Origin of the sequence: Streptomyces sp. Root431 (assembly GCF_001426585.1) — a bacterium.
GTDB lineage: Bacteria > Actinomycetota > Actinomycetes > Streptomycetales > Streptomycetaceae > Streptomyces > Streptomyces stackebrandtii.
This window is the reverse complement of sequence record NZ_LMEI01000011.1, coordinates 113,958-342,916: the sequence shown is the minus strand read 5'-3', so window position 1 is coordinate 342,916 and position 228,959 is coordinate 113,958. Positions and strand designations below refer to the sequence as shown.

Below are 228,959 nucleotides of genomic sequence, written 5' to 3'. Positions count from 1 at the left end.
GTCGAGGGCCTGGAGGGACTCCTCAAGGGGCGTGCACGGGTCGAAGGCGTGCAGCTGCCACAGGTCCACGTGGTCGGTGCCGAGCCGGGTGAGGGAGGCGTCGAGCGCGGCGAGCAGATGCCCGCGCGAGCCGTCGGTGCGCCGGTCGGGGTCCGGCACGCTGCCCGCCTTGGTGGACAGGACGAGATCCTGCCGGGGCACCAGGCGGTCCATCAGCTGCCCGAGCACGTACTCCGCCTCGCCACCGCCGTACACGTCGGCGGTGTCCACGAGCGTGCCTCCGGCGTCCCAGAACGCCTTCAACTGCTCGGCGGCTTCGTGCTCGTCGGTGTCCCGCCCCCAGGTGAGCGTGCCGAGTCCGATGCGCGACACGCGCAGGCCGGTACGTCCGAGATGCCGTTGCTCCATGGGCGCGAGATTACTGGCCACGGCACCACGCGGAGAGAGCCTGTGGACAACCGGCCCCTGACGGATGCCGGACCCGCGCGCTAGAGTCCGGCGCACAGGGACGTTACCGATGGGTAAGGGGTGTGTGGAATGCGGCTCGGCATCAACCTCGGCTACTGGGGCGCCGGCATGGACGGCGACAACCTCGCCGTCGCCCAGGAGGCGGACCGCCTCGGCTACGACGTGTGCTGGGCCGCCGAGGCCTACGGCTCGGACGCCCCCACGGTCCTCGCCTGGGTCGCGGCGAAGACGGAACGGATCGACGTCGGCTCCGCGATCATGCAGATCCCGGCCCGCCAGCCCGCGATGACGGCGATGACCGCCGCCACGCTCGACTCGCTCACCGGCGGCCGGTTCCGCCTCGGCCTCGGCGTCTCCGGCCCCCAGGTCTCCGAGGGCTGGTACGGCGTGAAGTTCGACAAGCCGCTCGCCAGGACCCGCGAGTACGTCGAGATCGTCCGCAAGGCCATGACCCGCGAGCGCCTCACGTACGAGGGCGAGCACTGGACCCTGCCGCTGCCCGACGGCCCCGGCAAGCCCATCAAGCTCACCGTCCACCCGCAGCGCGAGCACATCCCGCTCTACATCGCCGCCATCGGCCCCAAGAACCTGGAGCAGACCGGCGAGATCGCCGACGGCGCCCTGCTGATCTTCCCCTCCGCCGAGCACCTGGAGGAGACCGCCCTCCGGCACCTGCGCGCGGGCCGCGAGAAGGCCGGGCTGACCATGGACGGCTTCGACGTCTGTCCGACCCTGCCGCTCGCCCTCGGCGAGGACGTCGGCGCGCTCGCCGACGTCTTCCGGCCGTACACCGCGCTGTACGTCGGCGGCATGGGCAGCCGCAAGCAGAACTTCTACAACCAGCTCGCGCAGCGCATGGGGTACGAGAAGGAGGCCGCCGAGATCCAGGACAAGTACCTGGCCGGCGACAAGGCGGGCGCCGCTGCCGCCGTCCCCCACAGCCTGATCGACCAGACGACCCTGCTCGGCTCCGTCGAGCGGATCTCCGAGCGGATGACGGCCTACGCGGAGGCCGGGGTCACGACCCTCACCCTCGCCCCGGCCGGTTTCACGCTCGACGAGCGGCTGGCGGCCCTGCGGGCGGGCGTCGAGGCGATGGAGCGCGCGGGCCTGGCGTAACCCTGAGAACGCGGCGCCGGACTCGGCGGACGGAGTCCGGCGCGGGCGCTCGAAGCCCGCGAGGCCCTCAGGGGCCGATCGGTGCGAGAGCGCCGTGAGGAGAGGTGGCCTGCGGCCGTGGTGGGGGCTCGGGGGTCTTCCCCGCCACGGCCGTCACGCGGAACAACGCTCCACCGAGCCCCTCGGTTACGCCTCCGGGTCTCACTCTTTCGGCCGATCCGTCCGGCCCTCCTGTTGCCCTTCGCCCCGGACCGCATTTGACTCGGTGTTCCGGGGGCGTACGAAGTGCGGTTACGCACGGAGGTGGCGGCGATGCTCACGGCCAAGAGCCTGTTCCAGGAAATCATCGACGACGACGAGTCCTTCCGGCTCTTCTGTTCCATAGCCGCCAGCGGCGAGTCCCAGGGCGGCTGGGAGAACGCGCGGATCGCGGCGCTCGTCGCCCCGGGCATGCGCGGGCTCGCGCCCAAGATCACCCGGCACGGCGCCGACGAGGACAAGCACGGCCGGATCTTCAACGCGTTGATGAAGAAGCGCGGCCTCGAACCCGTCCCCGTACCGCCCGAGACCGACTACACGATGCTGCTCGAACAGCGCGGGATCGGCCTCGCCCACGACAAGCTGCGCCGCGAGGAGCCGCTGACCGAAGCGGACATCATCGTCTACCTCGCCCACAGCCGGGTCACCGAGCAGCGGGCCGCCGACCAGATGGACATGCTCGTCACGTACTTCGGGGACCACCCCGAACTGGGCCGCGCCATCCGCATGATCGACAACGACGAGGCGAACCACCTCGCCTACTGCCACGAGGAGCTGCTCCGGCTGGCGCGCGAGGGACACGGCCGGCTCATCCAGCGCACCCTGCGCGAGTCCGCGCTCGCCGAGATCCAGGTCTACCGCGACGTCAGCCTCGCCGTCATGAGCCACATGGGCCGCATCCTGCGCTGGCCCAAGCCCAAGGCGGCCGCCCTCGCCTCCGGGATCCGGGGCATGTACGCGTGGGAGCGCGTCGCGGGCTGGCACAAGATGGTCGATCTGCGCATGCCGGAGCGGCGCGACGCCCTCGGAGGTCCCGCGACCCCCGCCCCGGCCTTCTGACTCCGCCGCCCCGGGCGGCCTACAGCCAGCCGCGCCGCTTGAACAGCCGGTACAGCCCGGCGACGCACCCCGTCATCAGGGCGATCAGCGCCGGGTAGGACCAGGTCCAGCCCAGCTCGGGCATGTGGTCGAAGTTCATGCCGTAGATCCCCGCGATCATCGTGGGGACCGCGGCCATGGCCGCCCAGGCCGAGATCTTCCGCATGTCGTCGTTCTGCCGCACGCCCATCTGCGCGAGATGGGCCGAGAGGACGTCGGACAGCAGCCGGTCGAGCCCCTCCACCTGCTCGTTGGAGCGGAGCAGGTGGTCGTTGACGTCGCGGAAGAAGGGCTGGGCGTGCTCGTGCACGAACGGCACCGAACCGGCCGTCAGCCGGGCGAGCGGCCCCACCAGCGGGCCGCTCGCCCGCCGGAACTCCAGGACCTGCCGCTTCGCCGTGTAGATCCGCTCCGCGGTGTTCGACGGATTGCGGCCGGCCGGCGCGAACACGTCCGCCTCCAGCTCCTCCAGGTCCACCTGGAGCTCGCCCGCCACGTCGAGGTAGTGGTCCACGACGGCGTCGCTAACCGCGTACAGCACCGCCGTCGGCCCGTGCCTCAGCACCGCCGGCTCCGCCTCCAGGCGCTTGCGCACCGCCGCCAGCGCGGCGCCCTCGCCGTGCCGGACGGTCACGACGAAGGAGTCGCCGATGAACACCATCAGCTCGCCGGAGGAGACCCGGTCGCTCTCCGGCTCGTAGACGATCGGCTTGAGCACCACGAAGAGCGAGTCGTCGTAGACCTCCAGCTTGGGCCGCTGATGGGCCTTCAAGGCGTCCTCGACGGCCAGGGGGTGCAGCGCGAACTCCGAGGCCACGTGGGCGAACTCCGCCTCCGACGGCTCGTGCAGCCCCACCCAGAGAAAGGCGTCCCCCGTCTCCCGCGCCTCGTCCAGCGCGTCGGACAGGTCGGCGGGCCCGGGAGTCCGGCGCCCGTCCCGGTAGATGGCTGAGTCCACGATCACGCGCCGTATTCTCCCCCGCCGCCCTCAAGGATGCGAGCCCGACCGTACGGGCAGGACACCCCCTAGGCTGGCCCGCATGGCCACGTTGATCCTCGTCCGGCACGGACGCTCCACCGCGAACACCTCCGGAGTCCTCGCCGGGCGCACGCCCGGGATCGCGCTCGACGAGCGCGGCGCCGCGCAGGCCGCCGCGCTCCCCGGGCGCCTCGCGGGCGTTCCGCTCGCCGCCGCCGTCTCCAGTCCCCTCCAGCGCTGCCAGGAGACCCTGCGGCCGCTCCTCGACGCCCGCCCGGAGCTTCCGCTCCACGTCGAGGAGCGGATGAGCGAGTGCGACTACGGCGACTGGTCCGGCCGCAAGCTGGCCGAGCTGATGGACGAACCCCTCATGGAGATCGTCCAGGCCCACGCCTCCGCGGCCGCCTTCCCCGGCGGCGAGTCCATGCGCGCGATGCAGACCCGCGCCGTCGAGGCCGTACGGGACTGGAACGTCCGGATCGAGGCCGAGCACGGCGAGGACGCGACCTACGTCATGTGCTCCCACGGGGACATCGTCAAGTCGATCGTGGCCGACGCCCTCGGCCTCCACCTCGACCTCTTCCAGCGCATCCAGGTCGACCCCTGCTCGGTCACCGTCATCCGCTACACGCGGCTGCGGCCCTTCCTCCTCCGCCTCGGCGACACCGGCGACTTCGCCGGACTCGTCCCCCGGGAGACCCCCGACAGCGGTGGCGCCGCGGAGGTCGGGGGCGGTGTGGGCGCACCGTGATCCCTTCGCGCAGTAGGGTGGACGCGCCGCTGTAGTACGACTGTCGAGACTTTAGGGAGCCGGGAACGTGTCCCGTCAGGTGTTCCTCTACGACCCACCGGAGCGTTTCGTGGCCGGCACGGTCGGATTGCCTGGCCGCCGTACGTTCTTCCTCCAGGCGTCCGCGAGCGGCCGGGTCACGAGCGTCGCCCTGGAGAAGGCGCAGGTCGCCGCCCTCGCCGAGCGCATCGACGAGCTTCTGGACGAGGTCGTGCGCCGCACCGGCGGCAACGCCCCGGTCCCCTCGATCGCCCCCGCCGACATCGCGGACACCGCCCCGCTCGACGCCCCCGTCGAGGAGGAGTTCCGGGTCGGCACCATGGCGCTCGCCTGGGACGGCGAGGAGCAGCGCCTGATCGTCGAGGCGCAGGCGCTCGTCGAGCTCGACGTGGAGTCCGAGGAGGACCTCGCGGAGGCCGAGGAGCGGCTGCTCCAGGACGAGGAGAACGGCCCGCCGATGCTCCGCGTCCGGCTCAGCGGCGCCCAGGCCCGGTCCTTCGCCAAGCGGGCCTTGGACGTCGTCAACGCCGGCCGGCCGCCGTGCCCGCTGTGCAGCCTGCCGCTCGACCCCGAGGGGCACGTCTGCCCGCGCCAGAACGGATACCGCCGCGGAGCATGAGCAGCAGCCCCGAGACCCTGTCGGCCGCCGAGCTGCTCGCCCACGGTGAGCTGACCGTGCGCGGCCGGGTGGGCGAGGCGTCCAACGCCGTGCTCTACTGCTCCGTCGCGTACGAGGGCCGCGAGGCCGCCTGCGTGTACAAGCCCGTCGCGGGGGAGCAGCCCCTGTGGGACTTCCCGGACGGCACCCTCGCGCAGCGGGAGGTCGCCGCGTACGAGATCTCCGAGGCCACCGGCTGGGGCCTGATCCCGCCGACGGTGCTCCGCGAGGGCCCGTACGGGGAGGGCATGGTCCAGCTGTGGATCGAGGCCGACCCGGAGGCGCGGCTCCTCGCCCTCACCGAGGACGACGAGGCCGCCGAGGGCTGGAAGGCCGTCGGGCCCGCCCAGATCGCCGAGGACCGCACCGCGCTCCTCGTCCACGCCGACACCCCGGAGCTGCGGCGCCTCGCCGTCCTGGACGCCGTCATCAACAACGGCGACCGCAAGGGCGGACACCTGCTGCCGGCCCCCGACGGGCGCCTGTACGGGATCGACCACGGCGTCACCTTCCACGTCGACGACAAGCTGCGCACGCTCCTCTGGGGCTGGGCGGGCGAGGAGCTGCCCGAGGAGTCGGCGGCGGTCCTCGACGGACTGGACCGGTCCCTGGCGCCCGGAGCGCCGCTCGCGACCCGTCTGGCGGAACTGCTGACCGGGGCCGAGGTGGCGGCGGTACGCGCGCGCGTGGCCGCGCTGCGGGCGAGCGGGCGGCACCCGGAGCCCTCGGGGCTGTGGCCGGCGATCCCCTGGCCGCCGGTCTGAGACACCGGCCCGGCGGTTCGGTCCGAGGCGACGGCCCGGCGCTCCGGCTGGGGCACCGGCTTCCGGATGGCACGAGCGTGGCGCGATCGTGGCGCGAGTGGGCCGATTGTTTTCGGCCATCACGCCCCGGGCGGGCCTGGACCCCTGGGGGGTATGCACTCAAGCCTCCGACCCGCAAGAGCGCCTAATCGGTCAAGATCCCGGATCCGGTTCGTATCCGGAACACCTGTCCGGTTACGCTCGGGTCATGCATGCCTGGCCCGCTTCTGAGGTCCCCGCCCTTCCCGGCAAGGGCCGCGACCTCCGGATCCACGACACCGCGACCGGCGGACGAGTCACCCTCGCCCCCGGCCCCGTCGCCCGTATCTACGTCTGCGGCATCACGCCGTACGACGCGACCCATATGGGTCACGCGGCGACCTACAACGCGTTCGACCTCGTTCAGCGCGTGTGGCTCGACACCAAGCGGCAGGTGCACTACGTCCAGAACGTGACGGACGTGGACGACCCGCTGCTGGAGCGAGCCATCCGTGACGGCATCGACTGGGTCGGCCTCGCCGAGCGGGAGACCGCGCTCTTCCGCGAGGACATGACCGCCCTGCGGATGCTGCCCCCGCAGCACTACATCGGCGCGGTCGAGGCCATACCGGGCATCGTCCCGCTCGTCGAGCAGCTCCGCGACTCCGGCGCCGCGTACGAGCTCGAAGGCGACATCTACTTCTCCGTCGACGCCGACCCGCACTTCGGCCAGGTCTCGAACTACTCCACCGAGCTGATGCGCCACCTCTCCGCCGAGCGCGGCGGGGACCCGGAGCGCCCCGGCAAGAAGAACCCGCTCGACCCGATGCTCTGGATGGCCGCCCGTGAGGGCGAGCCGAGCTGGGACGGCGCCAGCCTCGGCGCCGGGCGTCCGGGCTGGCACATCGAGTGCGTCGCGATCGCCCTCGACCACCTCGGCATGGGCTTCGACGTGCAGGGCGGCGGTTCCGACCTGATCTTCCCGCACCACGAGATGGGCGCCTCGCACGCCCAGTCGCTCACCGGCGAGTTCCCGATGGCCAAGGCGTACGTCCACGCCGGCATGGTCGCCCTGGACGGCGAGAAGATGTCCAAGTCCCGGGGCAACCTCGTCTTCGTCTCGCGGCTGCGCCGCGACGGCGTCGACCCCGCCGCCATCCGGCTCGCGCTCCTCTCCCACCACTACCGCGCCGACTGGGAGTGGACCGACCAGGTCCTCCAGGACGCCGTGGAGCGTCTCGACCGCTGGCGTGCCGCGGTCTCCCGCCCCGACGGTCCGTCCGCCGACGCGCTCGTCGAGGAGCTCCGCGAGGCCCTCTCCGACGACCTCGACGCCCCGGCCGCCCTGGCCGCCGTCGACCGCTGGGCCGAACTCCAGACGGCCGAGGGCGGCACCGACGAGTCCGCCCCCGGTCTCGTCTCGCGCGCCGTCGACGCGCTCCTGGGCGTCGCCCTGTAGTGCCCGCTCCGGCGTGACCGCCCGTGAGGCGACCGCCCTTGGACTTCCTGACGAAGTCCGGGGGCGGTTCCTTTTTGTCCTGTCGCGATGCTCGAATCTGCGCTAAATAGGCTCCATGCAATCATCAATGCGCATGAGAGCTACCGTCGTCGGTGCACTGCTTGGGATCCTCACCGCCTTCGTGGGACCCGGCGGCAGCGCCACGGCCGAACCGTCCGACACCACCGTCGGCGACGTCACCGGATTCGCCGCCGACGGCGCCGTCTACCGGCTGACCGCGGGCCGGACGGAGGCCCGCGTCTCCTTCGTCACCGCCGACACCTTCCGCATCGAACTCGCCCCCGACGGCAGGTTCACCGACCCCACCGGCACCGACATCGTCACGCCCCAGGGCCCGCCCCCGGCCACCCGCTGGCGCGACCTCGGCGACCGGTACGAACTCGCCACCGCCCAGGTGACCCTGCGCGTCACCAAGTCACCGCTGCGCTTCTCGGCCGTACGCGCCGACGGCACCCTGCTCTGGTCCGAGGCCCAGGGCCTCACCTGGAACCAGGACCGCACCACCCAGACCCTCGCCCGGGGCGCCGACGAGCAGTTCTACGGCGCCGGCATGCAGAACGGCCGCGGCAACACCACCCACCGCGACAAGACGGTCGAGGTCGGCGTCGACTACAACTGGAACGACGGCGGCCACCCCAACTCCGTCCCCTTCTACCTCTCCTCGGCCGGCTACGGCGTCTACCGCAACACCTACGCGCCCAACACCTACGCCTTCACCGAGCCCGTCACCACCACCGCGAAGGAACGGCGCTTCGACGCCTACTACTTCGCCGGCACCGGCCGCGACGCCGTCAAGGACGTCATCGGCCAGTACACCCGCCTCACCGGCAAGCCCTTCATGCCGCCCGTGTACGGCCTGGAGATCGGCGACGCCGACTGCTACCTCCACAACGCCAACCGCGGCGAACGCCGCACCCTCGACGCCCTGAAGGTCGCCGACGGCTACGTCGAGAACGACATGCCCAACGGCTGGATGCTCGTCAACGACGGCTACGGCTGCGGCTACGAGAACCTCTCCGAGGCCTCCGCCGGACTCGGCGAGCGCGGCATGAAGCTCGGCCTGTGGACCGAGGACGGCATCGACAAGCTCGAAGAGCAGGTCAAGGCCGGCCAGCGCGTCGCCAAGCTCGACGTCGCCTGGGTCGGCGCGGGCTACAAGTTCGCCCTCGACGGCTGCAAGGACGCCCACGCCGGCATCGAGGCCCACAGCGACGCCCGCGGCTTCACCTGGGCCCCCGAGAGCTGGTCCGGCGCCCAGCGCTGCGGAGTCCAGTGGTCCGGAGACCAGTCGGGCACCTGGGAGTACATCCGCTGGCAGATCCCGACCTACGCCGGTGCGTCCATGTCGGGCCTCGCCTACACCACCGGCGACGTCGACGGGATCTTCGGCGGCAGCGCCAAGACGTACACCCGCGACCTCCAGTGGAAGACCTTCCTGCCCGTCACGATGACCATGGACGGCTGGGCCGCCAACGACAAGCAGCCCTTCCGGTACGGCGAGCCCTACACCTCGATCAACCGCGCCTCCCTCAAGCTCCACGAGGCCCTGCTCCCGTACATCTACAGCCACGCCCACCGGGCGACCAAGACCGGCGTCGGCCTCGCCCGGCCGCTCGCCCTGGAGTACCCGGACGACCCGAAGGCCGCGAGCGACGCGGCGAAGTACGAGTTCCTCAGCGGCGAGGACTTCCTCGTCGCCCCCGTCTACCAGGACGCCGTAGAGCGCGACGGTATCTATCTCCCCAAGGGCACCTGGATCGACTACTGGAGCGGGCGCACCTACCAAGGCCCCGTCACCGTCGACGACTACAGCGCCCCGCTCGACACCCTTCCCCTCTTCGTCCGCGCCGGGGCCACCGTCCCCATGTGGCCGGGCGGCATCCGCTCGTACACCGACCGTGCCCCCGGCGACCCGATCGCCTGGGACGTCTACCCGAAGGGCAGCTCCTCCTTCGAGCTGTACGAGGACGACGGCGTCACCCGCGAACACCGCGACGGCCGGTACGCCACCCAGCGCGCCGACGTCCGCGCCCCGAACGGCGGCCCCGGCGACGTCTCCGTCCGCATCGGCCCGAGCAAGGGCACGTACACCGGAAAGCCCACCGCCCGGCCGTACGCCTTCACCGTCCACACCGGCGACGCCCCCGGCGCCGTCCTGCTCGACGGAGGCAAGCTGCCCGCCCTCACCTCCCGCGCAGCCTTCGACGCCGCCGCCCAGGGCTGGTGGTACGACCGCGACGAGCGCGGGGGAGTGGTCCGCATCAAGACCGCCGCCCTCTCCGTCGACCGCGGCTTCGAGCTCAAGCTGACCGACACCAGCGCGGTCGGCGGCGCCGTACAGGGCGCCTCCGCCGTCCTCTCCGCGCCCACCGGGCAGGAGCTCGGCGCGGGCGCCCCGGGCACGGTCGCCGTGGACGTCACCGCGGGGACGCGGGACGCCACCGACGTCCGCGTCACGCTCGACGCCCCGGCCGGCTGGCAGGTCACCCCTGCCGCGCCGATCGGTCGTGTCCCGGCCGGCACCACCCGGCGCGTCGACGTCGCCGTCACTCCCGCCGCGGACGCGAAGCCCGGCGAGGCCGCCCTCACCGCGAGCGCGCGCCACCGCGCCGCGGGCACCGACCGCACCGCCACACAGCGGTTCGCGGTCGGCGTGATGCCCGCGCCGCCGACGGCCGACGCCTGGGCGAGCGACCTGGTCTGGCTGCGCTCCACGAACGGCTGGGGTCCGCCCGAACGCGACCGCTCCAACGGCGAGTCCGGCGCCGCCGACGGCCGGACGCTCACCCTCGCCGGGCAGACCTACGAGAAGGGGATCGGCGGCCACGCCGACTCCGACATCGAGGTCTACCTCGGCGGGCGCTGCACCGCCTTCACCGCCGACGTCGGCATCGACGACGAGATCAACGGCTACGGGGACGTGGCCTTCTCCGTCGAGGCGGACGGCAAGGTCCTGTGGACGTCGCCCCGGCTGACGGGCGCCTCCGCGACCCTGCCGGTGGACGTCGACGTGACCGGTGCCCGGCACGTCCGGCTGCGGATCACGGACACGAACGGGTCGAATAGCGGCGACCACGGGGACTGGGCGGCGGCCCGGTTCACCTGCGCGTGACCGCGTGATGGCTTGACGGACCGATACGCGTACGGGAGGGGCGCCCTCCTCGGGCACCCCTCCCGTACCGACGTCTACTTCCCGGAGTCGCCGTTCTCGCCCTCGTCGGACGAGCCTTCGGCGGATCCCTCGGATCCCTCGGATCCCTCGGCGGTTCCTCCGGTGGTTCCTCCGGCGGTCTCTTCGGGACTCGGCTCCGGAGCCGGTCGCTCCGGCTTCGGCGGCCTCGTCCGGCCGCTCCCGGTGTCCCGGAGGAACGGCGAGTCGCCGCCCTCCGTCGCCACCCCGGGGCCGCCGGGCCCGGTGCCCGGCTCGCGCCGCCGCAGATACCGCTCGAACTCGCGGGCGATGGCCTCGCCCGAGGCCTCCGGCAGCTCCGCCGTGTCCCGCGCCTCCTCCAGCGTCTGCACGTACTCGGCGACCTCGCTGTCCTCGGCGGCCAGCTGGTCCACGCCCAGCTGCCACGCCCGCGCGTCCTCGGGCAGCTCGCCCAGCGGGATACGCAGACCGATCAGGTCCTCCAGGCGGTTGAGGAGCGCGAGCGTCGCCTTCGGGTTCGGCGGCTGCGACACGTAGTGCGGCACCGCCGCCCAGAGGCTCACGGCCGGCACGCCCGCGTGCGTGCACGCCTCCTGGAGGATGCCGACGATGCCCGTCGGGCCCTCGTACCGGGTCTCCTCCAGGTCCATCGTCCGCGCAAGATCCGGATCGGACGTCACCCCGCTGACGGGGACCGGCCGGGTGTGCGGGGTGTCCCCGAGCAGCGCGCCCAGGATCACGACCATCTCCACGCCCAGTTCGTGGGCGAAGGCGAGCAGCTCGTTGCAGAAGGAGCGCCAGCGCATCGAGGGCTCGATCCCGCGCACGAGCACCAGGTCCCGCGGCTTGTCGCCGCCGATCCGGACCACGGAGAGTCTGGTCGTCGGCCAGGTGATCTTCCGGACGCCGTTGTCCAGGAAGACCGTCGGGCGGTTGACCTGGAAGTCGTAGTAGTCCTCGGCGTCGAGGGCCGCGAACACCTCGCCCTTCCATTCCCGGTCCAGATGGGCGACCGCGGTGGAGGCGGCGTCGCCGGCGTCGTTCCAGCCCTCGAACGCGGCCACCATGACCGGGTCGATCAGCTCGGGTACCCCCTCGAGCTCGATCACCCAGCGCCTCCTTTTCGAAGTTCCTGTCGTACGGACCAACCTTACGGCTTTCCGGCGGTCCGTCCGCAGCCCCGGGACACCCCCGAAAACCCGTGCGGCCTTGATCGACTACCCAGGAACTCGCCTCCGCACACGGCGGTCTCACTCCTCCCAGAGCGTGCTCGGCGCCTCCCTCCGCACGACCGGCGCGATCTCCTCGGCGAAGCGCTGGAGCGTCTCGGTCTGCTCGGCCGTGGACTGGCCGAAGGCGTCGACCGTGATGGACTGGAGGTCGTGCCCGTAGTGCTCGTGGTAGCCGAGGATCTTGTCGATGATCCGCTGCGGCGAACCGATCAGCTGGGGACCGCCCGCGATCGCGTCCTCGATCGTGCGGAACGGGGTGTTGTAGCCGGCCTTCCCCTCCAGGTGCGGCCGGAAGCTCTGGCGGACCTTCGCCTCGTACAGGTCCCGGTAGCGGGTGATCGCCTGCTCGGTCGTGTCGGCGATGAGCAGCCCGCCCGAACCGGCCGCCACGCGCGCGTGGGCCGGGTCGTGCCCGTACTCCTCGAACTTCTCGCGGTAGTGGGCGATGAGCCGCGCGTACGCCTCCCTCGGCTGGATCGCGTTGGCGGTGAAGAGCGGGTCGCCGTGCTTCGCCGCGAGCTCGGGGGAGTTGAGGCTGGTCGCCGAGCCGTGCCAGATCCGGGGCGGACCGGCGTACGGGCGCGGCACCGTGGTGACGTTCTTCAGAGGAGGCCGGAACTCGCCCTCCCAGTCGACGCCCTCCTCCGACCAGAGGCGGCGCAGCAGCTCGTACTTCTCCTTCTGTAGGTCCCACTGCCGCTCCTCGTCCAGGCCGAAGAGGTCGAAGTGGCCGGCCTCCGCGCCCTTGCCGATGACGAGTTCGAGCCGGCCGCGGGAGAGCTGGTCGAGGGTGGCGTAGTCCTCGGCGACCCGGACGGGGTCGAGGATCGCGACGACGGTCACGCCGGTGAGCAGGCGGATCCGGCTGGTACGGGCCGCCAGCGCGGCGAGCAGCACGGTCGGGGCCGAGGAGAGGAAGGGGCCCGCGTGGCGCTCTCCGACGGCGTACGCGTCGAAGCCGAGGCGCTCGGCGGTCTCGCCGAGCGTGACGACCTGCTCCAACCGGTCGGCGGCGGAGAGCAGTTCGCCGGTGAGCGGGTGCGGGGAGTGGGGGACGATCGAGAGGACCTGGAATTTCATGCGTCCACTCTGCGCGCGGAGTGTTGCGGCAGTGTGGACGGAGCGTGGCACGCCTCAAGGGAGCGCGCGACACACCCCAAGGGAGCGCGGGTACGCCTCAGGGGCGGCCCCTCGAAGAGGAACCGCCCCTGAGCGCCGCGGAGTTACTTCCGCAGCATGGACTCGACCCCGGCGCGGATCTCGTCCGTCGCCAGGCCTCGTATCGTCAGCGTCGTACGGCGGCGCAGGACGTCGTCCGCCGTCTCGGCCCACTCGTGGTCGCGGGCGTAGGCGACCTGGGCCCAGATCTCCGGCGCGTCCGGGTGGATGCGCCGGGCGAGCTCCGGGTTCTCGTTCGCCATGCGGGCGATGTCGAAGGAGAGCGAGCCGTAGTGCGTCGCCAGGTGCTTGGCGGTGTCGGCGGCCATCCGCGGGCCGGGCGCCGGACCGTCGGAGAGCAGCCGGTGCGCGACCGCGTTCGGGTTGGCGATGCCGGGCAGCGGGAGCCGCTTCGGCAACGTGGAGACCGACTCGTAGTCGTCGCCCAGCGGGTGGCCCGGGAGGGCCTCCAGCTTCTTCATCACCGTACGGCCGATGTGGCGGAAGGTCGTCCACTTGCCGCCGGCCACCGACAGCATGCCGCCGCGGCCCTCGGTGACGACCGTCTCCCGCTTGGCCTTCGAGGTGTCGCCGGGACCGCCCGGGAGCACCCGCAGACCCGCGAAGGAGTAGGTGATCAGATCGCGGGAGAGCTGCTGGTCGCGGATGGAGAAGGCGGCCTCGTCCAGGATCTGGGCGGTGTCCTTCTCGGTGACCTCGACCTGGCCGGGGTCGCCCTCGTACTCCTCGTCGGTCGTGCCGAGGAGCAGCATGTCCTCCCAGGGGAGGGCGAAGGTGATGCGGTACTTGTCGATCGGGGTGGCCAGCGCGGCCTTCCACGGCGAGGTCCGCTTGAGGACCAGGTGCGCCCCCTTGGAGAGGCGGATGGAGGGGGCCGCGTTCGGGTCCTCCATCTTGCGCAGGTGGTCGACCCACGGGCCGGTCGCGTTCAGGACGAGGCGGGCGGTGACGCCGAATTCGTCGCCGCTGGTGCGGTCCTTGAGCTCGGCGCCCGTGACCCGGCCGCGGGTGAAGCGCAGGCCGGTGACCTCGGCGTGGTTGAGGACGGTGGCCCCGGCGTCGACGGCGGCGCGGACCGTCATCAGCGCCATGCGGGCGTCGTTCATCTGGTCGTCGCCGTAGACGGCCACGGCCTTCAGGTTGTCCGTCCGAAGCTCCGGCACGTCCTGCGCGGCCTTGGCGGGGGAGAGCAGGTGCCCGACGCCGTCGCCGAAGGCGGACAGGGCGGAGTACGCGAAGACGCCGGCGCCCAGCTTGGCCGCGCCGTGCGGGCCGCCCTTGTAGACGGGCAGGTAGAAGGTGAGCGGGTTGGCGAGGTGCGGTGCCACCTGGCGGGACACCGCACGCCGCTCGAAGTGGTTCTCCGCCACCAGCTTGACCGCGCCGGTCTGCAGGTAGCGCAGACCGCCGTGGAGGAGCTTGGATGAGGCGGAGGAGGTGGCGCCGGCGAAGTCGCCGGCGTCCACCAGGGCCACCCGCAGGCCCGACTGCGCGGCGTGCCAGGCGGTGGAGATGCCCAGGATGCCACCGCCGATCACCAGGAGGTCGTACGTCGCCTTGGCAAGCTGGTCCCGGGTCTCGGCGCGGCTCGGGAGGGAGCCGGACGCCGGGTGCGTCCCAAGGGCAGGGACGCTCTGCAGGGTGGTCATGTCGATCTACTCCTCGGTAGCGTCGTCGAGCCAGCCCATGGAGCGTTCTACGGCCTTGAGCCAGCTCTTGTACTCGCGGTCACGCTTGTCGGCGTCCATGCGAGGGGTCCATTCCGCCGCGCGGCGCCAGTTGGCGCGCAGGGCGTCGGTGTCCGGCCAGAAGCCGACGGCCAGGCCGGCGGCGTAGGCGGCACCGAGGCAGGTCGTCTCGGCGACCATCGGACGCACGACGGGCGCGTCCAGGAAGTCCGAGAGGGTCTGCATCAGCAGGTTGTTGGAGGTCATGCCGCCGTCGACCTTGAGCGCGGTCAGCTCGACGCCGGAGTCCTTCGTCATGGCGTCGGTGATCTCGCGGGTCTGCCAGGCGGTGGCCTCCAGGACGGCGCGGGCGATGTGCGCCTTGGTGACGTACCGGGTGAGGCCGGCGATCACACCGCGCGCGTCGGAGCGCCAGTAGGGGGCGAACAGGCCGGAGAAGGCCGGCACGAAGTAGGCGCCGCCGTTGTCCTCGACGGAGGACGCGAGGGTCTCGATCTCGGCGGCGGACTTGATCAGGCCCATCTGGTCGCGCATCCACTGCACCAGCGAACCGGTGACGGCGATCGAGCCCTCCAGGGCGTAGACCGGCTTCGCGTCGCCGATCTGGTAGCCGACCGTGGTCAGCAGGCCGCTGTAGGAGTTGATGATCTTGTCGCCGGTGTTCATCAGCATGAACGTTCCGGTGCCGTACGTGGACTTGGCCTCGCCCTCGGCGAAACAGGTCTGGCCGAACAGGGCGGCCTGCTGGTCACCGAGCGCGGAGGCGACCGGGACGCCGTCGAGGACGCCGCCCTTGACGTTGCCGTAGACCTCGGCGGAGGAGCGGATCTCGGGGAGGACGTTGAGGGGGACCCCCATCGACTCGGCGATCTTCTCGTCCCACGCCAGGGTGTGCAGGTTCATCAGCATGGTGCGCGAGGCGTTGGTGACGTCGGTGACGTGCACGCCGCCGTCGGTGCCGCCCGTGAGGTTCCAGATGACCCACGAGTCCATGGTGCCGAAGAGGATGTCGCCGGCCTCGGCGCGCTCCCGCAGGCCCTCGACGTTGTCGAGCATCCAGCGGATCTTCGGGCCGGCGAAGTAGCTCGCCAGGGGCAGGCCGGTCTCGCGGCGGAAGCGGTCCTGGCCGACGTTGCGGCCGAGCTCCTTGCAGAGGGCGTCGGTGCGGGTGTCCTGCCAGACGAGGGCGTTGTGGACGGGCTCACCGGTGTTCTTGTCCCAGAGCAGCGTGGTCTCGCGCTGGTTGGTGATGCCGACGGCCTTGACGTCGGAGGCGGCGATGCCGCCCTTCTCCAGGGCGCCGGCGACGACCTCCTGGACGTTGGTCCAGATCTCGGCGGCGTCGTGCTCGACCCAGCCGGGCTTCGGGAAGATCTGCTCGTGCTCCTTCTGGTCGACCGAGACGATCCGGCCGTCCTTGTCGAAGACGATGCAGCGCGAGGAGGTGGTGCCCTGGTCGATGGCCGCGATGAAGGGGCCGGACGTGTGTGCGTCGGTCACGGTGTGCTCCAAGGGGGTCTGGAAGAAGGACGGCTCAGGCGAACGCGATGTTGTAGATACCCGCGGCGATGGCGCCACCGATCAGCGGACCGGCGACCGGGATCCAGGCGTAGCTCCAGTCGGAGCCGCCCTTGTTCGGCAGCGGGAGCAGGGCGTGCACGATGCGCGGGCCGAGGTCACGGGCCGGGTTGATCGCGTAACCCGTCGGGCCGCCGAGCGAGAGGCCGATCGAGACGACGACGAAGGCGGTGATGAGTGCGCCTATGACGCCGAGGCCCTTGCCGCTGTCGTTGAGGCCCTGGGTGAGCACGGCGAGCACCAGCACGACGGTGCCGATGATCTCGGTGGCCAGGTTCTGCCAGGTGTTCCGGATCTCGGGGCCGGTGGAGAAGATGCCGAGCACCGGGCCGGGGCCCTCGATCGGCTTCTCGCCGACGGTCTCCGGGTCCCTGAGGTGGGCCTGGAACTGGCCGTAGTAGGCCACCCAGACGAGCGCCGCGCCGATCATGGCGCCGAGCATCTGGCCCGCGATGTAGACGGGGACGTTGCCCCACTCGCCGTCCTTGATCGCGATTCCGACCGTGACGGCGGGGTTCAGATGGGCGCCGGAGAGGGAAGCCGTCATGTAGACGGCCGTCATGACGGCGAAGCCCCACCCGAAGGTGATCGCGAGCCAGCCCGCGTTGCGGGCCTTCGAGCTCTTGAGCGTGACGGCGGCGCAGACGCCACCGCCGAGCAGGATGAGTACGGCGGTACCGATGGTCTCGCCGAGGAAGATGTCGGAGCTGGACACCCGCGACTCCTTTGTCCTTCGTCCAGGGGAAGCCGAACCCCGGGTCCCACCGGTGGTTCGCGCCCTCGTGTGAGGGCGTTGCCGGCCCTTGGCACTGCCACACTCTAACGTGTATTGCCGTTAGGTGTTCGACAATGCCGACCGATGAACGGAAGTTTTGCCCCCGGGTTAACAGCGCGTCAAGGGTCCGGGAAGTGAAAAACCCGCCGATAACGGGATCGTTACCGGCGGGTTCGGTCGTACGGGTCGAGTTGTTTCGGGGGCGCGCCGCCCGGGCTTGTCGGATGTACGGGGACGGGTGCCCGGGCTCGTACGGGGAGGGGGCCCGGGCGCGTACGGGCAAGGTGCGCCGCGACGTCAGAAGCGGCCGGCTCCCAGGTCCCGGGAGACCGCGCGGGCGCAGTCCCGTACCGCCGCCACCAGTTCGGGCCGCAGCTCCCCGCCCGGACACAACCGCTCCACCGCACCCGTGACCGCCACCGCGCCCACCGGCATCCGCCGCCGGTCGTGGATCGGAGCGGCGACCGAGGCCACGCCCTCCCAGGTCTCCTCCACGTCCGCCGCCCAGCCCTTGGCCCGCGCGAGGTCGAGCAGCGACTCGAAGTCGGCGAGCTCCGTGGTCGTCCGGGGCGTGAGCGCCTCCCGCTCGGCCTCCACCACCTCGCTGTGGGCCACCGGGTCGTAGGCCGAGAGGACCTTCCCCAGCGCGGTGGAGTGCAGCGGCTGCATGGCCCCCACCTCCAGGACCTGGCGGCTGTCGTCCGGCCGGAAGACGTGGTGCACGATCAGGACGCCCCGCTGGTGCAGCACCCCCAGGTGCACGCTCTCGCCGCTCGACCGCGCGAGGTCGTCCGTCCAGACGAGGGCCCGGGCCCGCAGCTCGTGCACGTCCAGATAGCTGTTGCCGAGCCGCAGCAGCTCCGCCCCCAGCTGGTAGCGGCCCGAGGTCGCCTCCTGCTCCACGAAACCCTCCGCCTGGAGGGTGCGCAGGATCCCGTGGGCCGTGCCCTTCGCGAGCCCCAGCGAGGACGCGATGTCGGACAGGCCGAGCCGGCGCTCGCCGCCCGCGAGCAGTCGCAGCATCGCGGCCGCCCGTTCAAGCGACTGGATGTTCTTCGCCATCGCCCGACCCTTCTCCCTCTTACGCTGTTCGACAATGCTGAACACTATCGGTCGATGCCGACCTTGGCTCACACATGACAGTGTCGGTCAAGAACGGGCCGTACCGGGAGTCCCCGCACACAGGATGCCGTCCGCCCCGTGGGACGCCATGTCCACCCCGGGGCAAGCACGGTTACGCTGACCCCGTGCACCCTCCACCGAGAGTGCAAAGCCGACAGCCGTCGCATCCCAGGGAGCTCATCCATGGCCTCGTTGCCGACCCCTTCCGCTGACAGCCGAAACCGCGCCGCAGCCCTCCGTGAGGCACTCGCCACCCGAGTGGTCGTCGCCGACGGAGCCATGGGCACCATGCTCCAGGAGCAGGACCCCACCCTCGAGGACTTCCAGAACCTCGAAGGCTGCAACGAGATCCTGAACGTGACGCGGCCGGACATCGTCCGCTCGGTCCACGAGGCGTACTTCGAGGTCGGCGTCGACTGCGTCGAGACGAACACCTTCGGCTCCAACCACTCCGCGGCCGGCGAGTACGAGATCGCCGACCGGATCTACGAGCTCTCCGAGGCCGGCGCCCGGATCGCCCGCGAGGTCGCCGACGAGTACGGAGCCAAAGACGGCCGCCAGCGCTGGGTGCTGGGCTCCATCGGCCCCGGCACCAAGCTGCCGTCGCTCGGCCACACCACGTACGACGTCCTGCGCGACGGCTACCAGCAGAACGCCGAGGGCCTGCTGGCCGGTGGCGCGGACGCCCTGATCGTCGAGACGACCCAGGACCTGCTGCAGACCAAGTCGAGCCTGATCGGCGCGCGCCGGGCGATGAACGCCCTGGGCGTGGACGTCCCGCTGATCTGTTCGCTCGCCTTCGAGACGACCGGCGTCATGCTGCTCGGCTCGGAGATCGGTGCGGCGCTGACCGCCCTGGAGCCGCTCGGCATCGACATGATCGGCCTGAACTGCTCGACGGGCCCGGCCGAGATGAGCGAGCACCTGCGCTACCTCGCCCGCCACTCGCGTACGCCCCTGATGTGCATGCCCAACGCCGGCCTGCCCGTGCTGACCAAGGACGGCGCGTACTTCCCGCTGACGCCGCCCGAGATGGCCGACGCCCAGGAGAACTTCGTCCGCGACTACGGCCTGTCGCTGATCGGCGGCTGCTGCGGCTCGACGCCCGAGCACCTGCGGCACGTCGTCGAGCGCGTGCAGGGCGTCACGCCTCCCGAGCGCAATCCCCACCCCGAGCCGGGCGCCGCCTCGCTCTACCAGACCGTGCCGTTCCGCCAGGACACCGCGTACATGGCGATCGGCGAGCGGACGAACGCCAACGGCTCGAAGAAGTTCCGCGAGGCGATGCTCGAAGCCCGCTGGGACGACTGTGTCGAGATGGCCCGCGACCAGATCCGCGAGGGCGCGCACATGCTCGACCTCTGCGTGGACTACGTCGGCCGCGACGGCGTCGCCGACATGGAGGAGCTGGCCGGCCGCTTCGCCACCGCCTCCACCCTGCCGATCGTCCTCGACTCCACCGAGGTCGACGTGATCCAGGCCGGCCTGGAGAAGCTCGGCGGCCGGGCCGTCATCAACTCCGTCAACTACGAGGACGGCGACGGCCCCGAGTCCCGCTTCGCCAAGGTCACCCGGCTGGCGCAGGAGCACGGTGCCGCGCTCATCGCCCTCACCATCGACGAGGAGGGCCAGGCCCGTACCGTCGAGCACAAGGTCGCCATCGCCGAGCGGCTCATCGACGACCTCACCGGCAACTGGGGCATCCACGAGTCGGACATCCTCATCGACACCCTGACCTTCACCATCTGCACCGGTCAGGAGGAGTCGCGCAAGGACGGCATCGCCACGATCGGGGCGATCCGCGAACTGAAGCGGCGCCACCCGGACGTCCAGACCACGCTCGGCCTGTCGAACATCTCCTTCGGCCTCAACCCGGCCGCGCGCATCCTGCTCAACTCGGTCTTCCTCGACGAGTGCGTGAAGGCCGGTCTCGACTCGGCGATCGTGCACGCCTCGAAGATCCTGCCGATCGCCCGCTTCGACGACGAGCAGGTCACGACCGCCCTCGACCTGATCTACGACCGGCGCGCCGAGGGCTACGACCCGCTGCAGAAGCTGATGGCGCTCTTCGAGGGCGTCAACACCAAGTCGATGAAGGCCGGCAAGACCGAGGAGCTCCTCGCGCTGCCCCTGGACGAGCGGCTCAAGCGCCGGATCATCGACGGCGAGAAGAACGGCCTGGAGGCGGACCTCGACGAGGCCCTGACCTCGCGGCCGGCCCTCGACATCGTCAACGAGACCCTCCTCGACGGCATGAAGGTGGTCGGCGAGCTCTTCGGCTCCGGCCAGATGCAGCTGCCGTTCGTGCTCCAGTCCGCCGAGGTCATGAAGACGGCGGTCGCCCACCTCGAACCGCACATGGAGAAGTCCGACGCCGAGGGCAAGGGCACCATCGTCCTCGCCACGGTCCGCGGCGACGTCCACGACATCGGCAAGAACCTCGTCGACATCATCCTGTCCAACAACGGCTACAACGTCGTCAACATCGGCATCAAGCAGCCCGTCTCCGCGATCCTGGAAGCCGCAGAAGAGCACCGCGCCGACGTCATCGGCATGTCCGGTCTCCTCGTGAAGTCCACCGTGATCATGAAGGAGAACCTCCAGGAGCTGAACCAGCGCGAGCTGGCCGCCAAGTACCCGGTGATCCTCGGCGGCGCGGCCCTCACCCGGGCCTACGTCGAACAGGACCTCCACGAGATCTACCAGGGCGAGGTGCGGTACGCCCGCGACGCCTTCGAGGGCCTGCGCCTCATGGACGCCCTCATCTCGGTCAAGCGCGGCGTCCCCGGAGCTGCCCTGCCCGAGCTCAAGCCGCGCCGCGTCCCCAAGCGCGACACCCCGGTCCTCCAGGTGGAGGAGCCGGAGGAGCCCGGCGGCCGCTCCGACGTGGCCGTCGACAACCCCGTCCCCACCCCGCCGTTCTGGGGCACCCGCGTGGTCAAGGGCATCCCGCTCAAGGACTACGCCTCCTGGCTGGACGAGGGCGCCCTCTTCAAGGGCCAGTGGGGCCTCAAGCAGGCCCGCGCGGGCGGGGCCACGTACGAGGAGCTCGTCGAGAGCGAGGGCCGGCCGCGTCTGCGGGGTCTCCTGGAGAAGCTGCACACCGAGAACCTGCTCGAAGCGGCCGTGGTCTACGGGTACTTCCCCTGCGTCTCCAAGGGCGACGACCTGATCATCCTCGACGAGGCCGGCAACGAGCGGACCCGCTTCAGCTTCCCCCGCCAGCGCCGGGGCCGCCGTCTGTGCCTCGCGGACTTCTTCCGCCCGGAGGAGTCCGGCGAGACCGACGTCGTCGGCCTCCAGGTGGTCACCGTCGGCTCGAAGATCGGCGAGGCCACGGCCAAGCTCTTCGCGTCCGACTCCTACCGCGACTACCTGGAGCTGCACGGCCTGTCCGTCCAGCTCGCCGAGGCCATGGCCGAGTACTGGCACGCCCGGGTCCGCTCCGAGCTCGGATTCGGCGGCGAGGACCCGGCCAAGGTCGAGGACATGTTCGACCTCAAGTACCGGGGCGCGCGCTTCTCCCTCGGGTACGGTGCCTGCCCCGACCTGGAGGACCGCGCGAAGATCGCGGACCTGCTGCAGCCGGAGCGGATCGGCGTGCACCTGTCGGAGGAGTTCCAGCTCCACCCCGAGCAGTCGACCGACGCCATCGTGATCCACCACCCCGAGGCGAAGTACTTCAACGCACGGTGACCGCCCCGGCGGCCACCGTGACGATTACGGCCACTGCCCGGCGTATATCTCGGCGTCGCAGCTGATCGAGACGTACACTTATCGGTCCAGTGCAGGCCGGTCTTCCTCCCCGTACCGGGGAGGGAGGCCGGCCTTCTCGTCCCTCCAAGGAAGGTGTGCCGGATGACCAGTACGGTCCCCGCGTCCCTGTTCCGCACGAACGGAAGCTCCGCGCTGCAGGCGGTCTTCCTCGACATGGACGGGACCCTCGTCGACACGGAGGGGTTCTGGTGGGACGCCGAGGTCGAGGTCTTCGCCGACCTCGGACACCGGCTGGACGAGGCCTGGCGGGACATCGTCGTCGGCGGCCCGATGACCCGGAGCGCGGGCTACCTCATCGATTCCACCGGCGCCGACATCACGCTCGACGAGCTGACCGTCCTGCTCAACGAGAAGTTCGAGCAGCGCATCGAGCGCGGCGTCCCGCTCATGCCCGGCGCCGAGCGGCTCCTCGCCGAGTTGGCCCGGCACAACATCCCCACCGCCCTGGTCTCCGCCTCGCACCGGCGGATCATCGACCGGATCCTCGCCTCGCTCGGCACGGACCGCTTCGCGCTCACCGTCGCCGGGGACGAGGTCGTCCGCACCAAGCCGCACCCCGAGCCCTATCTGACGGCCGCGCGCGGCGTGGGCGCCGATCCGACCCTGTGCGCCGTCATCGAGGACACGGCGACCGGTGTGGCGGCCGCGGAGGCCGCCGGCTGCCGGGTCGTCGCGGTGCCCTCCGTCGCCCCGATCGCGGCCTCTCCCGGCCGTGTCGTCGTGCGCTCCCTGGAGGAGGTCGACGTGCCCTTCCTGCGCACGTTGATCACCGGAATCTGAGCTTCGTCTGAGCTTTCGCGCACGGAATGCGCTTTCGCGCGCGGAAATCGCCCGGGCCATTCACCGATAAAGCCTCCACGTGACCTTCGTCACCCAGAGTGCCCGACGGTGGGTGGCCCGGACGCGTTCAGCGCCCGGAATCTTCCGGTTTCGACGATCCCATGTGTCCCGGTTCGGGAGTCCCCGTCCGCATCGCGGCGACGCATGACTATCGAACCCGCCGTATTCATGATCACCCTGCGATTACCCCTGCGCCTGCCCGCGGTCGGGCAATAGCAGCCGCGCCCACTAATCTTTCGCGAGTACTTCGCCGCATAACCGCGTGCACCGGCGCACACCCAAGTCGCCGTGAACACAGGACGATCGCAACAACCGGCCCGATCGCTCCCGCCCCGACCGGGCGGCCCGGCGGCGGAGTGTCCACAGACCACTGCATCCAGTGCCGGATGAGGAGAACGTCCCTGATGAACCGCAAGACCCTGGTGCTGCCCGCCGCGGCCGTACTGCTGACCCCCCTGCTCGCCGCCTGTGGCGGAGCCGAGGACAGCAGAGCCATCGTCGTCGGCACCACGGACCAGTTCATCGCGACCGAGGACGCCCCCGCCCCCCTCGACCCGGCCTTCGCCTACGACACCGGCACCTGGAACATCCTGCGGCAGACCGTCCAGACCCTGCTGCACGTGCCCCGCGGCGGCGGCGAGCCCGTCCCCGAGGCCGCCCAGAACTGCGGCTTCTCCGACAAGGCCAGCGAGAGCTACCGCTGCAAGCTCCGCTCCGGCCTCACCTTCGCCGACGGCACGCCGGTCACCGCCGAGGACGTCAAGTACTCCATCAAGCGCGTCCTGCGGATCAAGTCGGACAACGGCACGGCCGCCCTCCTCGCCAACGTCGACACGGTCGAGACCAAGGGCGCCGACGAGGTCGTCTTCCACCTGAAGGCGCCCGACGCCACCTTCCCGTACAAGCTCTCCACCCCGGTCGCCGGCATCCTCAGCAAGGACAAGTACGCCGCCGGGAAGCTCCGTGACGGCTTCGACGTCGACGGCTCGGGCCCGTACACCATGAAGGTCGAGCGCGACGGTGACAAGGCCGCACGCTTCGTCTTCACCAAGAACCCGAAGTACAAGGGCGACATCGTCCCGCGCAACGACAAGGTCGAGCTGCGCGCCTTCGCCGACGCGGGCGCCATGGGCAAGGCCCTGGAGGGCGACGACATCGACATGATGGCGCGCTCCCTGTCGCAGAAGCAGATCAAGGACCTCACGGAGACCCCCAAGGAGAGCATCCGGGTCACCGAGGTTCCCGGCCTGGAGATCCGCTACCTCGGCTTCAACACCAAGGCCCCCTCCGTCAAGGAGAAGGCCGTACGCCAGGCCATGGCCGCCGTCATCGACCGGGGCGCCCTCGTCAACGGCGTCTACGGGCCCACCGCCGAGCCGCTCTACTCGCTGATCCCCTCCAGCATCACCGGCCACGCGACCCCCTTCTACGACGCGTACGGCGACCCCGACACCGGACGCGCCGCCAAGATCCTCAAGGACGCCGGCGTCCAGACCCCGGTCAAGGTGACGCTGAACTACACCACCGACCACTACGGCGCCGAGACCGCCCAGGAGTTCGAGGCGCTCAAGAAGCAGCTCGTCGCCAGCGGCCTCTTCGACGCCACCACCCGCGGCGCGGAGTGGTCCACCTTCCGCCCGGCCCAGAAGCGCGGCGACTACGCCGTCTACGGCCTCGGCTGGTTCCCGGACTACCCGGACCCGGACAACTACATCGCGCCGTTCCTCGACAGCGACAACTTCCTCAACACCCCGTACGTCAACAAGGTCGTCCGCGACCAGCTCATCCCGCGGTCGCGCCGCCAGGCCGACCGCACCGCCGCCAGCCCCGTCTACGAGCAGATCCAGAAGATCGTCGCCGAGGACGTCCCCGTCCTGCCGCTGTGGCAGGGCAAGCAGTACGTCGCCGCGCGCGACGACCTCACCGGGGTCGAGTACGCGCTCAACACCTCGTCCGACCTGCTGCTCTGGGAACTGGGCCGCGGCACCGCATAAACCCCCTCGACTGGATCGGTTACACCGGCCGCGCACCAGCGCGCGGCCGGCCTGGCAAGAGATCAAGAGGCAAGTTCTGTGAAGGCACACAACAAGTGGCTGACGGCCCCGCTCGCCGCGGGCCTGTCCGCCGCCCTCCTCAGCGGCTGCGGCACCGAGCAGGGCGGGGGCGCCGGCTCGGGCGGCGGCATACGCGTCGGCATGTCCGACGAGATCCTCGCCACGGACCCGGCGGCCGGCTACGACCCCGGTTCCTGGCTGCTGTTCAACAACGTCTTCCAGTCCCTGCTGGCCTTCCCCAAGGGCGGCTCCGCGCCCGAGCCCGAGGCCGCCGACAAGTGCGGCTTCGCCGCGGGCAGCAAGGTCTACACCTGCACCCTCCGGGACGGTCTGACCTTCTCCAACGGCAACCCGCTCACCTCGAAGGACGTCAAGTTCTCCTTCGAGCGGGCCCTCAGGATCGCCGACCCGTCCGGTCCCGCGCCGCTGCTCTCCACCATCGACTCCATCGAGACCCCCGACGCGCGGACCGTCGTCTTCCGCCTCAAGGTCCCGGACGCCACCTTCCCCAGCAAGATCGCCTCCGGTGCCGGCTCCATCGTCGACCACCGCGACTACCCCGCCGACGCCCTGCGCACCGACGGCAAGGCCACCGGCTCCGGCCCCTACAAGCTGGACTCCATCAGCGAGACCGAGGCCGCTTTCTCCGCCAACGGCGGCTACCGGGGCACCGCCAAGCCCAAGAACGACGGCATCACCCTCAAGCTCTACGGCGGCGACCGCGCGGCCCTCTCCAAGGCCCTCGCCGACGGCGACGTCGACGTCGCCTACCGAGGCCTCTCCGCCGACGACATCGCCGCCCTCGAAGCCTCCGACACCACCGACGACCGGGGCATCGAGGTCACGCAGGGCAGCAGCGCCGAGGTCCAGCACCTCGTCTTCAACATGAAGGACCCCGTCGTCGGCAAGCTCGGCGTCCGCAAGGCCATCGCCCACCTCGTCAACCGCGAGGCCCTCGTCGAGGGTGTCTACAAGTCGACGGCCACGCCGCTCTACTCGATCGTCCCGGCGGGCATCGCCGGCCACAACACCGCCTTCTTCGACACCTACGGCAGCCCCGACAAGGCCAAGGCCAAGAAGGCCCTGCGCGACGCCGACATCACCGGCAAGGTGAAGCTCACGCTCTGGTCCACGCCCAGTCGCTACGGCCCGGCCACCGACCAGGAGCTCAAGGCCATCGCCGACCAGCTCAACGCCAGCGGCCTCTTCGAAGCCGACGTCAAGTCCGTCGCCTTCGACCAGTACGAGAAGGACATCGCCGCCGGCAAGTACGGCGTCTACGTCAAGGGCTGGGTCCCCGACTACCCCGACGCCGACAACTTCACCGCCCCGTTCTTCGGCGAGGGCAACGTCCTCGGCAACCACTACGAGAACGCCACCATCACCGGCGGCATCCTCCCGAAGACCGCCGCCCTCGCCGACCGCGCCGGCACCGCCGACGAGTACGGGCAGCTCCAGGACATCGTCGCCGAGCAGGTCCCGGTCCTCCCGCTCTGGCAGGGCAAGCAGTACGCCGTCGCCCGCGACGACGTCACCGGCCTCGAGTGGACCCTCGACGCCTCCACCGTCTTCCGCTTCTGGGAGCTCAAGAAGGGCTGAGACGGCCCCCGGAGTAGGTGAACGACGAGGGGCCCGGCGCGCGACACGCGCACCGGGCCCCTCCGCCGTACCGTCCGTCGCCGGCTACTGATTGCCGCCGGGCCGCACCAGACCGCTCTCGTACGCGTACACCGCGGCCTGCACCCGGTCCCGCAGCCCCAGCTTCGTCAGCACATGGCCCACGTGCGTCTTCACCGTCGTCTCGCTGACGAACAGATCCGCCGCGATCTCCGCGTTCGACAAGCCCCGCGCCACCAGCTTCAGCACCTCGACCTCACGATCGGTCAGGGTGCCCAGCGTGTCCGGCATCTGCTCCTCACCCGTCGGCAGGTGCGCCGAGTACTTGTCGAGCAGCCGGCGCGTGATCGACGGCGCCAGCATCGCCTCACCCGCCGCCACCACCCGGATCGCCTGCACCAGCTCGATCGCCGGGGCGTCCTTCAGCAGGAAGCCGCTCGCCCCCGCCCGCAGCGCCTCGACCACGTACTCGTCCAGATCGAACGTGGTCAGCACCAGCACCTTCGCCGGGCCGTCCCGACCAGGACCGGTGATCTGCCGGGTCGCCTCCACGCCGTCCATCCGCGGCATGCGGATGTCCATCAGCACCACGTCCGGCTGGAGCGCGCGCACCTGTTCCTGCGCCTGGAGACCGTCACCGGCCTCGCCCACCACCGCGATGTCCTGCTCCGCCTCCAGAATCATCCGGAAGCCGGTGCGCAGCAGCGGCTGATCGTCGACCAGGAGGACGCGGATCGTCACAAGGGCTCCTTCACGGGGCGGGCTGACCTCACGGGCTGGGCCGCTGTCACGGCGCCGGCGGCGCCGGGTCCATTCTGCCCTGCCCCGATTCACCCGACTCCGGCGGGCGCGCGGAAACGATCTTCAGGGGATACACCGGGGGAGTCCCGCCGAACTCCGGACAGACCTCCTGATGGTCGCACCAGCCGCACAGCTTCGTCGGCCGCGGACGCCAGTCGCCCGTCTCCGTCGCCAGCCGGATCGCGTCCCACAGCGCCAGGAGCTTCCGCTCCACCCGCAGCAGGTCCGCCTCCACCGGGTCGTACGTCAGCACCTCCCCGCTGCCCAGGTAGACCAGCTGCAAGCGCCGCGGCAGCACCCGCCGCAGCCGCCAGACCACCAGCGCGTAGAACGTCATCTGGAACAGCGCGCCGTCGCGGTACTCGGGCCGGGGCGCCTTGCCCGTCTTGTAGTCGACGATCCGCACGTCACCCGACGGCGCCACGTCGACCCGGTCGATCACCCCGCGCAGCCGCAGCCCCGAATCCAGCTCCGTCTCCACGAACAGCTCGCGCTCGGCCGGTTCGAGGCGCGTCGGGTCCTCCAGCGTGAACCACCGCTCGACCAGCCGCTCCGCCTCCCCGAGCCAGCTCGCGAGACGCTCCCCGTCCGGATCCTCCGCGAACAGCTCGCCCAGCTCCGGCTTCGACTCCAGGAGCCGCGCCCACTGCCCCGGAACCATCGCCTTCGCCCGCGGCGCCGTCCGCTCCGCCGCCTCGTCGTCGAAGAGCCGCTCGAGCACCGCGTGCACCAGCGTGCCCCGCGTCGCCGCCGGACTGGGCTTCTCCGGCAGCCGGTCGATCACCCGGAACCGGTACAGCAGCGGACACTGCATGAAATCGCTCGCCCGCGACGGCGACAACGACATGGGCGCCCGGGGCTCCGCCGGCACCTGCTCGCTCGTACTCATGACTCAGACCCTACGACCCGCCACCGACAGCGAGCGGAATACCATCGACCTGGGACCCCGTCGCACTGCATGATCGAACCGTGACGCACCGACGTGGGTCACACGTCGCGACGAAAGGAACCCGTGAACCAGGACGAGCCCAAGCCGCAGCGGACCGAGGAGCCCGGCGGCGGGATCCTCATGGGCCGCCCCTTCGGCGTGCCCGTCTACGTCGCGCCCAGCTGGTTCCTGGTCGCCGCCCTCATCACCTGGGTCTTCGGCGACCAGATCGAGCGGGTCCTGCCCGAACTCGGCGCCGCCCGCTACCTGGTCTCCCTCTTCTTCGCGGTCGCCTTCTACGCCTCCGTACTCGTCCACGAACTGGCCCACACGATCGCCGCGCTCCGGTTCAAGCTGCCCGTGCGCCGCATCCAGCTCCAGTTCTTCGGCGGCGTCTCCGAGATCGAGAAGGAGACCGAGACCCCCGGCCGCGAGTTCGTCCTCGCCTTCGTCGGCCCGCTCTTCTCCCTCGTGCTCGCCGGCGTGTTCTATCTCTCGATGTACGCCGTCGAGCCCGGCACCGTCCCCGGCGTCCTCCTCGCCGGCCTGATGATCTCCAACCTGATCGTCGCCCTCTTCAACCTGCTCCCGGGCCTTCCCCTCGACGGCGGCCGCATGCTGCGCGCCGTCGTCTGGAAGATCACCGGCAAGCCCATGAGCGGCACCGTCGCCGCCGCCTGGGTCGGCCGCGCCCTCGCCGTCCTGGTCCTCGTCGGCCTGCCCCTGCTCACCCGCACGGGCCTCCTCGGCAACGCCACCGACGACATCAGCGGCCTCAACACCGTCACCGACGCCCTCCTCGCCGCCATCCTGGCCGCGATCATCTGGACCGGCGCCGGCAACAGCCTCCGCATGGCCCGGCTCCGCGAGCACCTCCCCGAGCTCCGCGCCCGCACCCTCACCCGGCGCGCCATCCCCGTCGAGCCGGCCACGCCCCTCTCCGAGGCCCTCCGCCGCGCCAACGAGGCCGGCGCCCGCGCCCTCGTCGTCGTCGACGGCGGCGGCGACCCCACCGGCATCGTCCGCGAGGCCGCCATCGCCGCCGTCCCCCAGCACCGCCGCCCCTGGGTCGCCGTCAGCGCCCTCACCCAGGACCTCGCCGACGGCATGCGCGTCCCCGCCGAGCTCACCGGCCAGCCCCTCCTCGACCACCTCCGCGCCAGCCCCGCCACCGAGTACCTCGTCGTGGAGGAGACCGGGGAGATCTACGGCGTCCTCGCCACCACCGACGTGGAGCGCGCCTTCGTGAAGGCCATGGCACGACCGTCTTCGTAGGCCTTGTACACGGCTTCCGAGCCGACGCGGGCGGACCGGAGGTGAGGAAGCCCTTGATAAGGTGCTCACATGTCCGAACCGACCGGTGCCGCCCGCCGACGCGGGCCCTTCAAGGTCGGGGACCAGGTTCAGCTGACCGACCCCAAGGGCCGTCACTACACGTTCACGCTCGAAGAGGGAAAGAACTTCCACACCCACAAGGGTTCTTTCCCGCACGACGAACTGATCGGCGCCCCCGAGGGCAGCGTTGTCCGCACCACCGGAAACGTCGCCTACCTCGCGCTGCGCCCCCTGCTCCCCGACTACGTCCTGTCCATGCCCCGCGGCGCCGCCGTGGTCTACCCGAAGGACGCGGGACAGATCCTCGCCTTCGCCGACATCTTCCCCGGCGCACGCGTCGTCGAGGCGGGTGTGGGCTCCGGCTCGCTCAGCAGCTTCCTGCTCCGCGCCATCGGCGACAGCGGCATGCTGCACTCCTACGAGCGCCGCGAGGACTTCGCCGAGATCGCGAAGGGCAACGTCGAGCGCTACTTCGGCGGCCCCCACCCGGCCTGGCAGCTGACCGTCGGCGACCTCCAGGACAACCTGTCCGACACGGACGTCGACCGCGTCATCCTGGACATGCTCGCTCCCTGGGAGTGCCTGGAGGCCGTCTCCAAGGCCCTCGTCCCCGGCGGCATCCTCTGCTGCTACGTGGCGACCACCACCCAGCTCGCGCGCACCGTGGAGTCCATCCGCGAGTTCGGCTGCTACGCCGAGCCGCAGCCGTGGGAGTCCATGATCCGCAACTGGCACGTCGAGGGCCTCGCCGTCCGGCCCGATCACCGCATGATCGGCCACACCGGCTTCCTCGTCACCGCCCGCCGCCTCGCGGACGGCGTCGAGCCCCCGATGCGCCGCCGCCGTCCCGCGAAGGGCGCGTACGGCGAGGACTACGAAGGCCCCAACAAGGGCTGACGTACCGACACTCACACGGCGCCGCCGTCGAGTTCCCGCCCACGGGCCGGAACTCGACGGCGGCGTCCTCATGTTCGGGGCGCGGCGAGGCTCGGCGAGTCCGGGTGGAGCGTGGCGAGACCCCGCCTGTTCCGTCCCCCTGTGACGTATGGCACGATGCCCGAAACCCTCCGCACAGCCCTACAGGAGACGTCTCGCGTGCAGCCCTCCGCCGTCCAGGACCCCGCGGATCTGCCCGACCTCGCGCACACCCACGCCAGGCCGGCGCACTGGCTGGCGACCGCCACCGCGACCGCCGCGGTCGTCGCCCTCGCCGGGCTCCTCCAGCCCGGCCCCGCGGGAGCCACCGCGGCCCCCGCCGCCCCGCGCCCCGCGCCCGCTCCGGAGGCCGCCACGGCCGACTACCCGCTGGAGTGCGGGGGAGGCCCCCACAAGGTCGCGAAGCGCGTCTCGGGAGACCTCGACGGCGACGGGAACCCGGAGACCGTTGCGGTCGTGCACTGCGAAGCCGGCTCCGGCACGCCGCCGAGCGGGATCTACGTCCTCACCCGCGGCAAGGGCGCGGGCGCCCCCGCGCGCGTGGTGGCCACGCTCGTCGCACCGGACGAGCACAAGAGCGTCACCGAGCTCGCCGTGCGCGGCGGAGCGGTACACGCCACGCTCCTCGGCTATTCGTCCCTCGACGTGCCCAGCTGCTGCCCCGACGAGAAGGAGCAGGTCAGCTGGGCCTGGCAGGGCGGCGCCTTCGTCCGCGCCACCCGTGCCGAGGCGCGGAGCGCCTGACCCGTCACTCCGCGTCGGGGCCGTACACCTCGACCTTGTCGGCGACCCGGCGGACGTGGATGCAGTCGCCCGGGCACTCCTTCGCCGAGTCCACGACGTCCTGGAGCAGGGGCAGCGGTACCGGCGTCGTCGCCCCGCTGTCCTGGAGCAGCTCGTCGTCCGCGCTCTTCACATACGCGAGCCCGTCGATGTCCAGCTCGAAGACCTCGGGAGCGTACTGCGCGCAGATCCCGTCCCCGGTGCACAGGTCCTGGTCGATCCAGACCTCCAGCGCCTCTTCGACGCCCGTGGCCGGGGCCTCGTTCTGCACGGTCATTTCTCCTGCCGTTTCTGCTTCGCGCGGGTAAGTCGGGCCACCTCTGAAGGGTGTTGGCCCATGACGACGATACAACCGCCCGCTTTCAGACGGCGAAAGGGTGGGTATTCCCCTGGCGAGAGGGGAACCGCAAGGGTGAAGATCGGACACGGCCCGGAGTCTTTTTGATCTAGGGGTTTCAATCACCACCCACGCAGGTAGGGTCAGGAAGCGTCCAGCTCCCCTTGGAGGAGGTGAGGACCGTGGCAGCCCACGACGACGACATCAACCGCGGCATCCGGCCCGGACGGGGGTCTGAAGACCCCGCCGGACAGGTTGCCTATCTCGAGCAGGAAATCGCCGTCCTGCGCCGCAAGCTCGCCGACTCTCCGCGACACACGAGGATTCTCGAAGAGCGGATCGTCGAGCTGCAGACGAACCTGGCCGGCGTGTCCGCGCAGAACGAGCGGCTCGCCAATACGCTCCGTGAGGCCCGCGACCAGATCGTGGCCCTCAAGGAGGAGGTCGACCGGCTCGCACAGCCGCCGGCCGGCTTCGGTGTCTTCCTGCAGGCCAATGAGGACGGCACGTGCGACATCTTCACCGGGGGCCGCAAGCTCCGGGTGAACGTGAGCCCCGGCGTCGAGCTCGAAGAGCTCAGGCGAGGCCAGGAAGTCATGCTCAACGAAGCGCTCAACGTGGTCGAGGCCATGGAGTTCGAGCGCGCCGGGGACATCGTCACCCTCAAGGAGATCCTTGAGGACGGCGAGCGCGCCCTGGTGGTCGGGCACACCGACGAGGAGCGGGTGGTGAGGCTCGCCGAGCCTCTGCTGGACGTCACCATCCGCCCCGGCGACGCCCTGCTGCTCGACTCCAGGTCGGGCTACGTCTACGAGGTCATCCCCAAGAGCGAGGTCGAAGAGCTCGTCCTCGAAGAGGTCCCGGACGTCGACTACGACAAGATCGGCGGTCTGGGCAACCAGATCGAGCTGATCCGCGACGCGGTCGAGCTCCCGTACCTCTACCCCGACCTCTTCAAGGAGCACGAACTCCGACCGCCCAAGGGCATCCTGCTCTACGGGCCGCCGGGCTGCGGCAAGACGCTGATCGCGAAGGCCGTGGCCAACTCCCTGGCCAAGAAGGTCGCCGAGGTGACCGGTCAGCCCGCGGGGAAGTCCTACTTCCTCAACATCAAGGGGCCCGAGCTCCTCAACAAGTACGTCGGCGAGACCGAGCGGCACATCCGCCTCGTCTTCCAGCGTGCGAGGGAGAAGGCGAGCGAGGGCACCCCCGTCATCGTCTTCTTCGACGAGATGGAATCCCTCTTCCGCACCCGCGGATCCGGTGTCAGCTCGGACGTGGAGAACACCATCGTCCCCCAGCTGCTCGCCGAGATCGACGGTGTGGAGGGCCTGGAGAACGTCATCGTCATCGGCGCCTCCAACCGCGAGGACATGATCGACCCCGCGATCCTGCGGCCCGGCCGGCTCGACGTCAAGATCAAGATCGAGCGTCCGGACGCGGAGGCCGCGAAGGACATCTTCGCGAAGTACCTCACGGCCACCCTGCCGCTCCACACGGACGACATCTCCGAGCACAGCGGCTCCAAGGCGGCCGCCGCCCACGGAATGATCCAGTCGGTCGTCGAGCAGATGTACGCGGAATCCGAGGAGAACCGCTTCCTCGAAGTCACGTACGCCAACGGCGACAAGGAAGTCCTCTACTTCAAGGACTTCAACTCCGGCGCGATGATCCAGAACATCGTCGACCGGGCCAAGAAGATGGCCATCAAGGCCTTCCTCGACCACAACCAGAAGGGCATCCGCGTCTCCCACCTCCTCCAGGCCTGCGTGGACGAGTTCAAGGAGAACGAGGACCTGCCCAACACCACCAACCCCGACGACTGGGCCAGGATCTCCGGAAAGAAGGGCGAGCGGATCGTCTTCATCCGTACGCTCGTCACCGGAAAGCAGGGCGCGGACACGGGACGCTCCATCGACACGGTGGCCAACACCGGTCAGTACCTGTAATACGCACACCGGCTGCGGATGTCCGGAAACCGGGCATCCGCAGCCGGTGTATTCCTTCCAGGGTTTATCCCGGCAGCACGGGTTTCTCCCGGCGTCACGGGAAATACCGCAAGTGATCTCCCCACCAGCGCTGAGCCGCTCTAGGCTCTTCGGTAACGCCGAGTCGCGCACTGTGAGCGACGCCGGGCAAGGAGGGCCGCATGACCGTACGGCGAGTAATGGGCATCGAGACGGAGTACGGGATCTCCGTCCCGGGACACCCGAACGCCAATGCCATGCTCACCTCGTCCCAGATCGTCAACGCCTACGCGGCGGCGATGCACCGGGCGCGCCGCGCCCGCTGGGATTTCGAGGAGGAGAATCCGCTGCGGGACGCCCGCGGCTTCGACCTCGCCCGCGAGGTCGCGGACTCCAGCCAGCTCACCGACGAGGACATCGGCCTCGCCAATGTGATCCTCACCAACGGGGCGCGGCTCTACGTGGACCACGCCCACCCCGAGTACAGCTCGCCCGAGGTCACCAATCCGCGCGACGCCGTCCTCTGGGACAAGGCCGGCGAGCGGATCATGGCGGAGGCGGCCGTCCGTGCCGCCCAGCTCCCCGGGGCCCAGCCGATCCACCTCTACAAGAACAACACCGACAACAAGGGCGCCTCGTACGGCACGCACGAGAACTACCTGATGAAGCGGGAGACCCCCTTCTCGGACATCGTGCGCCACCTGACGCCGTTCTTCGTCTCGCGCCAGGTCGTGACCGGTGCGGGCCGGGTCGGCATCGGTCAGGACGGCCGGGAGGACGGCTTCCAGATCAGTCAGCGCGCCGACTACTTCGAGGTCGAGGTGGGTCTGGAGACCACCCTCAAGCGGCCCATCATCAACACGCGCGACGAGCCGCACGCGGACGCCGAGAGGTACCGCCGCCTGCACGTGATCATCGGTGACGCGAACCTCTCGGAGATCTCGACCTACCTCAAGCTCGGCACGACCGCGCTGGTCCTGTCGATGATCGAGGACGGGTTCATCACCGTGGACCTCGCCGTCGACCAGCCGGTCAGGACGCTCCACCAGGTCTCGCACGACCCGACCCTCCAGTACCTGGTCACGCTCCGCAGCGGCCGGACGCTCACCGCGGTCCAGTTGCAGATGGAGTACTTCGAGCTGGCCAGGAAGTACGTGGACGAGCGGTACGGCTCGGACGCGGACGAGCAGACGAAGGACGTCCTCACACGCTGGGAGGACACCCTCAACCGGCTCGAGAACGACCCGATGAGCCTCTCCGGCGAGCTCGACTGGATCGCCAAGCGGGAGCTCATGGAGGGCTACCGGCGCAGGGACAACCTGGACTGGGACGCGGCCCGCCTGCACCTCGTGGACCTCCAGTACGCGGACGTGCGGCCCGAGAAGGGCCTGTACAACCGTCTGGCGGCCCGGGGGCGCATGAAGCGCCTCCTGGACGAGACCGAGGTGCAGCAGGCTCAGACGGCGCCTCCGGAGGACACCAGGGCCTACTTCCGGGGCCGCTGCCTGGAGCAGTACGCCGACGACGTCGCCGCGGCCTCCTGGGACTCGGTGATCTTCGACCTGCCGGGCCGCGACTCGCTCCAACGCGTCCCCACCCTGGAGCCGCTGCGCGGCACCAAGGCCCATGTGAAGGCGCTCCTGGACCGCTGCCGTACGGCGGAGGAACTCGTCCGCGTGCTCTCCGGCGGATGATCGGGGGCCCGTCGCGGGCCTGAAATACCCCGGCACTGGGAATCATGGAATCAGTGCCCGGGCGTTGTGGAAACTGCGGGGCCGAAGTCAGACCCGACCTATAGGGTCTGATCTTGTACGGACTCAACCGAGCGGGCCGATTCGAGCGGGGTGAGGGATATGGCGACCAAGGACACCGGCGGCGGACAGCAGAAGGCGACGCGTTCCACGGAGGAGGTCGAGGAGACCACCACGGAGGCGAGCTCCGACCTCCAGGAGCGCCAGGAGAAGCTGAGCGACGACGTGGACTCCGTGCTGGACGAGATCGACGACGTCCTCGAGTCCAACGCGGAGGAGTTCGTTCGTAGCTTCGTCCAGAAGGGCGGCGAGTAGCCGCCTCTCGTGCCTGTACTCCTCCGTCCCCGGAGCCCCGGAGAAAGCCGTGGGTCCGGGGACGGATGACAGGCACCGGCACGGGTATGGTCCGTGCACAGCAACCAAGATCGACCCGCGCGTCGCACGGCGGGCCGACTCTCCCACCCGGAAGGAATCGCGTGGAAGCCAACCCTCGTAGCACCGGGCGTCTGCCGGCGGCCTTCCTGACGCCGGGATCGTCCTCGTTCCTGGACTTCCTGGCGGACCACTCGCCGGAGCTGCTGCCGAGCCGCCGGAAGCTGCCGGAGGGCGTCCTGGACGCCCCGCACGGCACGACCATCGTGGCCGTCACGTTCCCCGGAGGGGTCGTCCTCGCCGGCGATCGTCGGGCCACCATGGGCAACATGATCGCGCAGCGGGACATGGAGAAGGTCTTCCCGGCCGACGAGTACTCCGCCGTCGCCATCGCCGGCACCGCCGGTCTCGCCGTGGAGATGGTCAAGCTGTTCCAGCTGGAGCTGGAGCACTTCGAGAAGGTGGAGGGCGCCACGCTCTCCCTGGAGGGCAAGGCGAACCGCCTGTCCACCATGATCCGTGGCAACCTCGGCATGGCCATGCAGGGGCTCGCCGTCGTGCCGCTCTTCGCGGGCTGGGACGAGGGCAAGGGGAAGGGCCGGATCTTCTCCTACGACGTGACCGGCGGCCGCTCCGAGGAGCAGGGCTACGCGGCCACGGGCTCCGGCTCGATCTTCGCGCGCGGCTCGATGAAGAAGCTCTACCGAGCCGACCTCACCGAGCAGCAGGCCACGACCCTGGTCGTGCAGGCGCTCTACGACGCGGCGGACGACGACTCGGCGACCGGTGGCCCCGACATGGCCCGCCGGATCTTCCCGCTCGTCACCGTCATCACCGAGGAGGGTTTCCGCAGGCTCAGCGAGGCCGAGTCCTCCGAGCTGGCCCGGTCGGTCACCGAGCGGCGCCTCGAGCAGCCCGACGGGCCGCGCGCCGCCCTGCTCTGACCACTCGTCGCCCTGTAGAAGCCCAGAAGAAAGGGACGGACCGCCGGTGTCCACTCCGTTCTACGTCTCACCCCAGCAGGCCATGGCCGACCGGGCGGAGTACGCCCGCAAGGGCATCGCCCGAGGCCGCAGCCTGGTCGTCCTCCAGTACACCGACGGCATCGTCTTCGTCGGCGAGAACCCGTCGCGCGCCCTGCACAAGTTCAGCGAGATCTACGACCGGATCGGCTTCGCCGCCGCCGGTAAGTACAACGAGTACGAGAACCTCCGCATCGGCGGCGTGCGCTACGCCGACCTGCGGGGCTACACCTACGACCGGGGCGACGTCACCGCGCGCGGCCTGGCCAACGTCTACGCCCAGACCCTGGGCACGATCTTCTCCAGCGCGGGGGAGAAGCCGTACGAGGTGGAGCTGGTCGTCGCCGAGGTCGGCACGGAGCCCGAGGGCGACCAGATCTACCGGCTGCCCCACGACGGCTCGATCGTGGACGAGCACGGCTCGGTCGCGGTCGGCGGTAACGCGGAGCAGATCGGCTCCTTCCTGGACCAGCGCCACCGGGACGGCATGTCCCTGGCGGAGGCCCTGAAGCTGGCCGTGCAGGCGCTCTCCCGGGACACCAACGGCAGCGAGCGGGAGATCCCCGCGGAGCGCCTGGAGGTGGCGGTCCTGGACCGTACGCGGCCGCAGCAGCGCAAGTTCAAGCGGATCGTCGGCCGGCAGCTGTCGCGCCTCCTGGAGGCGGACAACGCGGCCATCGCGAAGACGAACGAACCCTCGGACGAGGTGCCCGAGGACTAGGGCCTGTCCTAGGACCCGTCCGAGGGGCCCCGGTGCGCGCGAGCGGGCCGGGGCCCCTCGGCGATTTCCGGGGTCGCGCGGGGCTCAGGCGGCCGGTGCGGGCCCCGAGGAGCCGCGGGGGACCAGGGTGACCGGGAGGTCGTCCGGGCGCGGCGGTTCGCCCGCGAGGACGGCCAGGAGGGCCGCCATGCCCCGCTCGCCGATGCGCTCCGCGGGCAGCGCGACGGTGGTCAGCTCCGGTTCGACGGCGGTCGCGAGCGCGAGGTCGTCGAAGCCGGTGACCGAGACGTCCTCGGGGACCCGCAGCCCGAGCCGCCGCAGGGCCTTGCAGGCGCCCGCGGCGAGGATGTCGTCGTCGCAGACGAGGGCGGTGGGGCGCGGGCCGGGCGCCGCGAGGGCGCGCTCGGTGGCCGCCATCGCGCCGTGCACGTCCAGGGGCGCGCGGACGGTCCGTACCGACACGCCGGCGAGGGCCTCGCCGAGGGCGGCGGCGCGGACGTCGAAGGTCCAGGACGGCACGGCCGATGCGAGGTGGACGAAGCGCCGGTGGCCGAGGGCGAGCAGATGGCCCGTGACCTGGCGCATGCCGTCCGCGATGTCGAGGTTGACGTGGGCGGCGGCGCCGGTGTCGGCGGGGTCGCTGTCGAGCATGACCAGGGGCAGGTCGGTGCCCCGGAAGGCCTTCAGGGCGTCCGAGGCCATCGAGGAGGCGATGATCCCGTCGAGGGCCGCGCGGGCCGAGGCGAAGGGGTCCTTGGCGGGGCCGACGCCGTCGGGGGAGGGGTACAGGACGACGCCGAAGCCGTGCCGGGCGGCGACGGTCGCGGCACCCGTGTAGACGCGGGCGAAGAACTCGTTGGTCAGCGCCGGGACGACGAGCAGGGCCGTCCGGGTGTGGCCGAGGCGGAGGTTGCGGGCGGCGAGGTTGGGGCGGTAGCCGAGACTCCGCGCCGCCTCCCGTACGGCGTCGGCCGTGCGCTCGGAGACGCGCCCGCGCCACTTGTCGCCGAGGACGAGCGACACGGTGGCCTGCGAGACGCCGGCGACCCGGGCGACGTCCCGGCTGGTCGGGCGCGTGCCGCCGAGCGGCTCCGGGGTCTGCACACAAGCCTCCGCGTCGGACGGGTCTCGTCCGCACCGCCCTGCTCGGGCGCTGCGGTACGTCGGGTGGAATCCGGACAGTACCCGGTCGCGTCCAGGGCGCGGGGTGGACCCGCGGACTGGCGACATGGTACGTATGACCTCGACGTTATACGTAAAACCTCGGCGGGGTCCGAGGGCGAGGGGAGACGACATGGCCACCGAGGCCACGGCACACGGCGGCTATCTCGACATACTCCGGGCGCCGCACGCCGCCCGGCTGCTCACCGGCACGCTCGTCGGGCGCCTGCCCAACGGCGTCGGCCCCATCGCGCTGACCCTCTTCGTCCGCGACCAGGGCGGCAGCTACACCCTCGCCGGCGGCCTGATCGCCGCCTACGGCGTCGCCACCGCCGTCGGCCAGCCCCTCCTCGGCCGCGCCGTCGACCTCAAGGGCCAGCCGCGCGTCCAGCTGCCCGCCGCGGTCCTCTCCGCCCTCGGCATGGTCCTGCTGGCCCTCGCCGGCATCGGCCACCTCGCCGTCGCCTACGCGGCCGTCGTCATCGCCGGTCTCTTCACCCCGCCCCTGGAGGGCGGACTGCGGGCCCTCTGGCCGAGCGTCCTCGGCCGCGAGGACCGGGTCCACCGCGCCTACGCCCTCGACGCGGTCGCCCAGGAGGTCATGTTCACCGTCGGGCCCCTCCTGCTGACCCTCCTCGTCTCCCTCTGGTCGCCCGCCGCCGCCCTCCTCGTCATCAACGTCCTCGGAGTCCTCGGCGCTCTCGCCGTGGTCCTCTCCGAGCCCTCCCGCGCCTGGCGCTCCGCGCCCCGCGAGGCCCACTGGCTGGGCGCCCTGCGCTCGCCCGGCCTCCTCGCCCTCCTCGGCTCCTTCTTCTTCGTCGGCCTCGCCCTCGGCTCCATCACCGTCGCCGCCCTGTCCTACGCCGACGACGTGGGCACCCCCTCCGTCTACGGCTGGCTGATGGCCGCCCTCGGCCTCGGCGCCCTCCTCGGCGGCGTCGCCTACGGCGCCCGCCCGTGGGCCGGAGCACCCGAGAAGCGGCTGCGGATCCTCGTCCTGCTCCTCGCCGTCTGCTACCTGCCGCTCACGCTGACCCCCGGCCCGGTGGCCATGACCGGCCTGTCGGTCCTCTCGGGCGTCTTCCTCGCCCCCGTCCTCGCCTGCGCGTTCATCGTCGTCGACCGGCACGCCCCGACCGGCACCGTCACCGAGGCCTTCTCCTGGCTCGTCACGACCTTCGGCGTCGGCTCGGCCCTCGGCTCCGCGGTCGCGGGACCCGCCGTCGAACTCGCCGGGACGGTCGCCGGTTTCGCCGTCGCCGGAGCGGGCGGCCTCGTCGCCCTCCTCGTGCTCCTCGCCACCGGCCGTGTGCTCGGCGCGCCCGTGGCCCCGGCGGAGCCCGCCGCGCGACACGCCGTCAGTGCGGGCGGCCCCACCCCCGTACACACCGAAAAGAACACGCACTGATCGGAAAATGATCGAAACGGGAACGCCCAACCCGGTTTCATCACACGCCGTCAGGCGTAATGTTCAGACATGGACCGCCGCATTTTCGGGCTGGAGAACGAGTACGGCGTCACGTGCACGTTCAGGGGACAGCGCCGACTGTCTCCTGACGAAGTGGCGCGCTACCTCTTCCGCCGTGTCGTGTCATGGGGCCGCAGCAGCAATGTCTTCCTGCGGAACGGCGCCCGCCTGTACCTGGACGTGGGTTCGCATCCGGAATATGCCACACCGGAATGTGACGACGTGACCGAACTGGTCACCCACGACAAGGCAGGCGAGCGCATTCTCGAGGGCCTGCTCGTCGACGCCGAACGCCGCCTGCACGAGGAGGGAATCGCGGGCGACGTCTATCTCTTCAAGAACAACACCGACTCGGCCGGAAACTCCTACGGCTGCCACGAGAACTATCTCGTCGCCCGCCACGGGGAGTTCTCCCGGCTCGCGGACATCCTCATTCCCTTCCTCGTCACCCGGCAGCTGATCTGCGGCGCGGGAAAGGTCCTCCAGACCCCGCGCGGCGCCGTCTTCTGCGTATCCCAGCGTGCCGAGCACATCTGGGAGGGCGTCAGCTCCGCGACGACCCGCTCGCGGCCCATCATCAACACCCGGGACGAGCCGCACGCCGACGCCGAGCGCTACCGCCGCCTCCACGTCATCGTCGGCGACTCGAACATGTCGGAGACGACCATGCTGCTCAAGGTCGGCGCCACCGACCTCGTGCTCCGCATGATCGAGGCCGGCACGGTGATGCGCGACCTGACCCTGGAGAACCCCATCCGGGCGATCCGCGAGGTCAGCCACGACATCACGGGCCAGCGCAAGGTCCGGCTCGCCAGCGGCCGTGAGGCCTCCGCCCTGGAGGTCCAGCGCGAGTACTACGACAAGGCCGTCGACTTCGTCGACCGGCGCGGCATCCGCACCGGCACCGTCGCCCAGGTCCTGGAGCTGTGGGGCCGCACTCTCGACGCCATCGAGAGCGAGCGGCTCGACCGCATCGAGACCGAGATCGACTGGGTCATGAAGCACCGGCTCATCGAGCGGTACCGGGCCAAGCACAACATGACCATGTCGAACCCGAGGGTCGCGCAGATAGACCTCGCGTACCACGACATCCACCGCCGCCGCGGGCTCTACTACCTGCTGCAGAAGAACGGGCAGGCGGCCCGGATCTGCAACGACATGAAGATCTTCGAGGGCAAGTCGGTGCCCCCGCAGACCACCAGGGCGCGACTCCGCGGCGACTTCATCCGCCGCGCGCAGGAGCAGCGCCGGGACTTCACCGTCGACTGGGTCCACCTCAAGCTCAACGACCAGGCGCAGCGCACGGTGTTGTGCAAGGACCCGTTCCGCTCCGTCGACGACCGGGTGGAAAAGCTGATCGCCGGAATGTAGGACCGGCGCGTACGAGCCGCAGGGCCCCGCACGTTTGGCGTGCGGGGCCCTCGACGTGACAGGAGGACCGCCTAGAGTGTCGGCACAACTACTGTGCCGTCTGAGATCTGAGGAACACGTGCGCCGACTTGCCGGCCTTCTCGTCGTCCCGCTGCTGCTGCTCTCGACAGCGGCGTGCGGCAGCGACGACAAGGGCTCCGATTCCGCTTCGATGAAGAACGGGCTGCCCGCCATCACCGCGGGGGCCAAGTTCGGTGAGAAGCCGACCCTCTCCAAGGGCGAGGGCGACCCGCCCAAGGAACTGAAGGTCAACGTCATCAGCGAGGGCGACGGCCCGGTGACGAAGAAGGGCGACGCGCTCTCGGTGAACTACCTGGGTCAGGCCTGGGACTCCACCACCCCCTTCGACAACAGCTTCGACCGCGGTCAGCCCTTCAGCGTGACGCTGGGTGAGGGCCAGGTCATCAAGGGCTGGGAGCAGGCCCTCGAAGGCCAGAAGGTCGGCAGCCGCATCGAGGTCGGCATCCCGCCGGAGCTCGGCTACGGCGAGAAGGGTTCGCCGCCGAGCATCCAGCCCAACGCCACCCTCGTCTTCGTCGTGGACATCCTGAAGGCCGTCACGATCCCGAAGTCCGCCACCGGCACCCCGGTCGCGCAGGACAACAAGGACCTGCCGAAGGTCGGGACGAACACCGACGGCAAGGCGCCCACGCTGACGGTCCCCAAGACGGACCCGCCGACCAAGCTCGTCTCGAACTACGTGCTCGAGTCCAAGGGCGAGGCCGTCAAGGCGACCGACACGGTCGTCGTGAACTACGTCGCCGCCCTCTGGAAGGACGGCAAGGTCTTCGACTCGACCTACACCACCGGCAAGCCCGCGAACTTCCCGCTCGAGCAGCTCACGCTGAAGGGCCTGAAGGACGGTCTCGTCGGCAAGAAGGTCGGCAGCCGCGTCCTCATCGTCGCCCCGCCGTCCGAGGCGTTCGGCGACAAGGAGCAGCAGGGCATCCCGAAGAACTCCACCCTCGTGTTCGCCGTGGACATCCTGACGAAGATGTAAGACTGTCCCGATCACGCAGTACATCAGTATGAGGAGCAGTTCAGTGAGCATCGACAAGCCCGAGGTCGACTTCCCGGGTGGCGAGCCGCCGAAGGACCTGGAGATCAGGGACCTGTGGGAGGGCGACGGCGCGGAGGCCAAGGCCGGCGCCACCGTCTCCGTCCACTACGTGGGCGTCGCCTTCTCCACCGGTGAGGAGTTCGACTCCTCCTGGAACCGCGGCGAGCCGCTGCAGTTCAAGCTCGGTGTCGGCCAGGTCATCGCGGGCTGGGACCAGGGCGTCCAGGGCATGAAGGTCGGCGGTCGTCGCGAGCTGATCATCCCCGCCCACCTCGCCTACGGTGACCGTGGCGCCGGTGCCAAGATCGCTCCGGGCGAGACGCTGATCTTCGTCTGCGACCTGGTCGGCGTCTGACCCGTCGTGTTCGACCGGTGACGGTCCTCCGAGGGCCCCTGCCACCCATGGCGGGGGCCCTCGGCTTTTGTCCCGACACTCCGGGGCGGTACGGTCGGACGTCCGACAAGTGGATCCGGCAGAAGAGGTGCGGGGCGTCCATGGCGATTGCCAAGTCCGAGCGGCTGATGAATCTCGCGCTGTGTCTGCTCGGGACGCGCCGCCCGCTGAGCAAGCGCGAACTCCGCGGCTCCATCGAGGCCTACCTCGAAGCGAGCGGGGACGACGCCTTCAACCGGATGTTCGAGCGCGACAAGGACGACCTGCGCGAGCTCGGCCTCGTCATCGAGACCGTCGAGAACCTGGAGGGCGAGACGGGCTACCTCGCCCGCCGCGACTCCAACCGACTCCCGCCCATCACCCTCGACGCCGAGGAGGCCGCCGCCCTCGGCCTCGCCGCCAGGGTCTGGCAGCAGGCCCGGCTCGCGGGAGCCGCCAGCGGCGCCCTCCAGAAGCTGCGCGCCGCCGGCATGCCCGAGGCGGAGGACTCGTACGACGTCCAGCCCAGCGCCCTCGAACCCCGCATCCCGGTCCACGAGGCCGCCTTCGAGCCCCTCATGCTGGCCTGCCGCGACCGCCGGCCCGTCGTCTTCGACTACCGCAAGGCCAACGCCGCCCGCCCCGAGACCCGCCAGGTCGAGCCCTGGACCCTCGAATGCTGGCGCGGCCACTGGTACCTCGCGGGCTGGGACCGCGACCGGGGCGCCGAGCGCGTCTTCCGCCTCTCGCGGATCACCGGCAAGGTCCGCTCCCGGGCCGGTGCCTTCACCGCGCCCGTGCCCGACGTCGTCACCGTCCGCGAGACCGTCGAGAGCTGGGCGGGCGAGACCGCCACCCGCTCCGCCCGGATCCGGCTGCGCGCCGGCTGCGGCTACCCGCTGCGGGCCCGAGCCCAGTCCGTCCAGGTCGGCGACGACGGCTGGGACGAGCTGGAGATCCCGTACGGTCACGGGCTCGACGCCTGGCTCGTCGAGTTCGGCCCGGACGTCGTCGTACGGGAACCCGCCGATCTGCGGGCGGATGTACTGGACCGGCTGCGCGCCGTGGCCAAGGGCTGAGGGGGAGACGTACCGCATGGCTGCCAACGCGATCGACCAGACGAGGCGGATGCTGTCCCTCGTCACCTATCTCCGTGAGCGCCCCGGCGCCCACGTCGCCGACGTCGCGCGCGCCTTCGGCATCACCGAGGACGAGCTGATCTCCGACCTGGACGTGCTGCCCATGTGCGGCACCAGCTTCCGCGGCGGCGATCTGCTCGACATCGACACCGACGGCGACCGGATCTGGTGGCACAACCCCGACGACGTCGCGGAGCCGCTGCGGCTCGCCGCCGACGAGGCGACCGCCCTCCTGGTCGCCGCCCGCGCCGTCGCCACCCTGCCGGGGCTCCGCGAGGGCGACCGGGACGCGCTGGTCCGCGCCACCGCCAAGCTGGAGGCCGCGGCCGGCGAGGCCGCCGGGGCCAGCTCCCGGCTTTCGGTCACCTTCGAGTCCGAGGGCGGCGTCTTCGCCGAGGTCGACCGGGCGATCTCCGAGCGCAGGCGGCTGTGGGTGCGCTACTACTCGCCCGCGCGCGACGAGCTCACCGAGCGCGAGGTCGACCCGATCCGGCTCTTCGCCGTCGGCCACACCTACATGGAGGCGTGGTGCCGGCTCTCCGAGGCGCGCCGCACCTTCCGCCTCGACCGGGTCGTCGAGATCCGGCTCCTCGACGAGCACGCCGCGCCGCCGGAGCTGGAGCTGCGCGACCTCTCCGAGGGGCTGGTCCAGCCCTCCGCCGACGACCCCGAGGTCGTGGTCGAGGTCGGCCCCGGCGGCCGGTGGGTCGCCGAGTACTACCCGCACGACCGGGCCGAGGAGCTGCCCGACGGCGGGCTGCGGATCACCCTGCGGACGCCGGACCCCGCCTCGCTGCGGAGGCTCGCCCTCCGGCTGGGCAGCGACGGGCGGATCGTCGAGCCGCGCGACCTCGCCGACAGTGCCCGGGAGGCGGCGACCGCCGCGCTCGCCGCGTACGAGGGCGTGTGACGTTCTCCGCTTCGCGGACGCTGTTGTGGGTGTAGAGCCGCGGACGCGGTCGTAGCAGTCGTGGCTGTGGCTCTGATTTCGGCTGTGGATGCAGTCGTAGACGTTGGTGTTGACGTAGCTGTTGCCGTAGAGAGATGAGGGAAATGTCCGTGATGCACGGTCTTGCGGCGACGATGGCCCCGGTCCTCTTCAAAGCGGCCTGCCCCGACTGCCGCTCCCGCTTCGAACTCTCCGCGAGCGCCCTGCGCCTCGCCATCGGCGCCAGCCGGCGTACGACCTTCTACTCCTTCACCTGCCCCGAGTGCGGCAGCTCCGTGCGCAAGCCTGCGGGCGAGCGGATCGTCGAGCTCCTCACCGGCGGCGGCGTCCGCACGCTGCGCCTCCACACCACCGTCTGAACGACCCGTACCCGCTCAAGGTCTAGGCTCTGCCCATGTTCTGGCCCATGCTCGCCATCGCCCTCGGCTTCCTCGGCATCGCCGTCCTCGGTGTCCTCGGCATCAAGGTGTTCCTGGAGGTACAGCGCCTCGGCCGTCAAGTGGCCCGCACCACAGAGCGGATCACCCAGGCCGCCGAAGAGCTCGAAACGGCCGCCGTGGGACTGGCCCGAACCGGCGAGACACTGCGCTGAGTCGGTGCCGTACGCTGCACGAAGCGGCCTAGGTCAGGGCTCGCGGTGCGCAATCGGGAGTATGCACGGGCATTGCCTCGCGTTTACTCCTGCGGGTTACGATCGCAGACAGCGCGGTGGCCGGACGCATGTCCGACCCGCCGGGCAAGCACTCCAATGTCGCCTCGGTGAAGAAGGTAAAAGCTATGGGTAGGCTCGGCCCCACCGAGATCATCCTCATTCTCGTCGTCATCATTCTCCTGTTCGGTGCCAAGAAGCTCCCGGACATGGCCCGCTCGCTGGGCAAGTCGGCCCGCATCCTCAAGAGCGAGGCCAAGGCGATGAAGTCGGACGACCAGCAGAGCGCCCCCGCCGACCCGCCGCACGCCGGAACCGGAGCGCAGGACGCGCAGCCCGCGCCGCGCACGATCCAGGCCGCTCCCGGCGACGTGACCAGCTCGCGTCCCGTGACCGAGCCGTCGGACACCACCAAGCGCTGACCCGGTCCGCCGCGGCCGCCGCACCGTGCGGCGGCTGCCGCACGAGATGAGGACGTGGGTTGCCCAAGTCTGCCCGCAAGCAGGAGAAGGATCCCGAGGGTCGGATGCCCCTCGTGGAGCACCTGCGCGAACTCCGCAACCGCATGGCGAAGGGACTCCTCGCCATCACCGCGGTGACGATCGTGGCCCTCGTGTACAGCGAGGAGCTGATGCAGTTCCTGTCGGATCCGGTGCCCAAGTGCCCACCCGGTGTCACCAGTGACGGCGGCAACTGCGCGCAGGTCGTCTTCAGCACGCTGATGGCCCCCTTCAGCACGACGATCCAGCTGTCGCTGACCGCGGGCCTCGTCATCGCCAGCCCCGTCTGGCTCTACCAGCTGTGGGCCTTCGTCGCGCCCGGACTGCACAAGAGCGAGAAGAAGTACACGTACGCCTTCGTCGGCGCAGCCGTGCCGCTGTTCTCCGCCGGTGCCTACCTCGCGTACCTGATCCTCCCCATCAGCGTGAAGGTGCTCATCAGCCTCACGCCCGCCGGCTCGGCGAACCTCCTCTCACTCGGCGACGTCCTCGACTTCACCCTGCGCATGGTGCTCGTCTTCGGCCTCGCCTTCGAGCTCCCGCTTGTCCTGGTGATGCTCAACCTCACCGGTGTCCTCACCGGCCGCCGCATGGCCGGCTGGTGGCGCGGCGTGATCATGGGCGTCTTCGTCTTCGGCGCCGTCATCACCCCCACCACCGACCCGATCGGCATGATCGCCCTCGCGGGACCCATCACGATCCTGTACTTCGGGGCCGTCGGCTTCTCGCTCCTCAACGACCGGCGGCGCAAGCGCAACAACCCCGACGCCGCACTCGACGACGACGAGGCCTCCGAGCTCGACCTCACCCCCGAGTCCGTCGGAGCCATCGAACCCGTCAGCGCCGGGCGGGCCCTGCCCGAGCAGGCCACCGGGCCGGGCGAGACCGGGGGCTCCGCCGCCCACCGGGTCAACGGTTACGACGACATCACCTGATCTTGTAGGGTCCCCCCAGACTCCGTCCGGGGGGACCCCCACATGACCAGCGACATCACCCTTTTCGTCAACCCCACCGCGGGCCGCGGCCGGGGCGCCCACGCCGCGCAGCCCGCCGCCCAGGCCCTCAGGGACGCCGGATTCTCCGTCCGCACCCTCCTCGGGCACGACGCCGAGGACGCCCTGCGGCGCGCCCGCGAGGCCGTCGAGGCCGGGACCGGCGCGCTCGTCGCCGTCGGCGGCGACGGCATGATCTCCCTCGCGCTCCAGGCCGTCGCCGGCACCCGCACGCCCCTCGGGGCCATCGCCGTCGGCACGGGGAACGACTTCGCCCGCACCCTCGGCCTGCCCGTCCGCGACCCGGCCGCCGCCGCCCGCGTCACCGCCGAGCTCCTCAAGGACACCGGCGGGCACGCGATGGACCTCGGGCGGATCACGGGGGCCGGCACCTCACGCTGGTTCGGCACCGTCCTCGCCTCCGGCTTCGACTCCCGCGTCAACGACCGCGGCAACCGCATGCGCCTGCCCGCGGGACGCTTCAAGTACGACCTCGCCATCCTCGCCGAGCTCGCCTCCTTCCGGCCCGTCCCCTACCGGCTGACCCTCGACGACGGCCGGGTCGTCGAGACCGACGCGACCCTCGTCGCCGTCGGCAACGGCACGTCCTACGGCGGCGGCATGCGCATCTGCGCCGAAGCCCGCACCGACGACGGACTCCTCGACGTCACCGTCGTCGGCCCCTGTTCCCGCGCCACCCTGATCAAGGTGTTCCCCCGCGTCTACCGCGGCACCCACCTCGACCACCCCGCGGTCACCACGTACCGGGTCCGTTCCCTCACGCTCGACGCCCCCGGAATCACCGGCTACGCCGACGGCGAGCCGCTCGGCCACCTGCCCCTCGCGGTGGAGTGCGTGCCCGGCGCGCTGCGCGTCCTGGCGCCTCCCGCACCCCCGTCGCCATTGCCCCGATAAAGATCGCGTCACTGTCACAGGTGGCGGGTAGGCTCGATGACAAGATGACAGAGGACCTCACACCAGCCGAAGCGTACGCAGCCGCGCTCGCCCGAAATGCCGAGCAGCGGACCGCGCTGGCCCCCTTCCGCGAGATGTACGGCTTCGATCTGGACCCCTTCCAGATCGAGGCCTGCAAGGCCCTCGAAGCGGGCAAGGGCGTGCTCGTCGCCGCGCCAACAGGCTCCGGCAAGACCATCGTCGGCGAGTTCGCCGTCCACCTCGCCCTCGGCCAGGGCCGCAAGTGCTTCTACACGACGCCCATCAAGGCGCTGTCGAACCAGAAGTACGCCGACCTCGTCAAGCGGTACGGCGCCGACAAGGTCGGCCTGCTCACCGGCGACAACAGTGTCAACGGTGACGCGCCGATCGTCGTCATGACCACCGAAGTCCTCCGCAACATGCTGTACGCGGGGTCCCAGGCCCTCTCCGGCCTCGGCTACGTCGTCATGGACGAGGTGCACTACCTCTCCGACCGCTTCCGTGGCGCCGTCTGGGAGGAAGTGATCATCCACCTCCCCGAATCCGTCACGCTCGTGTCGCTCTCGGCGACCGTGTCCAACGCCGAGGAGTTCGGCGACTGGCTCGACACCGTCCGCGGCGACACCGAGGTCATCGTCTCCGAGAGCCGTCCCGTCCCCCTCTGGCAGCACGTGCTGGCCGGACGCCGGATGTACGACCTCTTCGAGGAGGAGACCGACCACGGCGGCCGCGGCTCCGCCCGCCGTGAGGTCAACCCCGACCTCGTCCGCCTCGCCCGCACCGAGAACTCCACGTACAACCCGCGCGACCGGCGCCGCGGCAAGATGATCCGCGAGGCCGACCGCGAGCGCGAGCGCCGCCAGCGCTCCCGCATCTGGACCCCCGGCCGCCCCGAGGTCATCGAGCGCCTCGACGCCGAAGGGCTCCTGCCCGCCATCACCTTCATCTTCAGCCGCGCCGGCTGCGAGGCCGCCGTCCAGCAGTGCCTCTACGCCGGACTCCGCCTCAACAACGAAGAGGGACGTCTGCGCGTCCGCGAGATCGTCGAGGAGCGGACCGCCTCCATCCCCACCGAGGACCTCCACGTCCTCGGCTACTACGAGTGGCTCGAAGCGCTGGAGCGCGGCATCGCCGCCCACCACGCCGGCATGCTCCCCACCTTCAAGGAGGTCGTCGAGGAGCTCTTCGTCCGCGGCCTCGTGAAGGCCGTCTTCGCCACCGAGACCCTCGCCCTCGGCATCAACATGCCCGCGCGGTCCGTCGTCCTGGAGAAGCTCGTCAAGTGGAACGGCGAGCAGCACGCCGACATCACACCCGGCGAGTACACCCAGCTCACCGGCCGTGCAGGCCGCCGCGGCATCGACGTCGAAGGCCACGCCGTGGTCCTCTGGCAGCGCGGCTTCGACCCCGGGCACCTCGCCGGACTCGCCGGCACGCGTACGTACCCGCTGCGCTCCAGCTTCCGGCCTTCGTACAACATGGCGGTCAACCTCGTCGACCAGTTCGGCCGCCACCGCTCCCGCGAGCTCCTCGAAACGTCCTTCGCGCAGTTCCAGGCCGACCGCTCCGTCGTGGGCATCTCGCGCCAGGTGCAGAAGAACGAGGAGGGCCTTGAGGGCTACCGCGAGGGCATGACCTGCCACCTCGGCGACTTCGAGGAGTACGCGCGGCTCCGCCGCGACCTCAAGGACCGCGAGACGGAACTGGCCCGGCAGGGCGCCGCGCAGCGGCGTGCCCAGGCCGCCGGCTCGCTGGAGAAGCTCAAGCCGGGCGACGTCATCCACGTCCCCACCGGCAAGTTCGCCGGCCTCGCCCTCGTCCTCGACCCGGGCATCCCGGCGGGCCGGACCAACGGCCACCGCGGCTTCGAGCACCACGACGGACCCCGGCCCCTCGTCCTCACCGCGGAGCGGCAGGTCAAGAGGCTCGCCTCCATCGACTTCCCGGTCCCCGTCGAGGCGCTCGACCGCATGCGGATCCCCAAGTCCTTCAACCCCCGCTCCCCGCAGTCGCGCAGGGACCTCGCCACCGCGCTGCGGACCAAGGCCGGGCACATCAACCCCGAGCGGCACCACAAGCAGCGCTCGGCCGCAGCCGACGACCGCGAGATCGCCCGGCTGCGCACCGCGCTGCGTGCGCATCCCTGCCACGGCTGCGACGAGCGCGAGGACCACGCCCGCTGGGCCGAGCGCTACCACCGCCTCCAGCGCGACACGCAGCAGCTGGAGCGGCGCATCGAGGGCCGTACCAACACGATCGCCCGGACCTTCGACCGGATCGTCGCGCTCCTCACGGAGCTCGACTACCTGCGGGGCGACGAGGTCACGGACAACGGCAAGCGGCTGGCCCGGCTCTACGGCGAGCTCGACCTGCTCGCGAGCGAATGCCTCAGGGACGGCGTCTGGGAGGGCCTCACCCCGCCCGAACTCGCCGCCTGCGTCTCGGCGCTGGTCTTCGAATCGCGTCAGGCCGACGACGCCGTCGCGCCGAAGCTGCCCACGGGCAACGCCAAGGCGGCGCTCGGTGAGATGGTCCGGATCTGGGGGCGTCTCGACGCCCTTGAGGAGGAGTTCAAGATCAACCAGGCGGAGGGGGTCGGCCAGCGCGAGCCCGACCTCGGCTTCGCCTGGGCCGCCTATCAGTGGGCCTCCGACAAGAGTCTCGACGAGGTGCTCCGCGAGGCGGAGATGCCCGCCGGTGACTTCGTCCGCTGGTGCAAGCAGGTCATCGACGTCCTCGGACAGATCGCGGCCGCGGCGCCCAAGGAGAACAGCACGGTCTCCAAGAACGCCCGCAAGGCCGTGGACTCGCTGCTGCGGGGTGTGGTCGCCTACAGCTCGGTGGGCTGAGGCTCCGGTTCCCTTCTGCTTGCCTTCCGGCTCTCTTCCGGCCAGTGCCCGTGGCGATCGCGCCAAGGGCACTGGGCGTTCCGTCCCCTGTGCTCATGGTTGTCCACAGGCCGTTGTCCACAGGGGTGGCGCCCGGGTCGACCCTTCCGCTTGCATGGACTCGCACACGGGGAAGGCCAGTTGGGGAGGGGACGCGCATGACCATGCAAGCCGGTCCGGACGCCGGGGCACGCGGCGACACGGCACAGCCGACACCGGGCATCGTCGACGGCCCCCGAGGGGTACCCCTCCTCGGGAACCTGCCCGCCTTCGGCAAGGACCCCCTCGCCTTCTTCGAACAGCTGCGGGAGCGCGGCGACTTCGTCCGCTGGCGCTTCGGCCGCGGCCCCGCCCTCTTCATCGCCCACCCCGACACCGTCGGCGAACTCCTCACCGAGGTCGAGCGCACCTTCGACCAACCCGACCTCGGCATCGCCTTCCGCACGCTCCTGGGCAACGGGGTCGTCGTCGCCAAGGGCGCCGACTGGCGGCGCAAGCGGTCCCTCGTCCAGCCCTCGGTCCGCCCCAAGCAGGTCCGCTCGTACGCGGCGACCATGGCGGAATGCGCCGTCGCGCTCGCCGACCGGTGGACCGACGGGCAGCACATCGACATCAAGAAGGAGATGGCCGCCCTCACCCAACTCATCGCCGTCCGGACCATCTTCGGAGTCGACACCGCCGCCGACGCCGAGGCCATCGGCAAGGCCATGGACATCGCTCAACAGGAGATCGGCGCCGAGTTCAGCGGCATCGGAGCACTGCTGCCCGACTGGGTCCCCACGCCCGGGCGCACCCGCATCAAGCGCGCCACGGCCGTCATCGACGCCGAGGTCACCCGCGTCGTCTCCCGCCACCGCGACGGCGACACCGAGCGCCCGGACCTCCTCAGCCGGCTCCTCGCGGCCCGGGACGAGACCGGCGCCCGTCTTTCCGACCAGGAGATCCGGGACGAGACGGTGACGCTCTACATCGGGGGCCACGAGACGACCAGTTCGACCCTCGTCTGGGCCTGGCACCTGCTCTCCCGCAACCCGCGGGTCCGCGAGGCCCTCACGGAGGAGCTCGACCGGGTCCTCGCCGACCACGAGCCCGGCTACGACGACTACGCCTCCCTCACCTACACCCAGGCCGTGGTCAAGGAGACCCTCCGTCTCTATCCGACGATCTGGCTCATCACCGGCATCGCCAAGGAGGGCGCCACTCTCGGCGGGACGCCCGTGCCCGTCGGCACCCGCGTCTGGTCCAGCCAGTGGGCCACGCAGCGCGATCCCCGCTGGTACGGCGACGCCGAGGCCTTCCGCCCCGAGCGGTGGCTCACCGGAGAGGACGGCCAACCGGCCGAGGAGATACCGGAGTACGCCTGGTTCCCCTTCGGCGGCGGCCCCCGCGTCTGCCTCGGCACCCGCTTCGCCCTCGTCGAGGCCGTCCTGGTGCTGGCGGTCCTCGCCCGCCGCTACCACCTGGACCTCACGACCGACGAGATACGCCCGGTCCCGAGCCTCACCCTCCAGCCGGACCGCGACGTCCTGGCCACGGTCCGCGCGCGGAACTGACGTCTGCAGGGCCGGGGGTGGCCCGGAGGGGTCGTGTCGGGGTCGGGGTCGGGGCCGGGGTGGGAGTGTCGGGGTCCGATATCGTCGCCGGATGTCTGAAGATCCCGAGAAGTTCGACACCGCGATGGCCGCCTGGCAGGAGTGGCAGGAAGCCCCCTGGGGCCGTCTCCGCTACACGGTCGCCGAGGCGAACCTTGCCCGCCACCTCGACGACCAGGACGGCGGTCGGCCCCTGCGGATCCTCGACCTGGCGGGCGGCGACGGCGGCGACGCGCTGCGCCTCGCCGCCCGGGGGCACCACGTCACGCTCGTCGACTACGCACCGGCCATGCTGGCCGCCGCGGCCGAACGGGCGGTGGCGGCAGGCCTGTCGGAACGGGTGACGCGCGTCCGCGCCGACGTGACCGCCCTGCCGGCCGACCTCGCGGCCGGCGAGTTCGACGTGGTGCTGTGCCACAACCTCCTGCAGTACGTGGACGACGTGCCGAGCACCCTGGCCGTGGCGCTCGCGCCACTGAAGGACGGAGGACTGTTCTCCCTGATGGCGATCAACCGGCACTCGGCGCCTCTGAACATCGCCGTCCGGCAGATGGATCCGGCGGCGGCGCTGGCCGCACTCGACGACGACCGGCTCCGGACCTCGATGTTCGACGCGGAGCTGACGCTCCACACGGCGGAGGAGGTCATCCCGGTCCTCCAGGGCCTCGGGTGCAGGGACGTACGGCACTACGGCATCCGCACCTTCTGCGACTACATCACCGACGACGCCCGCAAGTACGACAAGGAGTACTACGACGAACTGGAGCGCCTGGAGCTCGCCACCACCGCGCGACCCCCGTTCCCGCACACGGCCCGGCTCTTCCAGCTGACGGCCCGGAAGGGGACCGCCTGACCCTGGGCCCGTCCGGCGGATGAGGCCCGGAGAGGCCGGGGCCCTAGGTCCTGGCCGTGCGCCGGGTCTTCCAGGCCCGTATGGCCAGGAAGAGGGGCAGGGCGATGGGGGAGAGGAGGATCGTCAGGAGGAGCAAGGGGGCCATCAGGAAGGGGGAGAGAGCGAGGCGGCGGGCCTCGCGGTACATCCACTGGCCGAGGAGCAGGTCCCAGGCGAGGATCTGGGCCCAGACCGCGGCGGCGCCGTTCGCGAGCGCCGTCAGTTCGCGGAAGGTGTCGATGTCGGGGCTGCTGACCGCCGTCCACAGCTCCGGCAGGACCGGGGCGGCCAGGACGGCCCAGACCGCGAGGAGCGGGAGGACGGTCAGCGGCGACGCGGCGACGCGTTCGGTGATCCGCCAGGCCGGCGCGACGATCAGCAGGAGCCAGACCGGCGCCGCGAGGAAGAACGTCAGCTCGAAGAGGAAGCCGGTCACGCCAGGACCTCCTCGGTAGGGGACGGGGCGGGGGTGCGGAGGGAGAGTGCCGTGGCGGCGGCGCCGAGCAGCGCGATCGCTCCCGACGCGGCGAGTGTCACGCCGTCCGGTGAGAACAGGGCCTGGCCGCGCAGCGCCTGCCAGGTGAGGAGGACGAAGGTCGCCGCGTACACCCCCGCGGCGGTCAGCGTGAGCCGGAGGCGGACCCGCTCGTCGGCGAGCCGGGCGAAGCGCGGTGCGAGAGCGGTCAGGACGATCAGGAGCAGCGGGAGCAGCTGGAGTGCGTGCATGCCGAAGAAGTGAGGGATGCGCAGGTCGCCGCCGGTGGTCGACCAGCCGGTCAGCGGCATCGAGGGGCCGCCGTCCGGGACGCCGACGCTGTGGGCGCCACTGATCGGGGAGTCGTCGACCGCCAGCTGTTCCGGGGTCGGAGACGTCATCAGGAAGCCCACGGCGGCGCCCGCGAGGGCGATGAGCGAGGAGAGGCGGACGGCCCAGGCGGTGGCGCGGTCGAGGAGCCGGGCGCGCAGCAGGAGTACCGCGATGACCAGGGCGCTCAGCCACAGGACGGCGATGCTGGCTCCCATGACCGAGAAGACGGCGCTGTCGAAGGGCGTCGCGTGGTTGAAGTGGCTCTGGGTGCCGCGGACCACCTGGAGGGTGATGAGCACCATCTCGGCCGTCAAAGTGCCGGCGACGACGGTTCCGGCCCACCAGCCGACGCGGTGGGCGCGGGAGGCCGGGGCGAGCAGGGAGAGCATCCAGGCGAGCGAGAGCGTGTAGGCGACCAACGAGACCGAGAACTTGAACGGCTTGGTCCAGATCGGCACGCCCACCAGGATCCGGTCGTCGACGAGCAGGCCGACGGCGGAGACGAGCGCGAGGACGACCATCGATCCGGCGAACCAGACCAGCGGGCGGTGCAGCCGGGTCAGTGCGCGCAGCGGGCCGAGCGGGCCGACCGGGGTCGGGTCGGGTGAGGTCGTGCTGGACGAGGTCGTGCTGGGTGAGGACATACGGATCCCCCCGTGGGAAAGTATAGATAGTGGCACTCGCCACTATCTGATAGCGCCACTATCTATGATGGGGGTGTCGGTCGGCAAGGCCGCCGAAGAACCGGGAAGGTGAATACGCGGTGCGCATCGGAGAGTTGAGTCGCAGGACCGGGGTGTCCGTGCCGACGATCAAGTTCTACGTACGGGAAGGGCTGCTGCCGGCCGGCGAGCTGACGAGCCCGAACCAGGCCTCGTACGGGGAGACGCACGTCCAGCGCCTCCGGCTGATCCGGGCGCTCCTCGACGTGGGCGGACTGTCCGTCGCGGGGATCCGCGACGTCATCGTGGCGATCGACGACCCCGAGCGGCCGGTGCACAAGGTGCTGGGCACCGCGGCGAGCCGGATCGTGCCGCGCTACGACCGCGAGCAGGACGCCGGGATCGAGGAGGCGCGCAAGAGCGTCGCGGAGCTGATCGCCGCGCGCGGCTGGACCGCCTATCCGGACAACCCGGCGGGGGAGGCGCTGGCGACGGCCCTCGCGGCCCTCGAAGACGTCGGCCACGGCGGCTTCGCCGAGGTCCTGGACACCTACGCGGACGCGGCGGAGCGGGTGGCGCGGGCGGACCTGGAGTACGTGGCGCACCATGTGGCGCGCGAGGAGCTCGTGGAGAGCGTCGTCGTCGGCACGGTCCTCGGCGACGCGATCTTCGCGGCGATGCGGCGGCTGGCCCACGTGGACGCCTCGCACCGCGCCTTCGGCCGCGCGACGTAACGCCGAGGGGGGTGAGGGCTCCGGCCCCCACCCCCCCTCGTCAGGATCTGCGCGTCAGTTCTCCTGCTCGCGCTCCACCTGGTCGTTCCACTCGCGCTTGATCGCGCGCCACGCCTCGTCCGTCTTCCCCAGGCGCCAGTAGCCCGAGATCGACAGCCGCTCGCGCGCCACCCCGCGCTCCATCCGCAGGTGCCGGCGGAGGTCCTTCACGAAGCCCGCCTCGCCGTGGACGAAGGCGTGGACGTCGCCCGCCGGGAAGTCCAGCGCCCGCACGGCCTCGACGACGGCCTCGCCCGCCGGACGGTCGCCGCGGTGCAGCCATGTGACGTCCACACCGTCCGCCGTCGCGAACTTCTGCTCCTCCGCGGCGTCCGAGACCTCGATGAAGGCGTGCACCCGCGCCCCCGCGGGCAGTCGCTCAAGGGCCACCGCGATCGCCGGGAGCGCACTCTCGTCGCCCGCGAGCAGGTGCCAGTCCGCCGCAGCGTCCGGCGCGTAGCCGCCGCCCGGGCCGAGGAAGCGGATCGTCTCGCCCGCCTGGGCCCGCGCCGCCCAAGGACCCGCGAGGCCCTCGTCGCCGTGGACCACGAAGTCGACGGTCAGCTCGCGGTGGACCGCGTCCCACGCCCGCACCGTGTACGTCCGCGTCGTCGGCCACTGGTCCCGGGGGAACTCCTCCCGGATCCGGTCCATGTCGAACGGCTCCGGGTAGGCGACGCCCTCCGGCGCGAACAGCAGCTTCACGTAGTGGTCGGTGTACTCGCCGACCTCGAAGGCGTCGAGCCCGGGGCCTCCCAGGACGACCCGCACCATGTGCGGTGTGATCCGCTCGGTGCGCACCACGCGTGCTTCGGTGGCCTTCGGTGCCTTGCGGGCCGGCTGCTCTGCCACGAGGGGCTCTCCTGACTCGACGAACTTAGGTATGCCTAAGCTACACCCTGGAGCGGGGACGGCCCAGAGCGGTCAGCGTTCGAGTACCGGAAGCAGGCGCCCCACCGCCCCGCCGAGACCCCACCGCTTCACCAGCGCCGCCAGCGCCGCCGGATCGCGCGGCTCCGACGGCAGGGCCGGATCGAACGCCGGCAGCGGAACGTCGCCCGCCACCCGCACCACCGTCGGCGCCACGTCCAGATACGCGGCCGCCTCCACGATGCCGCGCCGCTTCGCCGGCGTCAGCTTCGACGTCCGGTCCTCCGCCGCCGCCCGCACCCCGGCCAGATCCCCGTACTCCGTGATCAGCTGCGCGGCCGTCTTCTCGCCGATGCCCTTCACCCCGGGCAGCCCGTCGCTCGCGTCCCCGCGCAGCGCCGCGAAGTCCGCGTACTGGTCGGGGCGCACGCCGTACTTCGTACGGATCAGCTCGTCGTCCACCAGGTCACAGTCGCCGACACCCTTGCGCGGATACAGCACGCGCACCCCGCACGCGTCGTCCACCAGCTGGAACAGGTCCCGGTCACCCGTGACGATGTCCACCGGCCCCGCGGCGCGCCCCGCCAGCGTCCCGATGACGTCATCCGCCTCGTACCCCGCGGACCCGACCCGGGCGATGCCGAGCGCCGCCAGCACGTCCTCGATCACCGGCACCTGCGGGGAGAGCGTGTCCGGGATCTCCTCCTCGTCCGGGCCCGTCTCCGTCTCCGCCGCCACCCGGTGCGCCTTGTACGAAGGAATCAGATCCACCCGCCACTGCGGCCGCCAGTCCTCGTCCCAGCAGGCCACCAGATCGTCGGGGCGGTGGTCCTGGACGAGCCGGGTGATGAAGTCGAGCAGTCCGCGGACGGCGTTCACCGGGGTGCCGTCGGGGGCCCGGACGGAGTCCGGCACACCGAAGTAGGCGCGGAAGTAGAGGCTGGCGGTGTCGAGGAGCATCAGGCGTCGCGTCACCGCTCCTATTTTAGGGCTCGGTTCGCCTCCGGGGCGCTCAAGCCGGGCTCACAGGGTCGACCGTGCTCGCCCCCTCCTTTTTTGGGGCTCGGTTCGCCTCCGGGGCGCTCCAGCCGGGCTCACACCCCCGACCGTGCTCGCCCCCTCCTTCGTCGGGGGCTCCGCGCGCTCGGAGGTGTTCCCCCGGCCGCGCCCCTTCGGCTCACTCGCCGGGTTCCGGGGGTGGGCGCACAGCGGTCGCCTCCGTTCGCCCGTGTTCCGGCCGTCCCGCCCCCCCACACGTGACCCCCGTCACCTTTGCGTTTGCACCCTGTGAAGGCGGGCAGGCGCGAGCCCGGAGCGGAACCCGGTACGGGGATTCAACAACGGAATCCCCGTACGCGACGGGCCGCGGGCCGATCCCGCCCGCTCCACGGCCCGGCCGCGCGGGGGTGGCGGGCCGTTCTCATTGCTACCCGTGAGGTCTATGTGTCCAGGCTCCAGGCCGACCACCTGTACAAGGTGTTCGGAAGACGAACCGATGAAGCCGTGCGGCGCCTCGCCGACGGCGCCGACCGCGACGAACTGCGCGCCGAAGGGACGACGGCCGCCGTCGTCGACGCCGGCTTCGTCGTCGAACCCGGTCAGATCTTCGTCGTGATGGGCCTGTCCGGCTCCGGGAAGTCCACCCTCCTCCGCATGCTCAACGGCCTGCTCGAACCCACCGCCGGACGGGTGCTCTTCGACGGCCGCGACCTGACCGCGCTCTCCCCCCGCGAGCTGCGCGCCGTCCGGGCCACCAAGATCAGCATGGTCTTCCAGCACTTCGCACTCTTCCCGCACCGAAACGTCCTGGAGAACGCCGCCTACGGCCTGGAGGTCCAGGGAGTCCCGCGCGCCGAGCGCGAGACCCGCGCCACCGAGGCCCTCGAACTGTGCGGCCTCGCCGGCTGGGAGAAGTCCTGGCCCGACGAGCTCTCCGGTGGCATGCAGCAGCGCGTCGGCCTCGCCCGCGCCCTCGCCACCGACGCCGACCTGCTCCTCATGGACGAGTCCTTCAGCGCGCTCGACCCGCTGATCCGCCGCGACATGCAGGACCAGCTCCTCGTGCTCCAGCAGCGGCTGAACAAGACCATCGTCTTCATCACCCACGACCTCAACGAGGCCATGCGCATCGGCGACCGCATCGCCGTCATGCGGGACGGCCGGATCGTCCAGCTCGGCACCGCCGAGGACATCCTCGTCCGCCCCGCCGACGACTACGTCGCCTCCTTCATCCAGGACGTCGACCGCTCGCGGGTCCTCACCGCCTCCGCCGTCATGACGGCGGGAGCCACCCCGGCCGACTGCCCCGCCGACTGCTCCTGCCGGACCGTCGGACCGGACACCCTCGTCGCCGACCTGTGCGCCGTCGCCGCCCTGGCCCCGCACCCCGTGACCGTCGAGGACTCCGAAGGCACCGTCCTCGGCGTCGTACCGACCGAACGCCTCCTCGGCGTCATGGGCGGACTTGCCGCCAAGGACATCGAGGAGCAGGAGGTGACCGCCCGTGCCTAGGCTTCCCCTCGGCGAGTGGGTCGACAGCTCCGTCGACTGGCTCCAGGCCCAGTTCTCCTGGCTCTTCGACGCCGTCAGCACCGGCGTCACCGGCCTCTACGACGGTATCGACGCCGTCCTGTCCGCACCGCAGCCGCTGCTCTTCGCCGGCATCCTCGCCGTCGTCGCCTGGTGGCTGCGCGGCCTCGCCGCCGGCGTCCTCGCCTTCGCGGGCTTCGCGCTCGTCGACTCGGTGCAGCTGTGGGACGAGGCGATGGCGACGCTCTCCCTCGTCCTCGTTGCCACCCTCGTCACCCTGGTCATCGCCGTACCGCTCGGCATCTGGGCGGCCCGCTCGAAGACCGTCAGCGCGGTCCTGCGGCCGGTCCTCGACTTCATGCAGACCATGCCCGCGATGGTCTACCTGATCCCCGGCATCATCTTCTTCGGCGTCGGCGTCGTCCCCGGCATCATCGCCACCATCGTCTTCGCGCTGCCCCCGGGCGTCCGGATGACCGAGCTCGGCATCCGCCAGGTCGACGGCGAACTCGTCGAGGCCGCCGAGGCCTTCGGCACCACCCCGCGCGACACCCTCCTGCGCGTGCAGCTCCCGCTCGCCCTGCCGACGATCATGGCGGGCGTCAACCAGGTCATCATGCTCGGCCTGTCCATGGTCGTCATCGCGGGCATGGTCGGCGGCGGCGGCCTCGGCGGCGCGGTCTACCGCGCCATCGGCAACGTCGACATCGGCCTCGGCTTCGAGGCCGGCGTCTCCATCGTCGTCCTCGCCATGTACCTCGACCGGATGACCGGCGCCCTCGGCCGCCAGGTCTCCCCGCTGGGCCGCCGCGCCGCCGCCAAGGCCCGCGCCGCGAGCGTCAAGCGCCCCGGCGCGAAGCTCTGGGCCCACCGCCCGCAGCCCGTCACCGCCCTCGTCGGCGTCGTCGTGCTCGCGCTCGTCGCCGGCGGCACGGGCTTCCTCGGCGGTTCCGGCGGGTCGACCTCGACCGCCGCCTCCGGCAAGAACAGCGGCCACGGCAAGAAGATCAGCATCGGCTACATCCCCTGGGACGAGGGCATCGCCTCCACGTACCTCTGGAAGGAGCTCCTGGAGCGCCGCGGCTACGAGGTCGACACCAAGCAGCTGGAGGCCGGCGCGCTCTACACCGGCCTGGCCGGCGGGCAGCTCGACTTCCAGACCGACGCCTGGCTGCCCGTCACCCACGAGCAGTACTGGGAGAAGTACAAGAACAAGCTGGAGGACCTCGGCTCCTGGTACGGCCCCACCTCGCTCGAGCTCGCCGTCCCCTCGTACGTGAAGGGCGTCGACTCCCTCGACGACCTCAAGGGCAAGGCCGGACAGTTCAAGGGCCGGATCGTCGGCATCGAGCCCAGCGCCGGAATGATGGGCATCCTCAAGGACAAGGTCCTTAAGGAGTACGGCCTGGAGGGCGAGTACAAGGTCGTCGACGGTTCCACGCCCGGCATGCTCGCCGAGCTGAAGCGCGCGTACGAGCGCAAGGAGCCCGTCGTCGTCACCCTCTGGTCCCCGCACTGGGCCTACTCCGCCCACGACCTGAAGAAGCTCACCGACCCCAAGGGCACCTGGGGCAAGGGCGACGGCGTCCACACCCTCGCCCGCAAGGGCTTCGCCGCCGACAACCCCGAGGTCGGCGCCTGGCTGAAGAACTTCGAGCTCACCGAGAAGCAGCTCACGGACCTCGAAGCCGTCATCCAGGAGACCGGCAAGGGCAAGGAACAGCAGGCCGTCCGCGTCTGGCTGGACCGCAACCCCGGCCTCGCGGAGAAGCTCGCCCCGCAGTAGCACCCGGCGGACCGGGATTCGTTCCTGTCCGGAAAGGGGTGGTCGCCGAGTGTATTCGGCGGCCACCCCTTTTCGTCACGACGCGAAACCCGGAGCCAAAGCTGCGTAAGGTTCAGGTAACCGACCGGTACGCGGTCCGAGGAAACGCGACGCGCACGAGGCACACGAGGCACGAGGGAGGGAGCCGACATGGACGAGAAGGAAGCACCCCGCGTGGGCGCGGCCGTCAAGAGACGCCGGCGAGCGCTCCAGCTCACCCTGGCCGTCGTCGCCTCCCGCAGCGGTCTCTCCGTGCCCTTCCTCAGCCAGGTCGAGAACGAGCGCGCCCGGCCCAGCCGCCGCTCCCTCGAGCTCGTCGCCGAGGCCCTGGAGACCACCGCGGGTGAGCTCCTCGCCGTCGCCGAGGCCTCCCGCACCGTCGACGTCGTCCGCGCCGACGAGCGGTCCGCCTCGCTCCCCGAAGGAGTCCGCAGCCTCGTCCGCGGCCGCCACCAGCTGCACGCCCTGGAGTTCACCGGCGAGCAGGACGCGGGCCGCGAATTCCAGCACCGGAACGACGAGTTGCTGTACGTGGCCGACGGCGCCGCCGAGGTCGAGGCCGAGGGCCGCGCCCACCGGCTGGGCCGCGGCGACACGCTCTACCTCTCCGGAGGCGTACGCCACCGCTGGCGCGCCACCGAGCCCGGCACCCGCCTCCTCGTCGTCGCCGTCGCCGACCACGTCGAGGTCGAGGAGGAATGAGGACCGCAGGCACCGGTCCGCGGGTCGTCTCCCTCGTCCCCTCGCTGACGGAGGCCGTCGCCGTCTCCGCGCCCGGCGTCCTCGTCGCCGCGACGGAGTGGTGCAGCCACCCCGCCGGCCTCGACGTCGTACGCGTCGGCGGCACCAAGAACCCCGACGTCGCCACGATCACCGCGCTCCGGCCCGACCTCGTCCTCGCCAACGAGGAGGAGAACCGCGCCCCCGACCTCGCCGCCCTGCGGGCCGCCGGGCTCGACGTCCTCGTCACCGAGATCCGCACCCTCGACCAGGGCCTGCGCGAACTGGAGCGGGTCCTCGCCGCCTGCGGCGCGCCGCGGCGGCCCCGCTGGCTGGCCGAGGCCGAGGCCGCCTGGGAGTCCGTGACAACCCTGGACCCCGCGCCGGACGGCAGCCCGCTCACCGCCGTCGTACCGATCTGGCGCCGCCCCTGGATGGTCCTCGGCAGCGACACCTTCGCCGGCGACCTGCTCGGCCGCCTCGGCGTCCGCAACGCGTACGAGGAGCACCCCGAGCGCTATCCGCGGATCCCGCTCGACGAGCTCCGCGCCACCGCCCCCGACCTCGTCGTCCTGCCCGACGAGCCCTACCGCTTCACGCCGAACGACGGCCCCGAGGCCTTCCCCGGGACCGCCGCCGCCCTCGTCGACGGGCGTCTGCTCACCTGGTACGGGCCGTCACTGGCCGAGGCGCCGCGGGCGCTGTCCCGGGCGCTGTCCCGGGCCCTGCGAGCAGAGCACCGCTGAGCAGCCCGCGTACCGTGTGGAATCCGGCCACCAGCCAGGCCACCACGAGGAGCGCGTACAGGCCGACGGCGAGCCACCGGTAGGCGGCGAGACCGGTGTGCTGGGCGAGTCCCTCGGCGCCGGTCACGCAGGTCCCGACCGGGAAGGTGAACGCCCAGAAGGTCATCGCGAAGCCCATGCCCCGCCGCCGCGCCCGCAGCACCATCGCCCCGGCGAGTGCCAGCCACAGCAGGGCGAAGCCCATCACGGGCACCCCGTAGAGGACGGCGAAGGCGGCGAAGCCGTGCGCGTACGGCTCGGGCAGCACGCCGGGGGCCGCGTCGGCGAACTTGTTCGCGGCGGTCGTCGACTGGCCCAGGGGGCCGAGGACCAGGAAGAGCGTGGGAGTGAGCGCGAGCGGCAGCGGTCCGCCGGTCACGAGCCGGCCGAAGACCAGCGGCAGCATGACGAGCGTCGCGAGCAGGCTGAGCCCGAACATCGCGTAACAGGCGATCAGCAGCGTCTGCTGCGCCTGCCCGGCGGGCAGGTGGGGCACGAGCAGCGGGCCGAGCGCCGCGGAGACCATGGGGGCGACGACCGGCAGCAGCCACACCGGGGACGCGCTCTCGATCCGGTGGTGCACCACCATGAGGTACGGGACGGCCACCGCGGCCGCCAGGCCTGTCGCCGTGCCGGCCGTGAACAGGACGGTGTCGAGCGCCAGGGCCGCGGGGAGCCCGATCCAGTCCTGGCCCACGATCATCGCGCCGCCGCCCACGGCGAGCAGCGCCATCGAGAGGCAGCCGTAGAACGGCGCCATCGCGGGGTCCAGGAGATGGGCGCGGGCCTGGTCGCGGTGGTGGATCCAGTGCAGCGCGCGGGCGGAGACGAGGGCGAGCAGCATCGCGAGCGACAGCGCCCAGACCGCCGCGCAGAGGGCACGGAGACCGGGGACGTCCACCGGGAGGGCCGCGCCCGCGTTGGCGACGATGGCCGTCCCCATGACGGAGGCGTACCAGTTGGGTCCGAGGTGACGGACGGAACGGGCCGGGGAGGCGGGGGAGGCGTGGGCGGCCGGGGCGGCCGCGGAGGAGGCCGGGGCGGCCGGGTGTGCGCCGGGGGTGGTGGCGCGGGGGGCCTGACGGGGGGCCGTGCGGGGTGTTGCGAGGCTTGCCATGATCTCACCGTCGCGCCCTTTCTCCACGCTCACCAGGGATCTTGTGGCTATGACGTCATAAGCTGCCTTTATGAGCAGTGAGATACCAGGTCAGCACGGAGCACAGGGCGGAGAGCCGAGGCCGCACCTCTCCCACCGGGTCCCGGACCTCGGCGCGCTCGAACTGCTCATCGCCGTCGCCCGGCACGGCAGCCTCGGCGCGGCCGCCCGCGAGGTCGGGATCACCCAGCCCGCCGCGAGCAGCCGGATCCGCTCGATGGAGCGGCAGCTCGGCGTGGCCCTCGTCGACCGCTCGCCCCGCGGCTCGCGGCTCACCGACGCCGGCGCGCTCGTGACGGACTGGGCGCGCCGGATCGTCGAGGCCGCGGAGGCCTTCGACGTCGGCGCGCAGGCCCTGCGCGGACGACGCGACTCGCGGCTGCGGGTGGCCGCGTCCATGACCATCGCCGAGTACCTGCTGCCGGGCTGGCTGATCGCGCTGCGCGCCGAGCGCCCCGACACGGCTGTGTCGCTCCAGGCCGGGAACTCCGCGGCGGTCGCGCAACGGCTCTTCACGGGCGAGGCCGACGTCGGCTTCGTGGAGGGGCTCGCCGTGCCGGACGGGCTCGACGGGGTCGTCGTCGCGCACGACCGGCTCGCGCTCGTCGCCGCGCCCTCGCACCCCTGGGCCCGCCGCCGCGGCCCCCTGGACCCGGCGGAGCTGGCCGCGACCCCGCTGATCCTGCGGGAGCGCGGCTCGGGCACCCGGCAGGTCCTCGACGCGGCGCTCGCCGGCCACGGCGGTCTCGCCGAGCCGCTCCTCGAACTGGCCTCGACGACGGCCGTGAAGGCCGCCGCCGTCAGCGGGGCGGGCCCGGCCGTCCTCAGCGAACTCGCCATCACCGAGGAGCTGGCCTCCCGCCGCCTGGTCGCCATCCCCGTCGAGGGCGTGACGCTCCGCCGCGACCTGCGCGCGGTCTGGCCCGCCGGACACCGCCCGACGGGCCCGGCCCGCGATCTCCTCTCCCTGACCCGCGCCCGCCCGACGGGCTGAGGAGCCCCCAGGGGGTGTCCGGCCCGGGCTGAACACCCCCCAGGGGAGTCAGACGCCCGCCGCCCGGTGGGTGATCCGGCCGTCCAGGACCGTGAGGAGGACCGGCAGGTCCGGGAGCTCGGTCGCCGCCGTGGTGACCGGGCTGTCCGCGAAGACCGCGAGGTCGGCTCGGTGGCCGAGCGCGATCCGGCCCGCCTCGTGCTCCTCGCCCGCCGCGTACGCCGGTCCCGTCGTCATGCCCCGCAGCGCCTCCAGCGCCGTCAGCGCCTGCTCGGGCCCGTGCGGCGCCTGGCCGAGGTCGCGGCTGGGGCGGCGGTGCCGGGCGCCGGCCAGGACGCCGAGCGGCGGGAACGGCGCGATGGGCCAGTCGGAGCCGAGGACGACGGTCGCCCCCGAGTCCACCAGGTCGCGGCAGCGCCACGCACGGGACGCGCGCTCCTCGCCGAGGCGGCGCGACCAGTTGTCGGTGTGGTCGGCGCGGGTGAAGTCGCAGCAGTGGGTGGGCTGCATGGAGGCGACGACGCCGAGCTCCGCGAAGCGGCGCAGCGTGTCGTCCGGCACCGTCTCGATGTGCTCCACCCGGTGGCGTACCCGGAGCGCCGCGGAGGCCTGGGCCTTCTCGACGGAGTCGAGGACGTGCCGTACGGCCGCGTCCCCGATCGCGTGCGTCGCCGTGGCCACGCCCGCCCGGTGCAGTTCCCCGATGATCTCGGTGTACGCGGCGGGATCCGGCCAGAACGCGGCCGTGGACTCGCCGTGGTGATCGGGCCGCTCCAGCCACGCGGTGCCGTTGTCGATGGTCCCGTCCATGAAGAGCTTGACGCCCGCGACCCGCCACAGGGCGCCGCCCGTGCCCTGCTGCTCGATCAGGGTCCGCACCCCGTCCGCACCGGTGCCGGGCTGGCACCAGGGCGCGACGCGCAGCCGCAGCGGCAGCTCACCGGCGGCGTCGAGCTCGCCGTACAGCGCGAGGCTCTCGCCGTTGGCGTCCATGACGTGCCCGCCGGTCAGACCGGCCGCCGCCATCGACCGCAGGGCGGCCCCGAGCCACTCCCGGCGCTCCTCGCGCGTCGGCTTGGGGGCGACCCGCTCGACCAGCTCGCAGGCCGCGTCCTCCTGGAGCAGACCGGTCGGGCGGCCGTCCGCGTCACAGACGACCTCGGCGGAGGCCTGCGCGAAGGTACGCGGCCCGTCGACCCCGGCGAGTTCGAGCGCCCGGCGGCTGGCGAGCGCCGAGTGGGCGTCGAAGAGCAGCAGGAAGGCGGGCACCCCGTCGAGTACGGAGTCGAAGGGGGCGATCCCGACGGGCCGGTCGCCGAAGACGTTCGGGTCGAGGCCCCAGGCGAACAGCCACTCCCCGCGGGCGAGGCGGCGCACCTCGACGGCGAGCGCCTCCCGTACGTCGTCGAGGCCGGCGCAGCCCGAGAGGTCGAGGCCGCCGGTCAGCTCGGCGCCGGTGACGGGGTGGACGTGGCCGTCGACGAGACCGGGGGTGACGACCGCGCCCTTGAGGTCGACGACGGTCGTGGCGGGACCGGCGAGGGCGCGGATCTCGCGGTCGTCGCCGAGGGCGGAGATCCGGCCGTCGTCGGAGACGGCGAGCGCGGTCTGCGGCAGGAACGCCCCCGTGCCGGGGTCGAGCAGTCGGGCGGAGAGCAGGACGAGTCGGGTGGTGCGCACGGGTGCTCCAGGGAGGAGGGAGGTACGGGGGTGGGGAATGGGTACGGGGTGGGGGCGGGTCCGACGGACCCGGGCGGTTCGGCAGGTTAGGTCGGCTCCGGCGCTTCGGCCGTGTCGCCGGGCTGGACGGCCTCGGCCGGTTCGTCGGCGTCGGCGGCCTCCGTCTCCGCCCCCGCCGGTTCGACCAACGGCGTCACCTCGGTCAGGGCGCCGTACGCCAGGCCGAGTTCCCGTTCCGCCGTGGTGACGGCCATCCGGGTCACGGCCTCCGGCCGGTTGCTCCGGTCGGTGTTGGCGTGGGCGCCCAGGCCGTCGAGCACGACCAGGATGTGGATGGCCGCCGTCCGCGGGTCGTCCGTGCGGAACTCGCCCCGCTCGACGCCCTCGCGGATGAGCCCCTCAAGGCGGTCGTCGGAGGCGAGCTCCTGCTCGGCGACCCGGTCGCGCAGGACGGGCCGGTAGCGGCTGAGGTGCCGGGCGTTGATCCAGAGACGGCTGATGTCGTCGTACGCGTCGCCGGCCGAGAGGGCGAAGTAGCGCGCGAGGTACTGCGTGGGGGTCCCGTGCGGCCGGTCCGCGGGCAGCAGGGCGTCGAGCTCGCCGGTGGAGGCGACGCTGAAGGCCTCGCCCACCAGATCCTCCGCCGAGGGGAAGTAGTGGCTGATCAGACCGGGCCTGACAGCGAGCTCATCGGCGATCCGCCGCAGGGTGACGCACTCGAGCCCCTCGGTCAGGGCGACCCGGGCCGCGGTCTCCACGATCTCCGCCCGACGGGCTTCCGGTGATTTCCGAACTCGCTTGCGCTGGACGCTTGACGACATACCCGGGATGCTATTGAGTGTGCGACCAATAAGCAACCAGGCGGGCATCGAACGAGCGCCTGGTGGGCACCGCCAGCATCCGGAGGGCCGCATGGCTTCCACGATCCCCGACCCGATCCCCCGCTCCCAGGGGGGTCGGGCCACCCCGTCGGCCCCCGCCGACAGGCCCGGCCGCATCGAGGCCCACGGCATCGACCACATCCCCGACGACGAACGCCACGGACACCCCCGCGAGCTCTTCTCCGTGTGGGCCGCGGCCAACGTCAACTACCTCAGCCTCGTCATCGGCGGCGCCCTCGTCCTCATGGGCCTGACCCTCTGGCAGGCCGTCGCCGTGATCGTCGTCGGCAACCTCTTCTGGCTGCTCACCGGCCTCCTCGCCACCTCGGGACCCGCCGCGGGCGCGCCCAGCGAGGTGATCACCCGGGCCGTCTACGGCGTCATGGGCAACCGCGTGAACAACGCGGTCGGCGGCTGGCTCGTCTCCGTCTGCTACTTCGCGCTCAACCTCGCCGCCGCGGCGACCGCCGCCTTCGCCCTCGTCGAGAAGACCGGCATCACGGCGAACACCCCCGTCAAGGTGGCCGTGATCGTGGTCATCGCCGCGCTCACCCTGGCCATCAGCGTCTTCGGCCATGCCCTGATCGTCAGGCTGTACCTGCCGATAACGCTCGTCCTGACCGCGGCCTTCGCCGTCGTCGCGTTCGCCGTCCTGCGCCACGCCGACTTCTCGTACGCCCCCGCCGAAACGCTCAGCGGCGCCCCGCTCTGGACCCTCCTCGTCGCGGGCACCACGATGATCGCCTCGGGCCCGCTCTCGTACACCACGAGCGCCGACTTCTCCCGCTACCTGCCCCGCACGGCCTCGAAGAAGGCGATCGTCGCCTGGACCGCGCTCGGTGCCTTCCTGCCCAGCGTCGTGGTCTGCTCGCTCGGCGCGTTCGCCGCGACCGCCGTCGACATGAGCGACCCGCAGAACGCGCTCCAGACGATCCTGCCCGGCTGGTTCACCCCCGTCTTCCTGCTCGCGCTGGTCCTCGGCACCATCTCCATCAACGCCCTCACCGCCTACAGCGCCGGCCTCGCCCTCCAGGCCGTCGGCCTCCGCATCCGCCGTACCGTCAGCGTCCTCTTCGACGGCGCCGTCGCCGTGGCCCTGACCCTCTACGGGCTGCTCGTCTCCAACTTCCTCGACACCGTCAGCAACGCCCTCCAGGTCGTCGTGGTCCTGATCGGCCCCCTCATGGCCATCTACGCGACCGACATCGTGCTGCGCCGGTGCCGCTACGACGGCCTCGCGCTCGGGGACGAGACCCCCGCCGGCCCCTTCTGGTACACGGGAGGCGTCAACCTCGCGGGCGCCCTCGCCGTCCTGGCCGGCGTCACCTCGGCCGCCCTCTGCGTCAACACCCTCTACACCGGCCCCGTCGCCGCGGCCCTCGGCGGCCTGGACCTCTCCCTCCCCGTCGGCATGACCGTCGCCGCGGCGCTCTACGCCCTCCTCATGCGGAACGACTTCACCGTGCTCGCCGCCCGGGCGCGCGCATGAACGCCCGTACGGTCCTCCGGATCGGCGGGGACACACCGAAGCGACGCGGCGAGGACCGGGGCCGGCAGGCCCGCGACGGCATCGCCCGCTCCTGGAAGGTCTACGAGGAGCTCTTCGCCACCGTCGCCGCGGGCGAGTCGCGCAGCGTGCGGGACCTCGGGGTCCCCGCCCTCGCCCTGCGCACCGCCGACGCGACCCGGGCCTGGGCGCCCGAGCTCGTGGAGGAGATGGAAGGGGTCGCCGAGGGTGCCGGGATGCCGTTCTGGACGATCGCCGCGCTCAACGCGCGCACGGAGATCCTCGCCGAGGCGGGCGCCTCACGGGCGGGGGAGTGCTCCACCCTCGTCCGGACCGGCGACACCGGGGCCACCGGAGGTCAGTGCTGGGACTGGCACGAGGAGCTGGCCGACGCCTGGCACCTCCAGACCGTCACCGGCGACACCCGGGGCTTCGCGGGGATCACCGAGAACGGCATCCTCGCGAAGATCGGCGTCAACGACGCCGGGGTGGGCGTCCTCTTCAACATCCTGGGCCACTCGGGCGACGCCGCCACCGGCGTCCCCGTCCACCTCGTGGCCCGTCAGGTGCTGGGCACGGCCGGGTCGTTCTCCGAGGCGATCACCCTGCTCACAGCCGCGCCGGTCTCGGCCTCCACGGTCATCACCGTGGTCACGGCCGACCGCGCCGCCTCCGTCGAACTCGCCCCCGGCGGGTCCGCGGTCGTCACTCCGGACGACCGGGGCTGGCTGGTGCGCACGAACCACTTCCTCGACCCGGCCCTCGCCGCGGGCGAACTGCGCGGGCGCCGGGAGCCGGAGACGTACGACCGCCACCGCCTGCTCACCGCCCGCGTCCGCGAACACACCGGCCCGCTCGGCGCCGACGCGCTCGTGGGCCTGCTCGCCGCGCACCGGGACGACGGCGCGGAGGTGTGCTGCCACGCCCCCGCCGGAGGGACCCTCGGCGGCAGGTGGGCGACCCTGGCCACGGTCGCGGTCGACCCGGCGGAGCGGCGCCTCCTGGTGCACGACGGGGGGCCGTGCACGGCGAAACCGTCGACCTGGGCCCCTCTGGCGGCCCCGACGCGCTGACGGAGGGGCCGCGCGTCACCCCCCGGGGGCCCCGTCATCCCTGGGGGAGCCCCGGCAAGCCCGGGGGAGCCCCGCCACTCCCGGGCGAGCCTCCGTCATCCCCGCGGGAGCCCCGCCATCCCCAGGGGAGCCCCCGTCACCCCCCCCGAGGGACCCCGCCATCCCCGTGGGAGCCCGCCATCCCCGTGGGAGCCCCCGTCACCCCTGGGGAGCCTCCGCCCCCGCCGCCTCCACCAGTCCCCTCATCACCCGCAGGTCCTCGCCCATCTCCGGGTGCCACTGCACGCCGAGGGCCCAGGTGGGGGCGGGCAGTTCCACCGCCTCGACCGTGCCGTCCTCCGCGTGGGCCGAGACCGTGAGTCCGGCGCCCAGCCGGTCCACGGCCTGGTGGTGGTAGGTCGGGACCTCGGTCAGCTCGGGCACCAGGGAGGCGTACCGCGTGCCCGGCACCGGCTTGACCGCGTGCCGGCCGATCACCCCGACCGCCTCCACGTGCCCGTCCAGGTGCTGGACCAGCGTCCCGCCGAGGGCGACGTTCAGCAGCTGCATGCCCCGGCAGATCCCGAGCAGCGGCGTGCCCGAGGCCAGTGCCGCGTCGATCAGGGCCAGTTCCCAGGAGTCCCGGGCGCGGGCCGGCGGGCCGGTACGGGGGTCGGGCTCGGCCCCGTACCGTACGGGCTCGACGTCCGCCCCGCCCGCGACGACCAGACCGTCGAGCCGGGCCACGACCGCCGCCGCGGCGGCCGGCTCGTCCGGCGGCAGCATCACGGCGAGCCCCCCGCTCTCCCGGACGAGCCGCGGGTACGGCGCGGGGAGCAGCGCGGCCTGCATGTCCCACACCCCCCAACGGGCCTGGTCCAGGTAGGTGGTCACACCGATGAGCGGCTTGGACACGTGCTTCCTCCAGGAGCGTCGGTGACTCGGTGGGATGGATCAGTCGCGTGCGAGCTCGGCCTCGGCCGCGGCGAGTGCCGCGAACTCCTCCTCCGGCGCGCCGGCCACCAGATGGTGCCGACTGTAGAACGCGAAGTAGGCGAGAGCGATCACGTACACCCCGAGCGCCATGAACGCCGCCGTCCGGTCCACCAGGAAGGTCGCGACCAGCGCCGAGAGGGCGAGGACGAAGGCGACGGACGAGGTCACGATCCCGCCGGGCGTCCGGTACGGCCGGTGCAGGCCCGGCTCGCGGCGCCGCAGCACGATGTGGGAGAGCGCCATGAGGGCGTACGAGATGGTGGCGCCGAAGACCGCGATGTTCAGCATCCGCGCCCCGTTCCCGGTCCCGGCCGCGAGGGCGAAGCCGATCGCGCCCGGGATGAGCAGCCCCAGGTACGGCGACTTGCGGCGGCTGGTGAGGGAGAGGAAGCGGGGCAGGTAGCCGGCCCGGGAGAGGGCGAACAGCTGGCGCGATCCGGCGTAGATGAGGGAGAAGAAGGAGGCGACGAGGCCCGCGAGGCCCGCGTAGTTCACGAACCGGCTGAGCGCCGTCGGCTCCCCGTCGCCCTGGAGCGCCACGACGAGCGGGTTGCCCGCCTCCTGGACGGCCGCCGAGCCGCGCGCGCCGGTGGCGGCGAGGAAGGTCACGACGGCGAGCAGCACCAGGATCCCCATCGAGATCGCGAGCGCCCTCGGCATCGACCGCACCGGGTCCTTCGCCTCCTCGGCGGCGAGCGGCACGCCCTCCACCCCGAGGAAGAACCACATGCCGAAGGGGAACGCGGCCCAGATCCCGAGGAGCCCGAAGGGCAGCCAGGAGTTCGACCCGAAGGCCTCGTGGTCGACCGGGATGTCGTTCAGGCCGTCGACGTGGAAGTCGGTGAGCGCGCCGAGCGCGAAGACGACGAGCGCCGCGACCGCGATGGCCGTCACGATGAGGCTGAACCGCAGCGCCTCGCCGACGCCCCACAGGTGGATCCCGATGAAGAGCGCGAAGCAGACGAGGTAGACCGGCCAGCCGGACTCCAGGCCGAAGAGGCCGAGGGACTCGACGTAGTCGCCGATGAAGATGGAGATCGCGGCGGGCGCGAGGACGTACTCGATGAGAATCGCGGTGCCGGTGAGGAAGCCGCCCCAGGTGCCGAGCGCCCGGCGGGCGAAGCCGTAGCCGCCGCCCGCGGTGGGCAGGATGGCGGAGAGTTCGGCCAGCGCGAAGACCAGACAGGCGTACATCGCGCCCATGAGGACGGTGGCGACGGCGAGTCCGCCGAAGCCGCCCTTCGACAGGCCGATGTTCCAGCCGGAGAAGTCCCCGGAGACGACGTAGGCGACGCCGAGGCCGGTGAGCAGCAGCCAGCCGGCGCTGCCGCGGCGCAGCGCTCGGCGCGCCAGGTAGTCGTCCTTCGGTGGGGTGGTGCCGCCGGAGGCGTTTCCGGTGGTTTCGTCGAGCGTCATGGCAGCGTCAGCTCCCCGCAACGGGCCCAATGGATTGGAGCCATACCTTTGCGGCGCCCGTACGGGATGCGCAACCCCCGTGCGTTACTTTCGGGTTACGGCGTCGGGGCCCCGCTCACGTCAGGAACCCCCGCAGCAGCGCCGCCGTCCCCGCGCAGTGCTCCCGCATCACCTCGCGCGCCGCGTCCGCGTCCCCGTCGAGGACCGCCTCCACCAGCGCGGTGTGCTGGTGCTGGGAATGCTCCAGATTGCGTACGAGCAGGGGGATGCAGTCCAGGAGGTCGTTCACCGTCGCCCGCACGGCGGCGTACTGGGCGGTCAGCGTCGGCGAGCCGGAGAGCTCGGCGAGCGTGAGGTGGAGCAGGGTGTCCTGGCGGCGGTATTCGGCCAAAGGTGCGTCATGGGTCGCCGCCACGGCGGCCCGCAGCCGCTCGGCGCCCGCCGCGTCGAGCCCGTGGGCCGCGCAGAGCCCGGCGGCCCCCACCTCGAGTACCTCACGGAAGCGCAGGGTGTCCTCCATGTCGACCGAGGCGATCCGGCGGCGCAGCTCGTCCTCGTCGGCGGTCTGGACGCGGGGCAGGACGAACGTTCCGCCGTACCGGCCGCGCCGGCTCTCCACGAGCCCCTGCTCCTGGAGGACCTTGAGGACCTCGCGCAGGGTCACCCGGCTGATCCCCATCCGGTCGGCGAGCTCCCGCTCGGCGGGCAGCCGCTCCCCGCCGGGCACGAGGCCGAGCCGCACCACCTGGAGGATCTGCTGCAGCGCCTCCTCGAAGCCGTTGCCCGCCCGCACCGGCCGCAGCACGGGCGTCAGCCGGTCCGCCGATTCACTCGTACTGGCCACGTTCCTCGTTTCCCTTTCTCCAGCACTTCCCAAGCAATGGTCTTCGGCAATACCTTATGGCTCCCGGCAGGCCGAAGGAGGAGCAATCCCGTGGCAGACCGCACACCCCCGCTCACCGTCGAGGAGCTGCGCGCCCTCGTCGCGAGCGGCGAGATCGACACCGTCGTCCTGGCCTTCCCCGACATGCAGGGACGGCTCCAGGGCAAGCGGTTCGCCGCGCAGTTCTTCCTGGACGACGTCCTCGGCCACGGCACCGAGGGCTGCAACTATCTTCTGGCCGTCGACACCGAGATGAACACCGTCGAGGGCTACGAGATGTCCTCGTGGGACCGCGGCTACGGCGACTTCGCGATGCACCCCGACCTCACCACCCTCCGCCGCCTCCCCTGGAACGAGGCCACCGCCATGGTGACGGCCGACCTCGCCTGGGCCGACGGCACCCCGGTGGTCGCGGCCCCCCGCCAGATCCTCCGCCGCCAGCTGGAGCGCCTCGCCGAGCACGGCTTCACCGCCCACGTTGGCACGGAGCTCGAGTTCATCGTCTTCAACGACACCTACGAGCAGGCCTGGGACGCGAACTACCGCGACCTCACGCCCGCCAACCAGTACAACATCGACTACTCCGTCCTCGGCACCGGTCGCATCGAACCCCTCCTGCGCCGCATCCGCAACGAGATGACCGGCGCCGGACTCACCGTCGAGTCCGCCAAGGGCGAGTGCAACCCCGGCCAGCACGAGATCGCCTTCAAGTACGACGAAGCGCTCGTCACCTGCGACCGGCACGCCGTCTACAAGACGGGCGCCAAGGAGATCGCCGCCCAGGAGGGCTACTCGCTCACCTTCATGGCGAAGTACAACGAGCGCGAGGGCAACTCCTGTCACATCCACCTCTCCCTCCAGAACGCCGACGGAGAGAACGTGATGGCCGGGGACGACCGGCACGGCATGTCCGAGACCATGCGCCACTTCCTCGCCGGACAGCTCGCCGCGCTCCGCGACTTCTCCCTCCTCTACGCCCCGAACATCAACTCCTACAAGCGGTTCCAGCCCGGCTCCTTCGCCCCCACCGCGGTCGCCTGGGGCCACGACAACCGCACCTGCTCGCTCCGGGTCGTCGGCCACGGCCGCTCCACCCGCTTCGAGAACCGGCTGCCCGGCGGCGACGTCAACCCCTACCTCGCCGTCGCGGGCCTGGTCGCCGCCGGCCTGTACGGGATCGAGCAGCGCCTCGAACTCCCCGAGCCCTGCACCGGGAACGCCTACACCGCCGAGTACGCGCACGTCCCCACCACCCTGCGCGAGGCCGCCGAACTCTGGGAGACCAGCGAGATCGCCAAGGCCGCCTTCGGCGCCGAGGTCGTCGCCCACTACCGCAACATGGCCCGCGTCGAACTCGACGCCTTCGACGCCGCGGTGACCGACTGGGAACTCCGCCGCTCCTTCGAACGCCTCTGACCGACGCTTCACACGAAGGCCTCGCCTCTGACGAACGCCTCTGAACCGCCCGCTGCTGAGAGGAACGAGTTGCTCCAGGTACTGAACCCGGCGACGGAGGAGCTGGTCGCCACCGTCCCCGCCGCCACCGCGGCCGACGTCGACGCCGCCGTCGCGCGCGCCACCGCCGCCCAGCGCGGCTGGGCCGCCGCCGCGCCCGCCGACCGCGCCCGGCTGCTCCGCCGCTTCGCGGCCGTCGTCGACGAGCACGTCGAGGAACTCGCCCGCCTGGAGGTCACCGAGGCCGGCCACACCCTCGGCAACGCCCGCTGGGAGGCCGGCAACGTCCGCGACCTGCTGGACTTCGCCGCCGGGGGAGTGGAGCGCCTCAACGGCCGCCAGATCCCGGTGGCAGGCGGCCTCGACGTCACGATCCTCGAACCCCTCGGGGTCGTCGGCGTCATCGCCCCCTGGAACTTCCCCATGCCGATCGCCGCCTGGGCCACCGCACCCGCCCTCGCCGCCGGCAACGCGGTGCTCCTCAAGCCCGCCGAGACCACCCCCCTCACCGCACTCCGCCTCGCCGAACTCGCCCTGGAGGCGGGCCTGCCCGAAGGCCTCTTCCAGGTCCTCCCCGGCACGGGCCCCGTCGCGGGCAACGCCCTCGTCGAGCACCCCGGCATCGCGAAGATCGTCTTCACCGGCTCCACCCGGGTCGGAAAGTCGATCATGGCGAAGTGCGCCGACCAGGTGAAGCGGCTCACCCTCGAACTCGGCGGCAAGAGCCCCAACATCGTCTTCGCCGACGCCGACATCGAGGCGGCCGCCGCCGCGGCGCCGATGGCCTTCCTCGACAACAGCGGCCAGGACTGCTGCGCCCGCACCCGCATCCTCGTCGAGCGGAGCGCGTACGACCGCTTCCTGGAACTCCTCACCCCCGCCATCGAGGAGATCGTCGTCGGCGACCCCCTTGACGAGCGCACCCAGATGGGCCCGCTCATCTCCCGCGCCCAGCTCGACCGCGTCCGCTCGTACGTCACCGAGGACCTCCAGGGGATCCGCGGCAAGGCCCCCGAAGGCCCCGGCTTCTGGTTCCCGCCGACCGTCCTCACCGGCGTGCCCGAGGACGCCCCCTGCGCCGTCGAGGAGGTCTTCGGCCCGGTCGCCGTCGTCCTGCCCTTCGACGACGAGGCCGACGCGATCCGCCTCGCCAACGCCACCGAGTACGGCCTCTCCGGCTCGATCTGGACCCGGGACGTCGGTCGCGCCCTGCGCGCCTCCCGCGCCGTCCGGGCCGGGAACCTCTCCGTCAACTCCCACTCCAGCGTCCGCTACTGGACGCCGTTCGGCGGCTACCGACAGTCCGGCCTCGGCCGCGAACTGGGCCCCGACGCCCTGACCGCCTTCACCGAAACCAAGAACGTCTTCATCAGCACGGAGGCCTGAGCACCCATGACCAGCACCGAAACCGCGACATCTCCTGGGGGTTCCCCCCAGACCCCCGCGATCTGCCGCCGCCTGGTAGGCCGTACCGCCGTCATCACCGGAGCCGGCAGCGGCATCGGACTCGCCACCGCCCGGCGGCTCGCCTCCGAAGGCGCGAACGTCGTCTGCGGCGACATCGACGAGACCGCGGGCAAGGCCGCGGCGGAGGAGGTCGGCGGCACCTTCGTCAAGGTCGACGTCACCGACCCCGAGCAGGTCGAGGCGCTCTTCAGGACGGCCTTCGAGACGTACGGCTCCGTCGACATCGCCTTCAACAACGCCGGCATCTCGCCGCCCGACGACGACTCCATCCTGGAGACCGGCCTGGAGGCCTGGAAGCGCGTCCAGGACGTCAACCTCACCTCCGTCTACCTGTGCTGCAAGGCGGCCCTCCCCTACATGCGCCGCCAGGGCAAGGGCTCCATCATCAACACCGCCTCCTTCGTCGCGATCATGGGCGCGGCCACCAGCCAGATCTCGTACACGGCGTCCAAGGGCGGCGTCCTCGCGATGTCCCGCGAGCTGGGCGTCCAGTTCGCCCGCGAGGGCATCCGGGTCAACGCCCTCTGCCCGGGGCCGGTCAACACCCCGCTGCTCCAGGAGCTGTTCGCCAAGGACCCGGAGCGGGCCGCGCGCCGCCTCGTGCACATCCCGGTCGGGCGCTTCGCCGAGGCGGAGGAGATCGCCGCCGCCGTCGCGTTCCTCGCTAGCGACGACTCCTCGTTCGTCAACGCCAGCGACTTCCTCGTCGACGGCGGCATCTCGGGGGCGTACGTCACCCCGCTCTAGACCGCACTCCCTCCCCATCCCCCCACACCCCCCACCCGGCAGCCGGGCGTCGCAAGGCGCCCGGCTGTTCGGCATTCCAGAGCAGTCCGGCACAGCCCGGCACAGCCCGGATCAGTCCCGACAGGAGAGTGATGATCATGAACGACCGACTCCGTACGTCCGCGGCCGCCGCCGCCCTCGTCCTCGCGGCCACCGGCCTCGCCTCCGCGACGACCGGCCCCGCCTCCGCCACTCAGGCCGAGGCGAAGCCCGCCGGATGCCCCACCCTGAAGATCTCCGACGGCTGGTACGGCGAGAACAAGGCGCGCATCGACGCGCTGATCGCCGACCACTGCGGCGACAAGGGCAAGAAGCCCGTCGCGGTCTTCGACTGGGACAACACCGTCATCAAGAACGACGTCGGCGACGCCACCTTCTACTGGCTGCTGCGCAACGACCGCATACGCCCGCCCCGCAACGGCGACTGGTCCACCACCAGCCGCCACCTCACCCCCGACGCCGCGACCGCACTCGGCGAGGCCTGTCCCACCGGCGTCCGCACCCTCCCCACCGCCACCGACACCCGCTGCGCCGACGAGCTCCTCGCCGTCTACGGCTCGGGCGCCACCACCGGCGGGAAGACCGCCTTCGCCGGCCACGACCGCCGCCGCATGGAGCCCCAGTACGCCTGGCTGGCCCAGCTCCTGCGCGGCTGGACCACGCGCCAGGTCGAGTCCTTCGCCGCCGCGGCCCGCGCCGAGAACCTCGCCGCCCCGCAGGGCGCCACCCAGCAGGTCGGCACCGCCCGGGTCACCGGCTGGGTCCGCTACTACGACCAGCAGCGCGACCTCGTCCGCGCCCTCCGGGCCGCGGGCTTCGACGTCTGGATCGTCTCCGCCTCGCCCGAACCCGTCGTCGACGTCTGGGCGAAGGGCGTCGGCGTCGACCCCTCCCACGCGCTCGGCATCCGCAACACCACCGAGCGCGGCCGGCTCACCGCCCACCTCAAGGGCTGCGGCACGGTCCGGGACGGCGAGGACGAGATGATCACCTACATCGACGGCAAGCGCTGCTGGATCAACCAGGAGATCTTCGGCGTGCGCGGACCCGCCGCCGAGCGCGTCCAGCCGGCCTCCCGGCGCCAGGTGTTCGCCGCCGGGGACTCCGACACGGACATCTCCTTCCTGCGGGACGCGACCGGCCTGCGGCTCGTCCTCAACCGCAACAAGAACGAACTCATGTGCCGGGCGTACGAGAACGGCGACGGCCGTTGGGTCGTCAACCCCATGTTCATCGAGCCGAAGAAGCAGAAGGCGACGCCGTACCCCTGCGCCAGCACGGGCTACACGGCGGGCGACGGCACGGCGGAACCGGTCCGCCGGGCCGACGGCACGGTGATCCCGGACCAGCGGGACACCGTCTTCTAGACGCCCTCTACCAGCGCTCTGACCGCATGGGTTCGCCGGGCCGGTGGTCGTGGCGGTCGGATGCGCGGTGACGTCCGATCCGACCGCTGGAGGCCCGGTGGCCGAGCCTGTCCGTGCCGCCGGCACAACGCCAACGCCAGAGGAGAACGACTCAGGAGGCTGACGGTTCGATCTCCCCCGCGAAGACGATGACCTGGTCGATGAGGCTCCGCCGCAGATGGACGACGTCCGTTCCCGCCAGGCGGGGGCCTCCATCCGGCGTGCTGAAGACCCACTGGTACCGGGCCCACTCGTCCGGCATGTCCACCGCTGAGCAGCGCACCATCGTGCCGGTCCCCGCGGGGTGGCGCCGGATGTCCAGCACGAACCGCTCGACCGCCTCGATCCCCTCACTGCGGCCCAACGGTCCCCAGAAGACCACGTCCGAGGTGAGGGCCTGGGAGAGCAGCGCAGTCACATAGCTGTCGTCCGGGGCGTTGAAGGCGGAGATGAACGTGTCGATTGCGGACCGCGCGGTCTCTTCCTGCATGCACCAGTAATACCAGTCGCCTTGCGGACCGCGCTCGTCCCGTGAGCCGTCTCCCGACCACGGTGAACCATCCCCGGCCACACCACTGGACGGCCTCTTCTAGACGTCCTCGGCGGTGGGCCAGGGGACGTCGGTCTCGACGGCGGCCGTGTAGTCGACGCCGGGGACGGAGAAGCCGTAGAGCCGCCGGACCTCGTCGCCGAACCAGCCGAGGTCGGCGAGCCCGGTGATGCTGTCGCTGGTCGCGGTGGACCACCGCTCGGCGACGGCGTCCTGCACGGCCGGGGCGAGTTCCCACGTGTCGAGGCGGACCCGGCCCTCGTCGTCGAGGTCGAGGGGACGGACGCCGGTCAGCTGGTCCCACAGCTCCACCAGCTGACCGATCGGGGCCACCATGCCCTCGCCGAGGACACCGCGCAGCAGCCCGACGTACAGGGCGATGCCGGGAATGGCGGTGGAGGACTGGGTGACGGCGGCGGCGTTGACCGACGTCACGGCCCGGCCGCCCACGGTCTTGCCGAGGCGCTCGTCCAGCGTCCTCGCGGTGGCCTCCAGATGGGCCTTCGCGGCGCCGATCGTGCCCTGCCGGTAGATCGCGGCGGTGAGCGGCGAGCCGATGTAGGAGAGGGCGGCGGTGGTGAAGCCGTCGGCGAGCAGGGACCGGTCGGCAAGGAACGTGATCCATCGCTCCCAGTCGGTGCCGCCCATCACCGCCACGGTCTGCTCGATGTCGTCGCCCTCGGCCGGCTCGGTGGTCACCTCCGTCACCTCCGGGGCGCCGGACTCGTCGAAGACGAGGGTCTTGGTGGTGTACGGCGAGCCGACCGGCTTGAGCACCGAGGCGTACACCTCGCCGGTGTCCGGGTCCGTGCGGCGCGGCGCGGCCACCGAGTAGATCAGGTAGTCGAGCCGCCCCCCGAAGCGCTCGGTCAGGAGCTCGGCGACCTCCTCCTTCACCGCGTCGCCGAACGCGTCGCCGTTGAGGAAGACCATGTCCCGGCCGTGCTCCCGGGCGAGCCGGGCGGTGGCGGCGGTGCGGTACCAGCCGGCCGTGCCCGTACGCCGCGCGGGCGCCTTCTCGAAGCACACGCCGATGCCGCGGATCCCGACACGGGCCAGGCCCGCGATCGTGGCGGCCAGGCCGTATCCGGCGGACGAGCCGATGACCAGGGCCACCGGCCCCTCGCCCCCGCCCGGGGCGGCCACGGGGTCGGGGACGGCCTGCCACATCTCGTCCACCAGCCGCCGGCAGCCGTCGGGGTGGGAGTCGAGGAAGAGGAAGCCCCGGCTCTTGGGCGCGATGACGCGTTCGCTCATGGTGTGGTCCCCCAGATGTCGTTCACGGACGGGCCGGGGCGACCGCCGAGGCCACCCCGTCCCGCCAGTCTGGTGCCGTCCCGACGAGCGAAGTGATCTTGACCGACACAAGGATGCCGGGCCGGACTTGGAGGAATTCCACTAGCTTCACAGGAGGAAGGGGGCGCCTGTCCCCTCGCGATACGGTGCTGACATGTCTCGATCAGTCGAAACCGGATCAGTGTCGTCCCCCGTCACCGCGGACGACGTCGCCCTTGCCGTGCGGCTCGCCGTGGGCACCCTTCGGGACGCACCCGCGGAGGGGTGGGGCGGAAAGGCCGGTTCGCTGGAGTGGGACTGCTGGGAGACCGCCGAGCACCTCGCCAACGACCTGCTCTACTACGCCGTCCAGCTGGGACCGCAGAGCCCGCCGCTGGACACCCACGTGCCCATCGCGCTGAACCGGAAGAGGCCGGACGGACCCACGGTCTTCCTCTACGCGGAGCGGGACGCGGGTCCGGCCGGCCTGATTCAGGTGCTGGAGGCGTGCGGCGCGCTGCTGGTCGCCATGGTGCGCACCACCCCGCCCGAGGTCCGATCCCACCACGCCGCCGGGGTGTCGGACCCCGAAGGCTTCGCGGCGCTGGCGCTGCAGGAGACGCTGGTGCACATGCACGACCTGGCGGAAGGCCTCGGGCTTCCCTGGACCCCGCCCTCCGACCTCTGCTCGCGAGTGCTCGCCCGCCTGTTCCCCGAGGCTCCGGGCGGCGCGGACCCCTGGCTCACCCTGCTGTGGGCCACCGGCCGCGGCGAACTGCCGAGGCACCCGCGTCTCACGGGGTGGCGCTCGGACAGCACGCCGCGGTCATAGGAGCTCTGGCTCCCGCTCTTCCTCCAGCTCTATGAGCTAGAGGAAGGTCTGCCCTTCACCCCGGTAGGTCGGCACGGTGCCCGTGACCCGGTCGCCTTCGACCATCCTGATCTGATCGAACCGCTCGCACAGCTCGCCGGCCTTCGCGTGCCGGAACCACACCTTGTCGCCCATCCGCAGGTCGTCGGCCGGCGAACCGAGCAGCGGGGTCTGGACCTCGCCAGGACCCTCCTGCGGGTCGTACCGCAGCCCCTCCGGCAGATACGGCACGGGCAGCCGGTCCGGGCCCGCCACCCCGGACGCGGGATAGCCGCCCCCGAGCACGGTCACCACGCCCACGCCGGGGCGCCGCACGACGGGCTGCGCGAACAGCGCGGCCGGACGCCCGCTGAACGAGGTGTAGTTGTCGAAGAGCCGCGGCACGAAGAGCCCCGAACCGGCGGCGATCTCCGTCACCGCCTCCTCGGCGGCCGTGTGCTGGACGCTCCCGGTGCCGCCGCCGTTCACGAACTCCAGGTCCGGCGCCACCGCCCGTACGGCACGCACGACGGCCGCCCGGCGCTCCGCCAGCTCCCGGCGGGCGGCCGACTGCATGAGCCGGATCACCCGCGACCGCAGCGGCCGCCCCGCGACCGAGTCGCCGACGCCTGCGACGTGCCCCTCGTACGCCATGATCCCGACCAGCCGGAAACCCGGGCGCCGCACCACGGAACGCGCCAGCTCGGCCAACTGGGCGGGGGTGCGCAGCGGCGAGCGCCGCGCCCCGACCCGTACCCGCCCCCCGAGGACCTGGAGCGCCGTGTCCATCTCCAGGCAGACCCGGACCTCCTCCGCCCCGCCCGCACGGGAGGCGTCGATCAGATCGAGCTGAGCGACGTCGTCGACCATCACGGTCACGGCGGCGGCGAGCTTCGGATCCCGCGCGAGCTCCGCGAAGCCGGCACGGTCCGCCGACGGATACGCGAGCAGCACGTCGTCGAACCCGGCCCGCGCCAGCCACAGCGACTCGTCGAGCGTGAACGACATGATCCCGGCGAACCCGTCCATCGCGAGCACCCGCTCCAGGAGCGCGCGGCAGCGCACGGACTTGCTCGCGACACGGATCGGCTTTCCGGCGGCCCGGCGGACGAGGTCCGCGGCGTTGTCGTCGAATGCCTCAAGATCGACGATCGCCACGGGCGCGTCGAGATGAGCGGTGGCACGGTCGTAACGGGCCCGGTCGGCGGCGCGGGGAGTCATGGCCCGAGCTTGCCAGACAGGTATACGGGTGGGTAGCCCCCGACCACGGCCGCCCGGGTTCCCGTACGGCCGGGAACAGCCCGTAGAGTGACGGGCATTGTCGACACGAGCGGGGGGACGGGGATGACCGCGGAACACCCACGTCCCACGTCCCGCATCACCGACGCCCTCCTCCCGACCCCGCCGGCTCCCCCTGCCCCGGCAGTTCCTCCGGCCCCGGCAGTTCCCCCGGCCCCGACGGGCACCTCGGCACCGGCGACGACTCCCAAGCCGCCGACGGGCACTCCGGCACCCGCGATGCCCCAGAGAGCCCCGATGCCGGCGGCGGCCACTCCGGCACCTGCGACGCACATGACGGCTCCCAAGCCGCCGACAGCGGCGGGCAGCCCGGCGTCGCGGACCGCCCCCATGCCGGCGACGGGCAGCTCGGCATCCGCGATGCCTCAGAGCGCCGCGATGCCGGCGGCGGGCGCTCCGGCACCAGCGGCGCGCGCGACCGCCTCCAAGCCGCCGACGGCGGCGGGCAGCCCGGCATCCGCGCCGCCGGCGGGCACGCCACGCCCGGCCTCCCCGGAGGCCCCCGGGCGCCCCACGGCGAGCAAGACCCCGGCCCCCGCGCTTCCTACGGCACCGCCCGTTCCGAACGGTCTTGAGCGCCAGACAGCGACCGGCACCCCGCAGCCCGCGCCCCCGGCCGCTCCGCCGCGCCCTGCGCCAGCCGCAGTTCCGCCGACCCCCGCTCCGCCGCGCCCCGCCCCGGCCGCTGCTCCGAAGCCGCCTGCGGCGACGGGCACCCCGGCGCCCGCGTACCCGTCGGCCCCGCCCCGCCCGGCGTCGACCGCGACCCACCAGCCGCCCGCGGCGACCGCCGAGGCGCGCCGCGCGTCCGCGGCTCCGCGTGGGGCCGCCGGATCGGCGGCCTCCGCACCGCTGTCGTCCCGTCAGGCGCCCGTGCCCGCCCCCGCCTGGGCGTCGCCGCACGGCGCTGGTGACCTGCCCGAGGTGGAGACCACCACCCGGCTGCGGCCGATCCGCGACACGGCCCGCACGGCGCGGCCCGCCGCCACGCAGCCGAGGCCCGCGTACGGATACGCGACGGTCGGCGCCCTGCCGCCCGAGGCGCCCGTCGAGACCACCACCCGACTCCGGCCCGTACGCGAGCGCCGCACCGGACGCGTGCTCGCGGTCACGGCCTGCGTCGTCCTCGGGGTCGGGCTCATCGGCGGCGCCCTCGCCGGGATATGGCTGGCCGCCGCCGACCCGGCGCAGCCCGCCGAACCCGCCGGGTACTCCGAGGCGAAGGACCTGTGGCACAACGCCCCCGTCGACACCCTCTTCCCCCGCACCCTCGCGGGCCCCGGCGCGGGTCCCGGCTCCGCCGACCGCACCTGGACGCGGATCGTCGTCGCCCCGGACGCCGGCTGCTCGCCCGCCGTCCTCGCCAAGGGCCTGCTCGCCACCCTCACGCCGCTCGGCTGCGAGCGCGTCCTGCGCGCCACGTACACCGACGCCACCGCCAGCAGCGTGATCACCGTCGGCCTGGTCTTCACCCGCGCCGACGTCGGCGCGCAGCGCACCCTCGGCCAGGGCGGCCTCACCACCCGCCTCGGGGAGGACGTCCCCCCGGCCCTCTCCGGCGCCTCCACCGTCGCGGCCCGCTTCGGCGCCCGGCAGCGCGCGAGCTGGTGGCTGAGCGCCCCCGCCGACCTCCCCGTCGTGGTCACCGCCGTCGCCGGCTTCGCCGACGGCCGGGCCGTCGACCGCCCGCAGCCCGCCGACCGGGCCATGGCCCGCGGCCGTACCGACGCCACCGCCCAGTCCGGTCTCGGCCACGAGGCCAAGGGCATCACCGGGCGCTTCGAATCGCTGCTGCGCAAGACCGTCGCCGCGACCGTCAAGGAGAAGGAGAACGCCCGGTGACCGGCCCCACCCCCGCCCGGCCGACCCCGGCTCCTGAGGCGACCACCGCAGCCCAGGCGACGACCGCAGGCCAGGGGACGATCGCCGCCCAGGCGGCCACCGCCGCCCAGGCGACCACCGCCAACCCGGCGACCACCGCCACCCCGGCGACCGCCCCCGCCGGGGCGACCGCAGCCCCGGCGACGACCCCCGCCCCCCGGCCGACCACCACCCTCCGCGCCACCACCCCCCGCGCCACCACCGCCGTCCTCCTCGCCGCCCTCTTCTCCGTCCTGCCCGCGACCACCGCCCCCGCCCACGCCGACACCATCCGGGCCCGCCAGTGGGGCCTGGAGGCGATGCACACCGCGGAGGCCTGGCGTACCACCAAGGGCAAGGGCATCAAGGTCGCCGTGCTCGACACGGGCGTCGACGCCGGGCACCCGGACCTCGCCGGCTCCGTCCTCCCCGGCCACGACCTCATCGGCTTCGGCGCCTCCAAGGGCGACCGCGCCTGGGCCCGTCACGGCACCGCCATGGCCGGCATCATCGCCGGGCACGGACACGGGCCGGGCGACGAGAGCGGGGTCCTCGGCGTCGCCCCCGACGTCGAGATCCTGCCTGTCCGGGTCATCCTGGAAAGCAGCGACAAGGCCCGCGACAAGGCGCGCAAGACCCGCGGCACCGCCCTCGCGGAGGGCATCCGCTGGGCCGCCGACCACGGCGCCGACGTCATCAACCTCTCCCTCGGCGACGACTCCAAGTCCGCCCACCCCGACGCGGGCGAGGACGCCGCCGTCCAGTACGCCCTCGCCAAGGGCGTCTCCGTCGTCGCCTCCGCCGGCAACGGCGGCGAGAAGGGCGACCACATCTCGTACCCCGCGGCCTACCCCGGCGTGATCGCCGTCACCGCCGTCGACCGCTACGGCACCCACGCCTCGTTCTCCACCCGCCGCTGGTACGCCACGGTCAGCGCCCCCGGCCTCGAGATCGTCATCGCCGACCCCGACCGCCGCTACTACGAGGGCTGGGGCACCAGCGCCGCCGCCGCGTTCGTGTCCGGCGCCGTCGCCCTCGTCAGGTCCGCGCACCCCGACCTCACCCCGGCCCAGGTGAAGCAGCTCCTCATCGACACCGCCCGCAACCGCCCCAAGGGCGGCCGCAGCGACGCCAAGGGGTACGGGACGGTCGACCCGGCCGCCGCCATCGAGGCCGGGGCCGCGCGCAAGGGCGGCGACCCCAAGAACGCCACCGCCGGCTACCGGGGCCAGTACTTCGGCCCCGGCCCGACCCCCGCCGTCGAGGAGAGCCGTCCCCTCGGGCTGCTCGCCCCCGTCGCCGGCGGACTCGGCGCCCTGCTGCTCCTGGCCGCCTTCGCGCTCGGGCGCACCAAGCGCAACCGCTGAGGGCCGCCGCCGGCGACCCGGCGGACGGGACGGCGCCCGCCGACGGTTAGGCTCGGTGCGTGGCGCTCAAGAACATCCCGGACCCCGGTTTCTCCGACGACGACGGCACCGCCGACCCGCGGCTCGCCGCGGCCCTCGCGGCCTGGGCGGAGGACAGGACCGCGCACGGCCCGGTCCTCGACGCGCTCAAGGGCGCCCGGCTGCTCGTCCCCATCGTCGCCGTCCTCGGCGAGGTCGAGACGGACGAGAACGGCCTGCGGCGCGAGAAGACCAGCGACATGGCGGTCCCCACCCTCACCGCGGGCGACCGCCGCGCCCTGCCCGCCTTCACCTCGATCGCCTCGCTCGCCCTGTGGGACCCGGAGGCCCGGCCCGTGGCCGTCCCGCTCCACCAGGCGCTCCAGGCCGCCGCGCACGAGAAGGCCGACACCGTCGTCCTGGACCTCGCGGGCCCCGTGCCGTACCAGCTGTCGGGATCGGCGCTGCTCGCCCTCGCCGAGGGCCGCTCCAGCGCCGACCCGCTGGACGACCCGGCCGTACGGGAGGCCGTACGGGCCGCCGTCGCGGCCGAGCCCGCGGTCCTCCGCGCGCACCTGGGCCCCGGCACGGCCGACGGCACCCTCGCCCTGGTCCTGGACCGCGACGCCGCCCCGGCGGAGGCCGCCCAGCGCGTGGCCCGCGTCCTGGCCGCCGACGAAACACTGAGGGCCCGCCTGGTGCGGGGCCTCGACCTGGCACTGCTGCCGGCCTCGGCCACGCCTTTGGGCGAGCCCTTCTACGTGAAGCGGTAGGGAGTAAGTCCTAGCCGTACACCGGTCCGGTGTACTTCTCGCCAGGCCCCTGGCCCGGCTCGTCCGGGATCAGGGACGCCTCGCGGAAGGCGAGCTGGAGGGACTTCAGGCCGTCCCGCAGGGGAGCGGCGTGGAAGGAGGAGACCTCCGTCGCGCCGGCGTCCAGCAGGCCCGCGAGCGCGTGGACCAGCTTGCGGGCCTCGTCGAGGTCCTTGTACTTGTCGCCCTCCTCGGTGAGCCCGAGCTTCACCGCGGCGGCGCTCATCAGGTTGACGGCGACCGTCACGATCACCTCGACCGCGGGGACCTCCGCGATGTCGCGGGTCATGGCGTCGAAGTCGGGGGAGTCGGGGGAGTCCGCGGACTCGTTCTGGGGGGTCTCGCTCATGCCTCACACGATAAGCCGACCGGCACGTCTTCCTGTCGCCGCCGTCCCCGTTCGCGTATGGGCACGGGTGCTGCTAACCTTGTGTAACGACCGGCCGGACACCTGTGTGCCCGGCCCACAAGTGGAGGCTCCGTACTCCCACCTGACCACCCTCGCGGGTGGCGGGTCACCGGTCAGGTGGTGCCCATCGTTCCGTACGGACGATGGAACCGCCCGAGTTTGCGCCCCGCGGTTGACCGCGGCGGTGCTCCGGTATTTCCGTGGAGCCCCGCCTGTGTCCCGTCCGGGGCGTTTTTTACGTTCCGGTTCGGTTGGTTTCAGTGAAACAGACGTTGCGCGTCCGTCCGCCAGGCGGTCGCGTGGTGCTACCTAGGAGGATCCATCAGCGCCGAGCCCCGCATCAACGACAGGATTCGCGTTCCCGAGGTGCGACTTGTCGGACCCAGCGGCGAGCAGGTCGGGATTGTTCCGCTTGCCAAGGCCCTGGAGCTCGCACAGGAGTACGACCTCGACCTGGTCGAGGTCGCGGCGAACGCCCGTCCGCCCGTGTGCAAGCTCATGGACTACGGGAAGTTCAAGTACGAGTCGGCCATGAAGGCCCGTGAGGCGCGCAAGAACCAGGCGCACACGGTCATCAAGGAGATGAAGCTCCGGCCGAAGATCGACCCGCACGACTACGACACCAAGAAGGGTCACGTCGTCCGGTTCCTCAAGCAGGGCGACAAGGTCAAGATCACGATCATGTTCCGTGGTCGTGAGCAGTCCCGCCCCGAGCTTGGATTCCGGCTGCTTCAGCGGCTGGCGTCGGACGTCGAGGAGCTTGGCTTCATCGAGTCCAACCCGAAGCAGGACGGCCGGAACATGATCATGGTTCTCGGCCCGCACAAGAAGAAGACCGAGGCCATGGCCGAGGCGCGTGAGGCCCAGGCCGCGCGCAAGGCCGAGCGCCAGGGCGTCGCCGCCGACGAGGCGTTCGACGAGGTCGAGGCCACCGACGCTCCGGTCGAGGCGGCTGAGGCCACCGACGCTCCGGTCGCCGAGGCCCCGGCCGACGCTCCGGTCGAGAACCCCGAGGCGTGACCCGACGGGCTGCCATCCAGGCAGCCCCGGGACCCGCCCGGAACCACCAAACGAAGAATTGACGCTCCCGGCAGTCCGGTGTTCACACCGGGGGAGCGCCACTGACGAGGAGATACGGCGCGATGCCGAAGAACAAGACGCACTCCGGTGCCAAGAAGCGCTTCAAGGTCACCGGCACCGGCAAGATCATGCGCGAGCGTGCCGGCAAGCGCCACCTGCTCGAGCACAAGTCGTCCAAGCTGACGCGTCGCCTCACCGGCAACGCCGAGATGGCCCCGGGTGACGCCGCCAAGATCAAGAAGATGCTGGGCATCTGATTTGATCTCCCGCCCTCGGCGACGGGGGCATCCGGCTCAGACCGGGATCCATTCGTTTTTCGGGTCGTGTGAGGACCACCACGACCCCGCTACAAGGAGTTAACAAGTGGCACGCGTCAAGCGGGCAGTCAACGCCCACAAGAAGCGCCGGGCGATCCTCGAGGCGGCCTCCGGCTACCGCGGTCAGCGTTCGCGCCTGTACCGCAAGGCCAAGGAGCAGGTCACCCACTCGCTGGTCTACAACTACAACGACCGCAAGAAGCGCAAGGGCGACTTCCGTCAGCTGTGGATCCAGCGCATCAACGCGGCTGCCCGTCTGAACGGCATGACGTACAACCGCCTCATCCAGGGTCTGAAGGCCGCCAACATCGAGGTGGACCGCAAGATCCTCGCCGAGCTGGCCGTCAACGACGCCAACGCGTTCGCCGCGCTGGTCGAGGTCGCGCAGAAGGCTCTGCCGGCCGACGTCAACGCCCCGAAGGCCGCCGCCTGATCTTCCAGGCCGCAGTACCTCTGCCCGGACCCGCAGGCGCGTGCGCCTGCGGGTCCGGGTGCGTCGGCCCCCGAAGTCGCCGTCCCCCTCGAAGAGAGAACCGCCGCACCTCATGGTCACCCCCGAGCTGATCTCCCCGCGTTCCCCGCGCGTCGTCGCCGCCCGGCGGCTCGCCAAGCGCAACTTCCGGGGCAAGGACCGCCTCTTCATCGCCGAGGGCCCGCAGGCCGTCCGTGAGGCCGTCGAGCACCGCGGGGCCGGCGGCGAACCCACCCTCGTCGAGCTCTTCACCACCGTCGAGGCCGCCGAGCGGTACGCCCCGATCATCGAGGCCGCCCTCGCCTCCGGAGCCCGCGTCCACCACGCCTCCGACGCCGTCCTCGCCGAGGTCTCCCAGACCGTCACCCCGCAGGGCATCGTCGGCGTCTGCCGCTTCCTGGACTCGCCCTTCGAGGAGATCGTCGCGGCCCGCCCCAAGCTGGTCGCCGTCCTCGCCCACGTACGCGACCCCGGGAACGCCGGCACCGTGCTGCGCTGCGCCGACGCCGCCGGGGCCGACGCCGTCGTCCTCACCGACGCCTCCGTCGACCTCTACAACCCCAAGTCCGTCCGCGCCTCCGTCGGCTCGCTCTTCCACCTCCCGGTCGCCGTCGGCGTCCCCGTGGAACAGGCCGTCGCCGGGCTCAAGAGCGCGGGCGTACGGATCCTCGCCGCCGACGGAGCGGGCCAGGACGACCTCGACGACGAACTCGACGCCGGCACCATGGGCGGGCCCACCGCCTGGATCTTCGGCAACGAGGCCTGGGGCCTGCCCGAGGAGACCAGGGCCCTCGCCGACGCCGTCGTCCGCGTCCCGATCCACGGCAAGGCCGAGAGCCTCAACCTCGCCACCGCGGCCGCCGTCTGCCTGTACGCCTCCGCCCGCGCCCAGCGCCCCCGAACCTCCGCCTGAGGGGTCCATTCCGGCCTCCGGGCCCAGTAGAGTGACGCACTCGGGGGCCCACTGCGCTACACGGAGGGGTGGGATACGGGGATGACGGTCGGCACGGACAGTCCCGCACAGGCACGGAGCGACGCGCCGCACGCCCCGGAGCCGCCCGCGGCCGACACCGCCTTCGCCGGACTCCACCCCGACGACCTGCCCGACGGGCTCGTCGTCGCCGACGAGACTGGCCGGGTCGTCTGCTTCAACGCCGCGGCAGGCCGCATCACCGCCGTACCCGCAGACCAGGCCCTCGGCCTCCCCCTCGACCAGGCCCTCCCCCTGGAGGACCTCAAGGGGCGCCGCTGGTGGACCCTGACCGACCCGTACGGCGGACTCGCCACCCGCCGCGGCCAGCCCGAGCGCAATCTGCTGCTCCCCGGCGGCCGCGAGGTCCTCGTCTCCGCCCGGTACGTCCGCGAGTACCCCACCGGCCCGGTCCGCCGCGTCGTGGTCTCCCTGCGCGGCACCGACGCCCGCCGCCGCACCGAGCGCAGCCACGCCGAGCTCATCGCCACCGTCGCCCACGAGCTGCGCTCCCCGCTGACCTCCGTCAAGGGCTTCACCGCGACCCTCCTCGACAAGTGGGAGCGGTTCACCGACGAGCAGAAGCGGCTCATGCTGGAGACCGTCGACGCCGACGCCGGCCGCATCAAGCGCCTCATCGCCGAGCTCCTCGACATCTCCCGGATCGACTCCGGCCGCCTTGAAGTGCGCCGCCAGCCCGTCGACCTCGCCGCCGCCATCGGCCGCCACATCCAGGTCCACACCACCGGCGGCCAGCCCCCGGACCGCTTCTTCGTGCGGATCAGGCCGCAGCTGCCCGCGCTGTGGGCCGACCCCGACAAGATCGACCAGATCCTCGGCAACCTCCTGGAAAACGCGGTGCGCCACGGCGAAGGAACCGTCACCATCGAGGTGGCACCCGGTACGGCGGGCGACGACGGAGAAGAGGGGACGGAGGTCACCGTGAGCGACGAGGGCCCCGGCATCCCCGAAGCGTCGATGAGCCGTGTCTTCACCCGCTTCTGGCGGGGCAGCAAACGCGGCGGCACCGGCCTCGGCCTCTACATCGTCAAGGGCATCGTCGAGGCCCACGGCGGCACCATCACCGTCGGACGGGGCCCCCGCGGCGGGGCCGAGTTCCGATTTACCCTGCCCGTCGGCACCCCGGCCCATCTCATCTGACGAGATCAGAGGCCGTCCGGTCCGCCCACGGGCTCATCACCGTCCGAGCGCCCCGTTAGACTCGACCTTTGGCACGTTTGCGCCCTTGTCGTCGAGCGGGGCCGCGCCCAGCCAGCCAAACGGAAGCACGGGAAGAGATGTCGGCACCGAATAAGTCGTACGACCCGGTCGAGGTCGAGGCCTTGAAACCGGAAGAGATCGAGCGCATGCGGGACGAGGCGCTCGCCGCCTTCGCGGCCGCCGGCGACCTCGACGCGCTCGCGCACGCGAAGACCGCGCACACCGGCGGCACCTCGCCGCTGGCGCTCGCCAACCGCGAGATCGGCGCCCTGCCCCCGCAGGCCAAGGCCGCCGCCGGAAAGGTCGTGGGCCAGGCCCGCGGCGCCGTCTCCAAGGCGCTCGCGGCCCGCCAGACCGAGCTGGAGGCCGAGCGGGACGCCCGCGTCCTCGTCGAGGAGGCCGTCGACGTCACCCTGCCGTACGACCGTGTCCCGGCCGGCGCCCGGCACCCGCTGACCACGCTCATGGAGCGCGTCGCGGACGTCTTCGTCTCCATGGGGTACGAGGTCGCCGAGGGCCCCGAGGTCGAGGCGGAGTGGTTCAACTTCGACGCCCTCAACTTCGTCCCGGACCACCCGGCGCGCCAGATGCAGGACACGTTCTTCATCCAGGGCCCCGAGGGCACCACGGGTGACGAGTCCGGCGTCGTCCTGCGCACGCACACCTCGCCGGTCCAGGCCCGCACCCTCCTCGACCGGGAGCCCCCGGTCTACGTGGTGTGCCCCGGCCGCGTCTACCGCACCGACGAGCTCGACGCCACGCACACCCCGGTCTTCCACCAGATCGAGCTGCTCGCCGTCGACGAGGGCCTGACCATGGCCGACCTCAAGGGCACCCTGGACCACATGGTCCAGGCGCTCTTCGGCCCGGACATGAAGACCCGGCTCCGCCCGAACTTCTTCCCCTTCACCGAGCCGTCCGCCGAGATGGACATGCTCTGCTACGTCTGCCGCGGCGAGTCCGTCGGCAACCCGGAGCGCCCCTGCCGCACCTGCGGCAGCGAGGGCTGGATCGAGCTCGGCGGCTGCGGCATGGTCAACCCGAAGGTGCTCGTAGCCTGCGGTGTGGACCCCGAGAAGTACAGCGGATTCGCCTTCGGGTTCGGCATCGAGCGGATGCTGATGTTCCGCCACAACGTCGACGACATGCGAGACATGGTCGAGGGTGACGTCCGGTTCACCCGACCGTTCGGGATGGAGATCTGATGCGGGTCCCGCTTTCTTGGCTGCGGGAGTACGTCGACCTGCCGGCGACGGAGACCGGCCGAGACGTCCAGGCCAAACTCATTTCGGCAGGCCTCGAGGTCGAGACCGTCGAGCAGCTCGGCACCGGCCTGACCGGTCCGCTGGTGGTCGGCAAGGTCCTCACCATCGAGGAGCTGACGGAGTTCAAAAAGCCCATCCGCTTCTGCACCGTCGACGTCGGCCAGGCCAACGGCACCGACGAGCCCCAGGAGATCATCTGCGGCGCCCGGAACTTCGCCGTCGGCGACAAGGTCGTCGTGGCCCTGCCCGGCGCCGTCCTCCCCGGTGACTTCCGGATCGCCGAGCGCAAGACGTACGGCCGGGTGTCCCGCGGCATGATCTGCTCCGGCGACGAGCTGGGCATGGGCGACGACGGCACGCACGGCATCATCGTGCTCCCGCCGGAGTACGAGATCGGCATCGACGCCACCGTCCTCCTGGAGCTGTACGACGAGGTCCTCGACATCGCCGTCACCCCGGACCGCGGCTACTGCCTCTCGATGCGCGGCGTCGCCCGCGAGACCGCCACCGCGTACGGCCTGCCGCTGCGCGACCCGGCGCTCCTCGACGTGCCCGCGCCGAACGCGTACGGCTACCCGGTCCAGGTCTCCGACCCGATCGGCTGCGACCGCTTCACCGCGCGCACCGTCGTCGGCCTCGCGCCCGAGGCGCGCTCCCCGATCTGGCTGCAGCGCCGCCTGCAGAAGGCCGGCATGCGCCCGATCTCGCTGGCCGTGGACGTCACCAACTACGTCATGCTGGAGCTCGGCCAGCCGCTGCACGCCTACGACCGGAGCCGTCTCGACGGCCCCATCGGGGTGCGCCGCGCCGAGGCCGGCGAGAAGATCACCACCCTCGACGGCACCGTCCGCGTCCTGGACGCGGCGGACCTGGTCATCACCGACAACCGCGGTCCGATCGGCATCGCCGGCGTCATGGGCGGCGCCAACACGGAGATCGCCGACCCGGTGACCGACGCGGAGACCGGCTTCGTCACCGGCACCTCCGAGGTCGTCATCGAGGCCGCGCACTTCGACGCGATCTCGATCGCGCGCACGGCCCGCCGCCACAAGCTGTCCTCCGAGGCGTCCAAGCGCTTCGAGCGCGGCGTCGACCCGCAGGCCGCCGCCGCTGCCGCGCAGCGCACCGTCGACCTCCTCGTGCTGCTCGCGGGCGGTACGGCAGAGGCCGGCGTCACCGAGATCAGCGCCCCGTCCGCGCCGCGCACGATCGCCCTGCCGGCGAACCACCCGGACAAGGTCGCGGGCGTTGACTACGGCCGTGAGACCGTCGTCCGCCGCCTCCAGGAGGTCGGCTGCGACGTCTACGGCCAGGACGAGCTCGTCGTCACCGTGCCCTCGTGGCGCCCCGACCTCAACGAGCCGAACGACCTCGCCGAAGAGGTCATCCGCCTGGAGGGCTACGAGAACCTGCCCTCCACGCTGCCGAAGCCCCCGGCCGGCCGCGGGCTCACCGAGCGCCAGCGCACCCACCGCCGCGTGGGCCGCGCCCTGGCCGGCGCCGGTTACGTCGAGGCCCTGAACTACCCGTTCATCGGCGAGCAGGCCCTCGACAACCTCGGTCTCGACGCGGACGACGCCCGTCGCCGGCTCGTGACCCTGGTCAACCCGCTCTCGGACGAGGAGCCCGCGCTCCGTACGACGCTGCTCCCGGGCCTGCTCGGTGCGCTCCGCCGCAACGACAGCCGGGGCAGCCACGACTTGGCGCTCTTCGAGACCGGGCTCGTCTTCCGGCTCGAGGGCGCGCCCGGCGTCGCCGTCCGGCTCCCCGTCGACCGTCGCCCCACCGACGAGGAGGTCGCCGAGGTCAACGCCGCGCTGCCCCTGCAGCCGCGCCGCGCCGCGGTCGTCCTCGCCGGTGCGCGCGAGCAGGCCGGCTGGTGGGGCAAGGGCCGTCCGTCCGACTGGGCGGACGCGGTCGAGGCCGGCCGGACCGTGGCCGCCGAGGCCGGGGTCGAGCTGATCATCAGCGCCGACCAGCACGCTCCCTGGCACCCGGGCCGCTGCGCGGCCTTCCACGTCGAGGTCGACGGCGAGAAGGTCCTCGTCGGTCACGCCGGCGAGCTCCACCCGCGCGTCGTGAAGGCCTTCGGCCTCCCGGCCCGCAGCTGCGCCATGGAGATCGACCTGGACCTCCTGGAGAAGGCGAACGAGGGCCCCCTGAAGGCCCCCCGGATCTCCTCCTTCCCGGTGGCCACCCAGGACGTCGCCCTGGTCGTCGCCACGGAGGTCCCGTCCGCCGAGGTCGAGACCGCCCTCCGCGAGGGCGCAGGTGAACTCCTGGAGTCCATCCGCCTGTTCGACGTCTACACCGGTGACCAGCTCGACGAGGGCACCAAGTCCCTGGCGTACGCCCTGAAGTTCCGCGCCACGGACCGCACCCTCACCGTCGACGAGGCCAGCGCGGCCCGCGATGCGGCCGTCGCCCTGGCGTCCGAGCGCACGGGAGCCGTCCTGCGCGGCGCCTGACACGCACGAGCACGACACGGAGGGCCGCCCCGGGCACGTACCGGGGCGGCCCTCCGCCGTACCGGGAGCCGGACTCCGATCAGGCGGACCTCGGGCACCCGTGCGACGTGTCACCCGGCGGCGAGAGGCCCTCATGAGATCGTCCGCTGGTGGGCAATGATCCTCCGGACCACCAAGCGGAAATCCAGGACGCAGCCGAAGCGCCGCCGGAACTGGGCGTCCTCTTCGTCCACGGAATCGGCTCCCAGAAACGCGGCGACACACTGCTGCAGTGCGGCGAGCCGCTGCGCCTCTGGCTGAAGGAATGGCTGGCCGGCTCCCGGTCGTCGGGAGGCGTCGAGGACTTCGACGTCACGCTGTCGGGCACGCTCCTGCGGCGCGGCGACGAAGGCGCACGCGCCAGCACCCTGCTGACGGTCGAGGGGCGGACCGGAGACACGCACACCTCGCGGTCGTGGCTCCTGGCGGAGTCATGGTGGGCCGAGGACTTCCCCACACCGTCGTTCCGCACGCTCGCGAGATGGTCGCTCATGGCCGGGCCGTGGCTGGTGCAGCGGCACTTCAAGCTGAGGTTCGTCGGTTCGCCGCCGAAGAGCCTCGCGCAGGAACGGCGGGAGGCGCGCGACTTCGTCGCGAAGTACGTCCCCCAGGACAACACGATGCAGGACGTCTTCACGTTCCTGGCGTGGTGCCTTTCGTACATACTGCCCCCGCTGCGCCGGATCGCCGCCTACACGCTCTCCTTCGTCGTGGGCCTGGTCGCCCAGGTGGCCATCGCCCTGCTGGTGGTGCTCAGCGTCGTGCCCGCCCTGCGCGGGATCGTCCAGCGGATCCAGCTCCTGCTCTCGGAGTCGATCGGGGACAGCTTCGCGCTGACCGACCAGCCGCTCGTCTTCGATGCGATGGTCAGCCGCGTCCAGTCGGACGTCGAATGGCTCGCGGGGAGATGCGAGCGCGTGGCCGTGGTCGCGCATTCCCAGGGCGCTGCCATCGCGCATGCCGCGCTGCGCAGATCGCGGCCCGAGAACGTGTCCTTGTTCGTCACCTACGGCGCGGGAATCGCCAAGCTCTCCGCCATCCGCGGCCTCGACCTGGACCGAGCGGGCCTCAGCTTCGGTACGCGTCTTCTCGCGGTCCTCTCGCTGGCCGGCGGTGTCGCTCTCTGGTACGCGGACCGGGCCGTGTTCGCCATCGCTCCCGTCGTGGTGGCCCTCGCCCTCGGCCGGCTCTCCGAGAAGCTCCGCCCGCCGGACCCGGAACGTCCCGGCGCGCAGCTGGGGCTGCCCGAACTCGGCGAGTCCCTGCGCTGGATCGATCTCTTCGCCACGGCGGATCCCGTCCCCGAGGGGTCGCTGGCACGTCCTCCCCGCCGGGGCTTGATCTCCCAGCCCGTACACAACCGCGGGTCGAGCTTCTCCGACCACACGACGTACTGGCAGAACACCGAGGAGTTCGTGTCGAGAGTCAGCGCCGAACTGGCGCGGGAGGCCGGCTGGACGGAGTACGCACGGCTCACCGAGGCGGACCGGAAGATCACGGCCTCCGCCGAGCAAGCGCGGCGGAGCAGAACGGACATCCTCACCTTCGCACGGTGGATCCTGGGCATCGTGCTGGCCGGAGTGCCGTTCGTCTTGGGTGTGGAAGCGCTGGTCTACCTGGCCCGGAACACCGGCGACCTCGCGGCACGCGTGCCGGGCGTCGTCTCCGACTCGGCCCAGCGCGCCGTACAGGATTTCGCCAGGGACGATCTGGCGGGTCGGGTGCTCGGCGCCGTCGTCGCCGCCGTGGTCGTGACCGCCGTCTCCATGCTCGTCCTGCTGCCGACGTGGTGGGCCTGGGACGATCGGGCCCGTCGTGCCTTGGTGACGCGCCGACCCGCCGATCCGCGTGTTCCTTGGAGTGTGCGGCTGGCCATGTGCGTACCGCTCCTCGCGTGGATCCCCGTCGTCCGCCACGGTGGGGAGGCGGCCGCCGTCCTCGTGTTCTTCGCGGCCGTGCTCGTCCTGTCGATCCTGCTGCCGGGGGGCGACGCGGCCCGCGAGGCCGCAGCCATTCTCGTCGTCCACGCCCGGGGCACGCTTGAGCTGGAGCGTGCGTTCCGTCTGCCGCCGCGTTTCGAGCAGTCGAACCAGCTCGGACTGGACGTCAGCGACGAGACCGTATGGGGCGGCGGTGGTCCGACGGGAGAGCTTGCCCGCGTCGACCTCGGTACATGGCAAGTGCGCATGATGGATGTCGGTGAGCGGATCCATGCCGTCCGCGCCGGGCCGGACACCGTATGGGTGACGACCGACGACTCACTGGTACGGATCGACCCCGGCGCCGACGGTGCTCCTGGCGCCATCGTCGGTCGGCACCTGCTGGAGCCGGGCCTCGGCGATGTCGTCGAGGGCGAGGCAGGAGTGTTGTGGGTGGCGGCCGAGAGGTCGTCGACCGTGCTGCGCGTGGACTGTGGGACCGGACGGGTCGAAGCCGTCGTATCGGTGCCCGAGCAGCCTATGGGGATGATCGCCGTCGACGGCGATGTGTGGGTGCTCAGTCCGAAGAGCCAGACCCTGTCCCGGATCGATCCCCTGATGAACACGGTCGCCGAATCGTTCGACCTGCACGCCGTGCCGTTCGGCCGTCCGGTCGCCACGTCGGAGGCCATCTGGATCTACGACATGCAGGGTGCGCTCGTGCGCGTGGACCGGGGAGCACGTGTCGTCAGCAAGGTGGTCCGCACGCGTCGGCCGATGCTCGGCGGAATCGCCGCACACGCGGACGACGTCTGGTTCGTGGACGGCTGGAAGCAGCGTGCGATCGAAGTGATCGGCGGGGAGAAGGGGCGCGAACTGAACCTCAACGCCCGAGGACAGGAGATCGCGCTGACCAGCAGTCGGATCTGCACGGTGATCTGCGGAGGAGCCACATGACCGGTCAGGAGTCGCCTTCTCCGGACGGCGAGGCACGTTACGCGCGAGTGGTGGAGAACGAGCAGGCGTTGATGGCCACTCTGGAGCTCGTCCTGGAGGCGACCCACTTCACCGTCGGGCCCGGTGAGATCTTCGAGTACGAGCACGTCGCCGAACATGAGCGGTACGCCGAGATGGCGGTCTTCTGGTACTGGTGGACCGCGAATCTGATCTTCAACTCCACCGCGTACGAGTGGAAGACGGACTACGCCGACACGCTCGCCCACAACTTGGCGCTGAACGTTCCGGGCGTGGCGGAGATCATCAGCCGGCGCTGGGTCGAGTACGAGCACGACGACACGGAGACGGACAGGATCGCGAAGGCGGAGCTGGCCTTCCGCCGCACGCTCGCGCACATCGATCCCCGGGTACCGGTACCGGAGGTGGTCCAGGGCGATTTCGTCGCCGAGGCCGTCGGCTCGATCACCGCGCTCTTCCGGGAGCGCACGTCCTGGACCTGATCGCGCCCTCGGGGTGCGCAGCCCGACGGAATGTCCCTGTCTCCCCGCCGGGATCGGTCGCCTGCTCGTGGTTCGGGCACCCGTGCGCGTGGCGGAGCCCTGGCGAAAGGCAGCGCGCCGGGGGTGCTCACTCCTTCGGGTGAGATCGCCGGGGGGTGTTCCCCCGTGGCCCGTACGGTCGGCAGAATCGACGCGGCCGCAGGGGCGGACCTGTGGGCCGCAGGGCCTTCGGGCGCTGTCGGGGCTCGGGAAGGGCCGTGCATGATCCGTTCCAGGTCGTTGGTCTCGGCTGGCTCCCGGCTCCGCCGGCTGGCCCCGCTCGCTCTTCCCACCGCCTGGGGCGCGGTGGCCGTGGTGTGGAAGTTCGGCTGTCCGCTGGCCCGGCAGCCGGGGCTTCCCATGCGGATCGCCACCAGCGTCGTCTTCCTCACCGTCGGCACCGGGCTGCTCCTCGGTGTCCGGCGAGGCCTCGCGCGGGAGTTGGCCCGGGTGCGGGCCGTCGCCGACGCCACCCAGCAGGTGCTGCTCCGTCCTCCTCCGGCCCGGCTCGACGGACTGGCGCTTGCCGCCGGGCAGTTGTCGGCCTCGCGGGGGGCGTCCGTCGGCGGGGACCTGTACGAGGCGGTGGCCACCCCGTACGGCGTGCGGATCGTCGTCGGGGACGTGCGGGGGCACGGGCTCGCCGCGCTCGGCGCCGTGGTCGCCGTTCTGGGGAGCTTCCGTGAGGCCGCCCACGACGAAGCCGAACTCGGCGGCGTACTGCGGCGGTTGGAGCGGGCCCTCGAACGGCACCTGCGGGAGCGGGCGCGCGACGAGCACCCGGCGCGGAGCGGGGTGGATCCGGAGCATCCGGTGGCCGAGGAGTTCGTGACGCTGCTGCTCCTGGAGGTCGCGGCCGACGGGCGGCTCTCCGCCTTCAACTGCGGTCACCCCGGCCCGTACCGCATCGGACGGCGGGTGGAGCGGCTGCCGCTCGGCGACCCGCTTCCGCCGCTCGGGGTCCTTCCGCTGCCCGCCGTGCTCGCTCCGTACGCCGGTTCCCGGCTGCTCCCCGGCGAGACGATGGTCCTGTACACCGACGGCGCGGAGGAGGCCCGGGACCACCGTGGCCGGTTCTTCGCCCTTGACGACGCCCTGACCGCGGTGGCAGGGGAGCCGCCCGCGACCGTGGTCCGCCGGGTCCACACGGCGATCCTCGATCACACGGGCGGCCGGCTCGCGGACGACATCGCGCTCCTCGTCGTCCGCAACGACCGTGTCCGGGTGCCGGCGCAGCCCGCCGAACCCGGGCTGCGCCGCCCCCGGCCCGCCCCCTCCTCCCACTGTTGAGAAGAGGGGCCGGCGCCGGCGTCGCCCGCCCCGCCACGGAGTGTCGGGCAGATCAGCGGGGCGGGCGACGCGGACCGGGCGGCCGCACTGTATGAGGGGGGAGCCGGCGGCCCGGTCGTCGCCTTGCGGCGAGAAGCACAGTCAACCGGCGCGGGCCCGGGCCCGGCAGAGTACGCGGACCGGAAGAACGGGTACTTCGTTCACACCCCGTGCGAAATCACCCGTAGAGAATCGGCCACGGGCCGGGTCCGGCACCCCCTAGGCTGAGTTCACCGAGGGACCGGAGGGGGCATGCAGCCCAACACCCTGCTCGACGCCCTGCTCGACGAAGCGGGCGTCTCCCACGCGGGCCTCGCCGCCCGCGTGAACCGGGCCGGCCGGGCCAGGGGAATCCCCCTGCGCTACGAACACACCGCCGTGGCCCGCTGGTTGAAGGGCCAGCGGCCGCGCGGCCAGGTGCCCGACCTGATCTGCGAGGTGCTCGCCGCCCGGCTGCACCGGCAGGTGACCCTGGACGACATCGGCCTCGGGGTGCCGGGCGGACCGCCGCCCGCCTTCGGCACGCCGCTCTCCGGCTTCGTCGAGCGCGCGGCGGCCCTGTGGCGCTCCGACCAGCAGCAGCGCCCGCACATAGTCGGAGCGCAGGCCGTGACGGGTACGCCCGCGGTGATGCCGGTGTGGGAGTGGGAGAACCCGCCGGAGGACGTGGACGTCTCGCGCGAGGGCCGGGGGACCACGGTGTCCGCGGCCGACATCGCCGTGCTGAGCGCCGCCCGTTCCCACTACGAGCAGATGTACCGCAAGGCCGGGGGCATCGCGACGCGGGCCCGGATCGTCGGCTTCCTCACCACCGAGACCGCGCCGCTGCTCCGCGGCGCGTACAGCGACGCGGTCGGCCGGCGGCTGCACCGGGCCACCGGCGGCCTGGTGGCGGTGGCCGGAATCTGCGCCTACGACGCGGACGCGCACGGTCTGGCCCAGCGCTATTTCCACCAGGCGCTGCGGCTCGCGAAGGCCAGTGGGGACCGGGGGCTCGGCGCGTACGTGATCGCGCTCCTGGTCAACCAGTCGCTGTTCATGGGGGAGTACCGGCAGGCGGTGGCCTTCGCGGAGGCGGCGCTGCGGACCGCGGGCCGGCAGATCACCCCGGCGCTCGCCGCCGATCTGACGGCGATGCAGGCGAAGGCGTACGCGCATCTGGGCGACGGGGTGGCCGCGCTGGCCTGTATCCGGCGGGCGGAGGCGGAGGCGGAGCGGATCAGCCCGGGAACGGAGCCGGCCGAGACGGGGTACGTCCAGCCGGGGCTCGTCAACGTGCAGGTCGCGGAGGCCCTGCTCAGTCTGGGTGATCTCCCGGCGGCCCGCGAGCACGCCGCGGCGGCGGTCAGGACGCCCTCGCACGACCGGGGCCGCGTGCACCGGCTGGCCATGCTGTGCCAGATCGAGCTGCGGCAGGGCGAGGCCGACGGGGCGGCGCGCACGGCGGTGGAGATGACCGAGCGGGCGCGGGGGATGGAGTCGCGGCGGCTGCGGGACCGGCTGCGTCAGGTGCGGGAACATCTCCTCGCGAGCGGCGGAGTCGACGCCCGGGAGGCGGCGGCTCTCATCGACGGGGCCCTGCGCGTTCCCCTGTAGACCGTCAACTGCTGCGATATTGCCACCAAACAAGCACCGACCAGTCGGAAGGTGGCAAGAACGTGCAGTGGACGAAACTGAGCGAACGCTCTGTCTATGAGAATCGCTGGTTCCAAGTGAACCTCGCGGACGTCGAACTCCCGGACGGCCGCCACCTCGACCACTATCTGATCCGGCTTCGCCCGGTCGCCGTCGCGACCGCCGTCAACGAGGCCGACGAAGTCCTGATGCTCTGGCGCCACCGTTTCATCACCGACAGCTGGGGCTGGGAGCTGGCCGCCGGCGTCGTCGAGGACGGGGAGGACGTCGAGACCGCCGCCGCGCGCGAGATGGAGGAGGAGACCGGCTGGCGGCCGGGGCCGCTGCGCCATCTCCTCACCGTCGAGCCGTCGAACGGCCTCACCGACGCCCGCCACCACCTCTACTGGGCGGAGCGGGCCACGTACACCGGCCCGCCCGAAGACGCCTTCGAGTCCTCACGGCGGGCCTGGATCCCGCTCAAACAGGTCCCCGACATGATCGCCCGCGGCGAGATCCCGGCCGCCAACATGGCCGCCGGGCTGCTCATGCTCCACCACCTGCGGCTCGGCTGAGGCCCGGGGAAGGAACGGCGCGGTGACATGCCGGACGGCCCGTACCTGTGCGTGAGTGCGGGCCGTCCGGTGTTTCGGGGAGGTGGGCCTACGGGGGAGGTAGGACCACGGGTGGATCAGGAGTACGGGTAGAAGCCCGAGCCCGTCTTCCGGCCGAGGCGGCCCGCGTCCACCATGCGCTGGAGCAGCGGGGGAGCGGCGTACAGCGGCTCCTTGAACTCGGCGTACATCGAGTCGGCGATCGAGGCGATCGTGTCCAGACCGATGAGGTCGGAGAGCTTCAGCGGGCCCATCGGGTGGGCGCAGCCGAACTCCATGCCGTTGTCGATGTCGTCGCGGCTGGCGATGCCCGACTCGAACATCCGGATCGCGGAGAGCAGGTACGGCACCAGCAGGGCGTTGACGACGAAGCCGGAGCGGTCCTGCGCGCGGATCGCGTGCTTGCCGAGCGCCTTCTCGGCGAAGGCCTGCGCCCGGCTGATCGTGCCCTCGGAGGTGGTGAGGGCCGGGATCAGCTCGACGAGCTTCTGCACCGGGGCCGGGTTGAAGAAGTGGATGCCGATGACCTGGTCGGGGCGGGAGGTCGCCACGGCCAGCTTGACGAGCGGGATGGAGGAGGTGTTCGAGGCCAGGATGGCGTCCGGCCGGGTCATCACCTGGTCGAGCACCTGGAAGATCTCGGTCTTGACCTGCTCGTTCTCCACGACCGCCTCGATCACGAGGTCGCGGTCGGCGAACTCGCCCAGGTCGGTGGTGAAGCTGAGGCGGGCGAGCGTCGCGTCCCGCTCCTCCTCGCTGATCTTGCCGCGTTCGGCGGCCTTCGACAGCGAGTTGTAGAGCCGTGTGCGGCCGAGCTCCAGCGCCTCGCCGGTGGTCTCGGCGACCTTCACCTCAAGGCCGCTCCGGGCACACACCTCCGCGATGCCCGCGCCCATCTGGCCGCAACCCACCACTCCGACGCGCTCAATGTCGGCCATGGAGTCCGTCACCTCGTGCCTTTCGCTCTTCACTGCGGCGGGCCCCGTGTGATTCCGGTGCGTCCGCCTCGACCCCCACGACGTTACCGCTCATTAACCGATGATCGATCGTCCGGGCCGGGCATGCTGTCCGGGTGCGTGTGACGTATCCGACAGAAGAGGGGTACAAGTGCGGCCTATCGGCAGAAGAGGGTTCGTGGCGGGTGCCGCCGGGGCGGCGCTCGCGGTGACGGGAGCGACATCGGACGTGACGGGGGAGACGGCGGTGGCGGCTGCGACCCCGGTTGCGGACCCGGTCGCGGAGCCCGGCCGAAAGCGGTCGCACCGCAGGCGCGAGTTCCGCGGGATGTGGGTGGCGACGGTCGTCAACCGCGACTGGCCCTCCCGGTCCGGCCTGACCGCCGCGGAACAGCGCGCCGAGCTCCTCGCCCATCTCGACACGGCCGTCGAGCGCCGCCTCAACACGGTGGTCCTCCAGGTCCGGCCGACCGCCGACGCCCTGTGGCCCTCGCCGTACGAGCCGTGGGCGCAGTACCTGACCGGTACGCAGGGCCGCGACCCGGGCTGGGACCCGCTGGGCACGGCCGTCGAGGAGGCCCATGCGCGCGACCTCGAACTGCACGCCTGGTTCAACCCGTACCGAGTGGCGAATCACACGGATCCGGCCCGGCTCGTCGCCGACCACCCGGCCCGCCTCCACCCCGAGTGGGTGCTGCCCTACGGCGGGAAGCTGTACTACAACCCGGGACTGCCCGAGGTCCGCGGCTTCGTCCAGGACGCGATGCTGGACGCGCTGCGCCGGTACGACATCGACGCCGTGCACTGGGACGACTACTTCTACCCGTACCCGGTGGCCGGGCAGGTCTTCGCCGACGACGAGGCGTACGCGCGGTACGGCGGGGACTTCCCCGACAAGGCGTCCTGGCGGCGGAACAACACCGATCTGCTGGTCTCCGAGATGTCCGCCCGGATCAAGGAGACCAAGAAGCACGTGGCCTTCGGGATAAGCCCCTTCGGCGTGTGGCGGAACATCGCCACCGATCCGGAGGGCTCGGACACCCGCGCCGGCGTCCAGACCTACGACGACCTGTACGCCGACACCCGGAAGTGGATCCGGGAGGGGTGGATCGACCACGTCGTCCCGCAGCTCTACTGGAACATCGGCCTGCCCGCCGCCGACTACGCGAAGCTGCTGCCGTGGTGGGACGAGGTCGTACGGGGGACGGGCGTCGGCCTGTACGTCGGCGAGGCGCTCTACAAGGCGGGCGACCCCGCCCAGCCCGCGGCCTGGCAGGACCCGAAGGAGCTCTCACGCCACCTGGAGCTCGCCGCCCGCCACCCGTCGGTCGGCGGGCACTGCTTCTTCGCGGCGAAGGAGGTCGCCGAGGACCGGATCGGGGCGATGGCCACCGTGGTGGCCGATCACTACCCGACCAGGGTCCGTCCGCCGAAGGGGAGGAGCTAGCGCTCGACTCAGAGCGCTCCGGCCTCCGGGCGGTGGCGTACGACGGTGTCGGGGCCCGGCGACATCAGGGCCTCGTGACCGTCGTCGTCGAATTTCACGCGGTACGGGGGAGTGCCGTTCTCCCCCAGCACCTGCAGAACCTCGGCCGTACGGTCGTGGTGACCGACGGTGCGGCCGTGCACCAGCAGTTTGTCGCCCACACTCGCCTGCATCGGGATGCCCTCCTCGCGAACGCGCCAGTCCTACTCGGGCCTCTGTCTGCCATTGTGACTCGGGTCACCCCGATCCGTCGCGTCGGCCCTTCCGGGTCACCCCGATCCGTCGCGTCGGCCCTTCCGGGTCGGCCCTCCCGCGCCGGTACTTCCGCGTCAGCTCTTCGCCCGCTGGGTGACCGCGATGCAGACGAGCACCCCGACGGCGGCGAGCGGAGCGGCCAGCGGCAGGGTCTCGCCGAGCAGGAAGACCGACCAGAACAGGGTGAGCAGCGGCTGGGCGAGCTGGAGCTGGCTGGCCTTGGGGATGCCGATCTCCGCCATGCCCCGGTACCAGACGTACAGGCCGAAGAAGGTCGAGCCGGCGGCCACCCAGACCAGGCCGATGATGCCGTGGGCGTTGAGGTGGACCGGCTCGATCGACAGCGTGACCGCAGAGGCGACCGCCATCAGCGGCAGGCACAGGACCAGGGCCCAGCCGATGACCTGCCAGCCCGGCATGAGCGACGCGAGCCGGCCGCCCTCCGTGTAGCCGGCGGCGCACACGAGCAGCGCCCCGAAGAGGTACAGGTCGCCCTTGGACAGGGCGCCGCCGCTCTGCTGGATCGTGAAGGCGATCACCACGACGGCTCCGGAGACCGCGGCGAACCAGAAGGTACGGGACGGGCGCCGCCCGGTCCGGATCGCGGCGAGCGTCGCGGTGGTGAGCGGCAGCAGGCCCACGACGACGGCGGCGTGCGAGGTGGTGGAGGTCTGCAGGGCCAGCGTGGTGAGGAGCGGGAAGCCGATCACGACACCGCCGGCGACGACGGCCAGGCCGCCCCAGTGGCGGCGCTCCGGCAGCGGCACCCGGCCGGCGAGGAGGAAGGCGCCGGCGATGAGCGCGGCGAGCGTGGAGCGCACGGCCACCAGCGACCAGGGGCCGAAGCTCTCCAGGCCCCAGACGGTCGACGGGAAGGTCAGCGAGAAGGAGACCACGCCGAGGAGGGCGAGCAGGGTGCCGCGGGTCCGGGGGGCGGGGGCGCTCCGGCCGCCGGTCACGGTCGGGCCGGTGGCCGCGGTCGGACCGGTGGTCGCGGTTCGACCGGTGGTCGCCGTCCGGCCGGAAGTGCTTCCCTCGGTGGCGGTGACCGCTATCGTGGTGGTGGCAGTAGCGCTATCCTGTGCTCTCATGCATGAGCGTAGCAGTGTCGCGGAACTGGCGGAATCCCTGAAGGCGGAGCTCAACCGCTACTCACCAGGTGGAAAGCTGCCGTCGAGTCGAGCGCTCGTCGAGCGCTACCGCGTCTCCCCGGTCACCGTCACCCGAGCCCTCGCCCAGCTCGCCGCCGAAGGCCTCGTCGTCACCCGCCCCGGCTCCGGCGCCTTCCGTGCCGAGCCGCGCGCCACCCCCCTCGCGGGGGACACCTCCTGGCAGGAGCTCGCGCTCAGTGCCGACACCGCCACCGAGCTCGTCCCCCGGGCCGTCGACGCCTCCGGCGTCCTCGTCACCCTCGCCGCGCCGCCGCCGGGAGTGATCGAGTTCAACGGCGGCTACCTCCACCACTCGCTCCAGCCCGAGCGCGCCCTCGCCGCCGCCCTCGCCCGCGCCGGCCGCCGCCCCGGAGCCTGGGGCAGGCCGCCCACGGACGGGCTGCCCGAGCTGCGCGAGTGGTTCGCCCGCGAGATCGGCGGCAGCATCACCGCCGCCGAGGTGCTGATCACCGCGGGCGGCCAGTCCGCCATCACCACCGCCCTGCGCGCCCTCGCCCCGCCCGGCACCCCCGTGCTCGTCGAGTCGCCCACCTACCCCGGCATGCTCGCCGTCGCCCGCGCCGCCGGGCTCCGCCCCGTCCCCGTACCGGGCGACGCCGACGGGGTCCGCCCCGAACTCCTCGAAGCCGCCTTCCGCGCCACCGGGGCCCGGGTCTTCGTCTGCCAGCCGCTCTTCCAGAACCCGACCGGCACCGCGCTCCCGCCGGAACGGCGCCGGGAGGTCGTCCGCATCGCCCGCGCCGCCGGCGCCTTCGTCGTCGAGGACGACTTCGCCCGCCGCCTCGTCCACGACGACTCCGGGCCGCTCCCCGCGACGCTCGCCGCCGAGGACCCCGACGGGGTCGTCGTCCACGTCTGCTCGCTCACCAAGCCCACCTCGCCCAACCTCCGCGTCGGCGCCCTCGCCGCCCGCGGCCCCGTCCTGGAACGCCTGCGCGCCATCCAGGTCGTCGACAGCTTCTTCGTCCCCCGGCCCCTCCAGGAGGCCGCACTCGAACTCGTCGGCGCCCCGGCCTGGCACCGCCACCTCCGGGCCGTCTCCCAGGAGCTCAGGAGCCGCCGGGAGGTCATGACGACCGCCGTCGCCCTCCACCTCCCCGACTTCGCCCTGCCGCACGTCCCCTCCGGCGGCTACCACCTCTGGCTCCGCCTCCCCGACGCCCTGCCCGAGGCCTCACTCCTCGCCACCGCCCTGCGCACCGGCGTCGCCGCCGCCCCCGGCCGCCCCTACTTCTGCGCCGAACCCCCCGCCGGGCACATCCGGCTGAGTTTCGCGGGTGTGGCGGGCCCCGTCGAGATCGTCGAGGGAGTGCGCCGACTGCGGGCGGCGGTCGACGAACTCACCGCCTGAGCCGCGGCCGGTCCGGGCGAGGGCCCGGACCGGGCCGCACCGCGATCACCGCGCGCGGCAAATTCGCCTGACAAAGTCCCCGGCCCCCTGGAACCCTGCGGCCATGAACCCCAGCGCCACCTCCGCCCCCTCCGGTGACACCGTCATGCACGGGGCGTACGAGATCTCAGCCGATCCCGCCCGGATCGACGCGGCCCGCGTCCACCACTGGCTCTCCACGGACGCCTACTGGGCCCTCGGCCGACCTCGGGAGAAGCAGGACGCGGCCATCGCGGGCTCGCTCAACTTCGGCGCGTACCACGGTGAGACCGGCGAGATGGCCGCGTACGCGCGCGTCATCACCGACTACGCCACCTTCGCCTGGCTCTGCGACGTCTATGTCGACCCGCAGGCCCGCGGCACCGGCCTCGGCACCGCGCTCGTCGAGACCGTCCGCGACCACCTCGCACCGCACGGACTGCGCCGCATCCTGCTCGCCACCGCCGACGCGCACGGCGTGTACAAGAAGGTCGGTTTCACGCCACTGCAGAATCCGGACAAGTGGATGGCTCTCGGGCAGCAGTGACCCGCCGCCCCCCAGGTCCCGGGAAATGACCCCTTGACCTGGGCGGCCACCGGCCTCACGATCGCGGCCATGAGTCTTCGGGTCACGCTCGTCGCGGCGGCACGCAGCTCCTCCCTGCTCGCCGAACGCTTCGACGACGACCGGCCGCTCGACGAGGCCGGCTGGTACGAGGTGCAGGTCGCCGCGCCCGCACTCATCCCGCTCGGCGCGGCCGAACTCCGCTACTGCTCCCCGACCCCGCGCAGCCGCGCCACCGGCACCGCCCTCGGCTACGCGCCCCTCGCCCAGCCCGCGCTCCGCGAGTGCGACATGGGCCGCTGGCGCGGGCTCACCCTCGCCGAGGTCGCCGCCCTCGAACCGGCCGCCGTCGACGCCTGGCTCACCGACGCCCGCACCGCCCCGCACGGCGGCGAACCGCTCCTCGCCTTCATCACCCGGATAGGGAGCTGGCTCGACACCCGCCCCGCCGAGGACTGCTCCATCGTCGCCGTCGCCGAGCCCTCGGTCGTACGGGCCGCCCTCGTGTACGCCCTGAAGGCGCCGCCCGCGACGTACTGGAACGTCGACGTGCGCCCGCTCTCCACCGTCACGCTCACCGGCCGCCCCGGCCTCTGGCACCTCCAGCTCGACGCGGCCCTGCGCTGACCGACCGGCGCAGGCCGGGACCGTCCGAAGCCGTCCAGGCCCAGGTCGCCGCACATCCCCCGGGCGACCCGGGCACGCGGAGGGGGAGCGGAAGGCCGCGACCGGCTAGCCTGAGAGCACGATGAACCGTTTGACCACGTCATGGGGCGCCTTCACGCTCACCCGCCACCCCGAGGACCCGCGCGATCAGCTGCGGGCCTGGGACGCGTCCGACGAGTACCTCCTGGGCCACCTGGCCGAGAGCGGTACCGACCTGTCCGGCACCGTCGCCGTCCTCGGCGACCGCTGGGGAGCCCTCGTCACCGCACTCCAGGCCGCCGGTCCCGGCGAGCTCGTCCAGATCTCCGACTCCTACCTCGGCCGGCAGGCCACGCGGACCAACCTCGCGCGCGCCGGCGCGGCCCCGGACGCCGTCCGGCTGCTGACCACCCAGGACCCGCCGCCCGAGCGGATCGACGTCCTCCTCGTCCGCGTCCCCAAGAGCCTCGCGCTCCTGGAGGACCAGCTGCACCGGCTGGCACCCGCCGTGCACGAGGGCACCGTGGTCGTCGGCACCGGCATGGTCAAGGACATCCACACCTCGACCCTCCGCCTCTTCGAGCGGATCCTGGGGACGACCCGCACCTCGCTCGCGGTGAAGAAGGCCCGGCTGATCCACACCACGCCCGAGCCGGGCCTCGCCCCGCGTCCGAACCCCTGGCCGCACCGGTACGACCTCCCGGCGGACACCCCCGCGCCCGGCCTCCCCGGCCTGACGGTCACCAACCACGCCGGGGTCTTCTGCGCCGACCGCCTCGACATCGGCACCCGCTTCCTGCTCGCGAACCTCCCCGGTGACCTCGGCCGGGCCAGGGTCGCCGACCTCGGCTGCGGCAACGGCGTGGTCGGCCTCGCCATCGCCCTCCACGAGCCCGACGCGGAGCTGGTCTTCACCGACGAGTCGTACCAGGCGGTCGCCTCGGCCGAGGAGAACTTCCGCACGCACGTGGGCGACCACCGCAAGGCCGAGTTCCTCGTCGGTGACGGGCTCTCGGACCTGCCGGCCGGCTCGGTCGACCTCGTCCTCAACAACCCGCCGTTCCACAGCCACCAGGCCACCACCGACCGCACGGCCCGCCGCATGTTCGCGGAAGCGCGGCGCGCGCTGCGGCCGGGCGGCGAACTGTGGGTCGTCGGCAACCGCCACCTCGGCTACCACGTGACCCTCCGCCGAATCTTCGGGAACAGCGAACTCGTCGCGAGCGACCCGAAGTTCGTGGTCATCCGGGCCGTCCGTCAGCCCGACAGGGACGACACCGCCTGAGGCATCAGCCCCAGGTGCGGGAGCAGAGGACCAGCCGGTAGCCGTCGGGGTCGGCGACGGTGACGCCGTACCGGTCCCAGTACGGGTTGTGCGCGGTCATCCGCGTACCGCCCGCCGCGAGCAGCCGCTCGACCTGCTCCTCCTCGACGGGCGCGCCGAGGTAGACGACGAACAGGTCCTCGACGGTGGGGGCGGGCTCCACGGGGTTCTCGGGGTCGCGCGTCAGCTCGAAGTGCCAGCCGCCGCCGGCCGGGCCGACCATGAGGAGGTCGTGCTCGCCGGGTTCGCCGGCGGTGCTCCGCCACTGCACGTCGAGCCCGAGCCCGTCGACGTAGAACCGCTCGGCGGCGGCGAGGTCCCGCGAGGGGCGGGCGACCCGTATGTGGGTCTGCGCATGGATGATCATGCCCGCCAGGTTAAGGGCGGTCCCGTGACCCGAGTCGAAGACGGCAGGGCCCGGACCGCGCGTCGCGGTCCGGGCCCTGTCCCGTGCGGTGCCGCCCCGCGGCGGTGCCGCGTCAGCTCTGTGCGGTGGCGTCGCCCGCCTGCGCCGCACCCTTGGGCGCGGCCGCCTTCTCGCGCATCTTGCGCACCAGCTCCGCCTTCCGGTCGGCCGCATTCTGGCGGTCGAGGTTGCGGTGCGGCCCGTTGTTCTGCCGCTCGGCGCGGGACTGCCGCTTGCGCTGGCCGCCGCCCTGGCCCACGGGGTTGTTGATGTTCTTGCTGTCGGTCACGGGTTCTCCCGGTGGTGATGTGAGGTGATCAACGGATTCGGCGGTGGGGGATGGGCGGCGACGTCGAGGAACGTCAGCGGGGGCCCAGCACGCTCTCACTCGCGAATCGGCGTTTGGAGAACATGACAAAGACGTTACCCGCTCCCGTCGGCCCCGCGGACCAACCTCCTCGCGGAGGCCGTCCCTCTCCCAGGGGAGCGGAGGCCGTCCCCGCCCTCCCCGGGGAGCGGAGGCCCGTCCCCGCCCTCCCCGTCTCACGCCAGTGCGACGAGCTCCCGGTACTCCTCGCTCCACAGGTCCTCGTCCGCGTCCGGGAGCAGCAGGACCCGCTCCGGGCGCAGCGCGTCGATGGCGCCCTCGTCGTGCGTGACCATCACGATCGCGCCCGGGTAGGTGCCCACGGCCGCCAGGACCTCGTCGCGGGAGGCGGGGTCCAGGTTGTTCGTGGGCTCGTCGAGGAGCAGCACGTTGGCGCCGGAGTGGACCAGGGCGGCCAGCGCCAGCCGGGTCTTCTCGCCGCCGGAGAGCACCCCGGCCGGCTTGTCGGCGTCGTCGCCCCGGAACAGGAAGGCGCCGAGGACCGCCCGTACCTCGCCGTCCGTCAGGTGCGGCGCGGCCGCCGCGAGGTTCTCCCGGACCGTACGGCCCCGGTCCAGGGTGTCGTGCTCCTGGGCGAAGTATCCGAGCCGCAGCCCGTGGCCGCGGACGACCCGCCCGGAGTCGGGCGTCTCCGCCCCGGCCAGGAGCCGCAGCAGCGTCGTCTTCCCGGCGCCGTTCAGCCCGAGGACGACCAGCCGGCTGCCCCGGTCGACCGCCAGGTCCACCCCGTCGAGGACGGGGCGCTCCCCGTACGCCTTGGTCAGCGAGACCGTGCCCAGGGGCGTACGGCCGCAGGGCGCGGGCTCGGGCAGCCTGATGCGGGCGACCCGCTCGGCCTGGCGCGCGGGGTCGAGCCCGGCGAGCATCCGGTCCGCCCGGCGCGCCATGCTGCGGGCTGTCGTCGCCGTCGCCACCCGGGACTTCATGCGCGCCGCCTGGGCGTGCAGGGTGGCCGCCTTCCGCTCGGCGTTGGCGCGCTCGCGCACCCGGCGCCGCTCGTCGGCGTCCCGCTGCGCGAGGTAGGCGTCCCAGCCGGTGTTGTGGACGTCGAGCGCGGCGCGCTGCGGATCGAGGTGGAAGACCCGGTTGATCGCGTCGGCGAGGAGCCGGACGTCGTGGCTGATCAGCACCAGGCCGCCCCGGTGGGCGGTCAGGAAGCCGCGCAGCCAGCCGATCGAGTCGGCGTCCAGGTGGTTGGTCGGCTCGTCGAGGAGCAGGGTGTCCTCCGGGCCGTGCCCGGCGAAGAGGATCCGGGCCAGCTCGACCCGGCGCTTCTGCCCGCCGGACAGCCGGCCGACGGGCCGGTCCATCACCTCGGCGGGCAGGCCGAGCCCGGCGGCGACCCGGGCCGCCTCCGCCTCCGCCGCGTACCCGCCGCCCGCCTCGAACGCGGCCTCGGCCCGGTCGTAGGCGGCGAACGCCCGCGCGTCGGGCGCCTCGCCGAGCCGGCGGGCCGCCTCGGCGAGCCGCCGGACGGCCCGGTCGAGGCCGCGCGCGGAGAGGATCCGGTCGGTGACGGACGCGTCCGGATCGGCGGCCCGCGAGTCCTGCGCGAGATGGCCGACGGAGCCGGTACGGGTGACGGTGCCGGCGGCCGGGGCGTGCAGCCCGGCCAGGGTGTCGAGCAGGGTGGTCTTGCCGGCGCCGTTGCGGCCGACGAGACCGATCCGGTCGCCGGGGGCGACGTGGAAGGAGACGTCGGACAGCAGGAGCCGGGCGCCGACGCGCACGTCGGCACCACGAACGGTGATCATGGGATAACGCTCCGAAACAGCTGAGGGACACACGGGTGGCGTGGGCGTGGGTCCGCAGCTAGGAGATTCGGGGCGTAGACATACGGCGAGCGTACGGGGACGGGCCCCCGGACGCACCGCGATTTCCCCCTCGGAGCAGCTCTCGCCGCCTCTCACCCGTCCGGAAAGGCCAGGTCCAGAGCGCGCACGCGGTCCTCCCCCGTGGTGATGTCGAGGACGGCGATCCGGTCGTGCCGGAGCGCGAACGCCACCGCGGAGACCGGGACGCCGGCCACGAAGGCGACGAGCCCGACGGACCCGTCGACCAGCGCGGGCCTCGCCACGTCGGCGAGACGGGCGAAGAAGGCGGCCGCCTCCGCGACGGCCGGGGCACCGTGGACCGGCCCGCGCGCGGAGTACGCCACGGCGTCCGGGGCGAGCACGGCGGCCAGCGCGCGGGCGTCACGCGCACGCGCCGCCGCCAGGAACCGCTCCACCACCGCCCGCTGCCGCCCCGGATCACCGTCGGCCCGCGCCGCCCCGCCGCCCCGGATCCGCTCCCGAACCCGCCGGGCGAGCCGCGCCGCGTCCGCGGGGGAGCCGCCGGTGACCCGTGCCGTCTCGGACGGCGGCAGCCCGAACAGATCGTGCAGGACGTACGCGCGCCGCTCCTCGGCCCCGAGCGACTCCAGAACCACGAGCAACGCGAGCCACACGGCGTCCACCCCACCCCGTACACCGGCCGCCGGTCCGCCGCCCCGAACGCCGGCCGCCGGCACGCCACCCCCGGACCCGGTCCGGCCGGCGGCAGCCCGCTCCTGGAGCCCGCGCACACACGCCTGCCCCACACGACCGGCCAACCAGCCCCGCACGGCCACCGCCCCCTCCCGCCCGAGCTCCGCCCGCACCACGGCAAGCGCCTCCTCGGCCTCGGCCGCCGACCCCGTCATCCGGAGGGCCACACCCCGCAACTCCTCCCGATCGGCGTCGAAGCACCTGGTCAGGGCGGTGGGCAATGTGTCGTCGTGCATGGGGCCTCACTCCTCGTCGGTGTCGTCACCGCCTTGACGCGAGGACACCGCCCGATGTGACACGAACCCGGCGGCCACTCTGCGTCACAGTCGGCCGGGCGGAGCCGCTCTCGGCGCCCGCGAGCCCGGCCGCCATGTCCGGCCGATCGTCGTCGTTGCATAAAACTGCGGCCGCACGTATAGTCATGCCATCTATGAGGAGGGTTTCGATGAAGGTACGAGCAGCGGTCGCGGGTGCGAGCGGATACGCGGGCGGAGAACTCCTGCGCCTCCTTCTCGCCCACCCCCACGTCGAGATCGGCACCCTGACGGGCCACTCCAACGCGGGCCAGAAGCTCGGCGCCCTCCAGCCGCACCTGCTGCCGCTCGCCGACCGTGTTCTCGCGCCGACCACGGCCGAGGAGCTCGCCGGGCACGACGTGGTCTTCCTGGCCCTGCCGCACGGGCAGTCGGCCGCCGTCGCCGAGCAGCTCGGGCCCGACGTCCTCGTCGTCGACATGGGCGCCGACTTCCGGCTCCAGGACCCCGCCGACTGGGAGACGTACTACGGCTCCCCGCACGCCGGGACCTGGCCCTACGGGCTGCCCGAGCTGCCCGGTGCCCGCGCCGCCCTCGAAGGGTCCAAGCGCATCGCGGTGCCCGGCTGCTACCCCACCGCCGTCTCGCTCGCGCTCTTCCCGGCGTACGCGAACGGTCTCGCCGAGCCCGAGGCCGTGATCGTCGCCGCTTCCGGCACCTCCGGCGCGGGCAAGGCCGCCAAGCCGCACCTCCTCGGCAGCGAGGTCATGGGCAGCATGTCGCCGTACGGCGTCGGCGGCGGCCACCGCCACACCCCCGAGATGATCCAGAACCTCAGCGGTCCCGCGGGGGAGCGGGTCACCGTCTCCTTCACGCCCACCCTGGCCCCGATGCCCCGCGGCATCCTCGCCACCTGCACGGCCACCGCGAAGCCGGGCGTCACCGCCGAGTCCGTACGGGACGCGTACGAGAAGGCCTTCGCCGACGAGCCCTTCGTCCACCTGCTCCCCGAGGGGCAGTGGCCGGCGACGGCGTCCGTCTACGGTTCCAACGCCGTTCAGGTGCAGGTCACGTATGACGCGGCCGCGAACCGGATCATCGCCATCAGCGCCATCGACAACCTCACCAAGGGCACCGCGGGCGGTGCGGTGCAGAGCATGAACATCGCCCTGGGCCTCCCCGAGGACACCGGACTTTCCACGATTGGAGTTGCGCCGTGAGCGTGACCGCAGCGAAGGGATTCACGGCAGCGGGCATCGCCGCCGGAATCAAGCAGAACGGCAACCCGGACCTGGCCCTCGTGGTCAACACCGGGCCCCGCCGCGCCGCCGCGGGAGTCTTCACCTCCAACCGCGTCAAGGCCGCGCCGGTCCTCTGGTCCCAGCGTGTCCTCGCCGACGGCGAGCTGACCGCCGTCGTCCTCAACTCCGGCGGCGCCAACGCCTGCACCGGCCCCCAGGGCTTCCAGGACACCCACGCCACCGCCGAGAAGGTCGCCGAGGTCCTGAGCGCCAAGGGCCCCGAGGTCGGCGCCGGCGACGTCGCCGTGGCCTCCACCGGCCTCATCGGCATCCTGCTCCCCATGGACAAGCTCCTCCCCGGCGTCGAGAAGGCCGCGGGCGAACTCTCCGAGCACGGCGGCGAGAAGGCCGCCATCGCCATCAAGACCACCGACACCGTCCACAAGACCTCCGTGGTGACCAAGGGCGCCTGGACGGTCGGCGGCATGGCCAAGGGCGCCGGCATGCTCGCCCCCGGTCTCGCCACCATGCTCGTCGTCCTCACCACCGACGCCGACGTCGACGCCAAGGGCCTGGACGACGCCCTCCGGGGCGCCACCCGCGTCACCTTCGACCGGGTCGACTCCGACGGCTGCATGTCCACGAACGACACCGTGCTCCTCCTCGCCTCCGGCGCCTCCGGCGTCACCCCCGCGCAGGACGAGTTCACCGAGGCCGTACGGGCCGTCTGCGACGACCTCGCCCGCCAGCTCATCGGCGACGCCGAGGGCGCCAGCAAGGACATCCGGATCGAGGTGATCAACGCCGCGACGGAGGACGACGCCGTCGAGGTCGGCCGGTCGATCGCCCGCAACAACCTCCTCAAGTGCGCCATCCACGGCGAGGACCCCAACTGGGGCCGGGTGCTCTCCGCCATCGGCACGACGCAGGCGGCCTTCGACCCGGACCGGCTGAACGTCGCGATCAACGGCGTGTGGGTCTGCAAGAACGGCTCCGTCGGCGAGGACCGCGAGCTCGTCGACATGCGCTACCGCGAGGTCGCCATCACCGCCGACCTCGCCGCCGGCTCCGAGTCCGCCGTGATCTGGGCGAACGACCTCACCGCCGACTACGTCCACGAGAACAGCGCGTACTCGTCATGACCAAGCCCGAGAACCCCAACACCCCCGCGCGGAAGCACACCGCCCTGCCGAAGGCCCAGATCCTCATCGAGGCCCTGCCCTGGCTCACCCGCCACCACGGCAAGACCGTCGTCATCAAGTTCGGCGGCAACGCCATGATCGACGAGGACCTCAAGGCCGCGTTCGCCCAGGACGTCGTCTTCCTGCGCCACGCCGGACTCAAGCCGGTCGTCGTGCACGGCGGCGGCCCCCAGATCAGCGCCGCCCTCGACCGGCACGGCATCGTCAGCGAGTTCAAGGCCGGCCTGCGCGTCACCACCGAGGACGCCATGGACGTCGTACGGATGGTCCTCGCCGGCCAGGTCCAGCGCGAGCTCGTCGGCCTGCTCAACCAGCACGGCCCCTTCGCCATCGGCATGACCGGCGAGGACGCGCACACCATCACCGCCACCAAGCACCAGCCGGTCATCGAGGGCGAACAGGTCGACATCGGCCGGGTCGGCGAGATCACCGCCATCGACACCGGCGCCATCGAGGCGCTCCTGGAGGACGGCCGGATCCCGGTCATCTCCTCCATCGCCCGCTCCCAGGACGACGGACATGTCTACAACGTCAATGCTGATACGGCGGCTGCGGCACTCGCTGCGGCGCTGGGTGCCGAGACGCTGATGGTCCTCACGGACGTCGAGGGCCTCTACGAGGACTGGCCGAACAGCGACGAGGTCATCAGCCGGCTCACCGCGAGCCAGCTGGAGAAGCTGCTGCCCGAGCTCTCCAGCGGCATGGTCCCCAAGATGGAGGGCTGCCTGCACGCCGTACGGAACGGGGTCACCACGGCCCGCGTGATCGACGGCCGGGTCCAGCACTCCATCCTGCTGGAGATCTTCACCGACGAGGGCATCGGCACGATGGTCGTGCCGGACGGACAGGGGGACTGATGAGCGGCACCGGAAACGAGCGGCTGACCCAGCGGTGGCAGGGCTCGCTCATGGACAACTACGGCACCCCCCGGCTGCCCCTCGTCCGCGGTGAGGGCGCCAAGGTCTGGGACGCCGACGGCAAGGAGTACCTCGACTTCGTCGGCGGCATCGCCGTCAACGCCCTCGGCCACGGGCACCCCGCGATCGTCGAGGCCGTGACCCGGCAGGTCCAGAGCCTCGGCCACGTCTCCAACCTCTTCGTCGCCGAGCCGCCCGTCGCCCTCGCCGAGCGGCTCCTCGGACTCTTCGGCCGCCCCGGCCGGGTCTTCTTCTGCAACTCGGGCGCCGAGGCCAACGAGGCCGCCTTCAAGATCGGGCGGCTCACCGGCCGATCCCACATGGTCGCCACCGACGGCGGCTTTCACGGCCGCACCATGGGCTCCCTCGCGCTCACCGGCCAGCCCGGCAAGCAGACCCCGTTCCTCCCGCTGCCCGGCGACGTCACCCACGTCCCGTACGGCGACGTCGAGGCGCTGCGCGCCGCGGTCACCGAGGAGACGGCCTTCGTCATCATCGAGCCCATCCAGGGCGAGAACGGCGTCGTCGTTCCGCCCCCCGGCTACCTCAAGGCCGCCCGGGAGATCACCCGCGCCACCGGCACCCTCCTCGTCCTCGACGAGGTCCAGACCGGCATCGGCCGCTGCGGCCACTGGTTCGAGTTCCAGGCCCACGACGGCGTCGAGCCGGACGTCGTGACCCTCGCCAAGGGCCTCGGCGGCGGTCTGCCGCTCGGCGCGACCGTCGCCTTCGGGCCGGCCGCGGAGCTCTTCGGCCCCGGTCACCACGGCACCACCTTCGGCGGCAACCCCATCGCCTGCGCCGCCGGACTCGCCGTTCTGGACACCCTCGGGGCCGACGCGGCCCTCGATCACGTCAAGTCCGTCGGGGAGCGGCTGCGCCAGGGAATCGAGGGTCTCGGCCACCCGCTGGTCTCCCACGTCCGTGGTGCGGGCCTCCTGCTGGGTATCGTGCTCACCGAGCCCTTCGCACCCCAGGTGCAGCAGGCGGCTCAGGACGCCGGCCTCCTGGTGAACGCGCCCGCCCCCGATGTCGTACGGATCATGCCTCCGCTGGTCCTCACCGACGCCGAGGCGGACGCCTTCCTCCGGGCCCTCCCCGGAGTCCTCGACGTGGCGAACGGGCAAGGACGAACCGGAGAATGAGACGACGATGACCGACGCGCAGGAGAACGAGCACGGCGGGCCGTCCGTTCCGCAGACCCGCACCGCACGCCACCGCAGGATCGTCGACATCCTCAACCGCCAGCCGGTGCGCTCGCAGAGCCAGCTCGCCAAGCTCCTCGCGGACGACGGGCTGAGCGTCACCCAGGCGACGCTCTCCCGCGACCTCGACGAGCTCGGCGCGGTGAAGATCCGCAACACCGGTGGAGAGCTGATCTACGCGGTGCCCAGCGAGGGCGGCTTCCGCACCCCGCAGGCCCCGCTCGGCGAGTCCGCCAAGGAGGAGCGCATGCGGCGCCTCTCCGGCGAACTGCTGATCGCCGCCGAGGCCTCCGCCAACCTGGTGGTGCTGCGGACCCCGCCGGGCGCGGCCCAGTTCCTCGCGTCGGCCATCGACCAGGCCGAACTCCACGCGATCCTCGGCACGATCGCGGGCGACGACACCCTCCTGCTGATCAGCCGGGACCCGACGGGCGGCCAGGCGCTCGCCGACCACCTGCTGCGCCTGGCCCAGAAGAACGGCTAGTAGTTCCTGATCGCCGTCGGACCGCTCCGCGTGCCGACGGCGATGTGCGGCCGGCGCGCGGGATCCGCCCAGGCGAGGACCGCGCGCATCGCGCCGGCCGGCACGGAGACACAACCGGCCGTCGCGCCGCGCCCGTTGACGTGCAGAAAGATCCCGGCGCCGCGACCGCGCACCGGACGGTCGTAGTTGAAGCCGATGACGAGCGCGTGCGCGTACTGCGTGCCGTACGAGACGAGGTGCTCGGCCTCGGCCGCCCGGCAGTCCCGGGGCAGCCCCTCGACCCAGCGGTTGTACGCGCGGGAGTCGTTGTCCTGGCACCACCAGGACCGCTCGGTGACCCGGGCGTAGCGGAAGCGGGTCCCGGCGGGCCGGTCGCGCACACCGAACGCGTACGGCAGCCGGTAGAGCCCCGTGGGCGTCGTGTTCGTGCCCTGCCGCCGCCGGGCGCCCTCCGCGAGCCCCTTCGCACCGAAACGCGCGGGTGCGGACCCCGCCTCCACCCACCGCCCGCCCCGCCGGTCCCACCACGTGAGCTTCCCCGTGGTGGCACCCCGATCCGCCGCCTCGGCGGTGATCAGCTGCGAGCCCCCGCCGGTGTCCGCCATCAGCGCGGGCAGCGGTACGAGTACGGGCGCGGGGCCGGGCGCGGGTACGGGCGCCGGCGCGCCGCCGAGGGAGAGCAGGGCGGCGCCGAGGGCGAGAAGGGTGCGCATGGGCGCGACGCTAGGTCGTGCGCCGTCCCCCCGCCCCTCCTGCGCGGCTATCCGGCGGGCAGCGGCGGCAGCGGGAGCGGCAGCGCGGGCAGCCCGTCGAGGCTGGTGGCGACCTTGCGCTCGCAGTACGCGTTGAACTCGTCGTCCGTCTTGCGGTTGAAGTACTCGGCGTGGAGGTGCCGGTCCTCCTGGTACTCCATCAGCGGGACGGCGAAGCCGCAGGCGTCGCTGACCCGGCGCGCGTGCACCAGGATGATCGCCCGGGCACTGCCCTGCCCCTCCACCGCCTCGGAGGGGAAGCGGGCGAACAGCTCGGCCCAGCGCGGGTCGTCCCGCAGCACCGCCTCGCCCTGCCCGTGCACCCGCACGACGGTCGGCGGCCCCGAGAACGCCGTCCACATGAGGGTGATGCGCCCGTTGCCCGGTTCCCGCAGGTGCGCGATGGTCTCGGCGCCGCTGCCCCCGAAGTCCACGTAGGCGACGGTCAGCTCGTCGAGCACGACGAGCGTGCCCTGCCGCCCCTTGGGGGAGAGGTTGACGTGCCCGTCCCCGGAGAGCGGCGCGGTCGCGGTGAAGAAGACCGGCTGCGCCTCTATGAAGTCCCGCAGCCGACCGTCGATATGTTCGTATGTCTTACCCATGGCGGGCATTCTGCCCGCTCCGATCACCCGGAGCGCCGCCGTCTCAAGTCGAGGCCGAGCGGCTGCGGTTGCGCCACCGGGCGAGCCGGAGCACCCGGAGCGCCCACGGCCGCGGCTCCGGGGTCCTCACGCCGTCCGGTGCACGGACCGGGGCGACGGCTGGCGCTTCGGCCACTACATCGGTCACTGCGTCGGCGGGCGCGTCGCCCGGCACCAGGGACAAGGCGCCGGCCGGAAAGTGGTCGGCCCAGGGGGCCAGCGCCTTCGCCGCCTCCCGGACGACCCGCGGTGAACTGTCGTCGAGCAGCGGGGCGAGCCGCTGGAACCGGACGGCGTCGAGCAACCGCAGACCCGCCACGGCGCCGGCCCGCACGCGGGGCCGTTCGTGCGCGATGAGCGCCCAGAGCACCGGCGCGTCCGTGGCCCGGTCGCCGCACTCGCCGAGACCCACCGCGGCGAAGTCCGGCGTCCGGTCGCCGGCCGCGCAGGCGGCCCGGTACAGCGGCAGCGGATCCGTACCCGTCTGCCGCAGGGTCCATCGAGCACAGGCCCGTACGAGCACGGACCTGTCGTACAGGAACGGCTCGGCCTCGGCGGCCCGCCCCGTCCGGCGCAGCGCCGTGACACCCGCCGCCCGCACGCGACCGGTCCGGGAGCCCAGCAAGGGGGCGAGGACGGTCTCGTCGACGGCGTCACCGGCGGCGATCGCCGCGTTCGCGCACAGGTCCTGGACGATCACGTCGGGATCGGTCGCGGCGATGGCGGCGAGCCGGGCGGGGGAGAGGAGGGCGCGGTCGACCGTGACCCGGTGCGCGAGCCGCCGCACGGCCCGGTCCTCGGCGGCGCGCAGCGCGAGGAGGTGCGCCGCGGGGGCCTCGCTCAGCCGTGCGGTCAGCAGGTCGTACGCGGGTTCTCCGCGCAGCCTCCGGGTCTCCCGGAGGACGACGGCGGCCACGGTGGCGAGCGCCTCGGGCGAGAGCCCCGGCAGCTCGGCGCCCAGCAGTTTCCGGGCGCGCTGCCGTACGGGCTCGGCCCAGTCGGCGCACCGGATCACGAGCAGCGGGAGGAGCGCGGGGGTGCGGGTGACGTACGGGAGGGCGGCCTCCCTGGTCCGGCCGTCGGGGCCGCACAGGGCGAGGGTCAGTTCGAGGTCGGTGGGCCGACGGCCCGTCGCGGCCGACAGCCACGCGCCCGGCGCCGGGACGTGGTCGCCCCACCGGATCAAGCCCCTGACGTGGCCGTCCAGATCGGCCCACGCCCCCGCGTCGGCCCCCTTCAGGACCTGGGCGAGGCGGTCCGTGACGTCCTCGTACGCGTTGCTCGACATGGCCGGAGCCTAGGACGCGGGGCGGCGGGACGCCCCTGATTAACGGATCGTGGGGATGTACGGGCGCCGGTGAGGCTCCCGGAGACCGCGTTGACAAAACATACGGTGCATTGCATAGTTATGCCTACCAGGGGGCGCGATCGACGCCCGGCGCGACCTGTGGCGTGACCCGCACGCGTACACCCACCCTCCCGAGGAGTAGCAGCTGTGAGCAGCAACAACGGTGACGTCCGGCTCTGGGGCGGCCGGTTCGCCGACGGTCCCGCCGAGGCCCTCGCGAAGCTGTCCGCGTCGGTCCACTTCGACTGGCGTCTCGCGCCGTACGACATCGCCGGCTCCCGCGCCCACGCGCGCGTGCTGCACAAGGCCGGGCTGCTCACCGACGACGAGCTGACCGGCATGCTCGCCGGCCTCGATCGGCTGGAGGCGGACGTCGCCGACGGCACCCTCGTCGGGACCATCGCCGACGAGGACGTCCACACCGCCCTGGAGCGGGGTCTCCTGGAGCGCGTCGGCCCGGACCTCGGCGGCAAGCTGCGGGCCGGCCGGTCCCGGAACGACCAGGTCGCCACCCTCTTCCGGATGTACCTCCGGGACCACGCCCGCATCATCGGCGGGCTCATTGCGGACCTCCAGGACGCCCTGGTCGGCCTCGCCGAGGCGCACGCGGACGTCGCCATGCCCGGCCGTACGCACCTCCAGCACGCGCAGCCGGTGCTCTTCGCCCACCACGTCCTGGCCCACGCCCAGTCCCTCTCCCGGGACGCGGAGCGGCTGCGGCAGTGGGACACCCGTACGGCGGTCTCCCCGTACGGCTCCGGCGCCCTCGCCGGCTCCTCGCTCGGGCTCGACCCGGAGGCGGTCGCCAAGGACCTCGGATTCGAGCGCGGCTCGGTCGGCAACTCGATCGACGGCACGGCCTCGCGTGACTTCGTCGCGGAGTTCGCCTTCATCACGGCGATGATCGGCGTGAACCTCTCCCGCATCGCGGAGGAGATCATCATCTGGAACACGAAGGAGTTCTCCTTCGTGACCCTGCACGACGCCTTCTCCACGGGCTCGTCGATCATGCCGCAGAAGAAGAACCCGGACATCGCCGAGCTGGCGCGGGGCAAGTCGGGCCGTCTCATCGGCAACCTGACGGGCCTGCTCGCCACCCTCAAGGCCCTCCCGCTCGCGTACAACCGCGACCTCCAGGAGGACAAGGAGCCGGTCTTCGACTCCTGCGACCAGCTGGAGGTCCTGCTGCCCGCGTTCACCGGCATGATGGCCACGCTCACGGTCAACCGCGAGCGCATGGAGGAGCTGGCCCCCGCCGGCTTCTCGCTCGCGACGGACATCGCGGAGTGGCTGGTCAAGCAGGGCGTGCCCTTCCGGGTGGCGCACGAGGTCGCCGGCGAGTGCGTGAAGGTCGCCGAGTCCGAGGGCAAGGAGCTGGACGAGCTCACGGACGAGCAGTTCGCCAAGATCTCCGAGCACCTCACCCCCGAGGTCCGCACGGTCCTCAACGTCCCCGGCGCCCTCGCCTCCCGCGACGGCCGCGGCGGCACCGCCCCCTCGGCGGTCGCCGTCCAGCTCGTCGAGGTCAAGGCGGACCTGGTGATCCAGCACGCCTGGGCCACCGCCAAGAAGTAGCCCTCGGAACGTCACAGCGCCGCCGCCCACTCCGCGAGCGCGTCGAAGTCCGGCCGGATCAGTCCGATCCGGGGATCGACGTGCAGCAACAGGGCGGCGGCGAGGTGGTTCCGCTCCACGTACTCGTGGTCGTACGAGGTGATGTCGTCGTCGACCCAGGCGAACGGCCGCCCCTCCGCGTACTCCAGGATGTACTGCGTCTTCCAGAAGGTCCCGCGAGGGGCCTTTCCGTGCATCCGGGGCCAGTCGATGAACGGCAGCTCCGGAAGCCCGAGCCGCGGCCCGATCCAGGCGTTGGCCTCGCCCTTCCAGGTCGTCGCCCACACCAGCTCGTACGCCTCGGCGAGCGCGAGCAGCTCGCCCCCGTGCGCCGGGTTGAGCCACACCCGCAGCCGCCGCTTCTCGAACCAGCCCTCGGGCCGCATCCGGTGCGTCTCGTACCCCTCCGGGCGCCGCTCGCGCTGTGCCGCGTACGGATTCAGCGGCCCGTCCACATCGATGAGCAGCAGTGGCTTCGTCATGCTCACAGCATTCCTTTCCCGTCCCCGGTGAGGCACGGAATTATCTAGCGAGACATTGATGTCTCATTCGGTGTATGGTCGTCTCATGTCAGTCGATCGCACCCAGGTGCTCCACAGCGCCGCCGCCCTGCTCTCCCGCAAGGCGACCGCCACCATGGACGAGGTCGCGCGGGCCGCCGGGATCGGCCGGGCCACGCTGCACCGGCACTTCGCCGGGCGCGATGCCCTGGTCAGGGCGCTGGAGCAGCTCGCGCTCCAGGAGCTGGAGGCGGCCTTCGACGAGGCCCGCCTCGACGAGGGGACCGCGGACGAGGCCGTACGCCGGCTCGTCGCCGGGATGGAGCCGATGGCCCCGCTGCTGTCGTTCCTCGTGACCGAGAACCAGCTCTTCGAGGGCGACCAGCAGAACGACGGCTGGGCCCGCCTCGACGCCCGGGTCTCCGACCTCTTCCGGCGCGGCCAGGAACAGGGCACCTTCCGGATCGACCTGACCCCCGCCTGGCTCACCGAGGCCCTCTACGGGCTCATCGGTGCCGGCGCCTGGGCCGTACAGGACGGCCGGGTCGCCGCCAAGGATTTCCAGTACATGATCGTCGAGCTGCTGCTCGGCGGAGCGCGCAGGAGCGTGGAGAAGTGAGCACCAGCACCATCAAGCACCCCGACCATATGGAGGGCGTGCACCGCCCCGGTCGGTGGCTCGCCCTTTCCGTTCTCGTCCTGGCCGTCCTCCTCGTGGCCGTGGACGCCACGGTGCTCGGCCTCGCCACCCCCTTCCTCTCCGAGGACCTCGAGCCGTCCGGCACCCAGCTGCTCTGGATCGGCGACGTCTACTCGTTCGTCATCGCCGGACTCCTGGTCTCCATGGGCAGCCTCGGTGACCGCATCGGCCGCAAGAAGCTGCTGCTCATCGGCGCCACGGCCTTCGGCGCCGTCTCCGTCCTGAACGCCTACGCGACCAGCCCCGAGATGATGATCGTGGCCCGCGCGCTGCTCGGCGTCGCCGGCGCCACCCTGATGCCGTCCACCCTGGCGCTCATCCGGAACCTCTTCCACGACCCGCGCGAGCGCAGCCTCGCCATCGGCATCTGGGGCGCCATGGCCTCGGCCGGTGCCGCCGTCGGGCCGGTCGTCGGCGGATTCCTCCTGGAGCACTTCTGGTGGGGCTCGGTCTTCCTCATCAACCTGCCCGTGATGGCCGTCCTCGTCATCGTCGGCATCAAGATGATCCCCGAGTCGAAGAACCCGAACCCGGGCCCCTGGGACCTCTCCAGCGTCGGCCTCTCCCTCGTCGGCGTGATCGCCGTCGTATACGCCATCAAGGAACTGGCCACCCACGGCCTCTCCCTCGACGCGGCCCTCGGCGCCCTCGCCGGTGCCGCCGCCCTGACCTGGTTCGTCCGCAGGCAGCTCACCCTGCCGGCGCCGCTCCTGGACATGCGCCTCTTCCGCAACCGCGGATTCTCCGGCGCCGTCCTCGCGGACCTGCTGACCATCCTGGGCCTCTCCGGCCTGGTGTTCTTCCTGTCCCAGTTCTTCCAGCTGGTCCAGGGCCGCCAGCCCCTGGAGGCCGGACTCGCCGAGCTCCCCGCCGCCATCGGCGCGGTCACGGCCGGTCTCGTCGCCGGTCTCGTCGCGCGGCGATTCTCCGTGCGGTCCGTGGTGGCGGGCGGTCTCGCGGCCGTCGGTCTCTCCCTCGCCGTCCTGACGACGATCGACGGGAACACCGCCTACCCGCTGCTCGGCGCGAGCCTGCTCGTCGTCGGTGTCGGCGCCGGTTTCGCCTTCACCGTCACCGCCGACGTGATCCTCTCCAGCGTCCCGAAGGAGCAGGCGGGTTCCGCCTCCGCCGTCTCCGAGACCGCGTACGAACTCGGCGCCGCGCTCGGCATCGCCGTGCTCGGCTCGATCGTGACCGGCGTCTACCGCGACTTCGCCACCCCGGCCGGTGTCCCCTCCGGCGTCGCCTCGGCAGCCCACGAGTCGCTCGGCGGCGCGGTGGAGGCCTCGGGCGCCCTCGCCCCGGACACGGCGGCGGCCCTGGTGTCGGCCGCCCAGCTCGCCTTCGTCGACGGACTGCGGATCGCGGCCGGCGTCGGCGCGGCGGTCCTCCTCGCGGCCTCGGTCGCGGCCTGGTTCCTGCTCAGGGGCCAGAAGCTGGAGGACGGCGTCGAGCACTGACGCCGCGGAACACGACGGTGCCCCCGTACAGCCGAGCTGTACGGGGGCACCGGCACATCCGTAGGAGCGTTACGCGGCCTTCGCCTTGGTGGCGTACATGTCCACGTACTCCTGCCCGGACAGCCGCATGACCTCGGCCATCACCGAGTCCGTCACCGCCCGCAGGACATAGCGGTCGCGGTCCATCCCGTCGTACCGCGAGAACTCCATCGGCTCGCCGAAGCGGACCGTGACCTTGCCAGGACGCGGCAGCCCCGCCCCGCCCGGCTGGATCTTGTCGGTGCCGATCATCGCGAACGGCACCACCGGCGCACCGGTCATCAGGGTGAGCCGCGCGATGCCCGTACGGCCCCGGTACAGCCGGCCGTCGGGGGAGCGGGTGCCCTCGGGGTAGATCGAGAAGATCTTGCCCTCCTCCAGGACGCGCCGCCCGGTCATCAGCGCCGCCACGCCGCCGCGGCCGCCGTCCCGGTCCACCGGGATCATGCCGACGCTGGTGAAGAACCAGGCCATCGCCCGGCCCTTGATGCCCTTGCCCGTCACGTACTCGTCCTTGCCGATGAAGAAGACCTGACGGTCCAGGCAGATCGGCATGATCATCGAGTCGATGAAGGTCAGGTGGTTGCCCGCCAGGATGACGGGACCGGTCCCCGGGATGTTCTCGGCGCCCTCCACGCGGGGGCGGAACATCAGGCGCATGACCGGCCCGAGCACTGCCTTGATGATCGCGAGACGGGACAACGGTTCCTCCGGGGGTGGCGCGGGGTGCGGGCCGGCTGACGGTGCAGCTGGCGACGATACTCGCGGGTCACCGCCGTACGCACATCGGGTTCACCGAGTGGATACGCAGTGTTGACGTGTGTTTCCGCCATGTTCGGCAGAGGTCTGCCGTCCGTAGGGCCTCTATGCCTAGCGTCGGAGCTCCCCGTTGACAGGTGCGGGACATCACACAAGAGGAGCCTTCATGACCCAGGGCGAGCGCCGGACCCCGGCACGGCGGACCGTTCTCGGAGCGGCCGGAGCAGCGGCGGTACTGGGGGCCTCGACGGCCCTCCCCGCGGGCACCGCCCACGCCGACGAGGCCCGCGCCGACGCCCGGGGCCGCGGCCACGGCTTCCGCTCCCTCCCCGTCCCCACCGTCATCGCCCACCGCGGCGCCAGCGGCTACCGCCCCGAGCACACCCTCGGCTCCTACCGGCACGCCCTCGACCTCGGCGCGCACGTCATCGAGCAGGACCTCGTCCCCACCCGGGACGGACACCTCGTCTGCCGCCACGAGAACGACATCACCGGCACGACCGACGTCGCCGACCACCCCGAGTTCGCCTCCCGGCAGACCACCAAGAGCGTCGACGGCACCTCGCTCACCGGCTGGTTCACCGAGGACTTCACGCTCGCCGAGCTCAAGACCCTCCGGGCGAAGGAGCGCATCCCCGGCACCCGCCAGGAGAACACCCTCTACGACGGCCGCTGGACGATCCCCACCTTCGAGGAGGTGCTGCGCTGGGCCGAGGAGGAGGGCCGCCGCCGGGGCCGCGACGTCTGGCTGCACGTCGAGACCAAGCACCCCACGTACTTCCGCTCCCTCGGCCTCGGCCTGGAGGAGCGGCTCGCCAAGCTCCTGCGCCGCTACGGACGCCACCGCGCGAACTCCCCGGTCTTCCTCCAGTCCTTCGAGCCCAGCAGCATCCAGCGCCTGGCGAAGCTGGTCGACTCCCCGGGAGTGGTCCTGCTCTCCGGCGCGAGCAGCCGCCCCTGGGACTTCGTCCAGGCCGGTGACCCGCGCACCGTCGCCGACCTCGTCACGCCCGAGGGCCTGCGCTGGATCGCCTCGTACGCGCAGGGCATCGGCCCCACCCTCGACCTGGTCATCCCCAAGGACGCGACCGGGCGCCTCGGCACCCCGACCACCCTCGTCCGCGACGCGCACGCCGAGGGGCTGATCCTCCACCCGTACACGCACCGCAACGAGAACAGCTTCCTGCCCGCCGACTTCCGCCGGGGCACGGACCCGACGGCCTACGGCGACGCCTTCGGGTCCCTGAAGCGGTACCTGGAGACGGGCATCGACGGCATCTTCTCCGACAACCCCGACACCGCGCTGCTCGCCGCCGCGGACTTCACGGCCGCCCGCGGCTGACCGATCCGGGAGGAGGCCGTGCGGCAGGAACCGCACGACCTCCTCCCGGGTGGTTTACGCCCCGTACCGCAACCGCGCCCGGGCACCCGGACATCGTGCCGGTCATGACCACCCCCGAGACCACCACCGCTCCGGCCCCCGCCTCCGACGCCCTCGCGGGCACCGGACTCCTCGCCGCCCTCGCCCCGCTGCTCGCCGCCGAGTCGGACGCCGAGGCCCCGGCAGCCGGCGTCGACCCCGGCGACCTCGAACAGGCCGTCTGGCTCCGCCTCCTGGAGCGCCTCCAGGAGACGGGCGCCCCCGAGCGCCCCGCCGACTGGCTGCGCCGCGCCGTCCGCGCCGAGGCCCGCCGCGCCCGCCGGACCACCGACCGGGAGCGCCCCTACGAGGACGAGCCCGCCCCGCCGCCGGACACCGAAGGCCCGCACGGCTCCCCGGAGAACTCCCTCCTCGTCGCCGAACGCCACCGCACCCTGCGCGCCGCGGTCACTCGAACGCCCGGCCGCTGCCCGCGCGTGCTCACCGCGATGCTCGATCCGGAGGACCCCACCTACCGGGAAATCGCAGGAGAGTTGGGTATCTCACAGGGCAGTCTGGGGCCGATGCGTTCCCGTTGCCTGGGATGCCTGCGCAGAATGCTGGCTGCAGAGGTTCCCGCCCCCGGCCGACGGGGAAGGGTGCGATAAACCGACGGCGAACCACATGAGCGGGAGGCGTGCACACATGGGCCTGAGTGTGACCATCTCAGCAGCGGACGCGCAGGACGCGGAGCACATCCTGAAGCTGCAGTACCTCTGCTACCAGAGTGAGGCGGAGCTGTACGGAGACTGGTCCATCGAACCGCTCACCCAGTCGCTCGACGCCCTGCGCGCCGAACTGGACGAGGGGTACGGCCTGGTGGCCCGGCTCGGCGACGAGGTCGTCGCCTCGGTGCGGGCCCGCCTCGACGAGGACGGCACGGTGCGGATCGCCAAGCTGATCGTCCACCCGCGCATGCAGCGCCACGGCCTCGGCGGCCGGCTCCTGGACGGCATCGAGCGCCACTTCGGCGCCGAGGCCGCACCGGCGGAGCCCTCCGCCAAGCGCTTCCAGCTCTTCACCGGCCACCGCAGCGAGGGCAATCTGCGGCTCTACCGCAGCAAGGGATACGCGCAGGTGGCCGCCCGCGAGCTCGGCCCCAAGCTCACCCTGGTGACCCTGGAGAAGGCCGCCGCCTGACTCAGGCGGCGGTGAGGGACCGCGACCGGCGCAGCCACCAGATGCCGGTCAGCGGAAGCAGGACCGGAATGAACAGGTAGCCGTAGCCGTAGTCCGACCAGACGGTCGCGTCCGGGAAGGCGGACGGCTCCACCAGCGTCCAGGTCCCCACGATGAGTACGCCCGCGAGCTCGGCGGCGCAGCAGACCAGCGCCGCCCTGCGGGCCTTCTCCCCGCCCCGTACGAGGGTGTAGGTGATGAAGGCGTAGACCACGGCCGCCACCGCCGACAGGGCGTACGCCAGCGGCGCCCGGTCGAACTCGGTCGCGATCTGGTAGATCGAGCGCGAGACCGCACCGACCGACATGACGCCGTACAGCCAGACGAGCAGGATGCCCGGGCCCGAGACGAGACGGGTCCTCGCGCCCTGCGCCGTCTGCTCCTGTGTCTCGGTCATGGTCAGCCCACCGTCCAGATGTCGTAGAGACGCACTTCGAGTACGGCGAGGACGACCGCACCGGCGGCCACCGTCGCCGAGCCCCACCGGCTGCGCTCCGCGAGCGACATGAACCCGGCGATCGGCACCGCGCACAGCGCGCCCAGCAGGTAGGCGACGAAGATCGTCGTGCCCTCCTCGGCCTTCTCGCCGCGCACGAGCTGCACGATGCCGACGACCAGCTGGGTCAGGACCAGGAAGCTCACCACGGCCATGCCGATGAAGTGCCAGTCCTTGGTCGGCTGGTCCCGGAAGGCGGCGAAGCCGCACCAGGCGGCGAGGGCGAGCGCGGCCACGGAGACCGTGACCGTGAGGGCGTCGAGCATGCGCCCGAGGGTATTACGGTCCGAAAGGCCCGATGCGCTCGCCCCCTCCGCCAGCCCCCCTCCGCTCGCCCCCTCCGCCAGCCCCCCTCCGCTCGCCCCCTGCGGTTGCCCCCTCCGCTCGCCTCCCGCACCCGGACGCACGGACCGTGGCCTTGGCCACACCCGCCGCCCGCTCCCGGTCCGGAACCGGCGCCCCCGGCACCGGCCCGCCGCCCCGTCCGCGCAGGCCACGCCCGGAGGGAGGAGGCCACGTACAACCCCCGGCAGGTGTCCGCATGGCGTCTCAAGGACGTCCGCTATGCGGACACCCCCCTTTCGTTCGCGACTGCGCATGCTTTACTTGCAGACATGACCACGACGAGCAGCCGCACCCTTGCGACCGAGGCGATCACGACGCCCGGTGCTCGTTGTATGTGTCGAATGTGCGCCTTCTGAGGGCCCCCGCAGAGTCTCGCGCCCCGAAGCGAGACCAGACGGCCGAGCCGATCCTCCCGCCATCCGGCGATGGACCGTGCCTGCCCCGCGCGCACACCGCCTCCGGCCACCAGCCGGACCGGCCTCCGTGCGCCTGACTGTCCGAACGACGAATGCCCCGTGCCCGGCGGACCCCGCGCCGCGCACTCGACAGTGACGGAAACCCTGTGATCACCACTTCGGGCCTGACCAAGGTCTACGAGTCGCGCGGCCGCCAGGTCACCGCTCTGGACGGCGTCGACCTGCACGTCCGCGAGGGCGAGGTCTTCGGCGTGATCGGCCAGAGCGGCGCCGGCAAGTCCTCGCTCATCCGCTGCGTCAACCTCCTGGAGCGCCCCACCTCCGGCACCGTGACCGTCGACGGAGTCGACCTCACCGCCCTCGCCGGAAAGGGCCGCCGCGCCGGCAAGGACCTGCGCCGCGCGCGCAGCAGCATCGGCATGGTCTTCCAGCACTTCAACCTGCTGTCCTCCCGCACGGTCAAGGACAACATCGAGCTCCCCCTGGAGATCCTCGGCGTCTCCGGCGCCGAACGCTCCCGCCGTGCCCTCGAACTCCTCGACCTCGTCGGCCTCGCCGACAAGGCCAAGTCCTACCCGGGGCAGCTCTCGGGCGGCCAGAAGCAGCGCGTCGGCATAGCCCGCGCCCTCGCGGGCGAGCCCAAGGTCCTGCTCTCCGACGAGGCCACCAGCGCCCTCGACCCGGAGACCACCCGCTCCATCCTCCAGCTCCTGCGCGACCTCAACCAGCAGCTCGGCCTGACCGTCCTGCTCATCACGCACGAGATGGACGTCGTCAAGACGATCTGCGACTCCGCCGCCCTGATGCAGCACGGCCGCGTCGTCGAGTCCGGCACCGTCGGCGAACTCCTCGCCACCCCCGGCTCCCAGCTGGCGGCCGAGCTCTTCCCGGTCAGCGGCGCCGCCACCGGCCCCGACCGCACCGTCGTCGACGTCACCTTCCACGGCGAGTCCGCGACCCAGCCGGTCATCTCCCAGCTCTCCCGCACCTACAACATCGACATCTCGATCCTCGGGGCGGCGATGGACACCGTGGGCGGGAAGCAGATCGGCCGGATGCGGATCGAACTCCCCGGACGGTACGAGGACAACGTCGTCCCGGTCGGCTTCCTGCGCGAGCAGGGCCTCCAGGTCGAACTCGTCGAGTCCGATGAAGCCGATGCAGCCGCCGAAGCGCCGGCCGACACCGTTCCCGTACTGGCCAAGGATGGTGCCAAGTGACCTGGTCCGAGATGCAGCCCCTGCTGGAGCAGGGCACCGTCGACACGCTCTACATGGTCCTCTGGGCCACCGTCGTCACCGTCCTCGGCGGCCTGCCGCTCGGCATCCTCCTCGTCCTCACGGACAAGGGCGGACTGCTGCAGAACACGCCGGTGAACAAGATCGTCGGTGCGATCGTGAACATCGGCCGTTCGCTGCCGTTCATCATCCTGCTGATCGCGCTGATCCCCTTCACCACCTTCGTCGTCGGCACCTTCATCGGCCCCACCGCGATGATCGTGCCGCTCGCCATCGGCGCCATCCCCTTCTTCGCGCGACTCGTCGAGACGGCGATCCGCGAGGTCGACCACGGACTCGTCGAGGCCGTCCAGGCCATGGGCGGCGGCATCCCCACCATCGTCCGCAAGGTGCTGCTCCCGCAGTCCCTGCCCTCGATCGTCTCGGGCGTCACCACCACCGTGATCGTGCTCATCGGCTACTCGGCGATGGCCGGCGCGGTCGGCGGCGAGGGCCTCGGCTCCAAGGCCGTCACCTACGGATACCAGCGCTTCGACACCACGTTCATGCTCGTCACCGTCGTCGTCCTGGTGCTGATCGTGACCGTCGTCCAGCTCATCGGCGACGGAGTCGTCCGGCTCCTCGCCCGCCGGGGCCGCACGGCCTGAGCCGTACCGCCCCGCCCCCCAGGCTTCGTTTTTCGAAGAACAGCCCGGACTTGTTGTCCAGGCGTCCACCGCTCCACCGGAAAGAGGCACTCTTCGTGCGTAAGAACATCAAGCTCACCGCCGGTATCGCCGCCACCGCCGCCCTCGCCCTCGGCCTCACCGCCTGCGGCACCTCCTCGGACCCGTCCTCCACCAAGGACTCGGCCGGCTCCGGCGACACCTCCAAGCCGCTCGTCGTCGCCGCGTCCCCGACGCCGCACGCCGACATCCTCAACTTCGTCAAGGACAACCTGGCCGAGAAGGCCGGCCTGAAGCTGGAGGTGAAGGAGTTCACGGACTACGTCCTGCCGAACACCGCCACCCAGTCCGGCCAGGTCGACGCCAACTTCTTCCAGCACAAGCCGTACCTCGACGACTTCAACCAGAAGAACAAGACCACCATCGTCCCCGTGGTCAACGTCCACCTGGAGCCCCTGGGCCTCTACTCCAAGAACATCAAGTCGGTGAAGGACATCAAGGCCGGCCAGACCATCGCCGTCCCGAACGACACCACCAACGGCGGCCGCGCGCTCCAGCTGCTCGCCGAGAACGGCCTGATCACCATCAAGCCGGGTGTCGGCACCAACGCCAAGATCTCCGACATCACCGACAAGAAGGGCCTGGAGTTCAAGGAGCTGGAGGCCGCCACCGTGCCCCGCGCCCTGAACGATGTCGACGCCGCCGTCATCAACGGCAACTACGCCATCGAGGCCAAGCTCTCCCCGGCCAAGGACGCCATCGCCCTGGAGAAGGCCGAAGGCAACCCGTACGCCAACTTCCTCGCCGTCAAGGAGGGCAACGAGAAGGACGCCCGCGTGCAGAAGCTCGCCAAGCTCCTCAACTCGCCCGAGGTGAAGAAGTACATCGAGGACACCTACAAGGGCTCGGTCATCCCGGCCTTCGGCGCCGTCGCCAAGTAAGGCCAGGCATCCGAGGAACCGTCAGACCGGTTCCCCCGTACAGTCCTTGTGACGAAGGCCCCCGCATCCCGTCCGATGCGCGGGGCCTTCGTCCTTCCCCACCCGGCCATGCGCACCGACGGCCGCATGCTGCATGCTGTGCGTTCACGGTCGATTCGGACGGTCCACGGCATGGAGCTGAGCATGACTACCACCTTTCCGGACATCTCCATCAACACGGACCGGTTGGTGCTGCGCGCGCTCGAAGAGGCCGACGCCCCGGCCCTGGCCGAGATGATGAACGACGAGATGGTCGGGGCATGGACGGCCGTCCCCCAGCCGTACACCGAGGACGCCGCCCGCCGCTGGATCACCGAATACGCCCCCACCGAACGCGCCGCCGGCCGCGGCCTCGACCTCGGCGTCACCGAGTTCCTCACCCAGCGGCTCGTGGGCATCGTCCAACTGGGCAACACCAACTGGCGCGTTCGCTCCAGCGAGCTCTCCTACATCATCGCCCCCTGGGCCCGCGGCGAGGGATACGCCTCCGAAGCCGCGCTCGCCACCGCCCAGTGGCTCTTCGGCGACCAGAAGTTCGAGCGCCTCGAACTGCGCACCGCGGCCGACAACACCGCCTCCCAGCAGGTCGCCCAGAAGATCGGCTGCATCAGCGAAGGCGTCCTGCGCAACGCCTGCATAGCCCGCACCCGCACCGAGGACGGCAGCTGGACCGAACTGCGCACCGACTTCATCGTCTGGGGCCTCCTCCCCGAGGACCTCGACGGCGTCGCCGACCAGATGGCCGAGGCCGGATACTCCTCGTACACCGACTGGAGCTGAGCCCCCGAGGCCAACCCGGGGTACGCTCGGCACGCCCCCGACCTGCGACATCACCACAGGAGACTGACGACGATGGCCGACCGGGTCACGGTGATCGGCTGGGACGGCTCGCCCCTCACCTCGGCGGCCCGGTCCGCGCTCTCCGCCGCCACTCTCGTGGCCGGCGCCGCCCACCACCTGGCGCTGCCCGAGGTGCCTCCCGGCGCCGAACGCATCCGCCTCGGCAGCGTCGACCTCGCCGCCCGCCGCATCGCGGGCCACCGCGGCACCGCCGTCGTCCTCGCCGACGGCGACCCGGGCTTCTTCGGCGTCGTCCGCGTCCTGCGCGCTCCCGAGCACGGCCTCGAAGTCGAGGTCGTTCCCGCCGTCTCCTCCGTCGCCGCCGCCTTCGCCCGCGCCGGAATGCCCTGGGAGGACGCCCGGATCGTCGTCGCCCACCAGCGCACCCTGCGCCGCGCCGTGAACGTCTGCCGCGCCCACCCCAAGGTCGCCGTCCTCACCTCGCCGGGCGCGGGACCGGCCGAACTCGCCCTCCTCCTCGACGGGGTCCACCGCACCTTCGTCGTCTGCGAGGAGCTCGGCACCGACCGCGAACAGGTCTCCGTCCTCACCTCCGACCGGGCCGCCGACCACGCCTGGCGCGACCCCAACGTCGTCCTCGTCATCGGGGGAGTGGGCGCCGGAGGCACCGGCACCCCGGCCGTCCCCTGGCTGATGGGCCAGGACCCGGCCGTGCGGTCGGTACGGGGCTGGGGCCTGCCGGCCGAGGAGTACGCCACCGAGGGGTACGGCCCCCGAGGCCACGTCCCGGGCGCCACCCCGCCGACCCGGCTCGGAGCCGGCGAGGACCCGGCCCTGCGGGCCGCCCAGCTCGCCCGCCTCGGCCCCCGCGTCGGCGACCTCGTCTGGGACATCGGCTGCGCCGGCGGCGCCTTCGCCGTCGAGGCCGCCCGCTTCGGCGCCGCCGTCATCGCCGTGGACACCGACCCGGCCGCCTGCGCCCGCACCGAGGCGGCCGCCCGCCGCCACGGCGTACCCCTCCAGACCGTCCCGGGCCGCGCCCCGCACGTCCTGGAGAGCCTGCCCGAACCCGATGTCGTCCGCATCGCGGCCGGCGGCGTCCCCGTCGTCACCGCCTGCACCGACCGGCGCCCCGAGCGGATCGTCACCCACGCCTCCACCCGCGACGAGGCGGAGGCCATCGGCACCGCACTCGCCGACGGCGGCTACGCCGTCGAGAGCCTCCTCCTCCAGACCGTCGGACTCGACCCGCACGACTGGTCGGAGCGCGAGCGTTCGGTCGTCTTCCTGCTGGCCGGACGCAGGAGCGACGGCGCCCCGTGACCCGGCCGCCCCGCCGGGGCAGGTAGGCTGGCCGATTGTTGTACCGCACCGGGACGTTCGGCATTTCGCGCTTGATGTCTCGAAATCGGCGGCCCTTTCGGACCGCCGATGTGGTACGCAGCAAAGGGGGGACCGCGCGACGTGGCGCAGTCCACAGCACGCCGTGGCGGATCTGCCTGCCACGACGGCCGAGGGCCGCGACAATGAGTGGGTGTCCGCGCGTCCTTCGTGCCGCGCGGCGCGCGCGCTCGTTGTTCTCGACGGGCGCAGTCTGAAGGAAGTACAAGCGATGGGCGAGGGGTACGCATGACGGACACCGGCCAGGTCTCGGGCGAGGGACTGCCGGAGAACGCAGGCATGGTCGAGCAGCCGGGCATCCCCGCACCGGGCGCGTACACCTTCCTGGACCCCTCCGAGCACGCCGAGGACGACGAGATCCTGCTCATGCCGGGCGCCCAGGGCGCCTGGAGCGAGCACCCGCCGGGCGTCGCGCCCGCGCCGCCGGTCGCCGTACCGGCCCCGCAGGTGCCGCCGGTGGTCCCGCACCAGGGCGTGCAGCCTCCGGCGCCGATGGGCGACCCGCTCACCGACCCGCTCCCGGAATCCTTCGTCCTCGCGGACGTACTGACCGCTCCCCAGGGCCAGACCCCGCCGCAGGCACCGGTCGCCGGAACGCCGGCGCACGGGACGCCGGTCCACGGCACCCCGGCGCACGGCACTCCCGTGCAGGGCACCCCGGCGCACGGCATCCCCGTCGCCGCGCAGGAGCCCGTCGTCGCCGACCACGGCTACGAGCCCGGCATCCTCGACACCGGCGCCCACGAGGCCGCGGGCCGCGACTCCGGTTCGGTCGACCTCGGCGGCGTCCGCGTCCCGCCGCCGGCCGGGGCTCCGACCCCGCCGCCCGCCCGCCGCCCGCTGCACATGGGCCCGCCCGTGCCCGACGCCACCGGTGGCGTCGTCCTCTCGCTCGCGGACCGCGGCCCGGCCGCCGTGCCCGCCCCGGCCCCGCAGCCCACGCCGGTCGTGGCCACCGGACCGGCGCCGATGCCCGTACGGAACCCGGGACCCCCCACGACGGGCCCCGAGTACTTCGACATCCCGCAGGACCAGCAGCTCGCGCCGCAGGGCGCCGAGCCGTGGGCCGCGCAGCCGCAGGAGGCCCTGGCACCCCAGCCGGTGCTCCCCGCAGAAACGGTCGTCCCGCAGACCGGACAGTTCGTCCAGGTCGAGGGCTCCGTCCCGACGGCCCCGCACCTGGCCCCGACCCCGGTCGCCGAGACCGAGGAGCCGGCCGAGGTTCCCGTACCCGTCGCTCCCGAACTGCCGGAGGAGCCGGCCGAGTCCGTGGCGGCGGCCCCGGACCTCGCCGAGCCGCAGGCCACCGTGCCCGCCCCGCGCGAGGCGGAGCCGGCCGCGGAGGCCCCCGTGCTCGTACCCGAGCCGGAGGCCCAGCCGGAGCCGGTCGTCGAGCCCGAGGCTCCGGCGGAGCCCCACATCGTCGCGGAGGCCACCCCCGAGCCCCAGCCCGAGCAGGCCCCGGAGCCGGAGGCAGAGGTCCAGGCAGAGGCAGAGATCCCGGTGGAGGCGGCGGCCGAAGCCGTGACGCCGGAACCGCTGGAGCAGCCCGTCCTGGTGGCCGAGCCGACCGAGACGGTGGAGGCGCAGGCCGAGCCGGTCGTCGAGGCCGTCGTCGAGGCGGAGGAGCCGGCGCAGGCCGCAGAGACGGCAGCCCCGGAACCCCAGCCGGAGACGGACCCCGAGGGCTTCGTGGACGCCGCGGAGCTGGTGGAAGCCGACGAACTCCCGGCAGCCGAAGAGCTCACCACGACGGATGAGGAGCCCCAGGCACCCGCCGTGGAGGCGGAGTCCGACATCCCCACCCCCGACGTCGAGGCGCCCACGGACATCCCGACCCCCGAAGTCGAGACGTCCCCCGAAGCCCAGGTGGCGTCCGACATCCCCACTCTCGACGCCCCGACCCCCGACGCCGAGACGCCCACGGACGCCTCCACCCCCGAAATCCAGGCCGCCGACGTCACCGCCGCCGACGCCACGGCCGCCGACGCCACGGCCTCTGACCTCACCGCAGCCGACGTCACGGCTGCCGACGTCACCGCCTCCGACGTCTCCGCCTCGGACGCACCGGCACCCGGCTACGCCGACGCCGAACGCGAGGCCGTCCTCCGCGTGATGCGCGAACGCCGGGACATCCGCAACGGCTTCCGCAGCGACCCGATCCCGCACGAGGTGCTGCTCCGCGTCCTGGAGGCCGCCCACACGGCCCCCAGCGTCGGCCACTCGCAGCCCTGGGACTTCGTGGTCATCCGCTCCGCCGAGACCCGGCAGACGATGCACGAGCTGGCCCAGCGGCAGCGCGACGCCTACGCCAAGTCGCTGCCGAAGGCCCGGGCGAAGCAGTTCAAGGAACTGAAGATCGAGGCGATCCTCGACACCCCGGTGAACATCGTCGTGACCGCCGACCCCACCCGGGGCGGCCGCCACACCCTCGGCCGCTACACGCAGCCGCAGATGGCCCCGTACTCCTCCGCGCTCGCCGTCGAGAACCTCTGGCTCGCCGCCCGCGCCGAAGGCCTCGGCGTCGGCTGGGTCAGCTTCTTCGACGAGCGCGAGATGGTCCGTACGCTCGGCCTGCCCGAGCACCTCGAAGTGGTCGCGTACCTCTGCGTGGGATACGTCGACGAGTTCCCCGAGGAGCCCGAGCTGATGCAGGCGGGCTGGTCGAAGCGCCGCCCGCTGGCCTGGGTCGTCCACGAGGAGACGTACGGCCGCCGCGCGCTGCCCGGCGAGGAGCCGCACGACCTGCTCCAGGAGACCATCGCCAACATCCGCCCGCTGGACGCCAAGGCGCTCGGCGAGGCGTGGGAGCGCCAGAAGCGGATGACCAAGCCCGCGGGCGCCCTGGGGATGCTGGAGATCATCTCCGCGCAGCTCTCGGGACTCTCCCGCGTGTGCCCGCCCCCGATCCCGGAGCCGGCGGCCGTGGCGATCTTCGCGGGCGACCACGGCGTCCACGCCCAGGGCGTCACGCCGTGGCCGCAGGAGGTCACGGGCCAGATGGTGGCCAACTTCCTCGGTGGGGGAGCGGTCTGCAACGCCTTCGCCAACCAGGTCGGCGCAGAGGTCTGCGTCATCGACGTGGGCGTGGCGTCGGAGCTCCCGGCGACCCCGGGTCTCCTGCCCCGCAAGGTCCGTCCGGGCACGGGCGACTTCACCACGGGTCTCGCGATGACCCGCGAAGAGGTCCTGGCCGCGATCGAGGTGGGCATCGAAACGGCCCGCGACCTCGTGGCCGCGGGCAACAAGGCGATCCTCACCGGCGAGATGGGCATCGCGAACACCACCGCGTCCGCGGCGCTCATCTCGGTCTACACCGGGGTCGACGCCGCCGAGGTCACGGGCCGCGGCACCGGCATCAACGACGAGACGCACGCCCGCAAGGTGGACGTGGTCCGCCGGGCCCTCGACCTGCACAAGCCTGACGCGGCGGACCCGATCGGCGTCCTGTCGGCGATCGGCGGCTTGGAGCACGCGGCCCTCGTGGGCCTGATCCTGGGCGCGGCCTCGCTCCGTACCCCGGTCATCCTCGACGGCGTCTCCACCGGCGCGGCGGCCCTCGTGGCCCGCGCGATCGCCCCGGAGTCGCTCGCGGCGTGCATCGCCGGCCACCGCAGCGCGGAGCCGGGCCACGTGGCGGCCCTGAACAAGCTGGGCCTGCGCCCCCTGGTCGACCTGGACCTCCGCCTCGGCGAGGGCACGGGTGCCCTCCTGGCGCTCCCCCTGGTGCAGAGCGCGGCCCGCGCGATGCACGAGGTGGCCACGTTCGACTCGGCGGGAGTCACCGAGAAGTAGCACCACCGGCGCGTCTCCCACCCACGCAGGGGAGTGGGGGACGCGCAGGGAGCGTGTTCGGGACGTAGAGCGTGTTTTGTGGCGCGTGCAGCCGGGTTCCCTTTCCAGGACCCGCAGGCGCCGTAAAACATGCAGTCCCGAACGCGCTCCCGGAGCGTCCCCCACGCACGGACGCACCACCGGGAGATCCGTCACACAGTGACGCCCGCGCACCCCCGATATCGTGGCCACACGAGCCCCACCAGCCGCTTCACCGCAGCAGCGGCCCCGCACCCTCACAGTCTCCGAGGAGCCGCCCACCCATGGCCGAGCACACCGAGAACGCGGCGCACCCCGCCTACCCCGTCGGTCTGCGTCTAGCGGGCCGACGCGTCGTCGTCCTGGGCGGCGGCCAGGTCGCCCAGCGCCGGCTGCCCGCGCTGATCGCCGCCGGCGCCGAGATCACGCTGATCTCCCCGTCCGCGACCCCCTCCGTGGACGCGATGGCCGAGGCCGGCGAGATCACCTGGGTGAAGCGGCGGTACGAGGACGGCGACCTCGCCGACACCTGGTACGCGCTGGTGGCCACCACCGACGCGACCGCCAACGCCGCGGCCTCGGCCGAGGCCGAGCGGACCCGCACCTGGTGCGTGCGCTCCGACGACGCCGAGGCGGCCACCGCCTGGACCCCGGCCACCGGCCGCGACGCGGGCGTCACCGTCGCGGTGCTCACGGGCCACGACCCCCGCCGCTCCGCCGCCGTGCGCGACGCGATCGTCGAGGGCCTCCGCGACGGTTCGCTGGCCGCTCCCGCGCACCGCTCCCGTACGCCGTTCGTCGCCCTGGTCGGCGGCGGCCCGGGCGACCCGGACCTGATCACGGTCCGCGGCCGCCGGCTGCTCGCCGAGGCGGACGTGGTGATCGCGGACCGGCTGGGCCCCCGCGACCTGCTCGACGAACTGCCCCCGCACGTCGAGGTGATCGACGCGGCGAAGATCCCGTACGGCCGGTTCATGGCCCAGGAGGCCATCAACAACGCGCTGATCGAGCACGCGAAGGCCGGCAAGTCGGTGGTCCGTCTCAAGGGCGGCGACCCGTTCGTCTTCGGCCGCGGCATGGAGGAGGCCCAGGCGCTCGCCGTCGAGGGCATCGCCTGCACGGTGGTCCCGGGCATCTCCAGCTCGATCTCGGTCCCGGGCGCGGCCGGCATCCCGGTCACGCACCGCGGAGTGGCCCACGAGTTCACGGTGGTGAGCGGGCACGTCGCTCCCGACGACCCGCGCTCGCTCGTCGACTGGGCGTCGCTGGCGAAGCTGACGGGCACCCTGGTCATCCTCATGGGCGTCGACAAGATCGGGAAGATCGCCGAGGCGCTCATCGCCCACGGCAAGAGCCCGGAGACCCCCCTGGCCCTGGTCCAGGAGGGCACCACGGCGACGCAGCGCCGGGTGGACGCCACGCTCGCGACGGTCGCGGAGACCGTCAAGGCGGAGGAGGTCCGCCCGCCGGCCGTCATCGTCATCGGGGACGTCGTCACCGAGGGCCCCGACAAGCTGGTGAAGTGACCCGGTCGGGTACCGAGAGGTAACCGAACCCGGTCGCACACCGTCGCACACATTGGCACCACACCCCGGACAAGGCAGTATCACCCCGTGGCCGAACTCATCACGATCGACGACCCCGACGACCCGCGCCTGCGCGACTACACCGGCCTGACCGACGTCGAGCTCCGGCGCAGACGCGAGCCCGCGGAGGGCCTGTTCATCGCGGAGGGCGAGAAGGTCATCCGCCGTGCCAGGCAGGCCGGGTACGAGATGCGGTCGATGCTGCTCTCGGCCAAGTGGGTCGATGTCATGCGCGACGTCATCGACGAGGTCCCGGCGCCGGTGTACGCGGTCCAGCCGGACCTCGCCGAGCGCGTCACGGGGTACCACGTGCACCGGGGCGCCCTCGCTTCCATGCAGCGCAAGCCGCTGCCGGACGCGACGGAGCTGCTGGCCGGCGCCCGCCGGGTGGTGATCATGGAGTCGGTGAACGACCACACCAACATCGGGGCCATCTTCCGCAGTGCGGCGGCCCTGGGCATGGACGCGGTCCTGCTCTCGCCGGACTGCGCGGACCCGCTCTACCGACGCTCCGTGAAGGTGTCGATGGGCGCGGTCTTCTCCGTCCCGTACGCACGCCTGGAGGCCTGGCCGCGTGGCCTGGAGGCGGTACGGGAAGCGGGCTTCAAGATTCTCGCGCTGACCCCGGCGGAGAAGGCGACGTCGATCGACGAGGCGGCCCCGCACCGGCTGGAGCGGGTGGCGCTGATGCTCGGCGCGGAGGGCGACGGCCTGTCGACGCAGGCGCTGCGCGCGGCCGACGAATGGGTCCGGATCCCGATGGCGCACGGCGTCGACTCGCTCAATGTGGGCGCGGCGGCGGCGGTGGCGTTCTACGCGGTGGCGACGGGCCGCCCGGAGTCCTGAGGGAAGCCGACCACCACAGAGCCGACCACGACAAGCCGACCGAGGGCCCCGAAGCCTTCCGGTCGGCTTGCGGGCGTTTCAGGGAAGGATCTACCCCTGCAAGGCCTGCGCGGCGGCGATGCCGAGGGCCACGACCAGCGTCACGACGACGAAGACGAAGAGCCGCTGCCGCAGCAGACGGGGGTTGGCGGGACGGCGGCCCGTAGACGTCGAGCGGACGCCCGGCCGGGTGCCGGGACGGGACTGGGGTGCTCGCGACCCGCCGGTCCGGGGCCCGGCCGAAGGCCGTGAGGCGGGCGCCGCGCCCCGCGCCTGCCCCCGCTGCCCGCGCTCCGTGTCCCGCTCGGGGCCGTGGTCGCGGGTGTCGCGCTCGGTGTACCGCTCGGTGGGGCGGATGGTGTTCCGCTCCTCGGCCCGCTCGCGCTGGACGGGCGGACGCGAGACGGGCAGGCCCTGTGCCTCGCGCGCGGCGATCTCCTTGAGCCGCATGGACAGCTGGAGGGTGCTGGGACGCTCTTCCGGGTCCTTCGCCAGACAGGCCCGGATCAGCGGTGCCAGGGCGTCGGGGACTCCGTGGAGCTGGGGTTCCTCGTGGACGACCCGGTAGAGCATGACCTCGGAACTCCCGTGCCCGAAGGGGGAGTCGGCCATGGCGGCGTACGCGAGGGTGGCGCCGAGCGAGAACACGTCCGTGGCGGGTGTGACGGCCGCGCCGCGCACCTGCTCGGGGGCGAGGAAGCCGGGCGATCCCACGGCCGTGCCGACGTGGGTGAGGGTGCTGGCGCCGGTGGCCCAGGCGATCCCGAAGTCGATGATCCGGGGGCCCTTGGGGGAGAGCAGGATGTTCGAGGGCTTCAGGTCGCGGTGGACGACCCCGGCCTCGTGGACGGCGACCAGACCTTCCGAGAGCGCGGCCCCGATCGAGGCCACGTCGGCGGCGCGGAGCCCGCCTTCCTCGGCGACCCGGTCGTGCAGGGAGGGGCCGGGGACGTACTGCGTGGCGAACCAGGGGCGCTCGGCCTCCAGGTCGGCGGCGACGAGCCGGGCCGTGCAGCCGCCGCGGATCCGCCGGGCGGCGGACACCTCGCGGGCGAAGCGCGACCGGAACTCCTGGTCCTCGGCCAGGTCCGGCCGGATCACCTTGAGCGCCACGCGCTGACCGCGCCGGTCGGACCCGAGGTACACGACCCCCATCCCGCCGGCCCCCAGCCTGCGGTGGAGCCGGAACGACCCGACGATCCGCGGATCCTCGCGCCGGAGCCGCATCATCGCCATGTCCGTCCCCTCGTCCGTTCGACGTGGCACAGCTTACGTAGTGGCGCCCGAACGCGCTCATAGGCCGCGCCCTCGCAGCGGGATCGATTGTCAGTGCTGAGGGGGAAGGGAAGAAGGCGCGCGAACCCGGTAGTGCCCCAACCACCCGTCAACACAGACCACTTGACGGAGGGTCGAGAAGGGCCCCGCAGACCCCGAAGGGCGGCTGTCCGGGCTCCGGGGGCCAGGGGCGGGCGGAAGATCCGGCGAAGTGAGCGATGTCACGCCCGGTGACCTGCCCGGCACCCGCCGGCGCCGCCGGAAGGGCCTCGGTCCGGCAGCCTCCTCGGACTCCCGTTCGGACTCCCGTCGGGCCGACCCCTCCGGGAAGACCCCCAGTTCCGGACACCCGTCTCCACCCAGGGGAGTACTCCGCACGACCGGTCCTCATCCTCCGGGAGGCCCGGAAGTAGGTACGCGGGCATGACGTCCGGGAGCCTCGCGATCCCTAGTGTTGTTGTCAGCGGCGGGTGCAGCACTCGTCCCCCGAGGTCACGTACCCGCCGCGCCAGACACGACAGGAGAGGAACCATGGCGTACACGGCACCGCGGTCGACCACCAGCCCTTCGGGCCGTCGTCACCCCCTGGTGGCCACGGCCATGGTCCTCCCTCTCGCGGCCCTGCTCGTGGTCGTCTTCGGCGGCTGGGAAGCGGTGGTCACACAGGCGTCGTCCGTGGGCGTGATGTTGGGGCGCTGAACAGCGCCCGGACCCGGGAGAGCGGCCCGGGTCGGGGACATCCGACCATCAACCCCGTGGGGACGGGGGTGTGGCGGACGGCAGCGTGAGGCCGGTCAGCTGGGGAGCTGACCGGCCTTCGCGCTCCCCGGAACCGGCGCTCGCCGGAACCCGGAGCCCACGCCCTCCGGCCATGTTCCCTCCCCGGCCGCGTACGCTCCCCGCGTGGACCACGCCGCCCGACCCTCACCGACGATGCTCCCGAGCACCCCGACGCAGCCCGCCCCGCTCGACCGGCTCGCGGCCGTCGCCCGTGCGGCGGCGCACCGCCCCGACGAGCCCTGCCGCTGCGCGAGCGGCCTCGTAGGAGTGCTCGCGAACCGGGACGACGGGACCGTCGTACGCCACGGGGCGCTCGTGGCCAAGGCGCACGCCCCCGACACGGACCCCGAGGCGCACGGGGCCCGGCTGGCCCTGGCAGGCCACCCCGACGTAGGAGGCGTGCTCCTCCCCCCGCGACCCCTCCCCACGCAGGCCCCGACCGAGATCGACGGCCGCCCCGTCACCATCTGGCCTTACGGTCCGCCCGTGGCCCCCGACGACCCGGACGCCGCCCCGTGGGAGGACGCGGCACGGCTCCTCGCCCGGCTCCACCGAACGGCGCCCCCGCCGCCCCTGGCCTCCCGGCTCCCGGCGATGCGCGCCCCGCTCAAGGTGGAGCTGGCGGTGGACCGGATGCGCAGGACGGCCCCCGACCACCCGGCGGCCGCCACAGTGCTGAGCGCATGGCAAACGATCCCCAACACCAACACCACCAACGCCAACACCAACACCAACACCAACACGTCAGGCCCCCGGCTGCTCTGCCACGGCGACTTCCACCTCGGTCAACTGGTGCGAGAACCCCGGCCGGTAGGTGACGGCCCCTGGCGACTCATCGACATGGACGACCTCGGCCTGGGCGATCCCGCGTGGGATCTGGCCCGCCCCGCCGCCTGGTTCGCCGCCGGCATCCTGCCGCCGGAGGTGTGGTCCCGTTTCCTCGGCGCGTACCAGGAGGCGGGCGGCCCGGCCGTCGGTGCCGATCCGTGGGTCCAACTCGACGTTCCGGCGCGGGCCCTGACGGTCCAGACGGCGGCCCTGGCCCTCGCGAAGTCCACGGCGGAGCGCCGGCCGCTCGACGAGGTCGAGGACGTGATGATCGACACCTGTGCCCGTATCGCCGGGTACCGAACCGAATCGGCCCCTTCGGCGTCCACGTAAGGTGAAGCCACCATTCGAACGGCAATGTCAGGGAGTTGAGCCGAGCATGCAGTGTCCCAAGTGCCATGCGGCCATGCACACGTACAACCGCAACGGCGTCCAGATCGAGCAGTGCAGCGGCTGCCGCGGGATATTCCTGGACTTCGGCGAGCTGGAGGCCCTGACCCGCCTGGAGTCCCAGTGGGCGCAGCAGGCGCCGCCGCCGGCCCCGCAGGCCTACCCGGCGCAGCCCGCCCCCGCGGCCCCCGCCTGGGGCGCCCCGCACCAGGGCGGCCACCACGGCGGTCACTACCGCCAGCGCGGCTTCGGCCGGATGCTCTTCTCCTCCTGAGCACGAAGAAGCCCCCGTCCGCGAGCTGCGGCCGGGGGCTTCTTCAGGTGGTGCGCGATACTGGGATTGAACCAGTGACCTCTTCCGTGTCAGGGAAGCGCTCTCCCGCTGAGCTAATCGCGCGGGGTCGTACACACGTCGTATCCGAAGATACTCCATACTGCGTGCGCGATACTGGGATTGAACCAGTGACCTCTTCCGTGTCAGGGAAGCGCTCTCCCGCTGAGCTAATCGCGCGGGTGGTGCACACGTCGTGAACGACGGTGCCGGGTGCTGTGTGCGCGATACTGGGATTGAACCAGTGACCTCTTCCGTGTCAGGGAAGCGCTCTCCCGCTGAGCTAATCGCGCGGGGGATCCGGAGATCCAGGATCCGAAGATCCAGTGGACGATACTGGGATTGAACCAGTGACCCCTTCCGTGTCAGGGAAGTGCTCTCCCGCTGAGCTAATCGTCCTTGGAGGTGGAGACGGGATTTGAACCCGTGTAGACGGCTTTGCAGGCCGTTGCCTCGCCTCTCGGCCACTCCACCAGGAGTGATAACGGGGGTTCGGGAAGATCCCCCAACATCGAGCGGACGACGAGATTCGAACTCGCGACCCTCACCTTGGCAAGGTGATGCTCTACCAACTGAGCCACGTCCGCTTGTCGTTTCCGTTCCGCTTGCGCGTCCCGGCGACGTGTTGAACTCTAGCGGATTCCTGGGCCAGTACAAAAACGCGTTTCCGCAGCGTGCTGACCTGCGCGCCGATCGGGGTGCCCGGCCGGACGCCCCGGAGGGTTCGCGCGGCGTTCACTCGCCGTGTTCCCGGCGTGGCACGGAGCCCCGGCGCACACGCCCCGCGCACACGACCCGGGAGCCGCGGTCCACCCGACCTAGACTCGATGCGTGTACGACTTTGCTCCTCTGGCCCGCTTCGGCGGCCTCGTCGCGACCGACCTCCGGGACGTCACCCATGACCCCGAGGCCCTGGACTCCACCGGCTTCTGGGCCGTCTGCGCGGACTTCGAGGGCCGGCTGACCTGCGCCCGCTTCGGTGACGTGCGGCCCGATCCGGTCCCCACGCCCGTCCCGGGCGCCTGGCGGGGCCCCGGGACCGGTGACTGGACGTCCTCGCTCGACCGCGCCGCGTACACCGCGGGCGTCCGGCGCGTGCGCGAGCACATCGCGCGGGGCGAGGTCTACCAGGCGAACCTCTGCCGGGTGCTGACCGCGCCACTGCCGGACCCGGCCGCCGCCGACGTCGACGCGCTGACGGCGCTGCTCGCCCAGGGGAACCCCGCGCCCTACGCGGGAACGATTCGGCTGCCCGCCCACGGCGTGGAGATCGCCACGGCCTCCCCCGAGCTCTACCTCCGCCGCGAGGGGGCCCTGATCACCTCGGGCCCCATCAAGGGCACCGGCCGCACCGCGGCCGACCTCCTTCCCAAGGACCACGCCGAGAACGTGATGATCGTCGACCTGGTCCGCAACGACCTGGGGCGCGTCAGCGAGACGGGCTCCGTCGCCGTCCCCGCCCTCTGTGCGGTCGAGGAGCACCCCGGCCTCGTCCACCTCGTCTCCACGGTCACCGGCCTCCTGCGCGAGGACGCCGGCTGGCCCGCGCTCCTCGACGCGACCTTCCCGCCCGGCTCCGTCACCGGCGCGCCCAAGTCCAGCGCCCTGCGGATCATCGAGGCCCTGGAGACCGCGCCCCGCGGCCCGTACTGCGGAGGCATCGGCTGGGTCGACGCCGACGCGGGCACCGCCGAGCTGGCCGTCGGCATACGCACCTTCTGGATCGACCGCCCCGAGGGCGTGCTCCGCTTCGGCACCGGCGCCGGGATCACCTGGGGCTCCGACCCGGAGCGCGAGTGGGAGGAGACCGAGCTGAAGGCGTCCCGGCTGGTCGCGATAGCGTCGGGCGCCTACGAGTCAGGCGCCTACGAGGCGAGCGGAAAGGCCATCTCTCGATGAAACTCTGGGTCAACGGCGGGCTGCACGACGCGGAGGCCGCCCTGGTCTCCGTACTGGACCACGGGCTGACCGTCGGTGACGGCGTCTTCGAGACGGTCAAGGCCGAGCGCGGAGAAACGTTTGCTCTCACCCTCCACCTGGAGCGCCTCACCCGCTCCGCCCGCGGTCTCGGCCTGCCCGACCCGGACCTCGACGAGGTCCGCCGCGCCTGCGCCGCCGTCCTCGCCGCCAACCCGATGGAGCTCGGCCGGCTGCGGATCACGTACACCGGCGGCCTCTCCCCGCTCGGTTCGGAGCGCGGCGACGCCGGCGGCAGCCTCGTCGTCGGACTCGGCGAGACCGTCCGCCGCGCGGACACCACCGCCGTGATCACCGTGCCCTGGACCCGCAACGAGCGCAGCGCCCTCGCGGGCCTGAAGACCACCTCGTACGCGGAGAACGTCGTCGCCCTCGCGAAGGCGCGCGAGCAGGGAGCCTCCGAGGCGCTCTTCGGCAACACCGTGGGACAGCTCTGCGAGGGCACCGGCTCCAACGTCTTCGTCGTGCTCGACGGCACGATCCACACCCCGCCCGTCTCCTCCGGCTGCCTCGCGGGCATCACCCGCGCCCTCGCCGTGGAGTGGACCGGCGCCGTGGAGACCGACCTGCCGCTGGACGTCCTGGAGACCGCCGAGGAGATCTTCCTGACCTCGACCCTCCGCGACGTCCAGGCCGTGCACCGCGTCGACGGGCGGGCCCTCACCGGCGCTCCCGGGCCGGTCACCGCCAAGGCCATGCGGATCTTCGACGAGCGCGCGGCCAGGGACCGGGACCCGAGCTTCGCGTGAACCGCCGCGCGCGAACGGCCTCCCGTGAACCGGTTCGCGTGAACCGTCGCGCGTAAATCCGGATGACGGACGGCCCGAGGGTGGGTAGAACACCCATGATGACCACCACCCTGCGGCCGGCCGAGCCGCTTCAGCAGACGCCCGACGGCGGCCGTTCCCGCACCTACGACGTGTGCGTGAACAGCCGCCGCGTCGGCTCCGTCCACCTCGCGACCGATCCCGGCTTCGGCGCCGCATCGGGCCTGATCCGGGAGCTCCGGGTCGACGAGCCGGACCGGCGGCGGGGCCGGGGCACGGTCGCCGCGCTCGCCTCCGAGGAGGTGCTGCGGGGCTGGGGCTGCGTCGAGGTGCAGATATCGGTGCCCGCCGACGCGGAGGCGGCGCTGCGGATGGCACGGTCGCTCGGCTACACCGAGCGCAGCCGGAACATGGTCAAGGAGCTGGGCGCCGAGCCGCCGGCGCTGCCGGAGGGCGTCGAGGTCCGGCCCATGACCGGGAGCGAGTTCACCGAGTGGGAGGCGAGGGCCAAGGAGGGCTTCGCGCAGAGCTGGATCGACCGCGGCGTCCCCGAGGACCAGGCCCGTGCCAAGGCCGACGACAGTCACCGCCGGTACCTCCCGCAGGGCCTGGCCACCCCCGGCGTCGCGATCCACGTGGTCGTCCGGGACGGCCGGCCCGCCGGCTTCCTGTGGACCGGCCGCATCGAGCTCGAACCGGGACGGTGGGCGGCATTCGTCTACGACATCGAGGTCGCCGAGGAGCAGCGCGGGCGCGGCTACGGCCGGGCCCTCATGCTGCTCGCCGAGCGGGTCGCGCGGGACGCCGGGGAGGAACTGCTCGGACTCCACGTCTTCGCGGGCAACACCCCGGCCATCCGGCTCTACGAATCCCTCGGCTACCGGACGACCTACGTGAACAGCGCCAAGGAGCTGCTGTGAGGGAGCTGCCGTAGGGGAGCTGCTGCAGGAGGCTTCGGCAGGGGAGCGCCGGGGCGGTCAGCCCTTCAGGAGGCGGTCGGCGATCTCCGCGATCCGCTGCCGCAGGCCGTCCTGGCTCTGGCCGCCGTCGAGGCGCTCGCCGCCGATGACATAGGTCGGGGTCCCGGTGACCTTGATCGCCTTGCCCTCGGCCTCGTCCGCGTCGACGGTCAGCAGGTGGCGCCCGTCGATCAGGGCGGTGTCGAACTCCTCGGCGTCCAGACCCAGTTCGGTCGCCACCTCCAGGAGCACCGGCTCGCCCCGGTCGCCGAGCTCGGCGGTCCTGGCGAGCAGCGCCTCCACGTACGGCCAGCCCTTGCCCTGCTCGACGGCCTCCTCGGCGGCCTGCGCGGCGGCGTACGCGTGCTTGTGCTTCGCCAGCGGGAAGTGGCGCAGCTGTACGTCGAGCCGGTCGCCGTACGTCTCGCGCAGGGCGCGGACGTCGTCGAGGGCCACGAAGCAGTCGGGGCACTGGAGGTCGAACCAGGCCTCCAGGACGACGGGGGAGGCGGGTGCGGTGGTGGAGTCGTTCATGCCAGCAGTGTCCCTCACCGGGACCTGGGGAGGAGATCCGGCCGCGGCGACCCCGAGATCTCCCTGATAAGGGCCGGGGAACATGGCCCCGGGCGCCCTCGGCGGTGCAGGATGGAAGGGACGTATCACCCGGACCAGGAGGATCGCATGCTCGCCGAGACCATTTGCTCCGCGGCGGCCGTGGCGGGCCTGGGCATCGCCGCGATCACGGCGTACCGGAAGCGCTATCTGTCCGCCGCCCGGATCGCCGCCTACGCCTTGGTGCCGCTGGGTCTCGTGATGATCGGCGCCGTCGACTGGCTCGCCGACACGGCCTTCAGTCCGGTGGCCTGGGCCGGGTTCGGCGTGCTCGGTGGCGCCTGGCTGCTCTTCTCGTCCACGCGGGCCGTCGAGCGGCGCAGGGCCGGCCGCAAGGAGACCACCGGGGGAGCGGAGCGGGCTGCCGTGGCCCCGGCCGCTTCCTCGCCCTCGCGAGCCGTCGCGCCGAAGCCTCAGGCCGGTAGGGCGGGCCAGTCCGCTCAGTCCGGTCAGCCCGCCGGAGAGGACTTCAGTGACATCGAGGCGATTCTGAAGAAGCACGGAATCTGATCACTTCTGGCGCTTCCCGTTCCCGTGATCCACGGGAAGGGGTGAACACCCCGTGCAATGGGGCGTGTTTCGGGTTTTTCCGGGCTCGGCGTGCGTCATCATCCCCCCGAGATGCTGGATACCTCGCGGGAACCCGTCCCCGCCGCCCCCGATGCCGTCGGCGCTGCCGACCTCCCCGCGGAAGAACCGCGCGGCTGTCTGTTCGCGCTCTCCCAGCCGCCGCTGATGATCTTCCTCGCGGTCATCGGCTGTCTGCTCCTGACGGCCGCCGTGCACGATCTCTTCGTGCTGTGACCCCGAGGGGGTGTCCCGTCAGCCCGCGGCTTCCTTGCGGCGCGCCCGGTACGCGGCCACGTGCAGGCGGTTCCCGCAGGTGCGGCTGTCGCAGTAGCGGCGCGAGCGGTTGCGGGAGAGGTCGACGAAGGCCCGGCCGCAGTCCGGCGCCTCGCAGCGCCGCAGCCGCTCCTGCTCGCCCGCCACGACGATGAACGCGAGGGCCATGCCGCAGTCGGCGCCGAGATGGTCCGCCACCGAGGCGCCCGGCGCGAAGTAGTGCACGTGCAGGTCGTAGCCGTCGTGGTCGGTGAGCTGCGGAGTGGTGCCCGCCGCCGCCACGAGCTGGTTGATCAGCGGGGCCGCGATCCGGGGCTCGGGTGCGGAGAAGACGGCGGCGAACTTCTCGCGCACGTCGCGCACGGCCTTCAGGTCCTCGGCCCCGAGTTCGCCGACGTCGCTGATCTTGTGTGCGTGGACGAAGGTGCGCAGCCCTTCGAGGTCCGCGAGCTCGTCGGGACGGTCGCCCTGAGGGGCGGTGTTCATCAGATCGACGACGGTGTCGAGGGCGATCCGGGTGTCGTGGGGGATCAGCACGATTCGCTCCCTGGCCGGCCGCGGGCGGCGCCCGCGGAATGGCGCTGACTCTAGCGCGGCCGGGAAAGGGACAACGGCGCCCACCACCGCGCCGGCTGCGCGGTGGGGAACGCCGTCGTCGTGCCTATGTGACTGCCCACGCGGCGCCGTCGCCCCGAGTCGGACGACGCCGTGCGGCTCTCGGCCTGGCTCAGCTGTCAGCCAGGATGTGGGAGAGCTCCGTATCGAGATCGAAGTGCCGGTGCTCGGTGCCCGGTGGCACGGCGGCGTCGGTCCGCTTCAGGAACGACTCCAGGGCCCGCGCCGGGGCCTCGAGCAGGGCTTCTCCCTCGGGTGAGCTCAACGCGATGCAGACGACTCCCTGGCCGTGACTACGGGATGGCCAGACGCGGACGTCGCCCGTGCCGGTGGGCCGGTGCAGCCCCTCGGCGAGAAGGTCGCGGGCGAAGACCCACTCGACCGTCTCCTCGGCTCCGGTGTGGAAGGTGGCGTGCACGGCATACGGATCGGCCGTGTCATACCGCAGGCCCGCGGGTACAGGCAGTGAGGACTCGCTCGACACAACGAGGCGCAGGTGCAGCTCGCAGCTGACCGTGGTGTTCATAAGCGCCAGGGCCTTTCGCTCAGTGTGCGCTCGGGGATTCGCACGTCGGCGAAATCGACATGCCACCTCCGGTGCCGTTGTAAACCCCTCTGTCGGTTTTGTGATCGTTCAGGTAGCTCGGATGGCCGCATGTAACTTTGGGTAATACCGCCATACCGGTGGGGCCCCCGAGTCCGGTAAGTTGGGGGGTATGCATGCGGAGAGTGACGAGCGCACAGGGGATCCCGCAGCCGGCCAGGAAGCCGAATTGGGATCCCGCGCACCGGAGTTCATCAAGTCCCGACGAGGCCTGCACCTGAGCTGGCAGGTCGGTGTCTTCATCGTGGGACTGGCCGTGGTCGGCGCGGGCATCGTGATGCTGCCGCTGCCGGGACCCGGCTGGCTGGTCATCTTCGGCGGCATGGCGATCTGGGCGACCGAGTTCGTCTGGGCACAGCTCGTGCTCCGCTGGACCAAGCGAAAGGTCACCGAGGCCGCCCAGCGCGCCCTCGATCCCAAGGTCCGCCGCAGGAACATCATCCTCACCACCGTCGGCCTGGTGATCATCGGCGCCCTGCTCGCCGTCTACCTCTGGAAGTTCGGCATCGTCATGCCCTGGAAGATCGACGAGTGACCTTCCGATGGTTCGGGAGCCCCGCTGACATGGGGTAATGTTTGCGGTGCGCCCGGGCGATTAGCTCAGTGGGAGAGCACTTCGTTCACACCGAAGGGGTCACTGGTTCGAACCCAGTATCGCCCACCACCCGGCCCGAAGGCCCGGAGACGATCACCGTCTCCGGGCCTTCGGCGTTTCACCGCATCCGCCCCAGCCGCTCCCGCAGCCGCCGCGCGTCCCGCAGCCGCTGCTCGTAGGTGGCGCCCACCGCGAGCAGCAGGAGCCCGGCGAGGGCCGGCGGCAGCCAGCGGGGCAGCGCGCCCACGGCCTGCACGACGTACGGGGCCAGCTCGTGCAGCCCGTCCAGGGCGAGGACCGTGCCGCCGAGCACGAGCAGCGCCCGGAGCCGGAACCGCGCGCCCAGCAGCGTCACGACGAGCGCCGCGACCCCCAGGAGCAGCGGGCGCACCCAGTCCGGGTCCACCCAGGCCGCGACGAGGCTCGGCAGCAGCGTCGCCGCGAGACCCGGGCCGTACGCCGTCCACGACGCGGCCTCCGGGTCCCGGCGCCGCCGCAGGAAGCCGACGGCCAGCGCGGGCAGCGTCACCGGGAGCGTGTACGCCTCCGGGGTCGTCACGTCCGAGACAGCGAGGCGCACCCAGGTGGCGAGGAGGAACAGGACCGCCGCCGTCCACGAGGCGAAGGCGCGCCGCTCCGGCCGGACCGCCGTCGCCGCCGCGATCACCCCGCCGAGGGCGAGGGCGAGCGCGAGGAACGCGGGCCGGGACGCGGCGAGCCCCAGGGCGAGCAGCCCCACGGAGGCACCGGAGATCTCGGTCGCCAGGGCCACCGGGCCCGTGCGCGTCCGGGCGGCGAGCGCCGCGGTGGCCGCAGGGACCAGGAGCAGCGCGAGCGCCGTCCAGTGGTCCTCGAACCCGGCGGCGGACGCCACCGCGAGGACGAGCCCCGTCGCGGCGAGGACTGCGGCGCAGGTCGACAGCACCCGGCGCGCGCCCGCCCCGAGCACGGCGACGCCCGTGAAGAGGGCGAGCAGCACCCCCAGCGAGGCGAAGGTCGCCCCGCGGACGTCCAGGGCGAGCGCGACCGCGCTCACGGCGGACGCGAGCCCGCCGGTGTACGCGCACCAGCCGAGCGCGGTACGGGGCTCCACGACGGTCGCCCGAGGCTGGGGCCGGCGGGGCGCCCACGTGCCCCAGGGAGTCCCCGGACCGGGCAGCGGAGGCACGGCGGGACCGGAGGGCTGCCCGGCCGGAGCGTCCTGCGCCTGGCTCCGCCGGACCCCGCGCAGCAGCGGGCCGGGGCGGACGGCGAGCGCGAGGGCGGCCGCCGTGGTGAGGAGCTGGAGGGCGAGCGTCGGCGCGTACGGCAGGTCCAGGGAGACCGGCAGGGCCGTGAGCAGCGACCAGACCGCGGCGAACGCGCCGCAGCGGGCCCAGAGCCGGGGGACGACCGCGAGTGCGAGGGCGGCCACGAGGAGGACCAGGGCGGCGGTCGCCGGGTACGTGGTCAGGGCACGCTCGGCGTGCTCGCCGGACCACACCTCCGTCGTCCGGCCCACCGGCCCCAGCAGACCCACGGCCGCGGGCGGCAGCGCCCACAGGGCGCCGAGCGCCAGGACACCGGCGCCCGCACCGGCCAGCCCGAGCCGGATCCCACGCGGCAGCGACACGGGGCCCGCCTCGCCTGCCGCGTCCGTGGCCGCCGGCGTACCCACCCGCCACACCGCCGCCAGGACGAGACCGCACAGCACGTATCCCGGAACCTCCCAGGCCGACGGGACGGCCGCGCGGAGGAGGCCGCCGAGGGCCGCCACCGCCGACAGGCCCGCGAGCGACGAGGCCGCCGCCGCGAGCGGGGGACGGCGCCAGGCCACGTACAGGGTCAGGGCCGCGATCGCCAGGAGGAGCGGCGCGCCGCTCCACGGGGAGGTCAGGGAGAGCCAGGCGCCCGTCAGGAGCGACCAGGCGCCCAGCGCCGTCGCACCGGTGACCGCCGTGATCCGGACCGCCGCCGGGCGGGTCCAGAGCGCCACCGCCGCATCCGCCGCGACCGTGACCAGCGCCGCCCAGGCGAAGGCCGTCGGCCCGCCCCCGGCCGCGAGCACGCCGAGCGGCAGCGGCAGCTGGGCCGCGACCACGGCCACCGGCCGCGGGATCCGCAGCCGCGGCAGTGCCGAGCCGTACGCCGTCCATGCGCCCGCGAGGACCGCGGACGCGACCGCCGTGTACCCCAGGCCGTCCGTGCCGGCCAGCGCCACCCGGTGCAGCGCGTACGCGTCGAGGACCATCAGGACGAGGCCCAGCGCCCCCACCGACTCGGCCGTCGAGACCAGTCCCTTCCGCAGCAGCGCCACCGGCGCCGCCAGCGCGGCGGAGGTCACCACGAGCAGCACCGCCGCGCGACCGCCGATGCCCATCGAGCCCCAGCTGACGAGCGTGAAGGCGACCGCGGCGATCGTCAGGAGCGTCCCGCCGAGCGTCAGCAGCACGTTCTGCGCGCTCCGCGGGGTCGAGTCCGCGACCGGCCCGCCCTTCGGCCACGGCGGCGCCGCGACCCCGCTCCCGGCCCACGGCTGCGCGGCCGCCGCGACCGGCGGGTACAGCGCCCGGATCAGCCAGGCCCTGCGGGTCAGCAACTGGGTCCGACGCGCATCGAGTTGCGCCAGCTCGCGGTCGACGAGCACCAGCTCGTCCGCGGGCGGCAGGGAATTGTCCATACCCGGAGTGTGGCCCCGGCCACAGGCGACGGGAATGCGTCGCCGTACTCAGATCCCGGCCTGAGTACCCCAGACTGGGGGCATGGACTGGTGCCGGTACCGCTTCCGGAGTGTCTGGCGGCTCGCCGCCCCGCCCGACGCCGTCTACGCCGTGCTCGAACGCGCCGAGGACTACCCCCGCTGGTGGCCCCAGGTCCGCGAGGCCGTCCCCCTCGACGACACCACCGGCACCGCCCGCTTCCGCTCCCTCCTGCCCTACGACCTCGTCGTCACCGCCCGCGCCCTGCGCCGCGACCCCGTCGCCAGGGTCCTGGAGGTCGGGCTCGGCGGGGACCTGGAGGGATGGGTCCGCTGGACGCTCGCGGGGGAGGGGCCCGGTACCCGCGTCGTGTACGAGCAGGAGGTGGAGGTCCACGCCCGGCTCCTGCGGCTCCTCGCCGTCCCCGGACGGCTCGTCTTCCGGGCCAATCACGCGCTGATGATGAGGGGAGGGCGGCGCGGACTCGCGGCCCTGTTGAAGGGGTCGCTCGACGAGCGTCGTTGAGGGGCGGCGGTCGGGCGGCGGGCTGGTTTGAAGGAACCCCTTGCGGGGCTGTATGGTTCAACCCGTTCCCGGGCGATTAGCTCAGCGGGAGAGCACTTCGTTCACACCGAAGGGGTCACTGGTTCGATCCCAGTATCGCCCACCGGGAGAGGCCGGTCCGTCGAAAGACGGACCGGCCTTTGTCATGCGGCGGCCTTCTCGACCGTCCGCCCCATGTGTCAGGCCGCCGTGCGCAGTTCCGGCCGCAGCGGCCACGCCGGGTCCACCGTCTCCGGCGTCCCCTGCCGGGTGAACCAGGCCTGGAGCCCGCGCGCCTGGGCCGCGTGCCACACCGCCTGGAGCGTGTGCAGCTCCGCCGGGGTCAGCCGCTCGAGACGGGCCGAGAAGCGCCGCGCCACCGCCCGTACGACCTCCAGCGACGCCGTCGCGTCGGCCGCCGCGTCGTGCGCCCCGGACAGCTCCACCTCGTAGTGCGCGCAGAGGTCGGTGAGCGTGCGGCGGCCCTTGCGGTACCGGTCCAGATGCTTGTCCAGGACCCGCGGGTCGAGCACGCACAGCGGCGAACTCGCCAGATAGGTCCCCAGCGACGACGCCCGGTGCCGGCGCAGCTCCCGGTCCAGGATCGTCAGGTCGAACGGTGCGTTCATCACCACGAGCGGCCGCCCCGCGGCGGTCTGCTCGGCCAGCGCCCGGGCCAGTTCCTCCATCACCGGAGCCGGCCACCGGCCGTTGCGCTGGAGGTGATCGTCCGTCAGGCCGTGGATCGCGGTGGCCTGCTCGGGCACGGCTATGCCCGGGTTGACCAGCCAGCGCGTCACCCGCGGCCGCGCCCCGGCCGCGTCCTGTACGACGAGGGCGGCCGAGACGATCCGGTCCTCCTCGACGTCAACTCCTGTGGTCTCCGTGTCGAAAGCGGCCAGGGGCCCTTCGTACCAGTGCGTCGTCATCCCCGAACTCCTCGCACCCCAGCGGCAGATGGCCATCCCCCTGCCCGAAACGGTGATACCCGGACTGTTTGCGCCGTACGCGGACCGGTCACAACATCAGGGACGGGGAAGGAAATCGACATGGCGCTCGCCCAGCCCGAGTCGGGAGGGCTGCCGCCCCAGCGGGCAGCATCGACGCGCGGCTCACTCGCCACCACGGCCTGCATGGAGACCCTCCAGGTGGGCTACCTCCACGCGGTCGCCGCGGCGGCCGGCTGTTCACTGTCCCAGCCGTTTCCGGACAACGGCATCGACTGGCACGTCAGCCACGGCTCGCCCGCACACACCGTCGACGACGAAGTGACCATCAAGGTGCAGCTCAAGTGCACCTATCAGATACCGCCGCACCCGCCGGGGAACTCGTTCTCGTTCACCCTCGACAACGACCACCTCGTGAAGCTCGCCAGGACCCCCGTGTCCGTGCACAAGATCCTGGTCGTGATGCTCGTCCCGAGGACGCAGGACGACTGGCTCAGGGCGAGCCACGACCGGCTCGACCTGCGGCACTGCTGCTACTGGATCAACCTGGCCGGACACCCGGTCACGGGACGCCGCCGGACCACGGTGCGCATCCCGACGGCGCGGATCTTCGACGACCGGGCGCTCTGCGAGATCATGACCCGGGTCGGCGTGGGAGGGAGACCTTGATGCACCGACCGATCGACGACCCCGACGGCGGGTACGGAGCCGGCGGCTACGGAACCGGCGGTGAGGGCGGCGGGCGCGGTTCCGGCTCCGTACCGCCGCCCTACCGGCCCCACCCGGCGCCCGGCGAAACCCCCGGGCCCTGGACCGGGATCCCGGCACCGCCCGCCGGACCCTGGGCCGACACGCAGGGCCCGCCCGACCCCGGGCGGGTCGACCCGCGCGTCCTCGGCGCCCTCCTCGCCCGCCACGGCTGGCGGCGGCGCGGCGGGGCCGCCGGGCGCTACAGCCGCTGGACCCCGCCCGGCGGCCCCGGCGGCACCGGACACGGCGGCACCAGCCTGCTCGTCCCCGAGAGCCGGGCCTTCCCGGACTGCGAGGACCTGCTCGGCGAGGCGCTCGCCGCTCTCGCCCACAGCGGCACGCCCTCCGCGCGCGAGGTCCTCACCGGCCTCGCCGTCCCCAGCGACGAGATCCGCTGGTGGCGCGACGTACCGCCGGGCCCGGCCGGGACGGTCCCCTGGACCGTGCAGGAACAGCTCAGGTCGGCGGCCCGCCAGCTGCTCCTCGCGGGCGCCCTCGCCGTGCGCGGCCGGGCCGGCTACCACGGCGCCCGCCACCGCCGGCCCGCCCAGGCCTCCCTGGAGACCGTCGTCGTGGGCGCGGCGCCCGGCGGGCGCGGCCTGACCGCCTTCCTGCCCGTCGAACCGGGCCGGCCGATCGCCGTCCGGCTCTACCACGCGCTCTACGCGGCCCGGGAGGCCACCGACTACCAGCGGGCCACCGGCGGCATGGAGGCCTTCGACGCCGCCGTCGAGGCGGGCGTGAGCCGCGAGCTCACCGAGGCCCTCGTCGCCCTGGTCCGGGGCACCGAGGGAGCCAGGATCGCCCTCGAGTGGGCCCCGGCCGCCGGAGCGCCCGAGGGGTGCGCCGCCCGTCCCGAGCCCGTCGAGTTCTCACCGGGCGACCTGCCCGCCCTGCGCGAGGCGAGCGCCCGCTACCTGACGGACGAGCCCTCCGTACCGGTACGGATCACGGGGGCCGTCGTCCGCATGCGACGCTCGGGGGCGCGCGGCGACGGCACCGTCCGGCTGCGGGTGCTCGGCGGGGCGGAGGTCCCGCACGTCCGCGTCACCCTCGGCGAGGAGGCGTATCGCACGGCCGTCCACGCCCATCTCGTCGGGCTGCCGATCAGGGTCGTGGGCCGCCTGGAGAGCCGAGGCGGCTTCCGGCGGCTCACCGACGCCTCCGGGGTCGTCCCGGTCCAGGTGGACGAGGCGGAACGGGACCGGCTGATGAAGTCGCTCCACGAGAACCTCGACTTCTTCGAGGAGGCGTGCGGCCCGGACGAGGAGTGACGGCCGCGTTAGGCGGTCGCGTACGCCCGCCTACGGGACCGGCGAGTGAGCCGAAGGGGCGCGCCGGGGGAACAGGGGCGAGCGCGCGGAGCCTCCCGAGCATCGTGGGAGGTGAGCAGGGTCGCCCCTGTGAGCCCGGCTGCAGCGCCCCGGTGGCGAACCGAGCCCTTAAGATCGGAGGCGACGCGGCACCTCGTCTCTGTCGCGCACCGCCGGCGCCGGCACCTCGTGCCTGCCTGCGCCCCAAAGGAAGAAGAACACCAGTGTCTGAAGTCCGTGTGACCGTCCAGTCCGCCTCGGAGGCAGAGGAGAGGGCGGTGAGCGCGGGCACCACCGCCGGTGCCCTCTTCGCCGACGACCGCACCGTGATCGCCGCCCGCGTCGGCGGCGAGCTGAAGGACCTCTCGTACGAGCTCGCCGAGGGCGATGTCGTCGAGGGCGTCGAGATCTCCTCCCCGGACGGTCTCGACATCCTGCGCCACTCCACCGCCCACGTCATGGCCCAGGCCGTGCAGGAGCTCTTCCCCGAGGCCAAGCTGGGCATCGGCCCGCCGGTCCGGGACGGCTTCTACTACGACTTCGACGTCGAGAAGCCCTTCACTCCCGAGGACCTCAAGGTCATCGAGAAGAAGATGCAGGAGATCCAGAAGCGCGGCCAGCGCTTCTCCCGCCGCGTGGTGACCGACGAGGACGCCCGCGCCGAGCTGGCGGACGAGCCGTACAAGCTGGAGCTCATCGGCATCAAGGGCTCCGCCTCCACCGACGACGGGGCCAACGTCGAGGTGGGCGGCGGCGAGCTGTCCATCTACGACAACCTCGACGCCAAGACCGGCGAGCTGTGCTGGAAGGACCTCTGCCGCGGTCCGCACCTGCCGACCACCCGGAACATCCCGGCGTTCAAGCTCATGCGCAACGCGGCCGCCTACTGGCGCGGCAGCGAGAAGAACCCGATGCTCCAGCGGATCTACGGCACCGCGTGGCCGTCGAAGGACGAGCTGAAGGCGCACCTCGACTTCCTCGCCGAGGCCGAGAAGCGCGACCACCGCAAGCTCGGCAACGAGCTCGACCTCTTCTCCGTCCCGGACGAGATCGGCTCCGGCCTCGCGGTCTTCCACCCCAAGGGCGGCATCATCCGCCGGGTCATGGAGGACTACTCGCGCAAGCGCCACGAGGAGGAGGGCTACGAGTTCGTCTACTCGCCGCACGCCACCAAGGGCAAGCTGTTCGAGAAGTCGGGCCACCTCGACTGGTACGCCGAGGGCATGTACCCCCCCATGCAGCTCGACGAGGGCGTGGACTACTACCTCAAGCCCATGAACTGCCCGATGCACAACCTGATCTTCGACGCGCGCGGGCGCTCCTACCGTGAGCTGCCGCTGCGCCTGTTCGAGTTCGGCACCGTGTACCGGTACGAGAAGTCCGGCGTCGTCCACGGCCTGACCCGGGCGCGCGGCTTCACCCAGGACGACGCGCACATCTACTGCACCCGCGAGCAGATGGCGGAGGAGCTGGACAAGACCCTCACCTTCGTCCTCAACCTGCTGCGCGACTACGGTCTGAACGACTTCTACCTGGAGCTGTCCACCAAGGACCCGGAGAAGTTCGTCGGCTCGGACGAGGTGTGGGAGGAGGCCACCGCGGTCCTCCAGCAGGTCGCCGAGAAGCAGGGCCTCCCGCTGACCCCCGACCCGGGCGGCGCCGCGTTCTACGGCCCGAAGATCTCGGTGCAGGCGCGGGACGCCATCGGCCGTACCTGGCAGATGTCGACCGTGCAGCTCGACTTCAACCTGCCGGAGCGCTTCGACCTGGAGTACACCTCCCCGGACGGCACCAAGCAGCGCCCGGTCATGATCCACCGTGCGCTCTTCGGTTCGATCGAGCGGTTCTTCGCCGTGCTCCTGGAGCACTACGCGGGTGCGATGCCGCCGTGGCTGGCGCCGGTGCAGGCGACCGGTATCCCGATCGGCGACGCCCACGTCGACTACCTCCAGGAGTTCGCCGTCAAGGCGAAGAAGCAGGGCCTGCGGGTCGAGGTCGACTCCTCTTCGGACCGGATGCAGAAGAAGATCCGGAACGCGCAGAAGCAGAAGGTCCCGTTCATGATCATCGCTGGTGACGAGGACATGGCCGCCGGTGCCGTCTCCTTCCGCTACCGCGACGGTTCGCAGGAGAACGGCATCCCCGTCGACGAGGCCATCGCCAAGATCGCCAAGATCGTCGAGGACCGCGTCCAGGTCTGACGGCCCCACGCGTGATCAGGCCCCCGGGGAATCCCCCGGGGGCCTCTTCTCGTCCTCCCGCGTGAACGCCTGGATCAGCCAGGACGAGAACGAACCCGTCACCGCGCCGAGCAGCGCGAGCCCGCAGGCCATCACGCCCACCGCCGTCAACCGGCCCATCGTGGTCACCGGGGCCACATCCCCGTATCCCACGGTCGAGAGCGTGGAGCAGGTCCACCACAGCGCGTCGCCGAAGGTGCGGATCGTGGCGCCCGGGGCGTCCACCTCGTACTTGTAGACGGTGAGGGCTCCGGCGAAGCCCAGCAGGGTCGTGGTGAGGCCGGAGTAGACCATCACGCGCACGTAGAGGCTGAGCCGCGGTTTGTCGTGGCGGCGCTGCACCCGGTCGTAGATGTTCACCATCCGCACCGGCCGCAGCAGCGGAATCACCACGACCACCGTGTCGAGGAGATGGGTGCGGACGAAGCGGAGCGGGCCGAGGCCGCTGAGGCGGAGCCGTACCGCGTAGTCCACGATGAAGACGGCCCAGGCGGCGAGGGTGACGGCGAGGCAGAGGTCGAGCCAGACCTGGGGGAGATCGTGCTGACCGAGGACCTGGACCGCGTAGCCCGTCAGAAAGGCGAGGGAGGCCACGGCGAGCGGGGTCTCCATGCGGCGGTCCCAGCGTTCCTGCCGGGGCGGTTTCGGTGGCCGTGCGCTCATCGGATCAGCATGGCGGCCGCATGGATCTTCCGCCCCGGCGACACGTTCCGAACGGGCGACGCAATATGCTGCACAGCATGACGACTGAGCCGGAGCAGCAGATCGGAGTCGGGACGCGGGACGCGTTCCAGCGCCTGTGGACGCCTCACCGGATGGCGTACATCCAGGGCGAGAACAAGCCGACCGGGCCGGGGGCCGACGACGGCTGTCCGTTCTGCTCGATTCCGGCGAAGTCCGACGAGGACGGTCTGGTGATCGCCCGCGGCGAGAGCGTGTACGCGGTCCTCAACCTGTACCCGTACAACGGCGGCCACCTCATGGTCGTCCCGTACCGCCACGTCGCCGACTACACCGATCTGGACGTCGCGGAGACGGCGGAGCTCGCCGACTTCACCAAGCGCGCGATGGTCGCGCTGCGGACGGCGTCGGGTGCGCACGGCTTCAACATCGGCATGAACCAGGGCGCCGTCGCCGGCGCCGGGATCGCCGCGCACCTGCACCAGCACGTGGTGCCGCGCTGGGGCGGCGACACCAACTTCATGCCGGTCGTCGGGCACACCAAGGTGCTGCCGCAGCTGCTCGCCGACACCCGGAAGATGCTGGCCGACGCCTGGCCGGCCACCGTCTGATCCGTACGCAAGCGGCGGCCCGGGTCCGAGCGGCCCGGGCCCGATCAGCCCCGGGCCCGAGCGGCCCGAGGCCGAGCCCCTCGGGTCAGGCGTCGTAGACGTCGGCCTTCTTCGGGCCCGGGTCCTGGACGCCGCCGCCGAGGATCAGCGAGCGGTTGGTGAAGCGCTCCGTGTCCACACCGTGGTCGTCGAGCATCTTGATCGTCGCGGAGTGGACCGCGCGCAGCACCGGCGTCGCCATGCGGATCGCGTCGTCGGCCATGAAGCGGTTCTTCCAGAGCGGGCCCGCCCAGACGTGCCGCAGGCCGAAGGGCTCGGGCAGAACCATCTTGCCGCCGAGGAACTCCAGGACCGGCGGATACCAGGTCAGCGGGGCGCGCACGGCGAGTCGGACGATGTCGTCGGTCTCCAGGAGCGCCTGCTGGATCTCCCGCGTCTCCCAGAAGCGGACGGTCTTGGAGACCTCCTTGGTCTTGGCCTTCGGCTTGGTGGTGAAGAGGCCGTGCACGGGCCCGAGGGCGTGGCCGGTGACCTCGATCCGCAGGGTGTGGTGGAGCGACGTGACCGTCACCATCATCGTCAGGACCAGGTTCCCGTCCCAGAGCGTGAACTGCACCCCCAGGTAGTGGCGGTTGCCCGCGCCGAACTGCTGGTCGTTGCAGATGCGCTGTATCTCGTGCGGCTTGACCTGGTAGTGCACGATGCTGTCGCCCTCGGGGCGGCTGACCTCGTCGGCGCCCTCGCCTACCGGGGAGACGATCCAGTGCTTGACGGTCGGCTTGGGGAAGCCCGTCTTGAGGGAGCCGCGCTCCAGGAGCGTGAGCTCGTCGTGGATCTTCCGTATGACGTCCCAGGCGCGGAAGGCGTGGATCTCCCGGCCTGCCTGGGGGATGAGCTCCTCGGCGAGCGTCCAACTGCCCCAGCGGGTCCCGAGACCGAGGACGCCCTTGGCGCCCGCGTAGAACACGATGTTGGACTGCTGCTCGGCCGCGAGCTTCTCCAGATTGACCCGGAGCTCCTCCGCCGACTTCTCGCCCGGATCCTGCGGAGCGGACTTGGGCACGTGGGGGCCCACACCGCCGCCGCTGAGCAGTCCCGTCCACCGCTCGCGCAGGTCGATGGCGTACCGCTCGCAGATCCGGCGCGCGAGGAACCAGCCCACGACCGGCGCCACGATCATCGCGCGCAGGTAGTTGGGCAGGAGGCCGTTGAAGGGCAGCTTGAGCAGGACGATCGCGGCGACGACCCCGGCCCCGATCAGGAGGGCGGTGCCGGCGGCGCCCGCGCGCCTGTTCTCGGAGCCGGCGGAGAGGCGGCGGAGCTGGATGACGCCGAGCCACAACAGCAGACCGGGCAGGAAGAGCACTCCGCAGACGAAGGTGACCAGGGTCAGCTTGATGTCGCGCTGCCGGCGGATGTGCGTGGCGGCGAGGCAGTGCTCGACGACCGGCTGGGGGTCGGCGCCGAAGGACTGGATGAGGGCCTTGCGGGCGCCGCCGAGCACACGGACCTGGACGGCACGGGAGAAGGCCTCGCCGAGGTCGGGGCGGAAGAGCCCCCATCTCCCCTCTTTGACCGTCGTCTTGTAGAGGTCGTTGTCCGCCTCCTGGATCGTCTTGAGCGGGCTGTCCCGGTACGCGGCGGAGGCGAGGGCGTGGGTCGCCCCGGTCTGCCCGTCCGAGCCCATGAGGGGGACTTGAGCCCCGGGTCCGAATCCGTCGAAAGCCACTGTCGCCCCCATCGCCGCGATCACCTGTGCGGGCTGTTCCCAACTGCCGCGCCCCGCACACCTTCTGAGCTGGGCACCACAGCGTAACCGGGTACCGCCTGATGCGTCACGGCCTGTGGATATCGCGGCCGAATGCCGCCCGCCCGGCACGCGCCGGGCGGACGTTCACCGCTGTCGCTCCGTCAACTAGGCACCTTTTTCGGCCTGTTCGCGCATCCTGTCCGCGAGGTGCGGGGGCATCGGCTCGTGCCGGGCGTACGCCCGGTCGAACCGGCCCGCGCCGTGCGAGACGGAGCGCAGGTCGATCGCGTACCGGCCGATCTCGATCTCCGGGACCTCCGCCATGACCAGCGTCCGGCCCGGACCGGCCTGTTCGGTGCCGACGACCCGGCCGCGCCGCCCCGACAGATCGCTCATGACCGGGCCGACGTACTCGTCGGGGACGAGGACCCGGACCTCGGCGACCGGCTCCAGGAGGTGGACGGGGACCTCGGCGGCCGCCTCGCGCAGCGCGAGCGCCCCGGCCGTCTGGAAGGCGGCGTCGGAGGAGTCGACCGAGTGGGCCTTGCCGTCCCGCAGGGTGACCCGGACGTCCACGAGCGGATAGCCGGCGGCGACGCCCCGGGCGGCCTGGGCCCGTACGCCCTTCTCGACGGAGGCGATGAACTGGCGCGGGACCGCTCCGCCGACCACCTTGTCGACGAACTCGATGCCGCTGCCCGCCGGCAGCGGCTCCACGTCGATCTCGCAGATCGCGTACTGGCCGTGGCCGCCGGACTGCTTGACGTGCCGCCCCCGGCCCGCCGAGGCGCCGCCGAAGGTCTCGCGCAGCGACACCTTGTACGGCACGGCGTCGACCTGGACGCCGTACCGGCCCCGGAGCCGTTCGAGGACGACGTCCTGGTGGGCCTCGCCCAGGCACCACAGCACCACCTGGCGGGTGTCCTGGTTCTGTTCGAGGCGCATGGTCGGGTCCTCGGCGACCAGCCGGGCGAGGCCCTGCGAGAGCCGGTCCTCGTCGGCCTTGCTGTGCGCCTCGACGGCGAGCGGCAGCAGGGGCTCCGGCATGCTCCACGGCTCCATGAGGAGCGGATCGTCCTTGGCGGAGATCGTGTCGCCGGTCTCGGCGCGGCCGAGCCTCGCGACACAGGCGAGGTCCCCGGCGATGCAGTGCGGCAGGGGTCGCTGCTGCTTGCCGAACGGCGAGGTCAGGCCGCCGATCCGCTCGTCGACGTCGTGGTCCTCGTGCCCCCGGTCGGCCAGGCCGTGGCCGGAGACGTGCACGGTCTCGTCGGGGCGCAGGGTGCCGGAGAAGACCCGTACCAGGGAGATCCGGCCGACGTAGGGGTCGGCGGCGGTCTTGACGACCTCGGCGACCAGCGGGCCGTCGGGGTCGCAGGTGATCGGCGGACGGGGCTGCCCGTCGGGCGTGGTGACGGCGGGCGGCACGTGCTCCAGGGGGGACGGGAAGCCGCCGGTGATCAGTTCCAGGAGTTCGAGGGTGCCGAGGCCCTGCGTCCCGCCGTCGGCGGCGGGGGCGGCCGCGAGGACCGGATGGAAGGTGCCCCGGGCGACGGCCTTCTCCAGGTCGTCGACGAGCGTCTTCACGTCGATCTCCTCGCCGCCGAGGTACCGGTCCATCAGGGTCTCGTCCTCGCTCTCGGCGATGATCCCCTCGATCAGCCGGGCCCGGGCCTCCGCGATCAGTTCCCGCTGGCCCTCGTCGGGCTCCTCCTCGCGTCGCACGCCCGTCGAGTAGTCGAGGATCCGCTCCGAGAGCAGCCCGACGAGTCCCGTGGCGGGCGCGTGCCCGTCGGCCCCCTCGGCGCCGCGCACGGGCAGATAGAGGGGGAGGACGGCGTCCGGGTCGTCGCGCCCGAAGAGGTCGGCGCAGACGGCCGTGAGCTCGGTGAAGTCGGTGCGGGCGGTGTCGAGGTGGGTGACGACGATGGCGCGGGGCATGCCGACGGCGGCGCACTCCTCCCAGACCATGCGGGTGGAGGCGGCGACGGCATCGGCCTCCTGCGCGGCCGAGACGACGAAGAGGGCCGCGTCCGCCGCCCGCAGACCGGCCCTCAGCTCCCCGACGAAGTCGGCGTACCCGGGGGTGTCGAGGAGGTTGATCTTGAATCCGTCCCAGCCGACCGGGACGAGGGAGAGCTGTACGGAGCGATGCTGGCGGTGCTCGATCTCGTCGTAGTCGGAGACCGTCCCGCCGTCCTCGACGCGACCGGCCCGGTTGACCGCCCCGGCGGTCTGGGCGAGCGCCTCGACGAGGGTCGTCTTGCCGGATCCGCTGTGGCCGACCAGCACCACGTTCCGTACGGACGCGGGCCGGTCGGCCGTCAAAGCCCTGCCGGCGGCTCCGGCGGCCGTGTTCGCCTTGTCACCCATGATGTGTTCCTCCCGACTGCTCGCACGGTGCTTCGGGACGCGGGCGCGGGGGGAGTGGCGTGTCGCGGTGCGGCTCCTGCGCGTGCCCGCGGTGGTCCTTCGAGCTTTGCACCGGCTTCGGGACGCGTCCATACGTCGTACACGGACAGGCCCGCGGGGGGACGCCGACGCGGCGGGGAAGGGTGCCCGCCACGTGGGCGGCACGCGCGTGGCTACGATGGGTGAGCCGGTGGTCATAGGGGCCGCGCGGCCCACCGAACCTCGGGAAGGCCATGCTGAACAAGTACGCGCGTGCCTTTTTTACGCGTGTCCTCACACCGTTCGCCGCGTTTCTGCTCCGCCGGGGCGTCAGCCCCGACGCGGTCACGCTCATCGGCACGGCGGGAGTGATGGCCGGTGCGCTGGTCTTCTTCCCCCGGGGAGAGTTCTTCTGGGGCACGATCGTCATCACCCTCTTCGTCTTCTCCGACCTCGTCGACGGCAACATGGCGCGGCAGGCGGGGATCTCCAGCCGATGGGGGGCGTTCCTCGACTCGACGCTCGACCGGGTCGCCGACGGCGCGATCTTCGGCGGCTTCGCGCTCTGGTACGCGGGCAAGGGCGACGACAACGTGATGTGCGCGGTCGCCATCTTCTGCCTCGCGAGCGGCCAGGTCGTCTCGTACACCAAGGCGCGTGGCGAATCGATTGGCCTGCCGGTCGCCGTCAACGGTCTGATCGAGCGCGCCGAGCGCCTCGTGATCTCGCTGGTCGCCGCCGGTCTCGCCGGCCTGCACGCCTTCGGCGTGCCCGGGGTCCAGGTGCTGCTCCCGATCGCCCTGTGGATCGTGGCGGTCGGCAGTGCGGTGACGCTGGGGCAGCGCGTGGTGACCGTACGACGCGAGTCGGCCGAGGCGGACGCCGCGGCCAGGGGGAGCGAGGCGACTTCGTGAGCGCGCTGAAGGACAGGCTGACCGACGGGCTGTACGGCCTCGGCTGGTCGACCGTGAAGAAACTGCCGGAGCCCGTGGCGACCGGCCTCGGCCGGCGGATCGCCGACTTCACCTGGAAGCGGCGCGGCAAGAGCGTCCTGCGGCTGGAGTCCAACCTCGCGCGCGTGGTGCCGGACGCCTCGCCCGAGCGGCTCGCCGAGCTCTCCAAGGCCGGCATGCGCTCGTACATGCGGTACTGGATGGAGTCCTTCCGGCTGCCGACCTGGAGCAAGGAGCGGGTCGAGAGCGACGTCGACATCAAGGACGCCCACTACCTGCTCGAAGGGGTCGCCTCCGGGCGCGGTGTCATCATCGCGCTGCCGCACCTGGCCAACTGGGACCTCGCGGGCGTGTGGGTGACCCGCGTGCTCGGCTTGCCGTTCACGACGGTCGCCGAGCGGCTCAAGCCGGAGACGCTGTACGACCGCTTCGTCGCCTACCGCGAGTCCCTCGGCATGGAGGTCCTGCCGCACACCGGCGGCTCCGCCTTCGGGACCCTCGCGCGGCGGCTGCGGGCCGGCGGCCTGATCTGTCTGGTCGCCGACCGCGACCTGTCGGCCTCCGGCATCGAGGTCACGTTCTTCGGGGACACCGCCCGGATGCCGGCCGGTCCGGCGATCCTCGCGCAGCAGACCGGCGCGCTGCTGCTGCCGGTGACGCTCTGGTACGACGACACCTCGGTCATGCGGGGCCGGATCCACCCGCCCATCGACGTACCGGAGACGGGCACGCGGGCCGAGCGGACGGCCGTGACGACCCAGGCGCTGGCCGACGCCTTCGCCGCCGGCATCGCGGACCACCCGGAGGACTGGCACATGCTGCAACGACTGTGGCTCGCGGACCTGGAAGAACGCCCGGAGCACGGCGGGGAGCACGCGTGAGGATCGGGATCGTCTGCCCGTACTCCTGGGACGTGCCGGGCGGCGTCCAGTTCCACATCCGCGACCTCGCCGAGCACCTCATCCGGCTCGGGCACGAGGTCTCCGTCCTCGCCCCCGCCGACGAGGACACGCCGCTCCCGCCGTACGTGGTCTCGGCCGGCCGGGCCGTCCCCGTCCCGTACAACGGCTCGGTGGCGCGGCTCAACTTCGGCTTCCTCTCCCACGCCCGGGTCCGGCGCTGGCTGCACGACGGCACCTTCGACGTCGTCCACATCCACGAGCCGACCTCGCCGTCGCTGGGGCTGCTCACCTGCTGGGCGGCGCAGGGGCCGATCGTGGCGACCTTCCACACCTCCAACCCGAGGTCGCGGGCGATGATCGCCGCGTACCCCATCCTCCAGCCGGCCCTGGAGAAGATCAGCGCCCGGATCGCGGTCAGCGAGTACGCGCGGCGGACCCTCGTCGAGCACCTCGGCGGCGATGCCGTCCTCATCCCCAACGGCGTCGATGTGGACTTCTTCGCCCGCGCCGAGCCGAAGAAGGAGTGGCAGGGCGAGACGCTCGGCTTCATCGGGCGGATCGACGAGCCGCGCAAGGGCCTGCCCGTCCTCATGCGTGCCCTCCCCAGGATCCTGACCGAACGGCCCGGGGCCCGGCTGCTCGTCGCCGGGCGCGGCGACGAGGAGGAGGCGGTGGCCTCGCTGCCGCGCGAGATGCGCTCCCGGGTGGAGTTCCTCGGCATGGTCAGCGACGAGGACAAGGCGCGGCTGCTGCGCAGCGTCGACGTGTACGTGGCGCCCAACACCGGCGGCGAGAGCTTCGGCATCATCCTCGTCGAGGCGATGTCGGCCGGCGCGCCGGTGCTCGCCGCCGACCTCGACGCCTTCGCCCAGGTCCTCGACCAGGGCGGCGCGGGCGAGCTCTTCGCCAACGAGGACGCGGACGCCCTCGCGGACGCGGCCATCCGTCTCCTGGGCGACGAGGCGCGCCGCGCGGAGCTCAGCGCCCGCGGCTCGTCGCACGTCCGCCGCTTCGACTGGAGCACGGTCGGCGCGGACATCCTCGCCGTCTACGAGACGGTCACGGACGGCGCGGCAGCGGTGGACACGGACGAACGGGTCGGACTGCGGGCCCGCCTGGGGCTGTAGGGCCTGTCCGGCGGATCAGGGTCGGATAGGACGCCCGAGCCCCTCGGTGCCCCCCGTGTTCCCAGCGCGGGTGGGGCCCCGGGTACGTCGTACGGTTGCGGCCCGCGCCCCTGGGCAGGGGTGCGGGCATGGATCCGATCACCGTGCACCGGCTCGATCTCGGGCACTTCACCCGTCCCGCCGCCGAGTGGGGCGGGCTCCACGCGCGCGTGGAGCCCGTCCTCGGGTATCTCGTACGGCACGCGCGCGGAGCGCTCCTCCTCGACACCGGCATGGGCACCGGCTCGCCCGAGACCGACGCCCACTACCAGCCGGTCCGCAAGCCGCTGACCGTCCGGCCCGGGGACGTGGACGTCATCGTCAACTGCCACCTCCACTTCGACCACATCGGCGGCAACCAGCGCTTCCCCGGCACCCCGGTCCTCGTCCAGCGCGTCGAGCTCGCCACCGCCCGCGCCGGCGGCCACACCATCGACTCGCTCCTCCCCGGCGTCCGGTACGAGGAGATCGACGGCGAGCACGAGATCGCCCCGGGCGTCCTCGTCGTGCCGACCCCGGGCCACACCGACGGGCACCAGTCGCTCTTCCTCGACCACGGCGACCGGGTGACGGTCCTCGCGGGCCAGGCGTACGACTTCGCGGCCGAGTTCGGCACCCCGTACCGCCCCTGGCTCGACCGGCTCGCCGAGCTCGCCGCCGGCCGTCCCGCGCGTGTCCTGTTCGCCCATGACCGTGACCTTTGGGAAGGGATGCTGCCGCCGCCCCGGTAGCCTGTGCGCCCGTGACCGAAACCCTGATCTGGACCGTCGTCGCGCTGATCCTCATCGGCGTCTATCTCAGCTGGACCGCCGGGCGGCTCGACCGGCTGCACTCCCGCATCGACGCCGCCCGTGCCGCCCTGGACGCACAGCTCCTGCGCCGGGCCTCGGTCACCCAGGAGCTCGCCACCTCCGGCGTCCTCGACCCGGCCGCCTCGATCGTGCTGTACGAGGCCGCGCACGCCGCCCGGCAGGCCGAGGAGGACCACCGGGAGGTCGCCGAGAGCGAGCTCAGCCAGGCGCTGCGGGCCGTCTTCGGCGAGCCTGAGCAGGTGGAGCTCGTACGGGAGGCGCCCGGCGGCCCCGAGGCCGCGGGGGAGCTGGCCCAGGCCGTGCGCCGGGTGCCGATGGCGCGCCGCTTCCACAACGACGCCGTACGGGCCGCCCGCGCCCTGCGCCGCCACCGCAAGGTCCGCTGGTTCCGTCTCGCAGGCCACGCGCCCTTCCCGCTGGCCTTCGAAATGGACGACGAGCCGCCGGTGGCCCTTGCTGATCGTCCGGCCTGACCACCCGTAACCTGCGAAAACGATCCACCGGGTCCACATTGGCCCTTGATGTGGACCCCGGGTGGACTGTTTCCTGCTCTTGTCGTCAACCCCCGTTGTCACGAGTGAGGTATCCGTGTCCACCACGCCTTCCACCACCTTCCAGTCCCCCGAGACCGGCACCGCGCGCGTCAAGCGCGGCATGGCCGAGCAGCTCAAGGGCGGCGTGATCATGGACGTGGTCAACGCCGAGCAGGCGAAGATCGCCGAGGACGCCGGCGCCGTGGCCGTCATGGCCCTGGAGCGGGTCCCCGCGGACATCCGCAAGGACGGCGGCGTGGCCCGCATGTCCGACCCGAACATGATCGAAGAGATCATCGGCGCGGTCTCCATCCCGGTCATGGCCAAGTCCCGCATCGGCCACTTCGTCGAGGCCCAGGTCCTGCAGTCCCTCGGCGTCGACTACATCGACGAGTCCGAGGTCCTGACCCCGGCCGACGAGGTCAACCACTCCGACAAGTGGGCCTTCACGACCCCCTTCGTCTGTGGTGCCACCAACCTGGGCGAGGCCCTGCGCCGCATCGCCGAGGGCGCGGCCATGATCCGCTCCAAGGGCGAGGCCGGCACCGGCAACGTCGTCGAGGCCGTCCGCCACCTGCGCCAGATCAAGAACGAGATCGCCAAGCTGCGCGGCTTCGACAACAACGAGCTGTTCGCCGCCGCCAAGGAGCTCCGCGCCCCGTACGAGCTCGTCAAGGAGGTCGCCGAGCTCGGCAAGCTGCCGGTCGTGCTGTTCTCCGCCGGTGGTGTCGCCACCCCCGCCGACGCCGCGCTCATGCGCCAGCTCGGTGCCGAGGGCGTCTTCGTCGGCTCCGGCATCTTCAAGTCCGGCGACCCGGCCAAGCGCGCCGCCGCCATCGTGAAGGCCACCACCTTCTACGACGACCCGAAGATCATCGCGGACGCCTCCCGCAACCTGGGCGAGGCCATGGTCGGCATCAACTGCGACACCCTCCCCGAGTCCGAGCGCTACGCCAACCGGGGCTGGTAAGCACCGATGAACCCCTCTCCCGTCATTGGTGTCCTGGCCCTCCAGGGCGACGTACGGGAGCACCTGATCGCCCTGGCCGCGGCTGACGCCGTGGCCAGGCCGGTCCGGCGCCCCGAGGAGCTCGCCGAGGTCGACGGCCTGGTCATCCCCGGTGGTGAGTCCACCACCATCTCCAAGCTGGCCGAGCTCTTCGGCCTCATGGAGCCGCTCCGCGAGCGCATCGCCGCGGGCATGCCGGTCTACGGCACCTGCGCCGGGCTCATCATGCTCGCCGACAAGATCCTCGACCCGCGCTCGGGCCAGGAGACCTTCGGCGGCATCGACATGATCGTCCGCCGCAACGCCTTCGGGCGGCAGAACGAGTCCTTCGAGGCCGGCGTCGCCGTCACGGGCATCGAGGACGGCCCCGTCGAGGGCGTCTTCATCCGCGCCCCGTGGGTCGAGTCCGTCGGCGCGCAGGTCGAGGTCCTCGCCGAGCACGGCGGCCACATCGTGGCCGTACGGCAGGGGAACGCCCTGGCGACCTCGTTCCACCCCGAGCTCACGGGGGATCACCGCATCCACGGCCTCTTCGTCGACATGGTGCGCGCCGCGAGCTGATCCGATCCCGGTAGGATCTCTCGGGTTCGTTCAGTAAAGGGTTACGCGAAGGAGACAGGCAGATGTCCGGCCACTCTAAATGGGCTACGACGAAGCACAAGAAGGCCGTGATCGACGCCAAGCGCGGCAAGCTCTTCGCGAAGCTGATCAAGAACATCGAGGTCGCGGCCCGCACCGGCGGTGCCGACCCGGACGGCAACCCGACGCTCTACGACGCCATCCAGAAGGCCAAGAAGAGCTCGGTCCCGAACAAGAACATCGACTCCGCGGTCAAGCGCGGCGGCGGCCTCGAGGCCGGCGGCGTCGACTACGCCACGATCATGTACGAGGGTTACGGCCCGAACGGTGTCGCGGTGCTCATCGAGTGCCTCACCGACAACCGCAACCGCGCCGCGTCCGACGTCCGCGTGGCCATGACCCGCAACGGCGGCTCCATGGCCGACCCGGGCTCGGTCTCGTACCTGTTCAACCGCAAGGGTGTCGTCGTTCTCCCCAAGGGTGAGCTGTCCGAGGACGACGTCCTGGAGTCGGTGCTCGAAGCCGGCGCCGAGGAGGTCAACGACCTCGGTGAGTCCTTCGAGATCATCAGCGAGGCCACCGACCTGGTCGCGGTCCGTACCGCTCTCCAGGCGGCCGGCATCGACTACGACTCGGCCGAGTCCAGCTTCGTCCCGACCATGCAGGTCGAGCTCGACGAGGAGGGCGCGCGCAAGATGTTCAAGCTGATCGACGCGCTGGAGGACAGCGACGACGTGCAGAACGTCTTCGCCAACTTCGACGTCAGCGACGAGGTCATGGAGAAGGTCGACGCCTGATCACGGCTCTTCCGCAGCGGGCCGACGGGGACACACCCCCGTCGGCCCGCTGCGTTGTCAGTGCCACCCGATAGCCTGCACAAACAGTTGAGCGACAGCGGTCCAGGGAGGGGCACAGTGCGCGTTCTCGGGGTGGACCCCGGTCTGACCCGGTGCGGCGTCGGCGTCGTCGAGGGCGTCGCCGGCCGGCCCCTGACCATGCTGGGCGTCGGCGTGGTCCGGACGGAAGCCGACGCGGACATCGGCGTGCGCCTGGTCGGCATCGAGCGCGGCATCGAGGAGTGGCTCGACCGCTTCGAACCCGAACTGGTCGCCGTGGAGCGGGTGTTCAGCCAGCACAACGTGCGTACGGTGATGGGCACCGCACAGGCGAGCGCGGTCGCCATGCTGTGCGCCTCGCGCCGCGGCATCCCCGTCGCCCTGCACACCCCCAGCGAGGTCAAGGCCGCCGTCACCGGCAGTGGCCGGGCCGACAAGGCCCAGGTCGGGGCCATGGTGACCCGGCTCCTGCGGCTCTCCGCGCCGCCCAAGCCGGCCGACGCCGCCGACGCCCTCGCGCTCGCCATCTGCCACATCTGGCGGGCCCCCGCGCAGAACCGCCTCCAGCAGGCCGTCGCCCAGAACCGCCTCCAGCAGGCGGCCGCCAAGCACCAGGCAGCCCAGCAGCAAGCGGCCGCCCAGCAGCAGGCCGCTCAGCAGCAGGCAGCCGCTCAGAAGCAGGCCGTCGCTCAGCAGCAGGCAGCCGCTCAGCGGCAGACGACCACCTCGCACCAGGCATCAACCACCCCGCACCAGGCATCCGCCGTGAAAGGCCGAACCCGATGATCGCCTTCGTCAGCGGCCCGGTTGCCGCGCTCGCCCCCACCACCGCCGTGATCGAGGTCGGCGGCGTGGGCATGGCCGTCCAGTGCACGCCGAACACCCTCTCCGCCCTGAGGATCGGTCAGGAGGCCCGGCTCGCCACCTCCCTGGTCGTGCGCGAGGACTCGCTCACCCTCTACGGCTTCGCCGACGACGACGAGCGGCAGGTCTTCGAACTCCTCCAGACCGCCAGCGGCGTCGGCCCCCGCCTCGCGCAGGCGATGCTCGGCGTGCACAGCCCCGACGCGCTGCGCGTCGCCGTCTCCACCGGCGACGAGAAGGCCCTCACCGCCGTCCCCGGCATCGGCAAGAAGGGCGCGCAGAAGCTCCTCCTCGAACTGAAGGACAAGCTCGGCGCCCCCCTGGGCAGTAGCGGCATGGTCGGCGCCCAGCGCGCCGCCGCCTCCGGACCCGCGCCCTGGACCGAGCAGCTGTCCGCCGCGCTGATCGGCCTCGGCTACGCGAGCCGCGAGGCGGAGGAGGCCGTCAGCGCCGTCACCCCGCAGGCCGAGGCCGCCCTCGCCGAGACCGGAACCGCGCCCGTACCGCAGCTGCTCCGTGCCGCCCTGCAGACCCTCAACCGCACCCGCTGACCCCGCCCCGGCCCTCCGGCGGGCCGGCCACCCCCCGACCGTACGAACGAGAAGGCATCCACCGTGAACTGGGACGACGACATCACCGCCGAGGCAGCCGAGGCCGAGGCACGGATCGTCGACGCCGCCGCCGAGGGGGACGACCAGGCCGTCGAGGCCGCCCTGCGCCCCAAGGACCTCAGCGAGTTCGTCGGCCAGGAGAAGGTCCGCCAGCAGCTCGACCTGGTCCTCAAGGCTGCCCGCCAGCGCGGCGCCACCGCCGACCACGTCCTGCTCTCCGGAGCCCCGGGCCTCGGCAAGACCACCCTCTCGATGATCATCGCGGCCGAGATGAACGCACCGATCCGCATCACCTCCGGCCCCGCCATCCAGCACGCCGGCGACCTCGCCGCGATCCTCTCCTCCCTCCAGGAGGGAGAGATCCTCTTCCTCGACGAGATCCACCGCATGTCCCGGCCCGCCGAGGAGATGCTCTACATGGCGATGGAGGACTTCCGCGTCGACGTCATCGTCGGCAAGGGCCCCGGCGCCACCGCCATTCCCCTGGAGCTCCCGCCCTTCACCCTGGTCGGCGCCACCACCCGGGCCGGACTCCTGCCGCCCCCGCTGCGCGACCGCTTCGGCTTCACCGCCCACATGGAGTTCTACGACCCGGGCGAGCTCCAGCGCGTGATCCACCGCTCCGCCGGCCTGCTCGACGTCGAGATCGACCCCGCAGGCGCCGCCGAGATCGCCGGCCGCTCCCGCGGCACCCCCCGTATCGCCAACCGCCTGCTGCGCCGCGTCCGGGACTACGCGCAGGTCAGGGCCGACGGAGTCATCACCCGGGAGATCGCCGAGGCCGCCCTCCGGGTGTACGAGGTGGACAGCCGCGGACTCGACCGGCTCGACCGTGCCGTCCTGGAGGCCCTGCTCAAGCTCTTCGGCGGCGGCCCGGTCGGCCTGTCGACCCTCGCGGTCGCCGTGGGGGAGGAGCGCGAGACCGTCGAGGAGGTCGCCGAACCCTTCCTCGTACGGGAAGGTCTGCTGGCCCGTACGCCCCGTGGTCGGGTCGCCACTCCCGCCGCATGGGCCCACCTCGGACTCGTTCCGCCGCAGGCAGCGGGCCCAGGGAGCGGCGGGAACGGCGCGGGAATGGGACAACAGGGGCTCTTCGGGGCGTGACGGTGGTGACACTCGCCCGGACCGGAACCGGGGTGCGATGCTGGACGTTGTTCCATCGATGCGGACTCGCCTAGACTCCGCCGATGCCGCCCTTTCTGGTCGGCGCGCCCACCCCCGAAGATCAGGCCGCGGGTTCTCCGCGACCGTGCGAAGGAAACCCGTCCCGTGAGCATCGTGACCCTCCTCCCCTTCATCGTCCTCATCGGGGCCATGTTCCTGATGACCCGCTCTGCCAAGAAGAAGCAGCAGGCGGCGGCGCAGATGCGCAACGAGATGCAGCCCGGCACCGGTGTACGGACGATCGGGGGGATGTACGCCACCGTCAAGGAGATCGGCGACGAGACCGTCCTCCTCGAGGTCGCGCCCGGCGTCCACGCCGTCTACGCCAAGAACGCGATCGGCGCGGTCCTCGAGGACTCCGAGTACAACCGCATCGTCCACGGCGACGACCCGGAGTCGGACACCGACGCCGTCGTCCCGGACGACGCCTCCTCGCTCACCGAGACCGCCGAGGCCACGGAGAAGGACGCGGAGACCGAGTCCGAGGACGCGGCGCCGAAGGCCGACCTGACGAAGAAGGCGGACGCGGCCGAGGCCGCGCCCGAGGGGCAGAAGGACGGCAAGGCCGACGGCGAGACCGACGCGAAGTAGTCGCGGCCGGGGACCCCGCGCACGCCCACAGGCGTGCGCGGTCTCCGGAACGGTTGCACGTCTGCGGGGGCAGGTCCCCACACACACTTCGTGGCCGTCTCGCGCATACCCGGCGCGAGACGGTTGGACAGGGAGATACGACAGGTGGCAGCACCGAAGAAGGGCCGAGGGCCGGCGGGGGGACAGAGCCGTCCGGGCCGCGCCCTGGCATTCATCCTGATCGCCATGGTCGCGCTCACCGGCGGCATGTTCTGGTCGGGGCACACCACCCCGCGCCTCGGCATCGACCTCGCCGGCGGAACGTCGATCACGCTCAAGGCGAAGGCCGAGCCCGGCCAGGAGTCGGCGGTCAACGAGACCAACATGAACACCGCGGTCGGCATCATCGAGCGCCGTGTCAACGGTCTGGGTGTCTCCGAGGCAGAGGTCCAGACCCAGGGCCGCGAGAACATCATCGTCAACATTCCCCGGGGAACGAACGAGAAGCAGGCCCGCGAGCAGGTCGGCACCACCGCCCAGCTCTACTTCCGGCCCGTTCTCACCGTCGCCGACGGCGCACCCCCGGCGGCGCCCAGCGCCACCCCCTCGGGCTCCGCCTCGGGCACTCCCTCGGCCAAGCCGTCCTCCTCCGCCTCCGGCGCGAGCGTCGGCGAGAAGTCGGCGACCCCGACGGCCACCGCCACCACGCAGGGCCGCGCGGTCAGCGAGGCCCTCAAGGCGCCGAGCCCGACGCCCACGGCGAGCTCCTCGTCCTCCGCGAAGCCGAAGGCCACCGGAACCCCGCAGGCGACCCCGACGGCGGACGCCGCCACCGCGGCGCTGCAGCAGAAGTTCGCGACCCTGAACTGCCTCGACCCCAAGCAGCGCGCCGCCGCCGGCCAGGGCGTCAAGCCGACCGAGCCCACCGTGGCCTGCGGTGAGGACAACCCGGGCGTCTGGGCGAAGTACCTCCTGGGCCCGGCCGAGGTCGAGGGCAAGGACGTCGACGACGCCAAGGGTCAGTTCGACCAGCAGCGCGGCATGTGGATCGTCACCATGGACTTCACGGACGAGGGTTCGAAGAAGTTCCAGTCGATCACCGGCAAGCTGTCGCAGCAGGCCGACCCGCAGAACCGGTTCGCGATCGTCCTCGACGGCCAGGTCGTCTCGGCGCCGTCCGTGCGCCAGACGCTCAGCGCCAGCGCGGAGATCTCCGGCAACTTCAACCAGGAGTCGGCCCAGGACCTCGGCAACATCCTGTCCTACGGTGCCCTGCCGCTCACCTTCGAGACCCAGAGCGTCGACACCGTCACCGCCGCGCTCGGCGGCGACCAGCTGGAGGCCGGCCTCATCGCCGGTGCCATCGGTCTCGCCCTGGTCATCATCTACCTGGTCGCCTACTACCGCGGCCTGTCGCTGATCGCCATCCTCAGCCTCGGCGTCTCGGCGCTCCTCACCTACGTGATCATGTCCCTGCTGGGCCCGGCCATCGGCTTCGCGCTGAACCTGCCGGCCGTCTGCGGTGCCATCGTCGCCATCGGTATCACCGCGGACTCGTTCATCGTCTACTTCGAGCGCATCCGCGACGAGCTCCGCGAGGGCCGCTCGCTCCGCCCGGCCGTCGAGCGCGCCTGGCCGCGCGCCCGCCGCACCATCCTGGTCTCCGACTTCGTGTCGTTCCTGGCCGCGGCCGTGCTCTTCGTCGTCACCGTCGGCAAGGTCCAGGGCTTCGCGTTCACGCTCGGCCTCACCACCCTGCTCGACGTCGTCGTGGTGTTCCTCTTCACCAAGCCGATCATGACGATGCTCGCGAAGACCAAGTTCTTCGGCAACGGTCACCCGTGGTCGGGTCTCGACCCGAAGCGTCTCGGCGCCAAGCCGCCGCTGCGCCGCGCCCGCCGTGCCACTGCCCCTGCCGCTGCCGACCCGAAGGAGGCGTGAGATGTCGAAGCTCGGCGATCTCGGCGCCCGGCTCCACCGCGGTGAGGTCGGTTACGACTTCATCGGCAACCGCAAGATCTGGTATGGCCTGTCCATCCTGATCACCATCACCGCCATCGTCGCCCTGGCCGTCCGCGGCCTCAACATGGGCATCGAGTTCCAGGGCGGCGCCGTCTTCACCACCCCGAAGTCGGAAGTCTCCGTCAGCCAGGCCCAGGAGTACGCGGAAGAGGCCTCGGGCCACGACGCGATCGTCCAGCAGCTCGGCAACGGCTCCCTCCGCATCCAGGTCGGCGGCCTCGACACGGCCCAGTCCGACAAGGTCCGCGCGGAACTCGCCAAGGACATGAACGTCCCCGAGGACAAGATCGCGGCGGAGCTCGTCGGCCCCAGCTGGGGTGAGCAGATCGCCAACAAGGCCTGGACCGGTCTGGGGGTCTTCATGATCCTCGTGGTGATCTACCTGGCCATCGCCTTCGAGTGGAGAATGGCGGTCGCGGCACTGATCGCCCTCATCCACGACCTCACGATCACGGTGGGCATCTACTCACTGGTCGGCTTCGAGGTCACGGTCGGCACGGTCATCGGTCTGCTGACGATCCTCGGCTATTCGCTGTACGACACGGTCGTCGTCTTCGACTCCCTCAAGGAACAGACGAAGGACATCACGAAGCAGACCCGCTTCACCTACAGCGAGCTGGCCAACCGCTCGATCAACGGCACCCTGGTCCGTTCGATCAACACCACCGTCGTCGCGCTGCTGCCGGTCGCCGGCCTGCTCTTCATCGGTGGCGGCGTCCTGGGCGCCGGCATGCTGAACGACATCTCGCTGTCCCTGTTCGTGGGTCTCGCCGCCGGCGCGTACTCCTCGATCTTCATCGCCACCCCGCTCGTCGCCGACCTCAAGGAGCGCGAGCCGGCGATCAGGGCGCTCAAGAAGCGGATCATGGTCAAGCGGGCCGCCGCCGCGGCCAAGGGCGAGCCGCTCGACGCCGCGGACGAGCTGTCCGAGGCCGCCGTCGTGGGCCCGCGCGCCGGCCGTCACGGAGCTCAGGAGCACCGCGGATGACCGCTGGTACGCAGGACGTGACCGAGCTGCTGCTCAGCCGCATCCGCGACGTCCCCGACTACCCGAAGCCGGGCGTGCTGTTCAAGGACATCACGCCGCTGCTCGCGGACCCGGTGGCGTTCTCGGCCCTCACCGACGCCCTCGCCGCGCTGTGCTCCGCGCACGGTGCGACGAAGATCGTCGGCCTGGAGGCCCGCGGCTTCATCCTGGCCGCCCCCGTGGCGATCCGCGCCGGCCTGGGCTTCATCCCGGTCCGCAAGGCCGGCAAGCTGCCCGGGGCCACGCTCAGCCAGGCGTACGAGCTGGAGTACGGCACCGCCGAGATCGAGGTGCACGCCGAGGACCTGGTCGCGGGTGACCGCGTCATGGTCATCGACGACGTCCTCGCCACCGGCGGCACCGCCGAGGCCTCGATCGAGCTCGTCCGCCGCGCCGGCGCCGAGGTCGCGGGCGTCGCCGTCCTCATGGAACTCGGCTTCCTCCCGGGCCGCGCCCGGCTGGAACCGGTCCTGAACGGTGCCCCGCTCAAGGCGCTGATCACGGTCTGACCCCACGGTCCGACAGCAAGGCCCACAGGGGCGCTCCGGGGAATCCCCGGAGCGCCCCCGCTGTTTTTCCGGTATGTCCCCGTACGGGGCCCGGAAGGCGCGCTTCCCCCGCGTCCGTACCGTCCGCGTCCCGGGCGCGTGAGCAGGGCGGGTCGTGGCTCGATACGATGGCCTCTCCGGGCCTGACCGGGGGACCCGGAACCGCACGAGGAGCGCTCTTGCCAGACGAGGCCCAGTCACTCTCCGCCGCGCAGCCCGACCCGAAGGCCGAAAAGGCCGCGCAGGGAACCGGCACGCCCCAGAACAAGCCCGCGGAGACCGGGCCCGCGGCCGAGGCGCCCGCCCCGGCCCCGGCACCCACCCCGGCCTCGACCGCCCGGCCCGCCCCGGCCGCCCCCGCCCGCTCGGGCGGCTCGTCCAACCGCGTCCGCGCGCGCCTCGCCCGCCTCGGCGTCCAGCGCTCCTCCCCGTATAACCCGGTCCTGGAACCGCTGCTGCGGATCGTCCGCTCCAACGACCCCAAGATCGAGACGGCGACCCTCCGCCAGATCGAGCGCGCCTACCAGGTCGCCGAGCGCTGGCACCGCGGCCAGAAGCGCAAGAGCGGCGACCCGTACATCACGCACCCGCTCGCCGTCACCACGATCCTCGCCGAGCTCGGCATGGACCCGGCGACGCTGATGGCCGGTCTCCTCCACGACACCGTCGAGGACACCGAGTACGGCCTCGACACCCTGCGCCGCGACTTCGGCGACCAGGTCGCCCTGCTCGTCGACGGCGTCACCAAGCTCGACAAGGTCAAGTTCGGCGAGGCCGCGCAGGCCGAGACCGTCCGCAAGATGGTCGTCGCCATGGCCAAGGACCCGCGCGTCCTGGTCATCAAGCTCGCCGACCGCCTGCACAACATGCGCACCATGCGCTACCTCAAGCGGGAGAAGCAGGAGAAGAAGGCCCGCGAGACCCTCGAGATCTACGCGCCCCTGGCCCACCGCCTGGGCATGAACACCATCAAGTGGGAGCTGGAGGACCTCGCCTTCGCGATCCTCTACCCCAAGATGTACGACGAGATCGTCCGCCTCGTCGCCGAGCGCGCCCCCAAGCGGGACGAGTACCTCGCCATAGTGACCGACGAGGTCCAGACCGACCTGCGCGCCGCCCGCATCAAGGCCACCGTCACCGGCCGCCCCAAGCACTACTACAGCGTCTACCAGAAGATGATCGTCCGCGGCCGGGACTTCGCGGAGATCTACGACCTGGTCGGCATCCGCGTCCTCGTGGACACCGTCCGCGACTGCTACGCGGCCCTCGGCACCGTCCACGCGCGATGGAACCCGGTCCCCGGCCGGTTCAAGGACTACATCGCGATGCCGAAGTTCAACATGTACCAGTCGCTGCACACGACGGTCATCGGACCCAACGGCAAGCCCGTCGAGCTCCAGATCCGCACCTTCGACATGCACCGGCGCGCCGAGTACGGCATCGCCGCGCACTGGAAGTACAAGCAGGAGGCCGTCGCCGGCGCCTCCAAGGTCCGCGCCGACGTGCCGAAGAAGGCCGGCAAGGACGACCACCTCAACGACATGGCGTGGCTGCGCCAGCTCCTCGACTGGCAGAAGGAGACCGAGGACCCCAGCGAGTTCCTGGAGTCCCTCCGCTTCGACCTCTCGCGCAACGAGGTCTTCGTCTTCACGCCCAAGGGCGACGTCATCGCGCTGCCCGCCGGGGCCACCCCCGTCGACTTCTCCTACGCGGTCCACACCGAGGTCGGCCACCGCACGATAGGAGCACGGGTCAACGGGCGGCTCGTCCCGCTCGAATCGACCCTCGACAACGGCGACCTGGTCGAGGTCTTCACCTCCAAGGCGGCCGGGGCCGGACCCTCCCGCGACTGGCTCGGCTTCGTCAAGTCCCCGCGCGCCCGCAACAAGATCCGCGCCTGGTTCTCCAAGGAGCGCCGCGACGAGGCCATCGAGCAGGGCAAGGACGCCATCGCGCGGGCCATGCGCAAGCAGAACCTGCCGATCCAGCGGATCCTCACCGGCGACTCGCTCGTCACGCTCGCCCACGAGATGCGCTACAGCGACATCTCCTCGCTGTACGCGGCGATCGGCGAAGGCCACGTCACCGCCCAGTCCATCGTCCAGAAGCTCGTCCAGGCCCTCGGCGGTGAGGAGGCCGCCACCGAGGACATCGACGAGGCGACCATGCCCACCCGCGGCCGCTCGAAGCGCCGCTCCAGCGCCGACCCCGGTGTCGTCGTCAAGGGCGTCGAGGACGTCTGGGTGAAGCTGGCCCGCTGTTGCACGCCCGTCCCCGGCGACCCGATCATCGGCTTCGTCACCCGCGGAAGCGGCGTATCGGTTCACCGCAGCGACTGCGTCAACGTGGAGTCGCTCTCCCGGGAACCGGAGCGAATCCTGGAGGTCGAGTGGGCACCCACCCAGTCCTCCGTCTTCCTGGTCGCCATCCAGGTCGAGGCCCTGGACCGCTCCCGGCTCCTCTCGGACGTCACCCGGGTCCTCTCGGACCAGCACGTCAACATCCTGTCGGCGGCCGTCCAGACCTCCCGCGACCGGGTGGCCACTTCGCGCTTCACCTTCGAGATGGGCGACCCGAAGCACCTGGGGCACGTCCTCAAGGCCGTGCGGGGCGTGGAGGGCGTCTACGACGTCTACCGCGTGACCTCGGCCCGCAGGCCGTAACGACGCCCACGAGGAAGGCCCCCCGGCGCGCTGCCGGGGGGCCTTCCTCGTACGGTCACGGCTGACGCGTCAGCCGCCGAACTCCTCCAGGCCCTTCATGGCCTGGTCGAGCAGGGCCTGACGGCCCTCCAGCTCGCGGGCGAGCTTGTCGGCCTTGGCGTCGTTGCCGGCGGCACGGGCCGCGTCGATCTGCTTGCGCAGCTTCTCGACGGCGTCCTGGAGCTGACCGGTCAGACCCGCGGCACGCGCGCGTGCCTCCGGGTTCGTCCGGCGCCACTCGGCCTCCTCGGACTCCTGGATCGCCCGCTCCACCGTGTGCATCCGGCCCTCGACCTTCGGGCGGGCGTCACGCGGTACGTGGCCGATGGCCTCCCAGCGCTCGTTGAGGGAGCGGAAGGCCGCACGCGCCGCCTTCAGATCCGTCACCGGCAGGAGCTTCTCGGCCTCGGTCGCGAGCTCCTCCTTCAGCTTGAGGTTCTCGGTCTGCTCCGCGTCCCGCTCGGCGAAGACCTCGCCGCGCGCCGCGAAGAAGACGTCCTGGGCGCCGCGGAAGCGGTTCCACAGGTCGTCCTCGTGCTCGCGCTGCGCCCGGCCGGCCGCCTTCCAGTCCGTCATCAGCTCGCGGTAGCGGGCCGCCGTCGTCCCCCAGTCGGTGGACTTCGACAGCGCCTCCGCCTCGGCGACCAGACGCTCCTTCGCCTTGCGGGCGTCCTCGCGCTGGGCGTCGAGCGAGGCGAAGTGGGCCTTGCGGCGCTTCGAGAACGCCGAGCGGGCGTGCGAGAAGCGGTGCCACAGCTCGTCGTCGGACTTGCGGTCCAGCCGGGGGAGGCCCTTCCAGGTGTCCACGAGCGCCCGGAGCCGCTCACCCGCGGAGCGCCACTGCTCGCTCTGGGCCAGCTCCTCGGCCTCGGTGACGAGCGCCTCCTTGGCGGCCCGCGCCTCGTCGGTCTGCTTGGCCTTCTGGGCCTTGCGCTCCTCGCGGCGCGAGTCGACCGACGCGACGAGCTTGTCCAGCCGGACGCCGAGCGCGGCCAGGTCGCCGACAGCGTGGTGCTCGTCGATCTGCTGGCGGATGTGCTCGATCGCCGCGGTGGCGTCCTTCGCCGAGAGGTCGGTGGTCCTCACGCGCTTCTCGAGCAGGCCGATCTCGACCACCAAGCCCTCGTACTTGCGCTCGAAGTAGGCCAGGGCCTCCTCGGGGGTGCCGGCCTGCCACGATCCGACGACCTTCTCGCCCTCGGCCGTCCGCACGTACACGGTGCCCGTCTCGTCGACGCGGCCCCACGGGTCGCTGCTCACAGCGCCTCCTCACCATGATGCCGTCGTGGGGTGGTACCCCCCGGGCATCGTCCACAGTTTCCCGGCGGGCCTCGCCCGCCTTCCGCAGCGCGCGGCCCGACGGCCCACGCTGCACAACGCCAATCTAGGCGAACCGCGGCCCGGCTGTCCGCACTCAGCGCGACCGAAATTCAACGGTCACGCCGGTGTGCGGACGCCCCGGCTCACTTCTTCGCGACGGTGGCCTTCTCGATGGTGACGGGCTTCTTCGGGGCGCCGTCCGAGGCACCGCCGACGCCACCCGCCGCGGCCACGGCCTGGACCGCCTTGAGACCGGCCTCGTCCATCTTCCCGAACGGGGTGTACTGCGGCGGCAGCTTGCTGTCCTTGTAGACGAGGAAGAACTGCGAACCGCCCGTGCCGGGCTGCCCGGTGTTGGCCATGGCGACGGTGCCGGCCGGGTACGTCACCTTGCCGTCCGTGCCGGCCTTGCCCAGGGCGGTCAGGTTCTCGTCCGGGATGTTGTAGCCCGGGCCGCCGGTGCCCTCGCCCGTCGGGTCGCCGCACTGGAGCACGAAGATGCCCCCGGTCGTGAGGCGGTGGCACTTGGTCCCGTCGAAGTACTTCTTCGCCGCGAGGTGGTGGAAGGAGTTCACCGTGCGCGGGGTCTTCGCCGCGTCCATGGCGATCGCGATGTCGCCCTCGTTGGTCTTGAGGGTCATCGCGTACGTGCCCTTGGCGTCCACGGCCATCTTCGGCTCGGGGGACGCCGACTCGCTCTGCGAGGGCGTCGGCGTGGTGGGCGAGTCGCCCGCGGCGCTGTCCGAGTCCTTCGAACCGTCCGTCAGCGCCACCGAGGCGTACACGGCACCGCCGGCTGCCAGCACCACGGCCAGCGAGGCCGCGATGACGGTGTTGCGCAGCTTCGCCTTGCGGCGCTTCTCCTCCCGCCGCTGCTGCTGCCGTACGTACTTCTCCCTGGCAAGCTGCCGCCGCCGCTGATCGCTCGTGACCACCGGGTCCGCTCCTGTCGCTCGTCTGTTCCTGTCCTGGCCGGGTGTGCCCGTACCGTATACGGGTTGGCTGTGGAACCGGCAGCGCCGGTAGGCTCTGATCTGCCGCATTCCGTGTTTTCTGCGGGTTCCACGACCTCCGCGCCCCCGTGCCGGACGACATCTAAGGACGAACGTGCTGATTGCCGGGTTCCCCGCCGGGGCCTGGGGGACCAATTGCTATCTGGTCGCCCCCGCCGCAGGCGAGGAGTGCGTGATCATCGACCCGGGCCACCAGGCCGCCCAGGGAGTCGAGGAGACGCTCAAGAAGCATCGGCTCAAGCCCGTCGCCGTCGTCCTCACCCATGGACACATCGACCACGTCGCCTCCGTCGTGCCGGTGTGCGGCGCCCATGACGTCCCCGCGTGGATCCACCCGTCCGACCGCTACATGATGAGCGACCCGGAGAAGGCCCTCGGCCGCTCCATCGGGATGCCCCTCATGGGCGAGCTGACCGTGGGAGAGCCCGACGACGTGCGAGAACTGACGGACGGTGCCGAGCTGAAGCTCGCCGGTCTGGACTTCTCCGTCGCCCACGCGCCCGGTCATACCAAGGGGTCGGTGACCTTCAGGATGCCGGAGACCACGGAGATCCCCTCCGTGTTCTTCTCCGGGGACCTGCTGTTCGCCGGCTCCATCGGACGCACCGACCTTCCCGGCGGTGACATGGACGAGATGCTCGCTTCGCTGGCCCGTGTGTGCCTGCCGCTCGACAACTCGACCGTGGTGCTGTCGGGACACGGTCCCCAGACGACCATCGGCCAGGAGCGCGCCACGAACCCCTATCTGCGGGACGTGGCCGCCGGTCTCGGGAGCACGGACGCTCCCCGACGAGGAATGTGACGAGACTTTCGTGAGCACCTTTCAGGCCCCCAAGGGCACGTACGACCTCATCCCGCCCCGCTCCGCCACGTTCCTGGCGGTCCGGGACGCGATCTCCACGCCGCTGAGGAACTCCGGCTACGGCTACATCGAGACGCCCGGTTTCGAGAACGTCGAGCTGTTCTCCCGCGGTGTCGGTGAGTCCACCGACATCGTGACCAAGGAGATGTACACCCTCACCACGAAGGGCAACGACCACCTCGCCCTCCGCCCCGAGGGCACCGCGTCCGTCCTGCGTGCGGCCCTCCAGGCCAACCTGCACAAGCAGGGCAACCTGCCGGTCAAGCTCTGGTACTCCGGCTCGTACTACCGCTACGAGCGGGCCCAGGCGGGCCGCTACCGCCACTTCTCCCAGGTCGGTGCCGAGGCGATCGGCGCCGAGGACCCGGCGCTCGACGCCGAGCTGATCATCCTGGCCGACCAGGCGTACCGGTCCCTGGGGCTGCGGAACTTCCGCATCCTGCTCAACTCGCTGGGCGACAAGGAGTGCCGTCCCGTCTACCGCGAGGCGCTCCAGGGCTTCCTGCGGGGGCTCGACCTCGACGAGGAGACCCTGCGCCGCGCCGAGATCAACCCGCTGCGCGTCCTCGACGACAAGCGCGAGTCCGTGCAGAAGCAGCTCGTCGGCGCCCCGCTGCTCGGCGACTACCTCTGCGACGCGTGCAAGGCGTACCACGAGGAGGTGCGCGCCCTGATCACCGCGGCGGGCGTGGAGTTCGAGGACGACGCCAAGCTGGTGCGCGGCCTGGACTACTACACCCGCACGACCTTCGAGTTCGTCCACGGCGGCCTCGGCTCGCAGTCGGCGGTCGGCGGCGGCGGTCGCTACGACGGCCTCTCCGAGATGATCGGCGGCCCCGCGCTGCCGTCCGTCGGCTGGGCGCTCGGGGTGGACCGCACGGTCCTCGCCCTGGAGGCGGAGGGCATCGAGCTCGACCTCCCCGCCGTCACCAGCGTCTTCGCCGTGGCCATCGGCGAGGAGGCGCGCCGGATCCTCTTCGGCAAGGTCACCGAGCTGCGCCGGGAGGGCATCTCCGCGGACTTCTCGTTCGGCGGCAAGGGCCTCAAGGGCGCGATGAAGGACGCCAACCGCTCCGGGGCCCGGCTCGCCGTCGTCGCCGGTGAGCGCGACCTCGCCGAGGGCGTCGTCCAGCTCAAGGACATGGAGTCCGGCGAGCAGCAGGCCGTCGCCGTGGACGCCCTGCTCGACGCGGTGCGCGCCAAGCTGGTCTGACGGACCGTACGGACGGAGGGGCCCGGGCCGCGGGAAGCGGTCCGGGCCCCTCCGCGTCCCCGTGGCCCCGTCCTTATCCCCACCGAACGGTGGTCACCGTGCCCCGTACGGCAGAATGACCGTGCCCACAAGGCCCGCGAGCGAGGGAACAGGTGACATGGCGAAGGCAGCGGTGGACGAGGTCGCGTCCGGCCGGGACGGCGGCGGCACGATCGGGGCGAGCCGGGCCTTCTCCTGGCTCCTCGTGATCACCGGAGCGGCCGGACTGCTCGCCTCCTGGGTCATCACGATCGACAAGATCAAGCTCCTCGAGGACCCGAACTTCACGCCGGGCTGCAGCCTCAACCCGATCGTCTCCTGCGGCAACATCATGAAGAGCGAGCAGGCCGCGGTCTTCGGCTTCCCGAACCCGATGCTCGGCCTCGTCACGTACGCGATGGTCATCGCGATCGGCGTGGGCCTGCTCGCGGGCGCCCGCTACCGCCGCTGGTACTGGCTCGGCCTCAACGCCGGCACGCTCTTCGGCGTCGGCTTCTGCACCTGGCTCATGTACCAGTCGCTGTACGAGATCAACTCGCTCTGCCTGTGGTGCTGCCTGGCCTGGGTCGCCACCATCGTCATGTTCTGGTACGTGACCTCGCACAACGTCCGGCGCGGCGTCATCCCCGCCCCCGGCGGCCTGAAGACCTTCTTCGACGAGTTCACCTGGCTCCTGCCCGTCCTCCACATCGGGATCATCGGGATGCTGATCCTGACCCGCTGGTGGGACTTCTGGACCAGCTGACGGCGCCGGCGCTGTCAGTGGCGTGACCTAGGCTTCATGACTGTGGAGCCCGACCTCTTTACCGCAGCCGCCGAAGACCGCCAGGAGAAGGACCCGTCCAGCAGCCCGCTGGCCGTCCGGATGCGCCCGCGCACCCTTGACGAGGTGGTGGGCCAGCAGCACCTGCTCAAGCCCGGATCGCCGCTGCGCCGACTCGTCGGGGACGGCGACGGCGGGCCTGCGGGCGCCTCCTCGGTGATCCTCTGGGGCCCGCCGGGCATCGGCAAGACCACCCTCGCGTACGTCGTCTCGAAGGCGACCGACAAGCGGTTCGTGGAGCTGTCCGCGATCACCGCGGGCGTCAAGGAGGTCCGGGCCGTCATCGACGGCGCCCGCCGCGCGGCCGGCGGCTACGGCAAGGAGACCGTCCTCTTCCTCGACGAGATCCACCGCTTCTCCAAGGCCCAGCAGGACTCGCTCCTGCCCGCCGTGGAGAACCGCTGGGTGACGCTCATCGCCGCCACCACCGAGAACCCCTACTTCTCGGTGATCTCCCCGCTCCTCTCGCGCTCGCTGCTCCTCACCCTGGAGCCGCTCACCGACGACGACCTGCGCGGCCTCCTCGCCCGCGCGCTCACCGACGAGCGGGGGCTCGGCGGGGCCGTGACCCTGCCGGAGGACGCCGAGGCCCACCTCCTCCGGGTCGCCGGCGGCGACGCCCGGCGCGCCCTGACCGCCCTGGAGGCGGCCGCCGGCGCCGCCCTCGCCAAGCGCGAGCCGGAGATCACGCTCCAGACGGTCGAGGAGACCGTCGACCGCGCGGCCGTGAAGTACGACAAGGACGGCGACCAGCACTACGACGTGGCCAGCGCGCTCATCAAGTCGATCCGCGGCTCGGACGTGGACGCGGCCCTGCACTACCTGGCGCGCATGATCGAGGCGGGGGAGGACCCGCGCTTCATCGCCCGGCGGCTCATGATCTCGGCGAGCGAGGACATCGGCCTCGCCGATCCGAACGCGCTGCCGATCGCCGTCGCCGCCGCGCAGGCCGTGGCCATGATCGGCTTCCCGGAGGCCGCGCTCACCCTGAGCCACGCCACGATCGCCCTGGCCCTGGCCCCGAAGTCGAACACGGCGACGACCGCGATCTCCGCCGCCCTCGCCGACGTGCGGAACGGCCTCGCGGGCTCGGTCCCGCCGCACCTGCGCGACGGCCACTACAAGGGCGCCGCCAAGCTCGGCCACGCCCAGGGGTACGTCTACCCGCACGACGTCCCGGGCGGCATCGCGGCCCAGCAGTACGCGCCGGACGCGATCCACGGCCGCCGGTACTACGAGCCCACGCGCTACGGCGCGGAGGCGCGCTACGCGGACGTCGTGGAGCGCGTGCGGGCCCGGCTGAAGAGCGACGAGTAGCACCCCGCCGTTCACGCTGCTTACGCTCGCCCCATGATCCGTACCGTCGGCGTCCTGGTCCTGGTCGCGGCCGTCGCCGGGTGCTCGCCCACCCGGGCGCGGGAGAGCGCGCCGGCCGGCCGCTCCGCCGTCCCCCTCGTCGGCGCCGCCTTCCCGCCGACGGCCGAGCGGGCCAGGACACAGCTCGCCGCGCTGAAGGTGGCCTGGGGCGAGAACTGGCAGACGTACGAGCGCTCCGAGTTCGGGGACGGCTGGTCCGACGAGACCGACGCCCCCGGCGGGCGCAACGGCTGCGACACCAGGGACGACGTGCTGCGCCGGGACCTCTCGGAGCTCCGGCTCGGCGACCGGAACCCGTGCGTCGTCCTCTCGGGGGTCCTGCACGACCCGTACACCGGCAAGGAGCTGCCGTACTCCTACCGCAAGGCCTCCCAGATCCAGACCGACCACGTCGTCGCCCTCGGCGCGGCGTGGCGGGCGGGCGCCTGGGCCTGGACGCCCGCCCGGCGGCTGACGTTCGCCAACGACCTGGACGTCCTGCTCGCCACCGACAAGCGGACGAACCAGAAGAAGAGCAGCAAGACCCCGGACAAGTGGAAGCCTCCCCGCACGGCGTACTGGTGCGAGTACGGCCGGCGCTGGACGGGGATCAAGACGAAGTACGGACTGACGGTCTCCCCGCCCGAGAAGGACGCCGTCCGGGAGCTCCTGGACACCTGCCGCTGAGGCCGGGGCACCCCGTGCGAGGGCGGCCCGGGGACCCGGTACACTGGTCGGGATTGCTGCGTCCCGTGTCCGGCTCCGGTCGGCACCACCAGAACGGGACAGTCAGCCGGAGACCCGGCCCTCGGGCGGGGTTTCCAGGAGCGTCGCGCACCTTCGAAGGTGTCGCGGGCAACCCACCACCACCCGGATCCCGGGAGCGGCGGTGGGTCGTTCGCGTGCTGCACGTATGTGCCCAGACCTGGGAGCGGCTGCCCGGCAGGTCCGTCCCGTACGGACCAGGCGGGTTTCCCGGCTGCGGATGCGACCTCCCCTAACCCTGGTGAAGCCGTTTCGTACAACGTAGAGAGGTTGGTTCATGCCGAACCAGTCCCGTCCCAAGGTCAAGAAGTCGCGTGCCCTCGGCATCGCGCTGACCCCGAAGGCTGTCAAGTACTTCGAGGCCCGCCCCTACCCGCCGGGCGAGCACGGCCGTGGCCGCAAGCAGAACTCGGACTACAAGGTCCGTCTGCTCGAGAAGCAGCGTCTGCGCGCCCAGTACGACATCAGCGAGCGCCAGATGGCGCGCGCCTACGACCGCGCCAAGAAGGCCGAAGGCAAGACGGGCGAGGCGCTGGTCGTCGAGCTCGAGCGTCGCCTCGACGCCCTGGTCCTGCGTTCGGGCATCGCCCGCACCATCTACCAGGCCCGCCAGATGGTCGTCCACGGCCACATCCAGGTCAACGGTGGCAAGGTCGACAAGCCGTCGTTCCGCGTCCGTCCCGACGACGTCGTGATGGTCCGCGAGCGCAGCCGCACCAAGCCGCTGTTCGAGGTCGCCCGTGAGGGTGGCTTCGCCGCCGACGGTGAGACCCCGCGCTACCTGCAGGTCAACCTGAAGGCCCTGGCCTTCCGCCTCGACCGCGACCCGAACCGCAAGGAAATCCCGGTCATCTGCGACGAGCAGCTGGTCGTCGAGTACTACGCCCGCTGATCCGGGCCTCCGGCGGAAGCCGGGGGACGTAGTACCACCTCCGCGGTGTTCAGCCCGCCGCTTCCCCACCCTTACCGGTGGGGGAGCCGGCGGGCTTCCGCGTTCCCCGGACCGCCTCCGACCTGGCCGTACGGAAGGGGCGCGGGGCCTCATGCCCGGCCGTCCCCGGCGGGCCGCCCACGGCCGGATCCCGGCGCGTCGCGAGCGCCCGCTCCACCGCCGCGTCCAAGGACAGTCCCCGGCCCTCACGGAACGCCGAGGCGTACGCCTCGGCTCCCAGCGCCGCGCCCGCCTGCTGCTCGCACAGCACCCGGGGGGCGTCGAACGAGGTCGAGCCGAACAGCTGGATCCCGACGGCGTCCCAGACCGGCACCGTCGCGCCCTGGAGCACCGCCGCCTCCACCGGATCGCCCTCGGACACCGTCACCAGGGCGAGCAGCTCGATCGCGAGGACGAGCCCGACCAGGTCGCGGAAGGCGTGGTTGATCATCACGCACTCGTCGAGCAGCTCCCGCGCCTCCTCGTACGCGCCCCGGGTCCACGCCGAGAACGCGAGCACGTAGAGGGCGTACGCCCGGGTCCAGCGCTCCCCGCGCTCCTCGCAGACCTCCCGCACCTCGCGGCAGATCGCGGCCGCCCCCTCCAGATCGCCCCCGAAGGCCCGCGCCATCGCCAGCTCGACCTGCCCCATCAGCACGTTGCTGTTCAGTTCGCCGAGTTCCCGGTACGACTCCAGGGCCCGCCCGATCAGCTCCTCCGCCCGCGGGATGTCGTCCGAGAGCAGCGCCAGGCAGCCCATGCGGTGCGTCGCGTACGCCTCCGCCAGCGCGTTACGGGAGGCCCGGGCCTGCTCCCCGCACTCGTGGAGCGCCGCCACCGCCGCCGTACCGTCGCCTTGCAGGATCGTCACGTAGCCGAGCACCCACAGCGCCTTCAGCCGGGCCTCCTCGTGCCCGGACTCCAGCGCGAGCGCCCGCTCCAGCCAGTGCCGGCCCTCAGAGAGTCGCCCGCAGCCCACCCAGGCGAACCAGAGCGTGCCCGCCAGGTGCTGGGCGAGATGCGCGTCCTCCGGCAGTTCGAGGCACAGGTCGAGGGCCGCCCGGAGGTTCGGCAGCGCCGCGTCCGTCCGCGCCGCGACCTCCGCCTGTCGGGGGCTGAACCACTCCAGCTCGCACCAGGTCGCGAGCCCCATGTACCAGTCGCGGTGCCTCCGGCGCAGCCGCTCCGTGTCGCCGAGCGCGGCCAGCCACTCCGCCCCGTACGCCGCGACCGTGTCCAGGATCCGGTAGCCCGGCCCTGCGGGCGTGTCCTCCCGCGCCACGAGCGACTGCGCGAGCAGCCCCCCGAGCAGGTCCAGGATCCGGTCCTGCGGCAGCTCGGGGCCGCCGCACACGTACTCCACGGCCTCCAGGTCGAACGGGCCGGCGAAGACGGAGAGCCGCGCCCACAGCAGCCGCTCCTCCGGAGTGCACAGCTCGTGGCTCCAGCCGATCGCCGTGCGGAGGGTCTGATGGCGGGGGAGCGCCCCGCGCTCGCCGAGCGTGAGCAGCCGGAAGCGGTCGTCGAGACGGGACAGCATCTGTTCGACGGAGAGGAGGGGCAGCCGGCAGGCCGCCAGTTCGAGGGCGAGCGGGATGCCGTCGAGCCGACGGCAGAGCTCGCGCACGGGATCGTGGGGAGGCGTGCCGTGGACGGCATCGTGCCGGGAGGAGCCGTGCACGGACGAGGTGCGTACGGAGGAGGTGCGTACGAGGGGGTCGCGTACGGACGCGCCCTGCACGGGCACGGGGACGACCGGAGCGCCCGCCTCCGCCGCCCGTTCGGCGAGGAGCGTCACCGCGTCCGCCTCGTCCATCGGCGCCAGCCTGAACACGGCCTCGCCCGCCACCCGCAGCGGGCGGCGGCCCGTCGCGAGCACGGTCAGCCCCGGGGCGTGGGCGAGCAGCTCCCGTACCAGCGGCGCACAGCTCTCCACCAGGTGCTCGAAACCGTCGAGCACCAGCAGGAGCCGGCGCTCCGCGAGATGCTCGACGAGGACCTCGCGCGGGCCCCTCAGCGTGTGGTCGGTCAGCCCCAGCGCCTCGACCAGGGCGTGGTCCACCAGATCCGGGTCGCGCAGGGGCGCGAGCTCGGCGAGCCGCACCTCGTCGCCGTAGCGTTTCTGCGCCGCGGCGGCCGTGCGCAGCGCGAGCCTCGTCTTGCCGACCCCACCCACCCCGACCACCGTCACGAGGCGCGACTCCTCCAGGAGTCGCGCCAGTTCGGCCTGCTCGGCGGCCCGTCCGACGAACCGGTTCGGCTCCGCCGGGAGATTGCTCCGTCGCATGGGACACGGAGCGTACTCACCCGCACGCGCTCCGTACAATCGGATTCCGTAACTCCCTTCCTGCGGGCGGTAATGCGGTACGGCGGGACAGCCCGGGCGCGATAGGGTCGGGTGACTACTTTTGGCAAGGGCCCCAAGGGCGAACGACAGCAGAGAGCGGTGCAGAGTGACCGGTGGAGAGGTTGCCGGGATCCTGGTGGCCGTCTTCTGGGCGATCCTGGTCTCCTTCCTCGCCGTGGTGCTGGTGAGGCTGGCGCAGACGCTCAGGGCGACCACCAAGCTGGTGGCGGACGTGACCGAACAGGCCGTCCCCCTGCTCGCCGACGCCTCCGCGACCGTGCGCTCCGCACAGACCCAGCTCGACCGGGTCGACGCCATCGCCTCGGACGTCCAGGAAGTCACCTCCAACGCGTCCGCGCTCTCCTCCACCGTCGCGTCCACCTTCGGCGGCCCGCTCGTCAAGGTGGCCGCGTTCGGCTACGGCGTGCGCAAGGCGCTCGGCCGCGGCCGGGACGGCGAGGACGTGCCGCGGGCCACCGCGCGACGTACTGTGATCGTCGGCCGTACGGTGCCGTCCGCACGGCGCCGGAAGCAGAAGGGCTGAACCACCATGTTCCGCCGCACGTTCTGGTTCACGGCCGGCGCAGCCGCCGGCGTGTGGGCCACCACCAAGGTCAACCGGAAGCTGAAGCAGCTGACGCCCGAGAGCCTCGCCGCCCAGGCGGCGAACAAGGCCGTCGAGACCGGCCACCGGCTCAAGGACTTCGCCCTCGACGTGAGGGCCGGCATGGTCCAGCGGGAGGCCGAACTGGGCGAGGCGCTCGGCCTCGACGCCCCGGTCGCCGACGACCGGGACCGCGAACTTCCGGCACCGCGCCGCAGGGCAGCGCTCGATCCCACCGCGCGCCCGACCACGACGTATTCAATCCCCACGATCTCGTACAACCGGAATGAGGACCACTGATGGAGTCGGCTGAAATCCGCCGCCGCTGGCTGAGCTTCTTCGAGGAGCGCGGGCACACCGTCGTCCCTTCGGCGTCGCTCATCGCGGACGACCCGACTCTGCTGCTCGTCCCCGCCGGCATGGTGCCCTTCAAGCCCTACTTCCTGGGTGAGGTCAAGCCGCCCTTCACGCGCGCCTCCAGCGTGCAGAAGTGCGTGCGGACGCCCGACATCGAGGAAGTCGGCAAGACCACCCGCCACGGCACGTTCTTCCAGATGTGCGGCAACTTCTCCTTCGGCGATTACTTCAAGGAAGGCGCCATCAAGCTCGCCTGGGAGCTGCTGACCAGCTCGGTGGAGCACGGTGGCTACGGGCTGGACCCGGAGAAGCTCTGGATCACCGTCTACCTGGAGGACGACGAGGCCGAGCGCATCTGGCGCGACGTCGTCGGCGTCCCCGCCGAGCGCATCCAGCGCCTCGGCAAGAAGGACAACTACTGGTCGATGGGCGTCCCCGGACCCTGCGGCCCGTGCTCCGAGATCAACTACGACCGCGGCCCCGAGTTCGGCGTCGAGGGCGGCCCGGCCGTCAACGACGAGCGGTACGTGGAGATCTGGAACCTGGTCTTCATGCAGTACGAGCGCGGTGAGGGCTCCGGCAAGGACGACTTCCCGATCCTCGGCGAGCTGCCGTCGAAGAACATCGACACGGGCCTCGGCCTGGAGCGCCTGGCGATGATCCTCCAAGGCGTCCAGAACATGTACGAGACGGACACCCTCCAGGTCGTCATCGACAAGGCCACCGAGCTCACCGGCGTCGCCTACGGCAAGGCCCACGACAGCGACGTCTCGCTCCGCGTGGTCGCCGACCACATGCGTACGTCCGTCATGCTCATCGGCGACGGCGTCACCCCCGGCAACGAGGGCCGCGGCTACGTGCTGCGCCGCATCATGCGCCGCGCCGTCCGCAACATGCGCCTGCTCGGCGCCACCGGCCCGGTCGTCCAGGAGCTCGTGGACACCGTGATCGACACGATGGGCGAGCAGTACCCGGAGCTGGTCACCGACCGCAAGCGCATCGAGACGGTCGCCCTCGCCGAAGAGGCCGCCTTCCTGAAGGCCCTCAAGGGCGGCACCAACATCCTCGACACCGCCGTCACCGAGACCAAGGCCGCCGGCGGCACGATCCTCTCCGGCGACAAGGCGTTCCTGCTCCACGACACCTGGGGCTTCCCGATCGACCTCACCCTGGAGATGGCCTCCGAGCAGGGCCTCTCCGTGGACGAGGACGGCTTCCGCCGCCTGATGAAGGAGCAGCGGGAGCGCGCCAAGGCCGACGCCAAGGCCAAGAAGACCGGCCACGCCGACATGACCGCGTACCGGGAGATCGCCGACGGCAACGGCGCCACCGAGTTCACGGGCTACACCAACACCGAGGGCGAGACCACGGTCGTCGGCCTGCTCGTCAACGGCGTCCCCTCGCCGGCCGCCTCCGAGGGCGACGAGGTCGAGGTCGTCCTCGACCGCACCCCGTTCTACGCCGAGGGCGGCGGCCAGATCGCCGACCAGGGCCGCATCAAGCTGCACAGCGGCGCCGTGATCGAGATCCGGGACGTGCAGCAGCCCGTCCCGGGCGTCTCCGTCCACAAGGGCTCGGTCCAGGTCGGCGAGGTGACCGTCGGCGCCACCGCCTACGCCACCATCGACGTCCGGCGCCGGACGGCCATCGCCCGCGCCCACTCGGCCACCCACCTGACCCACCAGGCGCTGCGCGACGCCCTCGGCCCGACGGCCGCCCAGGCCGGTTCCGAGAACCAGCCCGGCCGCTTCCGCTTCGACTTCGGTTCGCCGAACGCCGTCCCCGGCACGGTCCTCACCGACGTCGAGCAGAAGATCAACGAGATCCTCTCGCGCGAGCTGGAGGTCCACGCCGAGGTCATGGCCATCGACGAGGCCAAGCGCCAGGGTGCCATCGCCGAGTTCGGCGAGAAGTACGGCGAGCAGGTCCGCGTCGTCACCATCGGCGACTTCTCCAAGGAGCTGTGCGGCGGTACGCACGTCCGCAACACCGCCCAGCTGGGTCTGGTGAAGCTGCTCGGCGAGTCGTCCATCGGCTCCGGCGTGCGCCGCATCGAGGCCCTCGTCGGCGTCGACGCGTACAACTTCCTCGCCAAGGAGCACACGGTCGTCGCCCAGCTCCAGGAGCTGGTCAAGGGCCGTCCCGAGGAGCTGCCGGAGAAGATCTCCGCCATGCTCGGCAAGCTGAAGGACGCCGAGAAGGAGATCGAGAAGTTCCGCGCGGAGAAGGTCCTCCAGGCCGCCGCTGGGCTCGTCGACTCCGCCAAGGACGTCCGCGGCGTCGCCCTGGTGACCGGTCAGGTCCCGGACGGCACCACCGCCGACGACCTGCGCAAGCTGGTCCTCGACGTGCGCAGCCGCATCTCCGGCGGCCGTCCGGCCGTCGTGGCGCTGTTCACCACGGCCAACGGCAAGCCGCTCACGGTCATCGCCACCAATGAGGCCGCCCGCGAGCGCGGTCTGAAGGCCGGCGAGCTGGTCCGCACGGCCGCCAAGACCCTCGGTGGCGGTGGCGGCGGCAAGCCGGACGTCGCCCAGGGCGGCGGTACGAACCCGGAGGCCGTCGGCGAGGCCATCGCCGCCGTCGAGCGTCTCGTGGTGGAGACGGCGTGACGATGCGTCGCGGCCGCCGTATCGCGGTCGATGTCGGGGACGCCCGGATCGGGGTCGCCTCGTGCGACCCCGACGGGGTCCTCGCCACGCCGGTGGAGACCGTGCCGGGACGTGACGTCCCGGCCGCCCACCGGCGGCTCCGCCAGATCGTCGAGGAGTACGAGCCCATCGAGGTCGTCGTGGGCCTGCCCCGCTCGCTCAGCGGGCGGGAGGGCCCGGCCGCGACCAAGGTCCGTGCCTTCGCCCGCGAGATGGCCAAGGGCATCGCGCCCGTGCCGGTCCGGCTGGTCGACGAGCGGATGACGACGGTCACCGCGACCCAGGGGCTGCGGGCCTCGGGCGTGAAGGCGAAGAAGGGGCGGTCCGTCATCGACCAGGCCGCCGCTGTGATCATCCTTCAAGCCGCTCTTGAGTCCGAACGGGTATCAGGTAATCCGCCCGGTGAGGGCGTCGAAGTGGTCATCTGATCGCGATACGGTAACGTTCCGCGCGATGCGGCGGTTTTCGAACAACTGCCGCACTACGTAGAGGCGGATCGTCCGGAAGCCTCGCGGCTGGTTGGGGATCGATGACTGAGTATGGCCGGAGCCCCGGCTCCGAACCGTGGCACCCCACGGACCCGTTGTACGGGGACCAGGGGTGGGAAGGTCAGCAGCAGTACCAGCACCCGCAGCAGCCGCAGGCGAGCCAGTACGGTCAGGGTGGCGGCCAGGGGTACGAGGGCGACCCGTATCAGCAGCAGCAGTATCAGCAGCAGCCCCAGTACCAGCAGCAGCAGTACCAAGGGCAGCAGTACCAGGACCCGCAGCAGTCCCAGGGCTACGCGGATCCGCAGTACCAGCAGCAGCAGATGCAGCCGCAGCAGTACCAGCAGCAGCAGTACGGGACGGGGTACCCGGGCGGTTACGACACGCCCGGGGACCTCGGACAGCAGTACGACGGCGGCTACGACGGCAACTGGGAGTCGGGCCAGGCGGCGATGGCGTACGGCGCGCCCCCGGCCGATCCGTACGGCGGCCAGAACCCCGACCTCTACGGCACCCCCGAGGCGTACCCCCCGCCCCAGCCTCCCGGCCGCCGGCAGAACCCGCCGGAGCCGGTGATCGACTGGGCGCCGGAGGAAGAGGCGCGCCCGGAGCCGGAGGAGGAGCAGCACCCCTTCTTCACGGGCGCCGAGGACTCCGACGACGACGAGTACGACGAGGACCCGGCCACGGGCCGCGGCTCCCGCGGCGGCGACCGCGAACGCCGGAGCAAGTCGAAGAAACGCAAGGGCAAGAACGGCATGGCCTGCCTGGTCGTGGCGGCCGTCCTGGTGGGCGGCGTCGGAGGCATCGGCTACTTCGGCTACAAGTTCTGGCAGGGCCAGTTCGGCGCGGCCGAGGACTTCGTGGGCAGCGGCAGCGGCGAGGTCCAGGTCGAGATCCCCAAGGGCGCCTTCGGCAACGAGATCGGGAACATCCTGAAGAGGGAGGGCGTCGTCAAGAGCGTCGACGCCTTCGTCTCGGCGCAGCAGAAGAACCCCAAGGGCAACTCGATCCAGGCCGGCGTCTACACGCTGAAGAAGGGCATGTCGGCCGAGAGCGCGCTCACGCTCATGCTCAACCCGGCGAGCCAGGCCAACTTCGTCATCCCCGAGGGCAAGCGGAACGCCTGGGTCTACGACCAGCTCGACAAGCGCCTCGACCTCAAGCCGGGCACCACCAAGGACATCGCCCAGGCGAAGGCGGACTCTCTCGGGCTGCCCGACTGGGCCAAGGACCACAAGGACGTGAAGGACCCCCTGGAGGGCTTCTTCTTCCCGGCGAGCTACCCGGTCTCGAAGACGGCCAAGCCCGAGGAGGTGCTCCGCAAGATGGTGTCCCGCGCGAACGCGGAGTACACCAAGCTCGACCTGACGGCGAAGGCGAAGGAGCACGGCCTGGAAGGGCCCTGGGAGCTCCTGACGGTCGCGAGCCTCGTCCAGGCCGAGGGCAAGACTCCGGACGACTTCCGCAAGATGGCGGAGGTTGTCTACAACCGTCTGCAGCCGGACAACCGCGAGACCTACCAGCTGCTGCAGTTCGACTCGACCCTCAACTACCTGAAGGGTCAGAGCGAGATCAAGATCTCCGAGAAGGAGACCCGGACCAACACGGACCCGTACAACACGTACAAGCACAAGGGACTGCCGCCGGGTCCGATCAGCAACCCGGGCAACCAGGCGCTGGCCTCCATGCTCGACCCGACGAACGACGGCTGGATCTACTTCGTGGCCACGGACGGCATGAACAAGACCGAGTTCGCCAAGACGCACGCCGACTTCCTCAAGCTGAAGGACAAGTTCAATGCCAGCACGAACCAGTGAGACGCGTCGCCGCGCGGCCGTCCTCGGTTCGCCGATCGCCCACTCGCTCTCCCCGGTCCTGCACCGGGCCGCGTACGAGGCGCTCGGGCTGGACGACTGGTCCTACGACAGCTTCGAGGTCGACGAGGCCGGTCTTGCCGGCTTCGTCGGCGAGCTGGACGGCAGCTGGGCCGGGCTCTCGCTGACCATGCCGCTCAAGCGGGCGATCATCCCGCTGCTCGACGAGATCAGCGACACCGCCGCGTCCGTGGAGGCCGTCAACACGGTCGCCCTGCGTGAGGGCGGGCGGCGTGTCGGCGACAACACCGACATCCCCGGCATGATCGCCGCCCTGCACGAGCGGGGCGTCGAGAAGGTGGAGTCGGCGGCGATCCTCGGCGCCGGCGCCACCGCCTCCTCCGCGCTGGCCGCGCTCGCCCGGGTCTGCGCGGGCCCCGTCACCGCGTACGTACGGAGTGAGGCGCGCGCGGAGGAGATGCGCGGCTGGGGCGAGCGCCTCGGGGTGGACGTCCGTACCGCCGACTGGGAGCGCGCGGTCGAGGCCTTCGCCGCCCCGCTGGTCATCGCGACCACCCCGGCCGGCACCACGAACGCCCTCGCCACCGCCGTCCCCGACACGGTCGGCACGCTCTTCGACGTCCTGTACGACCCCTGGCCCACCGCGCTGGCCGCGGCCTGGTCCGACCGCGGCGGCAAGGTCGTCGGCGGCCTCGACCTCCTCGTCCACCAGGCCGTCCTCCAGGTCGAGCAGATGACGGGCCGCACCCCCGGCCCGCTCGCGGCGATGCGGGCGGCGGGCGAGCGGGCGTTGGCTGCCCGGTAGGCTCGCAGGCGCCGGAGTGATCGGCGTCCGAGGGGAAGACGGGGGACATGGGCGAGGAACTGCTGCTGGCGTCCAAGTGGGACATCGGCTTCGACGTGGTGCGCTTTCTGTGGGTGGGGTTCTTCAGCTCGCTGCCCTTCTGGGCGCGGTGCACCGTGCTCGCTCTCTTCGGATCGACCCTGGTGTACGGCTTCGTCTCCTGGTTGCGGAACCGTTCCTCCGCCACGCCGGAGGACGCTCCCGAGGCCGTCGAGAACGTCCAGGAGGACTCGGCTCCCGTCCGATAGCTGGACCGGGGACCAAGCGGTCGCCCCGGACGTGGGAGGATCGGTGACGGCGGGCCCGGGCCGCGCACCCGGCCGCGCCGTCGCAGTACCCAGGCGCGAGCATGAGGAGCATCGTTGAGCAGGTTGCGTTGGCTGACCGCTGGGGAATCCCACGGACCCGCGCTGGTCGCGACGCTGGAGGGTCTTCCCGCCGGCGTCCCCGTCACCACCGAGCTGGTGGCCGACCACCTCGCGCGGCGTCGTCTCGGGTATGGGCGCGGCGCCCGGATGAAGTTCGAGCAGGACGAGATCACCTTCCTCGGCGGCGTCCGCCACGGGCTCTCCCTCGGTTCCCCGATCGCCGTCATGGTCGGCAACACCGAGTGGCCCAAGTGGGAGAAGGTCATGTCGGCCGACCCGGTCGACCCGTCCGAGCTCAAGGAGACGGGCCGCAACGCGCCCCTGACCCGCCCCCGGCCCGGTCACGCCGACCTCGCCGGCATGCAGAAGTACGGCTTCGACGAAGCCCGCCCCATCCTGGAGCGCGCCAGCGCCCGGGAGACCGCGGCCCGTGTCGCCCTCGGCGCGATCGCCCGCTCCTTCATCAAGGAGACCGCGGGCATCGAGATCGTCTCGCACGTCGTCGAACTGGCGGCCGCCAAGGCCCCGTACGGCGTCTACCCGACCCCCGCCGACGTCGAGAAGCTCGACGCCGACCCGGTCCGCTGCCTCGACGCCGACGCGTCGAAGGCGATGGTCGCCGAGATCGACCAGGCCCACAAGGACGGGGACACCCTCGGAGGTGTCGTCGAGGTGCTCGCCTACGGCGTGCCCGTCGGGCTCGGCTCCCATGTCCACTGGGACCGCCGCCTCGACGCCCGGCTCGCCGCCGCGCTCATGGGCATCCAGGCCATCAAGGGCGTCGAGGTCGGCGACGGCTTCGAGCTCGCCCGCGTGCCCGGCTCCAAGGCCCACGACGAGATCGTCCGCACCGAGGACGGCATCAAGCGCACCTCCGGCCGTGCCGGCGGCACCGAGGGCGGCCTGACCACCGGTGAGCTGCTGCGCGTCCGCGCCGCGATGAAGCCGATCGCGACCGTCCCGCGCGCCCTCGCCACGATCGACGTCGTCACCGGCGAGGCCACGGCCGCGCACCACCAGCGCTCCGACGTGTGCGCCGTCCCCGCCGCCGGCATCGTCGCCGAGGCCATGGTCGCGCTCGTCCTCGCGGACGCCGTCGTCGAGAAGTTCGGCGGCGACAGCGTCCCGGAGACCCGCCGCAACGTGCAGTCGTACCTCGACAACCTGCACATCCGGTGACCGCCGGACCGCTGGTCGTCCTCGTCGGGCCCATGGGCTCCGGCAAGTCCACGGTGGGCGCGCTCCTGGCCGAACGGCTCGGCGCGCCCTACCGGGACACCGACGCCGACATCGTCGCCGCCGAGGGCCGGGAGATCTCCGACATCTTCGTCGAGGACGGCGAGGAGCACTTCCGCGCCCTGGAGCGGGACGCCGTCCGCGCGGCCGTCACCGCGCACGAGGGCGTCCTCGCCCTCGGCGGCGGCGCGATCCTCGACGAGGGCACCCGCGCCCTGCTCGCCGGGCTGCCCGTCGCGTACCTCTCGATGGACGTCGAGGAGGCGGTCCGCCGCGTCGGCCTCAACACCGCGCGGCCGCTGCTCGCCGTCAACCCGCGCCGCCAGTGGCGCGAGCTGATGGAGGCGCGCCGCCATCTCTACACCGAAGTCGCTCGGGTGGTCGTCACCACCGACGACCGCACCCCCGAAGAGGTCGCGGACGCGGTCCTCTCGGCACTGGATCTGAAGAAGGACGCATGACGACGGACCAGGAAGTCACCCGTATCCAGGTCGCGGGCAGCGCGGGCACGGAGCCCTACGAGGTGCTGGTCGGCCGGCAGCTGCTCGCCGAGCTCCCGGCCCTGATCGGCCCCCGGGCCAAGCGGGTCGCAGTGATCCACCCGGAGGCGCTCGCCGACACCGGCGAGGCGCTCCGCGCGGACCTCGCCGACCAGGGCTACGAGGCCGTCGCCATCCAGGTGCCGAACGCCGAGGAGGCGAAGACCGCCGAGGTCGCCGCCTACTGCTGGAAGGCGCTGGGCCAGACCGGCTTCACCCGCACCGACGTCATCGTCGGCGTCGGCGGCGGCGCGACCACCGACCTCGCGGGCTTCGTGGCAGCCACCTGGCTGCGGGGCGTGCGCTGGATCGCCGTACCGACCACGGTCCTGGCCATGGTCGACGCGGCCGTCGGCGGCAAGACGGGCATCAACACCGCCGAGGGCAAGAACCTCGTCGGCGCCTTCCACCCGCCGGCCGGTGTCCTCTGCGACCTCGCCGCGCTGGACTCGCTGCCGGTGCACGACTACGTCAGCGGTCTCGCCGAGATCATCAAGGCCGGCTTCATCGCCGACCCGGTGATCCTCGACCTCATCGAGGAGGACCCGCAGGCCGCCCGTACGCCCGCCGGCGCGCACACCGCCGAGCTGATCGTGCGGTCGATCCGGGTCAAGGCGGACGTCGTCTCCGGCGACCTCAAGGAGTCCGGCCGCCGCGAGATCCTCAACTACGGCCACACGCTGGCCCACGCGATCGAGAAGAACGAGCGGTACAAGTGGCGGCACGGCGCCGCCGTCTCCGTCGGCATGGTCTTCGCCGCCGAGCTCGGCCGGCTCGCCGGGCGCCTCGACGACGCCACCGCCGACCGGCACCGCGCGGTCCTGGAGTCCGTCGGCCTGCCGCTCACGTACCGCGGCGACCAGTGGCCCAAGCTCCTGGAGACGATGAAGGTGGACAAGAAGTCCCGCGGCGACCTGCTGCGCTTCATCGTGCTCGACGGACTCGGCAAGCCGGCCGTCCTGGAGGGCCCCGACCCGGCCGTGCTGTTCGCGGCGTACGGCGAGGTGGCGGTGTGACCGACCCCCGACCCGTTCTGGTGCTGAACGGCCCGAACCTCGGGCGGCTCGGCTCCCGCGAGCCCGACATCTACGGGGCCACCTCGTACAAGGGGCTCGTCGAGTCCTGCCGGGCCCTCGGCGAGGAGCTCGGCTTCGACGTCGAGGTCCGGGAGACCAACGACGAGGGCGAGATGATCCGCTGGCTCCACGAGGCGGCGGACGGGTCCATTCCCGTGGTGCTCAATCCGGGGGCGTTCACGCACTACTCGTACGGGATGCGGGACGCGGCCGCCCAGCGGACGGCCCCGCTCATCGAGGTGCACATCTCGAACCCGTACACCCGGGAGGAGTTCCGGCACACCTCGGTCGTCGCGGCCGTGGCGACCGGGACGGTGGCCGGCTTCGGGATCGGCTCCTACCGGCTGGCCCTGCGGGCGCTGGCCGAGGAACTGACGGCCTGACCGGCCGTCCGTCCGGTGCGTGCGGTGAGCGGCCGGGGCTGGGCACTACGGGCCCGCCCCGGCCGTTCCCCATGTGGGGGGCAGGGGCGGTAACGTTCCGGCGTCCCTGATACATCAGTCAGTCGTACGAGACGGAGTGGCACCGGATGCAGCACGCAGTGGGGGGCCCGCTGCCACCGCCCGAGCAGTCGCCGGGCCAGGCGCCCGGCACCGGACCCGTGGCAGGGGCCGCGGCCGGGCCCGGCTCAGGGCTTGCCTCAGGGCCCGTCCCAGGGTCTCCCTCAGGCCCCGCCCCAGGCGCGGTCTCCGGGCCCGTCTCCGGGCCGGGGAGCGGCGGCGCGCAGGGCGCGCACCCGCCCGTCCCCCCGGCGCCCCCGCAGGCCGCCCCGTACCCCGGGCCGACCGCCGGGTCCCGGCTCGGCGTGCACCCCACGCTCCAGGCGGGCGCCCCCCGGCCCCCGCAGCCCCCGCACCCCGCACCGCCGGCCCCGGGCCCCGGCGGACCGAGCTGGGGCGCCCCCGGAGCCGTACCGCAGCACGGGCCGACGCCGCAGCACCCCGCCGCCCCGCAGCGCTCGGCAGCCCCACAGCATCCGGCCCCGCACCACTCCGCCCCGGCGCCGCACCGCGCGGACCTCACCGGGCACGTCCCGCTGCCACCCGTGAGCGCGCCCCTCGCGCCGCCCGTCGAGTACGGCGGGGGCACCGGCGCCGCGACCCTCGCCGTCCTGCTCATCGGCCCCGCGGGCGCCGGCAAGACGACGGTCGCCCGCCACTGGGCCCAGCGCCGCCGCGTGCCCACCGCGCACATCAGCCTCGACGACGTGCGCGAATGGGTCTGCTCCGGCTTCGCCGACCCGCAGTCCGGGTGGAACGAACACTCCGAGGCGCAGTACCGGCTCGCCCGCCGCACCTGCGGCTTCGCCGCCCGCAACTTCCTCGCCAACGGCATCTCCTGCATCGTCGACGACGCGGTCTTCCCCGACCGGCCCGTCGTCGGCCTCGGCGGCTGGAAGCGCCACGTCGGCCCCGGCCTGCTGCCCGTCGTGCTCCTGCCGGGCCTGGAGATCGTCCTGGAGCGCAACGCCGAGCGCAGCGGCAACCGGCGCCTCTCGGACGAGGAGGTGGCGGCCATCCACGGCCGCATGGCCGGCTGGTACGGCTCCGGCCTGCCGATCATCGACAACTCCACGTACGACGTCGAGACCACCGCACGCGTCCTCGACGACGTCCTCGCCCGCGCGATAGCGAGCCCGCCCGCCTGGTGACCCGCCGGGCGCCTCGCACGGTCGGCCGCTCAGAACAGGCCACCACGGCGTGCTCCTCGTAGGCTCGGAGCATGTCAGAGGTGTATGCGGACCGCCGTGTACGGCTGCGCGATCGGTGCGCGGCCGCGGGCAGCCCGGCGGCCCTGGTCTCCCGCCCCGCCAACGTCCGCTATCTCGCGGGCGGTTCGCCCGCCGGAGCCGTCCTGCTCGTCGGCCCCGAGCCGGAAGCGGACGTCCTGCTCTGCCCCGTCGCGCCCGGCGCCGAGCCGGCCGACGGACGGCTCGACGAGCTGCTCAGGCAGCAGGTCCTGCCGGCCGGCGGGGGTGATCCGGCGGTCGCGGCCGCCGACCTCGCCCTGCGGGCGGGCGCCGGCGCGCTCGCCGTCGAGGAGCACGACCTGACCGTGGCCCGGCACCGTGCGATGGGCTCCGTCGCGCCCGGACTCCACCTCGCCGACCTCGCCTGCGCCGTGGAACAGCTCAGGATCGTCAAGGACGAGGACGAGATCGCCTGCCTGCGGATCGCCGCCGAGATCGCCGACCAGGCCCTCGGCGAGCTCCTGGAGTCGATCCTGGTGGGGCGGACCGAACGCCACCTCGCCCTGGAGCTGGAGCGGCGGCTCGTCGACCACGGCGCCGACGGCGCCGCCTTCGCCACCTCGGTGGCCACCGGCCCGCACTCCGGGCGCCGGCGGCACCGGCCCACCGACCGCCGGGTCGAGGAGGGTGATTTCCTCTCCGTCTGCCTCGGCGCCGACTACCGCGGCTACCGGTGCGAGATCGGTCGCACCTTCGTCATCGGCACGACGCCGGCCGACTGGCAGATCGAGCTGTACGAGCTCGTCTTCGCCGCTCAGCGGGCCGGACGAGAGTCCCTCGCACCGGGCGCCGAGTACCGCGACGTGGACCGGGCGGCCCGCCAGATCCTGGACGCCGGAGGCCATGCGGAGGCGGCCGTGCCGCTCACCGGGCACGGGGTGGGGCTCGAAATCGACGAGGACCCGCAGCTCTCACCCTCGGCCATGGGTAAACTGGACGCTTGTGTGCCGGTCACCGTCGAACCGGGGGTCCACCTCCCGGGCCGGGGCGGGGTCCGGATCGATGACACGCTCGTCGTGCGCCAGGAGGCGGACGGCGGACCCGAGCTACTCACCATCACGACCAAGGAGCTGCTCGCGCTGTAGTGGCGCGTACGCCTCCACGGTCCCACGTCAGTCCAGAGTCCAGGAGATTCCGCAACCGTGGCTTCCACGAACGACCTCAAGAACGGCATGGTGCTCAAGCTCGAAGGCGGCCAGCTCTGGTCCGTCGTCGAGTTCCAGCACGTCAAGCCCGGCAAGGGCCCGGCCTTCGTGCGCACCAAGCTCAAGAACGTGCTGTCCGGCAAGGTCGTCGACAAGACCTTCAACGCCGGTGTGAAGGTCGAGACGGCCACCATCGACCGCCGCGACATGCAGTTCTCCTACATGGACGGCGACTACTTCGTCTTCATGGACGAGGAGACCTACGACCAGCTGCACGTCGACCGCAAGTCGGTGGGCGACGCCGCCAACTTCCTGATCGAGGGCTTCACCGCCTCGGTCGCGCAGCACGAGGGCTCGGTGCTCTACGTCGAGCTCCCCGCCGCCGTCGTGCTGACGATCGAGCACACCGACCCGGGCGTCCAGGGCGACCGCTCCACCGGTGGCACCAAGCCCGCCAAGCTGGAGACCGGCCACGAGATCCAGGTCCCGCTCTTCATCACCACCGGTGAGAAGGTCAAGGTCGACACCCGCACCAGCGACTACCTCGGCCGGGTGAACAGCTAACCGTGGCTGCTCGGAGCAAGGCCCGCAAGCGGGCCTTCCAGATCCTCTTCGAGGCCGACCAGCGCGGCGCCTCCGTCCAGGAGGTCCTCGCGGACCAGGTCCGGCTCGCGCGGTCCGACGACCGTCAGCCGCCGGTCAGCGACTTCACCATGCAGCTGGTCGAGGGCTACGCGACGCAGGTCGCGCGCATCGACGAGCTCATCCACACCTACGCGGTGGACTGGGACCTCGACCGGATGCCGGTCGCCGACCGGAACATCGTGCGCCTCGGTGCGTACGAGCTGATCTGGGAGGACGGCACGCCGGACGCGGTCGCGATCGACGAGGCGGTGCAGCTCGCCAAGGAGTTCTCGACCGACGAGTCCCCGAACTTCGTCAACGGCCTGCTGGCGCGCTTCAAGGACTTGAAGCCGCGCCTGCGCCGGGACGCGGACGCCTGAGTCCGAGTCCGAACGCCCGAGTCCGTACGTCCCCCGGGACGTCACCGGAACACGCCGAAGGGGCCCGCAGCACGAATGCTGCGGGCCCCTTCGGCGCGTCCGGGTCCCTCGGGGCGGCGGAGGGCTCCGGAGCGCCTGAGCGACCCGTACAGGCCCGGGAAACCGACAGGGCCCGTGGACGTCGGATGACGTCCACGGGCCCGGCGGTACGTTTCTGCTGTTGCCTCGGAAGGGCAAGCGGAAGGGTCAGTTCTCCTCGTGGGCGACCGCGCGGCGCGCGTCCGCGTCGAGGACGCCCCAGCTGATCAGCTGCTCGGTGAGGACCGAGGGGGACTGGTCGTAGATGACGGCGAGCGTGCGCAGGTCGTCCTGGCGGATCGACAGCACCTTGCCGTTGTAGTCGCCGCGCTGCGACTGGATCGTCGCCGCGTAGCGCTGGAGGGGGCCGGCCTTCTCCTGGGGGACGTGCGCGAGGCGCTCCAGGTCCAGGACCAGCTTCGGCGGCGGCTCGGCGGCCCCGCCCGGGGTCGTGCCCGGCAGGAGCTCCTGCACCGGCACGCCGTAGAAGTCGGCCAGCTCGGCGAGACGCTGCACGGTCACCGCGCGGTCACCACGCTCGTACGAGCCGACCACCACGGCCTTCCAGCGGCCCTGGGACTTCTCCTCCACCCCGTGGAGGGAAAGACCCTGCTGGGTGCGGATGGCACGGAGTTTGGCCCCGAGCTGCTTTGCGTATTCGCTGGACATAACGCTCCCGGACGCTGTGACGACATGCGGCTGCGCCGCGCGGCTGGTAACTCACTGTGAGGTTACGCAGCGTTACGCTCGCCCGTCAAGCCGAAAGGTCCGTACCGCCCCCTCCCGGGGGATCCCGCCCGGGGTGGCGGCGGGGGCGTCGGAGGCGCGACCGCACGCCCCTGGTAGAGTTGGCGGCGCAAATCCGACGTCCTTTAAGAGCCGTCCCGTGAGGCGGAGAAGGAGGTCCGTTTCCCATGGACACTCAGCAGCACAACGATGACGCGCGGCCCGTACTCGAGGCCCCGGACATCGCGCGGGTCCTGACCCGCATCGCCCACGAGATCGTCGAGCGCGCCAAGGGCGCCGACGACGTGGTTCTGCTCGGCATCCCCACCCGCGGTGTGTTCCTCGCCCGCCGGCTCGCCGAGAAGCTCGAATCGATCACCGGCGCGAAGATCCCGGTCGGTTCCCTCGACATCACCATGTACCGGGACGACCTGCGGCTGAAGCCGGCCCGCGCCCTCGGCCGCACCGAGATCCCCGCCGACGGCGTCGACGGCCGCCTCGTCGTCCTCGTCGACGACGTCCTCTTCTCCGGCCGCACCATCCGCGCCGCCCTCGACGCCCTCGGCGACATCGGCCGCCCGCGCGCCGTCCAGCTCGCGGTCCTCGTCGACCGCGGCCACCGCGAACTTCCCATCCGTGCCGACTACGTCGGCAAGAACCTCCCCACGTCGCTGCGGGAGACGGTCAAGGTCCAGCTCGCCGAGGAAGACGGTCGCGACACCGTCCTGCTCGGTTCCCAGACCGCTTCCTAGCCGGACCGGCTTCCCCGCGGGGCAGGGGCACACCCCTGCGCGCCCGCATGCCCTCATGCCTCCCCACCACGGAGAGAAAACCCGATGATGCGTCACCTCATCTCGGCCGCCGACCTCACCCGCGACGACGCCGTCCTGATCCTCGACACCGCCGAGGAAATGGCCCGGGTGGCCGACCGGCCCATCAAGAAGCTGCCCGCCCTGCGCGGCCGGACCATCTGCAACCTGTTCTTCGAGGACTCCACCCGGACCCGGATCTCCTTCGAGGCCGCCGAGAAGCGCCTCTCCGCCGACGTGATCAACTTCGCGGCCAAGGGCTCCAGCGTCTCCAAGGGCGAGTCCCTCAAGGACACCGCGCAGACCCTGGAGGCCATGGGCGTCGACGCGGTCGTCATCCGGCACGGCGCCTCCGGCGCCCCGTACCGCCTCGCCACCTCCGGCTGGATCGACGCCCCCGTCGTCAACGCCGGCGACGGCACCCACCAGCACCCCACCCAGGCCCTCCTGGACGCCTTCACCATGCGCCGCCGCCTCGTCGGCCGCGACGCCGGTCTCGGCAAGGACCTGAACGGCCGGCGCATCACGATCGTCGGCGACGTCCTGCACAGCCGGGTCGCCCGCTCCAACGTGGACCTGCTGCACACCCTCGGCGCCGAGGTCACCCTGGTGGCCCCGCCGACCCTCGTCCCCGTCGGCGTCGAGACCTGGCCCTGCGAGATCTCGTACGACCTCGACAGGGTGCTGCCGAAGTCCGACGCGGTGATGATGCTGCGTGTGCAGCGTGAGCGGATGAACGCCGCCTTCTTCCCGACCGAGCGCGAGTACTCGCGCCGGTACGGGCTCGACGGCGACCGGATGGCGAAGATGCCCGAGCACGCCATCGTCATGCACCCCGGCCCCATGGTCCGCGGCATGGAGATCACCGCCGAGGTCGCCGACTCCGACCGCTGCACGGTCATCGAGCAGGTCGCCAACGGCGTCTCGATCCGGATGGCCGTCCTCTACCTGCTGCTCGGCGGCAACGACTCCGCCGCCCCCGCCCCCGGCACCACCCGCACCGAGGAGAACAAGTAACCATGAGCAAGATCCTTATCCGCGGTGCGCAGGTGCTGGGCGGCGACGTCCAGGACGTCCTGATCGACGGCGAGACCATCGCCGAGGTCGGCACCGGCCTGTCCGCCGAGGGCGCCACCGTGATCGAGGCCGAGGGCCAGATCCTCCTCCCGGGCCTCGTCGACCTCCACACCCACCTGCGCGAGCCCGGCCGCGAGGACTCCGAGACCGTCCTCACCGGCACCCGCGCCGCCGCCTCCGGCGGCTACACCGCCGTCTTCGCCATGGCCAACACCCACCCGGTCGCCGACACCGCCGGCGTCGTCGAGCAGGTCTACCGGCTCGGCAAGGAGTCCGGCTACTGCGACGTCCAGCCCATCGGCGCCGTCACCGTCGGCCTGGAGGGCAAGAAGCTCGCGGAGCTCGGCGCCATGCACGACTCCGCCGCCGGCGTCACCGTCTTCTCCGACGACGGCAAGTGCGTCGACGACGCCGTGATCATGCGCCGCGCCCTGGAGTACGTGAAGGCCTTCGACGGCGTCGTCGCCCAGCACGCCCAGGAGCCCCGCCTCACCGAGGGCGCCCAGATGAACGAGGGCATCGTCTCCGCCGAGCTCGGCCTCGGCGGCTGGCCGGCCGTGGCCGAGGAGTCGATCATTGCGCGCGACGTCCTCCTCGCCGAGCACGTCGGCTCCCGCGTCCACATCTGCCACCTCTCCACCGCCGGCTCCGTCGAGATCGTCCGCTGGGCCAAGTCCCGCGGCATCGACGTCACCGCCGAGGTCACCCCGCACCACCTCCTCCTCACGGACGAGCTGGTCCGCTCGTACAACCCCGTCTACAAGGTCAACCCGCCGCTGCGCACCGAGAAGGACGTCCTCGCGCTCCGCGAGGCGCTGGCCGACGGCACGATCGACATCGTCGCCACCGACCACGCCCCGCACCCGCACGAGGACAAGGACTGCGAGTGGGCCGCCGCCGCCATGGGCATGGTCGGCCTGGAGACCGCGCTCTCCGTCGTCCAGCAGACGATGGTCGAGACCGGCCTCCTCGACTGGGCCGGCGTCGCCGACCGCATGTCCTTCGCCCCCGCCCGCATCGGACGGGCCAAGGGCCACGGACGACCCGTCTCGGCTGGTGAGCCCGCGAACCTGACGCTGGTCGATCCGGCTTACCGTGGTGTCGTGGACCCCGCGGACTTCGCCTCCCGCAGCCGCAACACCCCCTACGAGGGTCGTGAGCTGCCGGGACGCGTCACCCACACCATCCTGCGGGGCCGGGCAACGGTCGTGGACGGGAAGCTGGCGTGACACCACTCATCGCAATCGCCGCACAGGCAGCGGAACCGAAGTCGGCGGAGGTGACCGACTGGGCCGGACGGATCGGCTGGGTCGCCGGACTGCTGCTCTTCATCACCCTCGTCTACTGGCTGATGCGCCAGGGATGGAAGTGGCGCGGCAGCCTCCAGTCGGACCTGCCCGAGCTGCCCACCGCGCCGGAGGCTCCCGGTGAGGCGAAACTGACTCTCGGCGGGCGCTACCACGGGTCCACGACCGCCGGGCAGTGGCTCGACCGGATCGTCGCCCACGGCCTCGGCACCCGCAGCCGCGTCGAGCTCACGCTCACCGACGCCGGGATCGCGGTCGTACGCCCCGGGGCGAACGACTTCTTCATCCCGGCGGACGCCCTGCGCGAGGCCCGCCTCGACAAGGGCATCGCCGGCAAGGTCCTCGCCGAGGGCGGCCTGCTGATCGTCACCTGGGCCCACGGCGGGAAGCTGCTCGACTCCGGCTTCCGCTCCGACCGGGCGGCCGAGCACACCGCCTGGGTCGAGGCCCTCAACTCCATGAACCACGCAACCACGACGGAAGGCATCGCACGATGACGACCTCCACCAGGGGAGCCGCCAAGACTCCCGCCGTACTCGTCCTGGAGGACGGCCGCATCTTCCGCGGCCGCGCCTACGGGGCCGTGGGGGAGACCTTCGGCGAGGCCGTGTTCTCCACCGGCATGACCGGCTACCAGGAGACCCTCACCGACCCGTCGTACCACCGCCAGGTCGTCGTCATGACGGCCCCGCACGTCGGCAACACCGGCGTCAACGACGAGGACCCCGAGTCCGGCCGCATCTGGGTCTCCGGCTACGTCGTCCGCGACCCCGCCCGCGTCTCCTCCAACTGGCGCGCCCAGCGCTCGCTGGACGAGGAGCTGGAGCGCCAGGGCGTCGTCGGCATCTCCGGCATCGACACCCGCGCCCTCACCCGCCACCTGCGCGAGCGCGGCGCCATGCGCGTCGGCATCTTCTCCGGCGAGGCCTGGAACGGCGTCCGCGACGAGGCCCTCCTCGCGAAGGTCCAGGAGCAGCCCCAGATGAAGGGCGCGAACCTTTCCGCCGAGGTCGCCACCAAGGAGGCGTACGTCGTCCCCGCGATCGGTACGAAGAAGTTCACCGTCGCCGCCGTCGACCTCGGCATCAAGGGCATGACCCCGCACCGGATGGCCGAGCGCGGCATCGAGGTCCACGTGCTGCCCGCCACCGCCACCGCCGAGGACATCTACGCGGTGAACCCGGACGGCGTCTTCTTCTCCAACGGCCCGGGCGACCCGGCCACCGCCGACGGCCCCGTCTCCGTCATGCAGGCCGTCCTGGAGCGCAAGACCCCGCTCTTCGGCATCTGCTTCGGCAACCAGATCCTCGGGCGCGCCCTCGGCTTCGGCACCTACAAGCTGAAGTACGGCCACCGCGGCATCAACCAGCCGGTCCAGGACCGCACCACGGGCAAGGTCGAGGTCACCGCGCACAACCACGGCTTCGCCGTCGACGCGCCCCTCGACAAGGTCTCCGACACCCCCTACGGGCGTGCCGAGGTCTCCCACGTCTGCCTGAACGACCAGGTCGTCGAAGGCCTCCAGCTGCTCGACCAGCCGGCCTTCTCCGTCCAGTACCACCCCGAGGCGGCCGCAGGCCCGCACGACGCCGCGTACCTCTTCGACCGTTTCGTATCCCTGATGGAGGCCGAGCGTGCCTAAGCGCACCGATATCCAGTCCGTCCTGGTCATCGGCTCCGGCCCGATCGTCATCGGCCAGGCCGCCGAGTTCGACTACTCCGGCACCCAGGCCTGCCGCATCCTCAAGGCCGAGGGCCTGCGGGTCATCCTGGTCAACTCCAACCCGGCCACGATCATGACCGACCCGGAGATCGCCGACGCCACGTACGTCGAGCCGATCACCCCCGAGTTCGTCGAGAAGATCATCGCCAAGGAGCGCCCCGACGCCCTCCTGCCCACCCTCGGCGGCCAGACCGCGCTCAACACCGCGATCTCCATGCACGAGCAGGGCGTCCTCGAGAAGTACGGCGTCGAGCTCATCGGCGCCAACGTCGAGGCCATCAACAAGGGCGAGGACCGCGACCTCTTCAAGGGCGTCGTCGAGGCCGTCAAGGCCAAGATCGGTTACGGCGAGTCCGCCCGCTCGGTCATCTGCCACTCCATGGACGACGTCATCAAGGGCGTCGAGACGCTCGGCGGCTACCCCGTCGTCGTCCGCCCCTCCTTCACCATGGGCGGCGCCGGCTCCGGCTTCGCCCACGACGAGGACGAGCTGCGCCGCATCGCCGGCCAGGGCCTCACGCTCTCCCCGACCACCGAGGTGCTCCTGGAGGAGTCCATCCTCGGCTGGAAGGAGTACGAGCTGGAGCTGATGCGCGACAAGAACGACAACGTCGTGGTCGTCTGCTCCATCGAGAACTTCGACCCGATGGGCGTCCACACCGGTGACTCGATCACCGTCGCCCCGGCGATGACGCTCACCGACCGCGAGTACCAGCGGCTCCGGGACATCGGCATCGCGATCATCCGCGAGGTCGGCGTCGACACCGGCGGCTGCAACATCCAGTTCGCGATCGACCCGGTCGACGGCCGGATCATCGTCATCGAGATGAACCCGCGCGTCTCCCGCTCCTCGGCGCTCGCCTCCAAGGCGACCGGCTTCCCGATCGCCAAGATCGCGGCCCGTCTCGCCGTCGGCTACACGCTCGACGAGATCCCGAACGACATCACGGAGAAGACCCCGGCGTCCTTCGAGCCCTCGCTCGACTACGTCGTCGTCAAGGCCCCGCGCTTCGCCTTCGAGAAGTTCCCCTCCGCCGACTCCACGCTGACCACGACCATGAAGTCGGTCGGCGAGGCCATGGCGATCGGCCGCAACTTCACCGAGGCGCTCCAGAAGGCCCTGCGCTCCCTGGAGAAGAAGGGCTCGCAGTTCACCTTCGTCGGCGAGCCCGGCGACAAGGCCGAGCTCCTGCGCGAGGCGGTCCGCCCGACCGACGGCCGCATCAACACCGTCATGCAGGCGATCCGCGCCGGCGCCACCCCGGAGGAGGTCTTCGACGCCACGAAGATCGACCCGTGGTTCGTCGACCAGCTCTTCCTCATCAAGGAGATCGCCGACGAGCTGGCCGCGGCCGAGAAGCTCGACCCGGAGATCCTCGCCGAGGCCAAGCGCCACGGCTTCTCCGACGCCCAGATCGCGGAGATCCGCGGCCTGCGCGAGGACGTCGTCCGCGAGGTCCGGCACGCCCTCGGCGTCCGCCCGGTCTACAAGACGGTCGACACCTGCGCCGCCGAGTTCGCCGCCAAGACCCCGTACTTCTACTCCTCGTACGACGAGGAGAGCGAGGTCGCGCCGCGCACCAAGCCCGCCGTGATCATCCTGGGCTCGGGCCCGAACCGCATCGGCCAGGGCATCGAGTTCGACTACTCCTGCGTCCACGCCTCCTTCGCCCTGAGCGACGCCGGCTACGAGACCGTGATGGTCAACTGCAACCCGGAGACCGTCTCGACGGACTACGACACCTCCGACCGCCTGTACTTCGAGCCGCTCACGCTCGAGGACGTGCTCGAGATCGTCCACGCCGAGACGCTCGCCGGCCCCGTCGCCGGTGTCGTCGTCCAGCTCGGCGGCCAGACCCCGCTGGGCCTGTCGCAGGCGCTCAAGGACAACGGCGTGCCGGTCGTCGGCACCTCGCCGGAGGCCATCCACGCCGCCGAGGACCGCGGCGCCTTCGGCCGGGTCCTCGCCGAGGCCGGCCTCCCCGCGCCGAAGCACGGCACCGCGACCACCTTCGCCGGCGCCAAGGCCATCGCCGACGAGATCGGCTACCCCGTCCTCGTACGCCCGTCGTACGTGCTCGGCGGCCGCGGCATGGAGATCGTCTACGACGAGACCCGCCTCGAGTCGTACATCGCCGAGTCCACCGAGATCAGCCCCACCCGGCCGGTCCTGGTCGACCGCTTCCTCGACGACGCCATCGAGATCGACGTCGACGCGCTCTACGACGGCGAGGAGCTCTACCTCGGCGGCGTCATGGAGCACATCGAGGAGGCCGGCATCCACTCCGGCGACTCGGCCTGCGCCCTGCCCCCGATCACCCTCGGCGGCTTCGACATCAAGCGCCTGCGCATCTCCACCGAGGCGATCGCCAAGGGCGTCGGCGTCCGCGGACTGATCAACATCCAGTTCGCCATGGCCGGCGACATCCTCTACGTCCTGGAGGCCAACCCCCGCGCCTCCCGGACCGTCCCCTTCACCTCGAAGGCGACCGCCGTCCCGCTCGCGAAGGCCGCCGCCCGCATCTCGCTCGGCGCCACCATCGCCGAGCTGCGCGCCGAGGGCCTGCTCCCGAAGAACGGCGACGGGGGCACCCTCCCGATCGACGCGCCGATCTCCGTCAAGGAGGCCGTCATGCCGTGGTCGCGCTTCCGCGACATCCACGGCCGCGGCGTCGACACCGTCCTCGGCCCGGAGATGCGCTCCACCGGCGAGGTCATGGGCATCGACGCGGTCTTCGGCACGGCCTACGCCAAGTCGCAGGCCGGCGCCTACGGCCCGCTGCCCACCAAGGGCCGCGCGTTCATCTCCGTCGCCAACCGCGACAAGCGCTCGATGATCTTCCCGGCGCGCGAGCTCGTCGCCCACGGCTTCGAACTGCTCGCCACCTCCGGCACCGCCGAGGTCCTCAAGCGCAACGGCATCAACGCCACCGTCGTGCGCAAGCTCAGCGAGGGCGAGGGCCCGAACGGCGAGAAGACCATCGTCCAGCTGATCCACGACGGCCAGGTCGACCTGATCGTCAACACCCCTTACGGCACCGGCGGCCGCCTCGACGGCTACGAGATCCGTACGGCCGCGGTGGCGCGCAGCGTCCCGTGCCTCACCACGGTCCAGGCGCTCGCCGCGGCCGTCCAGGGCATCGACGCGCTCAACCACGGCGACGTCGGCGTCCGCTCGCTCCAGGAACACGCGGAGCATCTGACCGCGGCCCGCGACTAGCAGCCCGTACGAAGCAGGGGGGACACCGGAGACACCGCGGTGTCCCCCTCTTCATGAGCACACCTGGACTCCCCGCATGTACAAGTTCTTCTTCAACCTGGTCTTCAAGCGCATGGACCCCGAGAAGGCCCACTACCTGGCCTTCCGCTGGATCCGTACGGCCGCCCGCATCCCCGTGCTCCGGACCTTCGTCGCCGCCGTCCTGGCGCCCCGCTACAAGGAGCTGCGCACCGAGGCCCTCGGCCTGCGGATGCACGGCCCCTTCGGCCTCGCCGCCGGCTTCGACAAGAACGCCGTCGCCATCGACGGCATGGCGATGCTCGGCTTCGACCACGTCGAGATCGGCACGGTCACCGGCGAGGCTCAGCCCGGCAACCCCAAGAAGCGCCTCTTCCGGCTGGTCCCGGACCGCGCCCTGATCAACCGCATGGGCTTCAACAACGAGGGCTCCGCCGCCGTCGCGGACCGCCTGCACGCGCGCGTGCCGGTCTTCAGGACCGTCGTGGGCGTCAACATCGGCAAGACCAAGGTCGTCCCGGAGGCCGAGGCCGCCGCCGACTACGTGAAGTCCACCGAGCGCCTCGCCGCGCACGCCGACTACCTGGTCGTGAACGTCTCCTCGCCGAACACCCCTGGGCTGCGCAACCTCCAGGCCACCGAGTCCCTCCGCCCGCTGCTCACGGCGGTACGGGAAGCGGCCGACCGCGCGGTCACCGACCGCCGCGTCCCCCTCCTGGTGAAGATCGCCCCCGACCTCGCCGACGAGGACGTCGACGCGGTCGCCGACCTCGCCCTGGAGCTCGGCCTCGACGGCATCATCGCCACCAACACCACCATCGCGCGCGAGGGCCTCGGCCTGACGTCCGACCCGGCTCTGATCAAGGAGACCGGCGGCCTCTCCGGCGCGCCCGTCAAGGAGCGCTCCCTGGCCGTCCTGCGCCGCCTCCACGCGCGCGTGGGCGACCGACTGGTCCTCGTGGGCGTCGGCGGCATCGAGAACGCCGAGGACGCCTGGCAGCGGATCCTCGCCGGCGCCACCCTGATCCAGGGCTACAGCGCCTTCATCTACGAGGGCCCGTTCTACGCCCGCGCGATCCACAAGGGCCTCGCGGCCCGCCTCGCCGCCTCTCCGTACGCCACCCTCGCCGAGGCCGTCGGCGCCGACTCCCGAAAGGCCGCCAAGTGACACTCTCCTTCGGCACCCGACTGCGCTCCGCCATGGACGAGCGCGGCCCGCTCTGCGTCGGCATCGACCCGCACGCCGCGCTGCTCGACTCCTGGGGCCTGACCGACGACATCGCCGGCCTGGAGCGCTTCACCTTCACGGTGGTCGAGGCGCTCGCCGGCACCGTCGCCGTCTTCAAGCCGCAGGCCGCCTTCTTCGAGCGCTTCGGCTCGCGCGGCATCGCCGTCCTGGAGCGCGCCGTCGCCGATCTGCGCGCGGAGGGCGGGCTGGTCGTCATGGACGCCAAGCGCGGCGACATCGGCTCCACGATGGCCGCGTACGCCGAGGCCTTCCTGCGCAAGGACTCCCCGCTCTTCTCCGACGCGCTGACGGTCTCCCCGTACCTCGGCTACGGCTCCCTGAAGCCGGCCGTCGACCTGGCCCGGGAGTCCGGCGCCGGTCTCTTCGTCCTGGCGCTCACCTCGAACCCGGAGGGTGCGGAGGTCCAGCGGGCCGTGCGCGAGGACGGCCGCACGATCGGCGCGACCATGCTGGCGCACCTCGCCGAGGAGAACGCGGGGGAGACCCCCATGGGCTCCTTCGGCGCGGTCGTCGGAGCCACGCTCGGCGACCTGTCCACCTTCGACCTGGACATCAACGGCCCGCTCCTCGCCCCCGGCATCGGCGCCCAGGGCGCGACCCCGGCCGACCTCCCCGCCGTCTTCGGCGCCGCGGTCCGCAACGTCGTCCCGAACGTCAGTCGGGGTGTTCTCCGTCACGGTCCCGACGTGTCCGCCCTGCGGGCCTCGGCGGACCGGTACGCGGACGAGATCCGCGCGGCCGTCGGCGGGTAACCGCGTTCTCGGCGGGCTCGCGGTCAATCCGCAGGTGGGAGCCGATCGGCCCGTCGAAACGGCCCGGAAACGGGTCCGTGAGAGGAACCGTCTCACCAAGCGTCTCGCTACTTGACGAAAACTTGGCTCAAAACCGGGTCGTTATGCCGGAAAAGTCCTGGTCGGTCGATGCTGACCAGGACTTTTCCGCTGTTCTCGCTGACTGGAGCGGCCTCGGCCGCTAGTCTCCGGAGCAGAGCAGGCGTTCAACGGCCACTCCGTTGCACGTTGCTCCACTGGTGTGGGGCGCTGGGTTCCTCACCGGTCCGTATCCGACAGATCGACATCCGAGGTGACGTAGGCGTGGCTCTTCCGCCCCTTACCCCTGAACAGCGCGCAGCCGCGCTCGAAAAGGCCGCCGCGGCTCGCCGGGAGCGGGCCGAGGTCAAGAATCGACTCAAGCACTCCGGCGCCTCGCTCCACGAGGTCATCAAGACCGGGCAGGAGAACGACGTCATCGGCAAGATGAAGGTCTCCGCGCTGCTCGAGTCCCTGCCCGGCGTCGGCAAGGTCCGTGCCAAGCAGATCATGGAGCGCCTCGGCATCTCCGAGAGCCGCCGTGTCCGTGGTCTCGGCTCCAACCAGATCGCCTCCCTGGAGCGCGAGTTCGGCAGCACCGGCGCCTGATCCGGGACGCGCGTCCCGGGCACACCGGTAAAGCTGGAATAATCGCTGCATGGCAGCAGAGGTACGTCCGCGGCTGACCGTGCTCTCCGGCCCCTCAGGGGTCGGCAAGAGCACGGTCGTCGCTCATATGCGCAAGGTCCACCCCGAGGTCTGGCTCTCGGTGTCGGCCACGACACGGAAGCCCCGCCCCGGCGAGAAGCACGGCGTCCACTATTTCTTCGTGACGGACGACGAGTTCGACAAGCTGATCGCCAATGGTGAGCTCCTCGAATGGGCCGAGTTCGCGGGCAACCGCTACGGCACCCCGCGGGGCGCGGTCCTGGACCGCCTCGACTCCGGGGAGCCCGTACTCCTCGAGATCGACCTCCAGGGCGCCCGCCAGGTGAAGGACTCGATGCCCGAGTCCCAGCTGGTCTTCCTGGCCCCGCCGAGCTGGGAGGAGCTGGTCCGCCGGCTCACCGGCCGCGGCACCGAGTCGCCCGAGGTCATCGAGCGCCGGCTGGCGGCCGCGAAGGTCGAGCTGGCCGCCGAATCGGAGTTCGACACCACGCTCGTCAACACCTCCGTCGAGGACGTCGCCCGCGAGCTGCTAACGTTGATGCTGCTGTCTTCTGGGGACCCGGACAATCGCGGCTGAGGCCGCGGGCCCCCAGACACCACAGTGTCCGTCTGATCTTTTTTCCATCTTCGGAAGGTAGAGCGTGTCCTCTTCCATGACTGCGCCCGAGGGCATCATCAACCCGCCGATCGACGAGCTGCTCGAGGCAACCGACTCGAAGTACAGCCTCGTGATCTACGCGGCCAAGCGCGCGCGTCAGATCAACGCGTACTACTCCCAGCTCGGCGAGGGCCTGCTGGAGTACGTGGGTCCGCTCGTCGACACCCACGTCCACGAGAAGCCGCTCTCGATCGCCCTGCGGGAGATCAACGCGGGTCTGCTGACGTCCGAGGCCATCGAGGGCCCGGCTCAGTAAGCACGTAACGATTGTCACCGAAGGCCCGGCGGAACAACCGCCGGGCCTTTGGTGTCTCATGGAGTCGTACGCATCCGAGTGCGGGGAGTGGTAGTAGCAGTGGTGACGAAGCCGAAGGTCGTTCTGGGGGTCAGCGGCGGCATCGCCGCCTACAAGGCGTGCGAGCTGCTGCGCCGGCTCACCGAGTCGGGCCACGACGTGCGGGTCGTGCCCACCGACTCCGCCCTCCACTTCGTCGGCGCGGCGACCTGGTCCGCGCTCTCCGGGCACCCCGTCTCGACCGAGGTGTGGGAGTCGGTCCACGAGGTGCCGCACGTACGGATCGGCCAGGGCGCCGACCTCGTTGTCGTCGCCCCCGCCACCGCCGACATGCTCGCCAAGGCCGCCCACGGCCTCGCCGACGACCTCCTCACCAACACGCTGCTCACCGCGCGCTGTCCCGTCGTCTTCGCCCCCGCCATGCACACCGAGATGTGGGAGCACCCGGCGACCCAGGAGAACGTGGCCACCCTGCGCCGCCGCGGCGCCGTGGTCATCGAGCCCGCCGTCGGCCGCCTCACCGGCGTCGACACCGGCAAGGGCCGGCTGCCCGACCCCGCCGAGATCTTCGAGGTCTGCCGCAGGATCCTGGCGCGTGGCGTCACCGTCCCCGACCTCGCCGGGCGCCATGTCGTGGTCAGCGCGGGTGGCACGCGCGAGCCCCTCGACCCCGTCCGCTACCTGGGCAACCGCTCCTCCGGCAAGCAGGGGTACGCCCTCGCCAGGGCCGCCGCCGCGCGCGGGGCCCGGGTCACGCTCGTCGAGGCCAATACCGGCATCCCCGACCCGGCCGGGGTCGACGTGGTCCACGTCGGCACCGCCCTCCAGCTCCGCGAGGCCGTCCTCAAGGCGGCGGGCGACGCCGACGCCGTGGTGATGGCCGCGGCCGTGGCCGATTTCCGCCCGGCCGTCTACGCCTCCGGGAAGATCAAGAAGAAGGACGACGGGGGAGCGCCGACCGTCGAGCTCGTCCGCAACCCCGACATCCTCGCCGAGCTCTCCGCCGATCGCGCGCTGCCGGGCCAGGTCGTCGTCGGCTTCGCCGCGGAGACCGACGACGTCCTCGCCAACGGGCGCGAGAAACTCCGCCGCAAGGGCTGCGACCTGCTCGTCGTCAACGAGGTGGGGGAGCGCAAGACCTTCGGGTCCGAGGAGAACGAGGCCGTCGTGCTCGCGGCGGACGGCGCCGAGACGCCCGTCCCGTACGGGCCGAAGGAAGCGCTCGCCGAGACGGTCTGGGACCTGGTCCTGCCCCTTCTGCGTCCCGCCGTCTGAGGGATTCCGCGGGAGGCCGGGACGAGCTCGATCTTGGCGCGATGTCACCCTGCGGAAGCGTTTCGCGGGGTGGGAAACGCCGACTCGCGAGTGATTCCCGAGTGATTTGCGCCCCACTGGAAGGGGCTCTTCCGCCGGGCAGGACGCCGGTTTCGGTCACCACCGACCATTCACCAGGCGAGACACCTGGTCCATTGCCCGAGCTCGACCGATAGACTGTTCGTGGAACGTCGCGGGGCGCAGCCCCCTGCCGGTCCGTCACGAGTAGCCAGCAGCCGCTGCAACCCCAGGGAGCGTTGTGTCCCGTCGTCTGTTCACCTCGGAGTCCGTCACCGAGGGTCACCCCGACAAGATCGCTGACCAGATCAGCGACACCATCCTCGACGCACTGCTGCGAGAGGACCCCACCTCGCGCGTCGCCGTCGAGACGCTGATCACCACCGGCCTGGTCCACGTCGCCGGCGAGGTGACCACTAAGGCCTGGGCGGACATCCCCACCCTCGTCCGCAACAAGATCCTCGAGATCGGGTACGACTCCTCGAAGAAGGGCTTCGACGGCGCCTCCTGCGGCGTGTCGGTGTCCATCGGGTCGCAGTCCCCGGACATCGCGCAGGGTGTCGACACCGCGTACGAGAAGCGNGAAGAAGGGCTTCGACGGCGCCTCCTGCGGCGTGTCGGTGTCCATCGGGTCGCAGTCCCCGGACATCGCGCAGGGTGTCGACACCGCGTACGAGAAGCGCGTCGAGGGTGACGAGGACGAGCTCGACAAGCAGGGCGCCGGCGACCAGGGTCTGATGTTCGGCTACGCCTCGGACGAGACGCCCGAGCTGATGCCGCTGCCGATCCACATCGCGCACCGCCTCTCGCGCCGCCTCACCGAGGTCCGCAAGAACGGGACCATCCCGTACCTGCGCCCCGACGGCAAGACGCAGGTCACCATCGAGTACGACGGCGACAAGGCCGTCGAAGAAGGGCTTCGACGGCGCCTCCTGCGGCGTGTCGGTGTCCATCGGGTCGCAGTCCCCGGACATCGCGCAGGGTGTCGACACCGCGTACGAGAAGCGGGTCGAGGGTGCCTCCCGGCGGGACGAGGAGGACGAGCTCGACAAGCAGGGCGCCGGCGACCAGGGCCTGATGTTCGGCTACGCGTCGAACGAGACGCCCGAGCTGATGCCGCTGCCCATCCACCTCGCGCACCGGCTCTCCCGCCGCCTCACCGAGGTCCGCAAGAACGGGACCATCCCGTACCTGCGCCCCGACGGCAAGACGCAGGTCACCATCGAGTACGACGGCGACAAGGCCGTCCGCCTGGACACGGTCGTCGTCTCCTCGCAGCACGCCTCCGACATCGACCTCGAGTCGCTGCTCGCCCCCGACATCCGCGAGTTCGTCGTCGAGCACGTGCTCGCGCAGCTCGTCGAGGACGGCATCAAGCTCGACACCGACGGCTACCGCCTGCTCGTGAACCCGACCGGGCGCTTCGCGCGCCGCCTCACCGAGGTCCGCAAGAACGGGACCATCCCGTACCTGCGCCCCGACGGCAAGACGCAGGTCACCATCGAGTACGACGGCGACAAGGCCGTCCGCCTGGACACGGTCGTCGTCTCCTCGCAGCACGCCTCGGACATCGACCTGGAGTCGCTGCTCGCCCCCGACGTGCGGAAGTTCGTCGTCGAGCACGTGCTCGCGCAGCTCGTCGAGGACGGCATCAAGCTCGACACCGACGGCTACCGCCTGCTCGTGAACCCGACCGGGCGCTTCGAGATCGGCGGCCCGATGGGCGACGCCGGCCTCACCGGCCGCAAGATCATCATCGACACCTACGGCGGCATGGCCCGTCACGGCGGCGGTGCCTTCTCCGGCAAGGACCCGTCGAAGGTCGACCGCTCGGCCGCGTACGCCATGCGCTGGGTCGCGAAGAACGTCGTCGCCGCGGGCCTCGCCTCGCGCTGCGAGGTCCAGGTCGCCTACGCGATCGGCAAGGCCGAGCCCGTCGGTCTCTTCGTCGAGACCTTCGGCACCAACACCGTCGAGACCGAGAAGATCGAGAACGCCATCGGCGAGGTCTTCGACCTGCGCCCGGCCGCGATCATCCGCGACCTCGACCTGCTCCGCCCGATCTACTCCCGGACCGCCGCCTACGGCNGTCGTCGCCGCGGGCCTCGCCTCGCGCTGCGAGGTCCAGGTCGCCTACGCGATCGGCAAGGCCGAGCCCGTCGGTCTCTTCGTCGAGACCTTCGGCACCCACACCGTCGAGACCGAGAAGATCGAGAACGCCATCGGCGAGGTCTTCGACCTGCGCCCGGCCGCGATCATCCGCGACCTCGACCTGCTCCGCCCGATCTACTCCCRGACCGCCGCCTACGGCCACTTCGGCCGCGAGCTGCCGGACTTCACCTGGGAGCGCACCGACCGCGTGGACGCCCTGAAGAAGGCCGCCGGTCTGTAATCCCCGGCTGTACGTGACGGAAGCCCGGTACCCCTTGGGGGTGCCGGGCTTCCGTCTGCCCGACTGTCGGTGGCGTCTGGTAGGTATGGGGCTGTGAGCAGCGAGAAGGAGAATTCCGACGGGCCCGAGCAGCTCGCGCTCATTCGGGAGACCGTGCGGAAGGCGAACGTGCCGAAGGCCAAGCCGCGGACCTGGCGAGGGGCCGCGCTGGCCAAGGAGCTGCCCGTCGCCCGGGTCGTCGTGAACAAGGGGTCGCTCCACCTCGACCAGTTCTTCGACTACGCGGTCCCCGAGGAGCTGGACGACGCCGCCCGGCCCGGGGTCCGCGTCAGGGTTCGCTTCGGCGCGGGCGCGCACCAGGTGAGGAACGGGCGCCGGGAGGGCGGGCGGCTGATCGACGGCTTCCTCGTCGAGCGGCGGGCCACCTCCGACTACTCCGGGCCCCTCGCGGCCCTCGCCGACGTCGTCTCGCCCGAGCCGGTGCTCGGCCCCGAGCTCCTCGGCCTCGCCCGGGCCGTCGCCGACCGGTACGCGGGCAGCCTCGCCGACGTCCTCCAGCTCGCCGTGCCGCCGCGCAGCGCCCGCGCCGAGGGCCGGACCTCCCCGGACCCCCTGCCGCCGCCGAAGCCCCCGGAGCCGGGGAGCTGGACGCGGTACGAGCAGGGGCCCGCCTTCCTGGACGCCCTCGCGCGCGGCGGCGCGCCCCGGGCCGTGTGGAACGCGCTCCCGGGACCTCACTGGGCGGAGGAGATCGCCCGGGCCGTCGCCGCGACCCTCGCCTCCGGCCGGGGCGCCCTCGTCGTCGTACCCGACGGCCGGGCGGCCGGGCGGGTCGACGCGGCGCTGACCGAGGTCCTGGGGCCGGGCCGGCACGCCCTGCTCACGGCCGAGGCGGGCCCCGAGAAGCGGTACGGGCAGTGGCTCGCCGTCCGGCGCGGTTCCGTGCGGGCCGTCGTCGGCACCCGGGCCGCGATGTTCGCCCCCGTACGGGACCTCGGGCTCGCCGTCATCTGGGACGACGGCGACGGCAGCCACAGCGAGCCGCACGCCCCGCAGCCCCACGCGCGCGAGGTGCTGCTGCTGCGCGCCGCCCACGACCGGTGCGCCTTCCTCCTCGGCAGCACGAGCTGCACCGTCGAGGCGGCCCAGCTGGTGGAGTCCGGCTGGGCGAAGGCCCTCGTCGCCGGACGCGAGCAGGTTCGCAGGGCCGCCCCCCTGATCCGTACCGTCGGCGACGGCGAGCTGGCCCGCGACGAGGCCGCGCGCGCCGCCCGGCTGCCCTCGCTGGCCTGGCAGGCCGTACGGGAAGGGCTGAAGACCGGGCCGGTGCTCGTCCAGGTGCCCCGGCGCGGATACGTACCGCGGCTCGCCTGCGAGCGCTGCCGGACGCCCGCCCGCTGCCGGCACTGCGCGGGGCCCCTGGAGGCCCCGGAGCAGCAGGGGCTGCGCTGCGGCTGGTGCGGGCGCGGCGCCCCCGACTGGCACTGCGTGGCCTGCGGCTCGAACCGGCTGCGGGCCCAGGTCGTCGGCGCGCGGCGCACGGCGGAGGAGCTCGGCCGGGCGTTCCCCGCGGTGCCGGTACGGACCTCGGGGCGCGACCACATCCTCGACAGCGTGCCCGGGCGCCCCGCGCTCGTCGTCTCCACCCCCGGCGCCGAACCCGTCGCCGAAGGCGGCTACGCGGCCGCGCTCCTGCTCGACGGCTGGGCCATGCTCGGCAGGCCCGACCTGCGGGCGGGCGAGGAGGCGCTGCGCCGCTGGATCGACGCGGCCTCGCTGGTGCGGGGCCAGGCAGAGGGCGGCACGGTCGTCGTGGTCGCCGAGCCGACGCTCCGGCCGGTGCAGGCGCTCGTCCGCTGGGACCCGGTCGGGCACGCCCAGCGAGAGCTGGCCGAGCGGGCCGAGCTGGGTTTCCCGCCGGTCTCCCGGATGGCGGCGGTGTCCGGTCCGGCCGACGCGGTCGAGGGGTTCCTGGCGGCGGCCGGGCTGCCCGGCGACGCGGAGGTCCTCGGTCCGGTGCCGCTGCCGGTGGTCCGCCCCGGCGGACCGCGCCGCCCCGGCGATCCGCCGGCGGGCGAGCAGTGGGAACGGGCCCTGGTCCGGGTGCCGCCCGGCAGCGGGGCGGCCCTGGCGGCGGCCCTCAAGGTGGCGAGGGCGACCGGGCTCGCACGCGGCGGAGGCGAGCCGGTGCGGATCCGCGTGGACCCGCCGGACATCGGCTGACGGCAGGCGCGGTCGGAAGCGACCGGCACGCGAGACGGCCGCCGCCCCTCAGGGGGCGGCGGCCGTCGGCGGGGGAACGGGTCAGCCGTTGCGCGGGCCGGGGAAGGCCGACGGGCGCGGGTCCTCGCGGAGGGTGGCGCTGCCCGAGGTGGGCTGCGGCGGCATCGAGCGGGCGGCGGGCACCGAGGGAAGCGGGCGGGGCACACTCGGCTCCGTGGGGTGGTCCTGCTCCACGGCGAGGCCCGGCTGGGGCGCGCGCCGGGCGCCGTAACGGCGGTGGACGGCCTGCTTGGTGACACCGAGCGCGGAACCGACCGCGTCCCACGAGAAGCCGAGCGAGCGGTCGAAGTCGACCGCCGCGGTCACCAGGGTCTCGACGCTGTCCCGCAGCTCCTGGGCGAGGCGGACGGTCGGGGCGGGCGCGCGCCCGTAGACGACGAAGCCCGTCGACGGGCCGGAGCGGCGGGGGCGGTAGACATTGCCCAGCTGGGCCGTGAGCGTGCGCAGTGCGTCCACCTGCCGCCGGACCCGCTCGATGTCCCGCACCAACAGGTGCAGACTCGCCCGGGCTTGGGCGTCGTGGGTTGCGTGGTCGGCCATGTGAAAGCCTCTCGAACCGGCGTGTAAAGGGGGCGGGCCGCAGGGGGGAACGGCGACCCGATTCGGTCAATCTCTCTTGACCAACGCGCCACCGGGAGTTGGGTCACGCTGCGGGGGCGTACACGCATATGCGCGGGGCGCTCGTCCGCACGTACGCCCCCAGGGGGCTTCGTGCGGCCGGGCCGGGCTCGGCCCACATGAAGCCCCCTGACGACACGACCTAGACTGGTGCGTCGCTCGCAACGCCCCCGGACAGACAGGCAGCCGCCACCCATGAAGCTCGTCTTCGCAGGCACCCCCGAGGTCGCCGTTCCCGCCCTGGACGCCCTGCTCGCCTCCGGCCGGCACGAGGTGGCCGCCGTGGTCACCCGGCCGGACGCCCCGGCGGGACGCGGCAGGCGGCTCGTCGCCAGTCCCGTGGCCCAGCGGGCCGAGGAGGCCGGGATCGAGGTCCTCAAGCCGGCCAGGCCCCGCGACGAGGACTTCCTCGCCCGGCTCCGGGAGATCGCCCCGGACTGCTGCCCGGTCGTCGCCTACGGCGCGCTGCTTCCCAAGGTCGCCCTCGACATCCCCGCGCGGGGCTGGGTCAACCTGCACTTCTCGCTGCTGCCCGCGTGGCGCGGTGCCGCGCCCGTGCAGCACTCCCTGATGGCGGGCGACCAGGTGACGGGCGCCTCCACCTTCCTCATCGAGGAGGGCCTCGACTCGGGCCCGGTCTACGGCGTCGTCACCGAGGACATCCGCCCGACCGACACCAGCGGCGACCTGCTGACCCGGCTCGCCTTCGCGGGCGCCGGACTGCTCGCCGCGACCATGGACGGCATCGAGGACGGGGCCCTGCACGCCGTCCCGCAGCCCGTCGAGGGCATCACCCTCGCCCCGAAGATCCAGGTCGAGGACGCGCACGTCGACTTCGCGGCCCCCGCCCTGCGGGTCGACCGCGTGGTCCGCGGCTGCACCCCGGCCCCCGGCGCCTGGACCGTCTTCCGCGGCGAGCGCCTCAAGCTGATCCAGGTCACCCCCCTCCCGGACCGCACCGACCTGGCCCCCGGCGAGCTCGCGGTCGGCAAGAACAACGTCTACGCGGGCACCGGCTCGTACGCCGTCGAGCTCCTCTGGGTCCAGCCGCAGGGCAAGAAGCCGATGAAGGCCGCCGACTGGGCCCGCGGCGTCCGCATCGCCCCCGGCGAGCGCCTCGGCGCTTAAGGCGGAGGGCGCCCGGGGCACGGCGGCGCCCCGGGCGCGGGCGCGGCCGCGGCGGACGTAGGCTTGGGGGGTTCGACCTCTTCATTTCGTCACCCGGAGCACCTTTGAGCGAGCAGGCACGCCGCCGTCCCCACAAGCCCTACCGGAGGCCCCAGAAGGACCCCGTCCGGATGCTCGCCTTCGAGGCGCTGAGGGCGGTGGACGAGCGCGACGCCTACGCGAACCTGGTACTGCCGCCGCTGCTCAAGAAGGCCCGGGAGAAGGGCGACTTCGACGGGCGCGACGCGGCCCTCGCGACCGAACTCGTCTACGGCACGCTGCGCCGCCAGGGCACGTACGACGCGATCATCTCCGCCTGCATCGACCGGCCGCTGCGCGAGGTCGACCCGCCCGTGCTCGACGTGCTCGCGCTCGGCGCCCACCAGCTGCTCGGGACCCGGATCCCCACCCACGCCGCCGTCTCCGCCAGCGTCGAGCTGGCCCGGGTGGTGCTCGGCGACGGGCGGGCCAAGTTCGTGAACGCCGTGCTGCGGAAGATCTCGCAGCAGGACCTCGACGCCTGGGTCGCCCAGGTCGCCCCGCCGTACGACGCGGACCCCGAGGACCACCTCGCCGTCGTCCACTCGCACCCCCGCTGGGTCGTCTCGGCGCTCTGGGACTCCCTCGGCGGCGGCCGCGCCGGCATCGAGGACCTCCTGGAGGCCGACAACGAGCGCCCCGAGGTCACCCTCGTCGCCCGCCCCGGCCGCTCCACCACCGAGGAGCTCGCCGCGGCCACCGAGACGCTGCCGGGCCGCTGGTCCCCGTACGCCCTCCGGATGGCAGAGGGCGGCGAGCCCGGCGCCATCGACGCGGTCAAGGACGGCCGGGCCGGCGTCCAGGACGAGGGCAGCCAGCTCGTCGCCCTCGCCCTGGCCAACGCGCCGATCGAAGGGTCCGACGCCCGCTGGCTCGACGGCTGCGCGGGACCCGGCGGCAAGGCCGCCCTCCTCGCCGCCCTCGCCTCCGAGCGCGGCGCCGCCCTCCTCGCCTCCGAGAAGCAGCCGCACCGCGCCCGCCTCGTCGAGCGCGCCCTCGCCGGAAACCCCGGCCCCTACCAGGTCATCGCCGCCGACGGCACCCGCCCGCCGTGGCTCCCCGGCTCCTTCGACCGGGTCCTGATGGACGTCCCCTGCTCCGGTCTCGGCGCGCTGCGCCGCCGTCCCGAGGCCCGCTGGCGCCGGCGTCCCGAGGACCTGGACGGCTTCGCCCCGCTCCAGCGCGGACTGCTCACCGAGGCGCTGCGGGCCGTGCGCGTCGGCGGGATCGTCGGGTACGCGACCTGCTCGCCGCACCTGGCCGAGACCCGCGTGGTCGTCGACGACGTCCTGAAGAAGGTCGGCGGCGCCGAGCTGATCGACGCCCGTCCGCTGCTGCCCGGAGTCCCGGCGCTCGGCGACGGTCCGGACATCCAGCTCTGGCCGCATCTGCACGGTACGGACGCCATGTATCTGGCGCTGCTGCGCCGCACGGCCTGACCGCGGGCGCCCCCGGGGGGCGCCCGCCCCTTCGATCATCTGACCGCATTCTCCCGGTCCGTCCCGGTCCAGGGCTCGTCGCTTCGTACCGAAATTGGTCTGGACCGGATCCGAAACCGCCGAGCGGCAAAGAAGTGCCCAAGAACGTGGGAGGCTTGGCACATGGCGCAGATCAACCCCAGCATCCTGTCCGCGGACTTCGCCCGGCTCGCCGAGGAGGCGAAGGCCGTCGAGGGCGCCGACTGGCTGCACGTCGACGTGATGGACAACCACTTCGTCCCCAACCTGACGCTGGGGGTGCCGATCGTCGAGTCGCTCTCCCGGGCGACGGGGACGCCGCTCGACTGCCACCTCATGATCGAGGACCCCGACCGCTGGGCACCCCAGTACGTGGAGGCGGGCGCCGGATCGGTGACCTTCCACGTCGAGGCCGCGGCCGCCCCCGTGCGGCTCGCGCGGGAGATCCGGGCCAAGGGCGCGCGGGCCTCGATGGCGCTCAAGCCGGCCACGCCGATCGAGCCGTACGAGGACCTGCTCCCCGAGCTCGACATGCTGCTGATCATGACGGTCGAGCCGGGCTTCGGCGGCCAGGCCTTCCTCGACATCATGCTGCCCAAGATCCGCCGCACCCGTGAGCTGATCTCGAAGCACGGTCTGGAGCTGTGGCTCCAGGTCGACGGCGGGGTCGCCGAATCCACCATCGAGCGGTGCGCCGAGGCCGGCGCCGACGTGTTCGTCGCCGGCTCGGCGGTCTACGGAGCGGCGGACCCGGCGGCCGCCGTCGCCTCGCTGCGGGCCCGCGCGGAGGCCGCGACGGCCTCCGCCGCGTGGGCGTGTGGCCACTGAGCCTCCGCCGGATGAACGCGGTCCGTCGGGCCGCCGACAGGACTGATCAAGGCCCGCCGGATCTGACAGGATGAACGGCG

The 228,959-nt window shown here is 72.0% G+C and carries 207 protein-coding genes, 8 tRNA genes and 5 pseudogenes (1 of these 220 only partly in view); 159 read left to right on the top strand and 61 right to left on the bottom strand.

What is annotated here, in order from left to right:
• Window positions 1–408: the beginning of an aldo/keto reductase gene (locus ASC82_RS21220; RefSeq protein ID WP_056650314.1), read on the bottom strand. It extends 570 nt beyond the left edge of the window; only the first 408 of its 978 coding nucleotides appear in the window; its start codon is at window positions 406–408; the stop codon falls past the left edge of the window.
• A gap of 129 nt (window positions 409–537) precedes the next feature.
• On the opposite strand from ASC82_RS21220, the gene ASC82_RS21215 reads away from it, so the two are divergent.
• Both ASC82_RS21215 and ASC82_RS21210 read left to right on the top strand, forming a co-directional pair.
• On the top strand, window positions 538–1,587 hold the full coding sequence (locus ASC82_RS21215) for an LLM class F420-dependent oxidoreductase (protein ID WP_056650312.1): 1,050 nt from the start codon (window positions 538–540) through the stop codon (window positions 1,585–1,587).
• Between the two features lie 312 nt (window positions 1,588–1,899).
• Window positions 1,900–2,685 carry a hypothetical protein gene (locus ASC82_RS21210; protein ID WP_056650309.1) on the top strand — a complete coding sequence of 262 codons (786 nt, stop codon included), beginning with the start codon at window positions 1,900–1,902 and terminating at the stop codon, window positions 2,683–2,685.
• A 19-nt stretch (window positions 2,686–2,704) separates the two neighbouring features.
• Here the strand turns inward: ASC82_RS21210 and ASC82_RS21205 are convergent, their stop codons facing one another.
• On the bottom strand, window positions 2,705–3,697 hold the full coding sequence (locus tag ASC82_RS21205) for a magnesium and cobalt transport protein CorA (RefSeq protein WP_056650306.1): 993 nt from the start codon (window positions 3,695–3,697) through the stop codon (window positions 2,705–2,707).
• A 67-nt stretch (window positions 3,698–3,764) separates the two neighbouring features.
• Between ASC82_RS21205 and ASC82_RS21200 the strand changes: the two genes are divergently transcribed.
• The 5 genes from ASC82_RS21200 (at window position 3,765) to ASC82_RS21180 (ending at window position 10,564) form a co-directional block, all read left to right on the top strand.
• On the top strand, window positions 3,765–4,454 hold the full coding sequence (locus tag ASC82_RS21200; protein ID WP_056650303.1) for a histidine phosphatase family protein: 690 nt from the start codon (window positions 3,765–3,767) through the stop codon (window positions 4,452–4,454).
• A 67-nt stretch (window positions 4,455–4,521) separates the two neighbouring features.
• Entirely contained in the window at window positions 4,522–5,112 is a 591-nt protein-coding gene (locus ASC82_RS21195; protein WP_024755495.1) for a DUF3090 domain-containing protein, read from the top strand.
• A complete protein-coding gene (locus tag ASC82_RS21190; protein ID WP_024755494.1) occupies window positions 5,109–5,915 on the top strand; it encodes an SCO1664 family protein in 807 nt (268 codons plus the stop codon). Before ASC82_RS21195 ends, ASC82_RS21190 begins: the two co-directional genes overlap by 4 nt.
• A gap of 247 nt (window positions 5,916–6,162) precedes the next feature.
• A complete protein-coding gene (gene mshC, locus ASC82_RS21185) occupies window positions 6,163–7,392 on the top strand; it encodes a cysteine--1-D-myo-inosityl 2-amino-2-deoxy-alpha-D-glucopyranoside ligase (RefSeq protein ID WP_056650300.1) in 1,230 nt (409 codons plus the stop codon).
• 115 nt (window positions 7,393–7,507) lie between these two features.
• On the top strand, window positions 7,508–10,564 hold the full coding sequence (locus ASC82_RS21180) for an NPCBM/NEW2 domain-containing protein (protein WP_056650296.1): 3,057 nt from the start codon (window positions 7,508–7,510) through the stop codon (window positions 10,562–10,564).
• Window positions 10,565–10,638: 74 nt separating this feature from the next.
• On the opposite strand, the gene ASC82_RS21175 is transcribed toward ASC82_RS21180, so the two are convergent.
• The 6 genes from ASC82_RS21175 to ASC82_RS21150 form a co-directional block, all read right to left on the bottom strand.
• Window positions 10,639–11,712, bottom strand: coding sequence for a PAC2 family protein (locus tag ASC82_RS21175; RefSeq protein WP_056650294.1), 1,074 nt, complete (start codon window positions 11,710–11,712; stop codon window positions 10,639–10,641).
• A gap of 141 nt (window positions 11,713–11,853) precedes the next feature.
• A complete protein-coding gene (locus ASC82_RS21170; RefSeq protein WP_056650291.1) occupies window positions 11,854–12,915 on the bottom strand; it encodes an LLM class flavin-dependent oxidoreductase in 1,062 nt (353 codons plus the stop codon).
• A gap of 143 nt (window positions 12,916–13,058) precedes the next feature.
• On the bottom strand, window positions 13,059–14,663 hold the full coding sequence (locus tag ASC82_RS21165; RefSeq protein WP_056650288.1) for a glycerol-3-phosphate dehydrogenase/oxidase: 1,605 nt from the start codon (window positions 14,661–14,663) through the stop codon (window positions 13,059–13,061).
• A 6-nt stretch (window positions 14,664–14,669) separates the two neighbouring features.
• Window positions 14,670–16,202, bottom strand: coding sequence for a glycerol kinase GlpK (gene glpK / locus ASC82_RS21160; protein ID WP_056650845.1), 1,533 nt, complete (start codon window positions 16,200–16,202; stop codon window positions 14,670–14,672).
• Window positions 16,203–16,236: 34 nt separating this feature from the next.
• Window positions 16,237–16,995 carry an MIP/aquaporin family protein gene (locus ASC82_RS21155; RefSeq protein ID WP_056650284.1) on the bottom strand — a complete coding sequence of 253 codons (759 nt, stop codon included), beginning with the start codon at window positions 16,993–16,995 and terminating at the stop codon, window positions 16,237–16,239.
• A gap of 357 nt (window positions 16,996–17,352) precedes the next feature.
• Entirely contained in the window at window positions 17,353–18,117 is a 765-nt protein-coding gene (locus ASC82_RS21150; protein WP_056650281.1) for an IclR family transcriptional regulator, read from the bottom strand.
• A gap of 243 nt (window positions 18,118–18,360) precedes the next feature.
• Between ASC82_RS21150 and metH the strand changes: the two genes are divergently transcribed.
• The 4 genes from metH to ASC82_RS21130 all read left to right on the top strand — a co-directional run bounded on the left by metH (window position 18,361) and on the right by ASC82_RS21130 (window position 26,447).
• On the top strand, window positions 18,361–21,873 hold the full coding sequence (metH, locus tag ASC82_RS21145; RefSeq protein ID WP_056650278.1) for a methionine synthase: 3,513 nt from the start codon (window positions 18,361–18,363) through the stop codon (window positions 21,871–21,873).
• A gap of 162 nt (window positions 21,874–22,035) precedes the next feature.
• Window positions 22,036–22,734 carry an HAD family phosphatase gene (locus ASC82_RS21140; RefSeq protein ID WP_056650276.1) on the top strand — a complete coding sequence of 233 codons (699 nt, stop codon included), beginning with the start codon at window positions 22,036–22,038 and terminating at the stop codon, window positions 22,732–22,734.
• Between the two features lie 464 nt (window positions 22,735–23,198).
• The gene (locus ASC82_RS21135; protein ID WP_056650272.1) at window positions 23,199–24,788 is read left to right on the top strand and encodes an ABC transporter substrate-binding protein; all 1,590 of its coding nucleotides are present in this window, start codon (window positions 23,199–23,201) and stop codon (window positions 24,786–24,788) included.
• 78 nt (window positions 24,789–24,866) lie between these two features.
• Complete coding sequence (locus ASC82_RS21130) at window positions 24,867–26,447, top strand: ABC transporter substrate-binding protein (protein WP_056650269.1); 1,581 nt, start codon at window positions 24,867–24,869, stop codon at window positions 26,445–26,447.
• A gap of 84 nt (window positions 26,448–26,531) precedes the next feature.
• On the opposite strand, the gene ASC82_RS21125 is transcribed toward ASC82_RS21130, so the two are convergent.
• Entirely contained in the window at window positions 26,532–27,206 is a 675-nt protein-coding gene (locus ASC82_RS21125; RefSeq protein WP_056650266.1) for a response regulator transcription factor, read from the bottom strand.
• Between the two features lie 46 nt (window positions 27,207–27,252).
• Entirely contained in the window at window positions 27,253–28,155 is a 903-nt protein-coding gene (locus tag ASC82_RS21120) for a PD-(D/E)XK nuclease family protein (RefSeq protein WP_051494203.1), read from the bottom strand.
• A gap of 180 nt (window positions 28,156–28,335) precedes the next feature.
• Between ASC82_RS21120 and ASC82_RS21115 the strand changes: the two genes are divergently transcribed.
• The 3 genes from ASC82_RS21115 to ASC82_RS21105 all read left to right on the top strand — a co-directional run bounded on the left by ASC82_RS21115 (window position 28,336) and on the right by ASC82_RS21105 (window position 31,209).
• Window positions 28,336–29,469 carry a site-2 protease family protein gene (locus ASC82_RS21115; RefSeq protein WP_242427738.1) on the top strand — a complete coding sequence of 378 codons (1,134 nt, stop codon included), beginning with the start codon at window positions 28,336–28,338 and terminating at the stop codon, window positions 29,467–29,469.
• A gap of 69 nt (window positions 29,470–29,538) precedes the next feature.
• Window positions 29,539–30,426 carry a tRNA (adenine-N1)-methyltransferase gene (locus tag ASC82_RS21110; protein ID WP_015032448.1) on the top strand — a complete coding sequence of 296 codons (888 nt, stop codon included), beginning with the start codon at window positions 29,539–29,541 and terminating at the stop codon, window positions 30,424–30,426.
• Between the two features lie 198 nt (window positions 30,427–30,624).
• The gene (locus tag ASC82_RS21105; protein ID WP_056650257.1) at window positions 30,625–31,209 is read left to right on the top strand and encodes a hypothetical protein; all 585 of its coding nucleotides are present in this window, start codon (window positions 30,625–30,627) and stop codon (window positions 31,207–31,209) included.
• 4 nt (window positions 31,210–31,213) lie between these two features.
• Here the strand turns inward: ASC82_RS21105 and ASC82_RS21100 are convergent, their stop codons facing one another.
• The gene (locus tag ASC82_RS21100; RefSeq protein ID WP_024755477.1) at window positions 31,214–31,525 is read right to left on the bottom strand and encodes a ferredoxin; all 312 of its coding nucleotides are present in this window, start codon (window positions 31,523–31,525) and stop codon (window positions 31,214–31,216) included.
• A gap of 242 nt (window positions 31,526–31,767) precedes the next feature.
• Between ASC82_RS21100 and arc the strand changes: the two genes are divergently transcribed.
• The 5 genes from arc (at window position 31,768) to prcA (ending at window position 37,418) form a co-directional block, all read left to right on the top strand.
• The gene (gene arc / locus ASC82_RS21095; protein WP_024755476.1) at window positions 31,768–33,534 is read left to right on the top strand and encodes a proteasome ATPase; all 1,767 of its coding nucleotides are present in this window, start codon (window positions 31,768–31,770) and stop codon (window positions 33,532–33,534) included.
• Window positions 33,535–33,734: 200 nt separating this feature from the next.
• Window positions 33,735–35,246 carry a depupylase/deamidase Dop gene (dop, locus tag ASC82_RS21090; RefSeq protein ID WP_056650254.1) on the top strand — a complete coding sequence of 504 codons (1,512 nt, stop codon included), beginning with the start codon at window positions 33,735–33,737 and terminating at the stop codon, window positions 35,244–35,246.
• Between the two features lie 159 nt (window positions 35,247–35,405).
• Window positions 35,406–35,618, top strand: coding sequence for a ubiquitin-like protein Pup (locus ASC82_RS21085; RefSeq protein WP_055644448.1), 213 nt, complete (start codon window positions 35,406–35,408; stop codon window positions 35,616–35,618).
• A gap of 161 nt (window positions 35,619–35,779) precedes the next feature.
• Complete coding sequence (prcB, locus tag ASC82_RS21080; protein WP_056650251.1) at window positions 35,780–36,619, top strand: proteasome subunit beta; 840 nt, start codon at window positions 35,780–35,782, stop codon at window positions 36,617–36,619.
• A gap of 46 nt (window positions 36,620–36,665) precedes the next feature.
• Window positions 36,666–37,418, top strand: a complete 753-nt coding sequence (gene prcA / locus ASC82_RS21075; RefSeq protein ID WP_056650249.1) for a proteasome subunit alpha — start codon at window positions 36,666–36,668, stop codon at window positions 37,416–37,418.
• A gap of 84 nt (window positions 37,419–37,502) precedes the next feature.
• Here prcA and ASC82_RS21070 read toward each other — a convergent pair whose 3' ends face one another.
• Window positions 37,503–38,522 carry a LacI family DNA-binding transcriptional regulator gene (locus tag ASC82_RS21070; RefSeq protein ID WP_056650246.1) on the bottom strand — a complete coding sequence of 340 codons (1,020 nt, stop codon included), beginning with the start codon at window positions 38,520–38,522 and terminating at the stop codon, window positions 37,503–37,505.
• 190 nt (window positions 38,523–38,712) lie between these two features.
• Here ASC82_RS21070 and ASC82_RS21065 point away from each other — a divergent pair, with 190 nt between their 5' ends.
• The 14 genes from ASC82_RS21065 (at window position 38,713) to ASC82_RS21000 (ending at window position 53,409) form a co-directional block, all read left to right on the top strand.
• On the top strand, window positions 38,713–39,987 hold the full coding sequence (locus ASC82_RS21065) for an MFS transporter (RefSeq protein WP_056650242.1): 1,275 nt from the start codon (window positions 38,713–38,715) through the stop codon (window positions 39,985–39,987).
• Window positions 39,988–40,056: 69 nt separating this feature from the next.
• The gene (pafA, locus tag ASC82_RS21060) at window positions 40,057–41,418 is read left to right on the top strand and encodes a Pup--protein ligase (RefSeq protein ID WP_056650240.1); all 1,362 of its coding nucleotides are present in this window, start codon (window positions 40,057–40,059) and stop codon (window positions 41,416–41,418) included.
• 118 nt (window positions 41,419–41,536) lie between these two features.
• Window positions 41,537–42,478, top strand: coding sequence for an FKBP-type peptidyl-prolyl cis-trans isomerase (locus ASC82_RS21055; RefSeq protein WP_056650237.1), 942 nt, complete (start codon window positions 41,537–41,539; stop codon window positions 42,476–42,478).
• Window positions 42,479–42,521: 43 nt separating this feature from the next.
• Window positions 42,522–42,893 carry an FKBP-type peptidyl-prolyl cis-trans isomerase gene (locus ASC82_RS21050; RefSeq protein WP_056650234.1) on the top strand — a complete coding sequence of 124 codons (372 nt, stop codon included), beginning with the start codon at window positions 42,522–42,524 and terminating at the stop codon, window positions 42,891–42,893.
• Between the two features lie 140 nt (window positions 42,894–43,033).
• Window positions 43,034–43,990, top strand: a complete 957-nt coding sequence (locus ASC82_RS21045; protein WP_056650231.1) for a WYL domain-containing protein — start codon at window positions 43,034–43,036, stop codon at window positions 43,988–43,990.
• Window positions 43,991–44,006: 16 nt separating this feature from the next.
• Window positions 44,007–44,960 carry a WYL domain-containing protein gene (locus ASC82_RS21040; RefSeq protein ID WP_056650228.1) on the top strand — a complete coding sequence of 318 codons (954 nt, stop codon included), beginning with the start codon at window positions 44,007–44,009 and terminating at the stop codon, window positions 44,958–44,960.
• 134 nt (window positions 44,961–45,094) lie between these two features.
• On the top strand, window positions 45,095–45,358 hold the full coding sequence (locus ASC82_RS21035) for a hypothetical protein (protein WP_056650226.1): 264 nt from the start codon (window positions 45,095–45,097) through the stop codon (window positions 45,356–45,358).
• 35 nt (window positions 45,359–45,393) lie between these two features.
• Complete coding sequence (locus tag ASC82_RS21030) at window positions 45,394–45,591, top strand: hypothetical protein (protein ID WP_056650224.1); 198 nt, start codon at window positions 45,394–45,396, stop codon at window positions 45,589–45,591.
• 185 nt (window positions 45,592–45,776) lie between these two features.
• Entirely contained in the window at window positions 45,777–46,070 is a 294-nt protein-coding gene (gene tatA, locus ASC82_RS21025) for a Sec-independent protein translocase subunit TatA (protein ID WP_024755463.1), read from the top strand.
• Window positions 46,071–46,174: 104 nt separating this feature from the next.
• The gene (tatC, locus tag ASC82_RS21020; protein WP_056650221.1) at window positions 46,175–47,083 is read left to right on the top strand and encodes a twin-arginine translocase subunit TatC; all 909 of its coding nucleotides are present in this window, start codon (window positions 46,175–46,177) and stop codon (window positions 47,081–47,083) included.
• A 42-nt stretch (window positions 47,084–47,125) separates the two neighbouring features.
• On the top strand, window positions 47,126–48,055 hold the full coding sequence (locus tag ASC82_RS21015; protein ID WP_056650217.1) for a diacylglycerol kinase: 930 nt from the start codon (window positions 47,126–47,128) through the stop codon (window positions 48,053–48,055).
• A 44-nt stretch (window positions 48,056–48,099) separates the two neighbouring features.
• The gene (locus tag ASC82_RS21010; RefSeq protein ID WP_056650214.1) at window positions 48,100–50,925 is read left to right on the top strand and encodes a DEAD/DEAH box helicase; all 2,826 of its coding nucleotides are present in this window, start codon (window positions 48,100–48,102) and stop codon (window positions 50,923–50,925) included.
• Between the two features lie 203 nt (window positions 50,926–51,128).
• Complete coding sequence (locus tag ASC82_RS21005; RefSeq protein WP_107105942.1) at window positions 51,129–52,517, top strand: cytochrome P450; 1,389 nt, start codon at window positions 51,129–51,131, stop codon at window positions 52,515–52,517.
• A 91-nt stretch (window positions 52,518–52,608) separates the two neighbouring features.
• Window positions 52,609–53,409, top strand: a complete 801-nt coding sequence (locus tag ASC82_RS21000) for a methyltransferase domain-containing protein (RefSeq protein WP_056650209.1) — start codon at window positions 52,609–52,611, stop codon at window positions 53,407–53,409.
• Window positions 53,410–53,452: 43 nt separating this feature from the next.
• Here the strand turns inward: ASC82_RS21000 and ASC82_RS20995 are convergent, their stop codons facing one another.
• Together ASC82_RS20995 and ASC82_RS20990 are read right to left on the bottom strand one after the other, a co-directional pair.
• A complete protein-coding gene (locus ASC82_RS20995; protein WP_056650206.1) occupies window positions 53,453–53,884 on the bottom strand; it encodes an ABA4-like family protein in 432 nt (143 codons plus the stop codon).
• The gene (locus tag ASC82_RS20990) at window positions 53,881–54,777 is read right to left on the bottom strand and encodes a hypothetical protein (protein ID WP_056650842.1); all 897 of its coding nucleotides are present in this window, start codon (window positions 54,775–54,777) and stop codon (window positions 53,881–53,883) included. The genes ASC82_RS20995 and ASC82_RS20990 overlap by 4 nt, the downstream gene beginning before the upstream one ends.
• Before the next feature lie 242 nt (window positions 54,778–55,019).
• Here ASC82_RS20990 and ASC82_RS20985 point away from each other — a divergent pair, with 242 nt between their 5' ends.
• Window positions 55,020–55,652, top strand: a complete 633-nt coding sequence (locus ASC82_RS20985) for a MerR family transcriptional regulator (protein ID WP_056650203.1) — start codon at window positions 55,020–55,022, stop codon at window positions 55,650–55,652.
• A gap of 54 nt (window positions 55,653–55,706) precedes the next feature.
• Here the strand turns inward: ASC82_RS20985 and ASC82_RS20980 are convergent, their stop codons facing one another.
• Both ASC82_RS20980 and ASC82_RS20975 read right to left on the bottom strand, forming a co-directional pair.
• Window positions 55,707–56,543: a siderophore-interacting protein gene (locus ASC82_RS20980; protein ID WP_199862581.1), complete on the bottom strand. Its 837-nt coding sequence runs from the start codon at window positions 56,541–56,543 to the stop codon at window positions 55,707–55,709.
• A gap of 72 nt (window positions 56,544–56,615) precedes the next feature.
• The gene (locus ASC82_RS20975) at window positions 56,616–57,521 is read right to left on the bottom strand and encodes a 5'-3' exonuclease (protein WP_056650200.1); all 906 of its coding nucleotides are present in this window, start codon (window positions 57,519–57,521) and stop codon (window positions 56,616–56,618) included.
• A 483-nt stretch (window positions 57,522–58,004) separates the two neighbouring features.
• Here ASC82_RS20975 and ASC82_RS20970 point away from each other — a divergent pair, with 483 nt between their 5' ends.
• The 4 genes from ASC82_RS20970 (at window position 58,005) to ASC82_RS20955 (ending at window position 62,381) form a co-directional block, all read left to right on the top strand.
• Complete coding sequence (locus tag ASC82_RS20970; RefSeq protein WP_056650197.1) at window positions 58,005–59,072, top strand: glycine betaine/L-proline ABC transporter ATP-binding protein; 1,068 nt, start codon at window positions 58,005–58,007, stop codon at window positions 59,070–59,072.
• On the top strand, window positions 59,065–60,876 hold the full coding sequence (locus ASC82_RS20965; RefSeq protein WP_056650193.1) for an ABC transporter permease/substrate binding protein: 1,812 nt from the start codon (window positions 59,065–59,067) through the stop codon (window positions 60,874–60,876). The genes ASC82_RS20970 and ASC82_RS20965 overlap by 8 nt, the downstream gene beginning before the upstream one ends.
• A gap of 189 nt (window positions 60,877–61,065) precedes the next feature.
• The gene (locus tag ASC82_RS20960; protein WP_056650190.1) at window positions 61,066–61,617 is read left to right on the top strand and encodes an XRE family transcriptional regulator; all 552 of its coding nucleotides are present in this window, start codon (window positions 61,066–61,068) and stop codon (window positions 61,615–61,617) included.
• Window positions 61,614–62,381: a helical backbone metal receptor gene (locus ASC82_RS20955; RefSeq protein WP_056650187.1), complete on the top strand. Its 768-nt coding sequence runs from the start codon at window positions 61,614–61,616 to the stop codon at window positions 62,379–62,381. Before ASC82_RS20960 ends, ASC82_RS20955 begins: the two co-directional genes overlap by 4 nt.
• Here the strand turns inward: ASC82_RS20955 and ASC82_RS20950 are convergent.
• Window positions 62,296–63,537 carry a TDT family transporter gene (locus tag ASC82_RS20950; protein WP_079039412.1) on the bottom strand — a complete coding sequence of 414 codons (1,242 nt, stop codon included), beginning with the start codon at window positions 63,535–63,537 and terminating at the stop codon, window positions 62,296–62,298. The genes ASC82_RS20955 and ASC82_RS20950 overlap by 86 nt on opposite strands.
• 70 nt (window positions 63,538–63,607) lie before the next feature.
• Between ASC82_RS20950 and ASC82_RS20945 the strand changes: the two genes are divergently transcribed.
• Window positions 63,608–64,570: a LysR family transcriptional regulator gene (locus ASC82_RS20945; protein ID WP_024755449.1), complete on the top strand. Its 963-nt coding sequence runs from the start codon at window positions 63,608–63,610 to the stop codon at window positions 64,568–64,570.
• A gap of 48 nt (window positions 64,571–64,618) precedes the next feature.
• On the opposite strand, the gene ASC82_RS20940 is transcribed toward ASC82_RS20945, so the two are convergent.
• Window positions 64,619–66,250 (bottom strand): amidohydrolase, encoded by a 1,632-nt coding sequence (locus ASC82_RS20940; protein WP_056650183.1) that lies wholly within the window; start codon window positions 66,248–66,250, stop codon window positions 64,619–64,621.
• 86 nt (window positions 66,251–66,336) lie between these two features.
• A complete protein-coding gene (locus ASC82_RS20935) occupies window positions 66,337–67,071 on the bottom strand; it encodes a TetR family transcriptional regulator (RefSeq protein WP_242427720.1) in 735 nt (244 codons plus the stop codon).
• A 91-nt stretch (window positions 67,072–67,162) separates the two neighbouring features.
• Here ASC82_RS20935 and ASC82_RS20930 point away from each other — a divergent pair, with 91 nt between their 5' ends.
• The gene (locus tag ASC82_RS20930) at window positions 67,163–68,620 is read left to right on the top strand and encodes a cytosine permease (protein WP_056650181.1); all 1,458 of its coding nucleotides are present in this window, start codon (window positions 67,163–67,165) and stop codon (window positions 68,618–68,620) included.
• Window positions 68,617–69,711 carry a C45 family peptidase gene (locus tag ASC82_RS20925; RefSeq protein ID WP_056650178.1) on the top strand — a complete coding sequence of 365 codons (1,095 nt, stop codon included), beginning with the start codon at window positions 68,617–68,619 and terminating at the stop codon, window positions 69,709–69,711. The genes ASC82_RS20930 and ASC82_RS20925 overlap by 4 nt, the downstream gene beginning before the upstream one ends.
• Window positions 69,712–69,909: 198 nt before the next feature.
• On the opposite strand, the gene ASC82_RS20920 is transcribed toward ASC82_RS20925, so the two are convergent.
• From ASC82_RS20920 to ASC82_RS20910, 3 genes are all read right to left on the bottom strand, one after another.
• On the bottom strand, window positions 69,910–70,605 hold the full coding sequence (locus ASC82_RS20920) for a gamma-glutamyl-gamma-aminobutyrate hydrolase family protein (protein ID WP_056650174.1): 696 nt from the start codon (window positions 70,603–70,605) through the stop codon (window positions 69,910–69,912).
• Between the two features lie 39 nt (window positions 70,606–70,644).
• Entirely contained in the window at window positions 70,645–72,102 is a 1,458-nt protein-coding gene (gene eat, locus ASC82_RS20915; protein WP_056650171.1) for an ethanolamine permease, read from the bottom strand.
• A 115-nt stretch (window positions 72,103–72,217) separates the two neighbouring features.
• Window positions 72,218–72,946 (bottom strand): FCD domain-containing protein, encoded by a 729-nt coding sequence (locus ASC82_RS20910; RefSeq protein WP_056650167.1) that lies wholly within the window; start codon window positions 72,944–72,946, stop codon window positions 72,218–72,220.
• Window positions 72,947–73,036: 90 nt separating this feature from the next.
• On the opposite strand from ASC82_RS20910, the gene ASC82_RS20905 reads away from it, so the two are divergent.
• The 4 genes from ASC82_RS20905 (at window position 73,037) to ASC82_RS20890 (ending at window position 78,060) form a co-directional block, all read left to right on the top strand.
• A complete protein-coding gene (locus ASC82_RS20905) occupies window positions 73,037–74,401 on the top strand; it encodes a glutamine synthetase family protein (RefSeq protein ID WP_056650166.1) in 1,365 nt (454 codons plus the stop codon).
• Between the two features lie 69 nt (window positions 74,402–74,470).
• Window positions 74,471–75,826 (top strand): aldehyde dehydrogenase family protein, encoded by a 1,356-nt coding sequence (locus tag ASC82_RS20900; protein WP_199862580.1) that lies wholly within the window; start codon window positions 74,471–74,473, stop codon window positions 75,824–75,826.
• Between the two features lie 6 nt (window positions 75,827–75,832).
• Window positions 75,833–76,654: a 3-oxoacyl-ACP reductase gene (locus ASC82_RS20895; protein ID WP_056650160.1), complete on the top strand. Its 822-nt coding sequence runs from the start codon at window positions 75,833–75,835 to the stop codon at window positions 76,652–76,654.
• Window positions 76,655–76,791: 137 nt separating this feature from the next.
• Window positions 76,792–78,060, top strand: coding sequence for a haloacid dehalogenase-like hydrolase (locus ASC82_RS20890; RefSeq protein WP_056650831.1), 1,269 nt, complete (start codon window positions 76,792–76,794; stop codon window positions 78,058–78,060).
• A gap of 151 nt (window positions 78,061–78,211) precedes the next feature.
• On the opposite strand, the gene ASC82_RS20885 is transcribed toward ASC82_RS20890, so the two are convergent.
• Together ASC82_RS20885 and fabV are read right to left on the bottom strand one after the other, a co-directional pair.
• Window positions 78,212–78,589 carry a hypothetical protein gene (locus ASC82_RS20885; protein WP_056650158.1) on the bottom strand — a complete coding sequence of 126 codons (378 nt, stop codon included), beginning with the start codon at window positions 78,587–78,589 and terminating at the stop codon, window positions 78,212–78,214.
• Window positions 78,590–78,688: 99 nt separating this feature from the next.
• Window positions 78,689–79,906 carry an enoyl-[acyl-carrier-protein] reductase FabV gene (gene fabV / locus ASC82_RS20880; RefSeq protein ID WP_056650154.1) on the bottom strand — a complete coding sequence of 406 codons (1,218 nt, stop codon included), beginning with the start codon at window positions 79,904–79,906 and terminating at the stop codon, window positions 78,689–78,691.
• Between the two features lie 193 nt (window positions 79,907–80,099).
• Here fabV and ASC82_RS20875 point away from each other — a divergent pair, with 193 nt between their 5' ends.
• Window positions 80,100–80,756, top strand: a complete 657-nt coding sequence (locus tag ASC82_RS20875) for a hypothetical protein (RefSeq protein ID WP_056650152.1) — start codon at window positions 80,100–80,102, stop codon at window positions 80,754–80,756.
• A 36-nt stretch (window positions 80,757–80,792) separates the two neighbouring features.
• On the opposite strand, the gene ASC82_RS20870 is transcribed toward ASC82_RS20875, so the two are convergent.
• Both ASC82_RS20870 and ASC82_RS30420 read right to left on the bottom strand, forming a co-directional pair.
• A complete protein-coding gene (locus ASC82_RS20870) occupies window positions 80,793–81,995 on the bottom strand; it encodes an amino acid deaminase/aldolase (RefSeq protein ID WP_056650149.1) in 1,203 nt (400 codons plus the stop codon).
• Window positions 81,996–82,438: 443 nt separating this feature from the next.
• Entirely contained in the window at window positions 82,439–82,588 is a 150-nt protein-coding gene (locus ASC82_RS30420; RefSeq protein ID WP_157863487.1) for a hypothetical protein, read from the bottom strand.
• A 409-nt stretch (window positions 82,589–82,997) separates the two neighbouring features.
• Here ASC82_RS30420 and ASC82_RS20865 point away from each other — a divergent pair, with 409 nt between their 5' ends.
• From ASC82_RS20865 to ASC82_RS20855, 3 genes are all read left to right on the top strand, one after another.
• Window positions 82,998–83,915, top strand: coding sequence for a hypothetical protein (locus ASC82_RS20865; RefSeq protein WP_242427719.1), 918 nt, complete (start codon window positions 82,998–83,000; stop codon window positions 83,913–83,915).
• A gap of 272 nt (window positions 83,916–84,187) precedes the next feature.
• Window positions 84,188–85,300: a type VII secretion-associated serine protease mycosin gene (gene mycP, locus ASC82_RS20860; RefSeq protein ID WP_056650826.1), complete on the top strand. Its 1,113-nt coding sequence runs from the start codon at window positions 84,188–84,190 to the stop codon at window positions 85,298–85,300.
• A 59-nt stretch (window positions 85,301–85,359) separates the two neighbouring features.
• Entirely contained in the window at window positions 85,360–86,091 is a 732-nt protein-coding gene (locus ASC82_RS20855) for an SseB family protein (RefSeq protein ID WP_056650148.1), read from the top strand.
• 10 nt (window positions 86,092–86,101) lie between these two features.
• Here the strand turns inward: ASC82_RS20855 and ASC82_RS20850 are convergent, their stop codons facing one another.
• Window positions 86,102–86,479 carry a DUF1844 domain-containing protein gene (locus ASC82_RS20850; protein ID WP_024760687.1) on the bottom strand — a complete coding sequence of 126 codons (378 nt, stop codon included), beginning with the start codon at window positions 86,477–86,479 and terminating at the stop codon, window positions 86,102–86,104.
• Between the two features lie 381 nt (window positions 86,480–86,860).
• Here ASC82_RS20850 and infC point away from each other — a divergent pair, with 381 nt between their 5' ends.
• The 12 genes from infC to ASC82_RS20790 all read left to right on the top strand — a co-directional run bounded on the left by infC (window position 86,861) and on the right by ASC82_RS20790 (window position 101,304).
• On the top strand, window positions 86,861–87,559 hold the full coding sequence (gene infC, locus ASC82_RS20845) for a translation initiation factor IF-3 (RefSeq protein WP_079039392.1): 699 nt from the start codon (window positions 86,861–86,863) through the stop codon (window positions 87,557–87,559).
• A gap of 122 nt (window positions 87,560–87,681) precedes the next feature.
• Entirely contained in the window at window positions 87,682–87,876 is a 195-nt protein-coding gene (gene rpmI, locus ASC82_RS20840; protein WP_024760685.1) for a 50S ribosomal protein L35, read from the top strand.
• Between the two features lie 106 nt (window positions 87,877–87,982).
• The gene (gene rplT / locus ASC82_RS20835) at window positions 87,983–88,369 is read left to right on the top strand and encodes a 50S ribosomal protein L20 (protein WP_015032398.1); all 387 of its coding nucleotides are present in this window, start codon (window positions 87,983–87,985) and stop codon (window positions 88,367–88,369) included.
• A 112-nt stretch (window positions 88,370–88,481) separates the two neighbouring features.
• Window positions 88,482–89,321, top strand: a complete 840-nt coding sequence (locus ASC82_RS20830) for an RNA methyltransferase (RefSeq protein ID WP_024760683.1) — start codon at window positions 88,482–88,484, stop codon at window positions 89,319–89,321.
• A gap of 81 nt (window positions 89,322–89,402) precedes the next feature.
• Window positions 89,403–90,539 (top strand): ATP-binding protein, encoded by a 1,137-nt coding sequence (locus ASC82_RS20825; protein ID WP_056650142.1) that lies wholly within the window; start codon window positions 89,403–89,405, stop codon window positions 90,537–90,539.
• 137 nt (window positions 90,540–90,676) lie between these two features.
• Window positions 90,677–91,804: a phenylalanine--tRNA ligase subunit alpha gene (gene pheS, locus ASC82_RS20820; RefSeq protein WP_024760681.1), complete on the top strand. Its 1,128-nt coding sequence runs from the start codon at window positions 90,677–90,679 to the stop codon at window positions 91,802–91,804.
• Window positions 91,804–94,332 carry a phenylalanine--tRNA ligase subunit beta gene (gene pheT / locus ASC82_RS20815; protein ID WP_056650139.1) on the top strand — a complete coding sequence of 843 codons (2,529 nt, stop codon included), beginning with the start codon at window positions 91,804–91,806 and terminating at the stop codon, window positions 94,330–94,332. Before pheS ends, pheT begins: the two co-directional genes overlap by 1 nt.
• A 149-nt stretch (window positions 94,333–94,481) precedes the next feature.
• Entirely contained in the window at window positions 94,482–97,247 is a 2,766-nt protein-coding gene (locus ASC82_RS20810) for a hypothetical protein (RefSeq protein ID WP_056650136.1), read from the top strand.
• Complete coding sequence (locus tag ASC82_RS20805) at window positions 97,244–97,747, top strand: hypothetical protein (protein ID WP_157863486.1); 504 nt, start codon at window positions 97,244–97,246, stop codon at window positions 97,745–97,747. Before ASC82_RS20810 ends, ASC82_RS20805 begins: the two co-directional genes overlap by 4 nt.
• 261 nt (window positions 97,748–98,008) lie before the next feature.
• The gene (locus tag ASC82_RS20800) at window positions 98,009–99,076 is read left to right on the top strand and encodes a PP2C family protein-serine/threonine phosphatase (RefSeq protein ID WP_056650131.1); all 1,068 of its coding nucleotides are present in this window, start codon (window positions 98,009–98,011) and stop codon (window positions 99,074–99,076) included.
• A 291-nt stretch (window positions 99,077–99,367) separates the two neighbouring features.
• Complete coding sequence (locus ASC82_RS20795) at window positions 99,368–100,711, top strand: hypothetical protein (protein WP_056650129.1); 1,344 nt, start codon at window positions 99,368–99,370, stop codon at window positions 100,709–100,711.
• A 62-nt stretch (window positions 100,712–100,773) separates the two neighbouring features.
• Complete coding sequence (locus ASC82_RS20790) at window positions 100,774–101,304, top strand: NUDIX hydrolase (protein WP_024760676.1); 531 nt, start codon at window positions 100,774–100,776, stop codon at window positions 101,302–101,304.
• A 116-nt stretch (window positions 101,305–101,420) separates the two neighbouring features.
• On the opposite strand, the gene ASC82_RS20785 is transcribed toward ASC82_RS20790, so the two are convergent.
• Complete coding sequence (locus ASC82_RS20785; protein ID WP_056650824.1) at window positions 101,421–102,281, bottom strand: 3-hydroxybutyryl-CoA dehydrogenase; 861 nt, start codon at window positions 102,279–102,281, stop codon at window positions 101,421–101,423.
• Between the two features lie 196 nt (window positions 102,282–102,477).
• Here ASC82_RS20785 and ASC82_RS20780 point away from each other — a divergent pair, with 196 nt between their 5' ends.
• Window positions 102,478–103,746, top strand: a complete 1,269-nt coding sequence (locus ASC82_RS20780) for a family 10 glycosylhydrolase (RefSeq protein ID WP_199862579.1) — start codon at window positions 102,478–102,480, stop codon at window positions 103,744–103,746.
• Window positions 103,747–103,754: 8 nt separating this feature from the next.
• On the opposite strand, the gene ASC82_RS20775 is transcribed toward ASC82_RS20780, so the two are convergent.
• Window positions 103,755–103,958 carry a DUF1918 domain-containing protein gene (locus ASC82_RS20775; protein ID WP_056650124.1) on the bottom strand — a complete coding sequence of 68 codons (204 nt, stop codon included), beginning with the start codon at window positions 103,956–103,958 and terminating at the stop codon, window positions 103,755–103,757.
• Between the two features lie 156 nt (window positions 103,959–104,114).
• Complete coding sequence (locus ASC82_RS20770) at window positions 104,115–105,131, bottom strand: DMT family transporter (RefSeq protein WP_079039390.1); 1,017 nt, start codon at window positions 105,129–105,131, stop codon at window positions 104,115–104,117.
• Here ASC82_RS20770 and ASC82_RS20765 point away from each other — a divergent pair.
• The 4 genes from ASC82_RS20765 (at window position 105,130) to ASC82_RS20750 (ending at window position 109,076) form a co-directional block, all read left to right on the top strand.
• On the top strand, window positions 105,130–106,563 hold the full coding sequence (locus ASC82_RS20765) for a PLP-dependent aminotransferase family protein (RefSeq protein WP_056650818.1): 1,434 nt from the start codon (window positions 105,130–105,132) through the stop codon (window positions 106,561–106,563). The genes ASC82_RS20770 and ASC82_RS20765 overlap by 2 nt on opposite strands.
• 103 nt (window positions 106,564–106,666) lie before the next feature.
• A complete protein-coding gene (locus tag ASC82_RS20760) occupies window positions 106,667–107,128 on the top strand; it encodes a GNAT family N-acetyltransferase (protein ID WP_199862578.1) in 462 nt (153 codons plus the stop codon).
• A 69-nt stretch (window positions 107,129–107,197) separates the two neighbouring features.
• Window positions 107,198–107,773 carry a histidine phosphatase family protein gene (locus ASC82_RS20755; RefSeq protein WP_024760669.1) on the top strand — a complete coding sequence of 192 codons (576 nt, stop codon included), beginning with the start codon at window positions 107,198–107,200 and terminating at the stop codon, window positions 107,771–107,773.
• Between the two features lie 121 nt (window positions 107,774–107,894).
• Window positions 107,895–109,076, top strand: a complete 1,182-nt coding sequence (locus tag ASC82_RS20750; protein WP_079039389.1) for a methyltransferase — start codon at window positions 107,895–107,897, stop codon at window positions 109,074–109,076.
• A gap of 4 nt (window positions 109,077–109,080) precedes the next feature.
• On the opposite strand, the gene ASC82_RS20745 is transcribed toward ASC82_RS20750, so the two are convergent.
• The 4 genes from ASC82_RS20745 to ASC82_RS20730 all read right to left on the bottom strand — a co-directional run bounded on the left by ASC82_RS20745 (window position 109,081) and on the right by ASC82_RS20730 (window position 112,673).
• Complete coding sequence (locus ASC82_RS20745) at window positions 109,081–109,482, bottom strand: VOC family protein (RefSeq protein ID WP_056650117.1); 402 nt, start codon at window positions 109,480–109,482, stop codon at window positions 109,081–109,083.
• 112 nt (window positions 109,483–109,594) lie between these two features.
• Window positions 109,595–109,810 carry a DUF6243 family protein gene (locus ASC82_RS20740; RefSeq protein WP_056650114.1) on the bottom strand — a complete coding sequence of 72 codons (216 nt, stop codon included), beginning with the start codon at window positions 109,808–109,810 and terminating at the stop codon, window positions 109,595–109,597.
• Between the two features lie 254 nt (window positions 109,811–110,064).
• Entirely contained in the window at window positions 110,065–111,663 is a 1,599-nt protein-coding gene (locus tag ASC82_RS20735; protein ID WP_199862577.1) for an ABC-F family ATP-binding cassette domain-containing protein, read from the bottom strand.
• A gap of 152 nt (window positions 111,664–111,815) precedes the next feature.
• A complete protein-coding gene (locus ASC82_RS20730) occupies window positions 111,816–112,673 on the bottom strand; it encodes a sigma factor-like helix-turn-helix DNA-binding protein (protein WP_056650111.1) in 858 nt (285 codons plus the stop codon).
• Between the two features lie 209 nt (window positions 112,674–112,882).
• Between ASC82_RS20730 and argC the strand changes: the two genes are divergently transcribed.
• The 5 genes from argC to ASC82_RS20705 are packed head-to-tail and all read left to right on the top strand — an operon-like array spanning window position 112,883 to window position 117,740.
• On the top strand, window positions 112,883–113,911 hold the full coding sequence (gene argC, locus ASC82_RS20725) for an N-acetyl-gamma-glutamyl-phosphate reductase (RefSeq protein WP_056650108.1): 1,029 nt from the start codon (window positions 112,883–112,885) through the stop codon (window positions 113,909–113,911).
• The gene (gene argJ, locus ASC82_RS20720) at window positions 113,908–115,074 is read left to right on the top strand and encodes a bifunctional glutamate N-acetyltransferase/amino-acid acetyltransferase ArgJ (protein WP_056650106.1); all 1,167 of its coding nucleotides are present in this window, start codon (window positions 113,908–113,910) and stop codon (window positions 115,072–115,074) included. Before argC ends, argJ begins: the two co-directional genes overlap by 4 nt.
• Window positions 115,071–115,991 (top strand): acetylglutamate kinase, encoded by a 921-nt coding sequence (argB, locus tag ASC82_RS20715; protein ID WP_056650103.1) that lies wholly within the window; start codon window positions 115,071–115,073, stop codon window positions 115,989–115,991. Before argJ ends, argB begins: the two co-directional genes overlap by 4 nt.
• Window positions 115,991–117,196, top strand: a complete 1,206-nt coding sequence (locus ASC82_RS20710; protein ID WP_056650100.1) for an acetylornithine transaminase — start codon at window positions 115,991–115,993, stop codon at window positions 117,194–117,196. Before argB ends, ASC82_RS20710 begins: the two co-directional genes overlap by 1 nt.
• Window positions 117,197–117,203: 7 nt before the next feature.
• The gene (locus ASC82_RS20705) at window positions 117,204–117,740 is read left to right on the top strand and encodes an arginine repressor (protein WP_056650097.1); all 537 of its coding nucleotides are present in this window, start codon (window positions 117,204–117,206) and stop codon (window positions 117,738–117,740) included.
• On the opposite strand, the gene ASC82_RS20700 is transcribed toward ASC82_RS20705, so the two are convergent.
• Genes ASC82_RS20700 through ASC82_RS20690 form a run of 3 tightly spaced genes read right to left on the bottom strand, consistent with a single transcriptional unit; the run spans window position 117,737 to window position 120,421 of the window.
• Window positions 117,737–118,453, bottom strand: coding sequence for a L,D-transpeptidase family protein (locus tag ASC82_RS20700; protein WP_056650096.1), 717 nt, complete (start codon window positions 118,451–118,453; stop codon window positions 117,737–117,739). The genes ASC82_RS20705 and ASC82_RS20700 overlap by 4 nt on opposite strands.
• 47 nt (window positions 118,454–118,500) lie before the next feature.
• Complete coding sequence (locus ASC82_RS20695; protein ID WP_056650809.1) at window positions 118,501–119,094, bottom strand: pyridoxamine 5'-phosphate oxidase family protein; 594 nt, start codon at window positions 119,092–119,094, stop codon at window positions 118,501–118,503.
• A 43-nt stretch (window positions 119,095–119,137) separates the two neighbouring features.
• Entirely contained in the window at window positions 119,138–120,421 is a 1,284-nt protein-coding gene (locus ASC82_RS20690) for a hypothetical protein (protein WP_056650093.1), read from the bottom strand.
• 207 nt (window positions 120,422–120,628) lie between these two features.
• On the opposite strand from ASC82_RS20690, the gene argH reads away from it, so the two are divergent.
• Entirely contained in the window at window positions 120,629–122,056 is a 1,428-nt protein-coding gene (gene argH / locus ASC82_RS20685) for an argininosuccinate lyase (protein WP_056650089.1), read from the top strand.
• 11 nt (window positions 122,057–122,067) lie between these two features.
• On the opposite strand, the gene ASC82_RS20680 is transcribed toward argH, so the two are convergent.
• Window positions 122,068–122,577: an HAD domain-containing protein gene (locus tag ASC82_RS20680; RefSeq protein WP_056650086.1), complete on the bottom strand. Its 510-nt coding sequence runs from the start codon at window positions 122,575–122,577 to the stop codon at window positions 122,068–122,070.
• A gap of 85 nt (window positions 122,578–122,662) precedes the next feature.
• On the opposite strand from ASC82_RS20680, the gene ASC82_RS20675 reads away from it, so the two are divergent.
• Window positions 122,663–123,214 carry a TetR/AcrR family transcriptional regulator gene (locus ASC82_RS20675; protein WP_056650083.1) on the top strand — a complete coding sequence of 184 codons (552 nt, stop codon included), beginning with the start codon at window positions 122,663–122,665 and terminating at the stop codon, window positions 123,212–123,214.
• 29 nt (window positions 123,215–123,243) lie between these two features.
• A complete protein-coding gene (locus tag ASC82_RS20670; protein WP_107105941.1) occupies window positions 123,244–124,755 on the top strand; it encodes an MFS transporter in 1,512 nt (503 codons plus the stop codon).
• Window positions 124,756–124,824: 69 nt separating this feature from the next.
• Here the strand turns inward: ASC82_RS20670 and ASC82_RS20665 are convergent, their stop codons facing one another.
• Window positions 124,825–125,496: a lysophospholipid acyltransferase family protein gene (locus ASC82_RS20665; RefSeq protein WP_024760652.1), complete on the bottom strand. Its 672-nt coding sequence runs from the start codon at window positions 125,494–125,496 to the stop codon at window positions 124,825–124,827.
• A gap of 223 nt (window positions 125,497–125,719) precedes the next feature.
• Here ASC82_RS20665 and ASC82_RS20660 point away from each other — a divergent pair, with 223 nt between their 5' ends.
• The 3 genes from ASC82_RS20660 (at window position 125,720) to ASC82_RS20650 (ending at window position 128,113) form a co-directional block, all read left to right on the top strand.
• A complete protein-coding gene (locus ASC82_RS20660) occupies window positions 125,720–126,895 on the top strand; it encodes a glycerophosphodiester phosphodiesterase (RefSeq protein WP_056650075.1) in 1,176 nt (391 codons plus the stop codon).
• A 104-nt stretch (window positions 126,896–126,999) separates the two neighbouring features.
• The gene (locus ASC82_RS20655) at window positions 127,000–127,581 is read left to right on the top strand and encodes a sigma-70 family RNA polymerase sigma factor (protein WP_056650072.1); all 582 of its coding nucleotides are present in this window, start codon (window positions 127,000–127,002) and stop codon (window positions 127,579–127,581) included.
• Window positions 127,582–127,618: 37 nt separating this feature from the next.
• Entirely contained in the window at window positions 127,619–128,113 is a 495-nt protein-coding gene (locus ASC82_RS20650) for a GNAT family N-acetyltransferase (protein WP_056650067.1), read from the top strand.
• 1 nt (window position 128,114) lies between these two features.
• Here the strand turns inward: ASC82_RS20650 and ASC82_RS20645 are convergent, their stop codons facing one another.
• The gene (locus ASC82_RS20645) at window positions 128,115–128,549 is read right to left on the bottom strand and encodes a hypothetical protein (RefSeq protein ID WP_056650065.1); all 435 of its coding nucleotides are present in this window, start codon (window positions 128,547–128,549) and stop codon (window positions 128,115–128,117) included.
• A gap of 2 nt (window positions 128,550–128,551) precedes the next feature.
• A complete protein-coding gene (locus ASC82_RS20640) occupies window positions 128,552–128,914 on the bottom strand; it encodes a hypothetical protein (RefSeq protein ID WP_024760647.1) in 363 nt (120 codons plus the stop codon).
• A gap of 641 nt (window positions 128,915–129,555) precedes the next feature.
• On the opposite strand from ASC82_RS20640, the gene ASC82_RS20635 reads away from it, so the two are divergent.
• From ASC82_RS20635 to ASC82_RS20600, 8 genes are all read left to right on the top strand, one after another.
• On the top strand, window positions 129,556–130,629 hold the full coding sequence (locus ASC82_RS20635; protein WP_056650062.1) for an ATP-binding cassette domain-containing protein: 1,074 nt from the start codon (window positions 129,556–129,558) through the stop codon (window positions 130,627–130,629).
• Window positions 130,626–131,294: a methionine ABC transporter permease gene (locus ASC82_RS20630; protein WP_024760645.1), complete on the top strand. Its 669-nt coding sequence runs from the start codon at window positions 130,626–130,628 to the stop codon at window positions 131,292–131,294. The genes ASC82_RS20635 and ASC82_RS20630 overlap by 4 nt, the downstream gene beginning before the upstream one ends.
• A 95-nt stretch (window positions 131,295–131,389) precedes the next feature.
• Window positions 131,390–132,253, top strand: a complete 864-nt coding sequence (locus ASC82_RS20625) for a MetQ/NlpA family ABC transporter substrate-binding protein (RefSeq protein ID WP_056650059.1) — start codon at window positions 131,390–131,392, stop codon at window positions 132,251–132,253.
• A 183-nt stretch (window positions 132,254–132,436) separates the two neighbouring features.
• Window positions 132,437–133,072 carry a GNAT family N-acetyltransferase gene (locus tag ASC82_RS20620; RefSeq protein WP_024760643.1) on the top strand — a complete coding sequence of 212 codons (636 nt, stop codon included), beginning with the start codon at window positions 132,437–132,439 and terminating at the stop codon, window positions 133,070–133,072.
• A gap of 72 nt (window positions 133,073–133,144) precedes the next feature.
• Window positions 133,145–134,416, top strand: a complete 1,272-nt coding sequence (gene cbiE, locus ASC82_RS20615) for a precorrin-6y C5,15-methyltransferase (decarboxylating) subunit CbiE (RefSeq protein WP_056650056.1) — start codon at window positions 133,145–133,147, stop codon at window positions 134,414–134,416.
• Window positions 134,417–134,722: 306 nt separating this feature from the next.
• Entirely contained in the window at window positions 134,723–138,289 is a 3,567-nt protein-coding gene (cobT, locus tag ASC82_RS20610; protein WP_056650053.1) for a nicotinate-nucleotide--dimethylbenzimidazole phosphoribosyltransferase, read from the top strand.
• Window positions 138,290–138,591: 302 nt separating this feature from the next.
• The gene (cobA, locus tag ASC82_RS20605) at window positions 138,592–139,833 is read left to right on the top strand and encodes a uroporphyrinogen-III C-methyltransferase (protein WP_024758744.1); all 1,242 of its coding nucleotides are present in this window, start codon (window positions 138,592–138,594) and stop codon (window positions 139,831–139,833) included.
• An 87-nt stretch (window positions 139,834–139,920) separates the two neighbouring features.
• A complete protein-coding gene (locus ASC82_RS20600) occupies window positions 139,921–140,739 on the top strand; it encodes an RNA methyltransferase (RefSeq protein WP_056650050.1) in 819 nt (272 codons plus the stop codon).
• A gap of 90 nt (window positions 140,740–140,829) precedes the next feature.
• Here the strand turns inward: ASC82_RS20600 and ASC82_RS20595 are convergent, their stop codons facing one another.
• The gene (locus tag ASC82_RS20595; RefSeq protein WP_056650047.1) at window positions 140,830–142,014 is read right to left on the bottom strand and encodes a serine/threonine-protein kinase; all 1,185 of its coding nucleotides are present in this window, start codon (window positions 142,012–142,014) and stop codon (window positions 140,830–140,832) included.
• Between the two features lie 570 nt (window positions 142,015–142,584).
• Here ASC82_RS20595 and ASC82_RS30685 point away from each other — a divergent pair.
• The 3 genes from ASC82_RS30685 to ASC82_RS20585 all read left to right on the top strand — a co-directional run bounded on the left by ASC82_RS30685 (window position 142,585) and on the right by ASC82_RS20585 (window position 144,325).
• On the top strand, window positions 142,585–142,752 hold the full coding sequence (locus tag ASC82_RS30685; RefSeq protein WP_024758747.1) for a hypothetical protein: 168 nt from the start codon (window positions 142,585–142,587) through the stop codon (window positions 142,750–142,752).
• Between the two features lie 234 nt (window positions 142,753–142,986).
• Window positions 142,987–143,994 carry an aminoglycoside phosphotransferase family protein gene (locus ASC82_RS20590; RefSeq protein WP_056650043.1) on the top strand — a complete coding sequence of 336 codons (1,008 nt, stop codon included), beginning with the start codon at window positions 142,987–142,989 and terminating at the stop codon, window positions 143,992–143,994.
• Window positions 143,995–144,040: 46 nt separating this feature from the next.
• A complete protein-coding gene (locus ASC82_RS20585; protein WP_024758749.1) occupies window positions 144,041–144,325 on the top strand; it encodes a zf-TFIIB domain-containing protein in 285 nt (94 codons plus the stop codon).
• Between the two features lie 48 nt (window positions 144,326–144,373).
• On the opposite strand, the gene ASC82_RS20580 is transcribed toward ASC82_RS20585, so the two are convergent.
• The 6 genes from ASC82_RS20580 to ASC82_RS20555 form a co-directional block, all read right to left on the bottom strand.
• Window positions 144,374–144,448: transfer RNA gene (locus ASC82_RS20580), tRNA-Val, on the bottom strand.
• Window positions 144,449–144,490: 42 nt separating this feature from the next.
• A tRNA-Val gene (locus ASC82_RS20575) sits at window positions 144,491–144,562 on the bottom strand.
• 41 nt (window positions 144,563–144,603) lie between these two features.
• A tRNA-Val gene (locus tag ASC82_RS20570) sits at window positions 144,604–144,675 on the bottom strand.
• A gap of 34 nt (window positions 144,676–144,709) precedes the next feature.
• Window positions 144,710–144,781 (bottom strand) — tRNA-Val (locus ASC82_RS20565).
• Window position 144,782: 1 nt separating this feature from the next.
• Window positions 144,783–144,856, bottom strand: a tRNA-Cys gene (locus ASC82_RS20560).
• Window positions 144,857–144,896: 40 nt separating this feature from the next.
• Window positions 144,897–144,969: transfer RNA gene (locus ASC82_RS20555), tRNA-Gly, on the bottom strand.
• Window positions 144,970–145,213: 244 nt separating this feature from the next.
• Here ASC82_RS20555 and ASC82_RS20550 point away from each other — a divergent pair.
• From ASC82_RS20550 to ASC82_RS20540, 3 genes are all read left to right on the top strand, one after another.
• Window positions 145,214–146,281 carry a chorismate-binding protein gene (locus ASC82_RS20550; protein ID WP_056650040.1) on the top strand — a complete coding sequence of 356 codons (1,068 nt, stop codon included), beginning with the start codon at window positions 145,214–145,216 and terminating at the stop codon, window positions 146,279–146,281.
• On the top strand, window positions 146,278–147,108 hold the full coding sequence (locus ASC82_RS20545) for an aminodeoxychorismate lyase (protein WP_056650035.1): 831 nt from the start codon (window positions 146,278–146,280) through the stop codon (window positions 147,106–147,108). The genes ASC82_RS20550 and ASC82_RS20545 overlap by 4 nt, the downstream gene beginning before the upstream one ends.
• A gap of 98 nt (window positions 147,109–147,206) precedes the next feature.
• On the top strand, window positions 147,207–148,046 hold the full coding sequence (locus tag ASC82_RS20540) for a GNAT family N-acetyltransferase (RefSeq protein ID WP_056650806.1): 840 nt from the start codon (window positions 147,207–147,209) through the stop codon (window positions 148,044–148,046).
• Window positions 148,047–148,103: 57 nt separating this feature from the next.
• On the opposite strand, the gene ASC82_RS20535 is transcribed toward ASC82_RS20540, so the two are convergent.
• The gene (locus ASC82_RS20535) at window positions 148,104–148,619 is read right to left on the bottom strand and encodes a DsbA family protein (RefSeq protein WP_024758753.1); all 516 of its coding nucleotides are present in this window, start codon (window positions 148,617–148,619) and stop codon (window positions 148,104–148,106) included.
• Window positions 148,620–148,766: 147 nt separating this feature from the next.
• Between ASC82_RS20535 and ASC82_RS20530 the strand changes: the two genes are divergently transcribed.
• Entirely contained in the window at window positions 148,767–149,207 is a 441-nt protein-coding gene (locus ASC82_RS20530) for a hypothetical protein (protein ID WP_056650033.1), read from the top strand.
• 111 nt (window positions 149,208–149,318) lie between these two features.
• Entirely contained in the window at window positions 149,319–149,501 is a 183-nt protein-coding gene (locus tag ASC82_RS20525; protein ID WP_024758755.1) for a hypothetical protein, read from the top strand.
• An 18-nt stretch (window positions 149,502–149,519) separates the two neighbouring features.
• On the opposite strand, the gene ASC82_RS20520 is transcribed toward ASC82_RS20525, so the two are convergent.
• Together ASC82_RS20520 and ASC82_RS20515 are read right to left on the bottom strand one after the other, a co-directional pair.
• Window positions 149,520–150,077 carry a CGNR zinc finger domain-containing protein gene (locus ASC82_RS20520; RefSeq protein ID WP_056650030.1) on the bottom strand — a complete coding sequence of 186 codons (558 nt, stop codon included), beginning with the start codon at window positions 150,075–150,077 and terminating at the stop codon, window positions 149,520–149,522.
• 190 nt (window positions 150,078–150,267) lie between these two features.
• Window positions 150,268–150,681, bottom strand: a complete 414-nt coding sequence (locus ASC82_RS20515; protein WP_015032345.1) for an SsgA family sporulation/cell division regulator — start codon at window positions 150,679–150,681, stop codon at window positions 150,268–150,270.
• Window positions 150,682–150,871: 190 nt separating this feature from the next.
• Here ASC82_RS20515 and ASC82_RS20510 point away from each other — a divergent pair, with 190 nt between their 5' ends.
• Both ASC82_RS20510 and ASC82_RS20505 read left to right on the top strand, forming a co-directional pair.
• The gene (locus ASC82_RS20510; RefSeq protein WP_056650027.1) at window positions 150,872–151,294 is read left to right on the top strand and encodes a TIGR02611 family protein; all 423 of its coding nucleotides are present in this window, start codon (window positions 150,872–150,874) and stop codon (window positions 151,292–151,294) included.
• A gap of 54 nt (window positions 151,295–151,348) precedes the next feature.
• Window positions 151,349–151,423 (top strand) — tRNA-Val (locus tag ASC82_RS20505).
• Between the two features lie 49 nt (window positions 151,424–151,472).
• Here ASC82_RS20505 and ASC82_RS20500 read toward each other — a convergent pair.
• Entirely contained in the window at window positions 151,473–154,013 is a 2,541-nt protein-coding gene (locus ASC82_RS20500; protein WP_056650025.1) for a hypothetical protein, read from the bottom strand.
• Window positions 154,014–154,095: 82 nt separating this feature from the next.
• On the opposite strand from ASC82_RS20500, the gene ASC82_RS20495 reads away from it, so the two are divergent.
• Both ASC82_RS20495 and ASC82_RS20490 read left to right on the top strand, forming a co-directional pair.
• Window positions 154,096–154,557: an SRPBCC family protein gene (locus tag ASC82_RS20495; protein WP_056650022.1), complete on the top strand. Its 462-nt coding sequence runs from the start codon at window positions 154,096–154,098 to the stop codon at window positions 154,555–154,557.
• Window positions 154,558–154,627: 70 nt separating this feature from the next.
• A tRNA-Val gene (locus ASC82_RS20490) sits at window positions 154,628–154,699 on the top strand.
• A 76-nt stretch (window positions 154,700–154,775) separates the two neighbouring features.
• Here ASC82_RS20490 and ASC82_RS20485 read toward each other — a convergent pair.
• Window positions 154,776–155,504 (bottom strand): 3'-5' exonuclease, encoded by a 729-nt coding sequence (locus tag ASC82_RS20485; RefSeq protein WP_056650019.1) that lies wholly within the window; start codon window positions 155,502–155,504, stop codon window positions 154,776–154,778.
• 120 nt (window positions 155,505–155,624) lie between these two features.
• Between ASC82_RS20485 and ASC82_RS20480 the strand changes: the two genes are divergently transcribed.
• The 3 genes from ASC82_RS20480 (at window position 155,625) to thrS (ending at window position 159,786) form a co-directional block, all read left to right on the top strand.
• The gene (locus ASC82_RS20480; RefSeq protein WP_056650015.1) at window positions 155,625–156,191 is read left to right on the top strand and encodes a DUF4365 domain-containing protein; all 567 of its coding nucleotides are present in this window, start codon (window positions 155,625–155,627) and stop codon (window positions 156,189–156,191) included.
• Complete coding sequence (locus ASC82_RS20475) at window positions 156,191–157,546, top strand: hypothetical protein (protein WP_199862576.1); 1,356 nt, start codon at window positions 156,191–156,193, stop codon at window positions 157,544–157,546. The genes ASC82_RS20480 and ASC82_RS20475 overlap by 1 nt, the downstream gene beginning before the upstream one ends.
• Window positions 157,547–157,809: 263 nt before the next feature.
• On the top strand, window positions 157,810–159,786 hold the full coding sequence (gene thrS / locus ASC82_RS20470) for a threonine--tRNA ligase (protein ID WP_024758576.1): 1,977 nt from the start codon (window positions 157,810–157,812) through the stop codon (window positions 159,784–159,786).
• Window positions 159,787–159,801: 15 nt separating this feature from the next.
• Here the strand turns inward: thrS and ASC82_RS20465 are convergent, their stop codons facing one another.
• Window positions 159,802–160,488 carry a potassium channel family protein gene (locus tag ASC82_RS20465; protein ID WP_056650012.1) on the bottom strand — a complete coding sequence of 229 codons (687 nt, stop codon included), beginning with the start codon at window positions 160,486–160,488 and terminating at the stop codon, window positions 159,802–159,804.
• Window positions 160,489–160,553: 65 nt separating this feature from the next.
• Here ASC82_RS20465 and ASC82_RS20460 point away from each other — a divergent pair, with 65 nt between their 5' ends.
• Window positions 160,554–161,117, top strand: a complete 564-nt coding sequence (locus ASC82_RS20460; RefSeq protein ID WP_024758574.1) for an HIT domain-containing protein — start codon at window positions 160,554–160,556, stop codon at window positions 161,115–161,117.
• Window positions 161,118–161,202: 85 nt separating this feature from the next.
• On the opposite strand, the gene ASC82_RS20455 is transcribed toward ASC82_RS20460, so the two are convergent.
• Complete coding sequence (locus tag ASC82_RS20455; RefSeq protein WP_242427718.1) at window positions 161,203–162,804, bottom strand: hypothetical protein; 1,602 nt, start codon at window positions 162,802–162,804, stop codon at window positions 161,203–161,205.
• A gap of 228 nt (window positions 162,805–163,032) precedes the next feature.
• Window positions 163,033–165,240, bottom strand: coding sequence for an elongation factor G-like protein EF-G2 (locus ASC82_RS20450; protein ID WP_056650009.1), 2,208 nt, complete (start codon window positions 165,238–165,240; stop codon window positions 163,033–163,035).
• Between the two features lie 272 nt (window positions 165,241–165,512).
• Here ASC82_RS20450 and pgsA point away from each other — a divergent pair, with 272 nt between their 5' ends.
• The 16 genes and pseudogenes from pgsA to ASC82_RS20370 all read left to right on the top strand — a co-directional run bounded on the left by pgsA (window position 165,513) and on the right by ASC82_RS20370 (window position 181,517).
• The gene (gene pgsA / locus ASC82_RS20445; protein ID WP_056650007.1) at window positions 165,513–166,172 is read left to right on the top strand and encodes a phosphatidylinositol phosphate synthase; all 660 of its coding nucleotides are present in this window, start codon (window positions 165,513–165,515) and stop codon (window positions 166,170–166,172) included.
• A complete protein-coding gene (locus ASC82_RS20440) occupies window positions 166,169–167,092 on the top strand; it encodes a phosphatidylinositol mannoside acyltransferase (protein WP_056650004.1) in 924 nt (307 codons plus the stop codon). Before pgsA ends, ASC82_RS20440 begins: the two co-directional genes overlap by 4 nt.
• Window positions 167,089–168,240, top strand: coding sequence for a glycosyltransferase family 4 protein (locus ASC82_RS20435; RefSeq protein WP_056650002.1), 1,152 nt, complete (start codon window positions 167,089–167,091; stop codon window positions 168,238–168,240). Before ASC82_RS20440 ends, ASC82_RS20435 begins: the two co-directional genes overlap by 4 nt.
• 128 nt (window positions 168,241–168,368) lie before the next feature.
• The gene (locus ASC82_RS20430) at window positions 168,369–169,010 is read left to right on the top strand and encodes an MBL fold metallo-hydrolase (protein ID WP_056649999.1); all 642 of its coding nucleotides are present in this window, start codon (window positions 168,369–168,371) and stop codon (window positions 169,008–169,010) included.
• An 11-nt stretch (window positions 169,011–169,021) separates the two neighbouring features.
• Window positions 169,022–169,564, top strand: a complete 543-nt coding sequence (locus ASC82_RS20425) for a hypothetical protein (RefSeq protein ID WP_024758567.1) — start codon at window positions 169,022–169,024, stop codon at window positions 169,562–169,564.
• Window positions 169,565–169,679: 115 nt separating this feature from the next.
• Entirely contained in the window at window positions 169,680–170,594 is a 915-nt protein-coding gene (gene pdxS / locus ASC82_RS20420; protein ID WP_056649994.1) for a pyridoxal 5'-phosphate synthase lyase subunit PdxS, read from the top strand.
• Window positions 170,595–170,600: 6 nt separating this feature from the next.
• Window positions 170,601–171,194, top strand: a complete 594-nt coding sequence (gene pdxT, locus ASC82_RS20415; RefSeq protein WP_056649991.1) for a pyridoxal 5'-phosphate synthase glutaminase subunit PdxT — start codon at window positions 170,601–170,603, stop codon at window positions 171,192–171,194.
• Between the two features lie 62 nt (window positions 171,195–171,256).
• The gene (locus ASC82_RS20410) at window positions 171,257–172,009 is read left to right on the top strand and encodes a YebC/PmpR family DNA-binding transcriptional regulator (RefSeq protein WP_024758564.1); all 753 of its coding nucleotides are present in this window, start codon (window positions 171,257–171,259) and stop codon (window positions 172,007–172,009) included.
• Between the two features lie 117 nt (window positions 172,010–172,126).
• Window positions 172,127–172,633, top strand: a pseudogene (gene ruvC, locus ASC82_RS20405) (crossover junction endodeoxyribonuclease RuvC); the annotation flags it as partial.
• A gap of 197 nt (window positions 172,634–172,830) precedes the next feature.
• Window positions 172,831–173,463 (top strand): Holliday junction branch migration protein RuvA, encoded by a 633-nt coding sequence (ruvA, locus tag ASC82_RS20400; protein WP_056649988.1) that lies wholly within the window; start codon window positions 172,831–172,833, stop codon window positions 173,461–173,463.
• Between the two features lie 63 nt (window positions 173,464–173,526).
• Entirely contained in the window at window positions 173,527–174,627 is a 1,101-nt protein-coding gene (gene ruvB / locus ASC82_RS20395; RefSeq protein WP_056649986.1) for a Holliday junction branch migration DNA helicase RuvB, read from the top strand.
• Window positions 174,628–174,792: 165 nt separating this feature from the next.
• Window positions 174,793–175,278 (top strand): preprotein translocase subunit YajC, encoded by a 486-nt coding sequence (yajC, locus tag ASC82_RS20390; protein WP_056649983.1) that lies wholly within the window; start codon window positions 174,793–174,795, stop codon window positions 175,276–175,278.
• Window positions 175,279–175,422: 144 nt separating this feature from the next.
• Window positions 175,423–177,198, top strand: a complete 1,776-nt coding sequence (gene secD / locus ASC82_RS20385) for a protein translocase subunit SecD (protein ID WP_056649980.1) — start codon at window positions 175,423–175,425, stop codon at window positions 177,196–177,198.
• A gap of 1 nt (window position 177,199) precedes the next feature.
• Window positions 177,200–178,267, top strand: coding sequence for a protein translocase subunit SecF (gene secF, locus ASC82_RS20380; RefSeq protein ID WP_056649976.1), 1,068 nt, complete (start codon window positions 177,200–177,202; stop codon window positions 178,265–178,267).
• Window positions 178,264–178,815, top strand: a complete 552-nt coding sequence (locus ASC82_RS20375) for an adenine phosphoribosyltransferase (protein WP_056649973.1) — start codon at window positions 178,264–178,266, stop codon at window positions 178,813–178,815. The genes secF and ASC82_RS20375 overlap by 4 nt, the downstream gene beginning before the upstream one ends.
• Window positions 178,816–179,033: 218 nt before the next feature.
• A complete protein-coding gene (locus ASC82_RS20370) occupies window positions 179,034–181,517 on the top strand; it encodes a bifunctional (p)ppGpp synthetase/guanosine-3',5'-bis(diphosphate) 3'-pyrophosphohydrolase (RefSeq protein ID WP_056649970.1) in 2,484 nt (827 codons plus the stop codon).
• 69 nt (window positions 181,518–181,586) lie between these two features.
• On the opposite strand, the gene ASC82_RS20365 is transcribed toward ASC82_RS20370, so the two are convergent.
• Entirely contained in the window at window positions 181,587–182,816 is a 1,230-nt protein-coding gene (locus ASC82_RS20365; RefSeq protein WP_056649967.1) for a DUF349 domain-containing protein, read from the bottom strand.
• Between the two features lie 203 nt (window positions 182,817–183,019).
• Complete coding sequence (locus ASC82_RS20360; protein WP_056649964.1) at window positions 183,020–183,811, bottom strand: peptidylprolyl isomerase; 792 nt, start codon at window positions 183,809–183,811, stop codon at window positions 183,020–183,022.
• 172 nt (window positions 183,812–183,983) lie between these two features.
• On the opposite strand from ASC82_RS20360, the gene ASC82_RS20355 reads away from it, so the two are divergent.
• The 6 genes from ASC82_RS20355 to rpsD all read left to right on the top strand — a co-directional run bounded on the left by ASC82_RS20355 (window position 183,984) and on the right by rpsD (window position 189,839).
• On the top strand, window positions 183,984–184,691 hold the full coding sequence (locus ASC82_RS20355) for an MBL fold metallo-hydrolase (protein ID WP_030316256.1): 708 nt from the start codon (window positions 183,984–183,986) through the stop codon (window positions 184,689–184,691).
• Window positions 184,692–184,701: 10 nt separating this feature from the next.
• Window positions 184,702–185,964, top strand: a complete 1,263-nt coding sequence (gene hisS, locus ASC82_RS20350; protein ID WP_056649961.1) for a histidine--tRNA ligase — start codon at window positions 184,702–184,704, stop codon at window positions 185,962–185,964.
• A 157-nt stretch (window positions 185,965–186,121) separates the two neighbouring features.
• Window positions 186,122–186,748 (top strand): vitamin K epoxide reductase family protein, encoded by a 627-nt coding sequence (locus ASC82_RS20345; RefSeq protein ID WP_056649958.1) that lies wholly within the window; start codon window positions 186,122–186,124, stop codon window positions 186,746–186,748.
• Between the two features lie 42 nt (window positions 186,749–186,790).
• Window positions 186,791–188,143 (top strand): replication-associated recombination protein A, encoded by a 1,353-nt coding sequence (locus ASC82_RS20340; protein WP_056649955.1) that lies wholly within the window; start codon window positions 186,791–186,793, stop codon window positions 188,141–188,143.
• Window positions 188,144–188,176: 33 nt separating this feature from the next.
• On the top strand, window positions 188,177–188,869 hold the full coding sequence (locus ASC82_RS20335) for an HNH endonuclease family protein (RefSeq protein ID WP_056649952.1): 693 nt from the start codon (window positions 188,177–188,179) through the stop codon (window positions 188,867–188,869).
• 355 nt (window positions 188,870–189,224) lie between these two features.
• A complete protein-coding gene (rpsD, locus tag ASC82_RS20330; protein ID WP_024758279.1) occupies window positions 189,225–189,839 on the top strand; it encodes a 30S ribosomal protein S4 in 615 nt (204 codons plus the stop codon).
• Between the two features lie 49 nt (window positions 189,840–189,888).
• Here the strand turns inward: rpsD and ASC82_RS20325 are convergent, their stop codons facing one another.
• Entirely contained in the window at window positions 189,889–192,165 is a 2,277-nt protein-coding gene (locus ASC82_RS20325; RefSeq protein ID WP_056649949.1) for an AAA family ATPase, read from the bottom strand.
• 166 nt (window positions 192,166–192,331) lie between these two features.
• Here ASC82_RS20325 and ASC82_RS20320 point away from each other — a divergent pair, with 166 nt between their 5' ends.
• The 15 genes from ASC82_RS20320 (at window position 192,332) to nusB (ending at window position 206,125) form a co-directional block, all read left to right on the top strand.
• A complete protein-coding gene (locus tag ASC82_RS20320) occupies window positions 192,332–192,769 on the top strand; it encodes a DUF948 domain-containing protein (protein ID WP_024758277.1) in 438 nt (145 codons plus the stop codon).
• Window positions 192,770–192,775: 6 nt separating this feature from the next.
• Complete coding sequence (locus ASC82_RS20315) at window positions 192,776–193,129, top strand: DUF6167 family protein (RefSeq protein ID WP_056649945.1); 354 nt, start codon at window positions 192,776–192,778, stop codon at window positions 193,127–193,129.
• The gene (alaS, locus tag ASC82_RS20310) at window positions 193,129–195,798 is read left to right on the top strand and encodes an alanine--tRNA ligase (protein WP_056649942.1); all 2,670 of its coding nucleotides are present in this window, start codon (window positions 193,129–193,131) and stop codon (window positions 195,796–195,798) included. Before ASC82_RS20315 ends, alaS begins: the two co-directional genes overlap by 1 nt.
• A 2-nt stretch (window positions 195,799–195,800) precedes the next feature.
• Window positions 195,801–196,265: a Holliday junction resolvase RuvX gene (gene ruvX, locus ASC82_RS20305; RefSeq protein WP_099054263.1), complete on the top strand. Its 465-nt coding sequence runs from the start codon at window positions 195,801–195,803 to the stop codon at window positions 196,263–196,265.
• A 101-nt stretch (window positions 196,266–196,366) separates the two neighbouring features.
• Window positions 196,367–198,145, top strand: a complete 1,779-nt coding sequence (gene mltG / locus ASC82_RS20300) for an endolytic transglycosylase MltG (RefSeq protein ID WP_056649940.1) — start codon at window positions 196,367–196,369, stop codon at window positions 198,143–198,145.
• Entirely contained in the window at window positions 198,126–198,968 is an 843-nt protein-coding gene (locus tag ASC82_RS20295; protein ID WP_056649936.1) for a shikimate dehydrogenase, read from the top strand. Before mltG ends, ASC82_RS20295 begins: the two co-directional genes overlap by 20 nt.
• A gap of 47 nt (window positions 198,969–199,015) precedes the next feature.
• Window positions 199,016–199,255 carry a hypothetical protein gene (locus ASC82_RS20290; RefSeq protein ID WP_056649933.1) on the top strand — a complete coding sequence of 80 codons (240 nt, stop codon included), beginning with the start codon at window positions 199,016–199,018 and terminating at the stop codon, window positions 199,253–199,255.
• Between the two features lie 114 nt (window positions 199,256–199,369).
• Window positions 199,370–200,554: a chorismate synthase gene (aroC, locus tag ASC82_RS20285; protein WP_024758270.1), complete on the top strand. Its 1,185-nt coding sequence runs from the start codon at window positions 199,370–199,372 to the stop codon at window positions 200,552–200,554.
• Window positions 200,551–201,072: a shikimate kinase gene (locus ASC82_RS20280; protein ID WP_024758269.1), complete on the top strand. Its 522-nt coding sequence runs from the start codon at window positions 200,551–200,553 to the stop codon at window positions 201,070–201,072. Before aroC ends, ASC82_RS20280 begins: the two co-directional genes overlap by 4 nt.
• The gene (gene aroB, locus ASC82_RS20275; protein ID WP_056649930.1) at window positions 201,069–202,166 is read left to right on the top strand and encodes a 3-dehydroquinate synthase; all 1,098 of its coding nucleotides are present in this window, start codon (window positions 201,069–201,071) and stop codon (window positions 202,164–202,166) included. The genes ASC82_RS20280 and aroB overlap by 4 nt, the downstream gene beginning before the upstream one ends.
• Window positions 202,163–202,609 carry a type II 3-dehydroquinate dehydratase gene (gene aroQ / locus ASC82_RS20270; RefSeq protein ID WP_056649927.1) on the top strand — a complete coding sequence of 149 codons (447 nt, stop codon included), beginning with the start codon at window positions 202,163–202,165 and terminating at the stop codon, window positions 202,607–202,609. Before aroB ends, aroQ begins: the two co-directional genes overlap by 4 nt.
• 422 nt (window positions 202,610–203,031) lie before the next feature.
• Window positions 203,032–203,877 (top strand): AAA family ATPase, encoded by an 846-nt coding sequence (locus tag ASC82_RS20265; RefSeq protein WP_056649924.1) that lies wholly within the window; start codon window positions 203,032–203,034, stop codon window positions 203,875–203,877.
• 71 nt (window positions 203,878–203,948) lie between these two features.
• Window positions 203,949–205,061 (top strand): M24 family metallopeptidase, encoded by a 1,113-nt coding sequence (locus tag ASC82_RS20260; RefSeq protein WP_056649919.1) that lies wholly within the window; start codon window positions 203,949–203,951, stop codon window positions 205,059–205,061.
• 57 nt (window positions 205,062–205,118) lie between these two features.
• Window positions 205,119–205,685, top strand: coding sequence for an elongation factor P (gene efp / locus ASC82_RS20255; protein ID WP_056649917.1), 567 nt, complete (start codon window positions 205,119–205,121; stop codon window positions 205,683–205,685).
• Window positions 205,686–205,687: 2 nt separating this feature from the next.
• The gene (gene nusB, locus ASC82_RS20250) at window positions 205,688–206,125 is read left to right on the top strand and encodes a transcription antitermination factor NusB (protein ID WP_024758649.1); all 438 of its coding nucleotides are present in this window, start codon (window positions 205,688–205,690) and stop codon (window positions 206,123–206,125) included.
• A gap of 246 nt (window positions 206,126–206,371) precedes the next feature.
• Here nusB and bldD read toward each other — a convergent pair whose 3' ends face one another.
• Window positions 206,372–206,872: a transcriptional regulator BldD gene (gene bldD, locus ASC82_RS20245; protein WP_015032294.1), complete on the bottom strand. Its 501-nt coding sequence runs from the start codon at window positions 206,870–206,872 to the stop codon at window positions 206,372–206,374.
• 245 nt (window positions 206,873–207,117) lie between these two features.
• Here bldD and pyrR point away from each other — a divergent pair, with 245 nt between their 5' ends.
• The 18 genes and pseudogenes from pyrR (at window position 207,118) to ASC82_RS20165 (ending at window position 224,710) form a co-directional block, all read left to right on the top strand.
• Window positions 207,118–207,681 carry a bifunctional pyr operon transcriptional regulator/uracil phosphoribosyltransferase PyrR gene (gene pyrR / locus ASC82_RS20240; protein WP_056649914.1) on the top strand — a complete coding sequence of 188 codons (564 nt, stop codon included), beginning with the start codon at window positions 207,118–207,120 and terminating at the stop codon, window positions 207,679–207,681.
• Window positions 207,682–207,765: 84 nt separating this feature from the next.
• The gene (locus ASC82_RS20235) at window positions 207,766–208,755 is read left to right on the top strand and encodes an aspartate carbamoyltransferase catalytic subunit (RefSeq protein WP_056649911.1); all 990 of its coding nucleotides are present in this window, start codon (window positions 207,766–207,768) and stop codon (window positions 208,753–208,755) included.
• A gap of 2 nt (window positions 208,756–208,757) precedes the next feature.
• A complete protein-coding gene (locus ASC82_RS20230) occupies window positions 208,758–210,044 on the top strand; it encodes a dihydroorotase (protein ID WP_056649908.1) in 1,287 nt (428 codons plus the stop codon).
• Window positions 210,041–210,619: a hypothetical protein gene (locus tag ASC82_RS20225; RefSeq protein WP_079039388.1), complete on the top strand. Its 579-nt coding sequence runs from the start codon at window positions 210,041–210,043 to the stop codon at window positions 210,617–210,619. Before ASC82_RS20230 ends, ASC82_RS20225 begins: the two co-directional genes overlap by 4 nt.
• The gene (gene carA / locus ASC82_RS20220) at window positions 210,616–211,764 is read left to right on the top strand and encodes a glutamine-hydrolyzing carbamoyl-phosphate synthase small subunit (RefSeq protein ID WP_056649901.1); all 1,149 of its coding nucleotides are present in this window, start codon (window positions 210,616–210,618) and stop codon (window positions 211,762–211,764) included. Before ASC82_RS20225 ends, carA begins: the two co-directional genes overlap by 4 nt.
• Window positions 211,757–215,065, top strand: coding sequence for a carbamoyl-phosphate synthase large subunit (carB, locus tag ASC82_RS20215; protein WP_056649898.1), 3,309 nt, complete (start codon window positions 211,757–211,759; stop codon window positions 215,063–215,065). Before carA ends, carB begins: the two co-directional genes overlap by 8 nt.
• A gap of 76 nt (window positions 215,066–215,141) precedes the next feature.
• Window positions 215,142–216,251: a quinone-dependent dihydroorotate dehydrogenase gene (locus ASC82_RS20210; RefSeq protein ID WP_056649896.1), complete on the top strand. Its 1,110-nt coding sequence runs from the start codon at window positions 215,142–215,144 to the stop codon at window positions 216,249–216,251.
• Window positions 216,248–217,084, top strand: coding sequence for an orotidine-5'-phosphate decarboxylase (gene pyrF / locus ASC82_RS20205; protein ID WP_056649893.1), 837 nt, complete (start codon window positions 216,248–216,250; stop codon window positions 217,082–217,084). Before ASC82_RS20210 ends, pyrF begins: the two co-directional genes overlap by 4 nt.
• 342 nt (window positions 217,085–217,426) lie before the next feature.
• Window positions 217,427–217,750, top strand: coding sequence for an integration host factor (locus tag ASC82_RS20200; RefSeq protein WP_030204477.1), 324 nt, complete (start codon window positions 217,427–217,429; stop codon window positions 217,748–217,750).
• Between the two features lie 49 nt (window positions 217,751–217,799).
• Complete coding sequence (gmk, locus tag ASC82_RS20195; RefSeq protein WP_056649890.1) at window positions 217,800–218,387, top strand: guanylate kinase; 588 nt, start codon at window positions 217,800–217,802, stop codon at window positions 218,385–218,387.
• Window positions 218,388–218,451: 64 nt separating this feature from the next.
• On the top strand, window positions 218,452–218,724 hold the full coding sequence (rpoZ, locus tag ASC82_RS20190; RefSeq protein WP_017242218.1) for a DNA-directed RNA polymerase subunit omega: 273 nt from the start codon (window positions 218,452–218,454) through the stop codon (window positions 218,722–218,724).
• A gap of 102 nt (window positions 218,725–218,826) precedes the next feature.
• Window positions 218,827–220,038, top strand: a complete 1,212-nt coding sequence (gene coaBC / locus ASC82_RS20185) for a bifunctional phosphopantothenoylcysteine decarboxylase/phosphopantothenate--cysteine ligase CoaBC (protein WP_056650798.1) — start codon at window positions 218,827–218,829, stop codon at window positions 220,036–220,038.
• Window positions 220,039–220,336: 298 nt separating this feature from the next.
• Window positions 220,337–220,677, top strand: a pseudogene (locus ASC82_RS31195) (S-adenosylmethionine synthetase N-terminal domain-containing protein); the annotation flags it as partial.
• Window position 220,678: 1 nt separating this feature from the next.
• Window positions 220,679–221,003: pseudogene (locus ASC82_RS31190) on the top strand (methionine adenosyltransferase); the annotation flags it as partial.
• A 31-nt stretch (window positions 221,004–221,034) separates the two neighbouring features.
• Window positions 221,035–221,508: pseudogene (locus tag ASC82_RS31420) on the top strand (methionine adenosyltransferase); the annotation flags it as partial.
• A 12-nt stretch (window positions 221,509–221,520) separates the two neighbouring features.
• Window positions 221,521–222,183, top strand: a pseudogene (locus tag ASC82_RS30090) (methionine adenosyltransferase domain-containing protein); the annotation flags it as partial.
• A gap of 1 nt (window position 222,184) precedes the next feature.
• The coding region (locus ASC82_RS30085) for a methionine adenosyltransferase domain-containing protein (RefSeq protein ID WP_206779221.1) at window positions 222,185–222,487 on the top strand (303 nt) is incomplete at its 5' end.
• A gap of 93 nt (window positions 222,488–222,580) precedes the next feature.
• A complete protein-coding gene (locus tag ASC82_RS20165; RefSeq protein ID WP_056649887.1) occupies window positions 222,581–224,710 on the top strand; it encodes a primosomal protein N' in 2,130 nt (709 codons plus the stop codon).
• 81 nt (window positions 224,711–224,791) lie between these two features.
• Here the strand turns inward: ASC82_RS20165 and ASC82_RS20160 are convergent, their stop codons facing one another.
• Window positions 224,792–225,310, bottom strand: coding sequence for a hypothetical protein (locus ASC82_RS20160; RefSeq protein ID WP_056649883.1), 519 nt, complete (start codon window positions 225,308–225,310; stop codon window positions 224,792–224,794).
• Window positions 225,311–225,583: 273 nt separating this feature from the next.
• On the opposite strand from ASC82_RS20160, the gene fmt reads away from it, so the two are divergent.
• The 3 genes from fmt to rpe all read left to right on the top strand — a co-directional run bounded on the left by fmt (window position 225,584) and on the right by rpe (window position 228,879).
• Window positions 225,584–226,516, top strand: coding sequence for a methionyl-tRNA formyltransferase (gene fmt / locus ASC82_RS20155; protein WP_056649880.1), 933 nt, complete (start codon window positions 225,584–225,586; stop codon window positions 226,514–226,516).
• Between the two features lie 104 nt (window positions 226,517–226,620).
• The gene (locus ASC82_RS20150; protein ID WP_056649878.1) at window positions 226,621–228,033 is read left to right on the top strand and encodes a transcription antitermination factor NusB; all 1,413 of its coding nucleotides are present in this window, start codon (window positions 226,621–226,623) and stop codon (window positions 228,031–228,033) included.
• Between the two features lie 162 nt (window positions 228,034–228,195).
• Window positions 228,196–228,879 (top strand): ribulose-phosphate 3-epimerase, encoded by a 684-nt coding sequence (rpe, locus tag ASC82_RS20145; RefSeq protein WP_056649876.1) that lies wholly within the window; start codon window positions 228,196–228,198, stop codon window positions 228,877–228,879.
• Window positions 228,880–228,959 lie beyond the last annotated feature (80 nt).

Bases quoted from the DNA above. Each gene is read 5' to 3' on its own strand.
- ASC82_RS21215 (WP_056650312.1), top strand. From the start codon at position 538: ATGCGGCTCGGCATCAACCTCGGCTACTGGGGCGCCGGCATGGACGGC.
- ASC82_RS21210 (WP_056650309.1), top strand. From the start codon at position 1,900: ATGCTCACGGCCAAGAGCCTGTTCCAGGAAATCATCGACGACGACGAG.
- ASC82_RS21200 (WP_056650303.1), top strand. From the start codon at position 3,765: ATGGCCACGTTGATCCTCGTCCGGCACGGACGCTCCACCGCGAACACC.
- ASC82_RS21190 (WP_024755494.1), top strand. From the start codon at position 5,109: ATGAGCAGCAGCCCCGAGACCCTGTCGGCCGCCGAGCTGCTCGCCCAC.
- mshC (WP_056650300.1), top strand. From the start codon at position 6,163: ATGCATGCCTGGCCCGCTTCTGAGGTCCCCGCCCTTCCCGGCAAGGGC.
- ASC82_RS21180 (WP_056650296.1), top strand. From the start codon at position 7,508: ATGCAATCATCAATGCGCATGAGAGCTACCGTCGTCGGTGCACTGCTT.
- ASC82_RS21170 (WP_056650291.1), bottom strand. From the start codon at position 12,915: ATGAAATTCCAGGTCCTCTCGATCGTCCCCCACTCCCCGCACCCGCTC.
- ASC82_RS21165 (WP_056650288.1), bottom strand. From the start codon at position 14,663: ATGACCACCCTGCAGAGCGTCCCTGCCCTTGGGACGCACCCGGCGTCC.
- ASC82_RS21150 (WP_056650281.1), bottom strand. From the start codon at position 18,117: ATGGCGAAGAACATCCAGTCGCTTGAACGGGCGGCCGCGATGCTGCGA.
- metH (WP_056650278.1), top strand. From the start codon at position 18,361: ATGGCCTCGTTGCCGACCCCTTCCGCTGACAGCCGAAACCGCGCCGCA.
- ASC82_RS21140 (WP_056650276.1), top strand. From the start codon at position 22,036: ATGACCAGTACGGTCCCCGCGTCCCTGTTCCGCACGAACGGAAGCTCC.
- ASC82_RS21135 (WP_056650272.1), top strand. From the start codon at position 23,199: ATGAACCGCAAGACCCTGGTGCTGCCCGCCGCGGCCGTACTGCTGACC.
- ASC82_RS21120 (WP_051494203.1), bottom strand. From the start codon at position 28,155: ATGAGTACGAGCGAGCAGGTGCCGGCGGAGCCCCGGGCGCCCATGTCG.
- ASC82_RS21115 (WP_242427738.1), top strand. From the start codon at position 28,336: ATGGGCCGCCCCTTCGGCGTGCCCGTCTACGTCGCGCCCAGCTGGTTC.
- ASC82_RS21110 (WP_015032448.1), top strand. From the start codon at position 29,539: ATGTCCGAACCGACCGGTGCCGCCCGCCGACGCGGGCCCTTCAAGGTC.
- ASC82_RS21100 (WP_024755477.1), bottom strand. From the start codon at position 31,525: ATGACCGTGCAGAACGAGGCCCCGGCCACGGGCGTCGAAGAGGCGCTG.
- dop (WP_056650254.1), top strand. From the start codon at position 33,735: ATGACCGTACGGCGAGTAATGGGCATCGAGACGGAGTACGGGATCTCC.
- ASC82_RS21085 (WP_055644448.1), top strand. From the start codon at position 35,406: ATGGCGACCAAGGACACCGGCGGCGGACAGCAGAAGGCGACGCGTTCC.
- ASC82_RS21065 (WP_056650242.1), top strand. From the start codon at position 38,713: ATGGCCACCGAGGCCACGGCACACGGCGGCTATCTCGACATACTCCGG.
- pafA (WP_056650240.1), top strand. From the start codon at position 40,057: ATGGACCGCCGCATTTTCGGGCTGGAGAACGAGTACGGCGTCACGTGC.
- ASC82_RS21045 (WP_056650231.1), top strand. From the start codon at position 43,034: ATGGCGATTGCCAAGTCCGAGCGGCTGATGAATCTCGCGCTGTGTCTG.
- ASC82_RS21040 (WP_056650228.1), top strand. From the start codon at position 44,007: ATGGCTGCCAACGCGATCGACCAGACGAGGCGGATGCTGTCCCTCGTC.
- ASC82_RS21035 (WP_056650226.1), top strand. From the start codon at position 45,095: ATGAGGGAAATGTCCGTGATGCACGGTCTTGCGGCGACGATGGCCCCG.
- ASC82_RS21030 (WP_056650224.1), top strand. From the start codon at position 45,394: ATGTTCTGGCCCATGCTCGCCATCGCCCTCGGCTTCCTCGGCATCGCC.
- tatA (WP_024755463.1), top strand. From the start codon at position 45,777: ATGGGTAGGCTCGGCCCCACCGAGATCATCCTCATTCTCGTCGTCATC.
- tatC (WP_056650221.1), top strand. From the start codon at position 46,175: ATGCCCCTCGTGGAGCACCTGCGCGAACTCCGCAACCGCATGGCGAAG.
- ASC82_RS21015 (WP_056650217.1), top strand. From the start codon at position 47,126: ATGACCAGCGACATCACCCTTTTCGTCAACCCCACCGCGGGCCGCGGC.
- ASC82_RS21010 (WP_056650214.1), top strand. From the start codon at position 48,100: ATGACAGAGGACCTCACACCAGCCGAAGCGTACGCAGCCGCGCTCGCC.
- ASC82_RS21005 (WP_107105942.1), top strand. From the start codon at position 51,129: ATGCAAGCCGGTCCGGACGCCGGGGCACGCGGCGACACGGCACAGCCG.
- ASC82_RS21000 (WP_056650209.1), top strand. From the start codon at position 52,609: ATGTCTGAAGATCCCGAGAAGTTCGACACCGCGATGGCCGCCTGGCAG.
- ASC82_RS20990 (WP_056650842.1), bottom strand. From the start codon at position 54,777: ATGGTCGTCCTCGCGCTCGTCTCCGCCGTCGGCCTGCTCGTCGACGAC.
- ASC82_RS20975 (WP_056650200.1), bottom strand. From the start codon at position 57,521: ATGCTCCTCGACACCGCCAGCCTCTACTTCCGCGCCTACTTCGGTGTG.
- ASC82_RS20960 (WP_056650190.1), top strand. From the start codon at position 61,066: ATGGACGAGAAGGAAGCACCCCGCGTGGGCGCGGCCGTCAAGAGACGC.
- ASC82_RS20955 (WP_056650187.1), top strand. From the start codon at position 61,614: ATGAGGACCGCAGGCACCGGTCCGCGGGTCGTCTCCCTCGTCCCCTCG.
- ASC82_RS20950 (WP_079039412.1), bottom strand. From the start codon at position 63,537: ATGGCAAGCCTCGCAACACCCCGCACGGCCCCCCGTCAGGCCCCCCGC.
- ASC82_RS20945 (WP_024755449.1), top strand. From the start codon at position 63,608: ATGAGCAGTGAGATACCAGGTCAGCACGGAGCACAGGGCGGAGAGCCG.
- ASC82_RS20935 (WP_242427720.1), bottom strand. From the start codon at position 67,071: ATGTCGTCAAGCGTCCAGCGCAAGCGAGTTCGGAAATCACCGGAAGCC.
- ASC82_RS20930 (WP_056650181.1), top strand. From the start codon at position 67,163: ATGGCTTCCACGATCCCCGACCCGATCCCCCGCTCCCAGGGGGGTCGG.
- ASC82_RS20925 (WP_056650178.1), top strand. From the start codon at position 68,617: ATGAACGCCCGTACGGTCCTCCGGATCGGCGGGGACACACCGAAGCGA.
- eat (WP_056650171.1), bottom strand. From the start codon at position 72,102: ATGACGCTCGACGAAACCACCGGAAACGCCTCCGGCGGCACCACCCCA.
- ASC82_RS20895 (WP_056650160.1), top strand. From the start codon at position 75,833: ATGACCAGCACCGAAACCGCGACATCTCCTGGGGGTTCCCCCCAGACC.
- ASC82_RS20890 (WP_056650831.1), top strand. From the start codon at position 76,792: ATGAACGACCGACTCCGTACGTCCGCGGCCGCCGCCGCCCTCGTCCTC.
- ASC82_RS20885 (WP_056650158.1), bottom strand. From the start codon at position 78,589: ATGCAGGAAGAGACCGCGCGGTCCGCAATCGACACGTTCATCTCCGCC.
- fabV (WP_056650154.1), bottom strand. From the start codon at position 79,906: ATGAGCGAACGCGTCATCGCGCCCAAGAGCCGGGGCTTCCTCTTCCTC.
- ASC82_RS20875 (WP_056650152.1), top strand. From the start codon at position 80,100: ATGTCTCGATCAGTCGAAACCGGATCAGTGTCGTCCCCCGTCACCGCG.
- ASC82_RS20870 (WP_056650149.1), bottom strand. From the start codon at position 81,995: ATGACTCCCCGCGCCGCCGACCGGGCCCGTTACGACCGTGCCACCGCT.
- ASC82_RS20850 (WP_024760687.1), bottom strand. From the start codon at position 86,479: ATGAGCGAGACCCCCCAGAACGAGTCCGCGGACTCCCCCGACTCCCCC.
- rpmI (WP_024760685.1), top strand. From the start codon at position 87,682: ATGCCGAAGAACAAGACGCACTCCGGTGCCAAGAAGCGCTTCAAGGTC.
- ASC82_RS20830 (WP_024760683.1), top strand. From the start codon at position 88,482: ATGGTCACCCCCGAGCTGATCTCCCCGCGTTCCCCGCGCGTCGTCGCC.
- ASC82_RS20825 (WP_056650142.1), top strand. From the start codon at position 89,403: ATGACGGTCGGCACGGACAGTCCCGCACAGGCACGGAGCGACGCGCCG.
- pheS (WP_024760681.1), top strand. From the start codon at position 90,677: ATGTCGGCACCGAATAAGTCGTACGACCCGGTCGAGGTCGAGGCCTTG.
- pheT (WP_056650139.1), top strand. From the start codon at position 91,804: ATGCGGGTCCCGCTTTCTTGGCTGCGGGAGTACGTCGACCTGCCGGCG.
- ASC82_RS20805 (WP_157863486.1), top strand. From the start codon at position 97,244: ATGACCGGTCAGGAGTCGCCTTCTCCGGACGGCGAGGCACGTTACGCG.
- ASC82_RS20800 (WP_056650131.1), top strand. From the start codon at position 98,009: ATGATCCGTTCCAGGTCGTTGGTCTCGGCTGGCTCCCGGCTCCGCCGG.
- ASC82_RS20795 (WP_056650129.1), top strand. From the start codon at position 99,368: ATGCAGCCCAACACCCTGCTCGACGCCCTGCTCGACGAAGCGGGCGTC.
- ASC82_RS20785 (WP_056650824.1), bottom strand. From the start codon at position 102,281: ATGGCCGACATTGAGCGCGTCGGAGTGGTGGGTTGCGGCCAGATGGGC.
- ASC82_RS20775 (WP_056650124.1), bottom strand. From the start codon at position 103,958: ATGCAGGCGAGTGTGGGCGACAAACTGCTGGTGCACGGCCGCACCGTC.
- ASC82_RS20765 (WP_056650818.1), top strand. From the start codon at position 105,130: ATGCATGAGCGTAGCAGTGTCGCGGAACTGGCGGAATCCCTGAAGGCG.
- ASC82_RS20770 (WP_079039390.1), bottom strand. From the start codon at position 105,131: ATGAGAGCACAGGATAGCGCTACTGCCACCACCACGATAGCGGTCACC.
- ASC82_RS20760 (WP_199862578.1), top strand. From the start codon at position 106,667: ATGAACCCCAGCGCCACCTCCGCCCCCTCCGGTGACACCGTCATGCAC.
- ASC82_RS20755 (WP_024760669.1), top strand. From the start codon at position 107,198: ATGAGTCTTCGGGTCACGCTCGTCGCGGCGGCACGCAGCTCCTCCCTG.
- ASC82_RS20750 (WP_079039389.1), top strand. From the start codon at position 107,895: ATGAACCGTTTGACCACGTCATGGGGCGCCTTCACGCTCACCCGCCAC.
- ASC82_RS20745 (WP_056650117.1), bottom strand. From the start codon at position 109,482: ATGATCATCCATGCGCAGACCCACATACGGGTCGCCCGCCCCTCGCGG.
- ASC82_RS20735 (WP_199862577.1), bottom strand. From the start codon at position 111,663: ATGATCACCGTTCGTGGTGCCGACGTGCGCGTCGGCGCCCGGCTCCTG.
- ASC82_RS20730 (WP_056650111.1), bottom strand. From the start codon at position 112,673: ATGCACGACGACACATTGCCCACCGCCCTGACCAGGTGCTTCGACGCC.
- argC (WP_056650108.1), top strand. From the start codon at position 112,883: ATGAAGGTACGAGCAGCGGTCGCGGGTGCGAGCGGATACGCGGGCGGA.
- argB (WP_056650103.1), top strand. From the start codon at position 115,071: ATGACCAAGCCCGAGAACCCCAACACCCCCGCGCGGAAGCACACCGCC.
- ASC82_RS20710 (WP_056650100.1), top strand. From the start codon at position 115,991: ATGAGCGGCACCGGAAACGAGCGGCTGACCCAGCGGTGGCAGGGCTCG.
- ASC82_RS20705 (WP_056650097.1), top strand. From the start codon at position 117,204: ATGACCGACGCGCAGGAGAACGAGCACGGCGGGCCGTCCGTTCCGCAG.
- ASC82_RS20700 (WP_056650096.1), bottom strand. From the start codon at position 118,453: ATGCGCACCCTTCTCGCCCTCGGCGCCGCCCTGCTCTCCCTCGGCGGC.
- ASC82_RS20695 (WP_056650809.1), bottom strand. From the start codon at position 119,094: ATGGGTAAGACATACGAACATATCGACGGTCGGCTGCGGGACTTCATA.
- ASC82_RS20690 (WP_056650093.1), bottom strand. From the start codon at position 120,421: ATGTCGAGCAACGCGTACGAGGACGTCACGGACCGCCTCGCCCAGGTC.
- ASC82_RS20680 (WP_056650086.1), bottom strand. From the start codon at position 122,577: ATGACGAAGCCACTGCTGCTCATCGATGTGGACGGGCCGCTGAATCCG.
- ASC82_RS20675 (WP_056650083.1), top strand. From the start codon at position 122,663: ATGTCAGTCGATCGCACCCAGGTGCTCCACAGCGCCGCCGCCCTGCTC.
- ASC82_RS20670 (WP_107105941.1), top strand. From the start codon at position 123,244: ATGGAGGGCGTGCACCGCCCCGGTCGGTGGCTCGCCCTTTCCGTTCTC.
- ASC82_RS20660 (WP_056650075.1), top strand. From the start codon at position 125,720: ATGACCCAGGGCGAGCGCCGGACCCCGGCACGGCGGACCGTTCTCGGA.
- ASC82_RS20655 (WP_056650072.1), top strand. From the start codon at position 127,000: ATGACCACCCCCGAGACCACCACCGCTCCGGCCCCCGCCTCCGACGCC.
- ASC82_RS20650 (WP_056650067.1), top strand. From the start codon at position 127,619: ATGGGCCTGAGTGTGACCATCTCAGCAGCGGACGCGCAGGACGCGGAG.
- ASC82_RS20645 (WP_056650065.1), bottom strand. From the start codon at position 128,549: ATGACCGAGACACAGGAGCAGACGGCGCAGGGCGCGAGGACCCGTCTC.
- ASC82_RS20640 (WP_024760647.1), bottom strand. From the start codon at position 128,914: ATGCTCGACGCCCTCACGGTCACGGTCTCCGTGGCCGCGCTCGCCCTC.
- ASC82_RS20620 (WP_024760643.1), top strand. From the start codon at position 132,437: ATGACTACCACCTTTCCGGACATCTCCATCAACACGGACCGGTTGGTG.
- cbiE (WP_056650056.1), top strand. From the start codon at position 133,145: ATGGCCGACCGGGTCACGGTGATCGGCTGGGACGGCTCGCCCCTCACC.
- cobT (WP_056650053.1), top strand. From the start codon at position 134,723: ATGACGGACACCGGCCAGGTCTCGGGCGAGGGACTGCCGGAGAACGCA.
- cobA (WP_024758744.1), top strand. From the start codon at position 138,592: ATGGCCGAGCACACCGAGAACGCGGCGCACCCCGCCTACCCCGTCGGT.
- ASC82_RS20595 (WP_056650047.1), bottom strand. From the start codon at position 142,014: ATGGCGATGATGCGGCTCCGGCGCGAGGATCCGCGGATCGTCGGGTCG.
- ASC82_RS30685 (WP_024758747.1), top strand. From the start codon at position 142,585: ATGGCGTACACGGCACCGCGGTCGACCACCAGCCCTTCGGGCCGTCGT.
- ASC82_RS20590 (WP_056650043.1), top strand. From the start codon at position 142,987: ATGCTCCCGAGCACCCCGACGCAGCCCGCCCCGCTCGACCGGCTCGCG.
- ASC82_RS20585 (WP_024758749.1), top strand. From the start codon at position 144,041: ATGCAGTGTCCCAAGTGCCATGCGGCCATGCACACGTACAACCGCAAC.
- ASC82_RS20545 (WP_056650035.1), top strand. From the start codon at position 146,278: ATGAAACTCTGGGTCAACGGCGGGCTGCACGACGCGGAGGCCGCCCTG.
- ASC82_RS20540 (WP_056650806.1), top strand. From the start codon at position 147,207: ATGACCACCACCCTGCGGCCGGCCGAGCCGCTTCAGCAGACGCCCGAC.
- ASC82_RS20535 (WP_024758753.1), bottom strand. From the start codon at position 148,619: ATGAACGACTCCACCACCGCACCCGCCTCCCCCGTCGTCCTGGAGGCC.
- ASC82_RS20530 (WP_056650033.1), top strand. From the start codon at position 148,767: ATGCTCGCCGAGACCATTTGCTCCGCGGCGGCCGTGGCGGGCCTGGGC.
- ASC82_RS20525 (WP_024758755.1), top strand. From the start codon at position 149,319: ATGCTGGATACCTCGCGGGAACCCGTCCCCGCCGCCCCCGATGCCGTC.
- ASC82_RS20515 (WP_015032345.1), bottom strand. From the start codon at position 150,681: ATGAACACCACGGTCAGCTGCGAGCTGCACCTGCGCCTCGTTGTGTCG.
- ASC82_RS20510 (WP_056650027.1), top strand. From the start codon at position 150,872: ATGCATGCGGAGAGTGACGAGCGCACAGGGGATCCCGCAGCCGGCCAG.
- ASC82_RS20500 (WP_056650025.1), bottom strand. From the start codon at position 154,013: ATGGACAATTCCCTGCCGCCCGCGGACGAGCTGGTGCTCGTCGACCGC.
- ASC82_RS20495 (WP_056650022.1), top strand. From the start codon at position 154,096: ATGGACTGGTGCCGGTACCGCTTCCGGAGTGTCTGGCGGCTCGCCGCC.
- ASC82_RS20485 (WP_056650019.1), bottom strand. From the start codon at position 155,504: ATGACGACGCACTGGTACGAAGGGCCCCTGGCCGCTTTCGACACGGAG.
- ASC82_RS20480 (WP_056650015.1), top strand. From the start codon at position 155,625: ATGGCGCTCGCCCAGCCCGAGTCGGGAGGGCTGCCGCCCCAGCGGGCA.
- ASC82_RS20475 (WP_199862576.1), top strand. From the start codon at position 156,191: ATGCACCGACCGATCGACGACCCCGACGGCGGGTACGGAGCCGGCGGC.
- ASC82_RS20465 (WP_056650012.1), bottom strand. From the start codon at position 160,488: ATGAGCGCACGGCCACCGAAACCGCCCCGGCAGGAACGCTGGGACCGC.
- ASC82_RS20460 (WP_024758574.1), top strand. From the start codon at position 160,554: ATGCTGCACAGCATGACGACTGAGCCGGAGCAGCAGATCGGAGTCGGG.
- ASC82_RS20455 (WP_242427718.1), bottom strand. From the start codon at position 162,804: ATGGGCTCGGACGGGCAGACCGGGGCGACCCACGCCCTCGCCTCCGCC.
- ASC82_RS20450 (WP_056650009.1), bottom strand. From the start codon at position 165,240: ATGGGTGACAAGGCGAACACGGCCGCCGGAGCCGCCGGCAGGGCTTTG.
- pgsA (WP_056650007.1), top strand. From the start codon at position 165,513: ATGCTGAACAAGTACGCGCGTGCCTTTTTTACGCGTGTCCTCACACCG.
- ASC82_RS20430 (WP_056649999.1), top strand. From the start codon at position 168,369: ATGGATCCGATCACCGTGCACCGGCTCGATCTCGGGCACTTCACCCGT.
- pdxT (WP_056649991.1), top strand. From the start codon at position 170,601: ATGAACCCCTCTCCCGTCATTGGTGTCCTGGCCCTCCAGGGCGACGTA.
- ASC82_RS20410 (WP_024758564.1), top strand. From the start codon at position 171,257: ATGTCCGGCCACTCTAAATGGGCTACGACGAAGCACAAGAAGGCCGTG.
- ruvA (WP_056649988.1), top strand. From the start codon at position 172,831: ATGATCGCCTTCGTCAGCGGCCCGGTTGCCGCGCTCGCCCCCACCACC.
- secF (WP_056649976.1), top strand. From the start codon at position 177,200: ATGTCGAAGCTCGGCGATCTCGGCGCCCGGCTCCACCGCGGTGAGGTC.
- ASC82_RS20375 (WP_056649973.1), top strand. From the start codon at position 178,264: ATGACCGCTGGTACGCAGGACGTGACCGAGCTGCTGCTCAGCCGCATC.
- ASC82_RS20345 (WP_056649958.1), top strand. From the start codon at position 186,122: ATGGCGAAGGCAGCGGTGGACGAGGTCGCGTCCGGCCGGGACGGCGGC.
- ASC82_RS20335 (WP_056649952.1), top strand. From the start codon at position 188,177: ATGATCCGTACCGTCGGCGTCCTGGTCCTGGTCGCGGCCGTCGCCGGG.
- rpsD (WP_024758279.1), top strand. From the start codon at position 189,225: ATGCCGAACCAGTCCCGTCCCAAGGTCAAGAAGTCGCGTGCCCTCGGC.
- ASC82_RS20325 (WP_056649949.1), bottom strand. From the start codon at position 192,165: ATGCGACGGAGCAATCTCCCGGCGGAGCCGAACCGGTTCGTCGGACGG.
- ASC82_RS20315 (WP_056649945.1), top strand. From the start codon at position 192,776: ATGTTCCGCCGCACGTTCTGGTTCACGGCCGGCGCAGCCGCCGGCGTG.
- alaS (WP_056649942.1), top strand. From the start codon at position 193,129: ATGGAGTCGGCTGAAATCCGCCGCCGCTGGCTGAGCTTCTTCGAGGAG.
- ruvX (WP_099054263.1), top strand. From the start codon at position 195,801: ATGCGTCGCGGCCGCCGTATCGCGGTCGATGTCGGGGACGCCCGGATC.
- mltG (WP_056649940.1), top strand. From the start codon at position 196,367: ATGACTGAGTATGGCCGGAGCCCCGGCTCCGAACCGTGGCACCCCACG.
- ASC82_RS20295 (WP_056649936.1), top strand. From the start codon at position 198,126: ATGCCAGCACGAACCAGTGAGACGCGTCGCCGCGCGGCCGTCCTCGGT.
- ASC82_RS20290 (WP_056649933.1), top strand. From the start codon at position 199,016: ATGGGCGAGGAACTGCTGCTGGCGTCCAAGTGGGACATCGGCTTCGAC.
- aroB (WP_056649930.1), top strand. From the start codon at position 201,069: ATGACGACGGACCAGGAAGTCACCCGTATCCAGGTCGCGGGCAGCGCG.
- ASC82_RS20260 (WP_056649919.1), top strand. From the start codon at position 203,949: ATGTCAGAGGTGTATGCGGACCGCCGTGTACGGCTGCGCGATCGGTGC.
- bldD (WP_015032294.1), bottom strand. From the start codon at position 206,872: ATGTCCAGCGAATACGCAAAGCAGCTCGGGGCCAAACTCCGTGCCATC.
- pyrR (WP_056649914.1), top strand. From the start codon at position 207,118: ATGGACACTCAGCAGCACAACGATGACGCGCGGCCCGTACTCGAGGCC.
- ASC82_RS20235 (WP_056649911.1), top strand. From the start codon at position 207,766: ATGATGCGTCACCTCATCTCGGCCGCCGACCTCACCCGCGACGACGCC.
- ASC82_RS20230 (WP_056649908.1), top strand. From the start codon at position 208,758: ATGAGCAAGATCCTTATCCGCGGTGCGCAGGTGCTGGGCGGCGACGTC.
- carA (WP_056649901.1), top strand. From the start codon at position 210,616: ATGACGACCTCCACCAGGGGAGCCGCCAAGACTCCCGCCGTACTCGTC.
- ASC82_RS20210 (WP_056649896.1), top strand. From the start codon at position 215,142: ATGTACAAGTTCTTCTTCAACCTGGTCTTCAAGCGCATGGACCCCGAG.
- gmk (WP_056649890.1), top strand. From the start codon at position 217,800: ATGGCAGCAGAGGTACGTCCGCGGCTGACCGTGCTCTCCGGCCCCTCA.
- ASC82_RS20160 (WP_056649883.1), bottom strand. From the start codon at position 225,310: ATGGCCGACCACGCAACCCACGACGCCCAAGCCCGGGCGAGTCTGCAC.
- fmt (WP_056649880.1), top strand. From the start codon at position 225,584: ATGAAGCTCGTCTTCGCAGGCACCCCCGAGGTCGCCGTTCCCGCCCTG.
- rpe (WP_056649876.1), top strand. From the start codon at position 228,196: ATGGCGCAGATCAACCCCAGCATCCTGTCCGCGGACTTCGCCCGGCTC.